The sequence below is a fragment of the Sulfurimonas sediminis genome (assembly GCF_014905115.1).
Lineage (GTDB): Bacteria > Campylobacterota > Campylobacteria > Campylobacterales > Sulfurimonadaceae > Sulfurimonas > Sulfurimonas sediminis.
Genome location: NZ_CP041235.1, coordinates 224,924 through 452,889 on the forward strand (window position 1 = coordinate 224,924; position 227,966 = coordinate 452,889).

Consider the following 227,966-nt stretch of genomic DNA (forward strand, 5'->3'; position numbering starts at 1 on the left):
TGTTGCTGTCCCTTGCTATGATCAGATCAATTTTCTGGTCACCTATCTTTTGTTTTAGGCGAGATAAAAACTGTATCTTTTTTTCTAAGGGATTATTACTGTCTGATTGAACAAACAGGTCTATGTCTCCGCCTTTTTCAGCGTCATCTGTGCGACTGCCAAAAAGGTATATTTTTCCGTCTTGAAAAGTTTCCAAAAATATCTCTTTTATAAACACTCTTTCCTTTTCTGTCAAGCGCATTTTTAAAAATACCCCTCAATTTTTTTCTTCTCCATAGCACCTTCACTGTCTTTATCTATGAGGCGACCTTCACGCTCACTACTTGTTGAGAGGAGCATCTCTTTTATGATCTCAGGAAGTGTTGTCGCATTTGAGTTGATGGCACCTGTGAGTGGGTAACAACCAAGTGTTCTAAAACGAACCATCTCATTTTTGGCAGTTTTACGAAGCTCTTCGGGCATACGCTCATCATCCACCATTATTTTTGTTCCCTCATACTCAACTACTGGTCTTTCTGCCGCAAAGTAGAGCGATGGAATAGGGATGCCCTCAAGGTAGATGTACTGCCATACATCAAGTTCTGTCCAGTTGCTTATAGGAAAGACACGGACACTTTCACCTTTTGCAAGAGCAGTGTTATAGACATTCCAAAGTTCAGGTCTTTGGTTTTTAGGGTCCCATCTGTGGTTTTTATCACGAAATGAAAATATACGCTCTTTTGCACGGGACTTCTCTTCATCACGGCGAGCACCACCGATGACAGCATCATAGCCACCGTCATTGAGTGCCTGTTTTAAAGCCTCTGTTTTCATAATGTCGGTATGTACTTTACTTCCGTGTGTAAATGGACCTACATTCATCTCTACACCTTCAGGGTTAGAGTGAACAACAAGGTCAAATCCCAGCTCTTTCATTCTGTTATCACGAAATGCTATCATCTCTTTAAATTTCCATGTTGTATCTACATGTAAGAACTTAAAAGGAGGTTTGGCGGGAGCAAAGGCTTTTAGTGCAAGATGCAGCATCACAGAGGAGTCTTTTCCTACTGAGTACATCATCACAGGGTTGGTAAACTCCGCCGCTACTTCACGGAGAATGTGGATGGACTCTGCTTCAAGTTGTTTGAGGTGGGTTAGGCGTTCTTTGGTTATCATAAATTAGTTTTCCTTCTTTGTTATGTAGTTTAAAGTATTTTTTATAATTTGAATGAGATGCTCAGTATATTGCAAAACTTCTTCAAACACTTCAGTGAGTTTTTCTTCTATATACTCATGAGCTATTGTGTTTCTAATATCCTTCATTATTCTCAATTCTTGTATATCTTCAAACAAGCCTCTTTTGTGAGCATTGTTTACAACATCTACTAAGGTTCCTTGGTTTTCAAACTCATAGGCATCTATTGTCCTAAACATTTTTCTTATTAAAAAATCTATGCTTCTGCTGTATCTTGCACACAATGTTTCAAATTTACCAAATTCTTCAATAGTATAGTCTTTTTTTAGCCCTATTTGAGAACACTCTTTAAAAGAGATCTCCAGCCAAAAAAGTTGTTTTTCCAATAATTGTTTATCAACAATAAGTTTATCATACATCACAATAAAACAGCCTTTTTAAAGATATACCTGGTAAATGGATTTTTAAATTCTCCGTTATCAAGTACAATATCAATCTTTTGCTCTCCAAAGTAGTTAAAAAAATCTATACGAATAAATCGTAAATCTTTTTTTGTTAATGACTTAGATACTATAAGCAAATCTATGTCACCACCTTTTTTTGTATCATCAACACGACTTCCAAATAGATACAGTTGTGCATCTTTTGAGAGTTCATTCACTTTGTTTTTCAGTACTTGAATTTGCTCTGTTTGTATCCGCATTTTTTCTTCCTCTGCCCAATTAACCAATCCCTCAGCTTTTAATACTTTATTATACTGTAAAGAGAAAATAAGTCCAAATCATATCCGTCTCGTTTATTTATTATTTATATTTGGCTTTTTGTTGTGAAATCTTGCGAATTATAACAGCTCTTGTATTATGTTAAACTAAAACAAATATCATTCGTCATAAAGCTCCAAAATTTAAATCTGCAAAGTCATCACAAAGTGCATCATACCTATAAAAGAGCCTGTCCTTTGTTTGGCTTTTTGTTCAATGGTGTCTATAACCTCTGGCTCTCTTCTAAAATATTGCCATCCTAAAACAAACTAGTGCATAACTTCAAAAGTTTAGCTTTATCAGTTTCATTAATATTTTGAAGTAAATTAGTTACAAATTCCACGAACTTTTTAGCTGTACTAAAATAGATATTTTTTACTTTTGATTTTAGAAAACTCCAAACTCTCTCTATTGGATTATATTCTGGTGAATATGGAGGTAAGAAGATCAATGTGATGTTGTTTTTCTCGCAATACTCTCTAACTTTTTTGGTTTTATGCCAAGAAGCATTATCAATCAAATAAGCTATATGCTTATCTCCATAATACTCTCTCGCAATTTTAAAGTGTTCTATCGTTGTAAGAGCATTGCCTGTGTCGTGAAATGATGATATTAGATGTCCATCACTTAGGTTAAAACTACCAAAGCAATTAAGACTTGTCCCATAGCGATAGCCTGAATAACTTACAGCTTCGCCTTTTGTTGACCATGAAGTTATATGATTACTTTCAGATGCAAATCTACTTTCATCTTGGGAAAGTAACACTGTAGTTGCACTCAAAGATAATAGAGTTTTTTTACCTCTTCTTTCCATATGGATATTTTTTCTTCTGACTTTTTTGGATCGATTTTAGTTGCTACCTTATGAGTCAAATTCAATCTTTTTAAAATAGGATAAATACTACCTCTTGGGTATTTAACATTAAAGTGATATTCAATTAAATCAGCAATTATATGACCATCCCAACCTTTTGCATACACTGGATAGGTAGTTGTAAGTATCTTTTTTAGCTCTCGCATCTGTTCTTCATTTAAAAAGCTTTTATGGTCGCCTCCACGATTATCGCTTAGGGCTTCTATCCCCTCATTAAAATAAGCACTTATCCATGTTCCAACATAACCAGCACATCTATGCATTAGTTTTGCAATTTTACCTTTTGGTATGCCATCTAAGAACATTGATAAGTACCTATCCAAAAATAAAACCAATTAATCAACCATAACCAAAGGGTAAAATTTCTTCTCATACAGTGTAAAATCTATGACTCTCTTATCTCCATATTCATTAAGCATTCGCTCAACATATTCTTTCATTGCAGTATAGCTTTGATAAGCAGACATTTCCATCCAGTGATATTTGATAAATTTCCAAAGAATTTCAATAATATTGAGTTCTGGAGAGTAAGGAGGTAGATAGATTAAAGTAAGACCTCTATTTGCCCATTTTGGGATATTCTCTCTGAATTTTTTACTTTTGTGAAAGGATGCATTATCCAATGTTACCACAGTAGGCTTCGTAAGTTGAAGAGAGAAGTCATCAAAGACTTCAATAACAGTATCACTTGTTACAGAGGACTCCTTGATGTATGCTTTTAGATCTTCTTGTTTGGAGATAAAACCAAGAACATTAAACCTTTTTGCGTGGAAAGATTTAATCACCATTGTTGCATTTACAGGTGACCAGGAATAAGGGATATTTGAGTTAACAGAAAAACCACTTTCATCAAAGTAATAATGATTGATTTTGCCTTGTTGTGCGAGTAAATCATACTTTTGCAAGTGCCTCTTTTTCTCTTCATAAAGCGTATTATCTGGTTTCTTTGCAGGAACAAATCGTAATCGCTTATAGCTGAACCCCATCTCTTTAAGGTATCTTCTGAGCGTTGATTTAGAAAAAACCTTAGTAATCTTTTTTCCCAATTTTGTGATTGCAGCACTTATACTGAGTTTATTTTTTAAAAACTTCTTTTATCTTATCTTCATCTTCAACTTTTAGTATTTTCGGTCGCCCTTGTTGTGGTATATCCTTAAGGCTGGCTACTCCTCCTCTCTTATACCGAATTAACCAATTATAAACTGCATCCGTACATGAACTCAACTTTTTTGATATTTCTAAAACACTTATCTTTTGTGAATTTAGAAGTACTCCCATCGCTCTTTTCTTCTCTCTGGCTTTATTGGATTCCTCTATGAATTTATAAAGCTCTAACTCTTCTTTTTCGTCTAATTTTATATAGCTACTATGTCTCATATTTAGGCATAAGCAATTTCTGTTCTTTTTTTGGTTTTATTTTTGATTAGGTACTTATTTAGGCATAAGCAATTTCTGTTCTTTTTTTGGTTTTATTTTTGATTAGGTACTTACTGCTAATAACCTTTCTTTTACAACAACACTCTTCTCTTGTCTCATCAACTTGGAGACTTCTTCTCTTGCATTTTCTGGAATATTATAAACAACTCGAGGCATTTTTTTCTCTTTTTTCACTCTTTAAGCAATATCTGTTCTTATTTTTAAATTTGATTTATAATAGCAATAGTCTTGTCACTTTCAGCCCGGACTGAAGTCCGCGTTCCAGGAAAACCTCAAATAATTATCTTGGTGTTCTTGCCATTACTTTTGTCCCTCCTACTTTGACAAAAAACACTAAATAAGGTATAATAATCCATATCATATAAAGGACTAAATATGCAGCCAATGTTAGCAAATTATACAGCAAGTATTACAGAACTGAAGCAATCACCAACTCAGTTGCTGAAGGATGCAGGAAACGAGGCAATAGCGATACTCAATCACAATGTTGCCAGCGCCTATCTGGTACCCAGCGATCTCTATGCCAAAATGATGGATATTATCGATGATTATTATCTGACACGAGCGGTAGAAGAGAGATATAATGATGGAGAAAAACCGATCAGAGTAGATATTGATGATTTATTATCTTGATTTTCATCCAAAAGCTTTGAAGGAGTGGAGTAGGTTGGATTATGCCACAAAACAACAATTCCACAAAAAACTCAAAAATAGATTGTCCAATCCAAGAGTACCAAAAGACAGACTTAGCGGATATGCAGATGTATATAAAATAAAACTTAGAAATGCTGGATATAGATTGGCTTATGAGGTTAAAGATGACGAGATTGTGGTGTTTGTGATTAGTATAGGGAAGAGAGAAAACAATGAAATTTATGATAATTTAAAAGATAGAATTTAAAATAACGCTGCTTGACCCCTATTAAAAGAGTCAATGCCATTATAGATCTTTACAAAATATTGTTAGAAATCTTTAGAAAAGAACCTCTTAAGTTGTCTTAACCCTGTATTTGCTCACGCTTTATTAGAGTAGAAAATACTCTCTCTTGTGAGTTGACAATGAGTCTTTTAAAGATTTCTTTCATCATATGACACTCATAATTATACTACTTTATATACTTTTATACAAGGACAAAGAGGTTTAGACCAAGAGTTCCAACCCTCCAAAAGTAAATACTTGACCCTGCCATTCTTATAATAAATTTAGGACAGCTAACGCGGCATAAACGGAAGCTGGAAATATTTCATTTCCTTGTTGGGCATATTTATCGCTATTCGGATACGTTCTACGATCTGAAATATCATTTGCTTCAAGCTTTTCAAGAACAAGATCTTTGAATCTTTGCAATTGATAATAATCTAATCACTTTAGCCTACTTTGAAAAAAATCTCTTATCTTTTCCTTTGTTATTTTTTCTTTTGGTTCTAAATAAATTATATTTTCATCTTCAATATCATCTATGTAGAGCAATGCGATTGCAAATAACTTAAAAGTAATTCCATCCAATATATCGAGGCTGTATTGAAATATTGTTTTTAGAGTAAAACACTCTTTTGCTAAAAAATACAGATCATAATAATCTCTATATTTTGCCCTTAAAAACAACACATTTACTTTCATTGCAGCGATTGAGTCAAGAGAGGCTAAATTAAATCTTTTAATATCCGATGGCTCTAAAAAGCTCCATTTTGCATTAAAAAAAGTTACTTTTACTCCATCTAAAAGCAAATCAACTTGCTCATCTGTTTGGTTTAAAATCTCTTTACTGTCAAAAATCTTAATAAAATCAAATATTTTTTGTTTATTAAAATTATCATCATATGTAAAAAAATCTAAATCTTCACTCTTTCTATGACATAAGTGAAGCGTAAGAGCAGAACCTCCAACTAAAACATAATCATTTAAAAACGGACAACTCTCAACCATCTTTACCAAAAGTTTTTGTGTGTTAGGAAGCAAGCAATTTAAATTTTTCAAATCTTTCATTTTTAGCCTCCTACTAATAAATTTAATATAATTACATGTGAAGAGATAAGCAAGATGATCACATTTTTTCTAGATCAATGATAGAACTTTTAATGAAGTTTTATTAAATCTCCAAGGAGTCTATCACTTGCTTGTAATCCCAATAGGTTGATTAGGCTTCGAGCCTCTGTCATTATGGAGATAGGATAAAAGCAAGATTGCTTATCTGTTCACATGTAAAATAACTTGTAAAGGTGTTTGTGATGTATCAACAATTCTGTGGAATAGATGTAAGTAAAGACAGCTTTGACATTACTTTGCTTGAAAGCAGTGGTGAAGTTAAACTGCAAGAGAAGCTTTCAATGGATATAGAAGGATTTAATGCTTTGTTAAAGCACTTATCCAGCTACTCCAAAGAAGAGCTTCTTGTGTCAATGGAAGCGACAGGGATATATCATTTACCCCTATTGTCTTTTTTATTAGAACATAGTTTTAAAAGTGTAGTGATAAATCCCATACTCATAAAGAGTTTTATTGGTTCAACTACCTTGAGAAAGACTAAAAACGATAAAAAAGATGCAACTTCTATTGCACTGTTTAGTTTAAAATCGTATCAATCTTTACATCTTGCTACGACTGATGCTATTGAGAACATCAGACCACTCATTAGAGAGCGAGAATCGCTCTCTAAAGAAGTAGCAAGGTTAAAGACTGAAATAAAAGCTAACTTGACTCAATTATTTCCTGAATTGTTAAAGAACACAAACATATTTACAAAAAGCATTTTAAATCTGCTTCTACAAGCTCCTAGCCGTAAGGCTATTAGGAACTTGAAGAAACAGAAAATTCAAAAACTACTCGATAGTACCAGTGGCAATAAAGTTAGAATCTCTGCTGGGGAGATATTATTTCTTGCCAAGAACTCTATTGCTGTATCTGATAAGTATCTTGAAAAGGTTTTAACTTCTAAAATTAGAAGATTAATAACTGTTCAAGACGAACTATCTTTTCTTGATGAAGAGCTGCAAAACTCTTTAGAAGATACTGATATTAATGATGATATTGAAATATTACAATCAATACCGGGCATCGGTACAGTAACTTCTAAAAACTTTATGGTTGAAGTATCCTCTGTTGATAAGTTCAAATCCGTCAAGCAACTTTGTGCTTTTATTGGAATTGATCCATCTGTGAGACAGAGTGGTACTTCAGTCAACTATAGAGGCAAAATCTCAAAAAGAGGTAATGCCAACCTTCGTCGAACTATTTGGCAAATGGCAACAGGTGTTATACGAAGCTGTGAAAAATTTAAAGCCTACTACGACAAAAAACGCAGTGAAGGTAAAAAATTCAAACAAGCTGTAATAGCTGTAGCCAATAAGCTTTTAAAAACAATATTTGTACTTTTAAAGAATAAAACTAAATTTGATGAAAATTTAGTTTGTGGTGTTTCTAAATGAAACGTAAAATTTATGTTTTTTTAGTTAGGTTTCTTTATAGTTGACTCCTTAAAATAATCACTCTCTACATTCATACCAAAAAAAACACGAGAGAGCATAAGATTTAATTTTATAAATTGTTTATCATTTTTTAATTTTTCACTCCAAACTTTAAACAGGACTCTTTTACCAAACAGAGTAAACCCTAGTTTAATATCATCAAAATCTCCATATTTTAGCAGATATTCAATAAATAATTTTTCTGTAGCCTTACAATAAGTGATGTCTTTGCTGTAGCTCCAAAAAATCCCCTTATCTCTTAGTTTATTAAAGAGTTGTACTTTTTGTTTATATCTCTTATATATTTTTGATATAAAAACATTGGAAAGCTTAAGATAAGAAGCTATACTTGTTTGTGTATACCCATCATTTATAGCATCTGCAATCATAAACTCTCTATCTGCAGAATCAGTAAAATACTCTTCTAACTTCTTTGGTTTTTTCATACTAATCACATCTTCTTTTATGTCATACTTAGCATGAAATATTTTGTTAATGTTTTCCAACTCTTTGTGACTCATATCTGTAGTAAAATCTACAATTTTTAATAACTCATCGTTAGCACAGGACAGGGCACTCGTGTTGGTTGACATAGCCCATCTGTATTTTTTTATCTCATCTACAATATTTGCTTTTGTAGGATTCAATTCTATATACTTTACCAATGACTTTAGATAAACTTCATCATAAACAAACCAAGATTTAAACCTACCTTGAAACAAAGGGCCAACCCTTTTGTACTTGTTGTTAAAATAGATACTATACCTTGAATTTATTTGTCTCATAAGTAAAGAGAGATTTTCGTGCATAGTTTTTACTAAAAGGTGATAATGGTTACTCATCAAACAAAAAGAATAAACAGAAAAATCATATGTAAAAGCGCTCTCATCAACGATCTCTAAAAATTTCAAATAGTCATCGTCATCTAAAAAGATAACTCTTCTTTCTACACCACGATTGAGAACATGATAAAAACCTGCTTTTTCTATTCTTGGTTTGGTTTGCGTGCCATTGATTCTTTTCCTTTTATACTGCTAAAGATGATTATAGCATCTTTTAGTTAAAAGTAAATACTTGACCCCCTATTACGAAAGATTTAAATAAAGAGCAATCTCTTTTGCAATACCAACCTCTCTTGAGTAATTTTTCAAGTTCTTTTTCATCAAACTCTCTAGCAAAATCGATTTTCTCAATCAATGCAAAATTCAGCATTGAAAGTAAAGTTTTGACCCTGCTGTTCTGCTTTAAAAAGTCGGCTTCACCTTTTCTGTGACATATTGATGTATTAACGATGAGAGTATGGTCTGATAGGGTATGTTTAATTCAGCACTTTTTCTTTTGAGCGCCAACATATCAAATTCAGGTATTCTGATGTTGACATTTTTGGTTTTATTAAGAAAATTTTTAGCTGCCATTCTGGATTCTAGTAGTTCCTCTTCAAAATTTTCTATTCTTTCTAATTCGGAAGCTTTTTCCACCTCTTCGAGTAATTCCAATTCATAGTCATCCATTTTCATTACACGCTCCTTTATATAACTTGTTCATTTTTCGGCTTGGGACAATTGTCTTAAAAAAAATCTCATCATTTTCTTTGACATACGGTACCATGTGTACATAGTTTTGTAAACACACTATATACATTTTCTGATGAGGATATTTATCGGTATTGGGATGTTTAACAATATCCAAGACTTTGTCTTCATGAATTTGTGTCACCACATCTTCAAAACAGACACCTCTTTCTGCTTTTAAAAGTTTATTCTTTTCTATGTTCCATTTAAAGTTCATACAAAAGTATATTACAATTCATATCATTTGTCAATTACAAATTAAAAAATCATAATCTCAAATCAAGGTGCCAGGTGACAATAACAACTCATTTCCCACTTCTCTTTATTATCCCACACACCGCCTGTTGCGATATCCCCAACACCTTGGCGATCATATGCTGAGAGTACCCTTCTTTATATGTTTTTACGATTTGGCTGTTTCTCTCTTTTTTATCTCGTATCTCTGAAAATATTTCGGTAAGCCTATCAATATCAGGTTTTTTGTCTGTATTGGAAGCTTCTACCAAAGAAGAGGCTGTTTTGCTCCGTTTTTTGCAGTCACCCGACCCCTAAGTTTTCACTCTTTCTATGACATAAGTGAAGTGTAAGAGCAGAACCTCCGACTAAAACATACTTGTCTAAAAATGGACACTCTTCAATCATCTTTACTAAAAGTTTTTGTGTATTAGGAAGCAAGCAATTTAAGTTTTTCAAATCTTTCATTTTTAACCTCCTTAAAATAATCACTCTCCACATCCATACCAAAAAAAACTCTTGCTATCATAAGGTTTGTTTTAATAAAACTTGTATCAGCTTTAAGCTTCTCTTGCCAAACTTTTTTTACATACCTCTTTCCAAAAAGTTTTACCCCAAGTGCAATATCATCAAAATCACCATACTTTAAAAGATACTCTATAAAAAGAGTGTTGTTTGTCTCTTCATATCTTATACTTTTACTGTAACTCCAAAATATCCCTTTGTCTCTTAGTTTATGAAACAGCTTTACCTTTTGTCTATATATTTTATAAATCTTCGATATAGCTACACTCGAAAGATTTAAATAAAGAGCAATCTCTTTTTGTGTAAATCCATCTTTTATCGCTTTTGCAATACCAACCTCTCTTGAGTAATTTTTAAAATAACTCTCAAGTGGAGATTTCTTTTTTTGTTGAAAATAACCATTTTTAATTTCGACTTTAGATTTCATGAACTCATCTAATTTTTCAAGTTCTTTTTCATCAAACTCTCTAGCAAAATTGATTTTCTCAATCAATTCAAAATTTAGCATTGAAAATTCAACATTTGTCTTGCTGCTCATAGCCCAAGCATATTGACCAATCCTATGAGTCATACCTGCTTTTATGGGATTAAACTCTATATACTTTACCAATGTTTGTAAATACACTTCATCATACACAAACCATGATTTAAATCGTCCTTGCCAAAGAGGACCAACCCTTTTGTACTTGTTGTTAAAATAGATACTATAGCGTGAATTTATTTTTTGCATAATCATGGAGAGATTTTCATCGTTAGTTTTTAAAAGTAAATGATAGTGATTATTCATCAAACAAAAAGAGTATATCTCAAATAAATACTCATCTGATGCACTTTGAACTATCTCTAAAAATTCAAGATAATCCTTATTGGACAAATATATATTACTTCTCGCAACTCCACGGTTAACAATATGATAAAATCCTACTTTTTCTATTCTGCGTTTTCGGGGCATAAAAAACTCCTTGCCACTATTTTATCAAATTTTAGTTAAAAGTAAAGCTTTGACCCTGCTATTCCAAGTGCAAAATCGATTTTCTCAATCAATTCAAAATTCAGCATTGAAAGTAAAGCTTTGACCCTGCTGTTTTTAATACTTTAAGTTGTTTTTATTCGCTGTTTTAGTCTCTCATGCAGATATGATTTACCAAAACTTATATCAATATTATACTGAGAAGTTATATTGTAAAGAGAAGACAGGTCCAAATCATATCCGTCTCTTTTATTTATTATTTTATATTTGGCTTTTTTGTTTGTTAATTTTTCAATTATTTCAATTATTTCTACAATGCTGTATCTATAACTGTTGGCAATGTCAAGAGTTAGCTTTCCCTCATGTTGGTTTATTACATGTATAACAATTTTGTTGACATCCTCAATATCTATCACATAACGAAAAGCATCTTTATAAATTTGCATCTCTTTTTGTTCTTCAATAGCGTTATACAGATAATTGATGAGAGTCGGATGTTTTTTTAACTTCCCAAAAAGTTGGGGAACTCTAAAAATATAGTAATTGTCTGAATGCTCTTTTATGATTTTTTCCATATTTTTTTTATGAATATAGTAGTCATTTAACGGATACTCTTTCGCAGATAATGCACAACTACTGAAATAGACAAACTTTTTGTTTTTATTTTCAATGAGTGTTTTGACTAAAAGATTTTTTTCTCTCTCAAACGCATTTCTGTCGGTACAGTTTGAGTTGGCTACACCACTGGCATAGATAACCACATTATCATTATATTTTAGATTTTTAAAAGCTTGTGCTAATTGACCATTACCGACTATCATCAATCCATCTCTTTTGCAATTTGGGTACGCAATATGTTTACCAGTTTTGCAACTGTTTGGGGGGTTTTTTCCAGTGGAAAATCTATCAATTGCTGATCTATGAGTGTAGTAAGTTCATCAATAAAGTTTGTTGCATATTCCATTAACTCATTTTCTGTTTCTACCCCTTTCTTATTTGAATCAAAAAGAAAATCTTCTGAATACTCGTCCGGTATTCTGTTTAGTAACCATGCATAATCTTCTTTGAAATGTTTATCTATTATTGATTGAATAAGTTTTCCTGAAAATTGAAATTTTTCATTTCCAAAGTTTTTTAAAATCTCTGTAACTTTATGCTGAATAAGGATATTCCTGTGCCCAAAATCAGTTTTTGCATTTTTATGAAAATTAAAAGTAAATAAAACTGCAACAGCCTCTTTGGATAAAGACTCATTAGTAGTCTTTATGGCTGCAAACTGTTTCTCAATACCAACATGAGAACAAAAATCAAATAAAAGATCATTTTTAAGAAACTTTTTTGGGACAAAGGGGACGACGCTTACATTTTTCTTTCCATATGCTTTATCATAGTTTTCCAAATTTTTATATTTATGGTATATTTTTTTAAAGTCAAAAGAGTTAAGTTCATGGTTTTTTACTAATTGTTGAAATGCTGAATTACAAAATGAATAAACTGGTCTCACATATACTATTACTAAAGTTTTATGAAAAAACTTTTTTAAGAAATTTTTCATTTGTTTTATTTCATCATGACTACTGTGATATAAGTCTTCTCCAGATAATATATTTATGTCAGTTGAAAAATCGATAAAGTTATTTTTAAGTTGTTTTTTTGTTTTTTTTCTAAATTCTTTTATATCATTCTCTGTGAATTTTTTATTTTTAAAAAAATGATAATTTTCCGGGTTCTTTTTAAATAAGCCATATAAAGGCCCTGACTGGTTAGCAATGCTCAAATCAGTATATGAAACCCTTTCATCTTTTACCCCTTGAAAAAGATTTTCCTGAATGGTTGAAGAGCCTGTTTTTGGCATTCCTATATGCAGGATGCATAACTCTTTTTTTCTCTCTACCATACTATGCCTTTTCTATATACTGTATTGTATTCAAATCCATTGCTATTGACTAATGTCGGAGTTATTCTTTCGATGGCATGCATATAGCTTCCGTCATAAGGGAGTGGTTCTTCTTCTAGAACATCATCCGGGTTTAACGAAAACAATTGTTTTATTGACTCTGTCCGTGCCCAAAACATATTTCCGACAGGAAACAGAGGCGTGTCATTGAGACTCTCTATTTGCAACATCTCACACAGTTTGTCAACATATTCTTTATTTTCTCCTATATCTACAACATGAGGATCATCGGGAAAAACGAGACCTAGTTTTTTGTTTAAAGAAAAAAGACTCATAATACTGTGCGCTATATCCTTGTCACCTACAAGTGTGTTCAAAAGATACTCTCTCCATTTATCTCCGATACCATCATTAACATCCAGTGATTTTTTTGTATGAAAATGACCAATAACTTCATATTTGTTTGATAAGATTACTTCCTTAAAGCCAAAGTACAACGGACCGCTGTCTCTTCCTATGTTCTCTACAAGCATAACCTTGACACTGTTGGCACCACAATGACCAAACACGTCTTCTGCTTTTTGTATATCTTCTTCTTTGACAACACTTAACAATATATCAAATTTCCCAGGCAGGTTTTTAAAATATGAAGCAAACTCTTGTGCCAAATCTATATAGTATAAATGCAAATGTACAGCATAAAAGAAGTTGATTTTTGTAGTTTTTTCTATTGGCAATTGATGTGAAGTGTGTGTTTTTAGAATTCCTTGCTTATGTGCCTCAAAGACAGGAACAATATAGGGATTATTCTCAGCATAGTTTTCTATCCACAAAAGGTCATTAAAACCCGGTTTCGGATTTTTCATGCGAATGCCTTTGAGAGAAGCACTGACATATATGTGACATGCTTTCTCAATATTGCCTGCCGTATGATCATAATAGCTTAGGTCAAAGAGATTGTTCTGCAGAAGGTAGTTTGTTATAGCGTCGACATTCTTTTCAAATACTATTGCCTCATTCATAAGATTATCAATATAGGAAACATATTGATCAAAATCAAGATGTTCTTTGACCAGTTTTTTATTAATATCTGTTTTTGGAGTATTGCTCTGAAAGTATTGTATCAACTCAGCAGCCATTGCATATGTGTCTATGTAGTCTACAACGGTACAACTTGCCTTGTGTTCTTCTAGAAATTCTACAGAACCCGATGCATCTTTAAAGCATGCTATATGCAGATTGTGTTCCAGTGCATCGATGACCACATTCGGAAAAGGATCCATTCTTGATGTCAAACAAAAAACATCTGCAATTGAAAAAATCGTATCAAGATTCTTTTGATGCTGCAAAAATATAAAATCATCATCGAGTCTTGAATGTTCTATCTCTTTTTGCAACCAGACAGAGTATGCCAAATCGACTTCAGGATCAAAACCGTCACCAACCCAGACAAACTTACAAGAAGCATCATAATGTTGTTTTATGTATTTTGCAGTGGCTATGAAGAGGTCAACCCCTTTTCTTGGTTGTACCCAACCGGAACCTACGATTATCTTTGTTGTCTCTTTTTGGGTTACATGTAACTTCTTTAAAATAGCATCAGCAGTTTCATTTTTTCCGTGCCCTTGCGGGATAAAAGGTAATTTACCTTGAGGTTGGATGAAAATATTGGCCGGAACTGTTTTGGAATTAAACAAAGTAACAAACTCATCTTGAATAGAATTTCGGATGATTTTTGCAGGCACGATAACTTTATCTGCCAACAATACGCTGTTTGCCATAGTCCCTTTTGGTTTGATATAGTCTGAAAATTCATGCACGAGTAAAACGGATGGGATACTTAATTCTTTTGCTACGCTTGTAAGGTCATTCGTTACTACGGAATTTGCTATGATACACTTGATAGTTCTTTTTTTTAATAACTGTTTCAAATATATATAAGATTGCATCCAGACATTGTCTTTAATATCTACAAGCATCTCTTCACATATATTTAAAAATGCGTCATGTATATTTTTTTTCTCTAATACAATGTGAACAATGTTATATTTTTGTTTTAAGATATTTACTATGTTATACCCCAAGAGTGGTGCACCGGATGCACTCGACTCATGAGAGACAAAGACAACGGTCTCTTTTGTTGCATCATGTTTTAATGATCCCTGCTGTATCTTAGAGTTGTCAAAAACACCTTTTCGTCCCTCTACTTTTCCGGCAGAGATATAGTGTACGAGTGGGTTTATGCCTACACTTTGCACATCCGGATATGCGATAAAGTAAAATGATGTATCAAAGTAATTTGCTATAACCGGATCATATTTTTTCCAATTGATAATATAGTCCAGTATCGGATCTTCACTTACAAAAGGGTGTTGATTGAGAGTAAAATACTCACTGAAGTCAATATTTTCCGTGTGTATAATGTGATATTCATATTTTTGTTCTTCTGAGAGTTCGTCACTGCTTACTTGAGTCACTGTTTTAATTTCAATTTCTTTTGTATTTGCTGTCTCTTCTTTTACAGGGCAGGCACGTCCTTCTTTCTGCCCATAATGAAGATAATGCCATAAGAAGTCAAAGTCATCAGATAAATTTTGTAAGTCTTCATAGCTGTTTTTATAGGTATTTGCATCAAAAGTGGCTTTGAGTGCCTCGTATTCTTGTATGTTTGCAGGATTGGAAAAACGAAATTCTTTTTGCCCATGAACAATGTAATGGATGAAAGGAAATTCATTGTTTGTCTGTATATCTTTGTAGTAATGTTTGTACCAAACCGGATCAAACTCGGCATTTGGCTTTCTGTCTTCTTTGAGACCGATTTTTATAAAATGGTCTATAGGCGTTTCACTGGCTCTTCTTACATCACCGTATGCTCTTAAATAATACCTATTGTCAAAAAGTCTACTCTCTTCTATGATCTTTTTGTATTTTTCAAACTCTTTTTGTTTTTTTGTTTTAAACATCTCTTCTTCATCCTTACAAGCACTTTGTGAAATTTTGCGAATTATAACAACTTTTGTATTATGTTAAACTAAAATAAATATCATTTAAAAAGTAAATTTTTATACTCTTCAACCTTTTTTTTAAGTATAGGCCCATTAGGTCTGATTTTCAATGCTTCGTTTATAAAATAGTACGCCATTTTGATTTCACCGGATTTTTCTAAAATGAAAGCAAGTCCTCGTAAATTATCAACATTTTCAAACAAATCTTTTTGTAAATCAATAATGTTTGTAGGTTTTTTTGATTTTGCATTCGTTACAATATTAGAATCTAACAAGTTTTCTATATCATTCTCTAAAATATGGTTTAAAATTTTTTGTAAATTCAAAATATCGCTTTTATCAGTGTTTCTACTTAACTGTTTTAATATATACTCATAAGTCAATCTTCGTATCAAAGGGGATAGGGAACTATATATGTCTAATATTTCATCTGCAAATACACCGTCATATTTTATTTTATATGGTTCTTTGACTTTTGTTTTAGTATAATCAATGTTTAAAATACTTTTTAACCATTTTAAATCATTGGAATTTTGTTTAAGCACTCTTTCTTGATACTCTTTTTTAGGTATAAACTTGTTTCCCGATAAAAAATTAAGAAGTTGCGTATCTCCTTTAAATCGTCCGTCTGACAATTTCAAATTATTAGTTAAAGGTACTTTTGAGTTTATATATTTTATCAAATCTATAGCTTTGTCAGATACACCTTCATTGGTTTTCTCTATAGTTATTTTAGATAATACATCTTTATGAACTTCAAGAATATCACAAAAATAGCCAACTGGCCCCATTTCATGTTCAACAGAATCTTCAAATTTGTATACGATAATATTTTCTCTACCAAATACATTAATATATTTTTCAATTTTATTTCTATAAAAATTTTCATAAAGCTTTATATTGACCTCACCAACTCCATCCTTAATAAGCTGTTGCATATCGGAAGCAATATAAGACAGTATATCTCTAACTGCAACTATAATCTTAGTATTTGTAATATTCAATTCATGGTTAATAAACTTTTTTAGATTTTCTATATTTTTTTGAGTTAAAGCAGATGCATCTTCTGCAGATAACAGGATGTTTTTGCATTTTGTGTTCTTAATTTCACTGATAATATTTTTTCTATTTATTTCATTGTTTTCTTCAACTTGTTGCTTACTGTAATTGTTAAAAACATTAAATGAATAGTTCTCGGGCTTATCAGCAAACATACAATATATTTCCAAGTTATGTGCTTCTCTCCAGTTCTTAGGATAGTATAAATTATTTTTTTCAAATATTTTTCTATTTCTGTATATAGTCTTTTGAATTGAAGAAGTTGCTGTTTTACGAGTACCAATATGTAAAAATAATTTTTTTTTGTCTTTTTGTTTCATATTTTCCATTTTTTATTAAATCTTGCGAATTATAACAGCTTTTGTATTATGTTAAACTAAAACAAATATCATTAAAAGAGTAAGTCCAAAATTGTCTGTATACAGCAACAGGCGGGTGGTTTCTAAAAAGCCTGAAGCTTGACAATATCTATAGGTTTATGCAACACTAATTTAGCCAATTCTTTTCAAAACGACTTGAACGCTCTGTAGGCAAAACAAAGAGGTCAATATCACCACCTTTTTTTTATTCTGAAAGATTTTTTTAATCATTTGCACGCTCCATATTAATGCTTCTACACCCCCACTCAGGAAAGTTTTCCCGTATGTAACGATTGAGTGCTTTTTCTGCTGCTGTGTACTCTTTTATGGCATTCTCTGCTTTGTCACTCTCTCTTGCGGCTACATCCACTATCATACCTGCGCCTACTGTATTGTTTGTCATTCTGTCAACGACTATAAAACTTCCTGTGAGGCGGTTTGATGCATAGGGGTCTGCTGCTATCGGGCGGGTAAGAACCATTTTGCATGAGGCGATATCATTGAGTCCCAGTTCTGTTACCTGTTCGCGTTTGTAGGTATTGATATCTATTTTGTAGTTTATATGCTCAAAGCTTCCGTTTACTACAGAAGTGGCTCTTTTGATATCATAATTTTTTCCGATCTGCATCGGTTTTTCATCCATCCAAACCAGCATCACTTTGAGTGCGTTTGAGACTCTTGGAAGAGAAGCAGTGTGTACGAGCATATCACCACGGCTGATGTCTACTTCATCTGTAGTTGTAATAGTCACTGCCATTGGAGCATATGCCTCTTTACATGTAGCTTCACGGTCTGTTTCTGTGATATCTCCGGCATTGATGATGCTTTTTACTTTTGTGGTTTTTCCACTTGGAAGAACTGTTATATCATCACCAACAGCTATACTGCCTGCTGCGATAGTTCCGCAAAAACCTCGAAAGTTCAGATTTGGACGGTTGACATACTGTACCGGAAATCTGAAGTCTTCTTCTTTTATCTCTTTGCTGATGTCCATAGTGTCCAAGAGTTCCAGGAGTGGTTTTTCCTCGTACCAAGGAGTATGTTGGCTTTTGTTCACCACATTGTCACCATCAAGAGCACTCAGCGGAATGAAGTATCTGTTTTTTATGCCAAGTTCATCTGCGAGTGCATTATAGTCTGCTTTTATCTTCTCATAAACCTCTTGGCTAAAGTCAACAAGGTCCATTTTGTTAATGGCTACTATAACATGCTCTATACCTAAGAGGTTTACTATGAAGCTGTGTCTTCTTGTCTGTGTGAGAATTCCTTTGCGGGCATCTATGAGTATGATGGCCACATCGGCTGTACTTGCACCTGTTACCATGTTCCTGGTGTACTGTTCATGACCCGGAGTATCGGCTATGATGAATTTTCTGCTTTCAGTTGCAAAAAACCTGTATGCCACATCTATGGTAATGCCCTGTTCCCGTTCACTCTGCAAGCCGTCAACAAGCAGAGCCATATCTATCTTTTCGCCTGTTGTGCCGTATTTGTTACTTTCACTCTCTGCCGCTGCAAGTTGATCATCAAAGATCATCTTGGAGTCATAGAGCATACGTCCTATAAGTGTACTCTTACCATCGTCCACGCTTCCACATGTAAGGAAGCGAAGCATATCTTTGTTTTCATGTTCTTTTAAATAGCTTTCTATATCGGTTGTTATTTTATTTGTTGTTATTTCTGACATATTAAAAATACCCCTCAATTTTTTTCTTCTCCATAGCACCTTCACTGTCTTTATCTATGAGGCGACCTTCACGCTCACTACTTGTTGAGAGGAGCATCTCTTTTATGATCTCAGGAAGTGTTGTCGCATTTGAGTTGATGGCACCTGTGAGTGGGTAACAACCAAGTGTTCTAAAACGAACCATCTCATTTTTGGCAGTTTTACGAAGCTCTTCGGGCATACGCTCATCATCCACCATTATTTTTGTTCCCTCATACTCAACTACTGGTCTTTCTGCCGCAAAGTAGAGCGATGGAATAGGGATGCCCTCAAGGTAGATGTACTGCCATACATCAAGTTCTGTCCAGTTGCTTATAGGAAAGACACGGACACTTTCACCTTTTGCAAGAGCAGTGTTATAGACATTCCAAAGTTCAGGTCTTTGGTTTTTAGGGTCCCATCTGTGGTTTTTATCACGAAATGAAAATATACGCTCTTTTGCACGGGACTTCTCTTCATCACGGCGAGCACCACCGATGACAGCATCATAGCCACCGTCATTGAGTGCCTGTTTTAAAGCCTCTGTTTTCATAATGTCGGTATGTACTTTACTTCCGTGTGTAAATGGACCTACATTCATCTCTACACCTTCAGGGTTAGAGTGAACAACAAGGTCAAATCCCAGCTCTTTCATTCTGTTATCACGAAATGCTATCATCTCTTTAAATTTCCATGTTGTATCTACATGTAAGAACTTAAAAGGAGGTTTGGCGGGAGCAAAGGCTTTTAGTGCAAGATGCAGCATCACAGAGGAGTCTTTTCCTACTGAGTACATCATCACAGGGTTGGTAAACTCCGCCGCTACTTCACGGAGAATGTGGATGGACTCTGCTTCAAGTTGTTTGAGGTGGGTTAGGCGTTCTTTGGTTATCATAAATTAGTTTTCCTTCTTTGTTATGTAGTTTAAAGTATTTTTTATAATTTGAATGAGATGCTCAGTATATTGCAAAACTTCTTCAAACACTTCAGTGAGTTTTTCTTCTATATACTCATGAGCTATTGTGTTTCTAATATCCTTCATTATTCTCAATTCTTGTATATCTTCAAACAAGCCTCTTTTGTGAGCATTGTTTACAACATCTACTAAGGTTCCTTGGTTTTCAAACTCATAGGCATCTATTGTCCTAAACATTTTTCTTATTAAAAAATCTATGCTTCTGCTGTATCTTGCACACAATGTTTCAAATTTACCAAATTCTTCAATAGTATAGTCTTTTTTTAGCCCTATTTGAGAACACTCTTTAAAAGAGATCTCCAGCCAAAAAAGTTGTTTTTCCAATAATTGTTTATCAACAATAAGTTTATCATACATCACAATAAAACAGCCTTTTTAAAGATATACCTGGTAAATGGATTTTTAAATTCTCCGTTATCAAGTACAATATCAATCTTTTGCTCTCCAAAGTAGTTAAAAAAATCTATACGAATAAATCGTAAATCTTTTTTTGTTAATGACTTAGATACTATAAGCAAATCTATGTCACCACCTTTTTTTGTATCATCAACACGACTTCCAAATAGATACAGTTGCGCATCTTTTGAGAGTTCATTCACTTTGTTTTTCAGTACTTGAATTTGCTCTGTTTGTATCCTCATTTTTTATTCCTCTGCCCAATTAACCAATCCCTCAGCTTTTAATATTTTATTATACTGTAAAGAGAAAATAAGTCCAAATCATATCCGTCTCGTATATTTATTATTTTATATTTGGCTTTTTGTTGTGAAATTTTGCGAATTATAACAGCTTTTGTATTATGTTAAACTAAAACAAATACCATTCGTCATAAAGCTCTTGCCATTACTTTTGTCCCTCCTACTTTGACAAAAAACACCAAATAAGGTATAATAATCCATATCATATAAAGGACTAAATATGCAGCCAATGTTAGCAAATTATACAGCAAGTATTACAGAACTGAAGCAATCACCAACTCAGTTGCTGAAGGATGCAGGAAACGAGGCAATAGCGATACTCAATCACAATGTTGCCAGTGCCTATCTGGTACCCAGCGATCTCTATGCCAAAATGATAGATATTATCGATGATTATTATCTGACACAAGCGGTAGAAGAGAGATATAATGATGGAGAAAAACCGATCAGAGTAGATATTGATGATTTATTATCTTGATTTTCATCCAAAAGCTTTGAAGGAGTGGAGTAGGTTGGATTATGCCACAAAACAACAATTCCACAAAAAACTCAAAAATAAATTGTCCAATCCAAGAGTACCAAAAGACAGACTTAGCGGATATGCAAATGTATATAAAATAAAACTTAGAAATGCTGGATATAGATTGGCTTATGAGGTTAAAGATGACGAGATTGTGGTGTTTGTGATCAGTATAGGAAAGAGAGAAAACAATGAAATTTATGATAATTTAAAAGATAGAATTTAAAATAACGCTGCTTGACCCTTATTAAAAGAGTCAATGTCATTAAGTTAAGAAAGTACCGGTTCCAAGAAAACACCAAATTTTTTCTCCTTAATACCTCTAAGTTGCTATTTTCTAGGCAGTTTTAAGCGCATTGGTTAAAAACATTTTTATGAGTGACTGATAAGGCACATCCATTGCATTAGCTTGCACCTTTAACTCTTCAATCATATCAACCGGTAAACGCAGAGAGATACTCTTCGTTGTTTTTTTAAGATTAGGAAATCGAACTGATTTTGCTTTGTCCATGTCAAAATACTCAGTTACATCATGCTTATCCCAAAAAGATGCTTCCTCTCTTTCATTCTTAAATGTTGGTACTTTTTTCAGCTCTTTCATATATAGTCCTTTCTTTTTTACTCATAGCACGCGCCGATATTACTCTTATATGTTTCTCTCTTACTGTGAAAATGACTGTTATTAAATCATTAAAATCATTTTTACCTAAAGCAACACATCGACATTCCTTCAAGGAGTGTTTAAAATCTTCTACAATAAGCAATGGTTGGTTAAAAAAAACTTCTTCCACACCTCTGTTTATGTTTATGTATTATTGTATAAAAAAAAGAGAGAAAAAACAATAAAATTTAAAAAGTAAATACTTGATCCCTATTAAAAGAGTCTCTGCCATTAAGTTAAGAAAATTAATGCTTTTTCGGAACCGGTACTTCAGTGCCGGCTCCAAATAAATGCTTAACTTAATGGCATTGTATTAAAAGAGTAGGTTCTCTTTTCCAAATTTTTCTGTATACAGCAACAGATCGTCTTTATACATTTTGCTTACCAAATCAACCAGTTCTTCATCGTACAGGCTTTCATAAGAAGGGGCATACCCCTCATCTTTTAAGTTCAGCAGTTCCAAAGGCAGAGCAGTGGAGAAGTTTTTGTCATTTACGGTTTCATACTGGTCCAGACCGTGTTTTGTCAGATTGCGGGCGTCATAAATTTTAATATTTGCTTTCTCTTCAATGACCGGAACAGCTTTTGCAAAATCTTCCAGACAGAAATAGTCATCATATGTCTGGTACATCAAAAAATCTATCTGCGGGCGCCAGTGAATGTTGCTTCTAAATACACCCGGTCTGGAGATCAGCTCTACAAATTTTTTAAAGCTCATCTCTTTAAGCTCAATTTTTCTCTCAAGTTTGTCATACAGACTCCACGCTTCGGTAGTTCTGTCTACAATTTTATCCATATATACACTTGCAACTCTTCTAAAAGGGTCTCTTAAAATAACAAAAGTGTATTTTGCTTTTATAAGCTCTCCCAAATCTGCTACAAATGTGTTGTTGTTCTTATGAATCCAGTTATAATCTTTTATCTCCTGTATACATCCGTTGACTATGGCCAGCGAAAGCCGCATGGTAGAACAGGCATTTTTTGGTATAAAGGTATATACCGAGTCACTTTCATAAATCATCAGAGCGTGATTGCCGGTAAACTTAAAGAGATAATTTTGATAAAAGTTTATCATACAGATATGATTTACCAAATTTTATGCCATCAATATTATACTGAGAAATTGTATTGTAAAGATCAATTAAATCCAACGTATAAGCATCTTTTTTATTAATCAGTGTAGAGTTTGCTTTTTTGTTTGTCAGTTGTTCAATAATCTCAACAATTTCAGCAATAGAGTATCTGTAACTATTGGCAATATCAAGAGTAGTACCTCCTTTATGATGTTCTATAAGCTGTATTACTATTGTATGCACGTCATCTAGAGCTATCACATATCGAAAAGCATCTTTGTATATTTTTATCTCCTTTTCTTCTTTGATGGCATAAAAAAGATAATTAATGAGTGTAGAGTGCCTTTTAATATCTGCAAAAAGTTGTGGAATTCTAAATATGTAGTAAGAGGCAGAATGTTCCTTTATAATTTTTTCCATATTTTGTTTGTGGATATAATAGTCATTTAATTGATACTCTTTGGCGGACAAAGCACAACTGCTAAAGTAGACAAACTTTTTCTTTTTGTTGTTTATAAGTGTTTTTATTAAGAGATCTTTTTCTTTTTCAAATTCACTTTTATCAGTACAGTTTGAGTTTGCTACGCCACTTGCAAAAATGATGACATCATCCCTTTTATCCAACTCTTTAAAAGCCTGTGCCAATTGACCATTACCTATTATCATAAGTGCTCTTTTATATTCTTAATTTCTTGTTTCAAAAAACTAATTTCTTGATTAAAATAAATTTTTTGTTTTGCTAATAAATGAGTTAGTGCCCGAATTAAATATTCACTTGATGGCTGTTTTATCTCTTCCCAATTTTCATTTGAATTTATAGGTAATTCATTGATAAATAGCTGTCCATTCTGTCTATCTAGGTATTCTTTTGCAACTTTTTCATTGGATTTATTGAATTTTAAAACTAGCTTTGTCCTTTCTTCTGGAGAAAGAAATTTATTTGAATGAGATAACTTGAAGGAAAAAGGTTTTTTAATGACATCATCCATAAGATGTTCTAATCCAGCATTGTAGAATGCTTTAATCAATAAGGCTTGATCTCGAGTTAAACTTGGGTTAGGATCACTTTTTAATATACTAAATTCACTAATATCTTCAGCATTAAAGATACTCATAAAATCATTAAAAATATTGCCTTTATAAAACTGATTTTTTTCATATATTTTTACATGTATGTTCTTTTTATCAATATAGTTATTCCATTTTTTAATCATATTATAATAGTCAAAAAGGCCAGCATGTTCTAAAGAACTCATAGTATTATATATATTTGCTGAATATCGTTCAGTTTTTATGAGCTGTGCAAACCAAGACTCTAAATATTCATCTTGTCTCCGTAAATATACTATAATGTGTATTTCAAAATATTTGTTTAAAGTCTTGATATAAATATTTTTAATTTCTTCTTCTGTAACGCCAGGAAAATATTCAGAACTTATTATAAATATATCAGACTCTGAATCTTTTGCTTCTTGTATTAATTTTTCTAATCTCTTAGGAACAATTTTAGTAATATCAATCTCTTTTTTATTAAAATTAGTGCATAATTGATGATGAGCATTATCTTGAATACATGTTTGAGCATAAGTAATACCATATTTTTTCTGCAAAAGTTTATTGTTGTTATTTAAAAAATTTTGTAATGCAGTTGTTCCTGTTTTTCCGGTCCCAATATGAATAAATAATTTTTTCATCCTTTTTCATCCTTTTCGTATTTTAAAATTTACTTTTCTCTTTGCTTTCTTTTGAAAACATTGATACATCTTTATTATAGCCATCTAGATAACCTTGAAATTTCGCTTTAATAGATGCTATTCTGTCATTTATTTCTTTTTTTGGAAGTGCATTTTCTAAAGCAAATATAATATCATTTTTTATTAATTCTTTTACGATATGATCTTTTTTATCTGAATCTATTAATTGATACCCCCAATAGTATTTAAAAAAATCTGCATCAGTTTTTGCTCTTTCATAGGTGGTTTTTGGAGCATATTCATGCGAATGTTTTACTACTGCAGTAGGTACATAGAGTTTTTCATAACCCTTTTTTATAATATCATCTGCCCACAGTTGGTCTTCGCCATATTGTACATTACGATAAGGTATCTTTTTCCAAATGCTTTTTCGAAAACAAGAGTTGTTATCACTGTAAAAATGTAGGATACCCATCCAACTTTTTTCATCATATCCATCAGGTATTTTACTTTTAAGTGAAACAGATAAAGGAAAGTTCAAAAAATTATTGAAATGTTCTCTTAATTCTCTTTTAGTAAATGTTGATGCATCATCATGAGCAATATGCTTTCCAAATGCTCCAGCTGCATTTGGATAATGTTCTAGCATTGTTACAAAATTATAAAGCCAATGATTATGTGTTGGAATAGCATCTTGTGTAATAAATGCAATATATTCTCCTTGTGAAATCTCTACACCATAATTTCTCGTAGCACCATGATTAAAATCTTCTTTTTTAATGGTTTTATAGATTATATTATCAATAGATTTTAAATATTCCGCTGTTCCATCTGTCGATTCACTGTCTAAAACAATTATTTCATATTTCCAAGGGGTAATCTGGTTTTGCAAAGCCACTAAAACAGTTTTAAATAACTCACCTCCATTATATGTTGGAATTATTATACTTGCTTTTATTTTTTCTTTTTTATAAGTTTCAATAGCCTCAAAGTTATGTTCTGCTAGTCTATCTAAAATAGCCTTTTCAATTTCTCTAGCAGACTTTATCCAAGAGAATTGTTTAAGCCATTTTTTAGCATTCATTACTTGTTTTTTTCTTGCGTTAGGATTTAACAATAAATATTTTATTTTTTCTTTAATGTCTATTGGGCTTGGCCCAGAAAAGGTCACTATATTATCAGGGTAAATTGCTCTTGTACTTTCTGTATCAAACTCTACAATTGCTAAATCACATGCCATCATTTCCTGTGGAACTAAGGAGTAATTTGTAAGAGAAAATACTAACCCAATGTCAGATTTATTATATAAATCTGCTAATTCTTCTGGAGTTCTTTTGTAAAAGACACTACACGAAAAAGGAGCCGAATCTATATTGTGAAAATCTGCTCCGAACATATCCACATGAAACTTAACCCCTTCTTTTGCTAATAGTTCTAACGCAATCAATGCAAGTTCAACACCTCTACGTTCTGTAAAAATTCTTGAGTAAAGAACAATTCTTGGAATTTTATTAGCTTCTCTTAACCTAGGATTGTAAATATCTTTATCTGCTGCTAAATTAAAAGATCTAGCCCAACGATTAAACTTTTTTTCCATAAGTGATTGAAGCCATGTACTTGCACATATGCAGTCTAAATCTTGAGTATATGTATATTCCGCCAATTCACTTCTCGAACCTTTTGCATTAAATAAAGTTTCATAATCTTGAATAAAATAAAATCTTCTTTTGAAATATTTAGCACTTTGAACGGGCCAAACCGTATTCCAGGATGATGCAAAAATTACATCACCTTTAGCCGTTTTTTGAAAGTCTTTATAAATAAACTTTACATTTGCTTTGATAGTGCTATAATATTTGATGATGTCTTCATATGCAGTCTTTTCATCTTTGTGAATAGATGGATCAAATATCCATATAGTTAAATTATGTCCGAACATTTCTAAGAGACGAATCATACGAAAAATATTCATATGCCCACCACCACCAATACCAAAGTCAGGTATAACAAAATGAATATTTAAACATTTTTTATTAAACTTCATGGACAAAGGTGCTAATTTTTTAATATTATAGTCAAATAGTATTCCCAAATCTGGGAATAGTTTTTTGCTAAAAGAACTCTTAGAATTTATTGACAAAATAGTATCTGAATTAACGGGATAAACCTTGTAGCCTTTATCTTTCCCCTCCGTTAAAAAATGTTTTAGTGGTTCGATATTGTCTTTTTTTACTTCTGGGTAGTTTTCTAGATATTTATTTACATCAAACTTATATGAAGGATTATTGCCTTCTTTCCAGCCCTTTGTGATGTAATGAACTAATGGGTTTTCATTCTCAACCTCTGGATATTGGCTTTTATACCAATTCGTGTCAAAAAACGGATTTGGGTTTCTTCCTTCTTTATGGCCAAATATACAATAATGCAGTAAAGAATCTTGCTGGATGAGATCTTGATATATGGTCTCTACCCAGTCAAACATAAAACAGCCACTGTCTAAAATAGTTTGACAATCTTGGTTTTGATAATCGACTCTAAAACTTACATATCCTTTATCTTTCCCCTCCGTTAAAAAATGTTTTAGTGGTTCGATATTGTCTTTTTTTACTTCTGGGTAGTTTTCTAGATATTTATTTACATCAAACTTATATGAAGGATTATTGCCTTCTTTCCAGCCCTTTGTGATGTAATGAACTAATGGGTTTTCATTCTCAACCTCTGGATATTGGCTTTTATACCAATTCGTGTCAAAAAACGGATTTGGGTTTCTTCCTTCTTTATGGCCAAATATACAATAATGCAGTAAAGAATCTTGCTGGATGAGATCTTGATATATGGTCTCTACCCAGTCAAACATAAACAGCCCACTGTCTAAAATAGTTTGACAATCTTGGTTTTGATAATCGACTCTAAAACTTACATATCCTTTATCTTTCCCCTCCGTTAAAAAATGTTTTAGTGGTTCGATATTGTCTTTTTTTACTTCTGGGTAGTTTTCTAGATATTTATTTACATCAAACTTATATGAAGGATTATTGCCTTCTTTCCAGCCCTTTGTGATGTAATGAACTAATGGGTTTTCATTCTCAACCTCTGGATATTGGCTTTTATACCAATTCGTGTCAAAAAACGGATTTGGGTTTCTTCCTTCTTTGTAGCCCCGCATTTTATAATGTTCTATAGGAGTTAGATTTGTAGTTTTTACATCAGGGGTGTTTTTTATATAATAATTTATGTCGAAAAGATTTTCAAATTTTACTTTTTTAATTTCTCGACCTTCATGCTGCCCATTCCTAATATAGTGAAGTAGAAAATCAAATTTTTCTCCGAATATTTTTATATCATCATAATTATTTTTATAAAATTCAACATCAAAACCATCTTCTTTGAGGTTTTCATACTCTTTTTTTTCGTTTTCATTTGCGAAGCGAAATTCTTTGAGTCCATATATTACATAATGTATAAAAGGATACAAACCTGCTTCTTTTACATCTGTGTAATGTTCCCTGTACCAAACAGGATCAAACCCGGCATTGGGCTTTCTATCTTCATCAAGACCAAATTTCACAAAATGTTCAAGAGGCAGTTCTTTTGCTTGTCTGACATCTTTATATTCTCGTACATAATACTTACTGTCAAAAAGACCACTCTCTTCTATGGTCTTTTTGTACTCTTCTAGCTCCTGTGCATTAGCCATTGTTTTTCTTTCCTATAACTTTTTGTAAATCTCTTATGGGTTTTGTGTATATCCAGCATTTACTCTCTTTTATGCTTGCCAGATCTTCCACTATGGTGTTTATCTCATTGTTGAGTGCGGTGACGGTTGCCTCTTTCTCCTCTTTTTCTGCCTGAAGTCTCTGCAGAGCGTTTTGGAGTTCTTCGAGTTGTCTGTTTTGGAGTGCTGTTGTCTCCTGCAGGCTCTGGTTGGTCTCTTGGAGTGTCTGAAGTGTCTCTTCTTTGTCTTGGAGGAGTGTGCCCAGCATACCGTTTTGTTCTTTTGTTGTTGCCAGATCTTCCACTATGGTGTTTATCTCATTGTTGAGTGCGGTGACGGTTGCCTCTTTCTCCTCTTTTTCTGCCTGGAGTCTCTGCAGAGCGTTTTGGAGTTCTTCGAGTTGTCTGTTTTGGAGTGCTGTTGTCTCCTGCAGGCTCTGGTTGGCTGTCTCTTTTTCTGCCATAAGAGTTTCAAGAAGGACATTCTTTTCTTTTAGGGCTATCAAATCTTCTACAAGGCTGTCGATTTCATTATTGAGTGCTGTCGTCTCTGCCTCTTTTTTCTCTTGCAGTTTCCGGTTGGCTTCTTTTACGGCTGTTAATTCTTCTTGCAAATTATTTGTTTCCTTTTCGAGAAATATCTTCTTGTGCTTACTGCTCTTTTTCATATATGTTCCTAAACTGATCTTTGATAATCAAAAAAAACTTTTTTACTATTTCATTAGATGTTGATTCCAAAATTTTCATGCTTTTTTGTTAAGTTTTTGTTGTAGTATCTGTCGTTCATCAATGTTTTATTCCACTTTTTTTTCATATATAAAACTTCCTGTTCAAATCTTCTCTTTTTTTCGTCTGTATCTTCAGACCCACGACTTTTAGACTCATAATGATTCAGTTGGGCATAAGGTGTCCAGAGGTTTCTATACCCTTTTTTTTGCAGTTTGAGGCAAAAATCCACATCATTAAAAGCAACCGTCAGTTTCTCTGCATTCAAACCACCCACTTCAACAAACAACTCCTTTCTTACTACAAGACATGCAGCAGTTGCTGCTGAGTAGTTCTGAACTATCTGAAGTCTCGAAAAGTAGCCATAGGCATTGTGCTCAAAATGTTTATGTGCGTGACCGGCAACTCCGCCTATGCCAAGGACAACTCCCCCATGCTGAACAGTGCCTTCATCATAGTAGAGTTTGGCACCCACGGCACCTATCTCTTTTCTGCATGCATGCGATACCATTTCATCAAGCCAATGTTCTGTCACAACTTCTATGTCATTATTAACAAATGCAATTATATCTCCGCGAGACTTAAAAACACCATAGTTGTTAATTTCCGAATAATTAAATGCTTTGTGATATGCAAGTACTGTTACATTTTGATACATTTGTATCTTTTTCAGGTATGACAAGGTTTGCTTACATGTAGTCTCGTTATTGAGGATTATTATTTCATAGTTTGGGTATGTTGTTTTGTCTATGATGCTCTCTACGCATTTGCGCAGTATATCATAGCCGTCTCGTGTCGGGATGAGAATGCTCACCAGAGGCCTGTTCTTTACAGGGTAGTTCACTTTGTATGTATTTGGCAACTTTCCGTCTTCAACAGTTATCTCTTTGTCTTTGGTATGAAAATAATCCTGCAGTGCCTTTAAACCTGCTTGATGGGCATACGCTTTTTCTCCGCTTCCGTAAGCAGTCGAACCTTCTATGGCTCTCCAGTGGTACAAAATCTTCTCCACTCGGTCTATCTCATCATACTTTATTACATGTAAAGATCTTAAAAGCAGGTCATAATCCTGGCTCCCTTCATAGCCTTTGCGAAAACCGCCTATGGTATCTACTACCTCTTTTTGTAAAAAGACCAAATGGCAGATGTAGTTCTGGGAAAAAAACATATCGGGATTCCATCCGGACTTAAAGTGGGGGTTAAATCTGTTTGACTTTTCATCTATTTTGTCTTCATCAGAGTAGATGAGTTTGAGTTTTGGGTTTTCGTTGAGTTTTTTGACCATTTCATAAAGAGCATTCGGTGCCAGAGTGTCGTCATGGTCCAAAAATGCTACATACTCTCCGGAGGCCAGGGACAGTGCCGAGTTTGAAGCTTCAGATATATGGCCGTTTGTTTTGCGGTAAACTACCTGTATGTTTGCGTATTTGTTCTCATATTCCTGGAGCACTTCCAAGGTTTCACTTTTTGTTGAAGCATCATCAGCGATGCAAAGTTCCCAGTTTGTATATGTCTGTGCCAAAACAGACTCCAGCATCTCCTGCAGATAACGCTTTGGTGTGTTGTATGTTGGTGTAACTATAGAGACAAGCGGCCTCTTTTGCAGAGGGGATGTTTGCAAAATGTCGTTTTCGTTTCGTGCTATCCATTTTGCATAATCGCTTGTTTGATTGCTGTGATTTACTGCAGAGAGGTTCACTCTTTGAAGTTCTTTCTCTAAACGCAAAAGCATACCACTCCACCCATGTTTTCTATAACGGGCATAAGATTTTACCACTATACGAAAGGGATTTTCCCCCCGTTCATTCCACATTATCAATGCTATCTTTTTTATGATCATTTATACTTCTTGTTTAAGTTAAGGAATTTTTTTAATTAAAAAAGATGGAATTATATCATAGAAAATTATCAGTTTTTTTCGGAATATGGGTTTTTGCCCGGGTATTAGGTTTTTAAGACACACAGCCCGCACTGAAGTACGGGTTCCGACGATGCCATCTAAGTTAAGCATCTTTTTTGGAACCCGTACTTCAGTGCGGGCTGTGTGTCATGAGAGTTTACAAAGGCAGTGCCAATTCTGAGGAGTGTTGCAACCAAATTAATTCTTTTGTGCTATAATCCATGTCATGATTAAAAGAACCTCTTTCACTGTTTTTACCTCTGTTATCGCTGCACTTTTTCTCAGAGAAATTCAAACAAGATTTGGCACCAAAAAGCTTGGCTATCTGTGGGCAGTTATAGACCCCATGGTCAAAGTCATTATGTTTTCTGCGATGCGTCTTGCTACAGGGACAAACATGCAGGGAATAGACTTGCCTGTATTTTTGGCAACAGGTATTTTAACCTATAATTTCTTTTCTGCACTTATGACCACCTCTATGACCGCTTTTGAAGGAAACAGAGCACTCTTTGTATACAGACAGGTAAAACCTGTCGATACGATATTTTCCCGTTTTTTTGTTGAGTTTTTGGTGATGTGCGCTACGATCATACTTTTTATCTCTTTTGGACTCTACTTTGGAATGGATTTAAGTGTAAAAAATTTCAACATGGTCATTGTGGCAATCCTCTGGCTTGGCATCTTTGGCTTTGCTTTGGGTCTGCTCTTTGCCGTCATAAACACTTTTTATGAGACATTCGGCAAAATCATCAGCTTTATTTCCATGCCGCTTTTTCTACTTTCGGGTATGTTTTATACGGTCGATTCCCTGCCTCCTCTCGCACAGGAGCTCATTTTATACAATCCTGTCGTCCATTTTATAGAGATGATACACGGAAATTATTTCAGGGTTTTAAATACAGACTATGTTGACTATACCTATATGATGTGGTGGACAGTGATTCCGCTTTTCCTGGGGCTCTTCTTTTACGCTAAAGCCGAAAAGAAGATTATTTCTACATGATTAAGATATAATAATGATAAAAAGGATTTCCCAATGACTTTGCATACAATAATTATGAATAAATTGGTAGCGATGGATGATATCTTATTTGCTTATTTGTTTGGTTCTTATGCAAAAAACCGGCAAACACAAGGGAGCGATATAGATATAGCCATTTATCTTAATAGCTATAGTTTAGATAAAGAGTTGCAGGTTAATTACGAATTATCTAAACTATTAAAGAAAGATGTAGATTTAGTTATTTTAAATCATACAAGAAATCTTTTTCTGCTTGAAAGTATTTTGAAGGATGGTATTGTTTTAAAAGATAATGGACTACGAATAGATTTTGAATTGAAAAAACAACATGAATTACTAGATTATAAATCTTTTAGAGCTTATATTGATGCAGCATAAAATAGATAAAAAAATAGCAAGATTGCATTATTATTTAAAGTTACTGGATGAATATAAAATAGATTGTAAAAAAAGATTTCTTGCAGATCCAATGTATGAAGGTGCTATACTCCATTATTTGTATTTAATAAGCGATGGTTCAATTGCATTGGCAGAAATGATGATAAAATACAAATCTTTAAGTTCTCCTCAAAGTTATTATGAAGCTATTGATATTTTAGGAGAAAATAATATTATACCACGTGAATTTGCTTATCAATTTGCAAAAATTGCATCATTTAGGAACTTTTTAGCTCATGATTATGAAAAAATTGATTATGTAATCATATGCGAAGAGGTTTTAAATAAGTTAGATGATATAAAACAATTTATAAAATATATAGAGGAAGCACTTTAAAGCTATTATGATAGAACTCAAAAATGTAACCAAATATTTTAAAACAGATGGTCAGAAAAAGTATATTTTAAAAAATGTGACACTTACGATTCCCTCCGGCGTCAACCTTGGAATAGTCGGAAGAAACGGAGCAGGGAAGTCTACACTGCTTCGTATGCTTGGCGGCATTGACTTTCCCACTGTCGGTACCATTACTTCCCCAAACAGCTTCTCCTGGCCTATGGGCCTGGCGGGTGGCTTTCAAGGCTCTATGACAGGGCGGCAAAATGTAAAGTTTGTCTGCCGAATATACGGAAAAAGAGAAGAGGAACTTCAAGAAGTTATAGAACATGTACGGGAGTTCGCCGAAATAGGAGACTACTTTGACATGCCTATAAAACTTTACTCAAGCGGGATGAAGTCCCGACTGAGTTTTGGTTTGAGTTTGGCTTTTGATTTTGATTATCTGATTATAGATGAAACACTCTCCGTTGGGGATGAAAACTTTAAGAAAAAAGCCAAAGATGCGCTGATGAAAAAAATCGAGCGATCAAATGTACTTCTTGTCAGTCACTCTATGGCAGATTTAAGAAAGATTTGTGATGCGGGAATATTGATCGATGATGGAAAAATATTTTACTATGAAGAGATAGACGATGCCATAAATGCCTACCATAATATAAACATTGCCAAAACCAAAAAAAACGGTGTGGCATCATCTGCCATATACTGCAGTGACGGGAAATGTTTTGACAACATCAATGATGCTGCGAGTTTTTACAAAATACGCCCTATGAGCATTATTCAGGCACTCAACGAGAACAATGGTTCGAATGTCTATCTGAAAAAAGTATTTTGGAGAGACGGGCAGAACAAACTGCCTTTTCAAAACTGGGAAAATGTTGTTGCCATGGAGACTCTCATCTCTTCAGACGGCGTTATCTTTGAGAATGCTCTTGAGGCCGCATTTTTTTATATGGAGAGATTCCCTAAGAAAAATATCGGTAAAATGCATGTTGCAGAAGTAATGCAACATGAAAACGGCTTTTCAAAAACATTAAATGTGAAATTTTATTATTTAAGTGAGTATCAATGAAAAAAACTTTCCGTCGTATAAACAGTAAAATTGTTTTTCTTGCAGCCTTTGTAATGCTGAGTATATACTTTTTGCTGATAAAAGCAGAACTGTATGAGTCGCAGAGTGCTCTCATCGTCCGTGATCTGAGCTCTGCTTCGCCTGCATCAAGTCTTGGTCTGCAACTTTTGGGAGTTGGCTCTTCCTCCCAGCTGCAGGACTCTATGGTAGTGAAAGAGTTTCTGGAATCACTTGATATGTTTTTGATTTTAGATAAAGAGTTTGGACTGATAAAGCACTATAAAAGTGACAAGATAGACTTTATAGAACGACTGGGAGCTGACGCAACGATGGAAGAGGCTTTGAAGTTTTACCAAAAACGTCTCAAAGTGCATTATGACGAGACCTCTGGTATTTTACATATTGCCTATGCATATACGGATGCAAAAACCACACAAAAGATTTTGCAATATATGATCAACAAGGTAGAACATGAGATCAATGAATTTAACCGTAAAAAAGCAAAAAAACAACTCTCTTTCATAGAACTTGAATACAAAAAGAGCAAAGAGAAAATGCTGGAATCTGCTGCTGCTCTCCAAAGATATCAAAATGAACACCTGTTGCTGGACCCCGAAACACAGGCCACCTCTTCAACCGCACTCATAGCAAATCTTGAGGCAACCCTTTCTCAGAAAAAGATAGAGTATCAGACAAAAAGCACTTATCTCAACAGTGACAATTATGAACTTTTAAGACTGAAAAGTGAAATAAAAGAGATCAAAAATTCTCTTGAAAACATAAAAAAAGGTTTAACCGGCAAGAGCAAAAACAGACTCAATAAAATACTGTTTGAGTATGACAGGCTGAAAATGCAACTTGAATTTAACACAGAAGTTTATAAAAATACTCTTCTTCAGTTGGAAACGACGAAACTGGATATTCTCAAAAAAGCAAAAACACTGAGTATCATCAGTAAACCGAATCTTCCTGACGGGTATACCTACCCGGATAAACCGAGAGTCTTTGTCACTATAGTGATAGCGATGCTGTTGCTGTATGGTATATTTGCAATGTTACTTGCTATAATCAAAGATCACAAGGAATAAAAATGATAAAAACAATACTTTTGGCTTTTATGCTCAGCACTGCTCTTTTTGGAGTAGAGTTTTCAAATCTCAACAGTGAGGAAATGGCAAAAGATATGAACAGCTCTTTTGTGGATGCCTCAACGCGTGTTTTCGGATACAACCTTTTTAACGGTAGTTTTTCCAAAAACAGGCAGTATAGATATAACCCTGACTATCTTATCAGCATAGGCGATACTATCAATCTGAAATTGTGGGGTTCGTTTGATTTTGAAACAAAAGTGACGGTTGATTCGCAGGGAAATATTTTTATTCCCAAAGTTGGGACTGTCAAAGTTGTCGGCATACGCAACGACCGCTTGAGCCAAACACTGCAAAATGCTGTCAAAAAGGTTTTTAAAAAAAGTGTTTATGTTTATGCGGATCTGGAATCCTACCAGCCTGTGAGCATCTTTGTGACGGGTGCTGTAAACAAGCCTGGTCTATATGAAGGGCTCTCTTCTGACTCTGTCATTCAGTTTATAGACAAGGCCAGAGGTATCGATGCAAAAAGCGGAAGCTACAGAAACATAAAAGTCTTGCGACAAAACAAAGAGATATATCATGTTGATCTGTACACTTTTTTACTGAGCGGTTCTTTGAAATTGTTTCAGTTTCATATGGGAGATGTTATAGTTGTTGAGACGATAAAAAACTACATAGAGATCACCGGAGATGTGAAACGACCGTACAGGTTTGAAATGTTGAGTAATTCGGTGACTCTGAGAGATATACTCAAAGTAGTTTTGCCAAATCCTACTCTGACTAACTTTACGGTAACAAAATACAATCAGGACAACGAACAGAGTATAAATATATATGCGATAAAAGATAATTTGGATATGAAAATCTACAGTGGTGAGAGTGTGAATTTTATTCCTGATCATAACTCAAAAGATATCAAAGTTGAAATCAGCGGAGAACACTCAAATATTCATAATCTTGTTGTAAAAAAGGGGACAACACTTCAGGAGGTGTTTGAAAAAATCAAGATTACAGACCTGTCAGATCCAAACTCTTTTCAACTGTATAGAAAAAGCATAGCACAAAAGCAGAAAAATCTGCTCAATGCACAGCTTGATGATTTGGCGGCAAAAACACTCACGGCAGGTTCTTTGACAACTGAAGAGGCTATGATACGAAAACAGGAATCTCAACTTGTGATAAACTTTATAGACAGAGCACGAAAAGTAGAATTTAAGGGGCAGGTTATCATTAACAAAGACAGCAACCTGTCTCAAATATACCTGGAAGAAGGCGATACAATCTTCATACCGAAAAAGAACCGTATGGTTATAGTGCAGGGAGAGGTTATGCTCCCCGGTGCACAGACATATGTGGAAAATATGACATTTGAAGACTACATCAATGCCTGTGGCGGTTTTAACTTCAGAGCCAATACTGACCAGATACTCATCATACAAAAAAACGGAAAAGTCATTACCTATGATGACAATACATTTTTTGGCAAAAGCTACCATGTAAAACCAGGCGACTCTATCCTGGTTTTAAGCAAAGTAGATACAAAATATCTCCAGGTTGTAAAAGACATTACACAGATAGTCTATCAAATTGCAGTCGGTGCAGCTGTCGTACTGCGATTTTAGGTATAAACAAGTTACCCGTACTTCAGTGCGGGCTTTGCGACTTGAAAGATTATTGTGGTTTTAACACTTGAAACTCTTTTGGAAGTTTTCCGTAAAAACTGCCGTTGAGTTGTGTGTTTTCAATCAAAAATTTTTTGTATTTCTGCAGTAGTTCCGTATCGGGGGAGTCCTGCTTGTGCCAAAAATCATCCAAACGCATACCTTTACATGTAAGCCCCTCTATGTCATAAATAGCATTGCCAAGTGTGATGGTCGGTGTGTTGTGATAAAGTGATGAGAGTCCGACGGTACTGTTTATGGTGACGGTTCCGATGGCATTTTTCAAAAGTGTCGGCAGATGGGTGTCATAAAGCACTAAAACTCTTTTTTCAATGTTTAAAAGTTTTGCTTGCTCTTTGATAAATTTTGTATAGTTTTTTCGTCCTCTGTCAACAGGATGATGCTTAAAAACAAGCCATGCAGATGTCCTGGCATGCGCAAAAGACTCAAGTATCTCTATGATAAACTTCTCAACAGATTTGTACTCGGAGTGCTCTAAAACTTGAAAATCATTGTGTGTCTGCAAGGGGACAAAAAAGTATTTTTTTGAAAGTTCTGTAGCAACAATCTTTTTATATTGATGTTCAAATAAAGGATATATAAGCTTTCTTATAAAACTGCGTACACCGAAAAAAGCCTCTTTCATCGCAGAAAAATCTCTGTGATGAATATAGTGAGGGTATCTTTTTTGAAAGATATTAGAAACAAGATAGTATAAAACAGCGCTTGAAACCATCTGAAACTGAGAATAATGTACATTTTGAGCTTCAGGTACTTCCTCCAAATCAAGCTTCTCGTAAAATGCTCTTTCTCTGCTTATTTTACTAAAGTCATTGACCCCATAGCGTTCCATTGTAATATAGTTTGGGCGAATATAGCCTTCTTCAAAGACAAAAATATCTACATTCAACTCTATGGCAGTTTTTATAGCCGTTCTTTGATAAAATCTACAGTCACCAAAAAGAAAGATTTTGTCAATTCTTTGCTTAATCAAAAAGTTTTTTATAAATTGGGAAAAATTTTCCGGTTTGTCTCTGTATGGAATATAATTTGTATGGTTTGAAAAAAAACTGTCACCCATATTAAAACCCATTTTATAGGTTGTTGCGCCTTGTTTTGCAAACAAATCATCCACTTTCTTAAAAAAGTTACCCATTGGACCCTGTAAAAAAAGTATGTTTTTGTGCTTAATTGTACCAATATCGTTCATATTAACCTTTCATTGCAATTATACGCAAAATAAGTTGTAATTTTCTACTGATGTAGTTGCGAATTTTGTTTTGCAGTTTTTTACAGGGGGCATTTTGGTAAAGCTCTTTTTCGTTTTTCAATAAATACAGCACATTTTCTATTTGACACAGCTCTTTTTTGTTCGGGTCAAGATACCTTGGGTAAATAATGAGTGTGGCTGCAATAAGTTCGAGCACAGAGAGTTTTCTGTTTCTGTATTTTATCTTTGCCGTATCTTTGGTGAGTCCCCATCCTGCATAAAAAGGCATGCCGTAGGTAAAAACTTTTTTACCCCGCATCAGTGCTTCAAAACCGACAAGAGAGGTCATAGTGTGAATCTCGTCAGCAACCTCCAAAACACTCTCAAGCCCAACTTCTGTGACAACTTCATCCGCAAATTCAAGAGCTGTTTTTTCTTCTATATGCCCAACTCTGTTACCCACAAGCACATCCGGATGCGGCTTGTAAATGATGTAGGCATCTTTGGCATTTTGGCGTGCCAGGCGTAGGAGCATGAGGTTTGTCATACCATTGGCACCATATCGTATGGAGGCATCATCTTCTACCTGCCCGGGTACCAGGACTATCTTTTGATCTTTGGGAACATTGAGCTTGATGTTTTCATAGAGATTATACTTGGAGAGCTTCTCTTGCAAAAGGAAGTTTTGAACATTTTTGGCTCTTTGCAAAAGAGCTGTATCGAAAGTATATGTTTGTAAAATATGCTCCAAATCACTTCTGTTTGTTGGATCAAAATATATCCCCTTTGAATCAACAACAAGAGAGTAGGGCTGAGTCAGATCGGACCCAAGCCCGACAGAACGGATGAAACCGTCTTCTACTCTGTAAAGTTTGAGTTTATGCTCTTTTGCATACTCTTCAACCAGAGGAAAAGATTTTTTCCCCCAGATATAGACAGTTGCTTTTTCATTCAAACCTTTTTTCATGGCAAGCTTAAAATAGTTTTTTTTCAAAAAAGGGTTGATAAAACAGATCTCTTTTTTGTTAAGCTCCGGAAAAAAAGGTTCTGTAAACTGATGTTTCCAATATGAAAATCCGAAAAAATAATGCACTGAGAGCAACCTTTAAAAGTGATAAGTAAGACCAAATGTAACATCGGCTTCATTGTTTCTTGGTATGGTGTTTTGGTTAAAAAAGAGTTCCAGATAACGTTCTTTATCCAGATAGTTTCTTAAGGCAAACTGTAAAAAATGGGAATAGCTGCTGAATTTCTTGTCTTGACTTTCATAGGGAGCAGATAAATACTGGTAGGCAAACAGAAATTTCCATCTATCAAAAAATGTTAAAGGCAACAGGGACTTTAGAGAAAACTGGTTTGCCAGAAAGAAAAAATAGCGTACCCTTTTGGAGACAATTTCCTGAGAAAGTCTTCTCTCTCCGTTGTAGGTAAGCACAGCATTGGCCACCCATGCAACAGAGTGGTACTCTTTTTGCAGGGCGATTCCGTACATGTAATCGACTTTTCCGTTGGTAAAACCGTCACTCGGTTTTCCCAAAGGTATTTTTATGCCGGCATTCATGGCAAAGGAAAGTTTTTTCTTGTTGTAGAGGAGGTATTTTATCTCTATTTGTGTATTGCCCGAAGCAAAGTAGGGGTTTTTCTTTGCTATTTTGTTTGTAACTCTGTATGTAAGCTGATTGTCTATATGTCCCTGATTTTCTCTAGTTGTCGTGATGCCAAGCGTCGTATGCACAAAATCAAGAGGTTTGTCGAGAAAGCCTCTTGAAACATAATAAAAAGGATACTCAAAAGAAAATTCGCAGTTTTTTGTGAGCGGGACAGTGTATATGAAATCCAAGGTAGTCAGTCCGAAATCAGCAAGTAGGTTGGTACTTTTTTGAAATATATTGGACTGTGAAATACTCATGGTGATATGTTGATCTTCCTGGATTACAGCAGTATTTGTATAGGGACGATACATCAAAACCTGATTTGTATACTGGTTGGTAGAGTGAATCGGTGTTGTAAAGTTCTCTGCCAAGCCTTCTGTTGCTGCAATAAGCAGGAAAATTGATATGCGAATAAAATTAGACAATTTAACGACTCCATAAATCTTGTTCAATATAAGTGTGCCCCGGTTGGTAAAATTCAAACAGGTTTTTGAGTATATTGATATTTGTTCTTTTTGCCAAGTTCGCCAAACTAATGCCTACGCCTGCATAAATATGTTGGCTCTGTGGCTGTGTATCGAAAGAACGGTAGCCTCTTGCGTAATAGCCTACCTGAAATTCGAGCAGACTCCAGTAACTGTTTTTGAGTGAATCAAAACCGGACATTTTAAATGCGACAAGGTGTTTCATGCCTGAATAGTCGGTAGTGTTGTCCCCGCCCTTTAAATAGTCACTTGTCGGCAGATACTCCAGTCGTATATCTATAAAATCATCAGCTCTAGGATAGGCACGAATGAGGTAGGCTAAACCCGCACCAAGAGCATCAGCAGCCAGGTCTTCTTTTGAAAAACCATAGTTACTGGTTCCGTCTCCAACTTCTAGCAGTGTCATGGAGAGCATACCGGACAAGGCACCAAAAAGTGAAGATTTCTGTAGGCTCCATCCGCGATCTTGCATACGGGAGGCTAAAACACGTGAAAGAAGATAAGTCATATAAAGATGGCCTGTTTTGTCAGATCCGCCGGTTTTTGAATCTTTTTCAAACCATGGTTCTGTTTGAAAATGAAAAGATTTTTTTCCCCATTTCCAGTATTTGTATCCCCAGGCTGCTATCATCACATCCACTGCAAGGTTGTCAATCACCGCCCCTGTTACCTGATCTTTTGTCAAAAGTGTATAGTCATTCACTGTTTTTGCAGCTGAATTGACAGCCCAGTCAGCATTCGATGTTTGAAGCATTACAAACAGAAATAAAAACATTGATTTGAATAACAAAACTTTTTTCCTTCTTTATATTTGAAAGTACGTTTTAATGAAAGTATTATATCAAATACTAACCTGTAGCCACACTTCAGCCATTCTCAGCTTACCCTAAAGGATGGGTTCCGAAAAGACAGTCTCTCCGGAACCCGTACTTCAGTGCGGGCCTTGTGTCTTGACAAACTAACCTGTAGATTCCAGCGCTTTGATTTTATAACTTCTGCGATGAATATCACAGTATCCATACTTTTTTATCATGGCTACATGTAATTTCGTTCCATAACCTTTGTGCTTTTCAAACTGATACTGGGGATATTTCTTGGCCTGTTCTAAAATATCTCTGTCGTGTGTGACTTTTGCAAGGATGGATGCGGCACTTACTTCGGGGACTTTACCGTCAGCCTTTATCATAGTTGTCAGGTTTTGTACTCCATAGCTTTGGTTGCCGTCAAACAGATACTCATCCGCTTCCAGATTTTTCATAATTTCAAGAAGCCCTTTTTTTAAACATGCGGATATCCCGTTGTTGTCTATTTCCTGTGCAGAAAATTTGACGATATGGTAACTTGCATTTTTGATTATCAAGGTATAAAGAGCTTCACGCTTTTTGGCTGTCAGCTTTTTGGAATCATGTAATCCGTCAATGGTATTATGCAAAATACATCCGGACATGACCAAATCTCCCGCAAGAGGTCCGCGTCCGGCCTCATCTATACCGCACAGTATCTGCATCAGTTCATACTTGCCACGGCGAGCATTGTGGAAACCATATATAAAAAGAGGAGTGTGACGAAAAGTACATATACCCAGACAACCCATTGGTTGTAGCCACCGACCTCTCTCATCGTTTCAATACGTTTTTGCGGATCTGAAATAGCATTTTCTATCTCGGCTTTTTTCTGTTTATACCCTTTGTATATAAAGTAGGTGGAAAAACAGCCTGCAAGTATGGCAACCAGAAGTCCGCCAAACGGTACGGCGCTAGCCAGGAGAGAGAGTATAAACAGAACCAGTGCGGGCAGATACTGTTTTCTGTAGAGTAAAAAGGCCCATCCGCCAAAAAAAGCCCACCAGCTCCAAACCCATTTCATTGTGTCAATACCGTTTATATTGAATTTTGAAAATGCCTGCTGATACCAGAGTGTTTTTTCCGGTTTGTTGACAAAAGCTTCAATCATCGCTTTTTCATATTCGTCCTGAGTTGGCTGCATAAACTTCCCTTCAATTTGCTTAACGTATTATAATTAAATAAATCAATAATGTATAGGTTTGACGGGAGGATTTTTTTTAGTGCCGGCTGTTGGAACACTCTGCCACTCTCAGCCCACCCTGAAGGATGGGTTCCGGACAACAGTATTTCTTTGCTTCACCGGAATCGGTACTTTCTATGCTAAAGCATGACTTAGAAAAAAACTAAATTTTTTTCTGCAGTGCCGACTTTGTCCTTTTTAATCTCCGAGTGCCCAAATGTCAAATGGGATGATATCCACACTTGAGAGCGGATGCGCGATATTTCCTTCTTTGTTCATTGTTATAACAGTGATTTTTCTGATTCCGTAGCTGAATATAAAGGCTTCAATACTTTCGAGTTTTTTAAACAAACGTCTTTCATCCACAAAAGGCTTGCAAAGAATAATTTCATCATTTGCAGGGAGATAAAAATCGATGCCTTCTTCATAATAACACTCTCTAAAAGATTTCAAAAGCTCAAGATAGACCATGTTTTCAAAAAGTTTGGCAAAGTTTTTTTCAATACTTAAGGCACTTTTTAAAGAAGTGTCACACAGATAGACTTTTTTAGTAGCACGTGCATGATTATATTTTGGCAAAAGGTGAATATAGTTTTTTTCTACCAGAAGTGCAAAAGATTTGTAAAGTTTGTCTTTGGAAATTTTACGACTGTTTTTGAGTCTTTCATATAATGTATAGGCAGAAAGCTTTTGGGACATAAATTTTGCACATAAAATGAGAATATCAAATTCAATGTCGCTAAGAGCAAACTGTAAAATATTTTGCAGATAAACAATCCGCTCATCGGGTGCTATTGTGTGCATGGAAGCAAAGCCTCCGAGTTGAAAAAAGTGGTTGAGCGCACTTGAGTCATATTTGTGCTCATACGCCAAAAACTCTTCATAATCAAGCGGGTACAGCGTCAAAGGCTCTAAAAAATCAAAATCACAGGGAATTTCACTTGTAATAATCAACTGCGAAACATTCACAAATTTGATGCTTGGATTGTAGTTATCCAAAACAAGCGTGTCAATTTTGTTGATATTGCAAAAAGAGGGGAGTGCAGCATTGAGTTTTTCGCTCTCTATGCGCACATCATTGCAGTTGATGTAAAGATAGGAGCTCTTTTTTAAAGACAAAAGATAGTTTTTGACCAAACGGGTTTTTCCGCTTTTGGTGATACCGCTGATTTGGTATGATCTGTCATCTATAAAAACTTTTCTTTGGATGTAACGCTCTACATGTAAGTCGGTTTTGTAAAGTTCTTCAAGTAGTATTTCCATAAATTTTCCAATTTTTAAACTCTCCAATTGTATCATTTCCTTATTAAAAGGAAATAAATTATAAAGAAAAACGATTTTTGCCCCCTAAATCCTTGAATATTCAGAGCTCTTTGAGTATAATTCCGTTCCCTTAAAATAGTTGGGCTAGGATCCAACGAGTTCTTTAGAAGGAAAAACATGGAAAAAATTCGTTTAAAATTGAAAGCTTACGATCATCGTGTATTAGATAGATCAGTAGCGTCAATCGTAGAGGCTGTAAAGCGTACAGGTGCCGTAATTCGTGGTCCAATACCTTTGCCAACAAAAATTCGTAAATATACAGTATTGAAATCAGTTCACGTTAACAAAAAAGCGCGTGAGCAGTTTGAAATTCGTATGCACGCAAGAATGATCGACATCGTTTCTGCAACACCGGAAACAGTGGATTCATTAATGAAACTAGATCTTGCACCGGAAGTGGACGTTGAAGTTCGCTCTATGGACAAATAGGAGTAATCGTGGAATATATTGTTGAAAAAATCGGTATGAGCCGTACTATCACAGTTCCGTCTAAACCAGTTACTCTTTTAAGAGTTTTAGATGCGAAAGTATGTGAAGTGAATGAAGGTACTGCTATTGTAGCTTACAACAGCGGTAAAAAAATGAATAAAGCAATAGAAGGTCAACAGAAGAAATACAACCTTCCGACTGAATTTAACCGTTTTGTTACATTAGAAGTAGCAAACACTGAAGCTGGTGATTTAGATTTAGCTCCATTAGCAGAAGCTAATACGCTAAAAACTACTTTCAACACAAAAGGTCGTGGTTTTTCAGGTGCAATGAAGCGTTGGAATTTCGGTGGTGGTCCTGCATCTCACGGTCACAGATTTGGTCGTAGAACAGGTTCTATCGGTAATGCTGAATGGCCAGGTCGTGTAATGAAGGGTAAAAAAATGCCTGGACAATACGGAAATACACAAAACAGTGTAAAAAATGAAATCGTTTCTTTCGATGCTGAAAACAAAATCATTGCGGTTTTAGGTTCAGTTTCAGGTGCTAACGGTTCTTTAGGTCGTGTAAAGGTAGCTAAATAATGAGCGCAATCGTTTTAAATGAAAAAATGGAAAAAGCATCTGAGTTAGCATTGCCAGAGTCTTTCTCTGGAATTAACCCTCATAACCTTTACCTTTATGTAAAGTCTGCTCAGGCTGCACAACGTGCAAACACAGCGACGACTAAAGGTAGAAGTGAAGTACGCGGTGGTGGTAAAAAACCATGGGCTCAAAAAGGTGGCGGTCGTGCCCGTGCGGGTTCTCGTCGTTCTCCTATATTCGTAGGCGGTGGTAAAGCTTTTGGTTCTCAAAACAACCGTAACTACGATTTAAAAGTAAATAAAAAGCAGAAAAAACTTGCTTTAAATTTTGCTTTGAATGAGCATGCACAAAATGGTACTCTTTTTATCGTTGACAGCATCTCTGTTGAGTCTGGTAAAACTAAAGATGCGGCAGCAATGTTCAAAGCTTTAGGTCAAAGAGATACACTTTTTGTTAAATCTTTATTAGATGAAAAAACATATTTGGCGTTTGAAAATCTACACCAGACATATGTTATTGAATCTAATGAGTTAAACGCATACTTAGCTGCCAACTATCGCTCAATCGTGATAGAAAAAGCTGTATGGGAAACTTTGACAAGTGAGGCTAAGTAATGGCTGATATTACAGATATTAAATCTATTTTATATACAGAAAAGACTTTGGGTTTACAAGAAGATGGTGTTATTGTTGTTCAAACATCACCACGTATGACTAAAACAGGTCTTAAAGAGGTGTTCAGAGAGTATTTCGGAATCATTCCGACAAAAATCAACTCTCTGAATCAAAGCGGAAAAGTAAAACGTTTCCGTGGTGTACAGGGGAAACAGAATGACTTTAAAAAGTTTTATGTTACCTTACCTGAAGGTGCACAAATAGAAAGTTTGGCGGTATAAGATGGCAATTAAAACTTATAGACCGATAACTCCGTCTCGTCGTTTTTATACGAATGTAGACAGTTCAGATATCACTGCTAAAGCGAGTGTTCGTTCATTGCTTGTAAAACTTCCGACAACTGCCGGTCGTAACAACAATGGTCGTATCACTTCTCGTCACAAACAAGCTGGGGCGAAAAAGCTTTACCGTATTATTGATTTTAAAAGAAACAAGTTTGGTGTACCGGGTACAGTCTCTACTATTGAGTACGATCCGTACCGTAACTGTCGTATCGCATTAATCACATATGCAGACGGTGAAAAAAGATACATCTTGCAACCAAAAGGTTTAAATGTTGGCGATACAGTTGAAGCTGCAGAGTCTGGTTTGGATGTCAAACCGGGTAATACAATGAAACTGCAAAACATTCCTGTCGGTACACTTGTTCACAATGTTGAGTTAAAAGTGGGCAAAGGCGGACAAATGGTTCGTTCAGCCGGAACTTCAGCTCAGATTATGGGTCGTGACGGAAAATATGTATCTTTGCGTATGCCTTCGTCAGAAATGCGTTTAGTGCTTGGTGAGTGTCTGGCTACTGTAGGAATCGTTGGAAATGAAGAATTTGCCAACATTGTTATAGCAAAAGCCGGTCGTCAACGTCACCTTGGTATTCGTCCACAGACTCGTGGTTCTGCTATGAACCCGATTGATCACCCGCATGGTGGTGGTGAAGGTAAAACGAACTCAGGTCGTCATCCGGTTACTCCTTGGGGTAAACCAACGAAGGGTGCTAAAACTCGTCGTAAGAAAGCTAGTGATAAGTTAATTATTACTCGCCGTAAACCAAATGCTAAAAGGGTAGGTTAATAATGGCTCGTTCAGTAAAAAAAGGTCCATTCGTAGATGATCATTTAATGAAAAAAGTGGAGGCTATGAAAGCCGAAGCAAAGAAAAAACCTATTAAGACCTGGTCAAGAAGATCTATGATTCTTCCTGACATGGTTGGTTTGACAATAAATGTTCACAATGGTCGCCAGTTCGTTCCTGTGTATGTTACAGAGAACCATATTGGTTATAAACTTGGTGAATTTGCACCAACTCGTACATTCAAGGGCCACAAGGGCTCTGTTCAGAAGAAGGGGTAGTCATGGCTAGAGCATTACTAAAATTTATCCGTGTATCACCTATCAAATCTCGTCTTATTGCACGTGAAGTGCAGGGTATGAATGCTGAAGAGGCATTGGCAGCTTTAGAATTCACTCCAAACAAGGCGGCAAAAATTATCTCTAAAGTAATTGCGTCTGCAGTTGCAAACAGCGGTAGTGAAGCTGAAGATTGTGTAATTACATCATGTCGTGTTGACAATGGTCCAGTACTTAAACGTTTCCGTCCACGTGCTCGTGGTATGGCGTCTGGTATTCGTAAACCAACAGCACATATCTTAGTAGAAGTAGAGGGTAAATAGTATGGGTCAAAAAGTTAATCCTATTGGTTTACGTCTTGGAATCAACCGTAACTGGGAATCAAGATGGTTTCCTAACTTTAAAACAGCTCCTGCTGCTTTAGGTGAAGATCACAAGATAAGAACATATTTGAAAAAAGAGCTTTACTATGCTGGTGTTTCCAACATCATCATTGAAAGAACAGTAAAAAGACTTCGTGTAACTATTGTTGCAGCGCGTCCTGGTATTATCATCGGGAAAAAAGGTGCGGATATAGAGAAGCTGAAAACTGCTGTACAAAAACTTGTCGGTAAAGCAATATCAATCAATATCAAAGAAGAGAAAAAAGCACAGACTTCGGCACAACTTGTCGCTGAGAATGTTGCTACTCAGTTAGAGCGTCGTGTTGCATTCCGTAGAGCTATGAAAAAAGTTATGCAGGGTGCGCAGCGTTCTGGTGCAAAAGGTATCAAAGTTGCAGTTGCAGGTCGTTTGGGCGGTGCTGAAATGGCAAGAACTGAATGGTATTTGGAAGGACGTGTTCCTCTTCATACTCTTCGTGCAAAAATTGATTACGGTTTTGCCGAGGCACATACTACATACGGTATTATCGGTGTTAAAGTATGGATCTTCAAAGGTGAGGTACTGACTAAAGGTATTCCTGCAGAAGCCAAAGAAGAGAAAAAAGAGCGTCGTGGTAGAAAACCAGCCAGACGTGAAAATAGTGAAAAGGCTGAATAATCATGTTAATGCCAAAAAGAACAAAATATCGTAAAGTAATGAAAGGACGTAACCGCGGTTACGCTCGTTCCGGTTATAAATTATCTTTTGGTGACATCGCATTTAAAGCGGTAGAAGCCGGTCGTATCAACTCTCGTCAGATTGAGTCGGCTCGTATTTCTGCAACACGTCACATTAAAAGACAAGGTAAGATTTGGATTCGTGTGTTCCCTGCCAAGCCGTTAACTGCAAAACCTCTTGAAACTCGTATGGGTAAAGGTAAGGGTGCAGTGGATCAGTGGGTAATGAACATTAAACCAGGTCGTATAATCTTTGAAATGGGTGGTGTACCTGAAGAGATTGCTCGTGAAGCATTAACTCTTGCTATGCACAAACTTCCATTCAAATGTAAAATTGTTACTGCGGAGATGAACAATGAAATATTCTGATTTAGCAGATAAAAATGCAGCAGAGCTTCAGGCGATGCTCAAAGAGAAAAAAACAGAACTGTTTACTTTAAAAATTAAACAAAAAATGATGCAATTACAAAATACTAGCGAACTTCGTGTTGCTAAAAAAGATATTGCTAGAATCAATACTGCACTTGCTGCAGTAGCAAAGTAGGGGCGGGCGATGGCTAATAAGCGTGAAATTCAAGGTAACGTAATTAAAATTGCAGGCGATAAAACAGTAACTGTACTGGTTGAGCGTCGTGTAATGCATCCTCGTTACCATAAAGTTGTAAAACGTTTCAAAAAGTACCTGGTACATGATGAGCGTAATGAAGTAAAAGTAGGAGACGAGATTATTGCAATCGAGTGTCGTCCGCTTTCTAAGACTAAATCTTTTAGACTTAAATCAGTTGTAAAAGGAGCGTAGTAGTATGATACAAGGTTTTACTCGTTTAAATGTAGCTGATAATACAGGTGCTAAAGAGATTATGTGTATTAAGGTACTTGGCGGTTCCAAGCGTCGTTATGCATCAGTGGGTGACGTTATCGTTGCTTCTGTAAAAAAAGCGATTCCGACTGCCAAAGTTAAAAAAGGTAAAGTTGTAAAAGCTGTTGTTGTAAGAACTCATAAAGAAGTCCAACGTGAAAACGGTTCTTTAATCCGTTTTGATGACAATGCGGCAGTTATACTTGATGACAAGAGAGAACCTATCGGTACTCGTATTTTCGGACCAATCGGTCGTGAAGTACGTTACGCAGGATTCATGAAAATTGTATCTCTTGCTCCGGAGGTTGTGTAATGGCAAAATTTAACTTTAAAAAAGGCGATATGGTAGAAATTATCGCGGGCGATGACAAAGGTACAAAAGCAGCTGTACTTGCGGTATTTCCTAAGAAAAACAAGGTAATCGTTGAGGGTTGTAAAATAGCGAAAAAAGCTATCAAACCAACTGAAGAGAATACAAAAGGCGGGCATATCAAAAAAGAGATGCCAATCGATGTTTCAAACGTACGCAAAGTGGAGGCATAACAGATGGCTCGTTTAAAAGAAAAATATTTAGCGCTTAAGCCGGAAATTCAAGCAGCTTTAGATATCAAAAATGTAATGCAGATTCCTGAATTTGACAAAATTGTTATCTCTGTCGGTGCTGGTTTTGCTATGAAAGATAACAAACTCATTAAAAACATTGAAGATACTATCACTACTATAGCCGGTCAAAAAGCTTCTACTGTAATTGCTAAGAAATCTGTTGCAGGTTTTAAAGTACGTGAAGGTATGCCTGTAGGTGTGCGTGTAACACTTCGTGGTGAAAATATGTATAACTTCTTCGATCGCCTTGTTTCTATCGCACTTCCTCGTGTGAAAGATTTCCGTGGTGTTCCGAGAAATGGTTTTGACGGTCGTGGTAACTATAACTTCGGTCTTCAGGAACAACTTATTTTCCCTGAAATCAGCTATGATTCAATCATGCAGATTCACGGTATGAATATTACTATAGTAACATCTGCAGATTCAGACAAGGCGGCATTTACTCTTTTAGAGAAAATGGGAATGCCTTTTAGTAAAGGGAGCAACTAATGGCTAAGAAGTCAATGATAGCTAAAGCAAAACGTACTCCAAAGTTTAAGGTACGTGGTTATACACGTTGTCAGATTTGTGGTCGTCCACACTCTGTACTGAGAGATTTTGGAATTTGTCGTATCTGTTTTAGAAAAATGGCAAATGAAGGTTTAATACCAGGTGTTAGAAAGTCTAGTTGGTAAACATTTACTGACTGGAAACTGCTAGCAGTCAGCAGTTATTTTGTGTCAATGAAATAACTACAAACAAGGAAAATATAAATGGCAATTAATGATTTAGTATCAGATGCGTTGACGCGTATTCGTAATGCCGGTATGAGAAGATTACCGGTTACTACTTTGGTACACTCTAAAAGTGTAGAAGCAGTAGCAAATATCTTAGTAGATAAAGGTTACATAGAGTCTTGTAATGTAATCGAAGACGGTGTGAAAAAAACTATCAAAGTTGTACTGAAGTACGGTGAAGATGGAAAATCTGTAATCAATGAAATGAAAAGAGTTTCAAAGCCTGGTAGACGTGTCTACAAAGGTAAAGAAGATATTAAACGTTTTAAAAACGGTTACGGAACTATTATTGTAAGTACATCACATGGCGTACTACCAAATGACAAAGCGTATGAGCTTGGCATTGGTGGTGAAGTTATGTGTACGGTATGGTAGGAGTATAGCATGTCAAGAATTGGAAAAAATCCTGTAGAGTTTCCTAGTGACATCACTGTTACTGCAAATGGAAATGTTATAACTTTTGCCAAAGGCAAAAACAGTGTTGATTTAGATACAAAAGGATATGTTACTTTCACAATCGAAGGTAATGTTTTAACTTTTAAAAATCTTTCAGACTCTCGTGAGCATAGAGCTTTCTGGGGAACTTTTAGAGCATTGGCTCAAAATATCGTGACAGGTTTAACTACCGGTTATGAGAAAAAACTTGAAATTAACGGTGTTGGTTACAGAGCGGCTGTTAAAGGAAAAGTTTTAAATCTTCAACTTGGTTTTTCTCATGATATCAATTATGAGTTACCTGAAGGTTTGGAAGCAAGTGTTGAAAAGAATGTGATTACTCTTAAAAGCCATGATAAACAAATGTTGGGTCAGGCAGCTGCAGAGATTAGATCATTCCGTCCACCAGAGCCTTACAAAGGTAAAGGTGTTAAATACATAGATGAGCATATCGTGCGTAAAGCCGGTAAAACTGCTAAGAAATAAGGGAGGAAGATAGATGAATGCTAAAGTATTAAAAAGCAAAATTGCGAATCGTTTAAAACGTAAGCGTCGTATCCGTGCAAAAATATCTGGTAGTGCTGAACTTCCTCGTGTTTCTGTATTTAAATCAAACCGTTACTTAAGTGTACAGGCGATTGATGATGCAACTGCAACAACAATTTGTTCACTACACTCAAAGGCTACTGGTCACAAAGCTAATAAAGAAGGTGCTGCTGCACTGGGTGAGGCATTCGCACGCAAACTCAAAGAAGCAAACATCTCTGAGATTGTATTTGACCGTAATGGTTACCAATATCACGGCGTAATTGCTGCATTTGGTGACGCAATTCGTGCAAACGAAATCAAGTTCTAGGAGCACAGATGGAAATCAATAGAGATGATTTTGAAGAATCAATAGTAAATATTGGTCGTGTAACAAAAGTTGTTAAAGGTGGTAGACGTTTTCGTTTTACTGCACTTATCGTTGTTGGTGACAAAAACGGTACTGTAGGTTATGGTGTTGGTAAAGCAAAAGAGGTTCCTGATGCTATTCGTAAAGCAGTAGACAATGCTTTTAAAAATTTAACAACTGTTAAGATAAAAGGTTCTACAATAGCACATGACATTGAGCATAAGTACAATGCCAGTCGTGTTTTACTAAAGCCGGCATCAGAAGGTACCGGTGTTATTGCCGGTGGAGCAGCGAGACCTGTTCTTGAACTTGCAGGGATTAAAGACATCCTTACAAAGTCAATCGGTTCAAACAATCCAAACACACTGGTACGTGCTACAATTGAAGCACTTTCTCGTATAAAAGGATAGGAAAATGGGTATTGAAAATTTACAACCTGCTCCGGGTTCAACAGCAAATCGTAAGCGTGTTGGACGTGGTCAAGGTTCTGGTACTGGTAAGACTGCCGCTCGTGGTCAAAAAGGTCAGAAATCTCGTTCAGGTTACAAAAGAAAAAGAAACTTTGAAGGTGGACAACAGCCACTTGCAAAACGTTTGCCAAAAATCGGTTTTCACTCGAAAGTGATCAAACCGTATGTGATAAACGTTGAAAAAATCAAAGCTGTAGCAGAACTTGGTGAAATTACAATGGAATCAATCCGTTCGGTTCACAAAGTTGCTTCTTCAGTGACTAAAATTAAACTAGTAGGTGCCAAAGCAAAAGATTTGGCATCGAAAATTAAAGACGAAAACGTTACAACAACAGGTAACTAGTTGTGAATAAAAATCTAGTAAATAAGATACTTATTACTATCGGTTTTTTATTTATCTACCGCCTACTGGCTTATGTGCCGGTTCCCGGCGTAGATACAGCTGTTATTGCTTCTTTCTTCGACTCACATCAATCAGACGCATTGGGATTGTTTAACATGTTCAGCGGAAATGCTGTGCAGAGACTCTCTATTATTTCACTCGGCATTATGCCTTATATCACCGCCTCAATTATTATGGAGCTTTTAGCTGCAACATTTCCGACACTCGGTCAAATGAAAAAAGAGCGTGACGGCATGGTGAAATATATGCAGATTATTCGTTATGCAACTATTGTTATTACGATAATTCAGGCTATTGGTGTGAGTGTCGGACTGCAAAGCTTAACCGGACCTACCGGCAACTCTGCTATTTTGGCTGACCATACTACATTTATCATGCTTTCTGCAGTTTCTATGCTTGCAGGAACAATGCTTTTGATGTGGATAGGTGAGCAGATTACGCAAAGCGGAATCGGTAACGGTATCTCTCTTATTATTTTTGCAGGTATTGTTTCCGCAATTCCAAGAGCAATTGGTCAAACAATCGAAATGGTAAATACCGGTGCAATGAGCTTTATTACAGTCATAGCAATTCTTGCTTTGATTCTGACAACAGTAGGAATTATCATTTATGTTGAACTTGGTGAGCGTCGTGTGCCTATAACCTATGCGAAAAAGACGATGATGCAAAACCAAAACAAACGTGTGATGAATTATATTCCTATTAAAGTGAATCTGGCGGGTGTTATTCCGGTTATTTTTGCCTCGGCAATTTTAATGTTTCCGATGACCGTACTCTCAAGCAGTACAAATCCGGCCATTCAGGCTATAGCGGATTATCTGAATCCAAACAGTTACTTTTTTAACTTTTTGACTTTTGTGTTTGTTGTGTTTTTCGCATTCTTTTATGCTTCAATCACTTTCAACGCAAAAGATATTGCAGATAATTTAAAACGTCAAGGCGGATTTATTCCCGGTATTCGTACCGGTGATGCTACGAGAGAGTTCTTAAATGAAACTGCAAGTAGATTGACATTTACCGGAGCACTTTATCTTGGGTTGGTTGCGACACTGCCTTTTATGATTATTAAAGGGATGGGTGTACCGTTCTTCTTTGGTGGTACAGCCGTGTTGATCGTTGTTCAGGTTGCGCTTGATACAATGAGAAAAATAGAAGCTCAGATATATATGAGTAAATATGAAACCCTTAGTGCAGTTGGTCTGTAGCAATGGCTATTGCGCTTAGAAAACCTCAAGAAATTGAAAAACTTCGAGCTGCCAACAAAATTGTTGGCGCTACATTAGACCTTCTTCGTAAAAATACCAAAGTCGGTATGAGTTTAAAAGAGATGGATGCCATGGCAGAGGATTATATCCGCTCTCAGGGTGCCAAGCCCTCTTTTAAAGGATTGTACGGCTTTCCAAATACAGTATGTACATCACTCAATGAAGTCATTATTCATGGCATTCCAAGTGACTATAAACTCCAGGAAGGAGATGTTATAGGGTATGACATCGGAACAGAACTTGATGGCTGGTTTGGTGATGCTGCTATCAGTATGGGTGTCGGAGAGATTACAAAAGAAGATGAAGATTTAATAGCCTGTGCAAAAGATACTTTGTATTATGCTATTGAAAATATCAAAGTTGGAATGCGTTTTAAAGAACTCTCTTATCTTATGGAGCAGTTTATATTGGAACGCGGTTATATTCCTTTGCGAAACTTTTGTGGACACGGAATAGGAAGAAAACCTCATGAAGAACCGGAAATCCCCAATTATTTGGCGGGCGGAAATGCAAAATCCGGACCGAAAATAAAAAACGGAATGGTTTTTTGTTTGGAACCTATGATATGTCAAAAAGAGTCAAAACCTGTTATCCTGGATAACGGGTGGGATGTTGTCAGTACCGACGGTTTACGCGGTTCTCACTATGAGCACACTGTCGCAGTTGTTGACGGTAAAGCTGAAATTTTATCTCTTGCGTGAGAGTTAAAGTAAGAAATTTCTTTATAAAGGACTAAAATGGCTAAAGCAGATGTTATTGAAGTTGACGGCAAGATTATAGAGGCTTTGCCGAACGCAACTTTTCGTGTTGAATTAGAAAACGGACATGTTATACTGTGTCATATTGCAGGGAAAATGCGTATGCACTATATTAAAATACTTCCAGGCGACAAGGTGAAACTTGAGTTGACACCATACTCTTTGGACAAAGGGCGTATCACCTACCGATACAAATAGGCAAAAGAGGTCTCGGCCTCTTTTTAATTTTAAAAATTTCCGGCGTTTCTTAACTCACTTATTTCCGTTTCAACCATTTCATCAATCATTATCTTAAAGAGTTCAGAGATCATATTCGGATTGACATTGAGTTCAATCGCCTTTTTTCTTACTTTTTGCATAATATCATCAATTCGCTCCTGTGCCTTGACTTCTGCCACACTCTCTTTAAAACCGGCTGCCTGACGAATCAAATGGCTTCGTTCAGAAATCAGCTCAACAAGCTGTGTGTCAATTTTATCTACTTCGTCTCTGACTTCCTGCAGTGTATTACATTTTTTCATTTTTTACTCCTTTTTCAAGTTTTGTTAACACTATTGTAACAATTTAAATATATAATCTTACTTGCGATTCTCCTTGTATATCTTTAACATGATTCATTATGGATATACCTCCATAGAGCCCATGACTAGTTGGGCTTTATTATCTTTTTTACTGCTTTTGGCAAATGTGCAAAAGGCATTTCAATATTTGTTTTTTCATTCTTTTCGAATTTTACAACATCAACTGTCATATATTCCTGATTAAAACGCAAAACTCTGTATTGTATATTATCCTGTATGTATTGTATATTTTCTTTACTGAAATCATAAGTTCTTTTCTTTTTTGCCATTACTTTGCCTTGCTGTAAATACCGGTATCTTTGACTTCTATTTTGCCGTCATTTTGAAGTGCTGTCAAAGAACGCTTGAACTCTTTTTTACTCAGACCAAATACATCTTTTATCAGTCCTGCATCACTTTTGTAATTGTAGGGCATAATGCCTTTGTTGTGTTGCAAAATATCAAAAACTTTCTGCGCAGAGTTTCCGTCTTTTTTACTGCCGGGACGTCTGAGTGTAAGGTCGATATTTCCGTCTTTTCGTACTGTTTTTACATAGGCGGTTTTTGTATCTCCCAGTTTTATTGTTTCAAAAATTTCATTGTGATAAATCAATCCTTCATATTTACCGTTGACTATGCATTTAAAACCTAGCGGTGTTTTTGCGATGATGAGAATCTCAGCCTCTTTGTTCTGTGCAAGGTCTTTGACTCTGCGATCAAAAAAATCACCGAGTTTTTCTGTGCCGACGAGTCTGTGTGTCCGTTCGTCATATATGATACGAATAAATCTTTTTTCGCCGATTTCAAAAGGTGTTTTTTGAAACATTTTAGGAACAAGCAAATCTTTTGGCAGTCCCCAGTCCATAAAAGCACCGAAAGGAGCCACATCCACAACTTCCAGGAGTGCAAAATCATCCAGCATTGCAAGAGGTCTGTCGGTAGTGGCTACGAGTCTGTCTTCTGAATCTGTATATAAAAAAACATCTACAAGTGCATTTTCGCGCATATCATCTGTGACATATTGCCCGGGAAGAAGGACATCATTGCCGTCCTCGGCCATAAGGTACAGGCCGGGTGTTGTGTCTCTGTCGACACGCAGGGTATTCATTTTGCCCAGTTCAAGGTAAGGGCTGATCTCTTTTTTCATGGTAATTCCGTTGTGTTAATATGGTGACATTATAGCATTAATTCTTCCCTCTGATTTAAATCAGGTACTTAAATAATCCGGTATGAGAAATCAACAAATGCAGTACCGGTTGCTGCAACAGTCTTGCCACTCTCAGCCCGGACTGAAGTCCGCGTTCCAAAAAAATGCTTAACTCAATGGCAATGCCGGAACCCGTACTTGAGTCTAAATGTCCTTAACTAAGCAAGTCTTATCGGAACCCGTACTTCAGTGCGGGCTTGTATGTCTTGGAAATCAAAACGCAGGCACTTAACTTAGATGAAAATGTAAAATTCTCATAGTATTTATGAATAAGAGTAGAACAAGTTAACCGTGATATTATTGCATAAAAACTTAACAAGGATATAATATGTTTAAAATAATAGTAGATAGAGAATGTGGCTGTTTTAAAAGAAGCAATCTTCAAAGCAGTACGGAAGTGGAATCAAAAGACGAGGCGTTGATGAAGTCATTGGAGATGGTCAACCATATGAATGACGAATTCTGCGGCAAACACAAGTTTAAAGTTGAAGAGGCTGACAATACTTTTATAATCAAAATGCAGTAAAAAGTTAAGCATTTATTTGGAACCGGTACTTCAGTGCCGGCTGAGAGTGGCAAGACTATTGCAACAGCCGGCACTGAAGTACCGGTTCCGAGAAAGCATTTATTTTCTGAACTTAATGGCATTAAGATTAACGCCAGTCATGCTTGTACATTAGAAAGTGCAGGTTTCAAATCTCTCTTTTTTTAAAGCAATGCTACAATTTTTTTCCAAAAACCAATACTTGAAAATATCTCCCTCCCCAAATCAAAAAGAGCAAGAGCCAGGTAGTAAAAGAGATGTCAAACAAAAACCCAAGCCCCCATCCAAAAGCTATGTTCATGCTGTATAAAGCACGGAGCAGCACAACCAACTGAATTGACAGAAATATTTTAGTTGCCAGTTTGTCTGCCTGTGGCGGTTGTCCCGAATGACCGAGTGTTACACGTGTTCCAAAACCTATAAGCAGTGTTGTTAAAAAACCTATGGCCAACAGGTGTACATTTAAAAAGAAAAAAGAGGTGTCTAAAAATATTTCTGCACTCAGGCTGAGGGCTGAGAGAAAAAAGGATACTGGTAACCAAAAGAGTGCAAGATGCAGCACCCATAGAATAGGAGGGGATTGCAAAGGGTGAAGATCCCAGCGTTTAAACTCAAAAAACATATACACTGCGAGCAGCAGATCGACAATTATTTGTACACTTTTGATATCTGCAGAAGCAAAGATACTCTTTAAAACAAACAAAACAAAAACAATTTTGACAAAATTTTCATTTTTACTTGCAAAAGAGTGGGAGAAAAAAGGAATCATTCTCTGTCCTACACTAAAAGCAAGAAAAATCAGATACATGTAAAAAGAGAGAGTGATAGCAACCGGTAAAATTTCCGGTATGAATAAAGAGAGTATAAAAAGAAAATTACCAAAGAGTCCAAAGTAGTTTGCATTGAGTATCCAAAATGAGTCTGACTTATCTGCTGCCATTCCTGTTTCATAGATGTTTTTTAGTTTCAATACTATAAAAATCTGCGCTGTCAGACTGATAATCATCGCGCCGAGTACAAGGGCTTCAGAGCTGAAAACACCGACAAGAAAAAGCAGTGATGCAAGGGTATTTGCATGAAAAATATTGGCATAGTATTTTTTTGCTATCACCTGTGTCTGGTTAAAACGCGGGAAAGTTGTAAATAAGAACCCTGTGAAAAAGTTTGTAAAAACCAAAAATATCAAAGAGTAGCTGTGAAAAAGCAAAAGCGTTACATGTAAGGAGAGTATGCCTTTGTATTGTAATGCAAAAACGAGCATCATAATGATTGCATTGAGTATTCCAAGTAAGAAAAATGGCTGATGCGGTTGTGATAAAAAATAGTTTTCTTTTGTCTGCATAACGCTACCGTCCTATAATAAAAATTCCTGACCAAGTTTTTTGCAGTATGCTCCGAGCATAGCACGTTCAAAGTCATTGTTTGTAGAGTATTGATATCCAAATGTTTTGGCCCACATGTGATGTTCTTCCATACAAAGGTAGAAAAAGACTTTGTCTTCACCCTGTTGCCATGGCGCAAAACTTTCATAGGCATGTTTGAACATTTCAACTTTTGTCGCATCAGGATACGATGTCTTTCCGCTTGCATCTTCATGCGGGATTTGCGTAATCTTACTTCTAAATTCACGCTCACGCAACTGTTTTATGACAGGCTTTATAAAGGTAAGCGTCCCGAAACTGACAAGGGCGACTTCTTGTGGAGAGAATTTTAGTATAAGTTCTTCATATACTTCTTGATATTCGTCAAGATACCCTTCATATTCGACTATAGGATGAAAATGAAAGCCGACTTTAACTCCTTTGTTTGCCATTTTTCGGGCGGCTGCTATACGTTTTGCAAGTGAAGCGGTTAAATGCTCTTCGTTGTCTATAATGGTTTGGGTATTGAGACTCCAGGTGCAGAGTATGTTTTTGGGCACTTCATTTTCAAGCAGATATTTTATATTGTCCGATTTTGTTTTAAATTCTAAAATGACATTGGGATTTTTCTTCGCAAAGGTAAAAAGAGCATCCAAAACACCCTCACGGTTGCCAAACATCAGCGAATCTGATGCCTGACCGGTTCCGATATGGTAGGTTTTGTTTGGATCAAGTTGCAGATTTAAGAGTTTGTCCGCAAAACTGCTGTCAAAGGTAATAGTATTTTGATTGTAAAAGCTTTGAATAGAACAATAAGAACAGTCAAAACCGCAGCTCTCCACCGCATCAAGTGTCAACAGATTACAGCAACGTGTCTTTTCACTTGCTACCGGACACAGACCAAGTCCAAAACCCTCTTTTGACGCTGTTTTAAAGGTATATTTTTGTTCTTGGGGGATATTCTTGAGGGTAAAGTTTTTATAGGAATTTGGTTTGTTGCGTATGTCTTCATAGGCTTTTTTAAGCCTGGAAAAAACAACTTTTCTTTGGGGATGCTCGGGAAATATTGCAGTGATTCTTTTTTCATCCCACATCCCCAAATCTCTCGCGAAATTGATTATCTGTTTGATTTCCTGATAGGAAAATCTGTACTCAAAGGATTTCTCTTTGATAAACTCCTGTTCATGTTTGGGGAGTTTGTTAAAAAAACTGTTTTCTATAGCGTTTGTAAATTTTTCTGCGTATGAATTCATAAAAGAATTCTAGCAGAAAAAATTGATTATTTTATAGGGATAAGTCTTGCTTTTGGTTTTTTAACTTCTGTTTTAGGAATTGTAACGGTTAATATACCGTTTTCAAATTTTGTTGCGAGTTTGCTTTCGTCAATATTTTTAGGCAATTGAATAGATTTTTGAAACTCACCGTAAAAAATCTCTTTTTTGACAAAATCTTTTGATTTTTCTTCTTTTGACTCTTTTTTTTCACCTTTTACAGTCAGAATCTTATTCTCATCAATAGAAAGTTTAATATTTTTTTTGTCAACACCCGCGAGATCAAATTTTAAGACTATTTTGTCTTTAGCATCCTGAATGTCCGTTCTTGGATAACTGAAATTATTTAATGCCGAACTGCTTAAGTGAGACTCTATCAAAGAGTTGAAATACTGGTTCATTCTTGCAAAATCAGCATCATAGGGATTCATTGTATCCATACTCGCGAATGCAGATCCGGCCAGCAAAGTTGAAAGCAACAGACTGCTTAGTAGTTTTTTCATAGCTAACTCCTTGTGTCAGCACCCATTGTTATTGGATGCTGATGTTTTTTGTCTTTTTGGATTCGAGTTTTTCAAGAGTCAGATAGAGTCTTCCGTCTTCAAATTTTGCCTGAATTTTATCTCTGTCTATATTGTCAGGCAGGATAAAACTTCTTGAGATGACGCCAAAATTTGATTCGCAAAGATAGTAATCATCCTCTTTGACCTCATTTTTAAATTTTCTGACCGCTGTCACAGTCAGATAGTCATCTTCGACTTTTAATTCTATATCTTCTTTTTTAACACCCGGTAAATCAACCTCGATTGTGAAGGTGTCATTACGATGTTTTGCAAGGTTTGCCAGAGGAAGGTGTGATGCTACATTGTGAAATGTATCTTTGACAACTTCCAAACCTTTTTCAACTTTCTCTTCCGCTTTTTCCACTAACTCTTTTGATGTTTGTATGATATCCATGATAATCCTCCTTACTCGATTTCAATTTTTTTCGTTGTGTCTTTTTCAACTTTTAATTTTGGTATAGTGATTTCAACCACGCCGTTTTCACCTGTAGCACGGATATTTTCACTGTCTACTTTTTCAGGGAGTGTAAAACTTCTTGAAAAAGTACCGTAGGCACTCTCTATTCTGTAGTAGTCCTCTTTTTCCTCTTCTTTTTTGACTTCTCTTTTGCCTTTGATGGTTAAAATGTTTTTATCTACACTGATTTCCACATCTTCTTTTTTTATACCAGGCAGGTCTAGCTCAATGTAATAGGCATCAGCTCCCTCTCTGGTATTGACAGCCGGTACAAAGTCAAAAACTTCTCTTGGCTCTTCGCTGTTTTGTGTTTCGAGTGCGTTAAAAAATTCATTAATTAAATCAAATTTTCTTGTATTTTGTATTGGGTTTCTATGTCTTGTCACTAACATGGTTCACTCCTTAAAATTTTTATTTAAGAAATGATAGTCAATTTTGAAAAAGTATTTTGCTACTTAAGTAGCATTTGGGAGGTTTTGTCCAAAAGTTTTTGAAGATTCTTTACTTTTATGTTGCGTCTGCTGCTTTCTATAATGTCGTCGGCTTTGAGCTGTTTGATGCTTCTCTCTATCACATGTCGGACCGTTCCGAGCAGTTTTGCTATTTCGCTGTTGGAGAGATTTTGCAGGAGTTGGTAGCGAAATCTGTGATTTGGGTTTAAATTTTCTACCAAGAGGTTCAAAAAGCGCTCTTTTGTATCATACAGGGCAAGTTCGGTTGCCAGTTCCTCTGTATATCGCATATGTGCAGCGAGATAGGGAAAGAATTTTTTGTTAAAAGTGGCATCATGTTCGAGCCAGTAGCGGACTCTCTCAATGGGAAGACGTAAAATATTGGAATCTTCGATAACCTCATAAATAACCTCATGAGGTTTGCCGTCAAGCAGGGAAATGACATCAAACATATCTCCGCGCTTATAGATAAAGAGGGTTTGCTCTTTGTTTGTCTGAAAGTTTATCTGATATGTTTTGACCCTGCCGTTAACGACTATATAGAAATATTTGAGCAGATCATCGGGATAAAAAGGGGAGGACCCTTTTTCATACTCAAAAGGTTTGGCATATCGGAAAAACTCTTCTTCAAAAGTTTTGTTTGTATTGTCCAAAAGTTCTAATTGTGTTGAATTGTTTTGCATGAGGAAATTGTATCATATTTTCATGACTGATGTTGTAAAAAGTGCAACACATCAATGGTATTTCCCTCAAAAACAACAGGCAAGGGACTTTTTTTGATTTGGTAGTCATACATCGGATCATAATATCTTTCAAGGAGCAGGGCAATCCACTCCAAATAGAATGTTTTTGCCTCTGCCTGGGTATCTTGGGAATAAGCTTTGTCAAAAAGTTGTGCAAGTTGTCTGTAAAGCTGGTTACCCAGACGTTTTTGGATTCTTTTGAGCCCTGATTGCACATTTTGTGCCCATTTTTTGGGACCTTCTTCTCCGTATTGTAATGCATACTCTTTGAGTGCGCCAAGAACATACTCCTCATAGGTTATGAGTGCGCGAACCTCAATCGGAGTCTGTAACAATACAAGCTCTCCCTGCATAAAATTGTCATATACGGGTTTTGGGATAAATGTTCTGCCGATATTATGGCTTTCATGCTCCAAAACAAGATGGGTAAAATTTTTATGATGAAACTGTATGAGTCTGTAGGCAAGATTGTTCTCAAAATCAATCTGTGAAGGCTGTGCATTGACAAAACTGCCAAAGGAAGAACCCCGATGATGCGCAACACCTTCAAGATCAATGGCATTTTGCAGTTTATTCAAAAGAATGGTTTTTCCCGAGCCTGTTCTGCCTCCCAAAATGAGGGTAGGTGTTATCGCACTGATGTCTTCACTCTGTTGCATCAAAAAATTGCGAAAAGCCTTGTACCCGCCTTTGAGCCGGGTAATATCAATATTGCTCTCTTTGAGCCACTCCTGTGCAATCCCTGAGCGTTGACCTCCCCTGAAACAGTAAAGCTTTGCCTCGGGATTTTTCTTGAGGTAGTCTTGCCAGAGGTGGACTCTTTTCTCTTTTCCCTCATTTTGAATAAGAGACTCGGCCAGCTTTATGGCTGCGCTATTTCCGGCCTCTTTGTACCGTATACCGACAAGTCTGCGTTCTTCATCATTAAGTATAGGCAGATTTGTGGCATTGATAAACTTCCCTTTTTCAAACTCAACAGGGGCGCGGACATCAAGAAGAGGTGTTTCATTGAGAACAATAGACAAAAAATCATCTGTTACATTTGTAATATTACCGGACAAAGTCAGACTACCTCTACAAGATGTTTGCTTGCTTTACATGTGAATCCGATTGGTTCGAGGCAAAGCCCTGCATTTTTTGTAAGTGCCAAAAAGGCTTCTTTGGTATCTTTTCTTACCACACACAGCAGTCCGCCGGAGGTTTGTGCGTCGCACAAAATGTTCTGCTGTTCTTGTGTCATCGGAGAGATTTTATTTCCGTAACTCTCAAAGTTTCTGCGTGTGCCTCCAGGAATACAGCCCATCTTTAAGTATTTTTTGACATTTTTGAGTGTCGGTACTTTGTCAAACTTTATAACGGCGCTGATATTGCTTCCCTCGCATATTTCGCTCAAGTGCCCAAGCAGACCGAAACCTGTGACATCGGTAAGCGCGGTTACGCCTTCTAATGCCGAAATTTCTGCGCCGATTTTGTTCAGGGTACACATGGCTTCTACGGCAATATCTATATCACCCTCGGCAATTTTTCCCTGTTTTTGTGCCGTTGTCAGTATGCCTATACCCAGCGGTTTTGTAAGGTAGAGTTCGCAATCAATTTCGGCAGTATCGTTACGTTTGAGATGTTCGTTTTTTGCTATTCCGGTGACCGCAAGTCCAAATATAGGCTCGGGAGAATCGATGCTGTGTCCGCCGGCAAGCGGAATACCCGCTTCTTCACAAACAGAGCGACCGCCGTCAATGACTTCGCGTGCCACATCCGCCTCAAGTTTGTCAATCGGCCAGCCGAAGATGGAAATTGCCATCAACGGTTTGCCGCCCATGGCATAAATATCACTGATGGCATTGGTGGCTGCTATGCGTCCGAAGGTAAAAGGATCATCAACGATAGGCATAAAAAAATCAGTCGTGCTTAAAACAGAAGTCCCGTTGCCCAAATCAAAGGCCGCTGCATCATCTTTTGAGGAATTGCCGACAAGCAAATTAGGGTAAGCAACAGTCTTTCTGGCAGTCGTTAAAATAGTGTCAAGCAGTTTTGGTGAAATTTTACAGCCGCAACCCGCCCCGTGACTGTATTGTGTAAGTTTTATATCTTTCATAATGTATAATATCCTAAATAAATTTTCATATACTAGTCCCCTTTGGCTAAAAGAGAGGTTAAGTAATTTTGACTTTAGTCTTTAAAGTCACAAAGCCCATAAAGTTAAGTATTTTATTTGGAACCGGTACTTTAGTGCCGGCTGAGAGTGGCAAGACTATTGCAACAGCCGGCACTAAAGTACCGGTTCCGAAAAAATAATACAAAAAATAAGGAAGCAAATGCAAAAGAACATAAAACATATTGTCCTGGATTATAACGGAACAATCGCAAAAGACGGTGTTTTAAAAGATGAGGTAAAAAAACTCCTGCCGCTTTTAGCACAGACATATACTCTACATGTAATCACCGCAGATACATTCGGCAGCGTACAAAATGAGCTCAAAGATTTTGACTTACATGTAAAGGTATTGCAAAGTGATAATCATACTGTGGAAAAAGAAGCCTATGTTTCAGCCTTACATGTAAAGGAATGTGCGGCTGTTGGTAACGGCAACAACGATATGAAAATGCTACAAAAAGCGCACATAGGAATCTGTGTGCTTGGTGATGAGGGCTGCAGTACAAAAAGTTTGCTCGCTTCAGATATAGTCTGTAAGTCTATCTCCGAAGCACTTGAACTGTTTTTGTATCCTAAAAGATTAGTAGCGACGCTTAGAGTATAAATTCTACCACTTCATCAAACGGCAGTCTGATTTTTTCGGGCTGAGGGTTGAGTCTGTAGCCAAAAGGAAGTACCATCGCGAGTTGAAACTTTTTTGTGTCCAGTTCAAGTATTTCTTCAACTTTTTCTTTTTCAAAACCTTCTATCGGGCAGGAGTCTATGCCTATATATGCAGCGCCAGTCATCATATTGGCAGCAGCTATATAGGTCTGTCTTGCACTCCAGCAGTAAATATTTTCATCGCTGCTGAGTGTTTTTTTCAAATGTTTTGCATAGAGGTCCATATACATATCAAGTGATTCCTGTGGCATATCACGTCTTGAAAATCTTTTTTTGACTTCACCTGATTCCGGTTTGAGACTCTCAATGCCGGCAAGAATAACAACGAGATGGGAACAGGACGTGATTTGCACCTGGTTCCAGCATGCCGGTCTGAGCTTGGCTTTTAACTCTTCATTGGTAATGACCAGAAACTTCCAGGCCTCCATACCGAAAGAGGAGGGTGATTTGCGTCCGCATTCGAGAATAAAGAGCATATCTTCCTCGCTTATTTTTTTTGTTTCATCAAAAATCTTACATGCGTGGCGAAAGTTCATCGCATCCATAAATTTGTTTTGCATTTTTTATCCTTATAATATGTCAATTTGCCATAAATTACGAGGCAATTTGGTTAAAGTTCTATAATAATAGCACAAAATTTTGGAGTAAAGTGATGATTTTAGGAAAATGTCCATATTGTGATGACGGAGAGATTGAGGTTCGTGACAAAGAGGTCCGTGGGAAAAAAGTAAAGCTCTATGCCTGCTCAAACGCCCACTGGCAGACAGAAGACGGAGAGATGTTTGAAGTGACGCCGGAGTCTACATGCAGCTTCAGAATCTGGCAGAATTCTTTGGCAAAATACGGCAAATGGCTGGGTTACAAGGAGGTCAGAGAACTTTTGAGTGAGGGTGAACTCGAAGTGGAACTGCTCAGTAAAAAATACGGCAAAAAGATTTACTATACAAAAAACATAATTTTGAATGAAGAGTATGGTGTAAGTGTACTTTGGGATTAGTTTGGCTAGAATTAAACTATGTTAGAACAGTATAAAGAAGCGATTGAAAAAAGCAATATTATCTCTAAAACCGATGTAGAGGGCATCATTACTTTTGTCAATGAGGAGTTTTGCAAAATTTCCGGCTATTCAAAAGAGGAGCTTATAGGAAAAAACCACAATATTGTCAGACATCCTGATGTTGCAACCTCTGTGTTTAAGAAACTGTGGGAGACAATCAAGGCAAAAAAAACATACAAGGCTACGGTCAAAAACAGAGCAAAAGACGGGACAACTTTTTATGTCAATACCACTGTCATTCCCATCCTTGACAAAGACAATAATATTGAAGAGTTTGTGGCGATTCGTTATGATGTTACAAAAGAGGTGTTTTACAAAAAGAGTCTCGAGCAAAAAGAAAAAGAGCTGCAGGAACTCAATGAAAACCTTGAAAAAAGGGTGCAGGAGAAGACACAGGAACTCAAAGAACTCAATGAAACACTTGAGCTTCGGGTGCAAGAAGAGATAGCCAAAAACGAACAAAAGCAAAAAGTGATGTTTTGGCAGTCACGGCTTGCAAGTCTGGGCGAAATGCTTGCAAACATAGCCCATCAATGGAGACAACCGCTCACAGAACTCAGTCTGACACTCTTTAGTCTAAAAAAAGCAGCGCTGAACAACGAGGAAGAGGAGGTGCAGAATCTGTATGATGAGAGCAAGGCGATTATACAGAATATGTCGACAACGATTGATGATTTTACCAACTTTTTCAAACCGACAAAGCAGAAACACTATTTCAAAATAGCAGACAGCATCAATGAATCATTAAATATTTTAGAAAAAATTATAATCAAAGAGATGATCAGTGTGCATACCGAGTTTGAAGATGTGGAAATTTTAGGCATTTCAAATGAACTGACACAGGTGATTATCAATCTTATCCAAAATTCAAAAGATGCTTTTTTACAGTCGTCTGTTTTGATCAAAGAGATATATATACGTGTAAAAAAAGAAAAAGATTTTGCACTTATAGAGTTTAGTGACAATGCCGGCGGTATCAAAGAAAAAGAGATATATAAAATTTTTGAACCCTATTTTACAACCAAGCACTCCTCCTCGGGTACAGGACTTGGGCTGTTTATGTCAAGAATGATTTGTGAACAGGGCTTAAACGGTTCCATAGATGTAAAATCCAAAAACGGTTCTACAACCTTCAGTATAAAAATCCCACTGCAAAACAAAGAGAAGAGAGCATGAGAAATAAATTTTTAAAAAGTCTGAAAGTTTTATTTGTTGAAGATGAAGAAAAGCTTTCACTGTTGCTGAAAAATGCTATCGGAGATCATTTTCACAGTTTTTTACTGGCAAAAGACGGCGATGAGGGCTTACATATATACAAGAAAGTTTTTCCAGATATTGTGATCACCGATATTATGATGCCAAACAAAAGCGGACTAGAAATGGCACAGGAGATCAAACGCATAAATCCACAGAGCAAAATTATAATACTGAGCGCTTTTAGTGATGTGGAAAAATTGTTGGGTGCGATAGATACCGGGGTAGTCAAGTACTTTATCAAACCTTTTGATCCGGATGAGGTTTTAGAGTATATTCTCTCGCTGGAAACAAGCATCGGTAAAAAGCTTTTAAATTTTTTGGACGGATTTGTATTTAATAAAACTACCAACAGTCTCTACAAAAACAACAGATATATCGCACTTTCAAAAAAGGAACTTCTGTTTTTACAGGCCTTAGTCAAAAACTATGAGGAGAACCGAGGTGTTTTGGAGTATGCAGCAATCAAAAGTATGATTTGGAAAGAAGAGGTCAGTGATGAAAGATTAAGAACATTTATAAGGCGCTTTAGAGAAAAAACCTCCAAAGAGTTCCTTATAAATGTAAAAGGACTGGGCTATCAGATAGCGTCTAGTCAATAGCCTCGGATTAATTCTGACCCGGATGGTATGGTCTTGCTATAGCCGGTTTTTTTACTTCTTTTTTGTCGTAGTGTACTGTGTCCTGTGCCTGTAGTGCAACCATTGCCAATGTAAATGTAAGTATAACTTTTGTCATGATATTTCCTTGTTAAGAGTATACAAATACTCAGTTTTTTTAAATAAGACAATTTTTGTCTGATTTAAATTTCACAGAATGATAACTTATAAACGGCAGTAAAAAATTGATTTACGTCAAGAAAAAGGAATTTATCTCCAAATTACAGGAAAATTGCTTTTTAAGAGAGATTTGTTGAAAGGTTTTGAAGGTTTTTGCACTCCGCCTACAGTGCTTTTTGCCTCGACAAACTCCTGAATATAATAGGCATTCGTGTAGCCCCTTGTCTTTAAATCTGACAGAATGCAGTTGATGTCATCTTCAGTGAGTAAATCGGTATGGAGTGTGGTTCTGACTTCAAAATCAATACCACTGCGGATAAGCAGGTCAAGTGTTTGGCTGAATTCATGAAATTTGCCGGAGTGTGTCACAGGTGTAAATTTATATTTCGGGGCTTTATAGTCCAGTGCGACATAATCAAGCAGATTTAGATCGAGGAGTTCCTTTACATGTAAAGGGTTTGTACCGTTGGTGTCAAGTTTGATTAAAAATCCGAGTTTTTTGATTGCTTTGCAAAAATCAGTGAGGGCATAGGAAGAGGCTTCTCCGCCTGAGAGGACGACAGCATCAAGCAAAGAGACTCTTGTCTGTAAAAACTTCAGCACATCTTCCATACTGTAGCTGCCTTCTTTTGCAAAGACTATCTCTTTGTTGTAGCAAAAATCACAGCGCATATTGCACCCGCCAAACCATACGATGCAGGCTAGATGATCAGGGTAGTCCAGATGGGTAAACTTTGTGATGTCATAAATGCATTTTTTACTCTTTAAACTGTTTGCGTTGTCTGTGTTCACCGGTTTTTCCTATGTTAAAACTTTCAACAGGTCGATGATAACCCATAACGCGTGTATATACTATACATTTTTGTCTCTGTTCTTTGACTAATTCTAAAATTTCATTTTTTTTCATGATGCTTCCTTTTGTTTATTTTCATATTCTTGTATCAGTGCTTCGTCACATTTTGGACAGTATTCGTGTTCTCCGGAGAGATAGCCGTGTTTTGGACAAATGGAAAACAGCGGTGTTACCGTAATATAGGGCAGTCTGAAATTTGTAATGACATTTCTGACCAGCCTGCGGCAGGCTTCGGTTGAGCTCAGACGCTCCTGCATGTAAAGGTGCAACACCGTTCCGCCCGTGTATTTCGTCTGCAGTTCATCCTGCAGGGTCAGTGCCTCAAAAGGGTCATCGGTAAGTCCTACAGGAATCTGTGAAGAGTTGGTATAGTAGATGTTTTCATCCATACCGGCCTGTATGATTTTGTCACCGTATCTTTTTTTGTCTTCTTTGGCAAAGCGGTAGGTTGTTCCCTCCGCCGGTGTGGCTTCAAGGTTGTAAAGATTGCCTGTTTCCTCCTGAAACTCGACCATTCTTTTTCTTATGTGGTCTAATATCTCAGTGGCAAAGTCAATGCCCTGTGTGGAACTGATGTCATAGGCACCTCCGGTAAAATTCAAAATCATTTCATTCATTCCGTTGACTCCGATGGTAGAAAAGTGGTTTCTAAACCCTGGCAGATATCTTTTAGTGTAGGGAAAAAGTCCCCTGTCATACATCTCCTGAATAAAAACACGCTTTTTCTCCAAAGTAGACTTTGCATACTCCATGAGTTCATCAAGACGCTGCAGGAGTGACTCCATATTGCCTTTGTGCAAAAAGCCCAGCCTTGCCATATTTATAGTGACAACCCCTATACTGCCTGTCATTTCCGCACTGCCAAAAAGACCACCGCCTCGTTTAAGCAATTCTCTTAAATCAAGCTGTAGTCTGCAGCACATACTTCTGACATGTCCCGGTTTGTAGGCTGCCTCATTGGCTATGAGTTCTCCGTTTTTGTCACGTTTGTATTGGCTCCCTATGAAATTTTGAAAGTAGGAGGAGCCAATTTTTGCCGTGTTTTCAAACAGCAAATCTGTATTTTCACCGTACCAGTCAAAATCTTCTGTAATATTGACGGTAGGTATAGGAAATGTAAAAGGCTGACCGGTTTTGTCTCCCTCTGTCATAACCTCATAGTAAGCTTTGTTGATGATGTGCATCTCTTTTTGAAAATGTTTATAGGTCATCTCTGTGAGGGATGAAACTCCCCTCTGCAGTGCTTTGAATCTTAACCCGGTATCTGAAATATTTTTAAAAAGATGCTCCTGCTTACATGTTGGAATCTGATCCTTCAAATCATCAGGAACATTCCAGTCTATAGTGATATTTGTAAAAGGTGATTGTCCCCATCGAGCGGGTACGTTTAGGTTATATATGAAACTGCGAATATTTTTTTTTACCTCCTTGTATGAAAGTTGATCTTTGAAAAGATAAGGCGCCAGATAGGTGTCAAAAGACGAAAAGGCCTGTGCGCCGGCCCATTCACTCTGCAAAATGCCTAAAAAGTTCGCCATCTGCCCAAGCGCTTCTCTGAAATGCTTTGGTGCATCACTCTCTACTCTTCCCCTTACTCCGTTAAATCCTTCATCCAGAAGAACCCTCAGACTCCAGCCGGCACAATAACCCGTCAAACAGTCCAAATCGTGTATGTGATAGTCCCCGTTTCTATGCGCATACCCCTCTTCTTTTGAGTAAATTTTGTCAAGCCAGTAGTTGGCAATCACTTTGCCTGCTGTATTGTTTACAAGACCGGCACTGGAGTAGCCTGTATTTGAGTTTGCTTTTATTCTCCAGTCACTTCCGCTGATATACTCTTCTATAGTCTGTGTCGAATGAATATAGGTAGTATCGTCTTCAATGGCTTTTTCTCTTTGAAGTTTATGAAGATGTCTGTAGAGTATAAAAGAGCGCATAACATCGAAATATTTTGCTTTGTACAGCTCTTTTTCTATAATGTCCTGTATATCTTCAACAGCAACAATCCGTTTTGCCTCAAGTCTTTGAATGACTTTGATATATACCGCTTCGTCAAAATCTACATTTTCACTTAAAAAAGCTTTTTTGATGGCATCTTCTATCTTGTAAGAGAAAAATTGTTTGTAGGAACCGTCTCGCTTTAAAATATATTCTACCATCTGTTGTTTTCCTTCTTAAGTGATATCGACAGTTTATAAAAACCGGCGTTAAAAATCACTAATAAAATTTGTCACTTTTGTGTCACCTCCTGTGCTCTTAATAATACTTTTACATTGTTTTGGATATAATTCCCATCCACTTTACTGTTTTAACAAAGCAAAGAGTATTTCTACCTATATGATTACATGTAGATAAAAGTATTGGCAAGCAACGTTATTACAAGTGTTATGCGCTTGCCTAAAGGCAGTAAAGATGTTACCACAGGAGACTTTCAATGAAAGTACGTGCTTCAGTAAAGAAGATGTGTGATGACTGTAAAGTTATCAAAAGAAGAGGTATTGTAAGAGTAATCTGCAAGAACCCTAAACATAAACAGAGACAAGGATAATCATGGCTCGTATTGCTGGTGTTGATTTACCTAAGAAAAAAAGAATAGAGTATGCATTAACATACGTCTATGGAATTGGTCTTCATACTGCCCGTCAAATATTGGACGCGACAGGAATTGACTACAACAAAAGAGTTTTCGAATTAAACGAAGAAGATGTAGCAGCTATAACAAAAGAGATCCGTGAAAACCATATGGTTGAGGGTGATTTGCGTAAAAAAGTTGCTATGGATATTAAAGCACTTATGGATTTAGGTTCATACAGAGGGCTTCGTCACCGTCGTGGTCTTCCATGCCGTGGTCAAAAAACTAAGACAAATGCGCGTACTCGTAAGGGTAAACGTAAAACTGTCGGCGCAGCGTAAGGAATTATAGTATGGCAAAAAGAAAAGCTGTTAGAAAAAAAGTAATAAAAAAGAATATATCACGTGGTATCATTCATATTGCGGCATCATTTAATAATACTCTTGTGACTATTACTGATGAAATGGGTAATATGATTGCTTGGAGTTCTGCTGGTTCTTTAGGATTTAAAGGTTCTAAAAAATCAACTCCGTTTGCTGCACAGGCTGCTGTTGAAGATGCAGTTGCAAAAGCACAGGTACATGGTATAAAAGAGCTTGGTATTAAAGTTCAAGGTCCTGGTTCTGGTCGTGAAACTGCAGTAAAAGCTGTTGGAGCTATCGAAGGAATCCGTGTTACATTTATGAAAGATGTTACACCATTACCACACAACGGTTGTCGCGCGCCTAAGCGTCGTAGAGTTTAAGGAGATTACTGATGGCAAGATATAGAGGTCCAGTAGAAAAAATCGAGAGAAGATTCGGAGTAAGCCTTAACCTAAAAGGTGAGCGTCGTTTGGCAGGAAAATCTGCTTTAGAGAAGCGTCCTTACGGTCCAGGTCAACATGGTCAGCGTCGTAAAAAAGTTTCTGAGTATGGTTTACAGCTTAATGAAAAGCAAAAAGCGAAATTTATGTATGGTATTTCTGAAAAGCAATTCCGTGCTTTATTCGTTGAAGCTAAGCGTCGTGATGGAAATACAGGTACAAACCTTATTACATTAATCGAGCAGAGATTAGACAATGTTGTGTACAGAATGGGATTTGCATCTACTCGTAGATTTGCACGTCAACTCGTAACACACGGTCATATTTTGGTAGATGGCAAAAAACTTGATATTCCTTCTTACCGTGTGAAACCGGGACAGAAGATTGAAGTAAAAGAAGCAAGTAAAAAGAACAATCAGATTGTTCGTGCTATTGAGCTTACAAACCAAACTGGTCTTGCTCCTTGGGTAGACATTGATGCTGAAAAAGTGTATGGTATCTTTACTCGTCTTCCAGAGCGTGAAGAAGTTGTTATTCCAGTTGAAGAACGTTTAATCGTTGAACTTTACTCGAAATAATAATTTAATATAAAAGGCGTAAAAGATATGAAAAAAATTAAAACTACTCCACTTGCTCCACAAGAGTTTGAGGTAGAACAAATAAGTGACAATGAAGCAAACATTATGGCATACCCTTTTGAAGTAGGGTACGCTATATCGTTGGCTCATCCACTTCGCCGTTTTTTATTAAGCAGTTCGGTTGGTTATGCGCCAATCGCAATTAAAATCGAAGGTGCCAAACATGAGTTTGACTCAGTTCGCGGTATGCTTGAAGATATTTCAGATTTTATTTTAAATTTGAAAGAGATACGCTTTAAACTGAACAATGATGCGACAGAAGCCGAGATTAATTACAGCTTTGCGGGACCGTGTACCATTAAAGGCGGCGATCTTAGCAATGATGAAGTAGAGGTGGTAACACCGGATGCTCCGCTTGCAACTTTAAATGAAGATTCTACATTGAATTTCACGCTTAAAATTGCGCAGGGTATCGGCTATGTTGCGAGTGAAGATACTGCTGTGGAAGTTGATGATGATGAATATATCGCATTGGATGCATATTTTACTCCGGTAAGAAGTGCTACGTATAAAATTGACAATGTACTGGTAGAAGATAACCCTAACTTTGAAAGAGTTATTATGAATATCAGAACTGACGGACAAATTTCACCAATCGATGCATTTAGAAACTCTTTGGAGGTAATGTATGCACAGTTGGCTGTATTTAATTCAGAAATCAGCATTAAAGCTCCTGCTACCATAGAAAGAGTTGAAGAGTCACCTGATTTGAAAAAACTGACAACAAACATCGACAGTTTAGGATTAAGTGCGCGTAGCTTTAATTGTCTTGATCGCTCAAACATTAAACTTATTGGCGAGATTGTACTGATGAGTACAAACGATTTGAAAAATGTAAAAAATCTTGGAAAAAAATCTTACGATGAAATCGTAGAAAAAGTTCAAGAGTTTGGTTTTGAAGTTGGTGCTGATTTAGCTGATGATGTAGTTACTGCACTAAAAAAGAAAATAGAAGCCGTACAGGCACAATAGAGGAATGAGATATGAGACACCGTCATGGATATCGTAAGCTAGGTCGTACAAGTGCACACCGTAAAGCACTTTTAGCGAACCTTAGTATTTCGTTAATAGAACATGGTAAAATTGAAACAACTGCTGTAAAAGCAAAAGAGCTTCGCTCTTATATTGAGAAACTTATCACAACTGCTGGTAAAAATGACTCAAATGCACACAGAGCGGTATTTGCTGCGCTTCAAAACAAAGAAGCAACGAAAACTTTAGTAAATGAACTCGCACCGAAGTATGTTGATCGTACAGGTGGATATACTAGAATAGTGAGAACTCGTATTCGTCGTGGTGATGCTACACCAATGGCATTTATCGAATTAGTATAGTTACTATATTTGCAATACCAGACCCTGTGTCTGTTATTGCAACTTCTTTTTAAACTTTCCCCATAAGAGAATTTACGAATTCTAAAATACTTTACAATACAGGACGCATTATGAGTACTTTCGCATTCGGAACTTACAGAGTCACAGATGAAAATCCTTTGCATATCGAAGCATTGAAAGAGGCTGTTTACGCCGGGGTAGAGCTGATTGACACATCTACAAACTATACAGACGGCGGTGCTGAAAGAGCAATAGGCAAAGTGCTGCGCAGTGTTCCTGATGCAATCAGAGATAAAATTAAAATCGTAAGCAAATACGGATATATCCAGGGTTCAAATTTGCTTGCACACAAGGAAATGCCTTTTGAGGATGTTGTAGAGTTCAGCGAACACTGTTACCATTCAATTGCAAAATCGTTTCTAAAAAAACAGCTTGGTGCTTCACTCGAGAGACTGCAAATGAGGAGAATTGATTGTTATCTAATTCACAATCCTGAGTATTTTTTGCTTGATGCTCTCAATAAAGGCAAAAACAGAGATGAAGTTTTGGATGAAATGTATCAAAGAATCTATGAAGCATTTGTCGGCCTGGAAGAAGAGGTCAAAGAGGGGCGCATCAACTCCTACGGTATCAGTTCCAACAGCTTTGCAAAGCCAGAGGAGGATTTGGAGTTTCTGCCCTATGAAAGTTTACTGACACTTGCCCAAAATGCCGCAGATGAAGCAGGAAACAAACAACACAGTTTTACCACAGTGCAACTGCCAATAAACAAAGTTGAAAGAGAAGGTCTCAAATGTGCGGCATGGGCGAAAAAAAATGGGTTGAGAGTTCTTGCCAACCGTCCGTTAAATGTACAAAAAAACAAACTGATGCACAGACTTGCTGATTATGATGAAAGCAGAGAGTACTATACCTATCTAAATGAGTTGCTTCAGGCCTGTGACAATGATTTACTCAAACCATTGTATAATTTGATTGAACAAATGGATGAAAACAAGCACAAGTTCGGATGGGTTGGTGAGTATGATACTTTTTTACATTCACAGATTATTCCTCACATAAGAGAAGCATTAAAGAAGTTGGAACCGGACTCTTTGGATGAATTACTCAGATTTGTAGATCTTTTTTTACAAGAGTACAGAACAATGGTCGCATATGAGTGTTCAAAACGTGTGAGAAGTGAACTCAAAGAAGAATTTCAGGAGTGTCATAAAAAAGCCCAGGTGTGTGCTTTGGAATTTTTATATAAACAGGATGTAATTGATTATATACTTGTCGGAATGCGAAAGCCTTCTTACGTACAAGAGGTTATGGCTTTAAAAGATGAGTTAAATAATAATTTTATGACTTGTTAAGCGATTTTGTCATATTTTATGATAATAGAAGAGTTATAATATAAAAAGGATAAGTATGATTCCATTTACAGATGAAGAATTGTTGGAACCGGTTCGGCGTGTTATAGACAAGGTGCGCCCCTCTTTGGCGCTTGACGGCGGAGACATAGATTTTATTACCGTAAAAAACGGAAGTGTCTATGTGCAGTTAAAAGGTGCATGCATAGGGTGTGCGAGCAGTGGAAGTACATTAAAGTACGGTGTCGAGAGACAGTTGCGAATGGATATTCATCCTGAAATAACTGTTGTCAATGTCCCAATGGGCATGGAAAACGATATAGATAATTTATAAAAGAAGCATATGGGAACAATAAGTAAATATAAAATATTATCACAGGCAAAAGAGAATTTTTCACGGGCGGAATATAAGAATGCCTTAGACAAATTTGCACAGGTTTTGCAAAATGATCCGGATTCAAAAGAGGCTTTTAACGGGGTTATACTTTCGGAAATGGCTATGAACGGAGAAGAAGGTGCCGAAGCCCTGTTTGATTATTATGAAATATTAAGAGTAGAAGACAAAGAAGAAGCTGATGCCATTATGAGTGAAATACTTGAAAGCATGGACGGTACCTTGGAAAAACTCAGTGAAGTGTTTGCCGAACCTTTGCGTAACAGATTGGAGTTTGAAGAGGGGATTCTCTACAGTGATTTTCAAAAAATTCTGGATGAAGGCGGAGATTTTGTAGAAACTTTTGAAAATATCATGTTCTCTACCCGGGTAATTATAACAAACAAAGAAGATTTTTTAGATTTTTTAGACAAACTGATAGAACATGATTTTGCACAAATGGCATTAACCTACCTTGAAAATGCTCTGAGTGTATACCCTGGTGACAAACTCTTGCGAAAACTGTTAAAAAAACTGGCACAGGGCAAAAATATTGAAAATTGAACTGCCAAATCAAGCCTATAAATATATCACTGAAAATTCAAAAGAGTGTGATGCCGAGACGGCTTTTGTCCTGACGCACCAAAACAGTGACTATGTAGAAGACGCAAAGAAGAATAATGCCCACTCTATTGTCAAAATCGAAGATATTGCAGAGTTCTTTGGTATTGACCAGATTAAAATAATCGGTATAACCGGTACAAACGGGAAAACGACAACAGCAAGTGCAATATATTCATTTTTGCTTGATCTGGGATATAAAACTGCAATGCAGGGAACCCGAGGCTTGTTTATGAATGATGAGAGATGTGAGGGAAAAACGCTTACCACCCCATCTGTGCTTAATACCTATAAGCATATTTATCAGGCAGTGAGTACGGGATGCGAGTATTTTGTCATGGAAGTAAGCTCCCATGCTATAGCACAAAAACGCATAGAAGGCCTCAGTTTTGCGCTGAAAATTTTGACAAATATCACTCAGGATCATCTGGATTACCATAAAACACTTGAAGAGTATATATATGTCAAAAACAGTTTTTTTCAGGATGAGAGCAAAAAACTTATAAACAAAGATGAACCCAAAGCCTCATTTAATTTTAAAAATGCCTATACATATGGCATTGAAAACCCTGCAACATACAGACTTATGGCATATTCTCTCAATGACGGTTCAAGTGGTATTATCCAGCATTTTCAAGAAATTGTCCCTTTTACCGCTTCACTGCACGGTTTTTTCAATCTGTATAATCTCATGGCTGCCATATCGGCAACGCATCTCATAACAGACAAAAGCCTTGAAGAGATTGCAGATGTGGTGGATAATTTTGCAGGGGTAAGCGGAAGAATGGAACAGGTCTGTGCTGCTCCGAATGTCATAGTGGATTTTGCACACACTCCTGATGGTATGGCACAGGTGCTTAATGCTTTAAAAGAGAAAGAGCTGATTGTTGTTTTTGGAGCAGGCGGAGACAGAGACAGAAAAAAACGACCGCTTATGGGCAGGGTAGCTGCAAGTCTTGCCAAAAAGGTCATTGTTACGAGTGACAACCCGCGTCATGAAGATCCGCAGACAATTGTAGAGGATATTTTAGAGGGTATACAGGAAAAATCAAATATTATGGTTGAGCTTAACAGAAAAAAAGCAATACAGATGGCACTCGATATGCAAGAAGAAGATGATGTTGTTGTTATTCTTGGAAAAGGCGATGAAACAGACCAAATTATTTATGATGAAAAATTTCCTTTTGATGACAGAGAAGTCGTCAAAGAACTTTTAAATTTAGAGCAAAAATAGTAGAAAACAGCTTAAAAATCTAAACTTATTTCACTTTATTAGAAAACAGATGCATATTTTCGATATAATTGCGAAAAAATTAAGGATTATTTCAATGGGAATTCCACAACCGGCATTTTATATCTTCAAGTGTGAGCAGTCTGCTCCTCCGGGTATGCCAAAACCATCATGTGTTACACCAGAGACACAGGACCTGTTCCAGTACACAGCGCAAAAGCTGATGAAAGAAGGGATTATGATGACTGCACCGATTGTGCGTACTTCATGTCTTAACCGTTGTTCGGCAGGTCCTGTAATGTTAGTAGAGCCGGGGCATACTATGTATGTAGGCTTAAACAAAGAAAAAATTGACCGCATTATAGAAGAACATATAATTGGCGGAAAAGTTGTGCAAGAGTATGTAATTGATTCTGAAATGTGGGATGATCCTATATCTCCTGCTGATGCAAAAAAACAGATGGGAATGTAGGAAACAGTCATGTTGATGGAAATGTTGTACAGTAAGATACACCGTGCTACCGTAACAGATGCTAACTTGAACTATGTTGGTTCGATCACCATAGACGAAGAACTTTTAGAAGCTGCCAAGATGAGAGTCGGACAAAAAGTAGAAATACTCAACATCAATAACGGTGAACGATTTTCGACTTACATCATTCTGGGTGAAAGAGGAAAACGCGACATCTGTCTGAATGGTGCTGCAGCGAGAAAAGTACACAAAGGTGATAAAGTTATCATTGTAGCTTATGGCACTTACGATGAAAAAGAACTTGAAAGCTACAAACCCAAAGTTGTTATTTTGGATGATGACAACAACATAGACGCTGTTCACGATGAGATCTAAGAATGAATGTGAGATGTCATAGTGTTTGGTAATTTGGGTGATATGGGTAAACTTCTTGAGGGAATGCAGGAGAATGCTGCAAAACTTCAAGAAGAGTTGGCATCGAAAACTTTTAGTGTCAAAAGCGGCGGCGGATTGATTGAACTTACACTCAACGGCAACGGCGAAGTCATTGACCTCAATATTGACGATGAGCTCCTGAGCGACAAAGATTCTCTGCAGATTTTACTCATAGGTGCCATCAACGATGCAAACAAAATGGTACAACAAAATCAACAAAACAGTGCTCTGAGCATGTTTGGCGGACTCAAATAGGTGCTTCGCCTGTTTATCATACTTCATCTCTTTTTTTTAAATGTTTATGCCTGTAAAGGCGGTTATGATTTTTGCATACAAAAAGCAAAAGATGCAAAAATCATGCGGCAAAGTTTTCTTTCTATCCCTGTCCAAAATAATCAGCGTATTGTTTTTTCACACAAGAAGCCAAAATCAAAAATTTTAAAATATGATCCTTTTCTTTCTCTTTATCTTGTTGCAGACAAGGAACATTTTGTATATCCTTATGATCTCAATATGCGTTTACAGCTTGGAACTGCCGTACTCAATAATAAAACGGCAAAAGAGGGCAAGATGCTGCAACATCAGATCGGACTGAATTTTTTTGGAAAATACAGCCAAAAATTTCCTGCCCCGGCAATTATCAGCAGCAGTTGCTGTTCTTTGGAAGCGATACTAAGCGACAAGGGTGTCATAGAAAAAGAGTATCTGCACTATTTTTTGACAACAAAAAAAGCCCGATATGCCGACATTGGCATACGCGTCCATGAGAAAAACAAACAGGTTTTTGTAGATGCGAGTGATCCCTTTATGCCAGACAACCCTTTTAAAGTGGGTGACTGCATAATAGAATACGATACAAAAAGAGTCGAGAATGCCGCATCATTGATGCGAAAAATTCTTTTTGCGCCTGTGGGCTCAAAACATACTGTGAAAATAAAACGGGGTGCAGCGTTTTTGACCTTTGCGTTGCAGAGCCGAAAAAGATACGGCGGCGGATTTGTCAGTGATACATTTTTGGAACAAAAAGGGATTTATTTTGATGAAGCCTTACATGTAAGCAAGACAGAGAAAGATTTTCAAAATTACGGACTGAAAATCGGAGACAGACTCATACAGGTCAACGGAGTTCCTGTGTCAAACCAGAATGAACTGCGAAAATATATAGAAAATTTTAAAGACTACTCTTCTTTGTTATTTGAACGCAATAACTTTCAGTTTTTTGTAAAGATTAAGTAGAAAAACAATACAATTTCACATGCAAAACTTCGAACAATTTTTATTGGACAACTTACCGACAGCACAAAGTATTCATCCTACATATGAGCGTGCCTTGCAAGATATGCTTAAAGCAGGCGGCAAAAGATTTCGTCCTGCATTGCTGCTCGGCGTGGTCAAAGCGTACAACCCTCTCATGCTTGAATCTGCAAACCATGCGGCTCTGGCTATAGAATTTTTGCATACCTATTCGCTTATTCATGATGATTTGCCGGCTATGGATGATTCTCCTCTGCGGCGCGGTCATCCGACCTTACATGTAAGCTTTGATGAAGTAACGGCAATTTTGGCAGGGGATGCTCTCAATACCTATGCCTTCGAATTTTTGTCCAATGCTCCTTTTTCTGATGAAATACGGGTAAAACTGATTCGTGAGCTTGCAAGCAACGGCGGACTGGGCGGCATGGTGCTGGGACAGGCTATAGACTGTTATTTTGAAAACAAGCCTTTGAAGATAGAAGAGATTAAGATTTTGCATACCAACAAAACAGCAAAACTCATTGCCGCCTCTTTGAAAATGGGCGCTCTTATTGTAGGGCGTGAAGATATGGCAGAACAGCTGTATGATTTTGGGATTAAACTCGGATTGCTGTTTCAAATTCAGGATGATATTCTGGATGTCACACAGAGTTCAGACGAAGCAGGGAAACTGACAAACAATGATGAAGAGAAGAACAGTTTTGTAACGATACTTGGACTGAAAACGGCAATGCAGGAGGCAAATCTTTTAGCAGATGAGCTCAACAGTGAAATGTGTAATTTTGATGAGAGCTTGTCAGGCGAGTTGTCACCTCTGTTAACGAAGTATATCAACAGACATAAGGAATAAGAATGAACGAGAATACAATGCGTCAAAAAATGGCAAATACAATAAGGTTTTTAGCAGCAGATATGGTACAGAAGGCAAACTCTGGCCATCCGGGTGCACCTATGGGGCTTGCAGACATTGCAGTAGTTTTGAGTGAGCATTTGAAGCATAACCCTAAAAACCCGTCATGGCTCAATCGTGACAGACTTGTTTTTTCAGGCGGGCATGCAACAGGACTTATCTATTCCCTCTATTATCTTTGGGGATACGGTCTGGAGCTTGAAGATTTGAAACAGTTCCGTCAGCTTGATTCTAAAACACCGGGACATCCTGAATATGGACATACACAAGGGGTTGAGATTACTACAGGTCCTTTGGGACAGGGAATCGCCAATGCGGTAGGTTTCTCTATGGCTTCAAAGTATGTCGGTGCACAGGTCAATTCGGATACTGCAAAGCTGATTGATCACACTGTCTACTGTTTATGTGGAGACGGTGACCTGGAAGAGGGCATCTCTTATGAAGCATGTTCTCTCGCAGGACACAACAAACTGGACAATCTTATTCTCATTTATGATTCTAACCGCATTACCATTGAAGGCAATACGGATTTGAGTATTTCAGAAGACATCCGTGCACGTTTTGAATCACAGTGCTGGGAAGTGCTTGAGTGTAACGGGCATGATTATGACGAGATAGATGCAACAATTACTCAGGCAAAAAAAGCAGACAGACCGGTACTTATCATTGCAAATACTATTATAGCCAAGGGAGCGGGTCCGCTTGAAGGTTCTCATCATGCCCATGGTGCACCGCTTGGTGAGGATGTGATTGCCGATGCCAAAAGAGGGGCAGGGTTTGATCCGGAGAAAAAATTCTTTGTGCCTGAGGATGTAATGGTGCGTTTTCGATGTGCCATTGAAGCGGGAGACCTGGCAGAGAGAGAGTGGATTCATTCGCTTAAAACTGCACCGCTGATGGAGCAAAACGAAGCACTTGAAGCACTGCTTAATGCAGATTATTCAAGGATTCAGTGGCCGACTTTTGAAAAAGCGGATGCAACAAGAAATACAAACGGAAAAATTCTCAATGCCATAGCCAAAGCGATTCCTGGCTTTATCGGTGGTTCAGCGGATTTAAGTCCTTCAAACAAGACATACCTGAATGATATGGGTGTATTTCCAAAAGGCAAAAACATCTATTTTGGTATTCGCGAGCATGCTATGGCGGCCATTGCCAATGCAATGGCGCTGTATGGTCCTTTGATGCCGTTTACTTCAACATTTTTTGTATTTTCGGACTACCTCAAGCCTGCTGCAAGGATTGCGGCACTGACAGGTATTCAGCAGTTTTTTGTATGGACGCATGACAGTATCGGTGTCGGAGAAGACGGGCCTACGCATGAGCCGATTGAACACCTTTCACAGTTTCGTGCCCTGCCGAACTTTTATGTATGGCGTCCGGCAGACGGTGCTGAAAATGTAGCAGCATGGAAAACAGCACTCACTATGAAAAAATCACCTTCAGCCTTTGTATGTTCCCGTCAGGGGCTTGCAGTTGTTCCCGCTCCTGTAAAAGGGGAAATCAGTCGTGGCGGATATCTTTTGGCAAGTGATGAGAATGCAACAATTACGCTTATTGCTTCAGGAAGTGAAGTGGAACTCGCACTCAAAACAAAAGAGGCACTGAATGAAAAAGGTCTTTTTGCCAATGTTGTTTCTGTTCCGTGTTATGACTTGTTTATAGAACAGGATCAGAACTATATCAATGAAATCATTCTTCAGGATACAAAAAAAGTAGCTATCGAAGCAGCGCGCGGACTGGAGTGGTACCGTTTAGCCGATGTTGTCATAGGCATGGATACTTTCGGAGCATCGGCACCTGCAAAAGAACTGTTTGAGAAGTTTGGATATACTGTAGAAGCAATTTTGGAAAAACTGAACTGATTTTTAGCTCTCCTGAGCAATCCGGCTCTGATTTCTCCCGCCATATTTGGCGGCATACAGAGCCTTGTCCGCATATTTATACAGCAAATCAATATTTTTTTCACCATCAAGATGCTCAAGGGTAGCAATGCCTATACTTACAGTCAGAAAATCTGATATTTTCGAGGCTTTGTGCTCTATTTTCAGGTTTTCTATGATTGTGGTAAGTTGGGATATCCACTGATGTGTTTTTTCTTTTTCGTTTGAAAGAATGATACCCGCAAACTCTTCTCCTCCGAGTCTGAAAACAAAATCATCACCTCTTTGTATGTGTTCCTGGAGTACATTTGCTACCTGTATGAGCGTTTCATCCCCTTTTATATGCCCGTAATAATCATTATAGTATTTAAAATAGTCAATATCCAAAATAAAAAAAGTGATACAAAGCTCCTGGCGTTTTGCCAAAAAAGAGAGTTTGTCGATCATATTGTCATAATATCTTCTGTTGTACAAACCGGTGAGCTGATCTGTAACAGACTGCTGATGCAACTCTTCGCTTCTTTGGCGTTCTTTGGCTCTTGCAAGCTCCTGTTTTCCACGATTTGCCACCCACTTTTGAGTAACCTTAAAATATTTTAAAATTTAGCTATGTAAAGCATCATAAAACTTTTGCTGGACTTCTGATAGCTTAATGGGAAATATCTCACCATCATCGAACTTTATAGCAAATACATGTTTAATTAAATCTCGTAAAATTTTATATGATATTTGATACTCTTTTTTAATCTCTCTTGTTTTTATTTCAAACTCTTTATATATGGCATAAGCTACAAAGCTAATGAGGATATGAGCCTTTATACGGTGTTCTAACCTATGATGTATTGGTCGTATTTGCAAATCTGTTTTTGAGATTCTAAAAGCTTTTTCAATATGCCAGAGATTTTGGTAATGTTCTATTATATCTTTATGGGAAAGTGTAGTATCGTTTGTTAAATACCCTTTTAGTCCATCAAGCTTACTATCTTGTAAAACTTTATTATGATTGAGTCTAAACTCCACCTTACAGTCATCTACAATATCCAAATATTTTGCATAATGGGAGAGTTTTAAATCGTTTTTGGTCAGGTTTGTTGAATACTCTATTTTTGCTTTGAGTTTATCTAAAGCTTTTTCTCTTAGGTATTTGTCTTTTTTCGCTCTTTGTGATGAATATGTCAGGATGAGCCTTTGGGATATATCAAGAGAATGTTTTTGTTTATCTTGTTTATATGTTATGGTTTTGTGGATATTTATTTCATGGGTTACGTTATCATCAATAAACGTCAGATTTATAATTTTATCTTTGATACCACTTGGTAACATTTTAATTTTTGCACCGAGTATATATTTGTATCCATTATTTTCTAAAAAAGCAATATTTGCATCATTGAGCATTCCTCTGTCTGCTACTACAATAGGTTTGTTTTTAAGTTTAAATTTCTTTTGAAAGTTTAGTAGTGCTTCAAGAAGTGTGTGCCCTTCATATTTTTTACCGTGATACACCTCATAGGAGAGTGGATAGCCTTGTAAGGTTGTAAATAGTCCAAGTTGTATTTGAGGACGAGCCAATTTGCCCTCTTTGGAAAAGCCTATGCGTCTTAAATCATCTTCACTTTCACTTTCAAAAAACAGAGTTGTTACATCATAAAAGCATACTGCTATTTTACCACCTACTTTTGCAAGTGTATCTTTATATACAGCTTCTTCAATTCTTTGTTTTACTTCATCTTTATAGAGACTATCTACCAATCGGTATATCGCTTCATCACTAATCTCTTTCTTTTTAAAATAAAAAAGATAATCACTCAGATAAAGTTTACTGCCTGGGTAGAGTATTCTTGAGATAACAAGTGCTTTAAAAAGCTCATGTTTATCATTTGCTTTATAAACTGATTGAAAAATAGTTTTTTTATTGAAAATCCTGTCAAATATCGCACCAAAAAATAACTCATCACCTATGGGTATTACTTGTTCATTTGATATTGGCAAAAATTTTAGTTTTTGTTCCTCTTGCTTTACACTATCAAATAGTGTAGGCTCTAACTCTTTTATTCGTTTATGAGCTTTTTTTAAAAGTCTTTCTATTTTATCTGGATCTTTTGAGCATCCTATACTCTCAATTACTTTAGATTTACCCTTTATCTTTTTTATAATCTGGATACTTATTGAACCACTTGTATTTTTCTTTTTTCTGATATACATAAAGGTATTATAAAAAAATATCTCTTAAAGTTTGTGCCACCCACTTTTACAACACAGCCTCCCTGTTTTAGGGATGTATAGGTGGTCTTCTTTTAATTTTTTTGAATTCGTGGAATTCAGGAAAAAGGTCTTTTTGCCAATGTTGTTTCTGTTCCGTGTTATGACTTGTTTATAGAACAGGATCAGAACTATATCAATGAAATCATTCTTCAGGATACAAAAAAAGTAGCTATCGAAGCAGCGCGCGGACTGGAGTGGTACCGTTTAGCCGATGTTGTCATAGGCATGGATACTTTCGGAGCATCGGCACCTGCAAAAGAACTGTTTGAGAAGTTTGGATATACTGTAGAAGCAATTTTGGAAAAACTGAACTGATTTTTAGCTCTCCTGAGCAATCCGGCTCTGATTTCTCCCGCCATATTTGGCGGCATACAGAGCCTTGTCCGCATATTTATACAGCAAATCAATATTTTTTTCACCATCAAGATGCTCAAGGGTAGCAATGCCTATACTTACAGTCAGAAAATCTGATATTTTCGAGGCTTTGTGCTCTATTTTCAGGTTTTCTATGATTGTGGTAAGTTGGGATATCCACTGATGTGTTTTTTCTTTTTCGTTTGAAAGAATGATACCCGCAAACTCTTCTCCTCCGAGTCTGAAAACAAAATCATCACCTCTTTGTATGTGTTCCTGGAGTACATTTGCTACCTGTATGAGCGTTTCATCCCCTTTTATATGCCCGTAATAATCATTATAGTATTTAAAATAGTCAATATCCAAAATAAAAAAAGTGATACAAAGCTCCTGGCGTTTTGCCAAAAAAGAGAGTTTGTCGATCATATTGTCATAATATCTTCTGTTGTACAAACCGGTGAGCTGATCTGTAACAGACTGCTGATGCAACTCTTCGCTTCTTTGGCGTTCTTTGGCTCTTGCAAGCTGTAAATCCTGTTGAGCCGCATCCAAAAGGGCTTCATAAATATACATGCAGAGCGTAAGAATTGTAGAAGCAAGTACCAGCCGTACCCAGTCTACAAAGTGCCACTCACCTGCATTCCATACATTGATATAATGGTAGGAAAGAGCAAAAAGAAGGGTGTAAAACAGGAGTGAAAAATACAACCCGACTTTTTTACCGTTACTGATAATGGCAAAAATGGGAACAAAAATAGTCCAGATTAAAGAGAAATGAGTCGCCTGTGAAATATATGCAAAAACAAGAAAAAAGACAACAATATTGAAAGTCACTATACGGATGGACAGAAGAATATTGCCCGTTTTTTGCATATAAATATAAGAAAGTATACTGACTACGGCAGAGATGGAGTCTATAATCGCTGCCCAGTACTGCTGAATCAGAAGGTTGATACAGGCAAAAAGCGAAAAGAGAACAATAGTGGCAATCAAGGCAAATTTTATGACAATAGAACGTCTGTTACAAAAATCACTCTCTTTTTCCAGGATAAAAAAATCTAATATATTCTTCATGTGATAATTATATCACAAGTATCACATCTTTCTTCAATTATTCGAAGGAACTGATAGTCGCTTCAGGTTTGCCAAGATAATACCCCTGCGCATAATCAACATCCATATCTTCAAGGGTTTTTAAAACACTTTGCGAGTGAACAAATTCAGCCACAGTTTCTATGCTGAGTGCATTTGTCAGCGTGAGAATAGACTTTGTGATTGATTTGGAGATGTTTGATTTGTCTATATTTTTAATGATAGAGGCATCTATTTTGACTATGTCTATCGGCAGTGACTGAAACAGTGTATAGTTTGCAAATCCGCTTCCAAAATCATCTATAGCTATTTTTACACCGCAGGCTTTCATCATTCGCAGATTTTTTACAAATATTTCACTTGAATTGTCGAGTGGTTCATACTCCAGCAACTCTATAATCAGCCAGTGGGCATATTCTTTGTTCTGTTCCAATTCATTGAGAATCAGAGAGAATATATTTTTATCAATAATATCCGAAAAGTTTAGATTGATGCTTATGGAGACTCTGTTTTCTTTGATTTTTTCAAAAACAATACCCAAGATGGTCTTTGTCAGTAAATTGTATATATTTGTATGCATGACAACCGGTAAAAACTCCATCGGGGGAGTAATGCTGCCGTCTCTGTTTTGAATTCTCACAAGTGCTTCGTATTTATGAATTTTTCTGCTTTTTATATGGAATATGGGTTGATAGTAACAAACAACTCTTCCCTCTTCTATCGCTTCTTGTACCTCATACACCGGAATGAGTTTCTGTTTTCCTGTTTCTTTTTGTGTGTCTGTGACATCCAGTACAACCTGGTTGCGCCCGTCTCTTTTGGCAACATAGAGCATTTCGTCTGCGTGTTTAATGGCATCACTTACCGTTTTAAATGTTTGCGGTCTGCATGTAACGCCTATGGAAGCAGTGATGCGAAGATCCTGGTTGTTATAATGAAAATTTGTCGCAGCGATATTTTCTCTGATTCGTTGTGCAACTTTGCATTCAGAAGCTAGACCGCTGCTTTTTTTGATAAATATGATAAATTCTTCACCGCCAAAACGGATGAGCCTGTCTTCATCACGGATTGTATTTTTTATAATTTTTGCAACTTCCTGCAGTATTTTGTCTCCTGTCTGGTGTCCGTAGGTATCATTGACCTGCTTAAAATGATCTATGTCCACCATCAGTATTTTGTAGTTTTCTATCTGTACATTGTTTAAAAATTCCCGTAAATAGTTCCTGTTGTATGCTCCGGTAAGCGGATCTGTAAGATTTTCTCTTTTTGTTTTGTATGTAAAATAGAGTTGCAGCAGTATGACAATAAACATGAAAAAAATTGCGGCAAAAATTGAAAAGAGAATGGTCTTGAGCGGTAAGAGTGCTGCATGTATCTGTTTTTCTATATTGTTTGAAAAATCTATGGCAATTATTGCCTGCGTTTTTCCGTGTATTACAACAGGATAAAGATAGGTAACCCAAAGAGTCTCGAGTTGTTTGTGGTAAAAAACATGACTGCAGGCATTTTTCCAGACCTGATCCCATATCTTTTTGTTTACATGCAGTTTTTCTCCAAATTCACCCTTCTCCTTTTTACTGCCATCAAGAAGATATCTGTAGGTTCCTGTTTCATCTCTGTAGAGCACAAAAACATATTTGTATGTGCCTGTTGCAATCAGACTTATTTCCCGTTCCAGTTCTTCTCTGAGATACTCTCCCTCAAAAAGTGCATCAAAAAAATTTTCATCCTGCGGCAACTGCTGTATTATCTCACGGGATATGTTTTTTGCAAATTCGTCTGCCTGCTGGATAAAGAGTCTGTTGACATTTGCAGATAGTTTCTGTGTCGTATGCTGCAGTGAAAAGTAGAGGTATCCGATGCCGACAGCGATTAAAATAAAAATAAAAAAATATATTTTTGCCAGATTTTTCATCAATAGTCCTCAATATATTCGGACATTGATTTTGGAAGCACTATATGGTATTTTTTCAAATTTCGTTTAATAAAAATAATGTTCGGACGCCCTTTTTGCCAATAAAAACCACCGATAAGATCCTTTTTGTATTTTTTGAATGTTTTGTAGTTTGTGGCAAATTTCAAACCGTTCAGGTTGCTGGCATTTTCACCCGTGCCTAAGAGTAATATATCTGCCTGCGCAGGTGCTGTGACCAATTGTATATCTCTTGTCTTTGTAAAAACTCTGTTTGTTGCCTGTGAGTCACTCCATACATGTATAACATTTTTGTTCGGAAAAAGCGCCTGAAAAATTGCCTGATATATCTTCAATTCATATTCAGTCTGCGAAGCTGATAAAAGTTCTGATAAAAACAGGAAAAGTAAAAAGTATTTTTTCATATTAAAAAGTGTACTCCACATTCAGAAAAAACTTCTGGTCAGTCACCGGAATTGTATAGGAAATGCCTTTGTATGGCAGAGTAAAGCCGCGGTTTAATATGTTTTCACCCCGGATGCCTATGGAAAAATCGTTTGAGTAGTTGTATTTTACAGCAGAGGTAAAGTCAAGACTGGCTTTTGTATATATATCATAAAGTGTATAAGAAGTTCGATAAATCAGTTCATTGTAAAAATCAAATTTTCTGTATCTGTTGTATGCACGTATTGTTGTTTCAAAAGCAGGTGAAAAGTTTATATCTTTACTGTTTCGCCCAAAGTCAATATTGCATACAATTTTATTGTCAAGATCAAACTTGTATCTGTAACCAATTTCCAGAAGCTCTTTGTATATGTCCTCCTTGCTGTTTACCCAGCCATTCGCCGTGCTCGGATCATAAACAAGTGTATCCTTGAGCGTGGCATGAACAAATTCCAGAGAGAATTTATGCTTTTTGGTCTGATCCTGATAATAGACTCCTGTTGTAAAGAGATCCATTTTTGGTGCATTAAGTTGGGGATTTGCCCTGTATGGAATATTTTCGGGATTGTAGAGTTGATAAAAAGCAAGAGGAATATATGTTTTACTGTATGAAAATTTAAATCGGGTCCTTCCTGCGGCTTTGACAAAACCGATTTTGGCAAGGTATTCATTCTGCGATTTTACATCTTTTTGATAACGAAAAAAATCTCCTTTCACCGAAGCCAAAATATGCGTGGTATCGTTGATCGCATAGGTGTCTTCTGCGTAAATAGAAACCAGATTCAGGCTGTTTGAGAGTTGGTTTCTGTGTCTGTATGTCAAAGTGGTGTCATAATAGTCTCCCTGAGCCGTAAAAGCCTTATATTTGTAAAAAGAACCTATAAAAAGAGTGTTTGCATCGTTTTGAAACTTTTTTTCCAAAATGACAGAAAAGATGTCATCGTTAAATTTTATATTGTAGCTGTTGATAAGAGGGGCATTGGCAATGCGTATGCCGTTCTCATCATTGTATTGTCTGCTGTATTCAAGGTTGTCGTAGGAGATTTGCAGTTTTAGTCTCTCGGGAAATTTTTTACTCAGATGTATGTAAAACTGTTGGGCATCAAGTCCTCCTCCCTCAGGTGTTTTGTATGTTCCTATCCCTATAAAACTGTCATTTTTTTTAGAATATTTTCCAAATTCCAGTTTATAGTCTTTGTAGCCGAGAGAACCGTAAAGATTGTAGCCTTTTTTATCACTTTTAAAATCATATGTTTTGTTGTTGTAGGTGTTATGATACGTCTTTCTGCGTATATCGTCACTGTTGGCATAAGCAAAATAGCTTATACCGTTTTTTGTGATGTCGGTTGTATAGATGTTGGCATCATAGCCTCCTCGCGAATCGCCTATCATCCTTACTTTTGAACCATTGTCGCGTGCCGCATCTTTTGTGTAGAGTTTGACAATGATTGAAGCATTTTCGTTTCCGAATTCCATGGAAGAGGTTGCTTTGTAAATTTCTATGTGGTCAATATACTCTATAGGCATCTCGCCCCAGATTAAAAAGCCGCTTCCAAAAGAGCTGGATGTCATATCATGGTCATTGATATAAATTCTTGAAAAAGTGACAGGGGTACTCTGGGCAGAGGCTGTTGTGAAAAGTGTCAGGTTGTTTGCCCCTCTCTTGAGATAAAGGCCCGGTACAGTTTTTAAAACATCCAGAAGGTTATGTGCCTGCATTCTTTCAAGATCTTCTCTTGTATATATCTCAAGAAATCCCGAGGTGTCCCTTTTTGTTACTTTTGAGAGATCAGACTCTTTTTTGTAGGCATCAAGCAAAGAGTGGAGTTCCTGGGAAAAAAGTGCTGTACACAAACCTATCAGAAATAAAAATCTCATTTTCCCGCTCTCCTCCTTTTTTTTCCATAAAAAAAAGCAATTATAGGGAAGATCCACTTAAAACACATTAAAACAAAATAGAGTAATATTTTAATACGCCGGTTTTGTCTCAATTCTGGAGTCAACATAACCGACACCTACCGTAAAATGGTAGAGACTCTGGTACAGATTGTTTTTGAGTCCGAGAACATTGACATTCATCAGATCATCTAAAAAACAGCCGATGCCTGTACCTGAAAGCCCGAGTGCTGTGGCTTCAAGATAGAGCTGCTGTCCTGTCATGCCGCATTCCCAGTAGAGTTCTTTGTATCTGTGGGCATTGTAAGCCAGCAGTTCTTCGGAGTATCTGCATATCATACCCAGAGAAAAGGCGCCGTCACTGGCTATATCCTGATTACAGCTTATGATTTTGGAGGCTTTCGTAAAATCAGCAATTTCTAGAAGATAGAGATTTTCAAAGTCTGTTTTTCTCCAAAGAAATGCATCATGAAACTCTTTTTTGAAGTCTTCTAAATCTTTTTGATTCCTTACATGTAAGTAGAGTCCCTGGTCATACTCCTCAACTCTGTGGACAAATATTGCCAGGTGGGCGGCATTTTCTTTACCATCAAGGGAACAATCCACAGAGCGTAGTAGTGCATGAAACTGTTTTTTGGAAATTTTGGATTTTTCTTTATCCATTACATGGACACTTCTCCTGCTGAGCACCACCTCTTTTGACTCACGACTCGGCTCTCTTGCAACCTTGCATCTGTCTCTCTGTGCCTGTGAAATCTGCATTACTGAAGTCGCTTTTTCAACTTCGTCTATAAGTTTCCACTCATAAATTGAAGGACTGAGTTTGTTGGCTATGCCTTCATATTTGTTTGGAAGTGCGTCTATCAGCGGTGTTACATCCAGATTTGGGGAACTCTCTTCTTTGGAAACAATCAAAAGCATATCAGGCTTTTCATCTTCAAAAAATCTGTTTTCCTGATCAAGCCCGATAATTTTTGCAATCTGTTTATCACTGACGTTGTCAATCCTTGTAATTTTCCAGCCAAGCATTTTTGCCGAAACAACCAGTGCCTGCCAGGCATGCCCTGCATCGAGTTGGACATAGCGAAAAGCACGTTCACCGTATTTCCATGCTTCACGCCAGGCTATGCTTGAAAGAGCTATCAAAAAACTCTCGTTGGGAAGTGTTTCAAAAAAATTAGTGTCAAACTCGGCAAGAATTTCAAGTGCATGATTTTTTGGAGCATAATGAGACACACTGCTCTTGGCACCGCCCATCATCGGTGGCAAAATCAGATAAGACTCTGTGGGATGCAGGTTTCCGCTTGAGGCATTACACCGTACAGCCCAAGAACTTCCTCCGGAACTTTTCCATGCGGCAATGCCCATAGAAAACTGTAACAGTTGAGAGAGGGACTCCAGCATCAGAGGTGCAGAGGGCAGTTCCTCATCCAAAAGAGAATAGGGCGGTGTGGGATTGTCAAAACTTAAAGGAAGTGTTAAGCTCTTTGCACCTTTGTAAATACGAAAAGGATCAGGCTGTGTCGCCCAGTCCATATAGCCTAAAGATTTTGCATATCTTTTTTGGGAATGTTTGGTTGTTTCATGGTAGTGAAACACTGTTTGGAGTTCTTTATTCATACCCGGAGTGTAATATTTTTTGCTTAAAAGTTTCCAGCGTTTTAAAAATTAATTTTTAAAAGTAGCTTTTTTTAATGCAATACCTGATAAAACTTTTCTTATGAAATTTTCTGACTTACAACTGACAACGCCTTACCTTGCTTTGGATACACTTTTTTATGACAGAGTGGAACCGACACCGCTTGAAAAACCTTTTCTTGTTGCAGCCTCACAGGATGCTGCAAAACTTTTGGGTATAGATGAAGATGTTACTATGGACGAAGCACTTGTAAAAATTGTCAACGCAGAGATGAAACTAAAGGGTTCTCAGAGTTTTGCAATGTGTTATGCGGGACATCAGTTTGGCTGTTTTGTGCCACGTTTGGGAGATGGCAGAGCTGTTAATCTTGGCAAGGTAAACGGACAAAATTTACAGCTTAAAGGTGCGGGAACTACACTCTATTCCCGTCAGGGTGATGGTAGAGCGGTTTTGCGTTCGAGTATACGTGAGTTTTTGATGTCTGAGGCAATGCATGGTCTTGGTATCAGCACATCAAGAGCCCTGGCCCTCATCGGCAGTGATACCGATGTGCCCCGTGAAAGATGGGAAAAAGGGGCTATAGTCTTGCGTCTTTGTCCGACATGGGTGCGTTTTGGAACTTTTGAGTACTTCAGTGCGGCAGAAGAAACACAAAAACTGCAGCAGTTAGCTGATTATGTCATAGATGAATCGTATCCTGAACTTAAAAATGAGGAAGATAAATATCTGAAAATGTATGAAAAGGCAGTGCAAAAGAGTGCCAAAACAGTGGCAAAATGGCAGGCATACGGATTTAACCACGGTGTGCTCAATACTGACAATATGGCAATAGACGGCAGCACCATAGACTATGGTCCGTTTGCTTTTTTGGATATATATGATCCAAATTATGTTTGCAACCGTTCTGATACACAGGGGCGTTACAGTTTCAGAGGTCAGCCGGGCATTGTACACTGGAACCTGTCCCGACTCGCTTTGGCACTGACACCGCTAATCAACCATGATGCCGCGCTGGAAGTTCTTGAAGATACCTTTGGTGATGTTTATGAGACAGAATATACCCGGTTGATGTATAAACGCATGGGACTGCAAACAAAAGAGGAAAAAGATCTCTCTTTGTTAAAATTAATGTTACGGAGTTTAGAACAGTCTGTAATAGATTACAATGTATTTTTTCGAAAACTTTCAGTATATCAAGGGAAAAGAAGTGAAATTTTAGAGCTTGCAGTTTATAAAGAATATCTTGAACGCTGGTTGGATACATATGATGCCAGAGTGAAAAAAGAGAGTTTTTCAGACGAGCAAAGACACAAAAACATGTTACATGTAAATCCGAAATATATACTGAAAAACCATATACTGCAAGAAGCTGTTGAAAAAGCGCAAAAAAATGATTTTTCTATGGTAAATGATTTACTCCGTGTGGCACTTGCACCCTTTGATGAACATCCGGAGTTGGAATATCTTGCAAAACCGACACCACAGAGTGCAAAAAATCTAAAACTGAGCTGTTCAAGTTAAGCATCGTTAAAGATATTTGAGTATGGAAACACCAAAAAAGACAACGCCTAAAAATAAAACAGAAGAGAGAAATACCAAAGCCGTCACAAGTTTTGGTTTACAATCATAGAGTGAAGCCAGGTTGACATTGGCAACGGCAAGCGGCATCAGCAGTTCTATAAATATCACCCCTTTTATCATCGGTGCCAAATTGACATTGTATAAAATGACAAAAGCGACAAGCGGCAGGAGTACAAATTTGAGCGACATGACCCAGCCAATGAGTTTTTTGTTTATTGTCCGTATTTTAATGTCATACATGTAGATGCCAAACAAAAACAGCTGCATAGTCATGGAAGCATAGGCACCCATCATCAGCATATTCATAACGGCATCTGCGGGTGTATAGTGATTAACACTGAGTACAATGGCAATGATGGCTGCCCAGAGAATGGGGAGTTTGAAGATGTTTTTCAGAGAGGTTTTGGCATCAAAATTCCCACGCGAATAAAAATAAACTCCTATCGTGTAAACAACAAAAACATTCACAAGGTTGACAACGGTTGTGTAGGGAATGGAAGCTTCCCCGAAGATAGCTATGTTTAAAGGAATGCCGAGATTGCCTGTGTTGCCTATGATGGAAGCCACCATGGCGATAGAGTACTCTTTTTTGTCTGCAAAGAGTTTTACGGCAAAAAGAGCAGACAACACAAGGACAAGCATAACAATGACAAGATAGACAGCAGGTGCATAGAGCAGTGTAATATCTACAGGATGCAGTAAAAGTCCCCAAAAAGTCAAAAAAACCTGTAAAAAGTAGACATTTAAGAGTGTAATGGTTTTCTCATCTATCTGTTCTTTAAAGCTGCGTTTGGCGATGTATCCCATCACGATAAAAACATAAATACTTAAAATAGAAAAAATAATTGAACTCATAAGGGAATTATACAGTATAATTTTATTATGAACACAATAGAAACAATAGAACAAACAATACAAGAAAATCTGGCAGTGATGCTCTACTTCTCTGCGCCTACATGTAACGTATGCCATGCACTCAAGCCAAAACTGCTCGAAGCGATAGATAGAAATTTCAAAGAATTTACCATTGTAACTGTTGATATTTCAGTTGAACAGGAAATAGCGGCACATTTCAGTGTTTTTGCAATTCCTACGGTACTCGTTTTTTTAGACGGCAGAGAATTTTTGCGAAAATCCCGTCATATGAGTGTGGATGAAGTTATTCGGGAAATTCGCCGTCCTTATGAAATTATGATCTCTTAAGTGCCTTGTGTAATATTATATAAAATAATACAATTTTTGTAAGCTTCTTGTAACCTTTTTAGCATATAATTGTTTTTTGAAAGGATAAACAGTGAATAAAATTGTTCCGAGAAATAATGAAATAACACTCTCAGAAGATGAGTTTATAGTTTCTAAAACTGATACAAAAGGAAAAATTCTTTACGGGAATAAAATTTTTATAAAGATTTCCGGTTATGAAGAAAAAGAGTTGCTAGGCCAGCCCCACTCAATACTGAGACATCCTGATATGCCTAAGGTTATCTTTAAACTGCTGTGGGAGAGACTGCAGGCAAAGAAAGAGATATTTGCCTATGTGAAAAATCTCTCAAAAGACGGTTCCTATTACTGGGTGTTGGCAAATGTCACAGTCACTTTAGGGGAAAATGGAAATGTTATTGATTATCATTCTGTAAGGCGTAAGCCCTCTGCCAAGGCAATGGCGGTCATTCCTGAACTGTATGCACAGTTGCTGCAAGAAGAAAAAAGATCGGGAATGGCTGGCTCCGAACAAATGCTTGACGCACTACTCCATGAAAAAAGGACAGGGTATGACGATTTTATCTTCCATTTACAGCACTAAACAAACACTTTCCCTCTATATGCTTTTAGGCGCCATATTGATTTACACATTGATTACAGGACAGTATATATTTGCCGGAGCAGTATTTGTTGGACTTATCGTAACATTGCTTTTATCACTTGCATCAGGTGATATCTGCGATAAAATATTTCAGGATGAGTTGATTCGACAGATCAGGGATGTGCTTCTCAGGGTTGGCAAAGGAGAACTTTCTCATAGAATTACAAATATACCTGAGACCCATATAATGCAGGGAGTCGCATGGGGAATCAATGATTTGCTGGATCAGACAGAACAGTATATCCGTGATGTGATTGCCTCGATTGAAAATGCAAATGCAGGATATAACAACAGAATAATTTATGAAAACGGATACAGGGGAGAAGTTCTTGCATCTATTCCTGCACTCAACCATGCCATTACGTCTATAGGAATATCTCACAAAGCTGCACAAAAAACAAACCTTGGAGAAGTTTTTGATGTTAACAGTAATGGGGGTGTGACACGTGGGCTGAATATTATTCAAGAAGATATATCTGATAATCTGGACATATTGCAAAGAATTGCACACAGTACACAAGAGACGGCAGAGGAAGCAACAGAGTCCAAAGTTGTGGTGAATAATATTACAAACAGGCTGGAAGAGCTCATCACACTTATTACAAATTCAGATGAAGTCATTCGTGCTTTGAATGAACAGACAAGTGAAATAAATGCTATCGTTGATTTGATTAAAGATATTGCTGATCAGACAAATCTTCTAGCACTCAATGCTGCTATCGAAGCAGCGCGTGCCGGAGAGCACGGACGAGGGTTTGCTGTAGTAGCCGATGAGGTAAGAAAACTGGCCGAAAGAACGCAAAAAGCAACCCAGGAAATCTCCATTACAACCAACACACTGAAGCAGGAAGCGGATGACATTCAAAACAACTCCATGCAGATTACTGATCTTGCAATGCGTTCTCAAGAAGATGTTTCAAAGTTTAACAATACACTGAACAGCTTTGCAAACAAAGCAAATGAATCAGCGTATGAAGCTGTATTTATGTATGATTCACTCTATACCAGTCTGGCAAAAGTAGACCATATTATTCTCAAGCACAAAGCCTATAAAGCACTTTTGGATGAAAATGAAGCAATGGCAAAAGAGTTTGTCGATCATAACAAATGTAGAATGGGACAATGGTACAACACCGATGCAAAGCAGAAGTTTGAACATACAAAAGCCTATAAAGAGTTGGGAAATGTCCATAAAAGAGTGCATGATAAAATATTTGAAGTAATGCGCTGTGTACCTGAACATACCTGTATTACGAAAGAAAACCAGGAGAATGTTATCAGTGGATTTAAAGATATGGAAGAAGCGAGTTTTAAGATGTTTGATCTTTTTAGAGCAATGGTAAGAGAAGGTAACCCCAAGGTTACGCTTTAAAGGCAATCAGTGATGCCGTAACGGCAACGTTGAGAGATTCTACACCTCTGTTCATGGGAATAGAGACAGAATCATTGCAGAGTTTTTCCACTGTATCACTGACGCCTTCGTTCTCATTCCCCAAAACATAGACGGTTTTTTTCTCTTCTCTGATATCGTTGAGAGCAGTTTTTGCATGGGAGGAGAGGGAATAGATTTTTGCTTCTTGAAGTTGCGGCAATATCTCTTCAAGTGTATTACAAAAGTAGACAGGCAGTTTAAAAAGAGTGCCGGCACTTGCTTTGACAACAAGAGGGGAAATTTTTGCCGAGTTTCTCTTTGGCAGAATGACACCGTCAATATTTCCTGCAGCACACGAGCGTATAATCATTCCTAAATTTTGCGGATTTTGTATACCGTCAAGTGCAATGAGTCTGTATTGCTGCAGTTCTTTTATTTTGTTTACATGTAAATATGTTTTAGAAACTATATCAATGGCTACTCCCTGATCCTGTTTTGCATTTTTACTTATGCGTGAAAGAGCGGCTTTATTGTGTTTGACTATTTCAATCCCACGTTCTTTTGCAAGCAGAAGAATCTTTTTTATTGCTCCGTCAGGTTTGTTTGAATCAGCCAGATGCAGTTTATGAATTTCAATCGAACTGTCTTGGAGTATTTCTACAACGACATTCCTTCCATACAGGGTAATGATTTTTTCAAAAAAAGCTTTTTTTTCTTTATACTCTTGAGAGTCTTTCATAGTGTGTTTCTCCTATTCTATTATATTGTAAACAATTTCTTTTTTTAATTTTTGCTCTGTAATCTCGTGAACCTGCAAATTTTCTATCTCAAGTTTCATAAAATCATCCAGAGAATTTACACCGGCTTTTGCAATTTCACGCAAAACAATGCCCCGATAGGCTTTTGCCCAGTGTGAAACTGTTTTTCCGTTTTTTAAAAATTTCAGTGTTGTATGCGGTTGCGTGAGTTTGTAAAATTTATTATAATAGCCTGCCCGTAAATCTAAAATATCATGCCCCCCAAGATATAAATCAAGCTGGTAGGAAAATCGTTCTTTGTAAAATTTATCCGGTGCAATATCACCGACAGTGTTTCCCTGTTTGACTTTATAGTTTGCAATCACATCACCACCGAGTACAGGACCGTAAAGATTTGAAAATATAAGGGTATTGTTTTTAAGATGCTCTTGCGCATTTTCATTGAGTTCATCATATTTCAGGTAGTCATAGGCTACACCCTGATAGCGTTCTATCGCACACATCAAAGGAGAATTGTATATATCGTTTATGTAAGACCGGCATTCACCGAATTTTTTAAAACCAAAAAGTTGTTTTATCTTCTCTTCATTACCGCTTAATACTACAGTATTATAAGCGTCCAAAATTTCTTTCCTGGCATTTGGCGCACCAAAAAGATCTTTTTCCTTTTCCCTTCCGCCGCTCTTTTTCCCTTCTGATGGAGAAAATAATATTTTTAACATCTACTCTTGCCTTTATAAAAACTGTTAATCTAATTATATCTACATAAATGCTATAATATTTCCAAAACAGCAAAAAGTGTATAAAATGTATGAAAACAGTATAAAAATTTTAGGTGCCTATGGAACAAAAGCCAAAGGTTTTGGCACAACATCCTTTATGTTGGATGCCGGAACTGTGATAGATGCCGGAAATCTTCTAAATGCTTTGGCCGAGAACTCTTTACATGTAGAGTATATTTATTTAACACATTCTCACCTTGATCATATATCTGATATAGCCTATATTGTAGACAACTATTTTTTACAAAGAAGAAAAACTTTGCATATCATAGGCTTGCCCCAAACCATACAGGCATTAAAAAAACATTTTTTTAATGACACAATATGGCCGGATTTTTCCAAAATTCCTTTGGAGGGCTCAGAAGAAATGAGCATCAGGTACCGTGATATATATTGTAACGAGAGATATACACTTAATAACAAAACAACTATTATGCCAATTGAAACTGACCATACGGTTCCGAGTTGTGGCTATATTTATAAAGTAAACAACAGAGGCGTACTTATAACGGCAGATACACTCTCTCTTGAAAATATTATAAACAGATTGGACAATGACAGAGAAATAAAGTCGCTTGTTGTTGAATGCTCTTTTCCCTCAAGTATGGAAAACTTAGCAAAAGTAAGCAAACATCTGACACCAAAACTGCTTTTTGAAGCATTGCAGAAATTACAAAGAGATGATATGAGACTCTATATTAACCATATAAAACCGTCATATTTAAAAGAGATTACTGAAGAAATAGAAGAGTTTGGGGGAAATTTTAGGCCAATTATACTAAAAGACGGTGATTTTATAAATTTCTGACAAAAACCCTTGACATAGAATTTATTTTGCACTATAATTCTGGCTCAAATTCGATGCCGACATAGCTCAGTTGGCTAGAGCAGCTGATTTGTAATCAGCAGGCCCGGGGTTCAAATCCTCGTGTCGGCACCATTGAATTTTGAATATTAGAAACAGTGTTAGACCAGAAAACATTTTATAAATGTACACGTGGTGGGATAGTCAAGTGGCCAACGACGGCAGACTGTAAATCTGCTCCCTATGGGTTCAGAGGTTCGACTCCTCTTCCCACCACCACTCATATGCGGGTGTAACTCAGTGGCTAGAGTTCCTGCCTTCCAAGCAGGCTGTCGAGGGTTCGAATCCCTTCACCCGCTCCATTTGAGATTCTGGAAGCTGAAGTATAATTTCTATCTTACTTCATACAATCTGTATATTTGTAAAATATATATTTATATAGAATACTCTAATCACAAAAAAACTAATATCAAAATAAAAAAGAATTATTCAATTATTGCTTAATATAATCTCGTTTGCTCTCGTGGCTCAGGGGTAGAGCACTTCCTTGGTAAGGAAGAGGTCGGCGGTTCAAATCCGCTCGTGAGCTCCATTTAAGTAAAATTATGTTTTAATTAAGCAATAATTGAATGATTTTTGGGTATAATTCCATTTCAATTCAAAATTAAAGTCGGAGAACATTATGGCAAAAGAAAAGTTTGAACGTAACAAACCCCATGTTAACATCGGTACAATTGGTCACGTTGACCACGGTAAAACAACATTAACAGCAGCTATTACTGCAGTACTTGCAGTTAAAAATGATGCAAAATTTATGGATTATGATGCAATCGATAATGCACCTGAAGAAAGAGAGCGTGGTATTACTATCGCTACTTCACACGTAGAGTATGAAACAGACAACCGTCACTATGCACACGTTGACTGTCCTGGTCACGCGGATTATGTTAAAAACATGATTACTGGTGCTGCACAAATGGACGGTGCTATTCTTGTTGTTTCTGCAGCGGATGGCCCAATGCCACAAACTCGTGAGCACATCCTTCTTTCAAAACAAGTTGGTGTTCCGTACATCGTTGTTTTCATGAACAAAGAAGATATGGTTGATGATGAAGAGTTGTTAGAGCTAGTTGAAATGGAAATCCGTGAACTGCTTGACATGTATGAATTCCCGGGTGATGACACTCCAATCACTGCAGGTTCAGCATTAAAAGCTCTTGAAGAAGCAAAAGCAGGTACTTTGGGTGAATGGTCTGAAAAGATTGTTGAGCTTATGAAAACTGTTGATGAGTACATTCCTGAACCAGAACGTGAAACTGACAAAGATTTCTTGATGCCTGTTGAAGATGTTTTCTCAATCTCTGGTCGTGGTACAGTTGTTACTGGACGTATCGAGCGTGGTATTATCAAAGTTGGTGAAGAAGTAGAAATCGTTGGTATCCGTGATACACAAAAAACTACTGTAACTGGTGTTGAAATGTTCCGTAAAGAAATGGAGCAAGGTGAAGCCGGTGACAACTGTGGTATTCTTGTTCGTGGTATTGCGAAAGATGAAGTTGAGCGTGGTCAAGTACTTTGTAAGCCGGGTACAATTACACCTCACACTAAATTTACTGCAGAAATCTATGTTCTGAGTAAAGATGAGGGTGGTCGTCATACTCCATTCTTTAATGGTTATCGTCCACAGTTCTATGTACGTACTACAGACGTTACTGGAGCAATCACTTTACCAGAAGGTACTGAGATGGTAATGCCAGGTGATAACGTAAGTATTACTGCTGAGTTAATTCACCCAATTGCAATGGAAAAAGGTACTAAGTTCGCTATCCGTGAGGGTGGACGTACAGTTGGTGCCGGTGTTGTTGCAGAGATTCTTGCATAATTAGCCTTTGGCTAATATGCAAAATCCTTTAAAAGGTCCCTTAATATGAGAGAAGCAATACACTTAGGTTGTGAGAAATGTACAAGACGTAATTATCACACAACAAAAAACAAAAAGACTCACACTGAGAAATTTTCAGTACGTAAATACTGTAAATGGTGTAAAGAGCACACAATTCACAAAGAGATGAAACTGTAATATCTGGCACTAAATGCCGACACCACCGTCGCTAAAGCGTAAGTGTGGTGATTACAGATTTAACTAGGCGTATAGCTCCAATGGTAGAGCACCGGATTCCAAATCCGGGTGTTGGGAGTTCGAGTCTCTCTACGCCTGCCACACATTTATTATAAGTAGAGCAGATCTGCTTTATTTATAACAAATGACATTTCAATATAATGGAAAAGATAGATGAATTTAAGTAAAGTAATAAGTAACGCAAGACTGGAACTGAGCAAAGTTATCTTTCCTACAAAAAGTCAGGTAAAACAGGCGTATATAGCAGTTGTTATTGTAGTATCTGCAATAGCGGCATTTCTTGCATTGGTTGACTTGCTTATGTCATCTGTTATGTCTGCAATTTTAGGTTAAGGAGTAAAAAATGGCACATCAATGGTACTCTATACAGACCTATGGCAGTGACAGAACAGTGAGAGATGCAATCTTTAATATGATAAAAGAACATGGTTTAGAAGAGCATATTACAGATGTAATAGTTCCTACAGAGGATGTTATTGAAGTAAAAGACGGAAAGAAAAAGGTGAGTGAAAGATCTCTGTATTCCGGTTATGTGTTTGCCCGCATAGATTTAAACACAGAAATTCAGCATATGATTCAGTCAATACCAAAAGTATCAGGTTTTATCGGGGAAGGAAACACGCCTACACCTTTGAGCGAACATGACATTAATGTTATTTTGGACCGTGTGAACAACCGTGCTGCTCCAAAACCAAAAGTATTTTTTGATAATGGTGAAACGGTACGTATTATTGACGGGCCTTTTGCCAACTTTACGGGAACTGTTGATGAGTATGACCTTGAACACGGTACTCTTAAGCTGAATGTTTCAATCTTTGGTAGAGCTACTCCTGTAGATATTTCTTACACACAGGTAGAAAAAATAATCTAATAAAGAACCCTGCTACGCTAAGGCTAGGTTTTAAATTTTGAAACTTAACCTTAGCGTAGTAAACTGGACCTCGTTTGGATTACGTAATTAAATAATGAAAAAGGACAAAAAATGGCAAAAAAAGTCATGGATTATATCAAGCTACAAATAGAAGCTGGTAAAGCTAACCCGGCTCCACCAGTAGGACCTGCATTAGGACAACGTGGTGTTAATATCATGGAATTCTGTAAAGCATTCAATGAAAAAACAAAAGATAAAATGGGATTCAAAGTTCCTGTTATTATTACAGTTTACAATGACAGAAGTTTTTCTTTTGTTACAAAACAACCACCTGCTTCTGAACTTTTAATGAAAGCAGCCGGACTGAAAAAAGGGAGTGACAACCCTCTTAAAAACAAAGTAGGGTCACTAACTCGTGCACAGCTTATGGAAGTTGTAGAAGCTAAAATCGAAGATTTAAATACTGACGACAAAGAGATGGCTGCAAATACTTTGGCAGGTTCTGCTCGTTCAATCGGTATAGAAATTAAAGACTAGTAAAAAATAATCATCGACCACAGTGATTTCAAAATTATGTGGCAGAATTAATATGGAGATTTGTAATGAGCAAAAGATATAAACAATTATTAGAAAAAATTGACAAAACAAAATCATATGGTGTAGAAGAAGCTTCTGCAACAGTAAAAGATTTAAAAAGTGCAAAGTTTGACGAAACAGTTGAAATTGCAATGAACTTAAATGTAGATCCTCGTCACGCTGACCAAATGGTTCGTGGTGCTGTCGTTCTTCCTCACGGAACCGGTAAAACAGTTCGTGTAGCTGTATTTGCCAAAGGTGCCAAAGCTGATGAAGCAAAAGCCGCCGGTGCAGATATCGTTGGAACTGATGATTTGGTTGCACAAATCAAAGAAGGTGTATTTAACTTTGATGTTGTTGTTGCTGCACCTGACTGTATGGGTCTTGTAGGTCAGATTGGTCGTATTCTTGGGCCAAAAGGATTGATGCCAAATCCTAAAACGGGAACTGTAACACCTGATGTTGCAACAGCTGTAAAAAATGTCAAAGGCGGACAGGTTAACTTTAGAGTTGATAAAAAAGGTAATATCCATGCCGGTATAGGCAAAGCAAGCTTTGAAGCTTCTCAAATTGCTGAGAATTTAACTACTTTTCTTGTAGCCATCAACAAGCAAAAACCTGCCTCTGCAAAAGGGCGTTATATTAAAAATGCAGCATTGAGTTTAACTATGAGTCCTGCGGTTAAACTTGATGTTATAGAGTTGGCAGATATTAAATAAGCGGGCTAAAGCCCCTCATAGGAAAAAACTAAATTTTTTCCTATGCTAAAATAAAAGTTTTTATTGTAGTATAAAAGATATATTACAATAAAGATTTTCATTTTGGAAATCTGAATTACTTGGACTAAAGATAGCTGGGGGTATCTGCCGTGTCGGCAGTGAGCTTAATCGTACCCTTCCGCCCCGCTTGAAGTTATGTCTGGAAAGGAGAACTATATATATGCTTAAGTCAAAAAAAGCTGAAATAATTGAGCAATTAACTACTTCATTTGCTAATACTACGGCAGTTGTAATATGTGACTACAAAGGTTTAACTGTAAGTGAACTTGAAGAGTTACGTAAATCTGCTCGTGCAAAAGACACAAGTGTTCAGGTTGTTAAAAATACTTTAGCAACAATTGCACTGAATAATGCTGAGATGAGTGGTGTTGAAATCAAAGATACAAATATTTTTATTTGGTCTGATGATGTTATCAATGCTGCTAAAATCGCGGCTGATTTCGCTAAAGATCATGACAAGTTCGTGATTAAAGCCGGTTATTTGGATAAAGAACCTGCAGACGTAGCTAAAATCGAGGCATTCGCCAAACTTCCTGGTCGTGATGAGCTTCTCGGTATGCTTGCTGCAACATGGATGGCCCCAATCACCAATATGGCAATTGGAATCGATGCTTTACGCAAAAAGAAAGAAGAAGAGGAAGCTTAGTCTTCCTTTCTCAATGTGATTATTCACAAAAAATAAATAATAAAAATAAAGGAGTCTTAAATGGCTGTAACTAAAGAAGACGTATTAGAATTTATTTCTGGTTTATCTGTTCTTGAGCTTTCTGAGCTTGTAAAAGAATTTGAAGAAAAATTTGGTGTTTCTGCACAACCTGTTGCTGTTGCTGGTGTTGCCGGTGATGCTGGTGGAGCTGCTGCTGAGCAGACTGAATTTAATGTTGTATTGACTGATGTTGGTGCGAAAAAAATCGGTGTTATTAAAGCGGTTCGTGCATTAACTGGTCTTGGACTCAAAGAAGCGAAAGAAGCATGTGAAAGCTTACCGTCTACAATCAAAGAGGGTGTAGATAAAGAAACTGCTGAAGAAGCAAAAGCTGCTTTAGAAGAAGCTGGTGCTACAGTAGAAGTTAAGTAATCTTAACTTAAAAACAAAGAGGGTTTTGTCCCTCTTTTTTGGGCGCTTTAGCGAAGAGAATGAACTCTCTTGGCTAAAGTGCCCTTATGTCGTTTATAAGCACTATAAAAAAATCTCTTAATACCTAAGAGTAAAATAATCTATCTGGTGACGACTGGATACGATATGCTTGAACTTATCAAGTCCCTAATTAACAACTTATCGAGGTAGCCTATGTTAAACACTTTATATTCCGGAAACCGTCTTCGTATAGACTTCTCTAAAACTCCTCAAGAAATTGAAGTACCAAATTTACTCCAACTGCAACAAAGCTCATATGACACATTTTTAATGTTAAATGAAAAAGACAGAGCAACAAGCGGTATTGAAAAAGTTTTTCAATCTGTTTTTCCTATCCATGATGCACAAAACAGATTAACTGTCGAATATATCGGCTCTGAAGTCACGAACCCAAAATATACCGTTCGTGAATGTATGGAAAGAGGACTTACCTATGCAGTAAGCCTAAGAATGAAAACACGCCTTATTTTGTGGGACAGAGATGAAAACACAAAAGAAAAACTTGGTGTAAAAGATATAAAAGAGCAGAGTATATTTGTTCGTGATATTCCCCTTATGACCGACAGAACTTCTTTTATTATCAACGGCGTGGAACGCGTTGTTGTCAACCAGTTACACCGATCGCCGGGTGTTATCTTTAAAGAAGAAGAGTCGACTACGGCAGGAAACAAATTAATTTATACCGGACAGATTATTCCTGACCGTGGTTCATGGCTCTATTTTGAGTATGATCCTAAAGATATTCTCTATATGAGAATCAATAAACGTCGTAAAGTACCTGTAACAATTATGTTTCGTGCTTTGGGATATTCCAAACAGGATATTTTAAAACTCTTTTACCCGATTCAGACAATAAAAATCAATGACAATACTTTTTCTATGGATTTTAATCCTAAAGATTATGCAACACGTATCTCTTATGATTTGGTTGATATGAACGATAAGGTTCTTGTAGCTGCAGGGAAAAGACTTTCAAGCAAAAAAGTACAAAAACTTTTAGATGATGGCGTGAAAGAAGTTCAGTATCCTTTGGAAATACTCCTGGACAGATATTTGGCTGAGCCTATCATTGACCCGGAAACCGGGGAAGTTTTATTTGATGCAATGACGCATATAGATGAAACAAAATTAAAGAAAATGGCTGAAATCGGTGTAACAGAATTCAAAATCGCCAATGATATCGCCGAAGGTGTTGACAGTTCTATCATCAACGCATTCAATGCGGATACAGATTCTCTGAAGCTGCTGAAACAGACAGAAGATATTGAAGATGAGAATGATTTGGCTGCGATTCGTATCTACAAAGTAATGCGTCCGGGCGAGCCTGTAACTAAAGAGGCTGCAAAAATATTTGTCAACCAGCTCTTCTTTGATCCTGAGAGATATGATCTGACTCAGGTTGGTCGTATGAAAATGAATCATAAGTTAGGAATGAATATTCCTGAGTATGTGACTGTTTTGACACATGAAGATATTATAGAGTCTGTAAAATATGTAATTAAAGTGAAAAACGGGCAGGGTCACCTGGATGATAGAGATCACTTGGGTAACCGTCGTATTCGTTCTATCGGTGAGCTTTTAGGAAATGAATTGCACAACGGGCTTGTAAAAATGCAAAAAGCAATTCGTGACAAGCTCTCTACGATGAGCGGACCGATGAATGAGCTTATGCCTCATGATTTGATTAACTCAAAAATGATTACCTCTACAATTATGGAATTCTTTTCAGGCGGTCAGCTTTCTCAGTTTATGGATCAGACGAATCCACTCTCTGAAGTGACACACAAACGTCGTCTTTCGGCTCTTGGTGAAGGCGGTCTTGTTAAAGAGCGTGCCGGTTTTGAAGTGCGTGATGTTCACCCGACACATTATGGTAGAATCTGTCCTGTTGAAACACCGGAGGGACAAAATATCGGTCTTATCAATACACTTGCAATGTATGCAAAAGTAAACGAGCATGGATTTATTGAAGCTCCTTACAAAGTGATGAAAGACGGAAAAGTGACCCATGAAATTGTCTATCTGACTGCAACACAGGAAGAGGGCAAAAAAATTGCCGCTGCTTCTAACAAACTGGATGAAAACGGTCAGTTTGTTGAAGACCTGATTGCAGTAAGACAAGATGGTGAAATCCTTTTACGTGATCCTAAAGAGTGTGAGTATGCTGACCTCTCTTCTCAGATGGTTGTCGGTGTAGCCGCTTCACTGATTCCGTTCTTGGAACATGATGATGCCAACCGTGCGCTAATGGGATCAAACATGCAACGTCAGGCAGTACCTCTTTTACGTGCAAATGCTCCTATGGTTGGAACAGGTGTTGAGAAACTGGTCGCCCGTGATGCATGGGAATGTGTAAAAGCAAAACGTGCTGGTAAAATTGAAAAAGTTGACGGGAAACACATTTATGTGATGGGTGAAGAAGACGGTGAAATCTTTATTGATTACTATCCGTTACAAAAAAATCTTCGTACCAACCAAAATACCTCTTTTACTCAAAAACCGATTGTAAAAGTTGGTGAAAGAGTTGAGAAAAACCAGATCATAGCTGATGGTCCAAACATGGACAAAGGGGAACTGGCACTTGGTGTCAATGCTATGGTTGCTTTCATGCCATGGAACGGGTATAACTTTGAGGATGCCATTGTCATCTCAGAGCGTTTGATTCGTCAAGATGCTTTTACTTCAGTGCATATTTATGAAAAAGAGGTAGAAGCCCGTGAACTCAAACACGGTGTAGAAGAGATTACCCGTGATATTCCGAATGTTCGTGATGACGAACTGGCACATTTAGATGAATCGGGTATTGTCAAAATCGGTACAAATGTCAAAGGCGGCATGATTCTTGTCGGAAAAGTTTCTCCAAAAGGGGAAGTAAAACCAACACCGGAAGAGCGTCTTTTACGTGCAATATTCGGTGAAAAAGCCGGTCATGTTGTCAATAAATCACTCTACTGTCCACCGTCAATGGAAGGGGTGGTTGTAGATATTAAAGTATTTACAAAAAAAGGGTATGACAAAGATCCTCGTGCATTAGAACTAGAGAAAGAGGAGAGAGACTATCTTGAACGTGAGCATTATGACAGGCTTATTATGATAGATAAAGAAGAGATGCTTCGTGTGACAAAACTTCTCACCCGTGAACCTTTACAGAGTGACATCAAAATAGGTGATACTGAGTATAAGGCCGGAGAGAAAATCAACGGAGATGATTTAAAAGAAGTAAACCGTTTTGCGATGAATGCAATCGTCAAATCTTTTTCACAGGAGATTCAGGATGAGTACAACAAAACGAAAAGTCATTTCCAAAAGCAAAAAAGAGTTTTCAGAGATGAGCATGAAGAGAAACTCACTATCTTGGAAAAAGACGACATTTTACCAAACGGTGTTGTGAAGTATGTAAAAATCTATATAGCTACAAAACGTCATCTCAAAGTCGGTGACAAGATGGCCGGACGTCACGGAAACAAAGGTATTGTCTCTATTATAGTTCCTGAGGTAGATATGCCGTATATGGAAGACGGGCGTTCTGTTGATGTTTGTCTGAATCCGCTTGGTGTACCTTCTCGTATGAATATCGGTCAGATTTTGGAAATGCACCTTGGTATGGCAGGCCGTGAGCTTGGTGACCAGATACAGGCAGAGTTTGACTCAAAACAAAAAGACTATATACAAAATCTTCGTACAAAAATGATTGAGATAGCTGATGTTGCAGGAATGATGAAAGCTTCTGAAGTTATCGGAAATATGAGTGATGAAGAGTTCCTGATCCATGCAAGAGACTGGGCCAAGGGTGTTAAATTTGCTGCACCTATTTTTGAAGGTACAAATGCCCAAGAGTTTGAAAAACTCTACAAACTGGCAAATATGGATGCTGACGGTAAACGTGTACTTTATGACGGAAAAACCGGTGAGAAGATGAAAGAACGTGTCAATGTAGGTTACATGTACATCTTAAAACTGCACCACCTGGTGGATGAAAAAATTCATGCCCGTTCAACCGGACCATACTCGCTTGTTACACAACAACCAGTCGGTGGTAAAGCACTCTTTGGTGGTCAAAGATTCGGTGAGATGGAAGTCTGGGCGCTTGAAGCGTACGGCGCATCGGCAGTGCTTAAAGAGATGTTGACTATCAAATCAGATGATGTTGATGGTCGTGTACGTGCTTACAAAGCACTTACAAAAGGTGAATTGGTGCCAGAATCTGGTATTCCTGAAACACTATTTGTATTAACAAAAGAGCTGCAGGCATTGGCTCTTGATGTAGATATTATGGACGAGGTAGAAGACGATGAGTAAATTAGTACCGGTAGAAGTAACAGAAGACAGCAGACCAAAAGATATAAAACAGCTCCAATTCCGTTTGGCATCCCCTGAAAAGGTAATGTCATGGAGTCACGGAGAAGTTAAAAAGCCAGAAACTATTAATTATCGTACTTTAAAACCTGAGCGTGACGGTTTGTTCTGTGCAAAAATCTTTGGACCTGTAAGGGACTATGAGTGTCTTTGCGGCAAGTACAAAAAGATGCGCTATAAAGGTGTGGTGTGTGAAAAATGTGGTGTTGAAGTAACATCTACAAAAGTGCGTCGTACACGTATGGGACACATTGAATTGGTGACTCCGGTTGCACATATATGGTATGTAAGCTCACTGCCTTCGCGTATCGGTACACTGCTTGGAATCAAAATGAAAGATTTGGAGCGTGTACTCTATTATGAAGCGTATATCGTAGAAGAGGGTGGAGAGTCTTATTATGATGCAGAGGCCAAAACTCCGGTTTTAAAATATGATGTTTTAAATGAAGAGCAGTACCGTACACTTGTACAGAGATTTGGTGAGCTTGGTTTCAAGGCCCGTATGGGTGGTGAAGTTATTCGTGATTTGTTGGATTCTATTGATTTGGTTGACCTTTTTACCAACTTAAAAGAAGCGATTGGCGAAACAAAATCTGAGGCAAAGAAAAAAACGATTAACAAACGTCTGAAAGTTATTGAGTCATTTTTAAATTCAGGCAACAATCCTGCCTGGATGATGCTGACTGTACTGCCGGTTCTTCCACCGGATTTACGTCCGTTAGTATCACTTGACGGCGGTAAGTTTGCTGTATCTGATGTAAATGATTTATATCGTCGTGTTATTAACCGTAATCAGCGTTTAAAACGTCTTGTAGAACTTGAAGCACCTGAAATTATTGTCAGAAACGAAAAGCGTATGTTGCAGGAGTCTGTAGATGCACTTTTTGACAATGGTCGCCGTGCAAACGCGGTAAAAGGCGCAAACAAGCGTCCTTTGAAATCTTTAAGTGAAATCATTAAAGGAAAGCAGGGGCGTTTTAGACAAAACCTGCTTGGTAAACGTGTTGACTTTTCCGGACGTTCTGTCATTGTAGTCGGACCGTCTTTGCGAATGGATGAATGTGGTTTGCCTAAAAAAATGGCACTTGAACTCTTTAAGCCGCATTTGATTGCAAAACTTGAAGACAAAGGCTATGCAACAACGGTAAAAGCTGCCAAAAAAATGATTGAAGAAAAAACAAATGAGGTTTGGGAGTGTCTTGCAGAGATTGTTGATGGGTATCCTATTATGCTCAACCGTGCACCGACACTGCATAAACTGTCTATTCAAGCGTTTCACCCTAAACTGATAGACGGAAAAGCAATTCAACTGCATCCATTGGTTTGTGCGGCATTCAATGCCGACTTTGACGGGGATCAGATGGCTGTACACGTGCCGCTTTCTTCTGCCGCTATTGCTGAATGTAAGGTATTGATGCTGGCTTCTATGAATATTTTGCTTCCTGCATCCGGAAAGGCTATTGCTACACCTTCTCAGGATATGGTCCTTGGTATTTATTATCTTTCACTTGAGAAAAACGGTGTGAAGGGTTCTAACAAACTTTTTGCAAATGTTGATGAGATCAGAATTGCTTTAGAGCATGACGCACTTGACCTGCATGCAAAGGTTAGAACGCGTGTTGACGGACGTATTATTCATACAACGGCAGGTCGTCTTTTGATTAAGGCCATTCTTCCTGACTTTGTTCCGGCTGAGCTTTGGAACAAAGTAATGAAGAAAAAAGCTATTAATGAGATTGTTGATTATGTACAAAAACACGGGGGAATCGGTATCACTGCATCTTTCCTTGACCGTTTGAAAGATTTGGGTTTCAAACATGCGACAGAAGCCGGTGTATCAATTTCAGCGGATGATATCCGTGTGCCTGATATGAAACCTGCTAAAATTGCAGAGTCTAAAGCAAGAGTCATTGAAATTCAAAAACAGTTTGAAGCAGGACTTTTGACTGAACAGGAACGTTACAACAAGATCATTGATGTTTGGACAGATACAAACAATACACTTGCAGCAGAAATGATGCAACTGGTACAGACGGACAAAGACGGTTTTAACTCTATTCATATGATGGCAGATTCCGGTGCTCGTGGTTCTGCAGCGCAGATTCGCCAGCTTGCCGGTATGCGTGGTCTGATGGCAAAACCGTCAGGAGAAATTATTGAAACTCCTATTATTTCAAACTTTAAAGAGGGTCTGAATGTTATCGAGTATTTTATTTCCACACACGGTGCGCGTAAAGGTCTAGCAGATACGGCACTTAAAACTGCCAATGCAGGGTATTTGACTCGTAAACTTGTTGATGTTGCACAGAATGTTAAAATTGTTGAGCATGACTGTCATACACACGAGGGGATAGAGATTTCTGATATATCAGATCAAAATACACTGATAGAATCATTGGAAGACAGATTGAACGGTCGTGTTCTTGCGGATGATGTTATTGACCCTATCTCCAATGAAATTCTTTATGCTGAGGGAACGCTTTTAGATGAAGTTTCTGCAAAAGTTATTGCTGAGTCAGGTATCAAAACAGCGGTAATCAGAACACCGACTACATGTAAAAGCGAAGAAGGTGTATGTGCCTTGTGTTATGGTGTGAACCTTGCAACAGGATATATTGTTCGTCCTGGTGAAGCGATAGGAATTATTGCGGCACAGTCAATCGGTGAGCCTGGTACACAGTTGACATTGCGTACATTCCACGTGGGTGGAACGGCATCTTCTACTGCACAGGAACGTCAGGTTATTGCAGAAAAAGAAGGTTTTATCCGTTATTACAACCTGAAAACGTATAAAAACAAAGAGGGTAAAAACATTGTTGCCAACCGTCGTAATGCGGGTGTTTTACTGGTTGAACCAAAAATAAAAGCACCGTTTGCGGGAACTGTTGAAATTCAGACGATTCATGATGAAGTCATCATCAGTGTGAAATCTGAAGATGAAACTGTTCGTTATTCACTGCGTAAGCTTGAAATAGCGAAGCCGAATGAACTTGCGGGTGTCAGCGGACAGATTGAAGGAAAATACTATTTCCCTCATAAAAACGGTGTAAAAGTAGAGGCACTGGACTCTATTGTTGAAACAATCAAAGACGGATGGAATGTACCTAGTCGTATTCCGTATGCATCAGAGTTATTGGTAGATGACGGTGCACCTGTTACGAAAAAGATTCTTGCAAAAGAAGAGGGTACTGTGAAATACTTCTTGCTTAAAGGGGATTACCTTGAGCGGTTTGAAGGGCTGAAGTCAGGATATGAAGTTGTAGAAAAAGGTCTTTTTGCCGCTGTAATTGACACAAATAACCGTGAAGCGATTCGTCATTATATTGCACGCGGTTCAGTTATTGTAACAGATGACAATGAAGGTGTAGACAGAGATACGGTTATTGCGAAACCTTCATCAGATGAGTCTGTTGTAATTGCAGAATGGGATCCATACTCTAACCCTATTATCTCTGAAGCTAACGGTGTTGTCAAATATGAAGATATCATTGTCGGGACAACAGCAAGTGAGCAGCTTGATGAGTTGACAGGTAAAACTCGTTTGATGATTAATGATCACATATCATCAGAGTATAAGCCTGCAATTGTACTTGCAACAGAAGACGGAGAACTTTTGCGTTATGCGATTGAGCCAAAATCATCTGTGTATGTTGCTGACGGTGCTGAAGTGAAAGTGGCTGACATATTGGCAAAAACACCAAAAGCATTGCAAAAGTCGTCAGATATTACCGGGGGTCTTCCACGTGTATCTGAACTTTTTGAAGGTCGTCGTCCTAAAGCAACTGCACTGATTTCTGAAATTGACGGTGTGGTCAGCTTTGGAAAACCGCTTCGTGGAAAAGTAAGAATTATTGTCAGCAATGCAGACAACGGAATTGTAAAAGAGTATTTTGTTGACAAATCACATGAGCCGGTTGTAAACCCAGGTGACTTTGTACATGCCGGTGAGAGATTGACTACTGGTATTTTATCTTCTCATGAATTATTGCGTATCATGGGTGTTAAAGCACTCTATAACTATCTTGTATCTGAAGTACAACAAGTATATCGCTCTCAAGGGGTTAATATTGCAGATAAGCACATTGAAGTTATCTTTACGCAAATGTTGCGTCAGGTAAAAATTGTAAAATCTGGTGATACAAAATTTATTGAAGGCGATTTGGTTTCTAAAGTAAAATTTACTCAGGAAAATGAAAAAATCATGCGTCTTGGCGGTCGTCCTGCAATTGCTGAGCCATTCTTGGTGGGTATTACACGTGCGGCTGTTTCTGCTGATAGTATTATTTCAGCGGCATCTTTTCAGGATACTACGAAGGTATTGACAGAAGCGGCAGTTTCTGCGAAAGTTGATAATCTTGAAAACCTAAAAGAAAATGTTATTATCGGTCGTACTATTCCTGTCGGAACCGGTATCTACAAAGATCAAAATATAGAATTTGAGATTGAAGAAGAGTAGCATCTTCTTTCAACTCTCATAACACATTTGCCCACACACATTCTACATTATTAATTTATACTTAAAATAAGCTAACTTTAATTACAATTTCTGTATTATTTCGTGTCTATAACTCTCTAAAATTTTTAGTGAGTTAAATTCTACTGGAAAAAATTAAGTAAAAAGGAATTGTATGCCTACAATCAATCAATTGATTCGTAAAGAGCGTAAACGTGTGATTAAAAAATCAAAATCACCTGCTCTTGACTCATGTCCACAGCGTCGTGGTGTATGTACACGTGTTTACACAACTACACCTAAAAAACCTAACTCGGCTTTAAGAAAAGTTGCGAAAGTCAGATTAACTTCCGGTTTTGAAGTTATTTCATATATCGGTGGTGAAGGTCACAACCTTCAAGAACACTCTATCGTACTTGTACGTGGTGGTCGTATTAAAGATTTACCTGGTGTGAAGTATCACATCGTTCGTGGTGCACTGGATACTGCCGGTGTTGCTAACCGTATGGTTGCCCGTTCTAAATACGGAACTAAGAAACCAAAAAAATAATCTAAGATTATTTTTTTAATATATTAATTCAATAGCTACAGGATTAATCTTTAGTGATTAATTTTGAGTAAATTTGAAGAATACAAATTGAAGTAAGGAAAATTACAAATGAGAAGAAGAAAAGCTCCCGTTCGTGAAATTATGCCAGATCCGGTTTATGGAAGCAAAATTTTAACGAAATTTATTAACAAAATCATGTTAGATGGTAAAAAATCTACAGCTGAAAAAATCATCTACAGTGCAATGGATATCATTAGCTCTCGTGGAGAAAAATCAGGAATAGACACATTTAATGAAGCTATTGAGAATATCAAACCTATTATAGAGGTTAAAAGTCGCCGTGTTGGTGGTGCTACTTATCAAGTTCCAGTAGAAGTACGCCCAGTGCGCCAACAGTCTCTAGCAATCAGATGGTTGGTTGATGCAGCTCGTAAACGTAATGAAAGAACAATGGCTGAGAGATTGGCAAATGAATTCATGGACGCGGCATCAGATAAAGGTGCTGCATTTAAGAAAAAAGAAGATACATATAAAATGGCAGAAGCTAATAAAGCATTTGCTCATTACAGATGGTAACAGGATAACATATGCCAAGAAGTCATAAATTAGAAGATGTAAGAAACATCGGTATTGCTGCACATATTGATGCAGGTAAAACAACAACAACAGAAAGAATTCTTTTCTATACTGGTGTTGAACATAAAATCGGTGAGGTCCATGATGGTGCTGCTACTATGGACTGGATGGAACAAGAGCAGGAGCGTGGTATTACGATTACTTCTGCTGCAACAACCTGTGAGTGGAACGGAAAACAGATAAATATTATCGACACACCGGGCCACGTTGACTTTACTATTGAAGTTGAACGTTCTATGCGTGTACTTGACGGTGCTGTTTCAGTATTCTGTGCTGTTGGTGGGGTGCAACCACAATCAGAAACAGTTTGGAGACAACGTAACCGTTATAAAGTGCCTTCTATCGTTTTTGTTAACAAAATGGACAGAACAGGTGCAGACTTTTATGAGGTAGAGCGTCAAATACGTGATCGCCTAAAAGGGAATCCAATGCCTTTTCAGTTACCTATCGGCGCTGAAGACAAGTTTGAAGGTGTTGTTGACTTAGTTAAGATGAAAGAGATTGTATGGGATGAAGATGCTGCGATGGGATCTAACTACCATGTTCAGGATATTCGTCCTGAGTTACAGGAAATTGCAGATGAATACAGAGAAAAGATGCTTGAGACTTTAGCAGAAGTTGAAGGCAATGATGATTTCGCTGAAAAATTCTTAGAAGGCGAAGAAATTTCTGAAGAAGAGATCAAAGCGGCTATCAAATCTGCAACAATCGGTATGGCTGTTGTTCCGATGACTCCTGGTACTGCATTTAAAAACAAAGGTGTTCAGACTCTGCTTGACGCTGTTGTTGACTATCTTCCTTCACCGGTTGAAGCACCACCAATTATGGGTACAATGATGGATGATGAAGAGAAAGAAGTTGTTGTTGAATCAACTGATGACGGCCCTTTTGCTTCACTTGCATTTAAAATTATGACTGACCCGTTTGTTGGTGTTCTTACATTTATCCGTGTATACCGTGGTTCTTTAGAATCAGGTTCTTATGTACACAATACAACAAAAGACAAAAAAGAAAGAATCGGCCGTATCTTGAAAATGCATGCTATCAAGCGTGAAGAAATTAAAGAGATATATGCCGGTGAAATCGGTGCCGTTGTTGGATTAAAATCAACAACTACGGGTGATACTTTATGTGATCCTGCTGAAAAAGTTGTACTGGAAAGAATGGATTTCCCTGAGCCGGTTATCTCTGTTGCGGTTGAACCAAAAACAAAAGCTGACCAGGAAAAAATGGGTATCGCTCTAGGAAAACTAGCTGCGGAAGATCCGTCTTTTAGAGTACACACTGATGATGAAACAGGTCAGACTATTATCTCAGGAATGGGTGAGTTACACCTTGAAATTCTTGTTGACAGAATGAAACGTGAATTCAAAGTTGAAGCAGAAGTTGGTGCCCCACAGGTTTCTTACCGTGAAACAATCAAGAAAGAAGTAAACCAGGAATACAAATATGCAAAACAATCTGGTGGTCGTGGTCAGTTTGGTCATGTATTCTTAAAAGTGAAGCCGGGTGAGCCTGATTCTGGCTTCGTATTTCACAACGAAATCAAAGGGGGAACTGTTCCAAGAGAATATATTCCTGCTGTTGAAAAAGGTTGTGAAGAAGCGATGCAGGCAGGTGTTCTTGCCGGATATCCTATGGAAGATATTGATGTTACACTGTACGACGGTTCTTACCATGATGTGGATTCAAATGAAATGGCATTTAAACTTGCTGCTTCAATGGGATTCAAAGAAGCTTGCCGTAAAGCAGATGCTGCTATACTTGAGCCGATGATGAAAGTTGAAGTTGAAGTTCCTGAAGAGTACATGGGTGATGTTATCGGTGACTTGAACCGTAGACGCGGACAGGTAAACAATATGAGTGATAGAGCAGGAAACAAAATTATTGATGCTTTTGTTCCACTTGCTGAAATGTTCGGTTACTCAACTGACCTTCGTTCTGCAACTCAGGGACGTGCAACATATGCAATGGAATTTGATCATTATGAAGAAGTTCCGAGAAATATAGCTGAAGAGATTCAGAAAAAACGTAACGGGTAACAATCGTTTTATTATAAATTGTACCACCTCTCTCCTCTCCTGTAAGGGAGGAGACTTTCCTCTTTTAAAAATAAAAATTCTGTTATAATGATAAAAATTTTTCAGGCTGATATGAATGCATAAAATACTATTTTTACTTATACTAACTACACTGCTTGCGGCACAAAATCCAAAAGCTTTTTCTGCGCTTGGTGATATTGTTTACAATAATATAGATAAAATTCAAAAGCTTACAAATATAGATGAATATGCACCGTATGAAAAGAAAATACAAGAGTATGCTGCTGCTGTCAAAAAGTTGAAAAAAGAGGGTTTTTCTCTGGATGAAGGTGTGGTTAAAGACAAGATGCACTACCTAAACAGATTAAGAGAACTTTCACGGACAAATGATTTTTTTGTACGCTCTGTCAAAAGAAATCTGGATTTGGCAATTGAAAATGAAAATTCAAAACTTTTCACAAAACTGGCAAACAGTGGACTGATTGATGAAAAAAGAAGTAAAAACAAGATACTCGATTACTATTTTGCACATTCTGATGATGTAAATACAACAGGAATAATACAAAAATATCTGGATGAAGATAAAAAATTACAGGCAAAAAAAGAGCGTAAAAAAAGCCTGCTGCAACGAAAAAAAGAACGAGAATTAGAAAAAATTCAAAGAATCAGAAAAAAAGACAAACTCGAACAGAAAAAACTGGAAGAACAGCTTAACAAAGAAGTTCAAAAGAAAAAGTTACAAATCAGAGAAGAACAAAAAAAAGAGCTCTCTAAGACCATATAAATTTTTCATGTTCGTGCGGTCTGCCTTGGAGCGTGAGGTAAGGAGTATATTGGGCTTTGTAAGAAAGCGAAGGGCAACCTTCAACATAGTACCCCAAATATATCCATTTTTTGTTTGTATTTTTAGCATATTTTATTTGATTATACAAGGAGAGTTTGCCTAAAGAGTATTGGGCATAATCCGGATCATAATAAAAATAGATTGATGATATTCCGTTCTCAAGTATATCTATCAAATCTACGGCAATGAGCTTTTCCTGATCATAATAAAGCACTTCATAGCCAAAGTCAGCATGGCCTGTGACAAAAGAGTTATAGTAGTGCTGTGCAGTTGTTGCAGAGTAGTCCCACCCTTTTTTATCATGCATATAAAGATGGTACTTTTCAAAGAGTTCAAGGTGCTCCTGCGTTACACTCGGGACCTGTATGTAAGAAGTAATATCTTTGGCTTTTTTGATAACTCTTTTGGCAGATTTGCTGAATGTATAGTTTTCTACATCAATTTTAATACTCTGACACTCTGTACATGCAGTGCATATGGGTCTAAAGTACATTTTTCCAAAACGACGGTATCCTCGTTCAATCAGAGCTTCACAGGATTTGGAATCACAATTGTTGATCACTTTATAGTGTGTAGTTTGTTTTTTGTCGCTCAGATAGGAGCACGTATCATCAAGTAAAAATTCTTTAAGTAGATTCATACTGAGATTCTGACATAATTTGCTTTAGAAAGAGCAAAAAAAAAGAGGACAGATGGATTTTTTTTTAAAACATAAGATTATGATATTCAGATCAGTTGGTGCACTCATGCTTTTGATCGGTTTTACAGCACATTTCTGGACGACACCGAAGACGGTGGTAAGTGAAACTGAAATAGCAGCAGCAAATGTAGCAAGAATGGAAGCAAGTGTCAAAGGCAATGCGCAAAGTCTGAAAAAGGCTAAACCGGATATAGCAACTTTTCGAGAATCTTTAATGAGTGCGCAGGAACAGCAGCAAAGATACCTTACTGTTTTTGCAATGATTTTGGGCATTTTGTTTCTTGCCTACAGTTTTGTGAAAAAATAGCAGGATTAAGAGCGGTTCATGGCTATTAAAACACCCTCAATCATGCCATCAATGTCTCCATCCAAAATAGCAGAGACATTAGAGTAGGCTTCATTGCTTCTTGTGTCTTTGATTTGCTGGTAAGGCTGCATAACATAAGAGCGTATTTGGTGTCCCCAGCCTATTTCACTTTTGGCGATGCCTGCTTCTTTAGCTTTTTGTTCCTCAAGTTCCAATTCATAGAGACGGGATTTGAGCATTTTCATGGCTGTGGCTTTGTTTTTATGCTGGCTTCTGTCATTTTGGCACTGTACAACGACACCTGTCGGAATGTGTGTTAATCGTATGGCAGATTCTGTTTTGTTTACATGTTGTCCGCCGGCACCGCTTGATCGGTAGGTGTCTATACGCAGGTCTTTGTCTTCGATAGTAATGTCGATATCATCATCTATTTCAGGAGAAACCATAACAGAGGCAAAAGAGGTATGGCGTTTGGCATTGGAATCAAAGGGTGAAATTCTTACAAGTCTGTGAATACCGTTTTCAACCTTGAGATAACCATAGGCATTTTCGCCCTTTATAAGAATGGAAACATCTTTGATGCCGGCTTCATCTCCTGCCTGGTAATCCAAAACTTCTACTTTAAAACCACGTCTCTCCGCCCATCGTTTGTACATTCTCAGCAGCATTTGGGCCCAGTCCTGTGATTCCGTTCCTCCGGCACCGGGGTGAATGGAAAGAATTGCATTGTTTGCATCGGTTTCTCCGCTCAGAAGTACCTCAATCTCCATATCACGAATCTGTTTTTCCAGGTTTGGAGCATCTTCATAGAGTGCTTTAAGGGATTCTGTATCATTTTCTTCTTTTGCCATCTCATACAGCTCATTTGCATCTGCAACAGCATTTTTGGCAGTAGTGTATTTATCAAGTTTTCTTTGAAGTTGTGTCTTCTCTTTTTGTATTTTTCCTGCATAAGCAGCATCATTCCAAAAATCCTGATCATTTTCCATTTTCTGTATTTCTTCTAATCTTGTCTCAATTTTATCCGGTTCGACAACACCTGTAATGTTTTTCATTTTGCTGTCAATGTTTTTCAAAAGTTCTGTGTATTCGTAGTTGTCCATAAATATCCTAGTTAATAATGAAATAAAATTTTTATTGTTTTCTTGGAACCTGTCAATGCCATTAAGTTAAGAAAATTAATGCTTTTTCGGAACCGGTACTTTAGTGCCGGCTGTTGCAATAGTCTTAGCACTCTTAGCCGGCACTAAAGTACCGGTTCCAAATAAATACTTAATGTAATGGCATTGTTGGAACCCGTACTTATACCAATCCCAACTAAGGAGTAACAATTTAAATAAAAGATAAGCTATTAGATGCAAGGCAGACGATAGCAGGAGCTACTGGTAGCTTCAATAGAGTCTAACGCAGTCAGATGATGGCTTATCTTTTACCCGAAGGGCAAACATATTGTGTTGTATTACTTCGTTAAAAACTCTTGAAGCTACCAGTAGCTCCTGTGAATTTTTGCCTTGTACTTCAACCCAATATGTTTGTTTAAATTATTACTCCTTAGTTGGGATTGGTATTAAGTTTGTTGTATAATTGCAATTATATTATATCAGGACTTAAAATGAAGATTATTTCGGATCCTTTAGAACTAAAAGAGCATCTAAAAAAGAGTAATTCATCAGTAGGCTTTGTCCCTACTATGGGTGCTTTGCATGAAGGGCATATTGCTTTGATAAAGCGCGCAAGGCAAGAGAATGAAATAGTTGTGGTTTCTATCTTTGTCAATCCGACACAGTTTTTGGCAGGCGAAGATTTAGACAAATACCCGAAAAAAGATGATGCCGATAAGAAAATATGTGAACTGTCTGGCGTAGATGTCCTTTTTTTTCCCACTGCAGAGGATATGTACAGCAACGATGAAGTGAAAATCTGTGCGCCTAATGTACGCGGATATGTTTTAGAAGGTGCAACAAGACCGGGACATTTCAGCGGTGTTTTGAGGGTTGTCATGAAACTGCTCAATATTGTCTCCCCGACAAGAGCCTACTTTGGAAAAAAAGATGCCCAACAGCTTAATCTCATACGTCTCATGGTAAAACAGTTTTTTATGGATGTTGAAATTGTTCCTGTAGATATCGTTCGCGACAGCGATGGACTGGCACTCAGCAGCAGAAATGTATATCTTTCAAAAGCACAAAGGGAAGAAGCCTTGAAAATTCCAAAGTCATTATATGCAGCTTCAAAGCTTATCAGTAAAAATATTTTGGATACAGTAAAAATTAAAGAGGAGATGCACGCTATCTTGTCTCCTTTGGAAATAAAATATGTAGAAGTGCTGAATCGTGATTTTGAAGTAATAGAAAAAGTACAAATCGGCAATACTGTTATTCTTGTAGAAGTGATTGTTGGCAAGACAAGGCTACTTGACAATATTTGGCTCTAAATAACCCTCTTCTATCATAATATCAACCGCTTTTTTAAAGACAGGAACAGCAGTCTGGGCTGCAAACTGGCTTTTTTTAGGCTGTATAACAATGACACCTATGGTGTATTTGTGCTTTTTATCATTGGCAAATCCCATAAAAGCAGTATTGTATTTCCTTACATACTGTCCTTTTTCAACAATGTGCGCAGTTCCTGTTTTTCCGCCGATTTGCAATCCTTTTGTGATGGCTTTTTTTCCGGTGCCTTCATTCACGGTTTTGAGTAAAATCTTATTCATTCTTTTGGCAGTGGCACTTTTTATAACCTGTACGCTCTCCCCATAACCGAGCTCTTTTACAGTGCCGTGTTCATCTATAAAACTCTGCACCAGTCTTGGTCTCACCATGCGCCCGTTATTGTTAAAAGCACTGTAGGCACGGAGCAGTTGCATAAGATTCGCACGGATTCCATAGCCATAGGCACAGGTGGCTTTGTATATTTCATTTTCAAGCCGTTTGGCACTTGGAACAGAGCCTTTTTTTTCATAAATCAAATCAGGTGTGGATTTGCTTGCAAAACCAAATTTTTTCAGTCCTTGATAAAAATCATATCCGGAGAGTCTTTGTGCCAGCTGGGCTATACCGATATTTGAAGAGTAGACTATAACATTCTCAGCCGAGAGCCAGTCAAATCTGTGCTCATCAGTAATAACCTTTCTGCCTATTTTAAAGCGTCCGTTATGTCCGTTTACCAAATCATAGGGATTGACAAGTTTGTGTTCGAGGAGCAGGGCAAAAGTGACAGGCTTTAAAACACTTCCCGGCTCAAAACTGTACTCTATCATGGAGCTGTTTAGAGAGGGATAGTCACTGCGTCTAATCTTTTTTGGCAAATATCTGTTGGAACTCGCTATAGCATAGACATCACCTGTTTTGGAGTCCATAACAGCAATCATTACCTCTTTTGCACGGAGTCCTTTTTTCATGCCATCAAGCATCTTCTCTATGCGTATTTGAAAAGAAACCGGAATACTCAGTTTGATGTCAAGCCCGTTTATTTTTGGTTTGGTAAAGCTCTCTTTATTTAAAATAATGTAGCTGTTTACATCACGTTTGCCTCTGCTGTAGCCGTCTTGTCTGGGTGAGAGTTCGTTGTCAAATCTTTTTTCAAGTCCTTTGACTCCTTTGATGGAGGTGTATCCGTCTTCTTCTATTTTATGCGGATAGCCTATAACAGGAGTAAGCAGGGTTCCATAAGGATACTCCCGGCTTTCCCCGCTCTCAAGTATGCTGAGCCCATGTACAGAACGAAGCCCTGTTGCCGGGTTTTTTAACTCTAAAAATACTTTAAAGCGTCGCAGTTCTCTCGCGAGTGTTTTGAGATAATGTGCTTTTATCTGGGGAACATTATAACTCAAAACGACAACACCTTTGCGTTTGGAGAGCCTTTTTTTAATGGCTTTTGGTGTCATGCCTGAGTAAATACTGAAAAGCTTTACAAACAACTCTTTTTTGTCAGGGTCGATGTATCGGGTATTGACAACTGCTTTATAGAGTTTTTTTGTTGTAGCTATGTGAAAACCGTCTGCACTGATGATGCTGCCACGCTGTGCTTTTGAGCTTTCTGTTGCATATAAAGAGGGCATACGGCGTGATTTTGTGGCAGTGAGAAGCATAACACTTAAAAAAACCGCAAAAGCAAGAGAAATAAGGACATAAAGAAGGAATATTTTTTTACTTTTGTTACGGTTTACCATGAAGTTATTATGTACAGAGGCAGGTTATAATTGTGTTCTGCCAATCTCTTTGTAGGCATTTAATGCTTTGTTTCGAATCTCTAACATAAGTTTCATACTTGTTTCTGCTTTGCCGATTGCAAGAGCTGCCTGATGGAGATCTTTTACCTGACCTGTTGCCAAATCCGCTATAGCTTCTTCGCTCTCTTTTTGAATGTCATTGACTTCATTGAGGGCTGATTTTAACTGCTCGGCAAAAGCTTCGCCACCGGTTTTTTCAGTGCTGCCTTTTTGTTTTAAAAGGTCTGCTGTTGAAGCACCGGAAATATTATTAATGTTGTTCATAATCTTTCACTTCCTTTTTTACTGTAACAGTGATATGGCAGCGTTTGCCATATCTTTTGCACTTTGAAATGCCGCAACATTGGCTTGATATGAGCGTGTTGCCTCTACCAAATCGGACATTTCCACAACAGGATTAATATTTGGATATGCCACATACCCGTTTGCATCCGCATCCGGGTTGTTTGGCTCAAATTTCATAAGAGGTTTGCTGTCGTCTCTTACAATTTTGTCAACTACTACACTCATTATAGCAGGATTTACCTTTTGTCCAAATTGTCCTTCATTCAAAGGGTCTTGATATTTGGCACTTTGTGCAGTCTCACCCAGAGCTTTGTTGTATACATCATTAAAGTTTACAGCTTTAAAAACAACCTCTTTGCGACGATAGGGTCCGCCTTCTTCTGTTCTTGTTGTCTGGGCATTGGCGATATTGCTTGAGATGACATTGACACGAACTCTTTGGGCTGAGAGTCCGTATCCGCTGATATCAAAACTGTTGAGAAAATTACTCATTTTTTTCTATCCTTAATTTACTTTTGCCGAAGCATCTATAACACTTTTAAATATACCTGCATCTTTTTTTGCCGCCATGACAATGGCGTTAAACATGATGGAGTTCTTACTCATTTCGGTTGTTTCCACATCTATATCGACAGAGTTGCCGTCATTTCGAGCCATATGCCCGTCTCTGAAAAAGAGTGTCGGCTTTATCTGGCTTGTTTCTTCTTTTGGCGCCAAATGTCTGGAGTCTGTCTGTGCAATTTTCAACTGATGTGCATTGTCCTGATACAGGGCGTTTTTTTGGGCAATCAAAGCATCTTCAAAACTGATATCTCTTGGTTTGTAATAAGGCGTGTCTGCATTGGCAATATTTGATGCTATCATATCCTGACGTGCAACACGATAGTCCATCGCCTTCGTCAAAAGGGAATGTGTTTTAGATATTTCAATGCTCATAAATGCTCCTTCTTTACATGTAACACTAAACAAGCAAATCCTATTCCATATATTTTATCAGCCGGCATTAAAATACCGGTTCCAAAATCATTCCTTCCCGGAATCCGTACTTTAGTGCGGACCATGCATCATCCAAACCAAAAAAACGAAGTAAAAATATCTAAAGGGCTTCCATGTAAAAAACTGAAATTAAGCAAACTTTAATGTAAATAGGTCCATAATGTTCTCTAAGATTACCAGAGTAATCCAATTTTTAAAAATATAAGGAGTTCTTATGAAAAGAGCTGGTTTTACAATGATCGAATTGATCTTCGTTATCGTTATTTTAGGTATTTTGGCAGCAGTTGCCATTCCAAAACTTGCAGCGACGCGTACGGATGCACAAGTTGCAAAAATCTCTACAGAAGCAGCAACACTTGTAAGTGAATTAGGTACTTTCTATACTGCACAAGGTACTTTTGAAGGTAAAAATAGTGCAGATATAACAAATATATCACTTAAAACGTCTGATGATAATATTCAAAATAACGATACTATTGTTTTAGGTGATGATAACAATAATACGTGTTTAACAATTACATTTAATAATGCTAGTGATGGAAATATAACAGTAAGTGCAGATGATGCCAATGGAACAGTTTGTAATGCTGTGAAAGAAGCGACTGCAGATTTACAAAAAACATATAACTTTGGTGGGTCAAACGTAGCTTACTAAAGTACTTTGTTGCATCTTCAAAAAAGGTGCAACAAATAACTCCTTTCTAAAACTTCTTCTTTTACACCCCAATCCTAAAAAAACAGGAATTTAAAAGAAGAACAATAATTGCTTAAACTCTAAAAAACTAAAGTGATTACATATGGCAACAAAAACAAGAGAAAAATTAGCGAAAAAGCGTTCTATAAGAGGGTATGCAGATCAAGCCCAATCAAATCAACTTTTAAAATTGTTTTCAGAGGTGACAGACTATCGGAAACCTCAAGGTAAAAGACACCGACTAGAACATATTTTATATCTTTCAGTATTGGCTGGATTGATGGGAGCAACTGACTATAAGCAAATATCTATTTGGATAGAGAAGCATATTCAAAAAGAACAAGTTAAAAGATTATTAGGTGTAGAGTTTATATTAACACCAAAGAAAAGTTTGGTTTCTGATGTGTTAGCGAAAGTTGATAGCCAAGAAGTTGAAGTTGTTTTTAGGAAATGGATAAGAACCTATGTCGATACAAGAGGAAAGCACCTGAGCGTAGATGGCAAGGTTATGAATGGCAGCAAATACAAAGATAAGAGATCAATAGAAGTAGTTGGTGCTGTTTTATCTGAGATAGGGGTAATAATTGCTCATCAACAAATAGCAGAGAAGTCGAATGAAATACCTGCCCTTCAGGCTATGATAGGGGAATTGGGAGATGAATTTATCTTTACTTTTGATGCAATGAATACCCAAAAAAACTCTTGATGCTATCGAAAATAGTGGTTCAAAATATATTGCCAAGGTAAAAGATAATCAAAAAACCTTACTTGATAAAATAGATGAAATTTCAAGAGATATAAAACCGACAAATATTTACAAGGCTAAACCTGTCCAACAATCTAATGAATGGATTAATAGGAAGGTGTTTGTATATCAACCAACTACTTTTTATCATAATGGCATAACTCATATTCGCTCAATAATAAAAGTTATAAAAAAAGTAGAGTCAACAAATCATAAAACTGGCGAGATTACTAATAGCACTAGAATTCAATTCTGTATTGCAAATTTTCATGAAAGTGCAGAATTCTTTCACAATAAAATTTTACACCATTGGAAAGTGGAAACCATGCATCAATACAAAGATAATTCACTTTTAGAAGATGCTCATAATTGTCATTTAAATCCATTTTTAATGACTATTCTTAGAAGTATGATTTTGAATATTTTACACCTTAATGGTGCAAAATCTATACAAGAACAACTCATCAACAATAGATGGGATTTGGATGACTCTATCGCTCAAATATTAAAATTGAGTTTTTAGAGGATTGTGGTGCTTCTTTTATTTTTTCTTTAAAACTTAAAGTTATTCTTATAATAAAAACGATACTATTTAATTTAAAAAAATATAAAGGATTGTTATGCATACAGCTCTTCACAAAGCTTTTACAATGATAGAACTCATATTTGTCATTGTTATTTTAGGTATTTTGGCAGCTGTAGCCATTCCTAAATTGGCTGCAACAAGAGGCGATGCCCAAGTCTCTAAAATAGCAATGAACATAATGACAGGGGCATCTGAAATCGCTTCGTATGCCATGAGTCAGGCAAAAACTGAAGACAATCTTTCTGTTATGTCCAATGCGGTTGCTAATATGGAAGCAAGTGGAGAAGCGAGTATTTCAACTGCTGAAAAAAAAGCAGTTATTCAAGTCGGTTCTGTCAATGATTGTGCTACAATACAGGTACAGACAGGTGCAAATGATGATAATCTAACGATTTCCTTTGGCGATCCTGGCAGTGACACACTCTGTGTTGGACTGCAAGGGGCAATAGATGCTTCACAATACCCAATGAAGCTTCGTGGAACATCTGTTAATTATTGAAAAAAGGTTATACGTTTATGAAGAAATCAAAACAGGCACCCCAAGGGCACTCGTTGCACAGCGCTTTTACAATGATAGAACTTGTTTTTGTCATTGTTGTATTGGGCATCCTGGCAAGTATTGCCATTCCAAAGTTTGCCGCAACAAGAACAGATGCACAGATAAGTAAAGCGCGCGCCGATATTGCTTCGGTGCGTTCTGCAATTTTGACAGACAGACAGGCGCACATTATCAAAGGCGACCCGGATTATATCTCTGGTTTGAGTCAAAACAGTACAACTCTTTTTGACGGGAACGGAACCAGAGAGCTTTTAATGTATGGTATAAAAGCCGGAAATACAGAGGGGCATTGGAGTACCACAGATAATGCTGCACCTTATTTGCATTATGTATATAAAGTGGGCGGTCAAGACTGTGCCTTTACTTATAACCCTACAACAGGAAGATTTGATTTAAATGCCAGTCAAGATACAATTTGCGATAAACTAGTAGATTAAAAGATAACTTGAAGTACTACAAAGTAGCTATCACAGGCTCTCCTCTCGGTGAGTTTACCTACGAATCATTACAAAAGATAGAAACAGGAACACAGGTAAGTGTAGCTGTGCGAAACAGAGTACTAAACGGCGTTGTTATTGCTACATGCAAACAGCCTGATTTTAAAACCCATGAAATTTTAGAAGTACATGCGTTTCGTTTTTCAGACAAACAGCTTGCACTTGCCAGGTTTATAGCCTCTTATTATATCTGTTCTTTAGGTGATGCTTTTGCATTAATGCTGCCTTACGAAATAACAGCTGGCACTGAAGCAGCAGCCCTCGGAACCCAGACTTCAGTCTGGGCTGTGCGTCATAAGAACACAAAAAGCACCTCAAAAATTATACTTTCATCAAAACAGGAAAATGCACTCACTTTCTTAAAACAACACAAAGTTTCCCTTCTTTTCGGCGATACAGGCAGCGGAAAAACAGAAGTCTATATGAAATACTTTGAACAGATGGCAGAAAGAGGAAAGACATCCATCTTTTTAATGCCTGAAATCTCTCTGACACCACAGATGTCCAAACGCCTCAAAGAACATTTTGGTGAAGATTTTGTCATGTGGCATTCAAAACTCACACCCCTGGCAAAGAAAAAAGCACTTGCCAAAATATACGCAGGAGAAGCAAAGATCATTGCCGGTGCACGTTCAGCTCTCTTTTTACCTGTAAAAAATTTGGGACTTATTATTGTCGATGAAGAGCATGATGAGAGTTACAAGTCATCTTCGCGTCCTCGGTACAATGCAAGAGATTTAGCCATTTATATGGGCAAACTTTATGATGTTCCTGTAGTGCTTGGCAGTGCGACACCCTCTTTGACCTCTTATGTAAAATTTCCACATTTCAGACTCAAAGGCGGGCATTTTAGCTCCGAGAAAAGTTTTCTGTACGAAAAAAGTCCCGAAAGCCTCTCCCCTGTGGTTTTACAAAATTTACAAAAAATTTTAGAAAAAAAAGAGCAGGCTATCGTCTTTTTGCCGACACGCGCCAATTTTAAATATTTGCAGTGTCAAGACTGCGGGCATACAATAAAATGTGCCTTTTGCAGTGTCGGTATGAGTGTGCATCAGCACTCGCGCGCTTTGAAATGCCATTATTGTAATTTTACACAGGCAATCCCTCAGGTCTGTCCAGAGTGCCACAGTCCGAATTTATCGAGTGCAAGACTCGGAACAGCAGAAGCGGTGAAAATTTTACAAGAAATTTTGCCGAGTGCAAGAGTAGAACAGTTTGACCGGGATGTCATTACCACAGCAAACAAACTCAAAAAAGCATTAAAACGTTTTAATGACAAAGAGAGTGATATTCTTGTCGGTACCCAAATGCTCTCAAAAGGACATGATTATCACGGAGTTACTTTGGCTGTGGTACTTGGGATGGACAATATGCTGAACATGGGTGATTACCGTGCACGGGAAAAAGCGCTCTCTTCTTTGATTCAGGTAGCGGGACGAAGCGGACGGGCAAAAGATGCCAAAGTCATCGTGCAGACTTTCAATGAGGATTTTTTCAAGACCTACATAGAGAGGTATGAAGATTTTTTGGAAGAAGAAAAGGTTTTCAGACAAGAGCTGTATCCGCCCTATAAAAAACTGTGTCGTATTTTGTTTGCGCATAAAAACGGTCTCAAAGCACAAGACGCCATGCGGCAAATGCATGAAAATCTGCTTACATGTAAAGGTATAGAGATAGTAGGTGCAAAAAAATGTGCCATAGAGAAAGTGGCAAACAAATACAGATTTGAGATACTGCTTCGGGCTGACAAAAGTACGGATATTATAAAAGCGGTGAAGTCTGCAAAAGTAGATTTGGCGGAAATAGACATGGACCCGATAGAGTTTGGGTAGAGTGTATTGGGCTTATGTGCCACACAGTCGGTACTAAATTTTTGACTTGTTTTGCCGTAAAGCCCGCACTGAAGTACGGGTTCCGAAGGGGGAAAAGAAACTCGGAATCGGTACTTTCTATGCTAAAGCATGACTTAGAAAAAAACTAAATTTTTTTCTGTACTACCGGCCTTTTTTAGTATCAAAAAACCAGTAAAATGCCAAAGAAACACCCGTTGTCTTTTGATAGCTTTCATCAAACATAAACTTTTTTGCTTCACTTAACGGAATATAAATAACTTCTATCTCCTCTTCTTCGAGACCGCCGCCGTCAGTGACCTTCATACATTCATCAATTTCGGCATAATAGAGTGTCTGATGTGTGCCTGATATGCCGACACTGGTGTAAAAAGCACTGATTTTTTCCAAATTTTGCACAGGTACGTCGTACCCGCACTCTTCCAAAATCTCCTCTTTTGCTATTTGCTCTATGGAGCACTCTTTGTCAACAATGCCGGCACAGAGTTCATACATGTAACCGTTGTTCTGATTTTTGTTCAGCACGGTAGCGCGGAGCTGCTTGACAAGGACAAAGGCATCTTTTTGTGTATGATAGAGCAGTATGGCAACACTGTCATGGGAAAGGACAGCTTCCCACTTTTTTGCTACACCGTTTTGTGTGTAGTTTATCTCTACCGGTTTGACAAAATTTGGCTCTTTGAGCTCTTTTATGGAAGTTATTTTACCCATTGTTTTTTTCCTTTAAAAGGTGGATGTAAGACATGTTTTCAAAAGGCGGGCGTTTTTTATAGGCTGTTTTGTTGTTGAGGTGAAGATTGACACTTTCATCATAGTTTTTCTTTAATCGTAAAAATGCTTTTTTTGCTTTGCCTTTGAGCTTTTTGGTCGTTACCTGCACAACTCTGAGCGGATTGATGGCGCGTCCTCTTTTTCTGAGTTCAAAATGCAGGTGTGGTCCGGTTGAGCGGCCTGTGGAACCGACATAGCCTATAGTCTGTCCTTTTTTTACACGTCTGCCCCTGTGAATACCTCTGCGGAATGATTTTAAGTGGGCATAGCGTGTTTCATAGCCGTCAGCATGGCGTATTTTTATAAGATTGCCATAGCTTCCCATTCTTGAAGCCCATACAATGACTCCTCTGCCTGCTGCAATAACCGGTGTTCCGCGCCTTGCAGCATAGTCAACACCAAGATGTGCTTTCCATTTATGCAGCACAGGGTGCCATCTTCTTTTTGTAAAATAAGAAGATATTCTGGCTCCCCTTACCGGACGGGCAAGTAGAAAACCTTCGACTTCATGGGCTTTTTCATCATAATAGCGTCCGTCACTGTTGAGGTAGATAAAGTGTTTTTTATGATGCATCTCTATCATGGCGACTTTTAAAGTCGGCATGGAAAAGGGCTCTCCCAAACGATATTTCTGCTCATAAATCATAACGAGTTCATCGCCTTTGCGAATATCATTTTTAAAGTTCAGGGAGTGTTTGAAACTGGAAACAAATATCTGTGCCAGTTTTTTGGAGCCTGTCTCTTTTAAAATATTGTACATCGGCGAACTTGTTATTGTTGTGTAAAAAGCTTCTGTTTTTGTTGTGCTTATAATGGGAATAGCTTCAAATTTGTAGCTTTTGTCATCTTTGTATATATGAATTTGCAGTTCATCATTCAAAGGCAGCAGAATCTGTTCTATCTCTTCTTTGACATCTTTTAAAATCTGGTAATGAATGCCTGCACGCATCTCCTCTGTGAGTCTTTGGTCATCCTTGTCAAGATTGTAGTAAAGCGGTCGCAAGGGAAGATTGTGGTTTTGTAAAAAATCCAGATAAGTTTCTCCGTTACTCCAACGGTATCTGTCCACATGGGCAGCAAAAGAGGAGGTAATCAGTAAAAAAAATATGAAAAATCGTATCATAAATATAAGCCTAGAATAAATAATTTGCAAAGATTATCAAATTTTGGCTTAGTCTGAGGTTTGTTTGATATAATCATAAACAAAAAATCAAAGAAGAAACATGAAATATATACTTTTATTGACGATACTTGCCTTGGAAGTTTTTGGCGCTGTTATAAAATCACCTGTAGTCTCAGTTGATAATCAAAATGAAACTGCAACCATAAAAACAGGTAAAATAGATGTCGGTGTCAGTGGTTTTGTTGTGCATCACATTAGCCCTGAGCACAGTGCCATTGTTAGAAATGCTGTTGTGCAGAGTTTTGATGCACAAACAAAGACGGCAACCATTAAAATGAGTGCATTTACTGCCTTGCAAAACAGTGCTTTGCCACATGGAAAATGGCAACCTCAGGTCGGTGATACGGTAGAATTGGCATTTGGTTACTCCCGTTCACTGCTTATTGCTCCCAATGAAGAGATTTATTATAAAATTACCAAAAGTGTACAAACACAATGGATTCATCCGGACCTTTTTGCAACGGTTCTTTCTTTTAGGGGACATCCGACACCTTTAAAAGAGGACTTTGAAGCGATGGCGGATGCCAGCAGTGTGGGACTGCTTTTTATATATCTCAATCAAAAAGTATATACGCTCGACATTAAAAGTTTTAAAATCCTAAGCATTAGTGATGCAAAACTCAAACAAGACAAAGTACATCTTCCTTTTTATACGCGTGTCAACAACATAGATGCTGCATGGTGGGGAGCAGGGAGCTCGAGACTCAAAAGTTATGCGCCTCATTATTATGAGCTTTTGGTTGCAAATAACAAAACGAACAAAGAACTCTACAGTATTATAAAAAACGGTGATGCCAAGTTGCATTATTTACTTGATGAATTTGAACTAGGAAAATAAAATGATAGATAAAAAACATTTACAACACTTTACAAATATTGTCGGTGAAGAGAATATTTACAGTGACAAGGCACATTTGCTTGCCTATTCGTATGATGCGACGCGTGAGCATTTTGAACCTGATGCGGTTGTGTTTCCAAGAGATGAAGCGGATGTCAGCGAAATACTTAAATACTGCAACGAACATCAAATTGTTATAGTGCCTCGCGGTGCAGGTTCGGGTTTTACGGGTGGAGCGCTTCCTAGTAAGGGCGGAATTGTGCTAGCGATGGAAAAACATATGAATAAAATCTTAGAAATAGATATGAAAAATATGGTCGCCATAGTTCAACCGGGTGTTATCAACATGGATTTGCAAAAAAAAGTCGAAGAAGTAGGGCTTTTTTATCCGCCGGATCCTGCGAGTCAGGACTATTCAACCATCGGTGGCAATGTGAGTGAAAATGCCGGCGGTATGCGCGCTGCAAAATACGGTATCACAAAAGACTATGTGATGGCGACACGGGCTGTTTTGCCAAACGGTGATGTCATTAAAGCAGGCAAACGTACGATTAAAGATGTGGCAGGATACAACATCAGCGGTATTTTGATTGCGAGTGAGGGGACTTTGGCCGTGCTTACGGAAATCACGCTCAAACTCATCCCAAAACCGAAAATGACAAAAACGGCGATGGGTATATTTGCGACGGTCAATGATGCGATGGAAGCAGTCTATAAAACGATGGCAAGCGGAATCACGCCTGTTGCAATGGAATTTTTGGATAATTTGACAATTCGTGCCGTAGAAGAGACTTTTCATAAAGGTCTGCCAGTTGATGCGGGAGCCTTGCTTGTTACAGATGTTGACGGAAACCTTGAGGATGACTTGGATTTTCAGCTTGCACAGATTGAAAAAGTATTTCGTGAAAACGGCTGCAGTGATTTTAAAGTGGCAAAAGATGACAAAGAGGCGGCAGACATCTGGTTTGCCCGTCGAAATGCTTCACCGTCACTCAGCATTTACGGCAGTAAAAAACTCAATGAAGATGTAACAGTGCCGCGTTCGGCACTGCCGGAACTGCTTGAGAAATTTTATGCAATTGCAGACAAATACAATGTCAAAATCCCGTGTTTTGGACATACGGGTGACGGAAATGTGCATACAAATGTTATGGTTGACGGGAGTGACCCTGAGCAGGTGAAAATTGCCTACAAAGCGATAGAAGAGGTGTTTCAGGCAACGATTGATTTGGGCGGAACACTCTCTGGTGAGCACGGAATAGGACTTGCAAAGGCACCGTACATGAAAATGGCTTTCACAGATGCAGAAATGGCGCTGTTTAAATCCATCAAAAAAGCATTTGATCCGAACAATATCTTAAACCCTGCAAAAATGGGGCTTGACTAACAGGTCATGAATGAAAAGCTGACAAAATATATAAAACCTGTAAAAATATTTGTCAGTTCTTTTGTTGACAAAGAGTTGACGCTCTTTGCCGCGAGTCTGAGCTTTTATACGATTTTTACCATTATTCCTCTTTTGCTGATTGTGATGGCAATTTTGACTGCTTTGCCTTCTTTTGCTGATTATTATGAAAAAATTCAGGGTTTTATTTTCTCAAATCTTATGCCTGTGAACTCTGATACGGTTATGTTTCAGATAAACGGATTTTTACAAAATGCTTCTAAAATGGGAGCCATAGGATTTGTGGCAATTTTAGTCTCTTCACTGCTCTTTTTCAAAAATTTTGAATACATTGCCAACAGAATTTTTCATGCAAAACCAAGAAATTTGTGGGAGAGTATAACGACCTACTGGACACTCTTGACGCTGACACCTATTGCGCTTGGTGTCTCTTTTTACATTACCGGTTATATTGCAACACTGATGGCTTCAAACTCTCTGACCTCTGGGCTTAATATTTTGCCTTTGGTTCCTTATATTATTATTTGGGGATTATTTTTTCTGATTTTTCAAATAGCTGCCAATGCAAAAATCAATCCCAAAGCTTCGGCAATAAGCTCTTTTATTGTCTCGGTAATTTTTAGTTTAAGTAAAAATGCTTTTATTTACTATGTCTTTTTAAATAAATCCTATACGACTATGTACGGCTCCTTTGCTATTTTAATGTTTTTATTTCTATGGATTTATGTCTCATGGATTATCTTTTTGTACGGTCTGAAACTATGCCACATTATAGATGAAATATACAAAAAGAAGCAGCGTATAGCCGAGTAAGGCATAGAGTGCTTTTTTGCTAAATACGGCTGCGAGTGAAAGTAGAACCTCTATAATGAGATAAACCTTTGCAAGTGTGTGTTGCAGAGCATGTGTGTTCACATGTAAGAGGTAAGCCAAAGGGACATCTAAAAGATTTCCCAGGCCTATTACATGTAATGCAATTGCCAAGGGGTAAAAGAGCGTAAAAAGTGTTGTCCATAAAATCGAAAGGGGATGATATAGGCTGAAGTTGCCAAATATTGCCATAGAAAAAGGAAGCATCATCAAATAAACCCAAAAGGGCAGGAGTAAAAACTGTGTAAGCTTACTGCACGCTTTACAATGAATCAAAAACCAAAAGATGTAAAAAACACCACTGACTGAAAGCCAAAAACCTATACTGAGCAGGAGCTTTGGAAAAAGTGCAAGAAGTAAAAACACGGTAAGCAGGAGTGTCTGCATCGAGATGATGTGCATGCCTCTGTCATACAATACAAAACCGACGACAAGCATTACATAGGCTCTCAGTAGTGAAGGCGGTGAATCTAAAAAGAGCAAATAGCCAAGCAAAACCAAACTGATAAAGGCAAAACTGTCTCTTTTATAGCTTCTGTAGGGAAAGTATCTGTTTTGTAAAAATTTATAAGGGTATTTAAACAGAAAAAATAAAAGAGTAGCCAAAACACCCAAATGAAAACCGCTGATGGCGATGAGGTGTGAAATACCGAGGTTGGAAAAGTGTGTCTGTATAGATGTTGGAAGGGGAAGTGCCAAAAACAGTGCCTTATAGAGTTTGGCAATTTCACTGCTTGTGTGTTGCGTATCTATAAACGAGGCCGTTTTTTGTTTGAGAGTAGGCTTTTCATAGATTTTAAGTATTTTGCTAAAGGCAAAAAAAACTTTGAGATACTCTTTGAAGCTGATGTTTCCTGCCCACAGCTCTACATGTAAACGTTTGTTTTGAAGATTTTGAAGATTTTTCTTTGCGACTGTATAAAAAACAAATCCGTCATCACTCTTGAGTTTTAAAACTTTATAGCTTTTTATTTTTCCGTTTTTTGTCAACTTTGTTTTATTGTAGGCTTTAACAACGGTGACGTCAGAAAGTTGGGAATCAAATTTTGTAAGCTGTTTGTATTTGTAGTACTCATAAGAGAGGGAAAAACTAAGAAGGGTGAAAAAAAGTCCCACAAAGAAAAAGTAATCTTTTTTTGCACTAAAAAGTGTTACTTTCTCAACGGTTTGCATTTAGATAGAGGGCATCTCTACCTGTGGCATCTCGATATTGGCTGATTTTGTATCGACATTTTCATAGACTGTCTCAACCCCCTGTGCATAGCCAGGCGCATCCACAAAGCGCGTAAGCTTTTTTTGAAAAATGAGTTTGACATGTCCCGTCGGACCGTTTCTCTGCTTGCCGATGATGATTTCGGCATCTTCTTCCTCTTTTTCTATATAGGTGGAGGTAAATTCTTTGCCCTCGGCACGGGCGGCTTTTTCACGCTCTTTTTCTTCTTTGTAGAGGTAGACATCATCACGGTAGACAAAGAGAATGATGTCGGCATCCTGCTCAATAGAACCCGATTCACGAATATCACTTAGCATCGGACGCTTGTCGTTACGGCTTTCTAATCCACGGTTAAGCTGCGAAAGGGCTACAATAGGCATTTCAAGTTCACGCGCAAGCATCTTGAGCCCACGTGAAATTTCTGAGACCTGCAGGTGTCTGTCCTGTGAGCCGATTCCCTGCATAATCTGGAGGTAGTCAATCACGGCTATTTCAATCTCGGGATGCTGGTTTTTGAGCTTTCTGAGTTTTGAGCGGAGCTGGTTGATGTTCAAACTCCCCTGATCGTCCACAAAGAGTTTTGCATCATTCATTCTGTCTATAGCCCCGTTGAGGTTGGACCACTGGTCATCATTCATATCCCCCACACGAAGCTTTTGCAAAGGAATGGAGGTCTGAATGGAAAGCAGACGCAGCATCAGCTGTTCAGCAGGCATCTCAAGTGAGAAAAAAGCCACCCCTTTGCCCTGGAGTATGAGAGAATTGACGGTGTTGAGTATAAACGAGGTATTGTGTGTGACAGTCATGTCCTCGAGTAAAAAGAGATGATTTCCGTCTATAGTAAACCCGTAGTAATCATCAACTTTGTCATACTCTACTTGAATGCCTGTGTGCAGATGTTCCCGTTTTGAGAGTAGTTTTCGTGCTTTTTTTCTTGCTATTTTTGTAGGAATTTTATCTAAATGTCCTACTATTTTCAGTCTGTAGACATCACATGCATAATTGATTTTTTTAATTCGTGCTTTTTTTGTTTTTATGGAAACACGGAATCCAAGAGAATCTGCCAAAAATTTTATCTGTTTTGCCAGTTTTTCATCTTTTTGCACTATCTCAAAAACATGAAATTTGTCATCATAGTATCCGTCACTGTCTATAAGTCCGGCTAAAAGCTCCAGTCTGTTTTTTTGAGAATTTTGCAGATATTGATGCGGAATATGCTTACAGTTAAGTACATGCAAATCTCTTAGTTTTTTTTGTAGTGAATTGTCATGAAACTTTGAAATGCCACGTTTTCCTGAAGTAATAGCGTACATAGGACATTTTTCTTTGTTGTTATGTTGTTTTGTGACCTGCAAATTAAGTTTTTTGGCATAGTCTTTTAGATACGCTACAACTTCTTTATCATGGGTTGCTACAGCAACGTTGCTGCTTGTACCGTCACCCAACCATATTCCGAGAAAATAAGGTTCTATAGACAGTTTTTGCTTTTTAAAATCTATGGCAACTTTATAACCTTTATAATTTGAATGAAATTTATTTGATTTTTTGTTGTACTCTTTGACAGAGATGTTTAACACATCACCATGTTTGTGCTTACCTTCATTTCGACTGCGTTTGAGTGAAAGAATATGACTTTCGTTGACACGGTAATCTATACCTTTATTTTGGCGAACCCAGTACATTTTTTCTCTCCCGCGAGCAAGAGAAAGTACATTTCTTGGAGTAGAATCATCTCCCATCAGTTGATCACCAACTTTTATATCTTCAACATTTTTGAGACTACCGTCAAACATAACAACTTTTGTACCTTTGCCAAGGCATTTTCCCATCGCAGGCCTTGCAGCAATGATGACCAAGTCTCCTTTACCAAAACCGGTTGTCATTTTGTTGAGTTCTTTAAAACCCGTGTCAACGCCGACAAGTACGGAGTTACCACGTGCTTTCATCTCTTTGATGTATTCCATTGTGTCAAAGGTCATTTTCGGAGAGTCTTTGAAGTCGCTTGTCTGGTTGTCCTGTGTGATTTCATAGAGTTTTTTCTCTACAATGTCAACCACTTCGGCAGAGGGGAGTTCTTCTTCTACCGTCACGCGTTTTATCTCAGTTGTGAGTGTGAGCAAATGGCGTTTGAGTGATTTGTCTTTGATCTCATCAACATAGGCTTTTGTATTTGAAATAGGATTGGCAGAGAGAATCTCAAGTAAAACCTGTTCATCAAATTTTTTGGCCTTGATGAGCTCTTTTTTGATGAATTCTTCATCTATGGGCTGATCTTTTTGTAAAAGGGTGAGCATAGCTTGAAATATATCCTGATGTGCCGGCAGATAAAAATCATCTTTTTTCAGTATAACGCTGAGCTCATCAAACTGGCTTGGTTCAAAAACTATAGAGCTTAAAACACTGCGCTCAAAAGCGAGGTTGTAGAGATTGTCCTGCATTGATTCCCTTTGCATATAGTAAAAAGATTTTACCATAAGAGGGTTTAAATGGAGTTGATAAGTATTAACAATTGCAGAGTATACTTTTGTATAAAAATAAGGAAAAATAATGAAAGATTTAAGTCAACTGCTGCTATTACTGTTTTTTGCACTCACTTTTACGGTAGGGTGCAGTGATGAGAAAAAAGAAACAAAGGTTGTTACCGTAAAAAAGTCGGATATAGTACTAAAAACCATTGGTGTGAACGGAATGACCTGTATGGGGTGTGAAGTCACACTTGAGGGCGCAGTTTCCAAGATAGAAGGTGTTGTAAAAGTGAAAGCCTCTGCAAAAAACAACCAGGCAGCAGTAGAGTTTGACAAAACAAAAACAGATGAGGAAAGTATCAGAAAAAGTATTATAGAATCAGGGTATGAGGTGAACTGATGAGTCTGTTTTTTAACTTTGGAGAAACTGTTTCTGAGTTTGACTTTAAAGTGATAAATGAAAGAGAGGCACGAGCAAGTGCCGGTATAATGTTCCTATTGGGATTGCTAAGCCTTTTTAGTGTGTATCAATTTCGTACACTTTTATGGGCAGAACTGTTTTCTATAACTTTTATCTTTGAATTTTTTGTGCGAATGTTTATTAACCCGAAATATGCTCCCTATATGCTTCTTGCTTCTGTTATAGTGGCAAATCAGAAACCGGAATGGGTGGAAGCAAAACCAAAACAATTTGCCTGGGCATTAGGAATGCTTTTGGGTGTGATAATGACATATTATCTGGTGTTTGACATTATTTCTTTGACACGTTTAGGTATTTGTATTCTTTGTTTAGCACTGCTTTTTTTAGAATCTGCATTTGGAATTTGTTTAGGATGTCTTCTGTATCACCAGTTGAATATTAGATTGAGCAGATGCCCTGGAGGTGTATGTGAGTTTGGTGTATCAAGAAGAGAGATAAAGTACAGGTATGTTGTTTTGTCATTGTTTGCAACTCTTTTTATTCTGACATATTTGGGGCTTCAGGAATATAAATATACTCCTTTGCATAAAGTTGTGATTATAGAAGGGTAAGCATGGTGTTTATATGCTCTTTTTAGACATATAAAATCTCTTTTTCAATGCGTCGTTTATAAAATTCACGTATGCTGTCTAAATAGCCTATATCAATTTTGCTATCAAAAGTATTTTCTAAAAAATCTTTTAAATCAGATTTGAGAAAAAAATCTTTTTTTGATGTTTCAATAATTAAGTCAATGTCACTTCCTTCATTTGCCTCATCACGAGCATAGCTTCCAAACAGTCCGATTTTAGTGACATTATATTTCTCTTTTAAAAGTTGTTTATTGTTCTTTAAAAAGTCTAAAATGTACTCTTTTGTCATAACGCAACATCCTTTGTGTATTAAGTATATTTTAGCATAATTTATAGCAAAGGTTTATGACTTTTTAGCCATATCTTCCACTTCGCTGACAAACCTGTCGACAAGTTCTTTCTCATCCAAATTGGCAACCACTTCGCCCTTGACCATGACAAGTCCTTTGCCTTTTCCGTAGGCGATGGCGACATCGGCATGTTTTGCTTCGCCTATGGCATTGACAACACAGCCCATGACACTGACGTCAAGTGGGGTTTTTATGTGGGCTGTTCTTTTTTCTATCTCTGCGACTGCGGAGACTAAATCAGCTTCAATGCGTCCGCAGGTCGGACAGGAGATGATGTTGAGTCCCTCTTTTGCCACACCGCTGTCTTTTAAAATGGCACGGCCGACCTTTATCTCCTCTTCGAGTTCTCCGGTAATGGAGACACGCATCGTATCGCCGATGCCCTCAAGTAAAAGTGTGCCCAAACCTATGGCACTTTTGACCGTTGCATGAAAAATTGTTCCCGCTTCTGTGACACCCAAATGAAATGGGTAATGGTTCTTTGGACGTAGCATTCTGTAGGCTTCGACCGTTCTTTGCACATCGCTGGCTTTGAGTGAGATTTTAATGTCACTAAATCCCAAATCTTCCAAAAATTTGATGTTATACTCAGCCGAGGCAACCATCGCTTCGGCAGTCGGACCGTATTTGTCGTCAAACTCTTTTTCTAAGCTTCCTGCATTCACCCCGATGCGAATCGGCAGGTTTCTCTCTTGACAGGCTTTGACTATCTCTTTTATTTTTGTTTTATCGTTAATATTTCCGGGGTTAAAACGGATGCAGTCGACAGATTCTGCTGCTATGAGTGCAAGTTTGTAGTTAAAGTGAATATCTGCAACCAGAGGCAGTGAAATCTGCTCTTTTATTGCTTTGAGTGCAAGGGCATCTTCCATGTCAGGTACAGCCACACGGACAATGTCCGCTCCTGCAAAATGCAAACGGTTAATCTGTTCAACAGTTGCTGCAACATTGTGTGTGTCGGAGTAGGTCATAGACTGCACAGAGATAGGTGCATCACCACCGACGGCTACATCACCGACAAATATTTTTTTGGTTGGGTATCTTTTTATCATGGTTGGATTTTAGCCCTTTTTAGGTAAAAAAGGGCTTAGGAAATTTTTTACTGTCGTCCGTACTGATGACCGTTTCCTGTCGTTGCAGTAGTGTTTTGTGGATACTCCGGATGGTTGTACTCCTCACCAATAACTGCACACCCCTCTGTAACACCCATATTTTTCAGTGCCGAGTCAAATGCCCAGTAGTGTGTGTAGCTGCCGTCTCTTAAAAATTCAAATACGGTAACAACATCGCTTGCATTTGAATCCTCTGCAATGGCGATATCTTCATCAAGATCATTGATATCTGTTACTTCTACCATACATCCGACTTCAAGGGCATCTTGGGGTGACTGTTTCCCTTTTGCTACGAGTGTGTCATACAGATCCTGGATCGCCTGAATGTTATATTGTCCTGCAGGTAAATCATTTATATTTATATCCAAATAGCTTAGATTTGCATCAGGAAGGTTTTGCGCTGCATCTATGTTGCTAAAATCATCCAAAGAGGTAATATATTTTTTGATTAAAAGCTGCATATCTGTTGCATGGACTGTTTCTGAGTTTGTTGCGATATTGTAGAGTGTTTTAATTTCAGTTCCACTTGCAAGGTGGTAGTTGTAGAGTGTCATATACACATCGTAAGCCAAGCGTTCCTCATTTCCCATATATGCCAGGGTATCTTTTGTCTCTTGTGTAAGAGTAGAAGCAGGTGAAAGCAGTGCCTGTGTTACTGCTGATGTTGCCTGTGTTTGCATTGTATCAGTATCTGCAATACCGTTTCCATGTGCCTGCACAGGAAGAGCGTGGTTTGCCATAGAATCTGTGACACTCTCTACATAATCAACTGTTTGTAAAAGGTGTTGTTCGGCAGTCTCCGGATCAAGAAGTGAGATATTCAAATCTGTAGCGATAGCGTCAAGATTATCTGCTGTGAGTTTTTCATGTGCTCTTTGACGAAGCTGCTCTCGTACCTGTGTTTGAATACGAATACCGTCATTTGGATTGTAGTTATCATCACATGATTGTAAAAGCTGTGCAATTGCAAGTACTTGGCTGTTATTGATATCTGTTCTGTTTACACCTGCCAAATCCTGAGGAAAAACCATAGTGTCTTGCGGAAGTATCGAGATTGTTCCAAGCTCAAGTGTTTCAATACTGAATGTTACAGGCAATGCGCTACATGTAAAGGAACCGTTTGCATCAGTTACCCCTGTTGTACCGTCCGCACATGTATAATTGACATCTGCAACAAAACTGTCAACAAGTTGTCCGCTTGTTGTTAGAGATGTGACCGGAGCTGTGCTGTCACTTGTAGAACCACAGCCACTTAAGAGAAGTGCTGCCGTAACAGTTGATATACCGAGAAGTGTTTTTAAATATTTTGCTTGCATTATACAATCCTTTTTTTGTTAATTTTACAGAAGTATAATATAGAAGTGTTAGCGCAGTGTTAGTACCTCAAAGAGGAGGTACCTAGAAGTTGAAATCCAAATTTGTGTAGATGTAGCGTCCCGGTTCATTCATAAGCATAATATCAGTTGTTCCTCCAGTTATAAGAACTAAATCCGCATAGGTATTACTTCTTGCATAGGTTTTGTTGAGTATATTGTTCATCCCTACAGTAAAGTCAAATTTTTTATTGACAGCATGTTTTATTTTTGCATTTAAAATTGCCCAGCCGGCTAGAACTTGTTCGCCATTTTCATCATCTATTTGTGTCCAGCGTTTACGCATCATAGTGTCAATTGTTGCCATAGAACGGTTGGCATATTCATAGTTAAGAGCAATTTTTCCTTCAAGCGGTGCTATATCGGCCAAGTTAGTATTTGTTTGTCCTGCAAGAGGTGCATCTTTTTTTCCGCGTTTATAGGCCGCACTCATATCTAAAGAGATGTCATCACTCAGATAAACAGATGCGCTGGCTTCTCCACCATAAATATAGGCGTCAATATTTTGAAATGCATTCACAGCTACACCTTTTTGGATGTAGATATAATCTTTAAGTTTTGAGTAAAAAGTTTTAATTTTAAACTCGAAACTATCATTATTGATTTCGTATCCTAAATCAATTTCTTGATTTCTGACATTTTTAAGATCAGGGGTTCCGACAAGATTACCCATAGAACTGAAGAAGTAAAGTTCTCTGGCATCTGGTACACGATAAGCCTGTCCGATACCAAAGAAAATTTTATTTTTTTGATTAAGACTGTATGTTCCAAGAATATTTGCCCCTACCGAGTGATAATTATTGTCTTGATAGCTGTCGTTTGTTATGATAGTATCATCAACTCTGGCTCCAAGAGAAAGACTAAATGCACCAAAGTTTTTGTCAAGTTTTGCAAAGAGTGCTGTGTTTTTTGTAACTGCATTGTCGATACTTTTCTTGTACCCCATGAGTGCCGCTGAATCATTTTTCTCATAATGTCCATCCCATTTTCTGTTGCTTGCATCAAGACCGATAAGAAGTTTGTAGGAATTGATGTCAAAACTATTTTTTAGTTTGATGCCATCAAGGTTTGTTGTCAACCAGTTTTTAATATTTCCGGTAGCCAAGGCAGAGTTTCTATAGTTTGTTCCCATTGGATGATCAACATCAGAGTGATAATATTGCAAATTGATATTTTTATACCCTTTGGCTACATTGTCAATATTATATTCCACAGAGTAGATATTTGAGTCATCATAGAGGGCGTCCATCTTTGAGTTTGCGTACAATACATTGTCACTTCTGTTTGCTGTGACACTCAAACGAAGTTCTTGATCTTTTGCAGTTGTGATAAATGCTTTCGCCATGGCACTCTTTTTTGTGTACGCAGGCATATCATAATAGGCAGGTTGGAGTCTTGGGTCTTTAGAACCAACCAGTGTTGTAGAATTTGCTGCTTGATATTTGTCAATCTGCTGTGCTAATGTATCTCCGTTTCCGTCATGATACTGATCAGAGGATTCAGTCGAGACTGTTGCAGTCATGCGAATAAAATCATTGCCACCACTTGCACTTGCACCAAACTTTTTATAGTTCCATGAACCAAAGCCGAGATTTACAGATGCTTTGAAATCTTTTGTGGGTTGTTTTGTTTTTATCTTTACACCACCGCTTAAATTGCCGTATGTTGTTACATCATATGGTCCTGTTATTATTTCGATAGAATCAATCTGGTTGGCTACGATGTGTGATACAGGCGGATCCATTCTGTTTGGACAGGCTCCATAGATTTTTGTACCGTCAACCTCTACGGAAATATTGTCGCGTTTTTGTCCGCGGATGAAGATGTCATTGGCAATACCGCTTCTGCGACTCATGTCTATACTTGGAACTGAATCAGCGAGTGCTTGTGCAACATCAGCAGAAACCTGCGCATTTTGTGCGACTTCGGTGAGTGTTGTGGATTCTACACTGATTGGTGCAAGTTCAATTTCTGAGGCATACAAAGAGGAGAAGACTAATAAAGAGAGTGTAATTGTTTTTTTCATGGTGTATCCTTTTTAAATATATATTTTAAAGAATAATTTTAAGAAATTATTTAATTTATGATACAAAAAGAAGTGTTACAAAAGTGTTAATTTTTTGCTAAAATTGCAGTATGAGTACAAAAGAAAAAATAAAACGGACGATTTTAATAGCAGCGGGGTTTGGTCTGGCGACCTATTTGATTATGAGCGGGATGGCGATGTTGCAGTAAAGGCTTTGTCATACAAAGATGGCTTGCATGACACACAGCCCGCACTGAAGTACGGGTTCCGAAATACCTCGGAATCGGTACTTCAGTGCTGACTAAGGTGTTTGAATTTTGTGAAGCAGTTTCTCGGAATCGGTACTTCAGTGCCGACTAAGGTGTTTGGGTTTTGAAGAACTTATAGGGAAAAATTCATAGTCACACAGTGAAGTGAACCGTGTTGACGAATCAAGACAGAACAGTCAACGGCTACAATCTCTCTGTGCGGAAATGCCTGTTTGAAAATCTTCAGAGCTTCTTGGTCTTGGGTAACTCCATATACAGGAACCAAAACAGCACTGTTTACAAAAAGAAAGTTGGCATAGGTGGCAGGGAGCCTTTCGCCTTCAAAATACACAGCATCACACATCGGCAGGGCAATAAGTCGGAAATTATACGCTTTGGCTAGCATCTGCAACTCTTCTTCCATCCGTTTGAGTGCCTTGTAATGTTCATCGTTTGTATCTTTACATGTAACATACATAATGGTGTTTTCATCTATAAATCTTACAAGTGTGTCTATGTGGGAATCTGTATCGTCTCCCGCCAGATAGCCGTGATGCAGATATAAAATCTGTTCTGCGCCGAAAAACTCTTGGAGTTTTTTTGTAATTTCTTTGGGAGTGAATTGGGGATTGCGGCTTTTGTTGTGCATACATGCAGCGGTCGTTAAAATCGTCCCTGCGCCGTTACTCTCAACTGCACCGCCTTCAAGAACAAAATCAATTTTTTCAACCTTGCATGGCAGGTATTTGTGTGCAATGTTTTGTGTCATAAGATTGTCTTTTTTGGCATCAAATTTGTTGCCCCAGCCGTTAAAAGTGAAGTCAAGCAAGGTGGTCGCGTCTGCTTCTTTAACACATAAAGCCGAACAGTCTCTTGCCCAGGTGTCATCTGTTATATACTCTACAAATTCAAGATTGCTTGTATCTGAAAAATGTTTTTGTACCGCATCAGTGTCATAGGCAACAACAAGGCATTTTTGATATTTTTTGATGGCATTGATGATGTTGACAAAGATGTTTTGGGCTTCTTCAAGGTAGTCTGCCCAGTCTGTATCTGCATGGGGAAATATAATTTGCGTAAAACTTTGTTCTTCAAATTCGGCAATTAGCCTTTTTTTCTCTTTCATGGTGTATAATTCTCCTATGGCTTACATCACATTAGATAAAAATCATTTTTTTCATAATCTTGACATTATTACCAAACTAACTAAAACAAAAGATAAAACAGCACTTGTTTTAAAAGATAATGCCTACGGACACGGACTTTTGCAAATCGCAGGGATGGCGAAAGAGTACGGGTTGACAAAAGCAGTGGTTCGCACAGATGAAGAAGCAAAACAGATAGAAGATTTTTTTGAATATATTTTGGTTTTGGCAGATTTTGCACAGGAGTCAAATGAAAAAATACGATACACGATTAATGATTTGCAGGCAATTAACAAGTTTGCAAAAAACACAAAAGTAGAACTGAAAGTAGATACGGGAATGTGTCGCAACGGTATTGTGATGTCTGAACTCGAAGAAGCCTTTGTTTTATGTGCCAAACAAGGGCTCAAACTTGAAGCTGTTTTTACACACCACTCCTCTGCTGATGAAGAGAATGAGTATTTTGATTTGCAAAACAAAAATTTTCAACAGGTGAAAAAAGAGGCAAGGGCTTTGGCAAAAAAATATGCTTTTGACTCTTTACGATTTCACTCATGTAATTCAGCCGCACTCTTTCGCACAAATGGTTTTGATGAAGATATGGCACGTGTAGGCATCGCAGCCTATGGTTGTTTGGAATTGCCGAATGCTTTACATGTAAAAGGCTTACATGTAAAAGGCTTACATGTAAACGAATTGGTAAACGAATTGGCACCTGTTTTGTCTGTGCATGCAAAAAAAATCTCTTCAAGAAAACTCCAAAAAGGAGACTGTGTCGGGTATGGAGCAGCATTTGAAACAGAGTGTACATGTGATGTATCAAATTATGATTTTGGGTATGGTGACGGATTTTTACGAAGCTGTTCGCATAACTATGTGACACCGGAGGGTATAAAAATAGCAGGGAGAATCTCTATGGATAATGCTTCATTCCTTACATGTAAAGAGGAGCTTCTTATCTTTAACGATGCAAGAGAGGCTGCCAGGTATGCAGGGACAATCAGTTATGAAATGCTGACGTCTCTCAAGGCATATTTACCGAGAAAAGTTGTCAGTTAGATAATTTTTTATAAACCAGGCTTTAGTTTTCAAGACGCATAGCCCGGACTGAAGTCTCAATGCCATTAAGTTAAGAAAATTAATGCTTTCTCGGAACCGGTACTTCAGTGCCGGCTGTTGCAATAGTCTTGCCACTCTCAGCCCGGACTGAAGTCCGCGTTCCCAAAGAGATGCTTGGCTTAATGGCATTGAACTCTTAACATAGTTTATGAAGCTATTTTTACAATCGCCTCTGTAAATACAACACCGTCTATTCCCAACAGTGCCATCTCTTCTATCTCTTCTTCATTCTCTATATGGACTAATATCTTTGCATCAAAAAGATAGTTTTCAGCAATTTTTTGGGCAGTTTTTGCCAGTTTTTGCTCTACATGTATGTAACCTGCACCCAGGGCAGAAGCATAAATGAGTTCTGTGACATTTTGCACTTTGAGTGCGAATTTTATGGAATTTTGACTGAGGTATTCAATAATATCAAGATTTTTCTCCTCAAAGTCCAGGTAAATTATTGACGCAGGCGGTGTCTGAATAATCGCGTCTATATCAGACACATGATAAAATTTTTCACTCTTTATAAATCTATGACCAAATAAAAGCATTATTTTCCCTTTTCTAAACATTCGCGAGAGCAGTAGTATTTTCCGTTACTGAGAACAGACTCTTGTATTTCTGCATAAACACCACAGCTTGCACACTCCACCATTTCATCGGCATCAGGCTTTGCGGAGTCTTTTTTCGTGTTCTTTTTTGTAACTTTTGCTTTTGGTTTTGTCTTGAAAAACAGAAAGTAAACCGCAGCAATAACTGCTCCGATTATAAGTATTTTCAGTATCATAATTCTTCTCCTAGAAGCAAATAGTGTCTGTTTTTTGTTTCAATTATTTTATGTTTAATATCAATATCTGTTTCAATTTCATCAAAAACTTTTTCACCTTTGTAAAAAAGCAGCTTTGAATGAGCATCCCGAAAGTTTTTACTTAAGCGTAAAAGCATTTTTGTGTCTGTGACGGCACGTGATGTGATAAGATCAAATACTTTGGGTTGCATCTCTTCAACCCGTTTTTTTACGACTTGTACATTGTCAAGTCCCAAATCAGCCTTGACAAACTGTAAAAAACTTGCCCGTTTTGTTAAAGGCTCTACAAGTGTCACCTCTGTGTGTGGCAGTGCAAATGCCAAAATCATTCCCGGAAATCCGGCACCGGTACCTATATCGAGCAGAGAGTCTACTTTTGGTAAAAAGCTCACAGGAAAGACCGCATCATAAATGAACTCATTTATAGTCTGCTCACTTTTTGCACCTGTAAGATTATGAATTTTATTCCATTTAAAGAGGTGCTCTTTGTATTTTTGTATGTTTTGAAAAAAATTATTTGGTAACTCTATTTTGTCATGAGTCAGTGTTGTTTTTAAATCCAATAAAATATCCTTTAAAAAGGATATTTTATCTGAATATTATTTAATAGAATGTAAATTGCGGGAATTCAGAATTTATTATGAAAATATTTTTTTCATAGCTGTAAAGAAAATTTTGAACAGACCTTTGTTTCCAACGAGGTCATCAATAAACTCGTCATAAGTGATTTGTTTTTCTTCAAAAAATCCTCTTAAATATTTTTCACTTGCTTCCATTCCTCCTTCTTGCTCGATCTCTAGCAGTTTTGCATAAATCGGTTCCATTATATCAATTGCTTTTTGCGGAGCAGCTTTTCTGTATGCCGTATGAGAGATGATTTTGTTTGTAATAGGATCTATTTTTGGTTCAAACTCTGTGACAACCCAGTAGTAACTTCCGTCTTTGGCAAGGTTTTTGACAACAGCTATGATGTTTTTTGCTTCGTTTATTCTGTCCCACATCATTTTAAACACTACTTTTGGCATGTCTGGATGCCGTATAATACTGTGAGGTTTTCCTATGAGTTCAGGTTCGGTGTATCCGGATATTTCCACAAAATAATCATTGCCGTATTCAATGATTCCTTTGGGATCTGTCTTTGAAACGATATATTTTTTTGGATTTAATTTGATTTGGTTATTAATTGGTTCTGGGTGTTTCAAGTTACATTCCTTTCTTAAGTTTTGACAAATTATATAATGATTTTTCTTAAATAGATGAATAAATTTAGAAATTTTATGTAATAATACAAGTACTTTATAAGGTGAAACAATATGACGAAAGAAAAAACGATAGATGCGATGGAACATGCCCGTGAGGCACATATAGAGCAGATGACAAAAATAAAGTTTTTTATTGAAGGCAAAAATATTGACAGTTTAACACCTGTGTCAAAAATGAAGTGTGAATTCGGGCAATGGTTTTATGATGATACCCAGAAAATAAAAAGTGTTTTGGGTGTTCAGTTTTATGAAAGTTTAGACAGGATGCATGAAGAGTGGCATATACAGTATGCCAAAATCCATACTATATTTATGGGTGCAAAAGAGGAAGGTTTTTTTTCCAAACTGTTTAAAACACATAAGGTAGATGATTTGGAACTCGAAAAGGCAAAAGTATATTATAAAGATCTTGAAGAGATTACAAAAGATCTGCTGAGACTTCTTGAGACAAGCAAAAGAAGAGTGCAGGCTCTGAGCGCATCAAAGTTTTCCTGATATTTATAAAAGATGTCCCATTCCGTCACGCTTGACATCAAGGTAGCCTTCATTATGCTTGTTCGGTTTCATAATGATAGGGATTCTTTCAACAATTTCAACACCGCTGATTGAGTTGACTTTGTCAGGATTGTTGGTCAGCAGTTTTATTTTTTTGATATTGTAATGATGCAAAATAAAAGTGACGACTTCATAGGTACGCTCATCTGCAGCAAAACCGAGTTGATGGTTGGCCTCTATAGTATTGAGTCCTTTGTCCTGCAGGGCATAGGCGTTGATTTTGTTTAAAAGTCCTATATTTCTGCCCTCTTGCCGAAGATAGATTACCATTCCGCCGGTTTCGTCAGCCATTTGCAAACCATACTCAAGCTGGTCACGGCAGTCACATTTTAAACTGCCTATGGCATCCCCGGTAAGACACTCCGAGTGAACACGTACTATCGGTACTTCAGCCAACTCTTTTGCACAAATAACAAGATGCTCTTTCTGACCTTGTTTAAAAGCCTGTACATTGAAATCACCGAATCTTGAGGGCAAATCTGCCACATCAGATATTTTTATTTGCATTCATGTTATCCTAATCATACAATTTTGTCAGTATTATAGTTAGATTTATATTACTTATGTATTAATTTAATCTTTAAAAGAGTAAAATAGCCTCTTTAAAATATAAAGGGTCAAAAATGTTTCAAAGATTTCGTAGAACCAGACTCAACAGGCATCTTCGTGCGCTTGTAAGAGAAACACATGTAACTGTAGATGATTTTATATATCCGCTTTTTGTTCGCAGAGGAGAGAATATTAAAATAGAAGTGGCATCCATGCCGGGTGTTTATCAGATGAGTATTGATGAGGCTGTAAAAGAGTGTGCAGTGCTTAAAGATTTAGGTTTGTATTCTATCATTCTTTTCGGTATTCCTGATGTTAAAGATTCCATAGGCAGTGATGCTTTGTGTGAACACGGGATTATTGCTTCAGCAGTACGGGAGATAAAAAAAGCACATCCTGATATGTTTGTTGTCACAGATTTGTGTTTTTGTGAATATACCGATCACGGGCATTGCGGCATAATTGATGATGAGCGTGAGACAGTTGATAATGATGCCACTTTGGAGATCTCCGGACAGCAGGCAATTATACATGCTAAAGCAGGTGCCGATATGATAGCACCTTCGGGTATGATGGATGGCATCATTGAAACATTGCGGACATACCTTGACAGAGCAGGGTTTAACGATTTACCGATAATGGCATACTCTACAAAATTTGCAAGCGGATATTACGGACCGTTTCGCGATGTGGCTGAATCAACTCCTAGTTTTGGTGACCGCTCTTCGTACCAGATGGATCCTGCAAACCGTCGTGAAGCGATTGCCGAGAGTATCTCTGATGAAAAACAGGGTGCTGACATTTTGATGGTAAAGCCTGCTTTGGCATATCTGGACATTGTGCGTGAGATAAAAGACAACACTTCGCTTCCGATGGCTGTTTACAATGTAAGCGGTGAGTATGCCATGCTGAAATTTGCCGGCATGAACAATTTGATAGATTATGAACGTGTGGTGATGGAGACGATGACAGCATTTAAACGTGCAGGCGCTGATATAATTATCTCATATCATGCAAAAGAAGTAGCACAAATGCTCAAAAATCGCTAATTTAAAGAAAAGTATATTAAAATAGCTGATAAACAAAAAAGAGGAAGAAACTGTGAGACATTTTTTAACACTCAAAGATTTTACCAAAGAAGAGATTTTAGAAATTATAGATATCGGCCTGAAAATAAAAAAAGAGCTCAAAGCGGGTATTTACAATAAAGAATTAGAGATGCAGACACTTGCTATGATCTTTGAAAAGAGTTCAACAAGAACGCGTGTAAGTTTTGAAACAGGCATGTTTCAGCTTGGGGGGCATGCGCTTTTTCTCTCTAGCCGTGATATTCATTTGGGACGGGGAGAACCTGTAAAAGATACGGCAAGAGTCATTTCGAGCATGTGTGACATGGTTATGATACGCACCTATGAGCATTCTATGATTGAAGAGTTTGCTTCTTACTCAAAAGTACCGGTTATTAACGGACTTACTGATACCTATCATCCCGTGCAGCTTTTGGCTGATTATATGACGATGATTGAATTTGGAGTTGCCGAAAATGCAATTGTTGCCTACGTCGGTGACGGAAACAATATGACAAACTCATGGTTGATGCTTGCTGCAAAACTGGGCTTTGAATTACGCATTGCAACACCAAAGGGATATGAAGTGGACAGTAAGGTTCTTCGAGATGCTTTGGATATAGCAAAAGAGAGCGGTGCGATTATCAGGGTGATGAATGACCCGAAAGAGGCAGTGCGCGGGGCTACAATTGTCACAACAGATACATGGGCTTCAATGGGTCAAGAGGATGAAAAAGAGCAGCGAATCAAAGATTTTAAAGGTTTTATGGTTGACGGACTGACGATGTGTCTTGCGCAAAAAGATGCAAAATTTTTACACTGTCTGCCGGCGTATCGCGGGCAGGAAGTCAGTGAGGAGTTGCTTGAAGACAATGCGGATATAGTGTTTGCAGAGGCTGAGAACAGACTGCATGCACAAAAAGGGCTTATGGTCTGGCTTGACAGACAAAGGTAACTGCTGAGAAATGGATAAAAATTTTAACTACTCAAATTTGAAACTCGGAATTATCGGAGGCGGGCAATTGGGCAGAATCATGTCTCACAAAGCAAAAAAGATGGGCTTTCATGTAACGATACTTGACCCCACATTCAACTGTCCCGCAGCACAGGTTTCAGACAAGCATATCCTTGGTGGATTTTATGACAAAGAGAAGCTTGAACAGTTAGTACAAGAGACAGATGTGACAACTTTTGAATTGGAACATGTAGACACTTCTATACTTAAAGAGCTGTTTGATCATGGGCATATCATTCACCCATCTCCTTATATTATCGAGCTCATTCAAAATAAATATGAGCAAAAAAAGCTGCTTGACAAAAAAGGTGTTCCTGTTCCTGCCTATAAAGATGTGAAGAAAGAGGAAGATTTGGCTGCCTTTGGATTTCCTGTTATCCAAAAAGCAAAGATGGGCGGTTATGACGGAAAGGGTGTGCAAATGCTAAAATCTGAAGCAGATGTCAAAAATGCACTCCAGACCGAGTCATTTATTGAAGAGCTTGTAGATATAGACAAGGAGCTGGCCGTAATTGTCGCGAGGAATATTGAAGGCCAGATAAAATGTTATCCTGTGGTTGAAATGCTTTTTGATGAGAGGGTAAACATTTGTGACATTGTGATGGCTCCTGCAAAAATCTCAAAAGAAACTGCAGACAAATCAAGAGAAATTTCTATTGAAGCCATCAAAGCCTTAGACGGTGTCGGAATTTTTGCTGTTGAATTGTTTCTGACAAAAAAAGGCGAGATTTTGGTCAATGAAATAGCACCACGTCCTCATAATTCTGGGCACTATACAGTCGAAGCCTGTGCAACATCACAGTTTGAACAGATTATTCGGGCCGTTACAAACCTGCCTTTGGGCTCTACCAAGCTTATTTCTCCGGCTGTTATGATTAATTTGCTCGGAGAAGAGGGGTACGAGGGAGAACCTTTTATAGAAGGGATTCATGATGCATTGGAGATTCCGGAGCTCTCTTTTCATTTTTACGGAAAAACCTTTACGAAACCATATAGAAAGATGGGACATGTAACAATCCTTGATGATGATATTGATCAGGCACTGCAAAAAGCGATGCAGGCAAAAGATATTCTAAAAATAAAAGGAAGTAAAAAGATATGAGTAAAGCATTGGTTGGAATTATTATGGGGAGTGACTCGGATTTACCGGTTATGAGTGCTGCTATTGAGATATGTGAAGCATTTGGTGTTGTCTGTGAAGTTGATATTGTCTCCGCACACCGCACACCGCAAAAACTTGTAGAGTATGCACAAACAGCACACTCAAGAGGCTTGCGTGTCATCATCGCCGGAGCCGGTGGAGCTGCACATCTGCCGGGTATGATTGCTGCACTGAGTGTCTTGCCTGTTATTGGTGTGCCGGTGAGAAGTTCTGCGCTTGATGGAATGGATTCACTTCTTTCTATCGTGCAAATGCCTGGAGGCGTTCCTGTTGCCACAGTAGCTATTAACGGTGCCAAAAATGCGGGAATTCTTGCAGCGCAGATTATCGGGACAGGAGATGAAGCCCTGCAACAAAAGATTGCCGAGTATAAAACTTCCATGAAGGATGAGGTAGACAAAAAGTCAGAAAAACTGGCAAAAATGAAGTACAAAAAGTACTTGAACCAATAGCAGACAAGGATTTTATTCAGATGAAATTTTTTCTTTTTTTACTCATTTTTTTTAGTTCTCTTTTTGGGGCAAAAGCAGTCGAAGTCGGTCAACGGTTTGAAAGTTCTGAAAACTGTAAAGTCTGTCACAGACGTATAGTGGAAGAGTGGAGTAATTCATGGCACGCAAAAAGCCATTTTGAAAAAGATGAGTATTTTAAGAAAAGTCTTGAGTATGTCAGCCGTAAAACAAGAAAAAGTTTAAATGCTGTAAAAATTCAGTGTGCTACCTGTCATAATCCTCGAATCAGTGTAACAAAGACAGATGAAGATTATGAAATTGCTGCTGTTATGGGATTGACAGATGAAGATGATCCTGTCAACAAAGCAGTAAATTCAAAGGTTATCAGTGAGGGAATCAACTGTGTTGTTTGTCACAATATAGATAAAATACATGATGAATATGACAAATCAAAACGAGGAATAAACAGAGTGGAATGGACTCCGTCGGGTGTCATGACGGGACCTTTTAAAGATGCCAAATCGCCTTATCATAAAATAGTCTCACATGAGTTTATGCGTTCAAATCCAAATAAACTCTGTTTTGTGTGCCATGCAAATGACAGAAGTGTAAAAGGCGTGGTTTTTACAGATATGGAGAGTGAGTATGTCGGGAAGCAGACCTGTGTTTCTTGTCATATGGGTCCCAAACAAAAGGGTGTTGCCGCAACATATAGAATGTATAACGGGAAAGCAAAAATGCGAATGGTGAGAAAACACGGATTTATTGGTGCGCATACACCGGGTTTATGGAAAGATGCTTTGCGTTTACAACTGAAAAAACAAAAAAACAGACTGCTCATAAAAATTAAAAATCCGCAACCACACAATATACCAAGCGGTTTTGGTTCAAGAGAAATTTTAGTGGAAGTTGTGTATAAAAAAGGGAATGTTACTGTTGGTCAAAAAACTATTTCTCTTACACGACACTATATAAGAAAACATAAAAAAGTCGGTATTGCACATCTCGCAGTGAAGCAAAGTAAAGATACAAGCATAAAGGCACATGGTGAGAAAACAATACGTTTGCCGCTGATCAAGGGGGCAGAGAGCGTTGAAGTGACATTGTATTATCGTCTGGTAAACGATGAGGTTCGCAGTTTACTGGATTTGAAAGAACCGATTTGGTCGAAAAAGAACTTTATTGCTAAAAGTTCTTTACGACTTTGATAAAATACTTTTTTAGTATTTTATCCCTGTTACTGTTCTGACTTTGTCTATAGTCGGAGCTACAATCTCTTTTGCTTTGTGCGCACCCTGGAGGAGTATTTCTCTCACTTCGTCTTGGTGGGCTGCATAATATTCTCTTTTTTCTCTGTAGGGCTTGAAAAATTCCCAGATGATATCATGCAGATAGAGTTTGAAGTGTCCGTGTCCTTCACCGCCTTTTTTATACCTTTGCTGGAGTTCTTTACATTCATTTTCATTTAAAAAGAGTTTTGCCATATTGTACACATTACAGGTTTCATACTCTTTTGGTTCTTCCATAGGTACCGCTTCGGTAACAATTTTTTTGATTGTTTTGAGCTGTTTTTTCTCTTCACCAAATATATTGACAGTGTTGTTATAGCTTTTGGACATTTTCTGTCCGTCGGTTCCCGGAACTGTGGCAACATTGGCTTCTATTTTATATTCCGGAAGTTTAAATATATCGCCATATTCGTTGTTGAATTTTATGGCGATGTCGCGTGCAATTTCAACATGTTGGATCTGATCTTTTCCTACCGGTATAATATCAGGCTGATAGAGCAAAATATCGGCAGCCATTAAAACAGGATAGGAAAAGAGCGAATGGTTTGCAGCTATGCCTTTGGCTGTTTTGTCTTTATAGCTGTGAGCACGCTCAAGCAGCCCCATAGGCGTAAAAGAAGAAAGAACCCAGTAAAGTTCCAGAACTTCTTTTACATCAGACTGTACCCAAAAAGTTGATTTTTGCGGGTCTATGCCCAGTGCCAAAAAATCTGTTGCCGACTGCATAGTCAGTTCTGCCAGTCTTTTGCCGTCTTTTACACTTGTCTGTGCATGGTAGTTTGCTATAAATGCAAAAGTGTCATTCTCTTTTTGCGCATCGACCATCTGTTTGATAGAACCAAAATAGTTTCCTATATGTAAATCACCTGAGGGTTGAATACCGGTTAAAACTCTCATTATACAATTCCTGATTTTTTAAGGCGTATTATACCCATCTCAGCTTTATTTTGCTATTATATAGTTACATATAATTAAGCCATATGGCTTAAAATTAAAGGATTTATGATGATAGTACAAATTCGTGCAAAAGATATAACTTTAACAGACGAAAAGAAAGCACATATAGAACAGGGCATTGAAAAATTTAAAAAGTTTTCTTTAGATATTACGAGAGTAAATTGTATAGTTTCTGCTGAAAAAGCAGGTGTTTTGGTAGAATTTGAAATACATGTGGCGCACTCTGCTCCTATTGTCATCAGTGAACATCATAAAGATTTAGATGCAGCTATTGATCTTGCTGTTGACCGTGCAAATAAAGCTTTACGCCGCTTACATGACAAAGTAACTGATCATAAAGGGCCTTCTATTAAAGAACTAGAACCGATTGATGCATAAGGCAAAACAGAATAGATGAAATTAATATTTTTATTGATATTGGGGTTCAATTTAGCCGCTGCCCAAAACAATTATTCATTACGGGTAGCAGTGGGCAAACCAACATTGCATTCACTTGCCAATATATTGCTAGGGAAGTTTGGAGCTTATAGAGATGATTTAAAAGCGTATAATTTGGATGGAGGGTATCTTTTAACAAAAGATTTATTTACTTTACCATTAGATTTGTATCTAAAAGGCGGATTGACCTATTATAAAGATCCGTTTTATAATGATGTATTTGGTGCGGATTTTTATATAAAGATTTATTATAATGTTGATTTTTGGAAAAACAGAATAAGAATTGGCTTTGGTGAGGGCGTTTCTTACACAAACCGTATTTTAGAAATAGAGCGAATTGATGCAGCATTGCAAAATGACAATAATTCACGTTTTTTAAATTATCTTGATATAAGCTTGGATTTTGATTTGGGAAAACTTATGAAATATAAAGAATTAAATGAAGTATATGTTGGATTTTTAATCAAACACCGTTCAGGAATTGTTGGAACTATTAACAATGTAAGTCATGGCGGTTCCAATTTTGAATCTATATACATAGAAAAAAACTTTTAGGTGTCTTATATGTATAACTGGCTTTTATGGTTTCACGTCATCTCTTTTATCTCCTGGTTTGCAGTATTGTTTTATCTGCCGAGACTTTTTGTCTATCATGTTGAAAACAGTGACAACAAAGGCTTTGTGGAGGTAGTTAAAATTCAGGAAATGAAGCTTTTTAAATATATAGGTGTACCTGCTATGTGGGCTACTCTACTTAGCGGTGCGGTACTTATTTATCTTGGCGGATGGATGAGTGCCCCATGGTTACATGTAAAGCTGTTATTCGTGCTTTTACTGGTTATAAATTTTTATTCTATGAACTTTTACAGAAAACAGCTTTTAGAAGACAGATGCACAAAAAGTGGAAAGTTTTTTAGAATGTATAATGAAGTACCGACACTTTTGATGCTTGTTATTGTGGCGATGGTCGTACTCAAACCTTTTTAAATCGGAATCGGTACTTTAGTGCCGACTGTTGTTTCTCTCTTCCTCTTTCATCTTTTTATAAAAATAAACACTCAAGGCTGTCAGCCCGATTCCACCAAATAAAAATGTAAAAGCCAGAGTATAGCTCATCTATTTGTCTCCTCTCTTTTTTGCTTTAAAAAGAAGCGGGGTTCCGCTGAAATTAAAGGCTTCACGCAGTTTGTTTGTCAGATAGCGTCTGTAGGTAAAGTGCAGACCTTTTGGCTTATTCATAACAATGGCAATTTTTGGCGGTCGTGTTTCATACTGCGTAGCATAATAGATGCGAATTACCTGTCCGTGCATGCTTGGCAGGGTGTGACGGCGCAGTGCTCGCTCCAAAACTTCATTGAGTCGGGATGTTGGAATTCTTTGTGAATAGTTTTCGTTTATTTCTAAAATCATATCATGAAGTTTATCCACTCTTTGATGGCTTTTTGCCGAAAGGGTTAAAATAGGCGCATAGGCTAAAAACTTAAATCTGTCACGCACCTCTTTGATAATTTTGTCATGCTCTTCTCTTTTGGCTATATCCCATTTGTTAAGAATGATAATACAGGCAAGCCTGTTTTGATCAACAAGTCCCGCAATTTTTTCATCCAAATCTAAAAACGGTTCACTCGCATCCAAAACCACAAGTGCCATATTTGCATTTTCAAGCATCTCTTTTGTGCGCATTAAAGCATACTTTTCAATACCGACAATTTTACCGCGACGGCGAAGCCCTGCGGTATCAACAAAGGTAAGCTGTTTGTCTTTATAGACTATGGTCTCATCTATGGGGTCAATGGTTGTACCGGCAACAGAACTAACAACAGAGCGTTCCTCGCCCAAAAGAGCATTAAGCAGGGAACTTTTTCCGACATTTGTACGCCCGATAATTGCTATTTTTATATGGTTTATGTCATTTTCATCAAACTCTTTGATACGGTCATTTTGCGCAAATATCGAGTCATCTTCTACCTCTTCCTCGTCCCAGTAGATGAAATTGTCATCTTCTTCATCCTGGGCATACTGTGAGAAAAACTCTTCATCACTGAGTTCTTCTTTCTCCTCTGTGATGATTTGTATTTCCTCTGTCTCCTCTTCTTTGAGAATATCACTTTGTGGCAGTTTGTCATAGATCCAGTCAAGCAGTTCAACAGTATTTCTGTTGTGTGCTACAGAGATACCGAAGATGGCATCTGTACCAAACTCATAAAACTCCCAGAGCTTCTCTTTCATTTTGTCATTGTCTATTTTATTGACGACAAGAGCAATGTCTTTACCCATGTTTTGGAGTTCATAAAAAAGTTTTTTGTCTTCATCTTCAGGCAAACCTTTGCCGTCTACCATATACAAAATAATGTCCGCTTTGTAGGCAGCTTTGAGTGACATCTCTTTTATTTTGTCAAAAAGCTCGCACCCTTTGTCCAGTCCGCCGGTATCTAAAAGTTCTGCTTCTTTGTCAATAATTACGGCTGTTTTTCGTTTGACATCCCGTGTTGTTCCTGCCAAATCAGATGTAATGGCATCACGTTTTTTTACCAAACGATTAAAAAGTGAGCTTTTTCCAACATTTGGACGGCCGATAATTGCGATTTTTTTCATGAGCGAACCTTGTAAACTTGCGAAGAATTATAAAATATTTTTGAAATTATATCTAAATTATGGTTAAATGGAGGCAGAAGCAAAAACTGCCCGTTTTATGGGCAGTAGGGAGCGTTGTTATTCAGTCGGAAACTCTTTGTCTAAATTTTCCAGTGCCTGTTTTGACTGGAACTGCTGCCAAAGGGCATTGTCATTGTTGAAACTCGAATCAACTGCTTTTTTGTAGGCTTTTTTCACCTCTTGGTTGACGCTTGATTCAGGAACAGTTACAAGCATATAAATCGCACCCGATGGAGCCGTCCACATGTCTATGGCTTTTGAGCCTTTTAAATCTACTTTTGCCACCTGCTTTGTGACAGCTGTTGTGACTTTGTCCACTGTTTCGGCAGAGCCGTTTCCTGTGGCTCTCGTAAAACCTTCCATTTTGTCTTTGATTTTACTTTCAATCTGTTGTGCCAAATCAGAACGGCCGTTCATAAGAGCCACACGGCGCATATGGGCAATACCTGCTGCACTTTTTTCTGCAACACCTACACCTGCATAGTAACCGGGAACATCGGGAATACAGGTCCATCTCGGAGCGGCAACACCCTCTTGTTTACATGTAAAGGTAGGTGTGTAGACTTCCTGTTTCTTTGGTTCGGTTTTTTTACTGCTGCACCCTGTAATCGCTGCTGCTATCAGTGTTGTTGCAATTATATTTTTCATTATTTTATTCATCAAAAGTACCTTTTTATTAATATTACATGTAGTATACTACCATAAATCTTTACCATAACTAAGGAAAACATTGAAACAGTACTATTCTTATGAAAATTTTAGAAATGACACGCAAAAACTCATTTTGGAAGTGAAAAATTTCAATGCCGGTGCAATAGTATCTGTAGCAAGAGGCGGGTTTACTTTGGCGCATTGTCTGGCCGAAGGGCTTGATATTCGGGATGTGCAGAGTATAAGAACAGAACTGTATGATGCTACATGTAAACGTAAAGAGCTGTCTCTTTTTGGAGCATGCAGTTTGGCAGATGTGAGTAGAGTACTTGTTGTGGATGATATAGCCGACAGCGGTGAAACACTTGCGTATGTCATGCAGCATTTACAAAAAAACTTTCCTGAAGCGGTATTTAAATCTTCGACACTTTTTATAAAAAAAACGTCAATATACGAACCGGATTTTTGGATAAATGAAGCTGATGCATGGATAGAATTTTTTTGGGAGAAAGATTTCAGCCTGGCGGGTTAAACGACTTTGTGCTTTTAAAGCCTGAGAGTCGGCACTAAAGTACCGATTCCAAGAAGATATCGGAATCCGTACTTCAGTGCGGACTGTGTTGCTTGGTAAAATCTGTTTCGTAAATATATGCAGCTATATCCTGTAAAACATCTTTTTCAAAGGCAAGATTGGGCATGAGTTCGTATTTGTCAATGGCATCTTGCATGATGGAACGCTCTTCATTGGGTTTATGTACCCACTCTGTCATCTCTCTGACAAAATCTTTTTTATCGGGAAATGCATTCAAATATCTTGTACGTACTTCCATCATTGCCGGGGCTGAAACAGATTTTGTTTCAAAGTGACAGGTTGTGCAGTTGCCGTGAAAGAGCAGGGCACTGTTTTGTGATGCCTGCAAAAAAGTTGTAAGAAAGAAAAGCAGCATAAAAAGAGATTTCACACGCTAGCCTCTAGCCTTTTTTATCATCTCATAGGCCTGATTTATCTCCTGCGTTTTGGCAGTTGCTTCTTTGATATACTCTTCGCTTTTTCCCTGAGACTTGATGATGTCAGGATGATACTGACGCACAAGCTTTCTGTAGGCTTTTTTGATGGTACTCATATCGTCATTTTTACTGACACCCAAAATCTTGTAGGCATCATCGAGTGTAGCCTGCGGACGGACATTCTTCATCATTGCTTCGAACTGGTCAAAAATAGCATGGTATTTTTGCGGATCAAAAGCAAAAGCCTCGGCAATTGTGGCGAGTACCTCTTCTTCACTCTGGGTCACTTCACCGTCTGCAAAAGCGAGCTGAATGAGAAATCCCATAAACTGCTCTTGTTGGGCTTTATTGCGTCTGAGCGCTTCTGCCAAAGCATGGGCAATCTGCTCTGTATTGTCACGGCGATCTTTTTCTTCGTTGAAGATTTGTTTTAAAATATCTTTTGTTTTTGCAGGTTCCGGAAAGACCTTGGAAATGTCATCAAACATGATACCTACAAGCTGTGCTTCAAGGGCATCAACATGGCCGTCAGCTTTGGCAACTTTGGCAACAAGTGCGACAAAAAGACCCAGGTCACTGTTTTTCAGTGATTCATACGAAACAGAAAAATTTTTAAATGTTTCTTGAGAATACTCGGCTGTGTATCTGCCGTAACTTTTAAATATATAATAAAAGACTGCCCCTAAAAGCAGAAATAAAAATAAATTGCCCATATTTTTCCCTGTATTTTTATGAGATTATACACTGCTGAAGTAAATGGATATAATTGCATTTATGGAGAGGTACTTATTTATGAATAGAATTAAAAATTTAAACAAAGGCGTACAGTATATGCTCATTGCCAGCTTGGCATTTGCAATTATGGGTGCTTTTGCCAAGCTTGCCAGCCAAAATATGAGTTCACTTGAAGTTGTTTTTTTTAGAAATATTGCCGGAGTGATTCTGGTGGGTATCGCAGTGCTGAAAAAGCCTATGCAACATACTGGGGGCAAGCCGTTTTTACTCTTCTTTCGGGGTTTTATGGGCTTTGTCGCACTGCTGGCATTTTTTTACAATATCGCACATATTCCTCTGGGTGATGCAATGACCTACTCAAAAACATCGCCGATTTTTACCGCAATATTTGCCTGGCTTTTTTTAAATGAAAAGCTTTCTTACAAGGCATGGATTGCTGTTTTTATCGGCTTTATCGGTATACTTTTTATAACGCAGCCAAGTGGAATCGGATTTTCAAAATATGATCTGCTTGGAATATTCAGCGGGGTGGGTGCAGCACTTGCCTATACCTCTGTACGGGAATTAAAAGCCTACTATGATACCCGTGCCATTGTGCTTTCTTTTATGATTACAGGCACACTCGGTCCGGTTATTTTATTTGTTGTTTCTCCTTATCTGAACTTTCCTGAACTTGATTTTATGCTTGCAAAGTTTGTACTGCCGCATGGTATAGTCTGGTTCTATCTTTTTGCAATGGGAATTTTTGCTACGATTGCACAACTGCTGATGACAAAAGCCTACGGAGAGACAAAAGCGGGAATTGTCGGTGCTGTAAGTTATACAAATATACTTTTTTCGATACTGGTCGGTCTATTTCTGGGAGATGCTCTTCCGTCACTGGTAACGAGTTTTGGAATTGTATTGATAGTGGTTGCGGGGATCATGGTTGCCCGTGATAAGTAGAGATTAAAAAGAAAAGAGTATAATACTATATAAAATGAATAAATTATACAAATTAGGTGATGAAAATGAAACTTTTAGCAGGTCCCTGTGTTATTGAGAGTGAAGAAAATATTTTCAAAATAGCAAAAGCATTGGAAAAATATCATAATGACAAGACGATAGATTTTTATTTTAAAGCGAGTTTTGACAAAGCAAACAGAACATCTTTGGAGAGTTTTCGTGGTTTGGGTATGGGAGAAGGTCTTCGCATACTCCAAAAAGTCAAAGATGATTTTGGCTATAAAATAGTGACGGATGTGCATGAAACAATTCAGGTTGAGCCTGTTGCAAAAGTGGTAGATATGTTGCAGATTCCTGCATTTTTGTGCCGTCAAACAGATTTGCTTGTTGCGTGTGCAAAAACAGACAAAGAGGTCAACATTAAAAAAGGGCAGTTTATCAACCCGCCTGATATGAAATACTCTGTAATGAAAGTATTAAAAACCCGTGGATGTGACGAAGTGAGTTATGAAAACTCCAAAAAGCACGGGGTATATCTGACAGAGAGAGGCAGTTCTTTCGGGTACGGCAACATTGTTGTAGATATGCGTTCTTTGGTGATTATGAAAGAGTTTGCACCGGTAATTTTTGATGCAACACACTCTGTACAGATGCCCGGAGCGTTAGGCGGAAAAACAGGCGGTGACAGCTCTATGGTGCCACATCTTGCAAAAGCAGCGGCAGCCATCGGGGTGGACGGATTCTTCTTTGAAACACATTTTGATCCGAGTTGTGCTTTGAGTGACGGCCCAAATATGCTAAAATTAGACGAATTGGAAAGACTGATAGAAAAAATTAAAAAAATTCAGCAAATAAAATAAACAAAAGGAAATAATATATGAACTTGATTGAAGGTAAATTAAAAGTAGTAAACGGCAAAAAAATTGCCATAGTAAGTACACGATGGAACCACTTTATAGTGGACAGACTCGTAGAGGGAGCAAAAGACGCCTTTGACCGTCACGGTGGGAATGAAGAAGATTTGACACATGTATTGATTCCGGGTGCTTTTGAGCTGCCGATGATCGTCGATCAACTCCTTGCAAGCGGAAAATATGATGCAGTTTGTGCCTTGGGAGCTGTAATACGCGGTTCAACACCGCATTTTGACTATGTTGCGGCTGAAGCGACAAAAGGGATTGCAAGCATGAGTCTGAAGTACCAAAAACCGGTCTCATTCGGTCTTTTGACAACAGACACGATTGAACAGGCGATAGAGAGAGCCGGAACAAAAGCCGGGAACAAAGGTTTTGAAGCGATGACGGTTGTGATTGAGATGCTAGATTTATATGAGGTGCTGTAATGGCTACTCGTCAACAGGCACGCATGGCTGTAGTCAGCCTTCTGTACGCATACGATTTGGGCAACGGCAACACTTCCGAGCACTCTGCTGAAATTCTTGAAGAGAAAAAAATCAGAAACAAGCAAAAAGACTTTGCTCTTGGGCTGTATGAAGGTGTGATGGAGCATATTGAAGCAATAGACAAAGCGATTATAGAACATCTCAAAGAGTGGGATTTTGAACGCCTTGGTGCCATTGAACGTGCAACATTGCGCCTCGCTACGTATGAAATTCTTTTTAGCGGGCTTGATTCTGCCGTAGTTATCAATGAAGCGGTTGAAATTACAAAATCATTTGGAACAGAACAGTCTCCAAAGTTTATCAATGGTGTTTTGGATGCAATAGCCAAAGACAAAAAGGTATAAACAGAGATGACAAAGATACTCTGGTTTGGTGTTTTATTTGCAACATTTTTATCTGCATCAGTCAATTACAAACAAACAAACAATTGTCTGAAGTGTCACGGAGGGATAGAGCACATACGAGCACCTGAATCCGGCATGGCAAAAGCTATTGCAAAAAAAGCAGCCAAAGCAGGGTATCCGAAAAACAGCTGTATTGTCTGCCACGGAGGCAACCCGGCAACAAAACATAAAAACAAAGCCCATAAAGGAACTCTGAAATACTTTTTGTCCCATGAAGGCCCAAAAGAGTTTTATCCGGCACCGGGAAGTACCTGGGTCAACAAAAATACCTGTGGAATGTGTCACAAAGAAGAAGTCGCAGCACAAATGAACTCTCTGATGATGACAGAACAGGGAAAAATACAGGGAGCACTTTGGAGTTTTGGCGGCAAAGAGGGATACAACCATACAGTAGGCACATATCAAACAAAAAATCCGACAGATATTCATGCCAGACTTGGTACAAAAAAGTATCAGGAGTATATGCAAAAACTCTCAAAAATGGAACCGCAGGCATTTCCAAAAGAGATGACGCAGTTGCCTCCTGCACCGACGGCTGAGGAGGTTGAAAAAGACCCTTCTTTGGCTGTCTATACCTATTTGCGCCAAGAGTGTCTGCGTTGTCATACAGGAAGCAAAGGGCGTCAAAAAAGAGGTGATTACCGAGGTATAGGCTGTGCAGCCTGTCATATACCCTATTCAAACGAAGGCTATTATGAGGGCGGTGACAAAAGTATATCACATAAAGAACGGGGCCATTTGCTTGTACATCAGATACAGTCATCACGCGAAACAAAAGTTACGGTGCACAAACAGAGTTATTCGGGCATTCCGACAGAGACATGTTCTACCTGCCATAATCGTGGAAAACGCATAGGTGTTTCGTATCAGGGACTGATGGAAACTGCTTATAAGGCAACTTTTGACAAAGATGGAAATCCCCAGCCAAAATTGCATACCAAACGATACATTCATATGCAGGGAGATGTGCATTTTAAAAAGGGAATGCTGTGTCAGGATTGCCACACATCCAATGATATGCACGGAGACGGTTTTTTAAGCGGAGCCAATGCCGGTGCTGTAGAGATAGAGTGTCAGGACTGCCACGGAACAACAAAAAAATATCCCTGGGAATTACCACTGGGTTACAGTGACGAGTTTAAGACATCTCCACAGACAGGAGAAGCCAGAGGCGTTACAAAGACGATGGCAGAGTACCTAAAACAAGGAAGTGTCAATAAGCCGGATGAGGGTTATCTGCTCTCAGCAAGGGGAAATCCTCTGATACATGCAACCAAAAAAGGCAATGAAGTCATAATGCATTTGGCAAGCGGAAAAGATGTCGTACTCAAACCGCTCAAACTGCTTAAAAAAGAGGAAAAGCTCTCAAAAGCAGGACTGCTGGCAATGGACAAGATTACAGCACATAATGACAGACTTGAGTGTTACACCTGTCATGCAACCTGGGCGCCGCAGTGTTACGGATGTCATGTGAAAATTGACTACAGCGGAGGAAAACAAAATTCTGATTATCTGCAGTCTTCCCATGATCATGATATACACGGACAAACAGGTATTATGCGAAAATCATTGAAAAAATATCTGGTTGACGGCCAGGTGACCGAAACAAGAAGTTTTTTACGCTGGGAAGATCCGGCACTTTCTCAAAACGGAGAAGGACGTATAAGCCCGACTGTTCCGGGATGCCAAACTACCATCACTGTTATAGGAAAAGACGGAAAAGCGCTACTTCAAAATCATATATTTAAAATACCAAATGTCGAAGGCGCAGGAGCCGAAGGTCAAAATGCCATTGATATGGCACCGATTCAGCCTCATACCATTCAAAAAGAACCAAGAAGCTGTGAAAGCTGTCATGCCATGAAAAAAGCATTGGGCTATGGCATTACCGGTTCGCAAACAACATTTGATCCTTCTGTGGATACCATAGTCGATATCATGAGTGCTGACGGGAAAATTATGCCAACGATTGTAGATGAGCAGATTCCTGCCATACCAAATCTTCATTTTGATTACTCAAAATTTTTAGATGAAAACGGAACGCAACTGCAGACTGTCGGACATCACTGGAAACTTTCACAGCCTCTGAGTCAGGCACAGATTGATAAAACAGACAGAGCCGGAGCATGTATAGCCTGTCACCAAAGTATACCGGAGGGGAATCTGGCAGTTTCCGCAATGGCACATATTGCAGAGATGGCAAATGTCAATATAGACAACAAAGAGCATGCAGGCATTTTACATAAAATTTTAAATTTAGCTGCATGGATTCAGGTAATTCTGGGTGTATTTATTGGTATGCTTGCAATGTATATTTTTTATAGGCTTTTTATCAAAAAGAAGTCTATCAGTTCACGAAACAGAGGATGGAAATAATGAAATATTTTTTACTGTTGCCAATACTTTTAAATGTGACTCTTTTTGCAAATGATATTATTATAAAAGAGAGTGCAAAGAGTGTTGATGCAACAATACAAAAGATAAAAGAGATTGTGACAAAAAGGGGTTTACATGTTTTTACTGTAGTTGATCATCAGGCAAATGCAAAACACATCGGTATGCAAATGCGAAGCAGTAAACTGATCATTTTTGGCAATCCTAAAACAGGGACACAGTTGATGCAGCAGGATGTTGTAACAGGTGTTGATTTGCCTATGAAAATTCTTGTCTACCAAGACAGAGACAAAAAGGTGAAAGTTGCCTACAGAAACGGAAGTTGGCTCAAAGAAGAACATCCGTTACTCTCAGATAAACTGGTGCGAAAAATAGATAATGCACTTGATAAAATTACAAACAAAGCGATACAATGAGTAGACTGACAAAAGAAGAAGCCCTTGATTTAATCCGTCATGCAGACTTAAAAGAGTTAGGACGCATGGCAACACAAAGAAAAAAAGAGTTGCACCCAAAAGGAATCACAACCTTTGTGATTGACAGAAACATTAACTACACAAATATCTGTTGGGTAGACTGTAAGTTTTGTGCCTTTTACAGACATGAAAAAGATGCAGATGCCTATGTGCTGACCTTTGATGAAATAGATGCAAAAATAGACGAACTCTTAGAAATCGGCGGGACGCAGATACTTTTTCAAGGCGGTGTGCATCCAAAACTCAAAATAGAGTGGTATGAAGATTTGGTGGAACACATTCATCAAAAATATCCGACGATTACGATTCACGGGTTCAGTTCCATCGAGTTGGACTTCATCGCCAAAGTTTCGCGTATCACAATTGAAGAAGTTTTAGCACGTCTTAAAGCAAAAGGGCTGGCTTCCATCCCGGGTGCGGGGGCTGAGATACTTTCAGACAAAGTGCGTGACATTATTGCACCCAAAAAGATAGACGCTGAGGTCTGGGTGAATGTGCACAGACAGGCACATAAACTCGGTATAATGAGTACGGCGACAATGATGTACGGAACTGTTGAGAGTGATGAAGACATCATCGCGCATTTGGATATGGTGCGAAATCTGCAGGATGAAACGGGAGGATTTCGTGCTTTTATTATGTGGAGTTTTCAGGGAAAAAACACGGAACTACTGCGTCTGATTCCCGATATGGAAAAACCTTCTTCTAACAGATACTTACGCTTGTTGGCTGTTGCCCGTCTCTATCTTGACAATGTGCCAAACATTCAAAGTTCATGGGTTACACAGGGTCCCTATATCGGTCAGATGGCGCTCAAATTCGGGGCAAATGATTTGGGAAGCACAATGATGGAAGAGAATGTCGTCAGTTCAGCCGGTGCGGCCTACCACATGGCAAAAGATGAGATGGTACATCTCATCAAAGATCTGGGTGAAATACCGGCTGTCAGAAATACGGCATATGAGACTTTAGAGATATTTCAATAATGAAACTTTTTTTTATAATATTAGCAATAGGACAGATAATTATGGCAGCACAAATAGACTATATAGAAGTAAAAGGGATTAAAGTCCCGCTTATTTTTGAACAGGACACAAGACTTCCCCTTGTCAATACGCAGATTGTGTTTACAAACAGCGGAACGATAACAGATACAAAAATACCGGGATTGGCAAAATTTTCTTCAAAACTTCTCAATGAGGGAACAAAAAAACTGGGTTCAAACGGCTTTTCTGAGGAGCTTGAATCACGGGCGATTCATATATCTGCAAATACAGGCAGTGAGACTTTTGTCATAGAAGTGAGTTCACTCAAAGATGAATTTGAAAATGCTACAAAATTTTTAAATACTCTGCTCAAGGACCCAAACTACAGTGAGGCAGCGCTTTCCAAAGTCAAAACAATGACGCTTGGAGCCCTGAGCCGTAAAGAGAATGACTATGACTATGTTGCATCAAACGAACTCAAAAAACTTCTTTTTCCAAACACCCCGCTGGCACAGCCTGCATCGGGTACGGTAGAAAGCGTAAAAAGCATAGAACTAGACGATGTAAAAGAGTTTGTGAAGCAGCATTTGGTTGTGGCACGTGCTATCATTGTTATAGGCGGTGATCTTGATATAAAAGAAGTCAAAGAAAATATGGCAAAAATTTTAAACACACTGCCAAAAGGCAAAAGTGAACCTCTGCCGCATTTTCAAGCGAGTGACAAGCCAAAAGAGAGTATTTTAAAACGAGAGACAGAACAGGCATATATCTATTTCGGCTCACCGTATAATATGGCCGTAAATGATGAAGAGTATTACAAAGCCAGAGTGGCAACATTTATACTCGGTACGGGTGGTTTTGGCAGTCGTCTAATGGAAGAGATTCGTGTCAAACGCGGACTTGCCTACTCCGCCTATGCGCGTGTACATGTAAACAAGTCTGTTTCATACCTAGACGGATACCTGCAAACCAAACTTGACTCAATGGATGAGGCGAAAAAAACAGTCATAAATGTTATTTCCGAATTTGTTCACAAAGGTGTAACTAAAGAAGAACTTGAACAGACAAAGAAATTTCTTCTCGGCAGTGAACCGTTACGGGTAGAAACTATGAGTCAGCGACTCCAACGCACCTTTATGGACTACTACAAAGGCTTTCCCCTGAACCACTCAGAAACAGAACTGCAAAAAATTAAAAAATTAAAACTCAAAGATTTGAATGATTTTGTAAAAAAACATACAGAAATCCTAGAGCAGAGTTTTGCGATAGTTACGAAGTAAATATTGCAAAATGAGTTTAAATCTTTGTTCTTCTTTTGCAGATGGGTATAATAGTAATTCCCAAAAGATTCGTGTTTTAACAGAAAATTGGGTGCATAAATATATCTATTGTCCGAGTTGTGGCAATAATATAGATGAATATGAAAATAATAGACCTGTAGCCGATTTTTATTGTTCTAAGTGCAAGGAAGATTATGAGTTAAAAAGTAAAAAAGATAAAATAGGTAAAAAAATTGTTGATGGCGCATACACAACAATGATAGAAAGATTACAGAGTGATTCTAATCCAAATTTTTTCTTTTTAAATTATGATAAAAATAGTTTTGATGTGACTAACTTTATGGTTATTCCAAAACATTTTTTTGTACCTGAAATCATAGAAAGAAGAAAACCGTTATCTTCCACAGCAAGACGAGCCGGTTGGGTGGGTTGTAATATATTACTTGATACTATTCCTGAAAGTGGAAAAATATTTTATATTAGAGATGGAAAAGAGGAAAGTAAGGACAAAATATTAGAGGATTGGAATAAAACAAGTTTTTTGAAACGAACTAAAGATTTTAATGCAAAAGGTTGGTTACTTGACATTATAAATTGTATTGAGAAGCTTCAAAAACAAGATTTTTCTTTGCAGGATATATATCAATTTGAAAATTATTTGAAATTAAAATATCCAAATAATAATAATATTAGGGCCAAAATAAGACAACAGTTGCAAATTTTAAGAGATAATAAATATGTAAAATTTGAAAGTCGTGGAAAATACAAATTAAGGTAGTAATAATGCATATATCAAGAGAAATAGTTTTACTTATATTAAAATATTTAGATAAAAATCCTAATTTCTATTTTCCATTTAAAATTATTTGTAAAAATTTTAATGAAGATGACAAATTGTTTAATGTTAACTGTTTAGATATTGAAACTGATTACATTGAAAGTAATAAATTATTGAATGATTTTCTATTAATAGGAAACTTTCAAAATTTGGATTATGGAACAACTACATTAATAGCACAAGTATTTATAGACAATATTATAAATATGAATGCTTTTAATGAGATTCTTTCTTTAGCATTAGAATATAGAAGAAGTTGGAAAGAAGATTTGTATGAGTCGGAAAATATTGAAGAATATGGAATTTATGAATTTATTGGTGGAAAAGCTGAAGCATATGAAGAGTGTGCGCAAATTATGAAAAATACATATTGGGTTAATAAATAATGGTAGATTTTATAAAACATCAGCATAACTGTAGAGCTACTGGTTTTTGGGTGAGAAAAAGTAAAATAATATGACACTCATAGGTCAGATCGACAGAATTCTTTTTGAATCCGAAGGTTTTTTTATTGCTGTTTTAAAAAGTGGTGAGAAAATCAGCGGGACTTATTTTGAGAGTGATGTTGAGAGTATTAAGGGGTCTGCTATTACGCTTGAGGGGGAGTGGGTTGAACATAAAAAGTATGGAAAGACTTTTAAGTTTGAGACACTCAAAGTCAACCAGAACGAACTCTTTTTCTTTTTAAACAAAATCATCAAAGGCTTTACAAAAAAACTCTCTGCGGATTTGATTGAGCATTTCGGTGCAGAAGCTCTTGTGGATATTTTGGACAATGATATTGAAAAACTGCTGGAATTTAAAGGCATTAAAGAAAAACGCCTCAAAAAGATTCAGGCTTCTTGGAAACAGTTTCGATCTATGCGTCGGCTTGGGGAATTTTTAAGTCCTTATGATGTGACACCGACACTGCTGACGACTATTGCCACAGCGATGAAAGATGTGGATGAACCCTGCACAAAAATCAAAGAAAACCCCTATATTCTTACAAATATTAACTCTATAGGCTTTAAACGGGCAGATGAACTTGCACTGAAAATGGGTGTTGCTCTTGAGAATGAGCAACGCATTAGTTCGGCAATGGATTATGTACTCTTAAACTACTGTGAGGCACAGGGAAACAGCTGTATAAGCAAAGAGGTGCTTTTTAGCGGGCTGGATGAACTGCTCGGGTTTGTCAACAAGCAAAACCTGTATGAAGCGGCTTTGGTGGAGCGGGTAGCTGAGCAGAGCATTGTGATTATGAAAAACGAACGAGTCTCTCCTGCACGGCTGTATGATGCCGAGAAGTTTTTGTATGATGATTTTACAACGCGAGCAAAACTTGACAGCGGGGGATTTGTCAAAGATCTTGAAGGATTTTTGGCTGAAACCTCTTTAAAACTCGGAGAGCAGCAAAGAAGTGCCGTTGAGATGATAAACAACGGAGCCTCTTTGCTCTTTTTAGTCGGGTACGCAGGAACGGGAAAGAGTACGACAAGTAAAACAATTTTAGAACTGCTCAACACCCGGTATGACAAAAAAGAGATCATTACATGTGCTTTGAGTGGCATAGCTTCCCAGCGTATTAGCGATACAACAGGTTTTGAGTCTGCTACTATACAGTCACTGTTGGTCAAACATGAGGGGAGTGACAAGTTTCCCTATTGTGTTGTATTAATCGATGAAGCTTCTATGATAAACTCTTCATTGTTTGCACGGGTGATGCACAAGATTTCAAAAAAGGCTATTGTAATTATTGTCGGAGATGATGCACAGTTGCCTCCTATTGGAGCGGGAAATGTCTTGAGTGATGTACTGACGCTTGAACTTGCCCCTACTGTGAAACTGACGCAGATTTACAGACAGAGTGAAGAACAGGCGATTACCCTCATCGCTAATCAAATCCGTCAGGCAGAGATTCCAGAATATCGGCAAAAATATGAAGATTTCGAGTTTGTCGATGTCAGTATTCAAAACTATTATGCTCTGAAAAATCAACTCTCGCAAGAGGAGTTGAAAAATCTAAGAGATGAGAACTCACAACAGATTATTACCGAGATTATTCACCGGGTTGTTGCCTCCATAGAAAAAGCTAGATACCGACTCAGTAACAAGCAGATCAAAGAGTACCTGAACTATTTTCAGGTCATCACACCCATGAAGGGCGGTATTTTAGGTGCAAATAATCTTAATAAAGTTTTACAGGAATATTTTAATCCCAATCCAAAAAAGTGTGTCAAGCGAGGAGAAATGGAGTTTCGTCTGATGGACAAGGTTGTGCATACGAAAAATGAAAATATGGTTTCTTGGAGTAGTGAGAGATTTAAAGAGGGTGAAGAGGCAAATGAGCGAAGAATTTTCAATGGTATGAGCGGATTACTTTTTAAGATTGATGAAGAAGAGGAGCAAGTTTTTGTTTTTTACCCTAATGAAGATGTCGTTGTCCGGTATGAATATGAAGAACTTAAATCTCATCTTATGCTCTCCTACGCACTTACTATCCATAAAGTACAAGGTATGGAGTATGATATTGTGGTGATTCCTATGAGTTTCATACATTATATCATGCACAACACAAAGTTGATATATACTGCCATTACACGAGCAAAGCACAAATGCATAGTAATAGGTGAGGGAGGAGCATTTGACAATGCTTGCAGACGGGTCGATGTGACTAGAAGAGATACCGTATTGTTGGAGTTACAACAAATAAATTTTAAATCATAAAATTAATTTTATTTAATTATTTAAGATTCAGTATTCATTAAGTCTAAGAGTGTTAGTATTGTTTTAAATTTCAAGGGAGTTTGTTATGAAAACGAAAATATTAGCAGTGGCAGGAATTTTTCTTGCTTCGGTGTCTCTTTTAGCGGTAGGACCTGGAAGAGGGATGAATCAATCAAGCTTTACTACATTTGATGTAAACGGTGATGGTGTAATTACACAACAAGAATTTATGGATGTTAGAGCAGAAAAACAAGCAGCCCGATCGGCACAAGGGTATCCAATGCGAAATGCTGCAAACGCACCAACATTTGAAAGTATAGATACAAATGGTGATGGAAAAATTACACAAACTGAGTTTAGTAACTTCAGAGCAACGCGTATGAGGGGAAGAGGACAGGGGATGAATCGCTAGTTCAAAGCGTTTTCATCCTTTGCTGTCTGTTCAACAACTTTTTTTAACTCTTGGGTTGTTGTGATTGTTTTTACAGCGGTGATTTTTTTATCTAAAATTGTCACAACGACTATCTTTGTTGTATTAATGTTTTTTCTGTAAGGCGTTGCTATTTCTTTATCATCTAGAAGCAGAACAATATGCTTGAAGTCTTTGAGACCCGGAAGAATAAAAAGGCTTCTGATGATAGAAGGTGCTGCACTTACATCAGCTATGAATTGTGCATGATGTTCTTGTAGGTAATTTTGTTTTTGAGTATTAAAAAAGTCGTTACATGTATGGGCAGCTTCTTTGTCAAAAGCAAAGATTACTTTATCTGTTTCTGCATTGAGTGTATGGGGCTTTTCAAACTGGTCTTTAAGCTCTAAATCTGCAAGGCTCTTTCCAACAACAAGTTTTGGTTCTACATTTTTGTTCTCACCACTTTTTGAACTACATCCAAAAAGTAAAAAAGTTGCCAAAACACCTATAATTATATTTTTCATATATCTTCTCCGTATTTTTTTAGCATTATAGGCAAAAGTAGTTAATACAAACTATAAGTAAAAATAGAGTAAAATTTTATAAATAAAATTAAGGAAATGCAAATGGCATGGGCAACAGCGAGACATATACTAGTAGATAGTGAAGAAAAGTGTAATGAATTAAAAAAAGAGATAGAAAACGGAGCAGATTTTTCGGAGGTAGCAAAAGCAAACTCAACATGTCCTTCTTCGGCAAACGGCGGAGATTTGGGGCAGTTTGGTCCGGGGCAGATGGTGCCTGAATTTGACAAGGCAGTCTTTAGCGGGGATGTCGGTGTTGTGTACGGACCGATTCAAACACAGTTTGGCTACCATCTTTTAGAAGTGACAGGCAGAGGGTAAGCATGAGTAAACCGGTAAAAGTAGCTGCAATTCAGATGAGTATGAGTGAAGAGAAAAACGCCAATGTTTTAAAAGCTGAGCAGTTTGTTCGTGAAGCTGCTGCTGAGGGTGCACAAATCATACTTTTACCGGAACTTTTTGAAGGACTCTATTTTTGTAAAGATATGGATGAAAAATACTTTGCATGGGCACAGCCTTTAGAAAATAACGCACTGATACAACATTTTGCAGCTTTGGCAAAAGAGTTGTGTATCGTTGTCTTAGTGAGCTATTTCGAAAAAGCAGATGAGGGATACTTTAATTCGCTTGTTGTAGTCAATATAGATGGAATGGTGATGGAAAATTACAGAAAAACACATATTCCAGACGGTCCGGGATATGAAGAGAAATTCTATTTCAAACCAGGAGATACAGGCTTTAAAGTTTATGAGACGACTTATGGAAAAATAGGTGTGGGTATCTGCTGGGATCAGTGGTTTTGTGAAACAGCACGGGCATTGACATTGATGGGTGCAGAGATTATTTTTTATCCGACAGCTATAGGGAGTGAACCTGAAATCGGGTTGGATTCAAAAGAGCATTGGCAACGGGTGCAGATGGGACATGCCGCGACAAATACCGTACCGGTTGTTGTTGCAAACCGTACAGGAGAAGAAAAAGGGGAGAGCTGTGAATTGACTTTTTACGGTTCTTCTTTTATCACAGATTATACCGGCGCAAAGATTGCCGAAGCTTCACGTGACAAGGAAGAGATAATTTACGGTGAATTTGACCTGGCAGAGAATGCCAGACAGAGAGAGTATTGGGGACTTTTACGGGACAGACGTCCGGAAATGTATTACCATTCTAAAATTTGTTCAAAATAAGCTCTGGTAAATCTTCAAGCTTTGCACTTGTTACATTTTGAAACTGAGTGCGGTTAAACGTCTGTTGTCTTTTTGCAAGCTGGGCAGTGTGCGTGGAGATAAGCGAGAGCATGGTATCTTTGTCTGTCTTGCCGTCAAGATAATCTAAAACTTCCACAATTCCGATGGCACCCATGGCATGCGGTGCTCTTGTATATTTTTGTTCCAAAAAACAGACCTCGTCAATAAGTCCAGTTTCGTACATCTTTTGTGTTCTTTTTTGGATGCGTTGGCGCAAAATGTCTCTTTCTGCATCAATATTGTAAATCTGCAAATCTGTAATGACAGGCTTTGGAGGGTTTTGGTTAAACCATTGGCTTGGTGTGATGCCTGAAGCCTCATAAATCAAGAGTGCTTTTTCTATGCGGTATTTGTCACGCGGGGTTATTTTTTGCATATACTCTGCATCAATTTTTGTTAAAAAATCATACGATGCCTGCAAGTCCTGGAGTCTCTCCTTTACATGTAAGCGATGCTCTGCGCTAATGTCCGGCAAGGTTGAAAGCCCGTCAAGCAAAGATTTGAGGTAAAAAGAGGTACCGCCGACGATGATGAGGTTTTTGTTCTCTTCTTTACATGTAAGGCGTACTTTTTTATACAAATCTATAAAAATATCAACACTGAAATATTCATTGACAAAGAGTTCATTGATACCGTAATGTTTGATTTGTGCAAGCTCTTCTTTGGATGGTTTTGCCGAGACGATATCTATCTCTTTGTAGATACTCAAAGAGTCTATGGAGAGAATGCAGGCATTTGTATGCTGTGTAACGCTGATGGCCAAGTCACTTTTTCCAGAGGCAGTGGGTCCTATAATGGCAATCTGTTTGAAACTCATTTGTCTTGATCGATTATTTGCGCGTCTTGCGTTGTTTCATCGCTGAGCAGTTTAGGTTCGTTTGTGGGTGAAATATTGCCACTGAGTGCTTTTATGAGCTCACTTTCCTGTTCTTTTCCCAGCTTGCCGCTGGCAACAGTGTCAATGATTTTTTCGGCTATACGCATTTTTGTCATGTTTTCCTGCTGATGAAAATATTTGTCGAGGTTGTCCTGATAGGCCCTGAGTTTGTCATCATGTCTGCGTTTGAAATAGAGGTAAATAAAATAAGTGGCAATAACCAGTACAAAAAAGAGTATGAGTAAAAGATAGCGTTTTATCTCCATAGCATCCTGACGCTCCAAGTCACGCAGTTTTGCTTCAAATGCCTCTTTCTCTTTAGCCTGAGCTAAAAGCATTTTTTCTTTTTGGGCTGCTGCTTCGAGTTTTATTTTTTCGAGTAGCTGTGCTTTTTCCATTTTAGCCAGAGTAGTCTGTGCATTGATTTTTGCCAGCTCTTGCTCTTTTTGGGCATCTATTTTTTTAAGTTGTACCTCTTTTGTATCGGCAATTTTTGCTTCAAACGCTTTTTTTTGTGCAAGCTGTTTTGCAGCAAGATCTTCTTTGGATTCAGTGAAATTACAGGCACTGAAAAAGAGGAACAGAAAAAGAAAAACAGTAAATTTCATAATTGGGCAAACCTTGTATTATTTTAGAGGGTAATTATAGCAAACTTAATAACTTTGTAAAGCCTTATGGTGTAAACTCAAACAAAAAGATTTATTATGAAACAGTACAATCATATATATAGAGGTTTGGATGGTTTTGACAGCTTTTTGCAAGAGGCAGCCATTGATGTAAATCAAAAAAATATTTTAATTCAACTGTTCAGCTCTTTGGAGTCAAAAGAGGCACTGCAAAAAACCGCTGCAGAGATATACGCGGTTTTTACAGATGCGGTACTCATCGGTGCTTCTGCTGCAGGAGAGATTGCCAACGGAGAGATGATAGACAGCAGTACGGTTGTCAGCATAACACTTTTTGAAAAAACAACATTGCATGCATATTATGAAAGAAGAGAGGACTCTTATACACTCGGGCATTCTTTGTCAAAAAAGATTTTTGACAAAGAGACAAAATGTGTCATTACCTTTTTGGACGGTCTGCGGCATAACGGAGAGGAGTATCTTGAAGGACTCTCCTCTTGCAATTTCAATCATGCGGTCATTGCCGGAGGTATGGCTGCCGATATGCTTCATTTTCAACAGACCTATACAGTTTTTGAAGACAAAGTGTTTGACGGTGGTGCGGTATGTGTTGCTCTGCAAGGGAAAGCACTGGAAGTGTTTCAGGATTATAATCTGGGTTGGAGAGCTGTCGGTCCGACGTTTATGATTACAAAATCCGAAGGCGCAAGAGTATATGAAATTGATAACCGTCCGGTTAAAGATGTGTATGCCGAAGTGCTTGGTGATTTTGCCGTGGACAATATGCCGGCTTCAACGATAGAATTTCCGCTTATCTGCCAGGAAAAAGAGATGCCTGTCGCAAGATCTATGCTGAGTGTGTTTGATGATGGAAGTCTATTGTACGGCGGTAATTTGGCGGAGGGAGAAGAGGTGCGTTTTGGTATAGGCAGCAGAACTCTTGTGAACCAGTATACTCTCAAAGAAGGCATACCGGATACAGACTCTTTGCAGGCCTGCTTTATCTACTCCTGTATTGCAAGAAAACAGTTTTTGGACAAAGAACTTGAGAAAATATTTCGATTGCTTGAAAACATTGCACCAACCAGCGGTTTTTTTACTTTTGGAGAGTTTTTCTTAAATGAAAAAAAAGCAAGACTGCTCAATATCACGACAACAATTCTGTTTTTGCGTGAAAAGGGGACCCAAACACGCAAGCATACATTGAATGAAAAAAGAAAACTGAAAAACAGTTCTAAAACAGACAGTGCCCTTTTTAATCTGATTGACTATGTGACAACTGAACTCAAAGAAAAAGAGAGACACTTTAAAGCTTCAAAGTTTAAACTTGACGAGTTTTTAAAAGCGCTTGACAGTGTTGTTATTATTTCAAGAACAGACACTCTGGGAAACATTACCTATGTGAATGAACGTTTTGAAGAGGTGAGCGGATATAAAAAAGAAGAACTTATCGGTCAGTCACATAGTATTGTCCGTGATCCGAATGTGCCGGATGAGGTCTTTGCCGAGATGTGGAGAGCAATAAAAAAAGGAAATATCTGGCAGGGAGAGTTTGCCAACAGGGCAAAAAACGGCAGCAGTTACTATGTCAAAAGCTCTATTATTCCCATTCATGATGAAAATAATGAAATTATAGAATATATGGCAATTCGTGAAGATGTAACCTCTTTGGTGGAGAGTAGAAAAAAGGCTGAAGCGGCCGAAACAGCACAGGCGATGTTTTTGGCAAATATGAGTCATGAAATCAGAACACCGATGAACGGCATTTTGGGTTTTACGGAGCTGCTGAGTAAAACACGGCTGGATGCGACACAGGAAAAATATCTCAATGTTATCAGCAGTTCGACAAAAACACTGCTCAATATTGTCAATGATATCTTAGACTCTTCAAAAATAACCAACAATAAAATCTCACTTGAAAAGGTGCCGTTGAATCCTTTTGTGGAATTTGCAACAACCTATGAACTGCTCAAATCAGTAGCAGATGAAAAAGGCCTGCAATATACACTTGAAATTGACAATGCCATCTCTGCATGTGTGTACAGTGATGCTACCCGTCTGCGACAGGTCATGATAAATCTGCTCTCAAATGCCATTAAATTTACTCCAGAATGCGGCACTGTGAAGTTCAGTATATCTTTGGTCAGTGAAACTGAGACACAGCAAAGAGTCCATTTCAGTATCAAAGACAGCGGTATTGGCATTGCGCAGGATAAACTCGAAGAGATATTCAAGCCTTTTGCCCAGGCAGAAACATCGATAACAAGGAGATTCGGAGGAACAGGGCTGGGTTTAAGTATCAGTGCCGATCTGCTTCATGTATTTGGCAGTGAACTGCAGGTAGAGTCGGTTGAGGACAAAGGCAGCGAATTTTTCTTTTATTTGGATTTTGATCTGTGTAATGCAGAGGAAGAAACACTTCAAGAAGAGAATATATATGGAGAGTGTCAGGAAGAGGGGGTATGTGACAAGCTCTCTTTACATGTACTTGTTGCAGAAGATTATGAAATAAACAGAATGTTGATAGAATCGATCTTTAAAAAATATATAAATGTGACACTCGAATTTGCACATAACGGGAAAGAGGCTGTCGACAAAGTGGCACAAAACGAGTATGATTTGGTTTTTATGGATATAAATATGCCGGTGATGAATGGACTTGAAGCGACAAAACTTATACGCAAAGAACTGCAGTCTGATGTTGCCATTGTGGCACTGACGGCAAATGCCATCAAAGGAGACCGTGAAAAATTTCTTGCCTGCGGTATGAATGAGTACCTGAGCAAGCCGATAGACAGTGCGGAACTCGAAACAATTTTGTCAAAATACTCAAAAAAACAAAGAGATGCCATACAGGTAGATATAGAAAAAATCTTACTGCAGGTAAATAAAAAAGTAGGTGTCAGCAAAGAGGTCGGATTAAAACTTTTGAAATTGTTTTTAGAGAGTCTGCATGAGCTTGTACCTCTTCTTGAAGATGCCTTTGTCAAAGAAGACAACAAGAAAATATATGAGACGGCACACAAAATAAAAGGTGCGGCAGGGGCACTTTTTCTTGAGGAACTCTATACCCTTATGCAAGAGACAGAAAAGAGTGCATTGGAAGAAAATGCTTTGGAACACAAAAACAAAATCGAAGTGCTTTATGAATATATTGAAGCATTTGAAACAGGAGTTGCACAATATCATTAAAATTTAAATCACATTTGGGTAGAATATAGACAAATAGAGAGATGAGGTTTGATTTGCAAAGAGTAATACAAAAAGCAAAAGATTTTAATGAACTTGTGATGTTTGAACACTCCATCTTTTCCCTGCCATTCATTTTTATAGCGATGATAGTGGCAGCGGATGGTTGGTTTGGTTTATGGCTTTTGGTTCTTGGTGTTTTGGCAGCACTCAGTGCGAGAAACTTTGCGATGGGTGTGAACCGTTATGCTGATCGTGATATTGATGCAAAAAATCCAAGAACAAGCAGCCGTCCGAATGTAGACGGCAGACTTGACAGGGGAAGCATACTTATATTTATAATTGTCAATGCCCTTATTTTCATTGCCGTAGCCTATATGATAAATTCTCTTGCCTTTGCTCTGAGTATTCCTATTTTGATTGTTTTGGCAGCGTACTCCTACTTTAAACGTTTCTCCTCTTTGGCACATGTGGTTTTGGGTGTAGCACTTGGACTGGCCCCGATTGCCGGAGTGGTTGCGGTCAATGCGGCGATACCTTTATGGTCTGTCCTGCTCTCTTTGGGTGTCATTTTTTGGGTTGCAGGGTTTGATCTGCTCTATTCTTTACAGGATATAGATTTTGACAAAGAGAATGATTTGTACTCCATTCCGTCGCGTTACGGAGCAGAGGCAACACTCTTCATTTCTGCTCTTTTTCATGCCCTGGCTGTTTTGTTCTGGCTGCTTTTTGTATGGGCGGCAGATCTTGGCATGTTTGCATACGCAGCGGCTCTGGGCAGTGGTTTTGTACTTTATTATGAGCAAATGCTCGTACGAAAAGATTTTACAAAAATAGACCGTGCTTTTTTTACCGTCAACGGCTATCTGGGCATTGCCTTTTTAATTTTAATAATTATTGACAGGACACTCTCATGAATAAACCCCGTTTAGTTCCCGCACCGATTGCTATAGTTTTTTCAGAAGCTGATTTAAATAAAGACGCATATGAAAGAGAGTACCAGCAGCTGAGTGAAAGTGATGATGATCCGATTTCACAGTGGCTCAAGCTTGCAAAAGCCCGAGGTGAAACAGCAGAGAGCGATCCTGTCTTGTTGAACCTTATGGTGGAACTCCACCGAAAGATAGACGCTTTGGAGATGTTTTTAAAAAATGAAACACCAAAAAGGCTCTCTTTGACAAATGAAGCGCATATTCGCGCTATCGGATTTGAACATTTTGAACTCGAAGAACCTATGCTGCAAGAGGGCAAAGAGTATTATGGGCGCATTAGTATGCCGGTACATCCCAAACGTGATATCGGCGTGTTTTTTAAGGCACTTTCTCCAAATTTGGCACAGATTGTCAGAATGCATGAGCGGGATGAAAAAGAGTGGGCTGCCTACCTGACTGCACGTGAGCGTATATTAATCCGCGAATCCAAAGAGAAAAAACAGTGAATTTGGATCAATTGAATTTCAATGTAGAATATCTGATTGTCATACTTGGTGCGATTATCCTCTATCTGCTCTATTATGTCTATACAAAAGATGCCGAGTATTCAAAAAACATTCGTTCAGTTGCTTCTGTAGTTGAAGATCTAAACAGAGAGTTTTATTATCTGAAAAAAAAACTTGATCAGACACAAAGCAGTATGAAAGAGAATTCACAAAGAATGAGTGATGAGGAAATTTATCAGGAAATAGAACGCAGTGTCTATGATATGGTGCATCCGCTCTCTTTGGCGATAAAGCAGTTACAAAACAATATCAATATCATTGAACATGAAATACAAAACAAAATACTGCAGCTTGAAAGCGGTGTAAAGCAGATCTCTATTCCTGCATCTATTCACGGGAATGATGATGAAAAAATTATATCTTTGTTTAAGCAGGGCATCTCGATTGAGACAATTTCCAAAGAACTGCACCTTTCCAAACCTGAAGTGGAATTTGTATTAAAAATAAATAAGATAAAGTAGAGCAAGCGTGAACGCAGACAGAAAGCTTTTTACCCTCGTGTCACTTTTAATTGGCATAAGCATAGTCCTCTCATATACACTGACGCCCTATACAACACTCTTATTTGGCGTGAATGAATTTCATTTTGCGATAAGACAGACTGTTTTTGGGCTCATGAGTCTGATCATAATTTTTGTGCTCTCGCAATTAGATCCTGAGAGATGGCTCAAACCCATAGGTTTCACTCTCTTTTTTGGTTCTCTGATTTTGATGATAGCCATGCCTTTTTTGCCTGAGAGTATTGTTTCTGAAGTTGGCGGGGCAAAACGATGGATTAAAATAGCAGGTTTTTCTCTTGCACCGGTAGAGTTTTTCAAAGTCGGTTTTATCTATTTTCTGGCATGGAGTTTCTCTCGAAAACTCGGGCATCATGACGGTATGGGACTGAGTGGTGAGTTTAAAAGATTTATGCCCTATGCTGTTATTTTTTTAGGAGCGATGTTTATCATAGCCTTTTTGCAAAAAGATTTGGGGCAGGTTGTTGTTCTTGGCGCTACTTTACTTTTTATGCTGATTTTTGCAGGGAGCAGTTTTCGGTTTTTCTTCTCTATCCTGGGTGTGATTTTTGGAGCAGTCATCCTCTTTATTGTAACGGCACATCACAGAATACTCAGAATAAAATCATGGTGGGCTTTGGCGCAAAACTCTGTTCTTGATCTTTTGCCTGATGCGATTGCCGATAAACTTCGGGTGCCTGTCGAAGTCGAACCATACCAGATAGGGCACTCTCTCAATGCCATACACAATGGCGGTTTTTTTGGTACAGGACTTGCAAACGGAACATTTAAACTCGGTTTTTTAAGTGAGGTACATACAGATTTTGTCTTGGCAGGACTTGCGGAAGAGTTTGGATTTTTTGGTGTTTTATGTGTAGTTGTTCTCTTTTTATGGATGATTCAGCGTATATTTAAAATAGCCAACAGAACCAAAGATACAAGTATATATCTCTTTAGTATCGGCATCGGACTGATTCTCTCTTTTTCTTTTTTGGTAAATGCCTATGGAATAAGCGGTATAACGCCTATTAAAGGGATTTCTGTTCCTTTTCTCTCTTATGGCGGCTCGGCGATGCTTGGGGCTGCTTTTGGTGTTGGTATGGTCCTTATGGCATCTAAAAAAGCAAAAATGAATTAAGGAATAATGAGCATGAAATTATGCATTACAGGTGGCGGAACGGGGGGACATTTGATGATAGCCGAGGCTTTGTCCGCAGCTGCTGTGGCAGAGGGGCATGAGGTGATTTTTGTCGGTTCTACTTCGGGACAGGATAGAAAATATTTTCAAAAATACAGTAATTTTTCAAATGTCTATTTTTTAGAAACAACAGGTGTTGTGAACAAAAAGGGTATTGCAAAAATAAACGCACTCTATAAGGTTTTTCAAGCTTTTTTGGAGGCAAGAAAGATTCTGAAAAAACATAAAATAGAAGCAGTTTACAGTGTCGGCGGATTTTCTGCGGCACCGGCGTCTTTTGCTTCTTTGAGCCTTTTTATACCGCTTTTTATTCATGAACAAAATTCGGTTGAGGGCAGACTCAACAGACTTTTAAAAAAATATGCCAAAAGTTTTATTTCTGCCTATGACAAAAATTCCCCTGTAAAAGGGTATCCTGTCAAAGAGGTTTTTTATAAAAATGCCAGATGCAGAGAGAAGCTGGAAACCATTATATTTTTAGGCGGTTCCCACGGGGCAAAGGCGATTAACGATTTGGCTTTACATGTAGCCTATAAGCTGCAAAAGATGAATATTGCCATCATACACCAGGCCGGAGAAGCTGATTATGAAAGAGTCCGGCAGGAGTATGACAGACTTGGTGTTTCCGTTGAGCTGTATGGATTTACAAAAAATCTGCCGGAGTTGATTACCCGTGCCGATTTGGCGGTTTCGCGCGCAGGTGCTTCAACACTTTGGGAACTTACAGCAAACGGATGTCCTGCGTTTTTTGTTCCCTATCCGCATGCTGCAGGGGATCATCAGTATTATAATGCGCAGTTTCTCCTCAAAGATGATGTGGCATGGTGCGAACGCGAAGGGAAAAATTTGAAACCAAAACTGATCAAGGTTCTTAAAAATCCGCAACTCAAAGAAAAGAGTGAAAAACTCCTGCACTACACAAACGGGGATGTCGCACAGCAGATGGTTCAAGATCTCCAAAAGAAGATAAAATGATACAAGAGTTGGCGCAGGATTTAGTAGATCTGATATTTGACTGGGGATATCTCGGCATTTTTATTATGATGGCGATTGAATCTTCTTTTATTCCTTTTCCGAGTGAAATTGTTTTGGTGCCTGCCGGATATCTGGCAGCAAAAGGAGACATGAATATAGCTTACATTATGGGAAGTGCCTTGGGCGGTTCTTTGCTTGGTGCCTTTGTAAATTACTATCTGGCACTGACACTGGGACGTAAATTTCTTTTGAAATTCGGAAAATATTTTTTTATTTTTCCTGAGACACTTGATAAAATGGAAAGCTATTTTCAAAGTCACGGGCATATTTCCACGTTTACAGGAAGACTTATTCCCGGGATTCGGCAGCTTATTTCCATACCTGCGGGGCTGGCACGTATGAATATAGTCGAGTTCTCTCTTTTTACAACGCTGGGAGCCGGAATCTGGGCACTGATTTTGACACTTTTGGGCTATTTTATAGGAGAAAATGAAGCGCTTATACAAGAATACTTAAAAGAAATAACTATAATAGTTTTTGTTTTGTTGGTAATCTTAGTTTGGATATACTACACTTATCAAAAAAGAAAGGCATAAGATATGGATTATATGTTTACTCAAGGGTTCTTGGGAACACGAGCACCTTTGTTTATGGATGTGGTGACACTTATTGTCGCAGTTTTGCCGTTATTGGTATATGGAGCGATTGCTTTAGCAAGAAAAAAACTGTTTAAGGCACACGGTCTTGTCCAAAATATTATTTTTATCATTTCTGTCATTGTTGTAGGCTATTTCGAATATGGTGTTAGAATTGGTGGCGGATTTGATGCTTTTATGCAAGGAAGCGGTGTTTCTCATACCTATGCTTCAGTTGTATTGGTCTTACATATAATCATAGCAGTGCTTACACTGGTTTACTGGAGTCGTACAATAGTAAAAGCAAACTATCAGGTTATAAAAGGAGTGCTTCCTGGGTTAAAGTCCAATGAGCATAAATTATTGGCTTTGAAAACTTTTTTGGGTATAGTTTTTACTTCATTTAGCGGTATTTGGGTATATTTGCTGTTGTTTGTATATTAAAAAACCTTGCCTTTGGTCTTTAAAGACGCACAGCCCGTACTGAAGTACGGGTTCCTGAAGAATTGTATATCTTTACATGTAAGAAATCCTTGCTCTTTGGAACCCGTACTTCAGTGCGGGCTGAGAATGGCTTTGAAGTTTGCATGTTAAATTTATTAGTAGGAGGAAAGAAAATGATAGAAGTTGGAGAGAAGGCACCGGATTTTTGCTTGCCAAATCAAGATGATGTTGAGATGTGTTTACGGGATTTAAAAGGAAAATGGATTGTGTTGTATTTTTACCCGAGAGACAATACCCCGGGATGTACAACAGAAGCCTGTGAATTTACGGAGGCTGCTCCGGATTTTTCCTCTTTGGATGCGGTGATTCTTGGTGTGAGTGCAGACAGTACGAAAAAGCATAGAAACTTCATAGAAAAACACAATCTGGGTATCACACTTTTAAGTGATGAAAGTACCGAGATGATGCAGAAGTACGGTGTGTGGCAGTTGAAGAAAAATTATGGCAAAGAGTATATGGGCATTGTCCGTTCCACCTTCATTATAGACCCTGAAGGCATTGTGCGTGCAAAATGGGAAAAAGTGCGTGTCAAAGGACATGTAGAAGCTGTCAAAGAAAAACTCAAAGAACTGCAACAGTCATAAGATGGTATAATATTAAACAAGAATGTGGAAATGTCATGACAGTAATGGTGTGGAGGAAATGTAGTGAAATGTTGTAGCATAAGACTTTTTTTATTTGTCTGTTTGGCAGTGCTGCAACTGCGGGCAGAAGATTTGCTCTCTTCCATTATGACAGATATGAAGCAGTTTAATGAAATTGCTACGCAGACAAAACAAAATGAACATTACCAACCCTATATTATCTCTGTCTTTGAAGCAAAAGAGTTGGAAAAGTTGGGTGTCTCTAACCTCAAAGAGGCATTGTTACTTGTTCCGGGCGTAGATATGGCTACTGATAATTTTAATAACCAGACACCGATTTTCAGAGGTTCCAATCCTTTTGCCTACGGACAGTCCAAACTGCTCATAGACGGTGTGTTGGTAAACAATCTTTTCTTTGATTCTTATTCCGAGTATTTTTCCATGCCGATAGAGATGATAAAACGCATAGAGGTTATCAGAGGGCCAGGGAGTAAAGTAGACGGGATTAATGCCTATGCCGGATCCGTTAATGTTGTAACCTATGCGGAAGATTTTGAAGAATTTGAATCAAATGACAAAGTTGTATTTAAATATGGTTCGTATGATTACAGAATGGGCGGTTTTGTAAAAAACTTTAAAAGCAAAGACTTTAAGACACATATAGATTTTTATTACCAAAAAGACAATAAAAATATATCCTCCGGCCCGGACGGACTCTCTCAAGGTGCATTGGGTCCGGCAAACATAGCTTTGTCCCAGTCAGGTGAGGCTCCCTTATGGCTTGATGAATATTCTCTCGGACTGGATGTACGGTACAAAGAGTTTAGACTCAAAAGCCGTATACTGCAACATAAACAGGGAAGCGCCTACGGGATCAACCTTGCACTGCCTCAAGAGAGTGACAGAATGAAACTGCCGAGTTACTATGCTGAACTGGGGTATATGAAAAAGACACACCATTTTAAACTGGACATAAAAGCAGGAGTAAAATACGATGCCTTTGATTCAAAAGCAAAACTGGCACCTGATAATTTAGTTTTAGGCAGTGTAGTATTTCCTGAGGGTATTTACGGAGAGCATTATGCAAAGCAGAGAGTTTTGTATCAGTCTACATATGTAAAATACAGCGGAGTTGCAAAACATACCATTACAATAGGCTACAAAGCAAGACAGGAGAAAACAATTGCAATGAGTTCGAAACTCTCCAATCTTGCTACGGGTGATGCAACTTTGGTAGATTATACGCTTACACGGCCGTTTTTTGATAAAGATGCTTCACGGGATGTTTATACGCTCTTTTTGGGAGATGAATACAATGTTAACACTAAGCTAAGCATCTTATACGGTATAAATTATGAACAGACCTCTTATGAAGATGCAGGGTTTGAGCCAAGAGTTTCTTTTGTTTATCATAAAGATTTCAAAAACATATTTAAAGCTATCTACAGCAACTCCCATAGAAATCCGTCCTGGCAGGAGATGTTTACAAAAAACAACAGTGCAAGAGTAGGCAACACAGACTTAAAGCCGGAAAAAGTAACATCGTATGAACTGGCATACATCAGAAACTTTTCCAATGATGCCTATTTGCAGGCGAATCTTTTTTATCTTGTCAACAAAGATCAGATATACAATTCTGTTGCGGATCCTGTCTATAAAAACAGTGCCAAGACAGATATTTACGGAATAGAACTTGAGTTCAGGGGGCATATCCTGCCTAATGACAAAGTGTATGCAAATTATACCTATACAGACGGCAACTACAGGATGGATGGCAGCAGCCACAGCCATAACCTGCCGAATGTTTCCCATCATCTGGCAAAAGGATTTTATATTTATAATATAGATCCTGCTTTGGCTTTGAGTGCAACAGCAAAGTATGTCAGTTCAAAAGAGAGGATCGAGACAGATCTGCGTCCAAAGCTAAAGGCTTATATGACACTCGATACTGCAGTGAATTATAAAAATATTCAGTATGGTTATATCTTGAATGTCAGTGTGAAAAACCTTTTTGATACAGATGTGCGATACCCCTCTTCTCCAAATACATATGTAAATGACTATGCGCAGGAACGCAGAACATTTTTAATTACCTTTAAGAAGAGGTTTTAGATGATGCGCTTGTTACTTTTATATTTCTTATTTGTTCCTCTGCTTTTTGGATACAGTTATGATGAGTTGTTACTCAAAGCACAGGCATCGATTTTTCCAAAAATCATGTTGCTTGATAAAAAAATAGAAACAAAACTTATAAAAAACAGACTTGTATATACCATTGTGTGTGATGAAAGTGATTATGGTACAGCCTTACATGTAAAGCAGTATATAGACAATAAATTTAAAGGACATTTTGATAAATACCCGTATGAAGTGAAGACAGTTGATTTTGCACATCTTGATATGAAAACACCTGCGTCAGCGTTTTATGTTCTGAAATCTTCCAAGGAAAATATTGCCAAGGTTGCAAAAATTGCCAGAAAAAGGGGCGTCATCACCTTTTCTTATGATATAGAAAATCTAAAAGAGGGGCTGCTGCTCTCCTTGCTGATAGAAAAATCAACCATGATTTATCTTAACAAAGAGAATCTGAGAGATGATGTTGATTTTGTCTCTTTTTTATATCAAATGGTAAAGTTTTTGGACAAAGATAATTTTTAATATTGTAGTTATGCTAAAATATAATCAAAAACAGGTATTGTATAATGAAAGAAAAAAAATTCAAATCGCTCTCATTCAGAATTATGAGTTCCATTGTCATTACCTCATTTATCACAATTGGGGGGATTTTTTTTGCATTTGAAAAAATAAACAAACACGCCTTTTATAATATGGAACTCCAAAAAGCAACCCTCATCTTAAAAACAATAGAACCTTTAATAGCGGTAGATATGTATCTTGGCATAGAAAGACAAATAGATGCGAAATTAGAACAGTTAATGCAGAATAAAGAAATTCTTTCTGTGCAGATTTTTCAAAAAGGCAAACTGCTGTATGAAAAGAAATCTAAAAATCATTATGAAAGCCTTTTTGTCCTGAAGTGGGATATTCTTAAGCCAAATTCCAGGAAGAAAATAGGAACAATTGTTTTAAACTATTCAAATCACAATTATGAACAGCTTACACAACAGTATACACATTTGCTTCTCAAAATGCTTGTGATTCTTTTCTTGATATTTATATTTCTTGGTGCTTATATAGAAAATTTACTCAAACCTTTGCGAAAAATTGCCAATATACTTCATGGTTTTACACCGGAGAAAAAATTAAAGATAGAACCGATACAAGAGAAGAATGAAATTTCTCTTATAGTTTCTGCATTAAATGAGATGCAGGAGAGAGTATTTGACTATGCAAGAAAACAAAAAGATATCAATGCCTATCTGGCAAGAGAAGTTGAAAAGAAAACAGTAGAGTTGAAAAGACAGCTCTTTATAGATGATCTGACACAGCTGCCCAACAGAAAAAAGCTTTTTTACAATATAGAACATCTGGATAATGACGGGGCATTGCTGATTTTAAATATAGATGATTTTAAAGAGATAAATGATTTCTACGGACAGATTGCAGGGGATTATGTTCTCATAGAATTTGCAAAAAAACTGCAGGCTTTTGTCGAAGAGGAACAAAATATCAGTGTCACACGACTCTCAGGAGATGAATTTGCTCTGTGCTTCAGAGCAAGGCCTTCTCACAGGACTTTTATGCGAATTGTCAACAGTCTGTCAAAAGAGATTGAACAGATGGTCTTTCATTATGAAGAAAACGAGATTTATATCCGTGTGACAATGGGTGGAACTTTACAGCCCAATGAGATGCTGGAAAAAGCAGATATTGCTCTTAAGGTTGCCAAAGAGCAGAAAAAATATTTTTTGCTGTATGATGAGAAACTTAAAATAGAGAGAAAATATCAAGAAAATATGGAGTGGGTGAAAAAACTAAAAGCTGCCATAAAAGAAGAGAGAATAGTGCCTTTTTTTCAGCCTATCTTTGATACCCGGACGAAAAAAGCGGTGAGTTATGAGTGCCTCATTCGCCTGATAGAGACAGACGGCTCAGTTGTCAGTCCTTACAGGTTTTTAGACATTGCCCAAAAAAGTAAACTTTATCCGCAGTTAACAAAGATTATGCTGAGTAAAAGCTGTCAATATTTTCAACACAGAGATACATCATTTTCGGTCAATCTTTCTATTAATGACATTCTTGATGCAGAGATGGTGCACTATATTCAAAAAACCGTTAAAAAATACGGTGTCAGCAAAAAAATAGTTTTTGAAATTCTTGAAACGGAAGGGATTGAAAATTATGAAGAGGTTTCAGCTTTTATACACAAGATGAAAGCATTGGGCTGCAAAATTTCCATAGACGATTTTGGCGCGGGGTATTCCAATTTTGAGCATATGCTCAAGCTTGATGTTGATTACATTAAAATTGACGGCAGTCTTATCAAAAATCTTGAAACAGATGTAAATGCTCAAATAGTTGTTGAGACAGTTGTGGATTTTGCGAAGAAGTTAAACTTGGTAATTGTAGCAGAGTTTGTTCATAATCAAGCGGTGTTTGAAATAGTCAAATCGCTTGATATTGAACGGGTACAGGGATTTTATCTGGGTGAACCAGATAAAGAGATTTTAGATTAATATCTGTAGCGTAAGTAAAAACGGATATCCTGTGCTTTATCCACATAATTAGCAGCACCTGCCATTGTTGAAGATATTTCTACCGAATTTCCTGAAGTGCTTCCAAAGAAACCGTTGCTTCCGGCATAATTATAGTCTATATAGGTATATCGGATTTGTAAAGAGAGGATGTCTTCTATCAAAGGTTCGGTAAAGTATGCTTCGTAGGCATTACCGCGTGCTGCGAGTTTTGAACCGATATTTGTGTCTTCCGCATAGGTAATACTTCTCCAGTATTTCGAGCCGTGATTAAATTCTAGTCCCCATCTTCCCTCTTCGCTGATAAGTGATGGGTACTGCAGACCAATCCAATAGGAATATCCTTTGACACTTTCATCAATTTTGCTTCCCAGCATACTCTGTCCCTTGTCCGGATCTGTAATACTCACAGCACCACTGACAAAAAATACGGTATCATCCAAAAAGTCGTTGATTCCGTCGCCTATTCCGTTTGCGACAAAGTTTGCTGTAAAGGAGTGTATATTGCCGACAGTATCAAAACCACCAGTTCCTGTGTTTACATCAATTAAATTTCCTGCATAATAGTATTGCGAGTTGATACTGTACTGTCCGTCACTCCAGGGAGTAAAGATGAGTCCGACCAGATCTATAGAGGCATTGGAGGTTGTATCGGCGTACGGTGCTGTGTTAAATCTTGGAGCGGCATTGCTCATACCGCGACCGGCACAAAATTTGACATACATTCCGTCAATACCGGTAACATTTTCCAAATTAAACTTGGAACTCAAGCCGTCAAACTCAACATTGATAGTATGCCCCATAGGTGAAGCGGCATGATCATCATCTCTCAGGTTGACAAGATGCCCGTTTGTTGAAGGACGGCGTCCTACACTGAATGTCCACGGAATATCACTGCCCATAAAGGTGTCGTTTTTATAGAAAAAGTATGCAGAACGTACTCTGAGTGTATCATCGTAAGCATTTTCATTGGCGATCCAGTCAAATGTTTCAAAAGAGCCATTTGCAGGAGTAACACCGCTTCTTGCACCAAATGCTTTGTTGTATGCAAGTTGTCCTGTAAAACTCAGGTGTTTTGTAGCCGCCCAGTTCATATTTAACCAGAGTCTATTTGTCATAAAAGCATTGTTCTTTTGTGTACTGCCGTCTGCCATTTTGTACTGGAGATTGTCAACGGCAAATCTGTAATCAACATTGAATTTTATGTGATTTCCGTTTGTGTTTCTGTTAAGGTTAGAGATGGAGTCCTGAATTTCTTCAAGCTGCTCTTCTACCGTCATTTCATCATCATCTTCGTCATCTTCTTCATCTGATGAAGCTGTTGCCTCGGTATCATCAGCCGATTCCTCCTCGTCAGCATCTTCTTTTTGCATCATTGAAGCATGGTCTTGTGCTTTAAGGGCATCAAGCTCTTTTTTCATTTTTTGCATTTCAAGTTCCATTGCTTGAAATCTGTCATACATTGATTCGGCATTTACATTCGTTGTTCCTAAAATAGCAATAGTTGCTAAAGAAAGCAGTAGAGGTTTCTTCATTTCGTCCCTTTTTTGTGTTGTTTCTGTGATACTATACATTGTTTAAGATAAATTTACTTTTAAACAAGTGCAGATATATATAAATATTTATTATGCAAACGAAAAATGGCATCTTTTTAAAAAAGCTGGCTTTAAATAAAGTTTTAGTATAATTCGCGGATTTTTCTTTTACATGTAAGAGAAAATATTAACAGGTATGTGTCAAAAGTCAGTGCAACCCGTTTTTTAACGGATAATTGTTCGACATTACCAAAGCTAACTGACAAATTTCTGGTTTGAAACAAAACCTTTAAGGATACCCTATGGTAACTATGAAAGACCTTTTAGAATGTGGTGTACACTTCGGACACCAAACACGTCGTTGGAACCCAAAAATGAAAAAATACATCTTTGGTGTTCGTAAAAATATCTATATTATAGATTTACAAAAAACTTTGCGTTATTTCCGTAACACATATACTATCGTTATGGATGCGGCAGCTGAAGGAAAAACAATTCTTTTTGTCGGTACAAAAAAACAGGCACGTAATTCTGTAAGAGAAGCAGCTATCGCTTGTGGTATGCCGTATGTAGACAACAGATGGTTGGGTGGTATGCTTACAAACTTCCCGACTATTCAAAAGTCTATTCGTAAACTTGATGTGATTACACAAATGCAGGAAAACGGACAGATTGATCTTTTGACGAAAAAAGAAGCATTAATGCTTTCTCGTAAAAAAGACAAACTTGAGCAGTATTTCGGTGGTATCAAAAACATGAAAAAACTTCCTGATATGCTTTTTGTTGTTGATGCGGTAAAAGAGCATATTGCAGTTTTGGAAGCAAGATGTCTAAATATTCCAATTGTAGCACCACTTGACACAAACTGTGATCCGGATCTTATCACATATCCTATTCCTGGTAATGATGATGCTATCCGTTCTATTCAGCTTTTTTGTCGTGAAATGACAGCAGCTATCAATGAAGGAAAAGCACTTCGCGATGCACCGGTAGAGGAAGAGCAGACTGAAGAAACTCCGGCAACCGAAGAAGCAGCGACTGAAGAGGCTCCGGCGACTGAAGAAGCGGCAGTAAAAACTACAGAGGAAGCATAATTATGGCAGCAGTTACAGCAGCAATGGTAAAAGAGTTGCGTCAGGCAACAGACGCACCGATGATGGATTGTAAAAAAGTTTTAGTTGAAGCTGACGGCGATATGGAAAAAGCAAAAGAGCTTTTAAAAGAGAGAGGAATTGCAAAAGCAGCGAAAAAAGCTGACAGAGTTGCGGCTGAAGGTCTTGTTGGACTTAAAATGGCTGATGACAACTCGAAAGCTTCTGTTGTTGAAGTAAATTCTGAAACAGATTTCGTTGCACAAAACGAAGGATTCCAAAATCTTGTAAAAGATACGGCAGAAGAGGTATATAACAATCAGCCTGCTGATGTTGATGCGCTTATGGCAAGTGAATTCGGTGCCAAGTTTACAGAAACTGTCACGAAAATCGGTGAAAAAATCGAAGTACGCCGTTTTGGTACACTGACAGCTGCACCGGATGAGGCATTAAATGCATATATCCACTCAAACAGCCGTATAGCTGTTATTGTAAAAGCAAAATGTGACAGTGAAAAGACTGCGGAGTGTATGAAAGATACATTGAAGCAAATTGCTATGCATGCATCGGCTATGAAACCGACAACACTCAGCTATAAAGATTTTGATCCTGAGTATGTTGCAAGTGAAACACAGGGTCGTATTGAGGCACTGAAAAAAGAGAATGAAGAGCTCAAAAGACTCGGAAAGCCTCTGAAAAATGTACCAAAATACATCTCTATGATGCAACTCACTGATGAAGTGATGAAACAGGCTGAGGCTGACATCAAAGCAGAATTGCTTGCAGAGGGAAAACCTGAGAAGATTTTAGACAAAATCATTCCTGGTAAAATTGCCCGTTTTATTTTAGACAATACACTGCTTGATCAGGAACAGGCACTTTTAGACCAGCAATATGTTTTGGATGACAAATTAACTGTGGCACAGGCAGTTGAAAAAGCAGCAAAAGCATGTGGCGGTACTGCCGAAATTACTGAATTTATTCGCCTTGAAGTAGGTGAAGGAATTGAGAAAAAAGAAGACGACTTCGCAGCAGAAGTTGCAGCACAAATGAGCTAAGCCTTTGGCTTGACTCATTCCCTTTACACAGACCTCTTTTTTAAAAAACCACTCTCTTTTTAAATTTTATGCTATACTTTTTGCATGAGTATAAATAATTATAATAAAATCATTGTTATAGGCGGCGGTTATGGCGGGCTTCGGGCTGTTGAAAATCTTGCAAAAGACAAAAACAACCAAATTACGCTCTTAGACAAGAATGCCTATCACTTTATGCAGACAGATGTTTATGAGCTTATTGCAAATGAAAAAGATTTTGCAAAAGTGAGCGTCGATCTTTTTACCTACTGCAGTGGATTTGAAGGAAATGTCAGTTTCTACAAACAAGAAGTCGAAAATATTGACTTTGAAAATAAAAAAGTCATTACTGATACACAACGGTTTTCTTATGTTTATCTTATTATAGCTGTGGGTGCACGGACAAAGTTTGTTAAAAGTATCCAGGGTCTCAAAGAGTATGCACACGGAGTCAAGGCCTTGCATCGTGCGATGTATTTTAAACAAAAGTTTGAAATGTCACTGTTTAAAAAAGTACAGGAGAGCGGTGTTACATGTAAGGCTTTGAGTATTGTGGTTGCCGGTGCAGGACTGAGCGGTGTTGAAATAGCCGCACAGATGGCATCATATGCAAAAGAGTTTTATTGTGAAAATAATTTTTTATGCAGAAAACTAAACATAGTCCTTGTCAGTTCATCAAAGCAGATACTCAAAGGTTTGGATGATTTTTTGGTTGAAAAGTCTCACAAAAGATTGTTGGATCTTGAAGTCGTTATAAAATCAGAGGCAAGAGTAATCTCTTTGACACAAGAGAGTGTTACACTGAGCAACGGAGAAACTATACCTATGGATTTTATGATTTTTGCCGGAGGAATTGAGCCAAACGGACTCATCTATAAACTTGACTTACCGAAAAACGAAAGGGGTTTTTTAAATATCAATGAGTATCTGCAGGCAGGTTCAAAAAAAGAGGTTTTTGCCATAGGTGACTGTGCCACTTTGTATAATAAAGGTGAATTAATAGCGCCTACAGCGGATGTTGCTGAGCAGATGGCAGAGCTGTGCAGTGAAAATATTATGCGTATGGGCACAAACAAAAAGCTCAAAGCACATGATATCCGTTCACGCGGTATGCTGATTGCCCTGGGACGCAGGTATGCAGTAGGAAAAATTTCCAATATATATATCAGCGGATTTGTGGCATTTATTATGAAAAAACTTATTGAAAAAGTCTATTTTATAAAGTTGGACAGGCGTTCAAAAAAAGGCTGTGATAAAATTTTTAATGCTTAAAATAAGCAAGAGTAGAATATAATAGCCTTATGAATCTATTATCTGCCAAAAATTTATCACACTCATTTGAATATGAGCTTTTTTCTGACGTTTCGCTCTCACTTGAAAGTAATGAAAGTATTGCTATTATCGGGATGAGCGGGAGCGGAAAGTCTACATTGCTACATCTTTTGTCTACTCTTTTGAAACCGGACAAGGGAACTGTTACGCTTTTTGGAAAAGAGACAGCCTCTATGAGTAAAAAAGAGCTGACGCTTATAAAACGAAACAAGCTCGGTATAGTTTTTCAATCCCATTATCTTTTTAAAGGCTTTACCGCCTATGAAAACCTTGAAGTTGCCCAAATTCTTTCACAAAAAGAGATAGACAACAGTTTAATCAAAGATTTGGAAATCGAGCAGTGCATGCACCAAAAAGTTACAGAACTCTCAGGCGGACAGCAACAGCGTGTCTCTATAGCAAGGGTTTTAACCAAAAAACCTTCCATAATATTTGCCGATGAGCCGACAGGAAATCTTGACAATAAAACGGCTGCGGAAGTAATGAAACTTTTTTTTGATTATTGTCAGGAGAATGATGCCGGTATGATACTTGTAACACATGACAATAATCTGGCCAACATGTGTAAACGCGTCTATAAACTTGAAGACAAAGCATTGAAACCAATTAAATAAGGTCAAAATAGTGGGATGGACACAGATACTTAACGAAACGAATGTTGTAGCTTTTCTTTTGCTTTTTTTTCGTTTTGCCGGATTGTTTATTGCTGTGCCTATTTTTAATCATCAAAATATTCCGATGAATATCAAAGCAACCATGGCTTTTTTCTTTACAGTCGTTTTTTACTCTTCTATGCCTCCTCTGCATATAAGTATTGATGTCCCTAGTGTTATCATCGCTGTACTGGGTGAACTTTTGCTGGGTCTGTCAGTAGGAGTTGTATTGCAGCTTGCCTATAATGTCATTACTTTTGCAGGAGGGCAAATATCTTTTATGATGGGCTTTTCGATGGCAAGTGCTATTGATCCGCAGTCGGGTATTTCTATGCCTATAATTTCGCAGTTTCTTTCTCTAATGGGCTTAATGATTTTGCTTGTGCTTAATCTGCATCACTGGATGCTGCTTTTTGTCGACCACTCTTTAAAAACAGTGCCTCTAGGCGGTTTTATGATGAGTAAAGATCTGTTTCACTACATTATGCATGCGACATCAAACATGTTTTTGGTGGGTTTTATTATTGCTTTTCCTGTAATTGCTCTTTCATGGCTGGCTGATGTCATATTTGGAATGCTCATGAAAACAATGCCGCAGTTTAATCTTCTGGTTATCGGGTTTCCTATAAAAATCATGGTGGCATTTGTCGTACTGATAGCAACATTTACTGCAATCATGCTGATACTCAAAGGAGAAATTCAAGAAGCATTTAACTCTCTGGAAATACTTTTTTAGTTTTTTTTTGATACAATAGTGTTCATAGAGATTTTTGAAATACGCTCAAGAAATCATCCAAAGGAATATGCGTGAAAATACTGCTTTTAAATGATAATCCCGTTGTAAATAAATTAGTGACACTCAGTGCACAAAAAACTTCTGATGAAGTAGAAACAGCCTCTGGTATTGAGGGGATTTCGTCACATGATTATGATTTGCTTATTGTTGATGACAGTGTTTACACTGATGATTTGCTGCATGAATTAGAGACAAAAATAAAATACAAGAAATCACTTTTTATATGTGCAAAAGATGCCAAAGAAGTTGCATCTTTCTCGTCAACACTGAAAAAACCTTTTTTACCGACTGATTTGGTAGAACTTTTTATGATGCTGGAAAAAGAAATCAAAAAAGAAGCAGATGAGATGCCGGTTGAAGAAACAGAAGAATTAGATGATTTGGGTGATTTAGATACGCTGAATGATGATTTGGAATTGGATGATGAGTTGATTTTGGATGATGATGAAGAAGATTTCGGTGAAAGCGTACTGGATGATGAAGAGGCACAGAAGGTAAAAGATCTGCTTGATGAAAATGAAGAAGAGCTCTCTTTTGATGAGGAAGTGCAAAATGACCTTGAGAGCCTGGAGCTGGATGAGATGGGATTGAATGAAGAAGAGTTTTTACTGGATGAATCTTTGGATGAAGAGGCGCCGGAGCAAGAGGAGACAACAGAAGAGTCATCTGCCGAAGATGAAGAGGATCTCCTGGAAGCTTATGACATGGCACTGGACCTGGAAGATGAAGCAGATGTTGATATTTCAGAAGAAGAGAGTTTTGATTTGGAAGAGGAAACTGAAGCACTTGAAGAGGAAGAACTGCAAGAACTCGAAACAGCAACAGTAGAAGAACTGGAAGATGAAATAGACGAAATTGTCACAGATGAACTCAATGCCCAGGAGGGTGACATGGCAGTAGATCTGGCACTGGATTTGGAAGATGAAGCAGATGTTGATATTTCGCGTGACCCTGTAGATGATTTAGAGATACCACAAGAGGCAGAAGATGCAAGCCTGGAAGAAGAAATTCAAAATGCTGTTGAAAATCTGACACAAGAAGATTTAGAGAGCGAACTGGATGAAGACACTCTGCTTCAAATAGCAAAAAATGAGATTGATCCTCTGGAAAGTTTGACAAGTAAAGATTTAAAAGAGGCTCTGGGAGAAGAGACAGAAGAAGAGACAGAAGAAATAGAAGAAGAGAATGAAGAACAAAACAGTGGAGTTGAAGCACTGAAAAAACTTCTTGAGGCCCTCAGTGACAAAGATGTTGCAGCATCTATGAAAGGAATGAAAATCAGTATAAATATTACATTGGGTGACAACTCATGAGTGCTATTCATGGAGCAGTTTTGGTTCTTTCCGGTCCAAGCGGGGCGGGGAAAAGTTCTTTAATTCATAAAATTATCGATGATATCGGTGAATGTTATTTTTCCATATCTACAACAACACGACCTATGCGGGAGGGAGAAGTTGATGGTGTAGATTATTATTTTGTGGATGAAGAAGAGTTTAAAAAAGAGATAGAAGAAGATCAGTTTTTAGAGTATGCCGTTGTACATGGGAATTACTACGGAACTTCACTCAAACCGGTTAAAAAAGCGCTCTCTGAAGGAAAACTGGTTATTTTTGACATAGATGTGCAGGGAAACAGTGCAATTAACAGTCGACTCGGAGATATTACAACTTCTGTTTTTATTACGCCACCGACGCTGAGTGAATTGAAAAGAAGACTGCAAAACAGACAGACAGATGCACTAGAGGTGATAGAACGCAGGATTCAAATGGCCAGACGCGAAATTCAGAGAGTCTCTGAGTATGAATATCTTTTGATAAATGATGATTTGGATGCTGCTGCCGAAAAACTGCGTCTTATTGCAACGGTTGCAAGATTTAAAAAATCAAATGAAGAGATTAACAAATTTGTCCAGAAATGGGAAGATTTGTAAAACTTCAAAACATAATATATAGTGATAAGAGAATTTACAGCAAATGTGAGTTATACTTCACAACATAATTTATAACAAGGAAAAAATATGGGAATGCCTAGTGGAACTGAACTACTGATAATCTTCGGAATTATCGTTTTATTATTTGGAGCAAAAAAGATACCTGATTTAGCAAAAGGTCTCGGAAAAGGAATCAAAAACTTCAAAGCAGAAATGAAAGAGGTTGATGAAGTAGAAGTTGAAACACCGAAAAAAGTTGAAAAAAGTGATGAAGTAGCTTCTGCTGAATCAACTCCAAAATCTACAACACAAGCCTAAACATTGAAACAACGTGTATCGGCGTTATTACGCGAAAAAATAGGTCGTGAAGTTGTTTTAGAAAAGCCACGTGACCGTTCCTTTGGTCATTTTGCTACTCCTATAGCATTTTCTTTGGCAAAAGAACTCAGAAAATCTCCGATGGTCATTGCGGATGAACTGGCTTCATCTTTTGAAGAGAGTGAAGTCTTTTCCAAAGTAGAGGCTGTCAAAGGCTATCTGAATTTTCGTTTAAGTGAAGATTTTTTGGCTGAGTATGCTTCCTGGGCTTTAGAGAATCCTGCAGAGTTTGCAAAACAAGAAAAAAACCAAAAAATACTTTTAGAATTTGTCAGTGCAAATCCAACCGGACCGCTGCATATCGGACATGCAAGAGGTGCTGTTTACGGCGATACTCTGTACCGTTTGGCAAAACATCTCGGATATGATATAACAGCCGAATATTATGTAAATGATGCCGGCAACCAGATTGATCTGCTTGGGCTTTCTATTCAGCTTTATGCAAGAGATCATCTTTTGGATGAAACGGTAGAGTATCCTGAGAGTTATTACCGCGGAGAGTATCTGGATGCACTTGCCCGTGATGCAATGGAAAAATTCGGCAGAGAAATTTTTTATGATGCATCCCGGCAAAAAGAGTTGGCGCTTTGGGCAAAAGATGAAGTGATGAAAATCATTGTCAAAGATTTGGGTGATTTGAATATTTTCTTTGACACTTTTGTGTATGAATCAACTTTGTATGCTGACTGGGGCAGAGTGATGCAGAAAATGGGCGATGGCATTTATGAAAAAGATGGCAAACTCTGGATAGCTTCAGAGGCTAAAGGTGATGAAAAAGACAGAGTTGTTGTTCGTGAAGACGGTCGCCCGACTTATCTTGCCGGCGATATAGTATATCACAATCAAAAATTTGAACGCGGGTATGATCATTATATCAATATCTGGGGAGCGGATCACCACGGATACATTGCCCGTGTGAAAGCGGCCATTGAGTATTTAGGGTATGATTCAAACAAACTTGAGGTACTGCTTTCGCAGATGGTAAGTCTTTTAAAAGACGGCGAGCCCTATAAAATGAGTAAACGTGCCGGCAATGTCATACTTATGAGTGATATAGTCGAAGAGATAGGTGCAGATGCTCTGCGTTTTATTTTTGCATCAAAAAAGAGCGATACCGCACTCGAATTTGATTTGGCAGAGTTTAAAAAACAGGACAGCTCGAATCCTATATTTTATATTCAATATGCACATGCACGCATTCAGACACTGCTCTCTAAAGCAACTGTGTCCAAAGAGGATATTGCAAATGCAAGTTTGAAAAACCTTGGAGAAAATGCAGATACACTGTTGTTTGATGCACTTTTACTGCCTGAAATCATTGAAGATGCTTTTAACACAAGACAGGTGCAGAAATTAACTGATTATCTAAAGTCACTTGCAGCTTCTTTGCATAAGTTTTATTATGATGTGCGAATGATTGGTACAGAAGATGAGGCAAAGCTTTTAAAGCTTATGCTGATGGTTGCCTTGAGTATAAAAACAGGACTTTCACTGATGGGTATTGCAGCCAAAGATAAAATGTCCAAAGAAGAGGCATAGTTTTATTTGAGCAGTTTTGAGTTTTTGAGCTGCGGATAGAGTTGTAATACCTCTTTGGCAGACTTCTTTGGAATCTGCACGAGAACAGGATTTTTCTTTTTATCAAGCCAGTTGAGAATCTTTTTTATATCTTTTTCACTCATTGAGGTACAGCCTACTGTCGGAGTGTTTGGAGCGCGTTGTATGTGTATAAAAATACAGGAACCTCTTCCTTTGCGCGCCTGTTTGTTATAGCCAACGACTATACCCAGCTTATACTGATTATCCTTGCGTCTCATATATTCAAAACTTTTTTCATCTCCGTTTGCCATAATGATTTGATTGTAAAAGTTTGCATCTGTATCATCAACACATATCAGGTTTGTGTCTGCATAAAGATAAGGCAGAGCATATTTGCCTTTTGGGGAATAACCAAAAATGTCTGTAAGTTTGAAAATCCCTGCGGGTGCTTTTTTGTCACCCTCATATTTCAACGCTTCATCAGGCTTTTTTTGAAACGCTTCACTTTCTACACCCCAGCCTAATCCGTTTTTCCCCAAATTGACTCTCATCGTCTGAAAAACTCTGTTTGAACCCTCATAACATTCGAGTTTTGCTGATGAGCTGTTCATATCATTGGCAACAACGAGCACTATTTGCTGGGAAGAAAACAAGAAAATTGATAAACTTGCTGTAATTAAGAAACTTTTTATCATAAAGTATGGTACTATTACTATTATACGATGTCAAGAGTAAAATAGATAAAATTAAAGTTTGGATAAAATAATGAGTCTTAAAATAAAACAGGCTACGGCTGAAGATGCTTCTTTTTTAGCACAAATGATTTTACAAAGTTCACGAGCGGGGAAAAAGAAGGGTCTTTTTGATGTGCTCTTCGGGACAGATAATGATACAGAAGTTTTGGAAAAACTACAAAAGCTTACACAGACACAAGCGAAAAGCCATTGCCATTACAAAAATTTTTTGATAGCGCAAATGGACGGAAAGAGTGTGGGAAGCCTATGCAGCTATGAGCCCAGAATTGCAACAAAAGAGGCTTTTGAAGAGGCCCTCAAAGAGATAGGTTGCGGTGATGAGATTCAAAAACCGTTGGAAGTTGTGTATGAATGCAGTTTTAACACAAGCAAAAGCAGATTGATGTTTGATTTTATGGAAGAGCTTGAGGGGTTTATTGATGTGGGCGTACTCAAGGCATTAATGCAAAAAAGCCTGCTCACTGCTAGACTCAAGGGCTATAGCATCGTACAGACAGTTATAGAAATCGGTTCATTGGAAGCAGAACTTTTTTATAAAAGACTCGGTTTTGAAATTGTCGATAAAAAAGAGTGTGATGCTTACAGAGAAATTTTTGGCAGAGCCGGTGTTATGCTTCTGGCTATGGAATTTTAAAGGCTTCTTATAGAACTCTCTTTTCTTTCGGTTCTCCCTTCTTTGTTGGCCATTGTCTTGGCACTATATACCAAAAACATTATACTCTCTTTATCTGGCGGTATACTTTTAGGACTTTTCTTTCTGCATGGTTTTTCACTTCTTGCAACGGCTGATGCTACAGTTGCACTCTTTTTCTCTTTGTTGGGTGAAGGGTGGATACTCAAAACACTGGCTTTTGCGGTACTTGTCGGAAGTGTTATGGAGTTGATGCAAAAAAGCGGAGGCATTAACGGATTTGTCTCTTTTATGACCCAAAAAACAAGACTTGTCAGATCCCCACGTTCTGCTTTGCTTGTGAGTTATTTTATCGGGGTCATAATTTTTATAGAATCTTCTATAACTGCTTTGATAGCCGGAGCTGTTGGCAGACCGCTTTGTGACAAAGAAAAAGTACCGCATGCAAAACTCGCTTTTGTCTGTGACTCCACCTCTGCGCCTGTCAGTTCTTTAATTGTACTTAACGGCTGGGGTGCACTCCTTTTGGGGTTGATTGCAACCCAGGTACAGACAGGCACCATCTCAGGGGACAATGTTGATATACTGCTGCACAGTGTTGCCTATAATTTTTATGCCATGAGTGCCTTAGTCGTCACTTTTTTGGCAGTATGGTTTAACATAGACATCGGGGCGATGAAAAAGGCAAAACCTTCTTTAGACAAACCTGCTTTACATGTAAACGCTCAAGCCAATATGAGCTATATGATCCTGCCGATATTTTTGATGATTGCATTTGTATTTCTGTTTTTGGCAATGACAGGTAATGGTGATATGTTTAAGGGGAGTGGTTCAAGTGCTATTTTTTATACGATGCTGGCAACACTCTTTGTAATGTTTGTCTACTACATCGGTACGAAAAACATGTCGGTTACAACCTATACAAAGAGTGCTGTCAACGGTGCCAAAAAGCTTTTCCCAATTGCTGTGATACTGCTTTTTGCTTTTGCCATAGGAAAGGTGACGGTTGACTTGAAAACAGGAGAATATCTGGCTTCACTTGCCAATGAGTCTTTGAGTCTGTTTCTTTTAAGCGGAGTAATATTTTTGCTCAGCAGCATCATCTCTTTTTCCACAGGTACATCCTGGGGAACTTTCAGTATTATGATACCTATTGCCGTACCGATGGCTGTGGGGATGGATGCTGATGTGGCTTTGGCAATAGGAGCGGTTATCAGCGGCGGCGTTTTTGGGGACCACTGTTCCCCCATTTCAGATACGACGATTATCTCCTCTTTGGCAAGTGATTGTGAGGTAATCGAACATGTAAAGACACAACTCCCTTATGCACTTATAAGTGGTCTTGTTGCCTTTGCTCTGTTTATACTGTTTGGATTTATGACTCCAGGTAGTAGTTGATGGAGTAGCGCAGATCTTCATCAATGTTTTCCATGTTTTTCAACATCCATCGCAGATATCCTGCATCTTCAGTGGCAACTTCTTCAAGAGTTTTGCCTTTGTGTTTTCCAAATCTGAATGTCTGTACCAAAATAGGAGTGTTGGTTAAATCGACCATCTTCTCAACCGGATTTTCATTTGGAAACTGCTCTTGGACTATATCTTTGAGTTTGGAGAGAAAGAGTTTTAAGACAAGAACATCACCAATGGCATCATGGGCCTTGACAACAATACCAAGTGCCTCGGCCTCTTTTGCCTCATCTTTGTAGAGTGCCATTTTATAGCGAAAATACTGTAGTCTGTGTGCTTCTTCATCCGGCATGACATGTTTGGCAACTCTGAGTGTGTCAATGACCTGCATTTGTGTTGTAAATCCCTCTTTTTCGAGCATTGTTATATCAAAAGGGGCGTTGTGAATGATGAGATAATTCTCTGCAGTATTTAACTCCAGCAGTCTTTTGTATGCCTGTGTTTCTGCACAAGGCGGCTTGCCTTCAATCAAATCAGGCGTAATCCCGTGTACTTCCATCGCACCATATTTGATTGCTACATCCGCAGAACAAAATTCATTATGCACTTCTATCTCTTTTGTGCCTAAAACCATATAACCGAGTTGAATTATTCTGTCTTCTTCATTTGTGCCTGTTGTTTCTGTATCTAAAATTACATATTTTTTTGCCATGACGTTTTCACTTCTTAGTTTTTAAATATTATATGCTACACTTCTAAAAAAGTAGGTTAAAGCTTTGATTGACTCTCCTTTGGTATATCTTTTTACACTTGCCTTGCTTGTAGCGGCACTCAGTTTTACACAAATCAAAACAAAACACAAATTTTTCGAGTATATTCCTGTTGTTGTGCTGATATATGCTTTTTCTATGCTGCTTGCCTCTTTGGGAGTGTTTGCTCAAAATCAGGAGATGACAAACATCTACAGACTGACAAAAACAAATCTGCTCCCTGCAATGCTTTTTCTAATGCTTTTAGAAGTGGATTTTAAGCATTTTTTCAAGCTTGGAAAATCACTTTTGATTGCCTATGCTTTAGCTGTTTTTTCCATTGCTTTTGCCTTTATAGCCGTTGCATATTTGTTTGGGTTTGACAAAGAAACAGCAGCGGCATTTGGCGCACTTGCGGGTAGTTGGATGGGAGGCACGGCAAATATGATAGCCGTCGGAAGTGCTTTACATGTAAGTGAAGATGCCTTTGCCTATGCACTGGTTGTGGACAGTGTCAATTATACTTTATGGGTAATGCTCTTACTTTTTTTGGTCCCTTTTGCAAAAATATTCAACAGATTCACAAAAAGTGAAGAAAAACTTGCCTATCTGGATAAAATCGGCTGTGCCTGTTCTATGGGTGCAAAAAGATACTGGCTCCTAATACTCCTGGCACTCGGAGCATCTCTGCTTTCTCAGATAATAGCCGAAAAATTCGTGATACTCAACACTACGACAAGCATTGTCCTTTTTTCCACACTCTTGGGAGTGCTCGGCTCTTTTACAAAACTGCGTTTTATAAACGGTTCAAACGAAGTGGCAACAACCATGCTCTATATTTTAATAGCACTGATAGGTTCGCGCGCTGTCATAGAAAACTTCAGCGGTCTTGGCATGTATGTTTTGGCGGGTTTTACTGTTTTGCTTGTGCATGCCTTTATAATGGTTGTGGGAGCAAAGATATTCAAGCTTGATTTATTCAGCATTTCGGTTGCTTCATTGGCAAATATAGGCGGGGTGGCTTCGGCGCCAATTCTTGCGGCAACTTACAACAAAGCACTTGTAAGTATAGGTGTGCTGATGGCAATTATGGGGTATTTGATAGGAACTTTTGGCGGGCTTTTGGTTGGGTACATACTTATTTTATTTATCTAATTAAAATTAGTAATAAGGCTACAGACAAATTATGTTACTATCATCAAAATTTTATAATGATATGAAGGATAAAAAATGACAGAGGGAAAAGTATTATCGTTGTTTGTGACGATGCCTGATATGATGCGTGCGGGGCATCGTATGAAATGTGAAGACTTTGATTGCGATGAGAACGGAATTGTGGGGAGTAGAGACTATGACAACGGTGAAATAAAGCCAATGGTTTTGGTTTCAAAAAAAAGTTATGACATTATTGAAGATGCAGAGCTTGTTTTTGAAAGAGGACTTTTAATGGAAGATATTTACGTGGATGTTGATCTGTATCATCTCAACAAAGGTTCGATAATAGAAATCGGTGAGATGCTTTTTGAAGTCAACGGACCGTGTGAAGATTACCGGTATTTATACGCATTTGCCCCTGAACTTCCGGCTTTGATAAAAGGAAAGCGCGGTCTTTTTGTAACACCTCTGGAATACGGTGGTATTGCGGTCGGAAATGAAGTAAAAGTTGTAAAAGAAGTTTAACTTGAAAAAAATAGGCATTGGCATTGAATACAGTAATATCTGTAAGGATTATAATACATTTTACTTGGACAGAGACAATTTAGATCCAGAAACTTCTCAATGTATGAAAAAAGTTATGGCATGGAGTCAAGAGTTTTTGTCCGAATTATTGGATACTTTTGAGTATAAAATATTTCATTTGAATTCATCTGCTCCCGTAAAGGTCTCAGATATCGCTTCTAAAAGATTTCTTTTTTATTCACTGGAAAAGGGAATAACACTGCAAAGCTATGTGCTTGCAAAAGAGTTCACGCAATATGAGGGCTTAGCAGCCTGGGAAGTGCAAAACAGCAGTAATATTCTTGTTCAAAACGATGAAGACGGTGGGTCACTCTATTTTTATGTGAATGAAAATTCTCAAGAGTATAAATGGATTACTGCGAGATTAAAAGATTTTTCACTGGATGAAGTTCCTTTTAGCATAAAATAAGAGCAGAGAGGGCATCAGCCCATCTCTACAGAATCTATCTCACCTTTAAACTCTTCAATGGAAAATGTGATTCTGTTGGCAATCTCTTCAGGTGTTTCTCTGAGCAGTGTTTTGTCTAAATGAATCTTGCGTGTATGCTTGTTGTAATCCCCCAAAACATAGGTAACTAAAACAAAAGGGGTTTCAGATACATCACACTCTTTTACTGTTGTTTCAACTCCAGGGATACAGTAGTCAATATCAATATCTGGGTCTATCGCTGCTTTGTCTACTAGTGCAACAACTTTTTTTAATTTTTCTATAATTTCATTATCCATAACAAATCCTCCTAAAATAATATAGCTTATATTGTAAGCCTATGTAATTATTATAACTAATTTAAAAATATTTCTGTAAAAAAGAGGAGTCTTTTTGAAAAGAATATGACAAGTGAGTAAAAAGTTCTCCTCTTCTTTTATTAGATTTATTTATTCTATACCATGGAATTGTTTATATATTCTTTGTACATAATTTGGTTTTAATCCCATGATTTTTATTTCAGCTATTTCTTCTTTAATATGCTCTTTTTTTATTGCGATAAGTGTTTCCCATCGTGTTATAAGTATATCTTTTATTTTAGTTTCAAAATCACCTTCATCGTCTGGGTATGCTTGAGCAAGCGTATTGATTAGATCGCTTAACTCTGTTAATTGAATAATTTTAAGTTGTTCCTGAGCATCTGGTTTTTGCTCTTGAACATAATTCTTCCATGTAAGTTCTAACAAGTTTTTGATTTCTTGTACATAGTCTCTCTCATCGCTGGAAAAATTTTCAACAAGTAATTTAGGAATGTCTGCAAAACTGTTTGTTTTTACAATCTCTAACTCTGCTTCGAAGCCTTTAAGATCTTCTTCATATTCTGCTGCATCTTCATAGAGTTTGGCAATTTCAGCATTTTTATTGTTGTTATTATTTTTCTTTTTTGGAGTTGGGTTTTCTTCTTCTGTAGCTGCACAAGCTTCTTTAAGCTCTTGCATTTGCAGTTCCATATATCGCTTAGTTTCTTCAGTAGCCATATTTATACCTCATAATCTTTTTTTGTATTTTAGGTTAAATTGCACTAATTTGAAGTTAAATAACAAAATATCTTTGTTTCTTAGGCTTATATAAAGGTTTGACAAGTGATTTAATTGTTAGGATAGTTTTTTTTTAAATTTAGGGTGATAAAATACAAAGAAAAATAAAAGGATATAAAAATGTCACATACTTTAATACACAATGCAGATGAGTGCAAATACGAATATCATATCGACGGTCATGTAGCCTATATCACTTATGATGATCAAGATGGAAATATGCATCTGACACACACAATTGTACCAGATGCATTGGCAGGTAAAGGGCTTGCAAAAACTTTACTTGAAGATGTACTCAAAGAGATAGAAAAGGCGGACAAAAAAGCTGTAGCAAAGTGCTCTTATATTGTAAAATACCAGGAGAAAAATCCTGATAAAAGTCATCTGTTTATATAGAGACTGAACAATTATTTTGTATTAGACTCTCTAGCCATTTTGCATGATCTTGTGTTAATGTAAGTCTGTTATAGGTAAAGTCTAACTCCTTTAGGTTTATTAGATTTGTAATTTCTAAAGGGAGTGTAGAGAGTCTGTTTTTCCAAAAAGTAAATTTTCTTAAATTTTTTAATTGTCCGATTTCAGCAGGAAGAGATGCAAGTTGATTCCCTCCCAATTCCAATGATTGTAAATTTTTCAGTGAAGCTATCTCTTTGGGTATCTCTGTAAGTTGGTTTTCCTGAAGAAGCAGCAGCTTGAGATTTTGTAAAGATCCTATCTCTTTTGGTAGCTCTTTTAGTCTGTTCCCCGCAAGATAAAGCTCTTGTAAATTACTCAAACCAGCTATCTCTTTTGGTAACTCAGTAATCTGATTGCCAAGAAGATAGAGCTTTTTCAACTGTGTAAGCGTACCTATTTCCGGAGGTAAATCAGAAACCTGGCTGCCAAGAAGATTGAGTTCTTCTAATGCAAGTAAAGTCTCTTTATCCCGAGGAATTCCTCTGTAGTATCCGCCTTTGAGATAAGAATCATGCTCTATCCACTCCAAATCCGATATATTGTTTTTGTCGGCCCAGAGCCAAAGTTTATGAATCATTGTTTATTGTTTGTGAAACCCTAAGAGTTTTCCAAAGAGTTTGTCTTCGGTCAGTCCCATCTTCGCAGATGTCATCAGATTGTTTTCTTCATAGTATTTTACAAGTTCCTGGGCATCCTGACCTGTCATCATCGCCTGATAACCAAGGGCTGCATGAACTTCCTGAAGATGCACTTCTATACCTTCTTTTTTTGCCAACGCTTCGACAATCAGTGCGGTTTTTACAACATCTTGAGCCTCTTTGCGTACGGATTCTCTCAGTTGGAGAAATTTTTCCTTATCTTCGAGAAACTGTTTGTGTTCTTCTTCTGTATAGTTTTTTGTTTTTTCACGTACTTTTGCATCTATCTCCTGCTCAACAATGTTTGCAGGCAGTGTAAAATTAAATTTTTCAAGCAGGGTATTGACAATTTTTGGCTTTAACTCTTCCATATAGAGTCGTGAAAGTTCTTCGGAGATAATTTGGTCCGCAAATTTTTCTTTAAGTGTCTCAAGAGTTGCCAAAGGGTCACTAAGAATTTTTTGAGCAAAAGCATCATCAGGTGTCTGGGCTTTTTGTTCCTGGATTTCATGAAGTTTTACATCAAAGTTGGTTTCTTTGCCGGCTAAGTCAGCTGCCTGATAATCCTCAGGGAAAGTGACGGTTATACTTCTCTCTTCGCCGTATTCCATTCCAATAAGCTGTTCTTCAAAGCCTGGAATAAATGAGTTGGAACCGATTTTCAGATTGAATTTTTCGGCACTGCCGCCTTCAAAAGGTTTACCGTCAATGAAACCTTTAAAGTCTATTGCAGCCACATCACCTTTTTGCAGGGATCTTGGTTTTTCAATAGGTGTAAATGGCGCTTGTTGTTGGGCAAATTCTGTCAGTTTGGCTTCTACAGCCTCAGGGTCTGCTTTTGGTTTTGTAAAATCGGGCACGATTTCGCTGTAATCGAGTGCATCAACATCAACTACAGGACTGACTGAAAGTGCTACTTCAAAGTATACATTCTCTCCCTGCTGTTCATATTTTTTAAGAAGAGGCTGTCCCAATATAGTTTTAATATCTATGTTTGCTTCTTTGATTCCTGCATTAATGAACTCTTTAAAGACTTCGCCAGCGGCTTCTTGCTCAATATTTTCACTTTTTTGTGCATCAGCATTTGTATCTTTGGAGAGTTTTTCTTTAAATTCTGCCACTTTGGTTTCTATTGTACGATTCTCAACTGTACCACTTAAAATAAAGTTAATATCGTCGATTTTTTTTACTGAGACTTCCACTCTGATCCTTTTGGTTTTAATAGTATTATTTTAACATTATTGTCTAAAAGTAACTTTTTGTACGAAGTTGGATAAATAATAAAAGATTGTTTAAATCTTATGGGGATTGACATAATAAAAAGAGGAGGCAAGCCACCCATAAAGGATGACTTACGGGTACAGTAATTATACTGCTTCGACGTTAGGCATTTCCATTGTGATACAATCACGATTGAGCATATCAGTACATACGTATACACATAATGCACACCCTTTACATCTGTCTACATCAACCCAAGATGTATTTCCGCTTTTATCAAACATGAGTGTATTTGCTTCGGGACAATACAAAGTACAAGTATTGCACTTGTACTCAGCACACATGTCAGAATTCACTTTTGCTACATAATACATTTATTATCCTTTTATATGTCGAACTTAATAATTAAATCAGCAGTATCTAAATCAATAGAGTTTGCCATTTCAAAAGTCTTGCTGATTACATCCATATTTTTCTGGAGTAACTCTTCTTTTTTCTTGAACTTTTTTTCTATTGCAGAGTCAAGCATAGCTGTACCACCTGAAGAAACGAATGATGTTCCCAGGAATCTTTCTTTCACCGCTGTTTCAATATTGTCAATACTTACAAGGTTAATAAGTCCAAGCATCATACCCATCATTGCCATATTTGTTGCCAGTTCTGTTCCTGCAGTATCAAGTGCAAGTTTTGTAGCATCAAACTGAACAACAGTAGCTCTTAAGTCTTTTAAAACTTTTACATCATCTTCATCAAGTACATTTACTTCAGAGTTGATGATAATCAAACTGTCAGGCTTCAGACCTGTGTAAAATGGCATCGTGTAAGACTTACCGTGTGTGACAACCTGTGAGTGGTAAATCAGGATAATATCCGGATATACAACCTCACCAACTTCATAAATCGGCTCTGTTGAAGCTCTTACATAAGCTTCAACAGGTGCCATTCTTTTTTCAGAACCAAAAAATGGTACCAAAGATGCATATTGACCTGCATTATCCATTGTTGAACCAAGGATATGCGCAGTTGTTACAACACCTTGCCCACCTAATCCGGAAATACGTATGTTATATCTTTTTTTTCTTGTTTTATCAGCCATATTAATTTACCGCCTCTGTTTTTTGAGCTTTTCTTGCCATTCTTGCCGCTTTTTCTTCAGCTTCTACACGTTCGATGACTTCTTTTGCTTCATCCGTCATGTACTCTTCAAATGTAAAACGATCTTTTTCCTGTGCTTTTGCATCTGCAAATACTTCATGTGTAGGAATAGAATACTCGATATTACATGATGTATATGCATGAATAAATGTCGGTCCGACTTCTCTTGCAACAAATATCGCACGTCTGATAATCTTCGCCGCTTTTTTGATGTTTGTCGGAGACATTCTTACAGTGTACACACAACCAGCTGCTCTTGCAAGCTCTGTTGCCGGCATTTTACCGAAGTCTTTTCCTTTTGGTGCCATTTTAAGAATAGCACCTTGTGGAGACATTCCTGAAGATTGTCCACCTGTATTTCCATAAACTTCATTGTCAAGCATGATTGTAGTAAATTTTTCACCACGAATCCATGAGTGCATAGTCATTGAAAAACCGATATCCATAGTACCACCGTCACCGGCAATAGTAATAACATCTTTTGTTTTGTCAGGAAAACGTAATCTGAACGCACGTGTCAATCCTGATGCCATAGCATTTTGGTCACCGTAGTTACCATAGATAAACGGTACCGCAGCCTGAGAGATAGCCAAACGACCACAACCGGCTGTACCCAATGTTACTGTATCTTCCGGATTTGGAAGTGAAGCAAAAATCAGTCTGATGTAGTATGCCATCCAACAACCAGAACACATCGGGTGTTCTTCAACGAGCTCTTTAAACTGCCCCATATTACCTGGACCAGCTTCTTCTTGTGTTTTTCCAAACGGACCGTAGTCAACTAGTTCTACATAATCTTTTGGTAGATATTTTTTAAATCTCTCTGCCGGAGTTATATATTTTAAACTCATTTTCTCTCCTTTTTATAGTTTTAGGTCGTATTCTAAGCCAAGTGAGTTATGAATTTCTTTCATAATCAACTCAACCGGAAGTGTCATACCACCGTATACTCTTGGTCCCTCTGTAACAATTCCACCATTTGGAATCGCCGCTTTGACTTCTTTACACAACCAACCGATAATATTGTGTTCTGGGACTATGATAGATTTTGCATTTTTAACTGCATCTCTGATCTCATCAATAGGGAATGGTCTGATAGCTCTTACCTTGATTAAACCAACGCTTAAGCCGGCTTCCTGTGCATATCTCCATGCTTCTCTTGCCTGTGCAGCTGCACAACCGGAAGCAATAAGGAATACTTCAGATTCAGGGTTTTTCACTTCAATCGGTCCACCAAGGTATTCATAAATATATTTCATTGCACGTTTGTTTGAATCCCAGATTTCCTGTTGCCATACAGCATGAATCAGGTAAGACATAAAATTTGATTTTTGAACAGGTGCATCACGTTGGATTCTTGCCGGTGGAGTTTCATTGTCCATCGCAGGAACCGGTGCAGCAACCGGATCAAATTCATTCAGTGCCATATCTTCAGGAGTCATTTCCACATAGCCTTTTGCGTGTGTTACGAAGAAACCTTCTGTAGCAACAGCAACCGGAATGTAAACATCAACTTTTTCAGCAATAGCAAATGCTGCCAATGTGAAGTCAAATGTGTCCTGCTGATTTTCAGCATGTAACATAACAGCACCACAGTGCATCATATATGCCATTTCGATATTATCTGGCTGAATAGACAACGGTGCATTGATAACACGTGTCAATATACCAAGAACTGCCGGTACACGGTGACCTGGCCAAGAAACAATCGCCTCTAAACCACGAAGTAGACCCGGTCCTGAAGTAGCTGTAAACAGACGTACACCCGCTCTTGCAGCACCTGCAATAGCAGACATGGTGCCAAGCTCTTCTTCAGCTCTGTAGTACTCTTTGATATGACCTTGCGCATATATGTCACCAACAAGGTGCATTACCTCTGACTGTGGTGTAATAGGGTAGGCGATTGCCATATCAACACTTGCTCTTTTAACGGCTTCTGCCATTGCCTGAGCACCTGTGATAAAGTGCTTTTCTCTCGGAGCTTCTTTTAACAGATAGTTAATATCTACTAATGTTTTTTCTAATTTTTTTTCTGGATTTGGACTCATTGATTATCTCCTTTATTCAACTTCAGTAACATGTTCACCTTTTCTTGTCATGATGAGACTTCTGTACTCACCATAATCAGCAGGTGATAATGTAGTCAAATCTTCTTTAGGTAAAGATGGATTTTCAGGTGGTAAAGTAGTTTCCCACTCAATGCCTAGTTTATTTCTTTCTTCAATTATAATTTCTTTAAATTTAGTAATATCTTCTGCATGAAGGTCTCTAATTGATGCCATAGCCTCTTCATGACCCATATAAGCACATAATGCCACAGTGTAGCAGTCTGTACCTGCACGTATCATTCTAAGAGTAAGATTTGCATAGTGACAGTGTACACCGACAAAAACACACGCTTTGATTTTATTATCTAAAATTGTAAGGTTGGGGTGATTAGGATTAATCTCCGCCTTCACATCAATTTTAGGGTACTTTGGTCTGTAATCCGGCATTGGAATAATTTTACAGTTTGGAATTTCAGATGCCAGCTCTAAAAGCGCTTCTGCTTTTGCCGCAACATCATCTTTCCAGTCCCATAATACTTGTGGACCAGGGAAAATTGTCGGGTTATCTCGAGTCAGCAATGCTTTTGCTGCATCTCTCATAGCCTCTTCTTCACTTACTTTATTTCCATAAAGCAAAGCCTGCCCTTCAGGTGCAAGTTCAACTCCCATATATGGTGCCGATTGAGGCATATACCCAGCCGGACCTTCTGTTACTTTTTTTAACATTGTTACCTCCTTATTTAGTACGAATACGAAAAAGTTTCGATAAATTACATCGAAATGCCCTAACACGCAGTTAAGCTTGGTAACTATATTTTAATTTTAAGACTATTTTCTTTCATCTAGTTGAATTTGCGAATTATTATTATTAGTATTTTATATTATTATTTATAAGATAAGAATTGCAAATAAGTACGGCAAACAGAGCTCCTCATACAGGAGGCTACAGAGAATATTATTTCTCTTTGTTTTTATTCTTAAAATAAACATAAAAATATTATTTAATTTATTAAGATTAATTTTTTGGAAAAAACCTGTAACTTTTTCGCCTGTTTCCCCTGTAGACGCTATTGGAATTTTAGTATCTGCAGGGAGTTTGGAGAGAAAGCATAAAGAAAGGTGTGTAGAATTTACACAGTATAAATTACTTATTTATACTGAATTGAGGAAGAATCAAAAAAGGAAATTTTTGACTGAGTAGTTTTACATCATCTGCAATACTCTCACCGATAAAGATCAAGAGAGATTTTTCTTTATACTCGGGCAGCTCTTCATAGCTGGCATCACCAAAAGAGTAATTGATAAATATAGGATTGGGTACATCGGTAACTTTTACAATGCCTTTTGTCCTGTAGATGCTCTTGGGAAGGGCACTGAGGAGTTGGTCTATATCATTAAAGCGTACATTCTCTTTGAGATAGGCTACTTTTTGGGTGATAGAGTCCTTGCCTGTATGATCAAGATGCTTGTAGTCTTTTGCCAGGCCAATGACTTCATCTATTTGATAAACGCCTTCAAATACCTCTTTGTTTACCAGACCCTGCTCTGCATAGTGAATCATATAGTTATTAAATACCGTCTCTCCAGTGAGATTGTTTTTAATGTTATACTCTTCTTTTATCTGTATAACCTCTTTTTTTACTTCTTCAAGTTCTGCAGGTGTTACCAAATCGACTTTATTGAGTATGATAATGTTGGAACCGCCTAGTTGATACTTGGCGGTAGAGTTCTCTTTGTATGTATCAAAGTTTTTTGCGTCGACAACACATATGATACCTTCAATGGAGATACCGAGATTTTGCAAAGAGAGAAAAATCGGAAAAGGCTCGGAGGCACCGGAGGTTTCTACAAATATGATGTCGGGATTGTATTTGTTGACAATTTCACTCACACCGCTTTCGAATTCCTGTGCCAATTTACAGCAAATACACCCTTCTGATATCTCAAGTACTTCACTGTGTACATTTGTAAGAATTTTACTGTCAACTCCTATATCACCAAATTCATTGACAACTATTGCTATTTTTTTGTTTTTAAAATATTTTTTGACAGTATTTGTAAGCATGGTAGTTTTTCCAACACCTAAAAATCCTGTAATTATAAAAGATTGTATGATGGGGTCAGCCTTTTTAGTATGGGATTGTGTTTGTTATAGAACAGAATGTTCTGAAGTATTATAATATAAAATTAAAAAAAAGCAACTACTGTGTTTAATAACAGTAGCTACTAAGTAGTTATTTTTTTGGAGATTCTAAAATCTGCTCAAATCCGACTTCTTTACACCAGTCAACTGTTAAGTCAAATGCTGCTGAAGCAGTATCAAGATTTTTTTGAATAAGCTCTTGCTTCTTCTTGAATTTTTTTTCAATAACCGAGTCAAGTGTAGCTGTACCACCTGAAGCTGTATATTTTTTAAGAAATCTATCTTTAATTCCCTCTTCAATAGCAGGTTTACTAACAGTTCCTAAAGCTCCAAACAGTGCACCTAACATTGCCATATTTGTTGCAAGTTCAGTTCCCGCCATATCAATAGCAAACTGAGTAAAGTCTTTCGTAAGCACTTTTACATTCAAATCACTCAATGTTTTTTTATCATCATCTGTTAAAAGGTCTCTGTCACTGTTGATGATTACAAGACCGTTTTCTTTGATACCTGCATAAAAAGGCATTGTGTATGATTTACCCATAGTAATAACCTGCGGGTGAAAAATCATAATGATATCAGGGTAGATAACTTCCCCTCTGTCATAAATAGGCACTGTCCCTATTCTTGCATAACTTTCAGATGGCGCCATTCTCTTTTCAGCACCAAAAAACGGATTTGATACAGCGTAGTAACCTTCTGTATCTGCAGCTGTAGCAGCAATGTGTGCTGCTGTTACCGCGCCTTGGCCGCCAAGACCAGGCATTCTGATTTTTATTGAATCTTTTGCCATTATATACGCCCTTCTTCTTTACATTTTTTCAAAAATTCTTCTGCTTCAGGTGAAACATGTTTGTAAGATGCGAATCTGTCTTTATCCTGATCTTTCATCTCACCAAGGCCTTCATTTGCACTTAAACCGATTTCAAGAATACACGGTGTGTAAATATTAAGGAAAGTCGGTCCGATTTCTCTTGCTATCAATATTGCTTCTCTGACTGCTCTAGCAACTGCTTTTGGAGCAGAAGCTGTCATATTTACAGAGTAGTGACATCCTGAAGTTGTTGCTAATTCCCACATAGGAACTTTGTCAAACTTTTTACCCATAGGCGCCATTTTAAAGACTTGTCCTTTTGCTGTAGCACCAGACTCCTGTCCACCCGTATTTGCATAGACTTCATTGTCAAAACAGATAGTAGTGATATTTTCCTGTCTAAAGAAAGACTGAAGTGTATAGTCCAGACCGATATCAACAGTAGCACCGTCTCCGGCTAAAACAACAACATCTTTTTCAATATCCGGGAATCTCCAGTCAAGCACTCTTTTGATTCCTGATGCAACTGCATTTTGGTTACCAAAGAGTGAATGCACAGTATGAAGCGCGATATGCGGGAACATTAAAGATGTACATCCTGTAGAGTTTACAATAATTGTATCTTCCGGTTTTGGCAGTGCAGAAAGTACATATCTCAATGCAGCCGCTTCAGGACAACCGGCACAGAGTGAATGCTCTTCTAGCAACTCTTTTGTGTCAGGAAGTTCCTTGATACCACGTGGTTTGTCCATTTTGACTGACCATGTAGCTTTTTCCTCAAGATCTATAATCTCTTGAGGCATAATATCACGAAATTCTGGATTTATTTTATAGATATCTAATGCCATCTTATGCTCCTTTTCCCGGGTTGATTTTTTCCATAACTTCCGCAATAATTGCTTCAGCAGGCATACTCATACCACCAGCGACTCTCGGTCCACCGACAATGTCTGCTTCACACTTGTTGTAGAGTTCTTTTCTTACTTCTTTTTCTAACCATCCGACAACATTGAATTCAGGTACGAAAATATGTTTGATACCTTCAACAGCTGCAAGAAGTTCTTTGGCAGGGAAAGGTCTGATTGTTCTTAGCTTGATAACTTTAGTTTTTATGCCAAGTTTCATAAGCTCTCTGTGTGCCTCTTTTGCCTGGTTTGATGCCGTTCCACATGTAACGAATGCAATTTCTGCATCATCTTCACCAGTAATGTGGATAAGACCTTTGAGGTAGTGCTCTGCATAAGGGCGTGAACGCTCTACGGCTGATCTTACTTCCCATTGCCAAGAAGCATGTGTTGCATAAGAGATATAGTTTGATTTCATTACAAACGGATCTCTTAAAAAACGTCCCGGAGGTGTTTCTGAGTCAATTGGAGGTAATGGAGCTTTATATGGATCATACGGCTCTAGTGCAATATCATCAGCTGGAAGCATTACTGCTTCTCTTGTATGTGATACAAAGAAACCGTCAACTACTGTAATAATTGGAACATGAACATCAGGTTTTTCAGCAACAGTAAATGCTGCAATTGACATATCAAATAGTTCTTGAACATTCTCAGCATACCAAATCATACATCCAGTTTCTAACATAAAAGAAACCTCAAGATTATCTGGTTGAATCGTTAGTGGTGAGTTGATACCACGAGCCATTAAAACCAACTGGCAAGGTATTCTTGTACCTGACCACTGAGGAAAGTTCTCCATCGCTCTGAGTGTACCTGGTCCGGAAGTTGTCGTAACTGTTCTGGCACCTGCCATTGCACAGCCTGCAACTTCAGACATTACACCAAATTCGTTTTCACCTCTAAAATAAGTACCGACATATCCTTCAGCCCATAGTTCACCAATAAGGTGAGCTGCTTCTGATTGTGGTGTAATTGGGTAAGATACCGAGGCATCTACCGTACATCTTTTCATTGCTTCTTTTAAAACTTCAGAACCAGTCATGAAGTGTTTCTCTCTAGGAGCTTCGAAAAGCAAATAGTCTGTTGAAACTAATTTTTGTCCAGACCAGTTGTGTGTGTTTGTCATATCACTTCGTTTACTCATTGTTTTATACTCCCAACTCTGATTTAACTTCTTTAGCTATTTTAATGAACTTTTCAAGATCAGAAGCATGTTGGTCTCTAATAGTAGCCATTGCATCTTCATGTCCGGATAAAGCACACATTGCTATAGTGTAACAGTCTGTTTCTGCTCTAACAATCTTTAATGCAACATTTGCATAATGACAGTGAACACCGATAAAAATTGCTGCTTTGATTTTGTTTTCCCAAATCGTCAAGTTTGGATGATTTGGATTGATTTCAACTTCAGCATCAATTTTTGGATATTTTGGTCTGTAGTCATACATTGGAATCATGTTTGCATTCAGAACTTCTGCCATCTCTTTGATAAGAGTTGCTTTTCTTTTTGCTTCATCGCTCCATGCGTAAAGTACTTGTGGACCGGGGAAAATTGTTGCATTTTCTTTTGTCAACATCTGTTTTGCAATTTCTCTCATTGCCGTTTCTTCATCTACCACATCTTCTAATAAAAGTGCTTTTCCTTCTGGTGGTGTTATTACACCTTCGTACGTAGCCGCAGGATATGGTGAATAATACGCAGGACCTTGGTTTGCCATAAGTTCTCCTATGATTTTTTTTATTTTACTCTATTTGTTACTTAAATCTAAAACTTAGACTTAGACTGCTTCAACGTTAGGCATTTCCATCGTAATACAATCACGATTGAGCATATCAGTACATACGTATACACATAATGCACACCCTTTACATCTGTCTACATCAACCCAAGATGTATTTCCGCTTTTATCAAACATGAGTGTATTCGCTTCGGGGCAATACAGAGTACATGTATTACACTTGTACTCCGCACACATGTCAGCATTAACTTTTGCTACATAATACATTTTTTCTCCTATATATGACTTAAACATAAAATACCAGCCAATTGAAAATTTAATCAATTTTAAGTATCTTTATCAGTTTTGTGGCATCAAAAAATATAGAAATATACTTTTTATCAGCAACATTTTATGTTTTCAGTTGGGAGTTTACTTGGAAAGTCCTTTAAATTCTCTTTAATTTATAAGATAAATATTTTTTGTAAAACAATCGACCTGCATAAATAAGTTGTTTTGCCGGGTCTTGTGCTACTTTTTGAAGCAATGAGGATATATTGGTGTTACAATATGTAACACCAAAGGATAGCCGGATTATCTCAAATGGCTGTATAGTGAGATTTAACCTAAATATTAGCTGTAGTAATCTATGACTGATTCTATTTTTAGCCGAGCTTAAAAGTTATAATGTTTAAATTGCTGCCATATAAATATAAAAGGGTTCAATATGGTTCAGGTTAATAGTATTATAGATCCGTCAGCACTTAATGATGTGTTGCATGGCTTAGAAGAAGAGGGAATACAGGGTGTTACTGTAACAAGAGTATTAGGAAAAGGTTGTTGGGACGGTACAGAAACCGAATTGACAGAAAAGGTAATGGTTATTGTTATAGTTCCCAATAAGATTTATAAAGACAAAGCAATGGAGGCTATTCGTGCAAATGCACAGGACATAGAGCACGGTGCAGGAAAAATCTGGGTCGTGCCTGTGTTGGAAGTTGAACGTATCCGTACCGGCGAAAGAGATTTGGATGCTTTGGAAAAGACTATAGTGAAAAACAAGAAAAAATCGAATGATATTGATTTAGATGCTTTCAGTGCTATTGATACACCGGCGAGCTAAGTATTAGCACCAGAAAACAGGAGTTTTAATGGAAAAAATTATACTGCTTATTCCGGGTATTCCTATTGTGATAGCATTTTTGCTGATTTTTGTGAAGAAAAAAGAGTTTATTCCGAAAATCAGTCTTATTTTGTCCAGTATGATAGCCTTGCTCGGACTCTACGGAGCGTATTATGTTATAAGCAATGATACCCAAATCACAGGATTTGGCGGCCTGCTTATATATAATCAGCTTTCAGCCGTTTTGGTGCCCTATGTTGCAATTCTTGGTCTGGTAATTCGTAAATATGCTACAAAATATATGTGGGATGAAGCAGGGTATAAAAGATTTTTCATTCTTTTGAACTTTATTTTTGCGTCAATATATTTACTGGTTATGAGTAACAATCTGATTGTTTTGGCTCTGGCATGGCAGCTGATGAGTATCGGTCTGTATCTGCTTGTCTCATTTAATGTCGGTTCAAAAACAGCAGTAAAAAATGCAAGATGGACTATGTATATACACAAAGGCGCCGATCTGGTTTTTTTACTGGCTGTGATACTGACATATAAAACATTTCAGAGTCTCGATCTTGCAACGCTGAGTGAAAAGTGGCTGCTTATGTCAAAAACATCGGTTGATGAGCCGATAATCTTTGTAATCGGGCTGCTTTTTTTAATTGCCGCGATGATGAAATCTGCCATCGTGCCGTTTCATATCTGGCTGCCTTACACTTCTGAAGCGCCAACCCCGGTATCGGGATTGATGCATGCGGGTGTTGTCAATGTAGGCGGTATACTGCTCAACAAGCTTGCTTATCTGTTGATGCTGACGCCGGGCGTACTCAATATCGCTTTTGGCATTGGACTTTTTACCGCAATATTTGCATCGGCTTTGATGCTGGTGGTATCAGATATCAAGCGTTCTCTCGGATACTCTACTGTAGGACAGATGGGGTACATGATCATGGAAATCGGTTTGGGTGCATTTTCACTTGCCGTCTATCATCTTATCGTGCACGGTATTTTCAAAGCAACACTCTTCTTGGAATCAGGGGCTTTGATTAAATATGCCCGACATGATCCCAATATACCCGAACGCCTCTCCTATAAAGTATTTTGGGAGGATAAAACAGGCAACAGGAGTAACAGACTCTTTTATCTGATTGCACTTTTTACCATTTTGCCGGTTCTGGCTTTTATAGGGGTGAAAATGGTACTGAGTGAAGAGTTCTTTGAATTTAATGCGGCTATTGTTATACTCGCCTTTGCCTGGTTGACAGGAACACAGCTTTTCCTGTCATTCTTTAAAGTCTCAAAGTCTGATTCGATACAAGTTATTCTGGCACTTGTCAGCACATTTGTTCTGATTTTGTTTACCTATGAGTTTATCGGTCTGACACTTGAGCATTTTTTATATGGTGAGGATGCCTTACTCTTTTATAAAGCGGCAACACTGAATGTGACGATGGCAAGTTCCATGGTTATGCTGGCTGTCATTATGACTATTGGCTGGCTCTTTATGTATAAACAGCATTTTGTGGAAATTTCCCATGCTGACATAAAACCAAGTAAAATGAAGTGGCTCTTTTACAAACTGTTGGCAAAAGAAGGGTTCTATTTTGAAATATTTAAGCGTTCTAAAAAAGGGAGACTATGATATCTGGTATTTTATTATTTGTGTTAGCCGCAGGATTTCCTTATTATGTTTTTCTGGAAAAAAGCAAGAGGATTGGCAGCAAAGGTATCTTTTTATTGAGTGGCCTTTTGCTTTTATGTGCAATAATACTCTCTTTTTTCATAGAAAATGAACATCCGACTTCACTTGTCGTGATATCGTTTTTCAGTGCATTGTATACTATATACAGGGCTACAAAAACAACAAATTTTTATAAGCTCGGATACTATTTTATTTTTATAAATGCTCCGTTTTTTATGCTTTTTGAAGACAAGGGAGCCTTTTACAGTCTCTCTTTGCTGGTCTCTCTGCTTGGGATCTATTTTATAGGAAGGTTTTATGAAAAAAATTATGGCAGTGCAAACTATCTTGCTGTAAGAGGCGTAACACTTGCCACACCTTATCTGAGTATCTATATTACTGTGTATCTGCTTTGTATAGCTCTCTATCCTCCCTTTCCAAATTCGCTCTTTTTTTTGAATTATCTCTTTACGGGGGAACCGTTCAGGCTTTGGTCTATAGTTGTTATAACACTTTTTACAGGAAACTTTTTCTTGGCTATGAGAGTTATGGAAAAGTCACTTTTTGGAAAGCCGAATTTAAATATTCACTATGTGGATTTGACTTTTAAAGAAAAACTGTTGCATTTATCTGTTGTTACAGTTTTACTCGGACTGAGTATATATGGACTGAAGGAGCTGCTTTTATGAGTACAATCATGCAAAAGCTTGATGCTGTCAAAGGCACGGTACCCCACTACTGGCCAATCGGCGCATTTATTCATCACAACCCTTTAAAAGGTTTTGAACATCTCCATTTTAAAGAGGGAGTGGCCAAGGCACAGAGTATTTTTGGCGGGAATGTTTACATGCAACCGTCGTATTATCTGAATCTTTACAAAGAGGGTAAAATCAATTCTGATTTGCTGGAAGCAAACTTAAAAGAGATACTCAAAAGTGACGGATTGCAGGAACATTATGATCTGGCAAAAAAATGCCTGACAGAAGTTAACCCGAAATGGAACAGTCTTCGAAGCACTGCAGATTTAAACGAACATGAAATTGATGAAGACCTGTTGGCATATCTTGATGAAAAGTTTTTTTATCATAACAAAGAAAAGTGGATAGAAAAACTGACAAAGCATATGACACTCTATGAGATCAATGATATTCTTTTTGAGCATGATAACAAAGAGATGATAGAAAAAGATATTATTGAGTACATCACCAGATTTCTGGATGAGCAACTGACAACCATCACTATGCCAAACAGAGAACTGGGAATGTTTGAAACATTTAAACTGTATGAAAACTTTGACTATGCGAAGGACTCTGAGTCTTTTGTGAATGAAGCGCTTCAAAAGCTGAAAGTGAAAAATGTCGAGCAGTATCTGCTTGCACATATTTTAAAATTGCACGGATGGGCAGGATTTATAAAATACCGTTCTGAAGATCCTGACTATTTTTCACAGCAGGAGTATCCGTCATCACTTATGGATTATATGGCGATCAGACTCTATTTTGAACTTGCCTATCTTCAGCACAGACAAATCAACAATTTCGAACTGCTGGACTCTTTTGTGAAAAAAAACAGTGCCTGTGTCATTTTGAAAATACTGCAGGCAAAAGGGGATCTGCCCGGCAAATATATAGATGCCATACAGGAGCATCAAGATTATGAACAGATTTTAGAAAACTATGTGCAGGATGAACTCAAACTCGATGCCAAGCAGGTACATCTCTCAAGTGCTCAGCTGAATAATAAAAAGATTGCCTTGACAGAGTTGGCCAAAATTATGGAAACACTGCGTTCAGAAGAGGGATATATCTGGCTGAAATCTCTTGAAGACAGCTATATTCATGCTTTTATTGATGAGATGAAACTGACGGAAACAGTTGATGGGCAGAGGCCTCTGGCTTCTGCCACATTTTGTCTGGATGTGCGTTCGGAACTGATGAGAAGATCTCTGGAGAGCAGAGGTAATTATGTAACATACGGGGCAGGAGGCTTTTTAGGTTTTCCTATTGCTTTTGTGGAGTTTGACAAGGCACATGAACAGTTTTTATGTCCGGCGGTGGTAAAACCCGGCAATATTATATTTGAACTCCCAAAAGAAGCGCATGAAGAGTACAGTTCGAAAAAAATTATGAACAAAACTACAAAAAAAGTTTTAAGTGATTTAAAAAACAATCCTTATACTCCTTATATAATGGTAGAGGCAATAGGCTGGATTTTTGGAATAAATCTTTTTGGTAAAACATTTTCTCCAAGAAAAACAAACAAATTTCTGTCCGGCTTCAAAGCACAAAAGCCTAAAACCACATATACGCTGGACAAACTCTCAGAACAAGAGATAGAGATGTATGTCAACAAAATACACAAGTATGTGATTGTGGAAGCTTTGAAAAACAGTGCATCGCAGGAGTATGCGGCAGAAGAGATTCAGGACATTCGTGATCATCTGGTTTTCGAAAAAGAGTTGTCACTGGATATTCCAAAAGAGTTGCTGGAAAAACTGCGCACGAAGTACAAAATAACACGCAAAGATTATGAGTATCAGAAGAACAAACTCAAAATGGTCGGATTTACACTTGAAGAGAAAGTACAATACCTCTACAGTTTTTTGATGATGATAGGTCAGGTGGATAATTTTGCCGAGTTTGTCATTCTCTGCGGACACCAAAGTGTTTCAGACAACAACCCGTTTGAATCGGCACTTGACTGTGGCGCATGTGGCGGGAGCAGCAGTTTGCCAAACAACAGAGCCCTCTGTATGATAGCCAATTCGCAAGATGTAAGAGAAGCTATAGCTAAAAAAGGAATTGTCATTCCTGATGATGTTAAATTTATGCCGGCTTTACATGTAACGAGTACAGATGAGATAAAATTTTATGATACAGATGTTCTCACGCAAGAAGAGTTGCAAAAATTCAAAAAGGTTATGGCGGATTTTGAAGAAGCTTCAAAAATTGCGCGCCAGGAAAGAATCACCCAGCTGCCATATACAAATACCCAGGAAGATATCATGGTGAAATCAATGGACTGGTCAGAACCAAGACCGGAGTGGGGACTGGCAGGAAATATGGGTGTTTTTGCCGGTCCAAGAAACTCTATAAAACACATGGCATTTCAAAACCGGCTTTTTATGCACTCGTATGATGCCTCTTTGGATAATGAAAATGCGGATATTTTGACAAAAATTTTCAACGGACCTCTTATTGTTGGTGAGTGGATTAATCTTGAACACTATTTTTCCACAGTAGACAATACAGTTTATGGGGCAGGTTCCAAAGTCTATCATAACATTGTTGCAAAAGTCGGGGTTTTTAACGGTAACTACGGGGATCTTAAAATAGGACTCCCGACACAGTCTGTTATGCTCGAGGGCAAAGCCTACCATGAACCGGTACGACTGCTTACCTATATGGAAGCCCCTTTGGAAGCAGTGGGCAAGGCGGTTGAAAATTCGGTAGCCAAAGAGTTTATTTTAAATGAATGGATACGACCTGTCATCATTGACAAAAAAGCGAAGAAGGTCTATTCGTATGAATCAGGTGATTTTAAAGTTATAAAAGAGTTTTAATAGTATGTTTTCTTAACCATACTTTTAAGCGCAAAGTGATATAAATAAGTAATACTATACAAAGGAAAGATTAATGTATACAATAGAAATTGACAAAGAGTGCAGTTGCTTTAAAAAAAGCGGATTTGAAAACAATATGACATTTGAGTCAAGAGAAGATATGATCAATAAGGCAAGAGTAATGGAGTGCCGAATGAATCAGGAGTTTTGTATGAAACACTTTTTTCAGGCAGTAGACTATGGAGACAAAATAATCATTCACAGTACTGTGCGACCTGTAGAAGATGAAGATGAAGATATCGAAGATGCAAGAGACTTGGTACAAAGAAGTGGCGTAACTATAGGTTTTGATGCCTCTGAAAGCACACCAAACGGAAAAGAAAACTGCAACACACCAAGCTCTGATTTTTAAAGCCAGGCATCTTTTTCGGAACCGGTACTTCAGTGCCGGCTGAGAGTGGCAGGACTATTGCAACAGCCGGCACTACAGAAAAAAATTTAGTTTTTTTCACAAGTCACGCTTTAGCGTTAGAAAGTACCGATTCCGAAATATTGCTTATTTTTATTTTGCTATACTTGCATAAAAAAAGTGAGTGAAATTTGATGCAGGATTATCTTATTGTCTTTCTTGTGCTGTATATGCTTCTGGAATTTTATGAAGTGCAGTGGCAGAAGGCTGGGACACTTATGGATATGCTGGCACGTATGTACCGCTATTATCATAAAAATGTTCTTCTTTTTCTGATTATGCACCCGACCTTTTATTTTGCTGTCTGGTTTTTGTTTTATACCCACTATAATCCCTATGCTTTGGCATTACTCTCTTTTAAAACTGCTGATATTGTAAGTAAAATTATTATGATTGATCAGGTTTTTATAAAAAAAGAGATATCAAAAGAGTTTGCCCAGGTATTGCTTACTCCCATAGGACCGTATCTGCCGTATGCAGGGCTTTTGCTTTATCCGTTTTTTATATATATGGCCTCAGTGTGAAAATACAGAAGATAGAGACACAGACAAAGAAAAGAGCACTGAAAACGCCGTTTGTCACAGCACTCAGACGGGTAGAAAATGTGCTGTTTATCCGTGTGAAGATTACATGTAACCAAGGTTTTTATGCTTATGGCGAAGCACCTGCCACAAAAGCAGTGACAGGGGAAGATTTGCAAAGCATTGCAAATGCGATTGGCGGGTTGAAAGATGCCTTGCTTGGTCTTGCACCGGGTGAGGCTTTACATGTAATCCATGGCAGTGCAATGGGTTCGAGTGCAAAAGCCGCTCTTGATATGGCCGTTGTCTCTTTGCTGGCACAACAGAATAATCAGACACTGTTAGAGTATCTCGGCACAAAAGATTTTTCTCCGGTTTTTACCGATATTACTGTCAGTCTCAATAATGCAGAGAGAATGCTTGCAGATGCGAAAAAAGCTTTTGACAACGGATTTCATATTTTAAAAGTAAAGCTTGGCAGTGACATAAACCATGCTGTTGCAGTTACAAAAATGATTTGTGAGACGCTTGTGGATGCAGAGGTGCTCATAGATGCCAACCAGGCGTGGAGTCTTGAACAGTCATTATACTATGCTGAGACCGTAGAGGGATTACATGTAAGCCTGATTGAACAGCCTGTAGTTGCAGATGATTTACAGAGCCTGAAAATAATAACCCAAAAAAGCACTGTTCCTATTCTTGCGGATGAAGCTGTTTTTACACTTGAGGATGTCAAAAGAGTGTATGAAGAGTAGGTAAATCCCACGAAAAATAAAATAAATCTTAATCAATAGATTCAAAAGAACTGGAAGAAATATTGCTTAGACTCCTAAAACAAGGAGTTTACCATCAAATTAACACGCACAAAAGCCTTACTTGAATCGCTAAAAAGTATCCCAGACTATAGAGTAGATACAGGGAAGATAGAATATCCATTGCACGAAGTTCTTTTCATGACACTTTTTGCACTTATCAAAGGAAATACAACTTTTAAGGATATATTTTCATGGATGATATATAACAAAGACAATGCAATACTCAAAGAGATTTTTGATAAAGAAGAGATAACGATTCCTTCCAAATCAACATATCATCGTTTATTGATAAACACAGATAATAATGCTTTGGAAAAAGTATTTAGAGAGTTCTTTTTTCCATTCATTGCACAAGAAAATATTGCTATTGACGGGAAGTGGCTGAGAGGTAGCGACGTGAATGGTCAATACACACAGGAAAGACATAAAGCAATACTAAATATCTTGGATAAAGATATAAAAATAGTGTTTGCTCACAAGTTTTTAGATAAAAATAAGAGTAGCGAAATTACTGCACTCAAAGAGGTTTTAAACGATAATATTTTTAGCAATGAAGGACAGATATTTTCCTTTGATGCACTGCTTACTCAATCAGAGATTCTCAACACTATTGATGAGCAAGGTAACAGATATATAGCAAAACTCAAAGATAACCAGAAACACCTCAAAGAGAAAGCTATAAAGACCATAGAAGAGTTTAATCAGCCTACAGATAGAGTTGATGATGAAGATAGCTATTTAACTGAAAACAACAAAAGAGTCTCTCGAAAAGTAGAAGTTTTTCAAAATAAAAGTGCTGATTTAGTTATGTATCATGAGAACTTTCAAAATATTCAATCACTCATTAAAGTGACGAAAACATTAACAAATGCACAGACTGGTGAAGTTACAATTTCAACTCAATATTTAATGGCTAACTTTAAAACAACTGCAAAAGAGTTTCTTCAAAAGATACTGCAACATTGGAGAGTGGAAACATATCACTATCACTTAGATATGCTTACTGAAGAAGATGACCATATAGCATATAAAGAGCCTTTCTCTATAGCTATTCTTAGAAGTTTTACTGTTAATCTTTATCAGTTGTTTTTAAATGAGAACAAAGATAAAAAGGTACTCCTAACCGGTAAAACTACAATGGCAGATATTAAAAGAAATGCTCTTTATCGTGATGATTTTAGTGTTCAATTGATTGAATCAAACTATATTGATTAAGATTTGTTTTATTTTTCGTGGGATTTACCTAGTATGAAGAGGGCTGTGCCGATATGATAAATGTCAAACTGATGAAATGCGGCGGTGTGAGCAGGGCACAGGCAATTTTTGAATATGCCAGAGCCAACAACATAGAGTGTATGCTGGGTTCTATGCTGGAGGGTCCCGTCTCCATACATGCGGCGCTCTGTCTTGCTTTTGCATACAGAGATGTTGTAAAGTATATAGATTTGGACTCTCCTTTGCTGTATAAAAAGGCGCCGAGGGTTTTGGGAGAATTTGGTATAATACATGACAAAATACAGATTTTGTAGGTGAATATAATAAAGGTTGAGAAATGAAATATGATTTTTCCGGGGTTTTAGATGGTGATTCGGAGCTGATTTATACTGAACTCAGAGACAGATATTTAACCTGTAGTGAATCATATGAGCGTGAAAAAGTGGTAAAAAAGTTTTATCTGAGAATTATTAATCTGTTTCATCAGTCATTCACTTCGAATGATATCAATACTCTCTATAAAGAGCTGGCACTCTATAAAATTTCTATGAATATTCCCTACATCATTATGACTAACGAAATATACGGGCTGAAAAATCTTTTGTTATCCAGAATTGCACAAAATATTGAGGGCAATAAAATTTTAAACCTTATTGCCCTGTTTAAAGAGATAAACAATGGTGTTGCCTATATCTATCTTTCAAGATATACACAGGAGATTTATACCGTAAACAACATTCGTCTTAGTTCAATATCTGATCTTTTGGAAAAAGATATCATCATAAAACATTACGAATCACATTTAAACTGGCTCAATGACCTGGCAAAACATATTAACAATTTTGACAAAAATGATTTTCCCGAACTTGACGGGATGCAGTGTGAGTTTGGACGATGGTTAAATAGCAGTGCAAAAAAAATCATCCAAAACAACTCAAAACTCAAGTCTTTAATGCGACTGCATAATGATTTGCATATGTTTGCGAAAAAAATATTTGTAAACTTGGAAACATCGGAGTATCATGTGCTGATTTCCTATCTGGAAAAATGTGAGCTTATCTCTTTGAGTATCGGTACAGAGTTGGCACTTATTGACAATATCGAGATGAATAAAAAAATGACCAAGGATAATCTGACAGGTGCGCTTAATCGAAATTCTTTGGAACTAATATTTAAAACTCAATATGATTTTTCTTATGCTACTGATAATTCCTTTGTTTTTGCAATATGTGATTTAGACTATTTTAAAAATATAAATGATACTTATGGGCATGTCGCCGGAGATAAAATGTTGCGGTTTTTTGTCGAAATAGTTAAAAAGCATATCAGAACTTCTGATATTATTATACGCTACGGAGGCGAAG

Annotated in this window: 253 protein-coding genes, 5 tRNA genes and 3 pseudogenes (2 of these 261 running past the window's edge); 155 read left to right on the plus strand and 106 right to left on the minus strand. The window is 37.6% G+C overall.

Annotated features, from left to right (window positions below; all coding sequences use genetic code 11):
- The 8 genes from FJR45_RS01245 to FJR45_RS01280 all read right to left on the minus strand — a co-directional run.
- Window positions 1–241, minus strand: the 5' portion of a protein-coding gene (locus FJR45_RS01245; RefSeq protein WP_193151003.1) for a nucleotidyltransferase domain-containing protein. Its footprint begins 44 nt before the window's first position; only the first 241 of its 285 coding nucleotides appear in the window; it begins with the start codon at window positions 239–241; its stop codon lies beyond the left edge, outside the window.
- Between the two features lie 2 nt (window positions 242–243).
- Window positions 244–1,155 carry a sulfate adenylyltransferase subunit CysD gene (cysD, locus tag FJR45_RS01250; RefSeq protein WP_193151004.1) on the minus strand — a complete coding sequence of 304 codons (912 nt, stop codon included), beginning with the start codon at window positions 1,153–1,155 and terminating at the stop codon, window positions 244–246.
- Window positions 1,156–1,158: 3 nt separating this feature from the next.
- Window positions 1,159–1,593, minus strand: a complete 435-nt coding sequence (locus tag FJR45_RS01255) for a hypothetical protein (RefSeq protein WP_226966500.1) — start codon at window positions 1,591–1,593, stop codon at window positions 1,159–1,161.
- Window positions 1,593–1,877 carry a nucleotidyltransferase domain-containing protein gene (locus FJR45_RS01260; RefSeq protein ID WP_193151006.1) on the minus strand — a complete coding sequence of 95 codons (285 nt, stop codon included), beginning with the start codon at window positions 1,875–1,877 and terminating at the stop codon, window positions 1,593–1,595. Before FJR45_RS01260 ends, FJR45_RS01255 begins: the two co-directional genes overlap by 1 nt.
- Window positions 1,878–2,194: 317 nt before the next feature.
- Window positions 2,195–2,749, minus strand: coding sequence for an IS630 family transposase (locus tag FJR45_RS01265; RefSeq protein WP_193151007.1), 555 nt, complete (start codon window positions 2,747–2,749; stop codon window positions 2,195–2,197).
- On the minus strand, window positions 2,713–3,114 hold the full coding sequence (locus FJR45_RS01270; protein WP_193151008.1) for a helix-turn-helix domain-containing protein: 402 nt from the start codon (window positions 3,112–3,114) through the stop codon (window positions 2,713–2,715). Before FJR45_RS01270 ends, FJR45_RS01265 begins: the two co-directional genes overlap by 37 nt.
- A gap of 30 nt (window positions 3,115–3,144) precedes the next feature.
- The gene (locus FJR45_RS01275) at window positions 3,145–3,876 is read right to left on the minus strand and encodes an IS630 family transposase (protein ID WP_347402234.1); all 732 of its coding nucleotides are present in this window, start codon (window positions 3,874–3,876) and stop codon (window positions 3,145–3,147) included.
- Window positions 3,877–3,883: 7 nt separating this feature from the next.
- Entirely contained in the window at window positions 3,884–4,186 is a 303-nt protein-coding gene (locus tag FJR45_RS01280) for a helix-turn-helix domain-containing protein (RefSeq protein ID WP_193151010.1), read from the minus strand.
- Between the two features lie 435 nt (window positions 4,187–4,621).
- On the opposite strand from FJR45_RS01280, the gene FJR45_RS01285 reads away from it, so the two are divergent.
- Window positions 4,622–4,879: a type II toxin-antitoxin system Phd/YefM family antitoxin gene (locus FJR45_RS01285; RefSeq protein WP_193151011.1), complete on the plus strand. Its 258-nt coding sequence runs from the start codon at window positions 4,622–4,624 to the stop codon at window positions 4,877–4,879.
- Window positions 4,863–5,147, plus strand: coding sequence for a type II toxin-antitoxin system RelE family toxin (locus tag FJR45_RS01290; protein ID WP_193151012.1), 285 nt, complete (start codon window positions 4,863–4,865; stop codon window positions 5,145–5,147). The genes FJR45_RS01285 and FJR45_RS01290 overlap by 17 nt, the downstream gene beginning before the upstream one ends.
- 462 nt (window positions 5,148–5,609) lie before the next feature.
- Here the strand turns inward: FJR45_RS01290 and FJR45_RS01295 are convergent, their stop codons facing one another.
- The gene (locus tag FJR45_RS01295; protein WP_193151013.1) at window positions 5,610–6,233 is read right to left on the minus strand and encodes a nucleotidyl transferase AbiEii/AbiGii toxin family protein; all 624 of its coding nucleotides are present in this window, start codon (window positions 6,231–6,233) and stop codon (window positions 5,610–5,612) included.
- Window positions 6,234–6,475: 242 nt separating this feature from the next.
- Between FJR45_RS01295 and FJR45_RS01300 the strand changes: the two genes are divergently transcribed.
- Window positions 6,476–7,672, plus strand: coding sequence for an IS110 family RNA-guided transposase (locus tag FJR45_RS01300; RefSeq protein ID WP_193151014.1), 1,197 nt, complete (start codon window positions 6,476–6,478; stop codon window positions 7,670–7,672).
- A 20-nt stretch (window positions 7,673–7,692) separates the two neighbouring features.
- On the opposite strand, the gene FJR45_RS01305 is transcribed toward FJR45_RS01300, so the two are convergent.
- The 12 genes from FJR45_RS01305 to FJR45_RS01365 form a co-directional block, all read right to left on the minus strand.
- A complete protein-coding gene (locus FJR45_RS01305) occupies window positions 7,693–8,727 on the minus strand; it encodes a transposase (protein WP_193151868.1) in 1,035 nt (344 codons plus the stop codon).
- Between the two features lie 228 nt (window positions 8,728–8,955).
- Window positions 8,956–9,228: a hypothetical protein gene (locus FJR45_RS01310; RefSeq protein ID WP_193151956.1), complete on the minus strand. Its 273-nt coding sequence runs from the start codon at window positions 9,226–9,228 to the stop codon at window positions 8,956–8,958.
- The gene (locus tag FJR45_RS01315; RefSeq protein ID WP_193151015.1) at window positions 9,215–9,499 is read right to left on the minus strand and encodes a toxin; all 285 of its coding nucleotides are present in this window, start codon (window positions 9,497–9,499) and stop codon (window positions 9,215–9,217) included. The genes FJR45_RS01310 and FJR45_RS01315 overlap by 14 nt, the downstream gene beginning before the upstream one ends.
- A 447-nt stretch (window positions 9,500–9,946) precedes the next feature.
- Complete coding sequence (locus tag FJR45_RS01325) at window positions 9,947–10,993, minus strand: transposase (protein ID WP_193151016.1); 1,047 nt, start codon at window positions 10,991–10,993, stop codon at window positions 9,947–9,949.
- A 143-nt stretch (window positions 10,994–11,136) separates the two neighbouring features.
- Entirely contained in the window at window positions 11,137–11,832 is a 696-nt protein-coding gene (locus FJR45_RS01330; protein WP_193151017.1) for a sugar nucleotide-binding protein, read from the minus strand.
- On the minus strand, window positions 11,832–12,908 hold the full coding sequence (locus FJR45_RS01335; protein WP_193151018.1) for a hypothetical protein: 1,077 nt from the start codon (window positions 12,906–12,908) through the stop codon (window positions 11,832–11,834). The genes FJR45_RS01330 and FJR45_RS01335 overlap by 1 nt, the downstream gene beginning before the upstream one ends.
- The gene (locus FJR45_RS01340; RefSeq protein ID WP_193151019.1) at window positions 12,902–15,871 is read right to left on the minus strand and encodes a rhamnan synthesis F family protein; all 2,970 of its coding nucleotides are present in this window, start codon (window positions 15,869–15,871) and stop codon (window positions 12,902–12,904) included. Before FJR45_RS01340 ends, FJR45_RS01335 begins: the two co-directional genes overlap by 7 nt.
- 80 nt (window positions 15,872–15,951) lie before the next feature.
- The gene (locus FJR45_RS01345) at window positions 15,952–17,292 is read right to left on the minus strand and encodes a hypothetical protein (RefSeq protein ID WP_193151020.1); all 1,341 of its coding nucleotides are present in this window, start codon (window positions 17,290–17,292) and stop codon (window positions 15,952–15,954) included.
- 262 nt (window positions 17,293–17,554) lie between these two features.
- Window positions 17,555–19,018 carry a sulfate adenylyltransferase subunit CysN gene (gene cysN / locus FJR45_RS01350; RefSeq protein ID WP_193151021.1) on the minus strand — a complete coding sequence of 488 codons (1,464 nt, stop codon included), beginning with the start codon at window positions 19,016–19,018 and terminating at the stop codon, window positions 17,555–17,557.
- A 1-nt stretch (window position 19,019) separates the two neighbouring features.
- On the minus strand, window positions 19,020–19,931 hold the full coding sequence (cysD, locus tag FJR45_RS01355; protein WP_193151004.1) for a sulfate adenylyltransferase subunit CysD: 912 nt from the start codon (window positions 19,929–19,931) through the stop codon (window positions 19,020–19,022).
- 3 nt (window positions 19,932–19,934) lie between these two features.
- The gene (locus FJR45_RS01360) at window positions 19,935–20,369 is read right to left on the minus strand and encodes a hypothetical protein (RefSeq protein WP_226966500.1); all 435 of its coding nucleotides are present in this window, start codon (window positions 20,367–20,369) and stop codon (window positions 19,935–19,937) included.
- A complete protein-coding gene (locus tag FJR45_RS01365) occupies window positions 20,369–20,653 on the minus strand; it encodes a nucleotidyltransferase domain-containing protein (protein WP_193151006.1) in 285 nt (94 codons plus the stop codon). The genes FJR45_RS01360 and FJR45_RS01365 overlap by 1 nt, the downstream gene beginning before the upstream one ends.
- A gap of 277 nt (window positions 20,654–20,930) precedes the next feature.
- Here FJR45_RS01365 and FJR45_RS01370 point away from each other — a divergent pair, with 277 nt between their 5' ends.
- On the plus strand, window positions 20,931–21,188 hold the full coding sequence (locus FJR45_RS01370) for a type II toxin-antitoxin system Phd/YefM family antitoxin (RefSeq protein WP_193151022.1): 258 nt from the start codon (window positions 20,931–20,933) through the stop codon (window positions 21,186–21,188).
- On the plus strand, window positions 21,172–21,456 hold the full coding sequence (locus tag FJR45_RS01375) for a type II toxin-antitoxin system RelE family toxin (RefSeq protein WP_193151023.1): 285 nt from the start codon (window positions 21,172–21,174) through the stop codon (window positions 21,454–21,456). The genes FJR45_RS01370 and FJR45_RS01375 overlap by 17 nt, the downstream gene beginning before the upstream one ends.
- A 111-nt stretch (window positions 21,457–21,567) precedes the next feature.
- Here the strand turns inward: FJR45_RS01375 and FJR45_RS01380 are convergent, their stop codons facing one another.
- From FJR45_RS01380 to FJR45_RS01415, 8 genes are all read right to left on the minus strand, one after another.
- On the minus strand, window positions 21,568–21,831 hold the full coding sequence (locus FJR45_RS01380) for a BrnA antitoxin family protein (RefSeq protein ID WP_193151024.1): 264 nt from the start codon (window positions 21,829–21,831) through the stop codon (window positions 21,568–21,570).
- A complete protein-coding gene (locus tag FJR45_RS01385) occupies window positions 21,800–22,021 on the minus strand; it encodes a BrnT family toxin (protein ID WP_226966452.1) in 222 nt (73 codons plus the stop codon). Before FJR45_RS01385 ends, FJR45_RS01380 begins: the two co-directional genes overlap by 32 nt.
- A gap of 183 nt (window positions 22,022–22,204) precedes the next feature.
- Window positions 22,205–22,966: a sulfotransferase family 2 domain-containing protein gene (locus tag FJR45_RS01390; RefSeq protein WP_193151025.1), complete on the minus strand. Its 762-nt coding sequence runs from the start codon at window positions 22,964–22,966 to the stop codon at window positions 22,205–22,207.
- Window positions 22,935–23,630, minus strand: coding sequence for an NAD-dependent epimerase/dehydratase family protein (locus FJR45_RS01395; RefSeq protein WP_193151026.1), 696 nt, complete (start codon window positions 23,628–23,630; stop codon window positions 22,935–22,937). Before FJR45_RS01395 ends, FJR45_RS01390 begins: the two co-directional genes overlap by 32 nt.
- Window positions 23,627–24,658 carry a hypothetical protein gene (locus tag FJR45_RS01400; RefSeq protein ID WP_193151027.1) on the minus strand — a complete coding sequence of 344 codons (1,032 nt, stop codon included), beginning with the start codon at window positions 24,656–24,658 and terminating at the stop codon, window positions 23,627–23,629. Before FJR45_RS01400 ends, FJR45_RS01395 begins: the two co-directional genes overlap by 4 nt.
- A 22-nt stretch (window positions 24,659–24,680) precedes the next feature.
- Window positions 24,681–28,355 (minus strand): rhamnosyltransferase WsaF family glycosyltransferase, encoded by a 3,675-nt coding sequence (locus tag FJR45_RS01405; RefSeq protein WP_193151028.1) that lies wholly within the window; start codon window positions 28,353–28,355, stop codon window positions 24,681–24,683.
- Entirely contained in the window at window positions 28,348–29,040 is a 693-nt protein-coding gene (locus tag FJR45_RS01410; protein ID WP_193151029.1) for a hypothetical protein, read from the minus strand. The genes FJR45_RS01405 and FJR45_RS01410 overlap by 8 nt, the downstream gene beginning before the upstream one ends.
- A gap of 53 nt (window positions 29,041–29,093) precedes the next feature.
- Complete coding sequence (locus FJR45_RS01415; RefSeq protein WP_193151030.1) at window positions 29,094–30,938, minus strand: glycosyltransferase family 2 protein; 1,845 nt, start codon at window positions 30,936–30,938, stop codon at window positions 29,094–29,096.
- A 286-nt stretch (window positions 30,939–31,224) separates the two neighbouring features.
- Here FJR45_RS01415 and FJR45_RS01420 point away from each other — a divergent pair, with 286 nt between their 5' ends.
- Genes FJR45_RS01420 through FJR45_RS01445 form a run of 6 tightly spaced genes read left to right on the plus strand, consistent with a single transcriptional unit; the run spans window position 31,225 to window position 36,582 of the window.
- Entirely contained in the window at window positions 31,225–32,001 is a 777-nt protein-coding gene (locus tag FJR45_RS01420; protein WP_193151031.1) for an ABC transporter permease, read from the plus strand.
- Window positions 32,002–32,034: 33 nt separating this feature from the next.
- Window positions 32,035–32,397, plus strand: coding sequence for a type VII toxin-antitoxin system MntA family adenylyltransferase antitoxin (mntA, locus tag FJR45_RS01425; protein WP_193151032.1), 363 nt, complete (start codon window positions 32,035–32,037; stop codon window positions 32,395–32,397).
- Window positions 32,387–32,794 carry a type VII toxin-antitoxin system HepT family RNase toxin gene (gene hepT / locus FJR45_RS01430; protein ID WP_193151033.1) on the plus strand — a complete coding sequence of 136 codons (408 nt, stop codon included), beginning with the start codon at window positions 32,387–32,389 and terminating at the stop codon, window positions 32,792–32,794. Before mntA ends, hepT begins: the two co-directional genes overlap by 11 nt.
- Before the next feature lie 7 nt (window positions 32,795–32,801).
- A complete protein-coding gene (locus FJR45_RS01435; RefSeq protein WP_193151034.1) occupies window positions 32,802–33,869 on the plus strand; it encodes an ABC transporter ATP-binding protein in 1,068 nt (355 codons plus the stop codon).
- Window positions 33,866–34,957 carry a KpsE/RkpR family capsule polysaccharide export protein gene (locus tag FJR45_RS01440; RefSeq protein ID WP_193151035.1) on the plus strand — a complete coding sequence of 364 codons (1,092 nt, stop codon included), beginning with the start codon at window positions 33,866–33,868 and terminating at the stop codon, window positions 34,955–34,957. Before FJR45_RS01435 ends, FJR45_RS01440 begins: the two co-directional genes overlap by 4 nt.
- A gap of 2 nt (window positions 34,958–34,959) precedes the next feature.
- Window positions 34,960–36,582, plus strand: a complete 1,623-nt coding sequence (locus FJR45_RS01445; protein ID WP_193151036.1) for a polysaccharide biosynthesis/export family protein — start codon at window positions 34,960–34,962, stop codon at window positions 36,580–36,582.
- Window positions 36,583–36,631: 49 nt separating this feature from the next.
- On the opposite strand, the gene FJR45_RS01450 is transcribed toward FJR45_RS01445, so the two are convergent.
- The 7 genes from FJR45_RS01450 to FJR45_RS01480 form a co-directional block, all read right to left on the minus strand.
- Window positions 36,632–37,831, minus strand: coding sequence for a capsule polysaccharide biogenesis protein (locus tag FJR45_RS01450; RefSeq protein ID WP_193151037.1), 1,200 nt, complete (start codon window positions 37,829–37,831; stop codon window positions 36,632–36,634).
- Between the two features lies 1 nt (window position 37,832).
- On the minus strand, window positions 37,833–38,924 hold the full coding sequence (locus tag FJR45_RS01455; protein WP_193151038.1) for a capsular polysaccharide export protein, LipB/KpsS family: 1,092 nt from the start codon (window positions 38,922–38,924) through the stop codon (window positions 37,833–37,835).
- A 12-nt stretch (window positions 38,925–38,936) separates the two neighbouring features.
- Window positions 38,937–39,908 (minus strand): DUF3187 family protein, encoded by a 972-nt coding sequence (locus FJR45_RS01460; protein ID WP_193151039.1) that lies wholly within the window; start codon window positions 39,906–39,908, stop codon window positions 38,937–38,939.
- A 1-nt stretch (window position 39,909) separates the two neighbouring features.
- A complete protein-coding gene (locus FJR45_RS01465; RefSeq protein ID WP_193151040.1) occupies window positions 39,910–40,758 on the minus strand; it encodes a DUF2279 domain-containing protein in 849 nt (282 codons plus the stop codon).
- 168 nt (window positions 40,759–40,926) lie between these two features.
- Window positions 40,927–41,475, minus strand: a complete 549-nt coding sequence (rnhB, locus tag FJR45_RS01470; protein ID WP_193151041.1) for a ribonuclease HII — start codon at window positions 41,473–41,475, stop codon at window positions 40,927–40,929.
- Window positions 41,475–41,954: a DUF2628 domain-containing protein gene (locus FJR45_RS01475; RefSeq protein ID WP_193151042.1), complete on the minus strand. Its 480-nt coding sequence runs from the start codon at window positions 41,952–41,954 to the stop codon at window positions 41,475–41,477. Before FJR45_RS01475 ends, rnhB begins: the two co-directional genes overlap by 1 nt.
- Window positions 41,955–42,191: 237 nt before the next feature.
- Window positions 42,192–43,256, minus strand: a complete 1,065-nt coding sequence (locus tag FJR45_RS01480; protein ID WP_193151043.1) for an ATP-binding protein — start codon at window positions 43,254–43,256, stop codon at window positions 42,192–42,194.
- Window positions 43,257–43,433: 177 nt separating this feature from the next.
- Here FJR45_RS01480 and rpsJ point away from each other — a divergent pair, with 177 nt between their 5' ends.
- From rpsJ to infA, 23 genes are all read left to right on the plus strand, one after another.
- Window positions 43,434–43,745, plus strand: a complete 312-nt coding sequence (gene rpsJ / locus FJR45_RS01485) for a 30S ribosomal protein S10 (protein WP_013326019.1) — start codon at window positions 43,434–43,436, stop codon at window positions 43,743–43,745.
- Between the two features lie 8 nt (window positions 43,746–43,753).
- Window positions 43,754–44,329 carry a 50S ribosomal protein L3 gene (gene rplC, locus FJR45_RS01490; RefSeq protein ID WP_193151044.1) on the plus strand — a complete coding sequence of 192 codons (576 nt, stop codon included), beginning with the start codon at window positions 43,754–43,756 and terminating at the stop codon, window positions 44,327–44,329.
- Complete coding sequence (gene rplD, locus FJR45_RS01495; protein WP_188109991.1) at window positions 44,329–44,943, plus strand: 50S ribosomal protein L4; 615 nt, start codon at window positions 44,329–44,331, stop codon at window positions 44,941–44,943. Before rplC ends, rplD begins: the two co-directional genes overlap by 1 nt.
- Window positions 44,943–45,224 carry a 50S ribosomal protein L23 gene (locus FJR45_RS01500; RefSeq protein ID WP_151901246.1) on the plus strand — a complete coding sequence of 94 codons (282 nt, stop codon included), beginning with the start codon at window positions 44,943–44,945 and terminating at the stop codon, window positions 45,222–45,224. The genes rplD and FJR45_RS01500 overlap by 1 nt, the downstream gene beginning before the upstream one ends.
- 1 nt (window position 45,225) lies before the next feature.
- A complete protein-coding gene (gene rplB / locus FJR45_RS01505) occupies window positions 45,226–46,071 on the plus strand; it encodes a 50S ribosomal protein L2 (RefSeq protein ID WP_193151045.1) in 846 nt (281 codons plus the stop codon).
- A gap of 2 nt (window positions 46,072–46,073) precedes the next feature.
- Window positions 46,074–46,349 (plus strand): 30S ribosomal protein S19, encoded by a 276-nt coding sequence (gene rpsS / locus FJR45_RS01510; RefSeq protein WP_151901248.1) that lies wholly within the window; start codon window positions 46,074–46,076, stop codon window positions 46,347–46,349.
- Window positions 46,350–46,351: 2 nt separating this feature from the next.
- Window positions 46,352–46,669 carry a 50S ribosomal protein L22 gene (gene rplV, locus FJR45_RS01515; protein ID WP_193151046.1) on the plus strand — a complete coding sequence of 106 codons (318 nt, stop codon included), beginning with the start codon at window positions 46,352–46,354 and terminating at the stop codon, window positions 46,667–46,669.
- Between the two features lies 1 nt (window position 46,670).
- Window positions 46,671–47,387, plus strand: coding sequence for a 30S ribosomal protein S3 (gene rpsC / locus FJR45_RS01520; RefSeq protein ID WP_193151047.1), 717 nt, complete (start codon window positions 46,671–46,673; stop codon window positions 47,385–47,387).
- Window positions 47,388–47,389: 2 nt separating this feature from the next.
- Window positions 47,390–47,815 (plus strand): 50S ribosomal protein L16, encoded by a 426-nt coding sequence (gene rplP / locus FJR45_RS01525; RefSeq protein WP_013326027.1) that lies wholly within the window; start codon window positions 47,390–47,392, stop codon window positions 47,813–47,815.
- Complete coding sequence (gene rpmC, locus FJR45_RS01530; protein WP_151901251.1) at window positions 47,802–47,990, plus strand: 50S ribosomal protein L29; 189 nt, start codon at window positions 47,802–47,804, stop codon at window positions 47,988–47,990. Before rplP ends, rpmC begins: the two co-directional genes overlap by 14 nt.
- Window positions 47,991–47,999: 9 nt before the next feature.
- A complete protein-coding gene (gene rpsQ, locus FJR45_RS01535; protein WP_151901252.1) occupies window positions 48,000–48,245 on the plus strand; it encodes a 30S ribosomal protein S17 in 246 nt (81 codons plus the stop codon).
- 4 nt (window positions 48,246–48,249) lie between these two features.
- Window positions 48,250–48,618 (plus strand): 50S ribosomal protein L14, encoded by a 369-nt coding sequence (gene rplN / locus FJR45_RS01540; RefSeq protein WP_013326030.1) that lies wholly within the window; start codon window positions 48,250–48,252, stop codon window positions 48,616–48,618.
- Window positions 48,618–48,848, plus strand: coding sequence for a 50S ribosomal protein L24 (rplX, locus tag FJR45_RS01545; RefSeq protein WP_193151048.1), 231 nt, complete (start codon window positions 48,618–48,620; stop codon window positions 48,846–48,848). The genes rplN and rplX overlap by 1 nt, the downstream gene beginning before the upstream one ends.
- Window positions 48,849–48,851: 3 nt before the next feature.
- On the plus strand, window positions 48,852–49,397 hold the full coding sequence (gene rplE / locus FJR45_RS01550; protein ID WP_151901254.1) for a 50S ribosomal protein L5: 546 nt from the start codon (window positions 48,852–48,854) through the stop codon (window positions 49,395–49,397).
- Window positions 49,397–49,582 (plus strand): type Z 30S ribosomal protein S14, encoded by a 186-nt coding sequence (locus tag FJR45_RS01555; protein ID WP_151901255.1) that lies wholly within the window; start codon window positions 49,397–49,399, stop codon window positions 49,580–49,582. Before rplE ends, FJR45_RS01555 begins: the two co-directional genes overlap by 1 nt.
- A gap of 78 nt (window positions 49,583–49,660) precedes the next feature.
- On the plus strand, window positions 49,661–50,059 hold the full coding sequence (rpsH, locus tag FJR45_RS01560) for a 30S ribosomal protein S8 (protein WP_151901256.1): 399 nt from the start codon (window positions 49,661–49,663) through the stop codon (window positions 50,057–50,059).
- 9 nt (window positions 50,060–50,068) lie between these two features.
- Complete coding sequence (gene rplF / locus FJR45_RS01565) at window positions 50,069–50,605, plus strand: 50S ribosomal protein L6 (protein ID WP_193151049.1); 537 nt, start codon at window positions 50,069–50,071, stop codon at window positions 50,603–50,605.
- A 13-nt stretch (window positions 50,606–50,618) separates the two neighbouring features.
- A complete protein-coding gene (rplR, locus tag FJR45_RS01570; protein ID WP_193151050.1) occupies window positions 50,619–50,975 on the plus strand; it encodes a 50S ribosomal protein L18 in 357 nt (118 codons plus the stop codon).
- A gap of 8 nt (window positions 50,976–50,983) precedes the next feature.
- Complete coding sequence (gene rpsE / locus FJR45_RS01575) at window positions 50,984–51,424, plus strand: 30S ribosomal protein S5 (protein ID WP_151901259.1); 441 nt, start codon at window positions 50,984–50,986, stop codon at window positions 51,422–51,424.
- 4 nt (window positions 51,425–51,428) lie between these two features.
- Window positions 51,429–51,827 (plus strand): 50S ribosomal protein L15, encoded by a 399-nt coding sequence (gene rplO / locus FJR45_RS01580; protein ID WP_193151051.1) that lies wholly within the window; start codon window positions 51,429–51,431, stop codon window positions 51,825–51,827.
- Between the two features lie 2 nt (window positions 51,828–51,829).
- Window positions 51,830–53,092 carry a preprotein translocase subunit SecY gene (gene secY / locus FJR45_RS01585; protein ID WP_193151052.1) on the plus strand — a complete coding sequence of 421 codons (1,263 nt, stop codon included), beginning with the start codon at window positions 51,830–51,832 and terminating at the stop codon, window positions 53,090–53,092.
- A 2-nt stretch (window positions 53,093–53,094) separates the two neighbouring features.
- Window positions 53,095–53,853, plus strand: coding sequence for a type I methionyl aminopeptidase (gene map / locus FJR45_RS01590; RefSeq protein WP_193151053.1), 759 nt, complete (start codon window positions 53,095–53,097; stop codon window positions 53,851–53,853).
- A 36-nt stretch (window positions 53,854–53,889) separates the two neighbouring features.
- On the plus strand, window positions 53,890–54,108 hold the full coding sequence (infA, locus tag FJR45_RS01595; protein WP_151901263.1) for a translation initiation factor IF-1: 219 nt from the start codon (window positions 53,890–53,892) through the stop codon (window positions 54,106–54,108).
- Window positions 54,109–54,137: 29 nt separating this feature from the next.
- Here infA and FJR45_RS01600 read toward each other — a convergent pair whose 3' ends face one another.
- From FJR45_RS01600 to FJR45_RS01610, 3 genes are all read right to left on the minus strand, one after another.
- Window positions 54,138–54,431, minus strand: coding sequence for a chorismate mutase (locus FJR45_RS01600; protein ID WP_193151054.1), 294 nt, complete (start codon window positions 54,429–54,431; stop codon window positions 54,138–54,140).
- A 125-nt stretch (window positions 54,432–54,556) separates the two neighbouring features.
- Window positions 54,557–54,760 carry a hypothetical protein gene (locus FJR45_RS01605; RefSeq protein ID WP_193151055.1) on the minus strand — a complete coding sequence of 68 codons (204 nt, stop codon included), beginning with the start codon at window positions 54,758–54,760 and terminating at the stop codon, window positions 54,557–54,559.
- On the minus strand, window positions 54,760–55,617 hold the full coding sequence (locus tag FJR45_RS01610) for a CvfB family protein (RefSeq protein WP_193151056.1): 858 nt from the start codon (window positions 55,615–55,617) through the stop codon (window positions 54,760–54,762). Before FJR45_RS01610 ends, FJR45_RS01605 begins: the two co-directional genes overlap by 1 nt.
- A 388-nt stretch (window positions 55,618–56,005) precedes the next feature.
- Between FJR45_RS01610 and FJR45_RS01615 the strand changes: the two genes are divergently transcribed.
- Window positions 56,006–56,203: a hypothetical protein gene (locus FJR45_RS01615; protein ID WP_193151057.1), complete on the plus strand. Its 198-nt coding sequence runs from the start codon at window positions 56,006–56,008 to the stop codon at window positions 56,201–56,203.
- 193 nt (window positions 56,204–56,396) lie between these two features.
- On the opposite strand, the gene FJR45_RS01620 is transcribed toward FJR45_RS01615, so the two are convergent.
- From FJR45_RS01620 to selD, 8 genes are read right to left on the minus strand one after another with little or no spacing between them, the layout of a single operon-like run.
- Complete coding sequence (locus FJR45_RS01620) at window positions 56,397–57,563, minus strand: NnrS family protein (RefSeq protein WP_193151058.1); 1,167 nt, start codon at window positions 57,561–57,563, stop codon at window positions 56,397–56,399.
- 12 nt (window positions 57,564–57,575) lie between these two features.
- A complete protein-coding gene (locus FJR45_RS01625) occupies window positions 57,576–58,835 on the minus strand; it encodes an SPL family radical SAM protein (RefSeq protein WP_193151059.1) in 1,260 nt (419 codons plus the stop codon).
- A 26-nt stretch (window positions 58,836–58,861) separates the two neighbouring features.
- Window positions 58,862–59,356, minus strand: a complete 495-nt coding sequence (locus tag FJR45_RS01630) for an Hsp20/alpha crystallin family protein (RefSeq protein ID WP_193151060.1) — start codon at window positions 59,354–59,356, stop codon at window positions 58,862–58,864.
- A gap of 28 nt (window positions 59,357–59,384) precedes the next feature.
- On the minus strand, window positions 59,385–59,810 hold the full coding sequence (locus FJR45_RS01635) for an Hsp20/alpha crystallin family protein (protein WP_193151061.1): 426 nt from the start codon (window positions 59,808–59,810) through the stop codon (window positions 59,385–59,387).
- A gap of 11 nt (window positions 59,811–59,821) precedes the next feature.
- Window positions 59,822–60,265, minus strand: coding sequence for an Hsp20/alpha crystallin family protein (locus tag FJR45_RS01640; protein ID WP_193151062.1), 444 nt, complete (start codon window positions 60,263–60,265; stop codon window positions 59,822–59,824).
- 59 nt (window positions 60,266–60,324) lie between these two features.
- Window positions 60,325–61,008, minus strand: a complete 684-nt coding sequence (locus FJR45_RS01645) for a Crp/Fnr family transcriptional regulator (RefSeq protein ID WP_193151063.1) — start codon at window positions 61,006–61,008, stop codon at window positions 60,325–60,327.
- A gap of 20 nt (window positions 61,009–61,028) precedes the next feature.
- On the minus strand, window positions 61,029–62,129 hold the full coding sequence (mnmH, locus tag FJR45_RS01650) for a tRNA 2-selenouridine(34) synthase MnmH (protein ID WP_226966453.1): 1,101 nt from the start codon (window positions 62,127–62,129) through the stop codon (window positions 61,029–61,031).
- 2 nt (window positions 62,130–62,131) lie between these two features.
- Window positions 62,132–63,166, minus strand: coding sequence for a selenide, water dikinase SelD (selD, locus tag FJR45_RS01655; RefSeq protein WP_264299337.1), 1,035 nt, complete (start codon window positions 63,164–63,166; stop codon window positions 62,132–62,134).
- Window positions 63,167–63,383: 217 nt separating this feature from the next.
- Between selD and FJR45_RS01660 the strand changes: the two genes are divergently transcribed.
- Window positions 63,384–63,827 carry an HAD family hydrolase gene (locus FJR45_RS01660; protein ID WP_193151065.1) on the plus strand — a complete coding sequence of 148 codons (444 nt, stop codon included), beginning with the start codon at window positions 63,384–63,386 and terminating at the stop codon, window positions 63,825–63,827.
- Here FJR45_RS01660 and FJR45_RS01665 read toward each other — a convergent pair.
- Window positions 63,817–64,446: an NAD(P)H-dependent oxidoreductase gene (locus tag FJR45_RS01665; RefSeq protein ID WP_193151066.1), complete on the minus strand. Its 630-nt coding sequence runs from the start codon at window positions 64,444–64,446 to the stop codon at window positions 63,817–63,819. The two genes, FJR45_RS01660 and FJR45_RS01665, sit on opposite strands and share 11 nt — an antisense overlap.
- Window positions 64,447–64,538: 92 nt before the next feature.
- On the opposite strand from FJR45_RS01665, the gene FJR45_RS01670 reads away from it, so the two are divergent.
- The 3 genes from FJR45_RS01670 to FJR45_RS01680 are packed head-to-tail and all read left to right on the plus strand — an operon-like array spanning window position 64,539 to window position 66,799.
- A complete protein-coding gene (locus tag FJR45_RS01670) occupies window positions 64,539–64,883 on the plus strand; it encodes a hypothetical protein (protein WP_193151067.1) in 345 nt (114 codons plus the stop codon).
- A gap of 18 nt (window positions 64,884–64,901) precedes the next feature.
- Window positions 64,902–66,119, plus strand: a complete 1,218-nt coding sequence (locus FJR45_RS01675) for a PAS domain-containing sensor histidine kinase (protein ID WP_193151068.1) — start codon at window positions 64,902–64,904, stop codon at window positions 66,117–66,119.
- Window positions 66,116–66,799 (plus strand): response regulator transcription factor, encoded by a 684-nt coding sequence (locus tag FJR45_RS01680; RefSeq protein WP_193151069.1) that lies wholly within the window; start codon window positions 66,116–66,118, stop codon window positions 66,797–66,799. Before FJR45_RS01675 ends, FJR45_RS01680 begins: the two co-directional genes overlap by 4 nt.
- Before the next feature lie 7 nt (window positions 66,800–66,806).
- Here the strand turns inward: FJR45_RS01680 and FJR45_RS12510 are convergent, their stop codons facing one another.
- From FJR45_RS12510 to FJR45_RS01695, 4 genes are all read right to left on the minus strand, one after another.
- Entirely contained in the window at window positions 66,807–66,935 is a 129-nt protein-coding gene (locus FJR45_RS12510) for a hypothetical protein (protein ID WP_255613235.1), read from the minus strand.
- 131 nt (window positions 66,936–67,066) lie between these two features.
- Window positions 67,067–67,768, minus strand: coding sequence for an anaerobic ribonucleoside-triphosphate reductase activating protein (locus FJR45_RS01685; protein ID WP_193151070.1), 702 nt, complete (start codon window positions 67,766–67,768; stop codon window positions 67,067–67,069).
- On the minus strand, window positions 67,734–67,883 hold the full coding sequence (gene nrdD / locus FJR45_RS12515; RefSeq protein ID WP_193151071.1) for an anaerobic ribonucleoside-triphosphate reductase: 150 nt from the start codon (window positions 67,881–67,883) through the stop codon (window positions 67,734–67,736). The genes FJR45_RS01685 and nrdD overlap by 35 nt, the downstream gene beginning before the upstream one ends.
- Complete coding sequence (locus tag FJR45_RS01695; protein ID WP_193151072.1) at window positions 67,880–69,988, minus strand: ribonucleoside triphosphate reductase; 2,109 nt, start codon at window positions 69,986–69,988, stop codon at window positions 67,880–67,882. The genes nrdD and FJR45_RS01695 overlap by 4 nt, the downstream gene beginning before the upstream one ends.
- 275 nt (window positions 69,989–70,263) lie before the next feature.
- Here FJR45_RS01695 and rpmJ point away from each other — a divergent pair, with 275 nt between their 5' ends.
- From rpmJ to tkt, 16 genes are all read left to right on the plus strand, one after another.
- Window positions 70,264–70,377 (plus strand): 50S ribosomal protein L36, encoded by a 114-nt coding sequence (gene rpmJ, locus FJR45_RS01700; protein ID WP_041675103.1) that lies wholly within the window; start codon window positions 70,264–70,266, stop codon window positions 70,375–70,377.
- Between the two features lie 2 nt (window positions 70,378–70,379).
- Window positions 70,380–70,742, plus strand: a complete 363-nt coding sequence (gene rpsM / locus FJR45_RS01705; RefSeq protein ID WP_151901223.1) for a 30S ribosomal protein S13 — start codon at window positions 70,380–70,382, stop codon at window positions 70,740–70,742.
- A gap of 11 nt (window positions 70,743–70,753) precedes the next feature.
- Window positions 70,754–71,146: a 30S ribosomal protein S11 gene (rpsK, locus tag FJR45_RS01710; RefSeq protein WP_151901222.1), complete on the plus strand. Its 393-nt coding sequence runs from the start codon at window positions 70,754–70,756 to the stop codon at window positions 71,144–71,146.
- Window positions 71,147–71,157: 11 nt separating this feature from the next.
- Window positions 71,158–71,784 (plus strand): 30S ribosomal protein S4, encoded by a 627-nt coding sequence (gene rpsD, locus FJR45_RS01715; RefSeq protein ID WP_151901221.1) that lies wholly within the window; start codon window positions 71,158–71,160, stop codon window positions 71,782–71,784.
- 27 nt (window positions 71,785–71,811) lie between these two features.
- Window positions 71,812–72,816 (plus strand): DNA-directed RNA polymerase subunit alpha, encoded by a 1,005-nt coding sequence (locus FJR45_RS01720; protein WP_193151073.1) that lies wholly within the window; start codon window positions 71,812–71,814, stop codon window positions 72,814–72,816.
- A gap of 11 nt (window positions 72,817–72,827) precedes the next feature.
- A complete protein-coding gene (rplQ, locus tag FJR45_RS01725; protein WP_151901219.1) occupies window positions 72,828–73,178 on the plus strand; it encodes a 50S ribosomal protein L17 in 351 nt (116 codons plus the stop codon).
- 110 nt (window positions 73,179–73,288) lie between these two features.
- Window positions 73,289–74,533 carry an aldo/keto reductase gene (locus FJR45_RS01730; protein WP_193151074.1) on the plus strand — a complete coding sequence of 415 codons (1,245 nt, stop codon included), beginning with the start codon at window positions 73,289–73,291 and terminating at the stop codon, window positions 74,531–74,533.
- A gap of 55 nt (window positions 74,534–74,588) precedes the next feature.
- The gene (locus FJR45_RS01735) at window positions 74,589–74,864 is read left to right on the plus strand and encodes a NifU family protein (protein ID WP_151901217.1); all 276 of its coding nucleotides are present in this window, start codon (window positions 74,589–74,591) and stop codon (window positions 74,862–74,864) included.
- Between the two features lie 9 nt (window positions 74,865–74,873).
- Window positions 74,874–75,467 (plus strand): hypothetical protein, encoded by a 594-nt coding sequence (locus FJR45_RS01740; RefSeq protein ID WP_193151075.1) that lies wholly within the window; start codon window positions 74,874–74,876, stop codon window positions 75,465–75,467.
- Window positions 75,457–76,758, plus strand: a complete 1,302-nt coding sequence (locus tag FJR45_RS01745) for a UDP-N-acetylmuramoyl-L-alanyl-D-glutamate--2,6-diaminopimelate ligase (protein ID WP_193151076.1) — start codon at window positions 75,457–75,459, stop codon at window positions 76,756–76,758. Before FJR45_RS01740 ends, FJR45_RS01745 begins: the two co-directional genes overlap by 11 nt.
- Before the next feature lie 94 nt (window positions 76,759–76,852).
- Entirely contained in the window at window positions 76,853–77,227 is a 375-nt protein-coding gene (locus FJR45_RS01750) for a (2Fe-2S) ferredoxin domain-containing protein (protein ID WP_193151077.1), read from the plus strand.
- A 9-nt stretch (window positions 77,228–77,236) separates the two neighbouring features.
- Window positions 77,237–77,602: an aspartate 1-decarboxylase gene (gene panD / locus FJR45_RS01755; RefSeq protein ID WP_193151078.1), complete on the plus strand. Its 366-nt coding sequence runs from the start codon at window positions 77,237–77,239 to the stop codon at window positions 77,600–77,602.
- 21 nt (window positions 77,603–77,623) lie between these two features.
- Window positions 77,624–77,917 carry a YbaB/EbfC family nucleoid-associated protein gene (locus FJR45_RS01760; RefSeq protein ID WP_255613236.1) on the plus strand — a complete coding sequence of 98 codons (294 nt, stop codon included), beginning with the start codon at window positions 77,624–77,626 and terminating at the stop codon, window positions 77,915–77,917.
- Entirely contained in the window at window positions 77,918–78,898 is a 981-nt protein-coding gene (locus FJR45_RS01765) for a DUF7488 domain-containing protein (RefSeq protein ID WP_193151079.1), read from the plus strand.
- A 19-nt stretch (window positions 78,899–78,917) separates the two neighbouring features.
- Window positions 78,918–79,766, plus strand: a complete 849-nt coding sequence (locus FJR45_RS01770) for a polyprenyl synthetase family protein (protein ID WP_193151080.1) — start codon at window positions 78,918–78,920, stop codon at window positions 79,764–79,766.
- Between the two features lie 2 nt (window positions 79,767–79,768).
- Complete coding sequence (gene tkt / locus FJR45_RS01775; RefSeq protein ID WP_193151081.1) at window positions 79,769–81,691, plus strand: transketolase; 1,923 nt, start codon at window positions 79,769–79,771, stop codon at window positions 81,689–81,691.
- 3 nt (window positions 81,692–81,694) lie between these two features.
- Here the strand turns inward: tkt and FJR45_RS01780 are convergent, their stop codons facing one another.
- Together FJR45_RS01780 and FJR45_RS01785 are read right to left on the minus strand one after the other, a co-directional pair.
- A complete protein-coding gene (locus FJR45_RS01780) occupies window positions 81,695–82,279 on the minus strand; it encodes a GGDEF domain-containing protein (protein ID WP_193151082.1) in 585 nt (194 codons plus the stop codon).
- A 33-nt stretch (window positions 82,280–82,312) separates the two neighbouring features.
- Window positions 82,313–83,911, minus strand: a complete 1,599-nt coding sequence (locus FJR45_RS01785) for an IS1634 family transposase (protein WP_193150119.1) — start codon at window positions 83,909–83,911, stop codon at window positions 82,313–82,315.
- Window positions 83,912–84,025: 114 nt separating this feature from the next.
- Between FJR45_RS01785 and FJR45_RS01790 the strand changes: the two genes are divergently transcribed.
- The gene (locus tag FJR45_RS01790) at window positions 84,026–84,286 is read left to right on the plus strand and encodes a transketolase-like TK C-terminal-containing protein (protein WP_430739316.1); all 261 of its coding nucleotides are present in this window, start codon (window positions 84,026–84,028) and stop codon (window positions 84,284–84,286) included.
- 3 nt (window positions 84,287–84,289) lie between these two features.
- On the opposite strand, the gene FJR45_RS01795 is transcribed toward FJR45_RS01790, so the two are convergent.
- From FJR45_RS01795 to FJR45_RS01815, 5 genes are all read right to left on the minus strand, one after another.
- On the minus strand, window positions 84,290–85,399 hold the full coding sequence (locus FJR45_RS01795; protein ID WP_193151083.1) for a GGDEF domain-containing protein: 1,110 nt from the start codon (window positions 85,397–85,399) through the stop codon (window positions 84,290–84,292).
- Between the two features lie 37 nt (window positions 85,400–85,436).
- Window positions 85,437–87,332, minus strand: a complete 1,896-nt coding sequence (locus FJR45_RS01800; protein ID WP_193151084.1) for a putative bifunctional diguanylate cyclase/phosphodiesterase — start codon at window positions 87,330–87,332, stop codon at window positions 85,437–85,439.
- Window positions 87,332–87,754: a hypothetical protein gene (locus FJR45_RS01805; RefSeq protein ID WP_193151085.1), complete on the minus strand. Its 423-nt coding sequence runs from the start codon at window positions 87,752–87,754 to the stop codon at window positions 87,332–87,334. The genes FJR45_RS01800 and FJR45_RS01805 overlap by 1 nt, the downstream gene beginning before the upstream one ends.
- A gap of 1 nt (window position 87,755) precedes the next feature.
- Entirely contained in the window at window positions 87,756–89,651 is a 1,896-nt protein-coding gene (locus FJR45_RS01810) for a TonB-dependent receptor plug domain-containing protein (RefSeq protein ID WP_193151086.1), read from the minus strand.
- 90 nt (window positions 89,652–89,741) lie between these two features.
- A complete protein-coding gene (locus FJR45_RS01815; RefSeq protein ID WP_193151087.1) occupies window positions 89,742–91,289 on the minus strand; it encodes a SagB family peptide dehydrogenase in 1,548 nt (515 codons plus the stop codon).
- A 100-nt stretch (window positions 91,290–91,389) separates the two neighbouring features.
- Between FJR45_RS01815 and FJR45_RS01820 the strand changes: the two genes are divergently transcribed.
- Window positions 91,390–92,829, plus strand: coding sequence for a protein adenylyltransferase SelO (locus FJR45_RS01820; protein ID WP_193151088.1), 1,440 nt, complete (start codon window positions 91,390–91,392; stop codon window positions 92,827–92,829).
- Window positions 92,830–92,835: 6 nt separating this feature from the next.
- Here the strand turns inward: FJR45_RS01820 and FJR45_RS01825 are convergent, their stop codons facing one another.
- Entirely contained in the window at window positions 92,836–93,744 is a 909-nt protein-coding gene (locus tag FJR45_RS01825; protein ID WP_193151089.1) for an AEC family transporter, read from the minus strand.
- A 27-nt stretch (window positions 93,745–93,771) separates the two neighbouring features.
- On the opposite strand from FJR45_RS01825, the gene FJR45_RS01830 reads away from it, so the two are divergent.
- From FJR45_RS01830 to FJR45_RS12665, 3 genes and pseudogenes are all read left to right on the plus strand, one after another.
- A complete protein-coding gene (locus tag FJR45_RS01830; RefSeq protein ID WP_193151090.1) occupies window positions 93,772–94,092 on the plus strand; it encodes a thioredoxin family protein in 321 nt (106 codons plus the stop codon).
- Window positions 94,093–94,183: 91 nt separating this feature from the next.
- Window positions 94,184–94,693: a PAS domain-containing protein gene (locus tag FJR45_RS01835; RefSeq protein ID WP_193151091.1), complete on the plus strand. Its 510-nt coding sequence runs from the start codon at window positions 94,184–94,186 to the stop codon at window positions 94,691–94,693.
- 637 nt (window positions 94,694–95,330) lie between these two features.
- Window positions 95,331–96,125, plus strand: a pseudogene (locus FJR45_RS12665) (methyl-accepting chemotaxis protein); the annotation flags it as partial.
- On the opposite strand, the gene FJR45_RS01845 reads toward FJR45_RS12665, so the two are convergent.
- Both FJR45_RS01845 and FJR45_RS01850 read right to left on the minus strand, forming a co-directional pair.
- Complete coding sequence (locus FJR45_RS01845) at window positions 96,115–96,864, minus strand: TrmH family RNA methyltransferase (protein ID WP_193151093.1); 750 nt, start codon at window positions 96,862–96,864, stop codon at window positions 96,115–96,117. The pseudogene FJR45_RS12665 and the gene FJR45_RS01845 sit on opposite strands and share 11 nt — an antisense overlap.
- Window positions 96,865–96,876: 12 nt before the next feature.
- A complete protein-coding gene (locus FJR45_RS01850) occupies window positions 96,877–97,605 on the minus strand; it encodes a YaaA family protein (protein WP_193151094.1) in 729 nt (242 codons plus the stop codon).
- Between the two features lie 85 nt (window positions 97,606–97,690).
- Between FJR45_RS01850 and FJR45_RS01855 the strand changes: the two genes are divergently transcribed.
- The 20 genes from FJR45_RS01855 to FJR45_RS01950 all read left to right on the plus strand — a co-directional run bounded on the left by FJR45_RS01855 (window position 97,691) and on the right by FJR45_RS01950 (window position 116,795).
- The gene (locus tag FJR45_RS01855; RefSeq protein WP_193151095.1) at window positions 97,691–98,473 is read left to right on the plus strand and encodes a 3',5'-cyclic-nucleotide phosphodiesterase; all 783 of its coding nucleotides are present in this window, start codon (window positions 97,691–97,693) and stop codon (window positions 98,471–98,473) included.
- 55 nt (window positions 98,474–98,528) lie between these two features.
- Window positions 98,529–98,605 (plus strand) — tRNA-Thr (locus FJR45_RS01860).
- Window positions 98,606–98,664: 59 nt separating this feature from the next.
- A tRNA-Tyr gene (locus FJR45_RS01865) sits at window positions 98,665–98,749 on the plus strand.
- Between the two features lie 7 nt (window positions 98,750–98,756).
- Window positions 98,757–98,832, plus strand: a tRNA-Gly gene (locus tag FJR45_RS01870).
- 155 nt (window positions 98,833–98,987) lie between these two features.
- Window positions 98,988–99,062 (plus strand) — tRNA-Thr (locus FJR45_RS01875).
- A gap of 90 nt (window positions 99,063–99,152) precedes the next feature.
- Window positions 99,153–100,352 (plus strand): elongation factor Tu, encoded by a 1,200-nt coding sequence (tuf, locus tag FJR45_RS01880; RefSeq protein WP_193151096.1) that lies wholly within the window; start codon window positions 99,153–99,155, stop codon window positions 100,350–100,352.
- A 45-nt stretch (window positions 100,353–100,397) separates the two neighbouring features.
- Window positions 100,398–100,550 carry a 50S ribosomal protein L33 gene (rpmG, locus tag FJR45_RS01885; RefSeq protein WP_151901156.1) on the plus strand — a complete coding sequence of 51 codons (153 nt, stop codon included), beginning with the start codon at window positions 100,398–100,400 and terminating at the stop codon, window positions 100,548–100,550.
- 65 nt (window positions 100,551–100,615) lie between these two features.
- Window positions 100,616–100,691, plus strand: a tRNA-Trp gene (locus FJR45_RS01890).
- Between the two features lie 72 nt (window positions 100,692–100,763).
- Window positions 100,764–100,943 carry a preprotein translocase subunit SecE gene (gene secE / locus FJR45_RS01895; RefSeq protein ID WP_151901155.1) on the plus strand — a complete coding sequence of 60 codons (180 nt, stop codon included), beginning with the start codon at window positions 100,764–100,766 and terminating at the stop codon, window positions 100,941–100,943.
- Window positions 100,944–100,953: 10 nt separating this feature from the next.
- Entirely contained in the window at window positions 100,954–101,481 is a 528-nt protein-coding gene (gene nusG, locus FJR45_RS01900) for a transcription termination/antitermination protein NusG (RefSeq protein ID WP_151901154.1), read from the plus strand.
- A 111-nt stretch (window positions 101,482–101,592) separates the two neighbouring features.
- Window positions 101,593–102,018, plus strand: coding sequence for a 50S ribosomal protein L11 (gene rplK, locus FJR45_RS01905; protein WP_151901153.1), 426 nt, complete (start codon window positions 101,593–101,595; stop codon window positions 102,016–102,018).
- A 65-nt stretch (window positions 102,019–102,083) separates the two neighbouring features.
- Window positions 102,084–102,776, plus strand: a complete 693-nt coding sequence (rplA, locus tag FJR45_RS01910) for a 50S ribosomal protein L1 (protein ID WP_193151097.1) — start codon at window positions 102,084–102,086, stop codon at window positions 102,774–102,776.
- Window positions 102,777–102,996: 220 nt separating this feature from the next.
- Window positions 102,997–103,482, plus strand: coding sequence for a 50S ribosomal protein L10 (rplJ, locus tag FJR45_RS01915; RefSeq protein ID WP_193151098.1), 486 nt, complete (start codon window positions 102,997–102,999; stop codon window positions 103,480–103,482).
- Between the two features lie 60 nt (window positions 103,483–103,542).
- A complete protein-coding gene (rplL, locus tag FJR45_RS01920) occupies window positions 103,543–103,914 on the plus strand; it encodes a 50S ribosomal protein L7/L12 (protein ID WP_193151099.1) in 372 nt (123 codons plus the stop codon).
- 213 nt (window positions 103,915–104,127) lie between these two features.
- Window positions 104,128–108,273, plus strand: a complete 4,146-nt coding sequence (rpoB, locus tag FJR45_RS01925) for a DNA-directed RNA polymerase subunit beta (protein WP_193151100.1) — start codon at window positions 104,128–104,130, stop codon at window positions 108,271–108,273.
- Complete coding sequence (gene rpoC, locus FJR45_RS01930; RefSeq protein ID WP_193151101.1) at window positions 108,266–112,786, plus strand: DNA-directed RNA polymerase subunit beta'; 4,521 nt, start codon at window positions 108,266–108,268, stop codon at window positions 112,784–112,786. Before rpoB ends, rpoC begins: the two co-directional genes overlap by 8 nt.
- Window positions 112,787–112,958: 172 nt before the next feature.
- A complete protein-coding gene (rpsL, locus tag FJR45_RS01935; protein ID WP_151901147.1) occupies window positions 112,959–113,333 on the plus strand; it encodes a 30S ribosomal protein S12 in 375 nt (124 codons plus the stop codon).
- Between the two features lie 108 nt (window positions 113,334–113,441).
- Window positions 113,442–113,909, plus strand: coding sequence for a 30S ribosomal protein S7 (rpsG, locus tag FJR45_RS01940; protein WP_151901146.1), 468 nt, complete (start codon window positions 113,442–113,444; stop codon window positions 113,907–113,909).
- An 11-nt stretch (window positions 113,910–113,920) separates the two neighbouring features.
- Complete coding sequence (gene fusA, locus FJR45_RS01945; RefSeq protein WP_151901145.1) at window positions 113,921–116,011, plus strand: elongation factor G; 2,091 nt, start codon at window positions 113,921–113,923, stop codon at window positions 116,009–116,011.
- Between the two features lie 115 nt (window positions 116,012–116,126).
- Window positions 116,127–116,795 carry a hypothetical protein gene (locus FJR45_RS01950; protein ID WP_193151102.1) on the plus strand — a complete coding sequence of 223 codons (669 nt, stop codon included), beginning with the start codon at window positions 116,127–116,129 and terminating at the stop codon, window positions 116,793–116,795.
- Here FJR45_RS01950 and FJR45_RS01955 read toward each other — a convergent pair.
- A complete protein-coding gene (locus FJR45_RS01955; RefSeq protein ID WP_193151103.1) occupies window positions 116,782–117,495 on the minus strand; it encodes an arginyltransferase in 714 nt (237 codons plus the stop codon). The two genes, FJR45_RS01950 and FJR45_RS01955, sit on opposite strands and share 14 nt — an antisense overlap.
- Window positions 117,496–117,547: 52 nt before the next feature.
- Between FJR45_RS01955 and FJR45_RS01960 the strand changes: the two genes are divergently transcribed.
- Window positions 117,548–117,862 carry a hypothetical protein gene (locus FJR45_RS01960; RefSeq protein ID WP_193151104.1) on the plus strand — a complete coding sequence of 105 codons (315 nt, stop codon included), beginning with the start codon at window positions 117,548–117,550 and terminating at the stop codon, window positions 117,860–117,862.
- Between the two features lie 5 nt (window positions 117,863–117,867).
- Here FJR45_RS01960 and prfB read toward each other — a convergent pair whose 3' ends face one another.
- Window positions 117,868–118,965 (minus strand): peptide chain release factor 2, encoded by a 1,098-nt coding sequence (prfB, locus tag FJR45_RS01965; RefSeq protein ID WP_193151105.1) that lies wholly within the window; start codon window positions 118,963–118,965, stop codon window positions 117,868–117,870.
- Window positions 118,966–119,474: 509 nt separating this feature from the next.
- On the opposite strand from prfB, the gene panC reads away from it, so the two are divergent.
- On the plus strand, window positions 119,475–120,296 hold the full coding sequence (gene panC / locus FJR45_RS01970; RefSeq protein WP_193151106.1) for a pantoate--beta-alanine ligase: 822 nt from the start codon (window positions 119,475–119,477) through the stop codon (window positions 120,294–120,296).
- On the opposite strand, the gene FJR45_RS01975 is transcribed toward panC, so the two are convergent.
- From FJR45_RS01975 to flgB, 4 genes are read right to left on the minus strand one after another with little or no spacing between them, the layout of a single operon-like run.
- The gene (locus tag FJR45_RS01975) at window positions 120,273–122,033 is read right to left on the minus strand and encodes a peptidoglycan D,D-transpeptidase FtsI family protein (protein ID WP_193151107.1); all 1,761 of its coding nucleotides are present in this window, start codon (window positions 122,031–122,033) and stop codon (window positions 120,273–120,275) included. The two genes, panC and FJR45_RS01975, sit on opposite strands and share 24 nt — an antisense overlap.
- Before the next feature lie 24 nt (window positions 122,034–122,057).
- On the minus strand, window positions 122,058–122,357 hold the full coding sequence (gene fliE / locus FJR45_RS01980) for a flagellar hook-basal body complex protein FliE (RefSeq protein WP_193151108.1): 300 nt from the start codon (window positions 122,355–122,357) through the stop codon (window positions 122,058–122,060).
- Between the two features lie 18 nt (window positions 122,358–122,375).
- Window positions 122,376–122,870, minus strand: a complete 495-nt coding sequence (gene flgC, locus FJR45_RS01985) for a flagellar basal body rod protein FlgC (RefSeq protein ID WP_193151109.1) — start codon at window positions 122,868–122,870, stop codon at window positions 122,376–122,378.
- A 12-nt stretch (window positions 122,871–122,882) separates the two neighbouring features.
- Window positions 122,883–123,314, minus strand: coding sequence for a flagellar basal body rod protein FlgB (flgB, locus tag FJR45_RS01990; RefSeq protein ID WP_193151110.1), 432 nt, complete (start codon window positions 123,312–123,314; stop codon window positions 122,883–122,885).
- Between the two features lie 274 nt (window positions 123,315–123,588).
- On the opposite strand from flgB, the gene FJR45_RS12375 reads away from it, so the two are divergent.
- From FJR45_RS12375 to FJR45_RS02020, 6 genes are all read left to right on the plus strand, one after another.
- Window positions 123,589–124,029: a type II secretion system protein gene (locus tag FJR45_RS12375; protein ID WP_226966455.1), complete on the plus strand. Its 441-nt coding sequence runs from the start codon at window positions 123,589–123,591 to the stop codon at window positions 124,027–124,029.
- 142 nt (window positions 124,030–124,171) lie between these two features.
- The gene (locus FJR45_RS02000; protein WP_193149934.1) at window positions 124,172–124,774 is read left to right on the plus strand and encodes an ISAs1 family transposase; all 603 of its coding nucleotides are present in this window, start codon (window positions 124,172–124,174) and stop codon (window positions 124,772–124,774) included.
- Between the two features lie 28 nt (window positions 124,775–124,802).
- The gene (locus FJR45_RS02005) at window positions 124,803–125,336 is read left to right on the plus strand and encodes a hypothetical protein (RefSeq protein ID WP_347402235.1); all 534 of its coding nucleotides are present in this window, start codon (window positions 124,803–124,805) and stop codon (window positions 125,334–125,336) included.
- A 97-nt stretch (window positions 125,337–125,433) separates the two neighbouring features.
- Window positions 125,434–125,898 carry a prepilin-type N-terminal cleavage/methylation domain-containing protein gene (locus tag FJR45_RS02010; protein ID WP_193151111.1) on the plus strand — a complete coding sequence of 155 codons (465 nt, stop codon included), beginning with the start codon at window positions 125,434–125,436 and terminating at the stop codon, window positions 125,896–125,898.
- Between the two features lie 17 nt (window positions 125,899–125,915).
- Window positions 125,916–126,395 carry a type II secretion system protein gene (locus FJR45_RS02015; RefSeq protein ID WP_226966456.1) on the plus strand — a complete coding sequence of 160 codons (480 nt, stop codon included), beginning with the start codon at window positions 125,916–125,918 and terminating at the stop codon, window positions 126,393–126,395.
- An 8-nt stretch (window positions 126,396–126,403) separates the two neighbouring features.
- Window positions 126,404–128,287 carry a primosomal protein N' gene (locus FJR45_RS02020; RefSeq protein WP_193151112.1) on the plus strand — a complete coding sequence of 628 codons (1,884 nt, stop codon included), beginning with the start codon at window positions 126,404–126,406 and terminating at the stop codon, window positions 128,285–128,287.
- A 162-nt stretch (window positions 128,288–128,449) separates the two neighbouring features.
- On the opposite strand, the gene FJR45_RS02025 is transcribed toward FJR45_RS02020, so the two are convergent.
- Both FJR45_RS02025 and FJR45_RS02030 read right to left on the minus strand, forming a co-directional pair.
- Window positions 128,450–129,016, minus strand: a complete 567-nt coding sequence (locus FJR45_RS02025) for an NUDIX domain-containing protein (protein WP_193151113.1) — start codon at window positions 129,014–129,016, stop codon at window positions 128,450–128,452.
- A complete protein-coding gene (locus FJR45_RS02030) occupies window positions 129,009–130,199 on the minus strand; it encodes a M23 family metallopeptidase (RefSeq protein WP_193151114.1) in 1,191 nt (396 codons plus the stop codon). Before FJR45_RS02030 ends, FJR45_RS02025 begins: the two co-directional genes overlap by 8 nt.
- 100 nt (window positions 130,200–130,299) lie before the next feature.
- Between FJR45_RS02030 and FJR45_RS02035 the strand changes: the two genes are divergently transcribed.
- Genes FJR45_RS02035 through FJR45_RS02045 form a run of 3 tightly spaced genes read left to right on the plus strand, consistent with a single transcriptional unit; the run spans window position 130,300 to window position 133,315 of the window.
- The gene (locus FJR45_RS02035) at window positions 130,300–131,097 is read left to right on the plus strand and encodes a plasminogen-binding N-terminal domain-containing protein (protein ID WP_193151115.1); all 798 of its coding nucleotides are present in this window, start codon (window positions 130,300–130,302) and stop codon (window positions 131,095–131,097) included.
- A 1-nt stretch (window position 131,098) separates the two neighbouring features.
- Window positions 131,099–132,484, plus strand: a complete 1,386-nt coding sequence (locus FJR45_RS02040) for an FAD-linked oxidase C-terminal domain-containing protein (protein ID WP_193151116.1) — start codon at window positions 131,099–131,101, stop codon at window positions 132,482–132,484.
- A 6-nt stretch (window positions 132,485–132,490) separates the two neighbouring features.
- Window positions 132,491–133,315 carry a YihY family inner membrane protein gene (locus FJR45_RS02045; protein WP_193151117.1) on the plus strand — a complete coding sequence of 275 codons (825 nt, stop codon included), beginning with the start codon at window positions 132,491–132,493 and terminating at the stop codon, window positions 133,313–133,315.
- Here the strand turns inward: FJR45_RS02045 and FJR45_RS02050 are convergent.
- Both FJR45_RS02050 and dnaB read right to left on the minus strand, forming a co-directional pair.
- Window positions 133,262–134,545 (minus strand): ComEC/Rec2 family competence protein, encoded by a 1,284-nt coding sequence (locus FJR45_RS02050; RefSeq protein WP_193151118.1) that lies wholly within the window; start codon window positions 134,543–134,545, stop codon window positions 133,262–133,264. The two genes, FJR45_RS02045 and FJR45_RS02050, sit on opposite strands and share 54 nt — an antisense overlap.
- Window positions 134,546–137,059 carry a replicative DNA helicase gene (gene dnaB, locus FJR45_RS02055; RefSeq protein WP_347402229.1) on the minus strand — a complete coding sequence of 838 codons (2,514 nt, stop codon included), beginning with the start codon at window positions 137,057–137,059 and terminating at the stop codon, window positions 134,546–134,548.
- 73 nt (window positions 137,060–137,132) lie between these two features.
- On the opposite strand from dnaB, the gene FJR45_RS02060 reads away from it, so the two are divergent.
- A complete protein-coding gene (locus FJR45_RS02060) occupies window positions 137,133–137,450 on the plus strand; it encodes a cation transporter (RefSeq protein ID WP_193151120.1) in 318 nt (105 codons plus the stop codon).
- Window positions 137,450–138,082: a DUF4395 domain-containing protein gene (locus FJR45_RS02065; protein WP_193151121.1), complete on the plus strand. Its 633-nt coding sequence runs from the start codon at window positions 137,450–137,452 to the stop codon at window positions 138,080–138,082. Before FJR45_RS02060 ends, FJR45_RS02065 begins: the two co-directional genes overlap by 1 nt.
- Window positions 138,083–138,104: 22 nt before the next feature.
- Here FJR45_RS02065 and FJR45_RS02070 read toward each other — a convergent pair whose 3' ends face one another.
- From FJR45_RS02070 to FJR45_RS02090, 5 genes are all read right to left on the minus strand, one after another.
- Window positions 138,105–138,392 carry a nucleotidyltransferase family protein gene (locus tag FJR45_RS02070; RefSeq protein WP_193151122.1) on the minus strand — a complete coding sequence of 96 codons (288 nt, stop codon included), beginning with the start codon at window positions 138,390–138,392 and terminating at the stop codon, window positions 138,105–138,107.
- A gap of 54 nt (window positions 138,393–138,446) precedes the next feature.
- The gene (ispG, locus tag FJR45_RS02075; RefSeq protein WP_193151123.1) at window positions 138,447–139,505 is read right to left on the minus strand and encodes a flavodoxin-dependent (E)-4-hydroxy-3-methylbut-2-enyl-diphosphate synthase; all 1,059 of its coding nucleotides are present in this window, start codon (window positions 139,503–139,505) and stop codon (window positions 138,447–138,449) included.
- Between the two features lie 47 nt (window positions 139,506–139,552).
- Window positions 139,553–140,881, minus strand: a complete 1,329-nt coding sequence (locus FJR45_RS02080) for a DUF2202 domain-containing protein (protein WP_193151124.1) — start codon at window positions 140,879–140,881, stop codon at window positions 139,553–139,555.
- Between the two features lie 82 nt (window positions 140,882–140,963).
- A complete protein-coding gene (locus FJR45_RS02085; RefSeq protein ID WP_193151125.1) occupies window positions 140,964–142,964 on the minus strand; it encodes a TonB-dependent receptor in 2,001 nt (666 codons plus the stop codon).
- A gap of 381 nt (window positions 142,965–143,345) precedes the next feature.
- Window positions 143,346–144,338 (minus strand): agmatine deiminase family protein, encoded by a 993-nt coding sequence (locus tag FJR45_RS02090; protein ID WP_193151126.1) that lies wholly within the window; start codon window positions 144,336–144,338, stop codon window positions 143,346–143,348.
- 16 nt (window positions 144,339–144,354) lie between these two features.
- Between FJR45_RS02090 and FJR45_RS02095 the strand changes: the two genes are divergently transcribed.
- Window positions 144,355–145,416 (plus strand): alanine racemase, encoded by a 1,062-nt coding sequence (locus FJR45_RS02095; protein WP_193151127.1) that lies wholly within the window; start codon window positions 144,355–144,357, stop codon window positions 145,414–145,416.
- 206 nt (window positions 145,417–145,622) lie between these two features.
- On the opposite strand, the gene FJR45_RS02100 is transcribed toward FJR45_RS02095, so the two are convergent.
- The 4 genes from FJR45_RS02100 to FJR45_RS02115 all read right to left on the minus strand — a co-directional run bounded on the left by FJR45_RS02100 (window position 145,623) and on the right by FJR45_RS02115 (window position 147,474).
- Window positions 145,623–146,015 (minus strand): hypothetical protein, encoded by a 393-nt coding sequence (locus FJR45_RS02100; RefSeq protein ID WP_193151128.1) that lies wholly within the window; start codon window positions 146,013–146,015, stop codon window positions 145,623–145,625.
- Window positions 146,015–146,251, minus strand: coding sequence for a PP0621 family protein (locus tag FJR45_RS02105; protein ID WP_193151129.1), 237 nt, complete (start codon window positions 146,249–146,251; stop codon window positions 146,015–146,017). Before FJR45_RS02105 ends, FJR45_RS02100 begins: the two co-directional genes overlap by 1 nt.
- Complete coding sequence (gene rsmG / locus FJR45_RS02110; protein ID WP_193151130.1) at window positions 146,248–146,835, minus strand: 16S rRNA (guanine(527)-N(7))-methyltransferase RsmG; 588 nt, start codon at window positions 146,833–146,835, stop codon at window positions 146,248–146,250. Before rsmG ends, FJR45_RS02105 begins: the two co-directional genes overlap by 4 nt.
- A gap of 75 nt (window positions 146,836–146,910) precedes the next feature.
- A complete protein-coding gene (locus FJR45_RS02115; RefSeq protein ID WP_193151131.1) occupies window positions 146,911–147,474 on the minus strand; it encodes a PAS domain-containing protein in 564 nt (187 codons plus the stop codon).
- A 111-nt stretch (window positions 147,475–147,585) separates the two neighbouring features.
- Between FJR45_RS02115 and FJR45_RS02120 the strand changes: the two genes are divergently transcribed.
- On the plus strand, window positions 147,586–148,029 hold the full coding sequence (locus FJR45_RS02120) for a CZB domain-containing protein (RefSeq protein WP_193151132.1): 444 nt from the start codon (window positions 147,586–147,588) through the stop codon (window positions 148,027–148,029).
- 3 nt (window positions 148,030–148,032) lie between these two features.
- Here FJR45_RS02120 and ribA read toward each other — a convergent pair whose 3' ends face one another.
- A complete protein-coding gene (gene ribA / locus FJR45_RS02125) occupies window positions 148,033–148,596 on the minus strand; it encodes a GTP cyclohydrolase II (RefSeq protein WP_193151133.1) in 564 nt (187 codons plus the stop codon).
- A gap of 116 nt (window positions 148,597–148,712) precedes the next feature.
- Here ribA and hemB point away from each other — a divergent pair, with 116 nt between their 5' ends.
- From hemB to FJR45_RS02150, 5 genes are read left to right on the plus strand one after another with little or no spacing between them, the layout of a single operon-like run.
- On the plus strand, window positions 148,713–149,687 hold the full coding sequence (gene hemB / locus FJR45_RS02130) for a porphobilinogen synthase (RefSeq protein ID WP_193151134.1): 975 nt from the start codon (window positions 148,713–148,715) through the stop codon (window positions 149,685–149,687).
- A 52-nt stretch (window positions 149,688–149,739) separates the two neighbouring features.
- Complete coding sequence (argF, locus tag FJR45_RS02135; protein WP_193151135.1) at window positions 149,740–150,660, plus strand: ornithine carbamoyltransferase; 921 nt, start codon at window positions 149,740–149,742, stop codon at window positions 150,658–150,660.
- A gap of 10 nt (window positions 150,661–150,670) precedes the next feature.
- Window positions 150,671–151,822, plus strand: a complete 1,152-nt coding sequence (locus FJR45_RS02140; protein WP_193151136.1) for a 5-(carboxyamino)imidazole ribonucleotide synthase — start codon at window positions 150,671–150,673, stop codon at window positions 151,820–151,822.
- Window positions 151,819–152,334: a 5-(carboxyamino)imidazole ribonucleotide mutase gene (purE, locus tag FJR45_RS02145; RefSeq protein WP_193151137.1), complete on the plus strand. Its 516-nt coding sequence runs from the start codon at window positions 151,819–151,821 to the stop codon at window positions 152,332–152,334. The genes FJR45_RS02140 and purE overlap by 4 nt, the downstream gene beginning before the upstream one ends.
- Before the next feature lie 20 nt (window positions 152,335–152,354).
- Window positions 152,355–153,542 (plus strand): multiheme c-type cytochrome, encoded by a 1,188-nt coding sequence (locus FJR45_RS02150; protein ID WP_193151138.1) that lies wholly within the window; start codon window positions 152,355–152,357, stop codon window positions 153,540–153,542.
- Between the two features lie 12 nt (window positions 153,543–153,554).
- Here FJR45_RS02150 and trpS read toward each other — a convergent pair whose 3' ends face one another.
- Complete coding sequence (gene trpS, locus FJR45_RS02155) at window positions 153,555–154,520, minus strand: tryptophan--tRNA ligase (RefSeq protein WP_193151139.1); 966 nt, start codon at window positions 154,518–154,520, stop codon at window positions 153,555–153,557.
- Between the two features lie 108 nt (window positions 154,521–154,628).
- Between trpS and hpf the strand changes: the two genes are divergently transcribed.
- Genes hpf through hemJ form a run of 3 tightly spaced genes read left to right on the plus strand, consistent with a single transcriptional unit; the run spans window position 154,629 to window position 156,005 of the window.
- Window positions 154,629–154,958 (plus strand): ribosome hibernation-promoting factor, HPF/YfiA family, encoded by a 330-nt coding sequence (hpf, locus tag FJR45_RS02160; protein WP_193151140.1) that lies wholly within the window; start codon window positions 154,629–154,631, stop codon window positions 154,956–154,958.
- Window positions 154,959–154,973: 15 nt separating this feature from the next.
- Entirely contained in the window at window positions 154,974–155,573 is a 600-nt protein-coding gene (locus tag FJR45_RS02165; protein WP_193151141.1) for a hypothetical protein, read from the plus strand.
- 9 nt (window positions 155,574–155,582) lie between these two features.
- Complete coding sequence (gene hemJ / locus FJR45_RS02170; protein WP_193151142.1) at window positions 155,583–156,005, plus strand: protoporphyrinogen oxidase HemJ; 423 nt, start codon at window positions 155,583–155,585, stop codon at window positions 156,003–156,005.
- Between the two features lie 129 nt (window positions 156,006–156,134).
- Here hemJ and der read toward each other — a convergent pair whose 3' ends face one another.
- Window positions 156,135–157,613, minus strand: a complete 1,479-nt coding sequence (gene der, locus FJR45_RS02175) for a ribosome biogenesis GTPase Der (protein ID WP_193151143.1) — start codon at window positions 157,611–157,613, stop codon at window positions 156,135–156,137.
- A 117-nt stretch (window positions 157,614–157,730) separates the two neighbouring features.
- The gene (locus FJR45_RS02180; RefSeq protein ID WP_193151144.1) at window positions 157,731–158,333 is read right to left on the minus strand and encodes an LPP20 family lipoprotein; all 603 of its coding nucleotides are present in this window, start codon (window positions 158,331–158,333) and stop codon (window positions 157,731–157,733) included.
- Between the two features lie 70 nt (window positions 158,334–158,403).
- Between FJR45_RS02180 and FJR45_RS02185 the strand changes: the two genes are divergently transcribed.
- Complete coding sequence (locus FJR45_RS02185; RefSeq protein ID WP_193151145.1) at window positions 158,404–158,856, plus strand: phosphoribosyltransferase; 453 nt, start codon at window positions 158,404–158,406, stop codon at window positions 158,854–158,856.
- A 73-nt stretch (window positions 158,857–158,929) separates the two neighbouring features.
- Here the strand turns inward: FJR45_RS02185 and FJR45_RS02190 are convergent, their stop codons facing one another.
- Window positions 158,930–159,286, minus strand: a complete 357-nt coding sequence (locus FJR45_RS02190) for a cytochrome C (RefSeq protein WP_226966457.1) — start codon at window positions 159,284–159,286, stop codon at window positions 158,930–158,932.
- 3 nt (window positions 159,287–159,289) lie between these two features.
- The gene (locus FJR45_RS12590) at window positions 159,290–160,045 is read right to left on the minus strand and encodes a TerB family tellurite resistance protein (protein WP_193151146.1); all 756 of its coding nucleotides are present in this window, start codon (window positions 160,043–160,045) and stop codon (window positions 159,290–159,292) included.
- Between the two features lie 79 nt (window positions 160,046–160,124).
- On the opposite strand from FJR45_RS12590, the gene FJR45_RS02200 reads away from it, so the two are divergent.
- The 12 genes and pseudogenes from FJR45_RS02200 (at window position 160,125) to FJR45_RS02255 (ending at window position 171,913) form a co-directional block, all read left to right on the plus strand.
- Window positions 160,125–161,012, plus strand: coding sequence for a DMT family transporter (locus tag FJR45_RS02200; RefSeq protein ID WP_193151147.1), 888 nt, complete (start codon window positions 160,125–160,127; stop codon window positions 161,010–161,012).
- A gap of 65 nt (window positions 161,013–161,077) precedes the next feature.
- A complete protein-coding gene (gene kdsA / locus FJR45_RS02205; protein ID WP_193151148.1) occupies window positions 161,078–161,872 on the plus strand; it encodes a 3-deoxy-8-phosphooctulonate synthase in 795 nt (264 codons plus the stop codon).
- Between the two features lie 17 nt (window positions 161,873–161,889).
- Entirely contained in the window at window positions 161,890–162,354 is a 465-nt protein-coding gene (gene ribH / locus FJR45_RS02210) for a 6,7-dimethyl-8-ribityllumazine synthase (RefSeq protein ID WP_193151149.1), read from the plus strand.
- Window positions 162,354–162,758, plus strand: a complete 405-nt coding sequence (nusB, locus tag FJR45_RS02215) for a transcription antitermination factor NusB (protein ID WP_193151150.1) — start codon at window positions 162,354–162,356, stop codon at window positions 162,756–162,758. The genes ribH and nusB overlap by 1 nt, the downstream gene beginning before the upstream one ends.
- A gap of 567 nt (window positions 162,759–163,325) precedes the next feature.
- A pseudogene (locus tag FJR45_RS12670) lies at window positions 163,326–163,907 on the plus strand (multiheme c-type cytochrome); the annotation flags it as partial.
- Between the two features lie 1,286 nt (window positions 163,908–165,193).
- Window positions 165,194–165,628 (plus strand): DUF302 domain-containing protein, encoded by a 435-nt coding sequence (locus FJR45_RS02225; protein WP_193151152.1) that lies wholly within the window; start codon window positions 165,194–165,196, stop codon window positions 165,626–165,628.
- Window positions 165,625–166,674: a dehypoxanthine futalosine cyclase gene (locus FJR45_RS02230; protein WP_193151153.1), complete on the plus strand. Its 1,050-nt coding sequence runs from the start codon at window positions 165,625–165,627 to the stop codon at window positions 166,672–166,674. The genes FJR45_RS02225 and FJR45_RS02230 overlap by 4 nt, the downstream gene beginning before the upstream one ends.
- The gene (locus FJR45_RS02235; RefSeq protein ID WP_347402230.1) at window positions 166,674–167,954 is read left to right on the plus strand and encodes a M16 family metallopeptidase; all 1,281 of its coding nucleotides are present in this window, start codon (window positions 166,674–166,676) and stop codon (window positions 167,952–167,954) included. Before FJR45_RS02230 ends, FJR45_RS02235 begins: the two co-directional genes overlap by 1 nt.
- A 10-nt stretch (window positions 167,955–167,964) precedes the next feature.
- Window positions 167,965–168,732, plus strand: a complete 768-nt coding sequence (locus FJR45_RS02240) for a DpnI domain-containing protein (RefSeq protein ID WP_193151154.1) — start codon at window positions 167,965–167,967, stop codon at window positions 168,730–168,732.
- Between the two features lie 5 nt (window positions 168,733–168,737).
- Window positions 168,738–169,178, plus strand: a complete 441-nt coding sequence (locus FJR45_RS02245) for a hypothetical protein (RefSeq protein WP_193151155.1) — start codon at window positions 168,738–168,740, stop codon at window positions 169,176–169,178.
- Between the two features lie 70 nt (window positions 169,179–169,248).
- The gene (locus tag FJR45_RS02250) at window positions 169,249–171,501 is read left to right on the plus strand and encodes an AAA family ATPase (RefSeq protein WP_193151156.1); all 2,253 of its coding nucleotides are present in this window, start codon (window positions 169,249–169,251) and stop codon (window positions 171,499–171,501) included.
- 85 nt (window positions 171,502–171,586) lie between these two features.
- Entirely contained in the window at window positions 171,587–171,913 is a 327-nt protein-coding gene (locus FJR45_RS02255) for an EF-hand domain-containing protein (protein WP_193151157.1), read from the plus strand.
- On the opposite strand, the gene FJR45_RS02260 is transcribed toward FJR45_RS02255, so the two are convergent.
- Window positions 171,910–172,437 (minus strand): hypothetical protein, encoded by a 528-nt coding sequence (locus FJR45_RS02260; RefSeq protein ID WP_193151158.1) that lies wholly within the window; start codon window positions 172,435–172,437, stop codon window positions 171,910–171,912. The genes FJR45_RS02255 and FJR45_RS02260 overlap by 4 nt on opposite strands.
- Window positions 172,438–172,539: 102 nt before the next feature.
- On the opposite strand from FJR45_RS02260, the gene FJR45_RS02265 reads away from it, so the two are divergent.
- Window positions 172,540–172,818: a peptidylprolyl isomerase gene (locus tag FJR45_RS02265; protein WP_193151159.1), complete on the plus strand. Its 279-nt coding sequence runs from the start codon at window positions 172,540–172,542 to the stop codon at window positions 172,816–172,818.
- 2 nt (window positions 172,819–172,820) lie between these two features.
- Window positions 172,821–173,684 (plus strand): N-carbamoylputrescine amidase, encoded by an 864-nt coding sequence (gene aguB / locus FJR45_RS02270; protein ID WP_193151160.1) that lies wholly within the window; start codon window positions 172,821–172,823, stop codon window positions 173,682–173,684.
- On the opposite strand, the gene miaA is transcribed toward aguB, so the two are convergent.
- Together miaA and FJR45_RS02280 are read right to left on the minus strand one after the other, a co-directional pair.
- Window positions 173,665–174,561: a tRNA (adenosine(37)-N6)-dimethylallyltransferase MiaA gene (gene miaA, locus FJR45_RS02275; RefSeq protein ID WP_193151161.1), complete on the minus strand. Its 897-nt coding sequence runs from the start codon at window positions 174,559–174,561 to the stop codon at window positions 173,665–173,667. The two genes, aguB and miaA, sit on opposite strands and share 20 nt — an antisense overlap.
- On the minus strand, window positions 174,558–175,229 hold the full coding sequence (locus FJR45_RS02280; RefSeq protein ID WP_193151162.1) for a hypothetical protein: 672 nt from the start codon (window positions 175,227–175,229) through the stop codon (window positions 174,558–174,560). Before FJR45_RS02280 ends, miaA begins: the two co-directional genes overlap by 4 nt.
- 96 nt (window positions 175,230–175,325) lie before the next feature.
- On the opposite strand from FJR45_RS02280, the gene FJR45_RS02285 reads away from it, so the two are divergent.
- The 12 genes from FJR45_RS02285 to FJR45_RS02340 all read left to right on the plus strand — a co-directional run bounded on the left by FJR45_RS02285 (window position 175,326) and on the right by FJR45_RS02340 (window position 188,964).
- Window positions 175,326–178,439, plus strand: coding sequence for an FIST N-terminal domain-containing protein (locus tag FJR45_RS02285; RefSeq protein ID WP_193151163.1), 3,114 nt, complete (start codon window positions 175,326–175,328; stop codon window positions 178,437–178,439).
- Window positions 178,440–178,492: 53 nt separating this feature from the next.
- Window positions 178,493–179,353 (plus strand): menaquinone biosynthesis prenyltransferase MqnP, encoded by an 861-nt coding sequence (gene mqnP, locus FJR45_RS02290; RefSeq protein ID WP_193151164.1) that lies wholly within the window; start codon window positions 178,493–178,495, stop codon window positions 179,351–179,353.
- Window positions 179,350–179,874: a hypothetical protein gene (locus FJR45_RS02295; protein ID WP_151901083.1), complete on the plus strand. Its 525-nt coding sequence runs from the start codon at window positions 179,350–179,352 to the stop codon at window positions 179,872–179,874. Before mqnP ends, FJR45_RS02295 begins: the two co-directional genes overlap by 4 nt.
- Entirely contained in the window at window positions 179,871–180,395 is a 525-nt protein-coding gene (locus tag FJR45_RS02300; RefSeq protein ID WP_193151165.1) for a hypothetical protein, read from the plus strand. Before FJR45_RS02295 ends, FJR45_RS02300 begins: the two co-directional genes overlap by 4 nt.
- Window positions 180,396–180,402: 7 nt before the next feature.
- A complete protein-coding gene (locus FJR45_RS02305) occupies window positions 180,403–181,569 on the plus strand; it encodes an FtsW/RodA/SpoVE family cell cycle protein (protein WP_193151166.1) in 1,167 nt (388 codons plus the stop codon).
- 12 nt (window positions 181,570–181,581) lie between these two features.
- Window positions 181,582–182,604, plus strand: a complete 1,023-nt coding sequence (gene murG, locus FJR45_RS02310; protein ID WP_193151167.1) for an undecaprenyldiphospho-muramoylpentapeptide beta-N-acetylglucosaminyltransferase — start codon at window positions 181,582–181,584, stop codon at window positions 182,602–182,604.
- Window positions 182,601–183,200: a DedA family protein gene (locus FJR45_RS02315; protein ID WP_193151168.1), complete on the plus strand. Its 600-nt coding sequence runs from the start codon at window positions 182,601–182,603 to the stop codon at window positions 183,198–183,200. Before murG ends, FJR45_RS02315 begins: the two co-directional genes overlap by 4 nt.
- A 3-nt stretch (window positions 183,201–183,203) precedes the next feature.
- Entirely contained in the window at window positions 183,204–183,683 is a 480-nt protein-coding gene (locus FJR45_RS02320) for a DUF420 domain-containing protein (RefSeq protein WP_193151169.1), read from the plus strand.
- A gap of 173 nt (window positions 183,684–183,856) precedes the next feature.
- Entirely contained in the window at window positions 183,857–184,327 is a 471-nt protein-coding gene (gene bcp / locus FJR45_RS02325) for a thioredoxin-dependent thiol peroxidase (protein WP_151901077.1), read from the plus strand.
- 63 nt (window positions 184,328–184,390) lie between these two features.
- The gene (locus FJR45_RS02330; protein ID WP_226966458.1) at window positions 184,391–186,439 is read left to right on the plus strand and encodes a TonB-dependent receptor; all 2,049 of its coding nucleotides are present in this window, start codon (window positions 184,391–184,393) and stop codon (window positions 186,437–186,439) included.
- On the plus strand, window positions 186,440–186,985 hold the full coding sequence (locus tag FJR45_RS02335; RefSeq protein WP_193151170.1) for a hypothetical protein: 546 nt from the start codon (window positions 186,440–186,442) through the stop codon (window positions 186,983–186,985).
- Window positions 186,986–187,029: 44 nt separating this feature from the next.
- Window positions 187,030–188,964, plus strand: a complete 1,935-nt coding sequence (locus tag FJR45_RS02340; protein WP_193151171.1) for an EAL domain-containing protein — start codon at window positions 187,030–187,032, stop codon at window positions 188,962–188,964.
- On the opposite strand, the gene FJR45_RS02345 is transcribed toward FJR45_RS02340, so the two are convergent.
- A complete protein-coding gene (locus FJR45_RS02345) occupies window positions 188,961–190,517 on the minus strand; it encodes a DUF3373 family protein (protein ID WP_193151172.1) in 1,557 nt (518 codons plus the stop codon). The genes FJR45_RS02340 and FJR45_RS02345 overlap by 4 nt on opposite strands.
- A 302-nt stretch (window positions 190,518–190,819) precedes the next feature.
- Here FJR45_RS02345 and rpsB point away from each other — a divergent pair, with 302 nt between their 5' ends.
- The 9 genes from rpsB to argS all read left to right on the plus strand — a co-directional run bounded on the left by rpsB (window position 190,820) and on the right by argS (window position 199,312).
- Window positions 190,820–191,611 (plus strand): 30S ribosomal protein S2, encoded by a 792-nt coding sequence (gene rpsB, locus FJR45_RS02350; protein WP_193151173.1) that lies wholly within the window; start codon window positions 190,820–190,822, stop codon window positions 191,609–191,611.
- Window positions 191,612–191,613: 2 nt separating this feature from the next.
- Window positions 191,614–192,666: a translation elongation factor Ts gene (tsf, locus tag FJR45_RS02355; RefSeq protein ID WP_193151174.1), complete on the plus strand. Its 1,053-nt coding sequence runs from the start codon at window positions 191,614–191,616 to the stop codon at window positions 192,664–192,666.
- An 84-nt stretch (window positions 192,667–192,750) separates the two neighbouring features.
- Window positions 192,751–193,956, plus strand: coding sequence for an NAD(P)/FAD-dependent oxidoreductase (locus FJR45_RS02360; RefSeq protein WP_193151175.1), 1,206 nt, complete (start codon window positions 192,751–192,753; stop codon window positions 193,954–193,956).
- Window positions 193,957–193,985: 29 nt separating this feature from the next.
- Window positions 193,986–194,630 carry an ABC transporter ATP-binding protein gene (locus tag FJR45_RS02365; RefSeq protein ID WP_193151176.1) on the plus strand — a complete coding sequence of 215 codons (645 nt, stop codon included), beginning with the start codon at window positions 193,986–193,988 and terminating at the stop codon, window positions 194,628–194,630.
- A gap of 10 nt (window positions 194,631–194,640) precedes the next feature.
- The gene (fliR, locus tag FJR45_RS02370; protein ID WP_193151177.1) at window positions 194,641–195,405 is read left to right on the plus strand and encodes a flagellar biosynthetic protein FliR; all 765 of its coding nucleotides are present in this window, start codon (window positions 194,641–194,643) and stop codon (window positions 195,403–195,405) included.
- A 71-nt stretch (window positions 195,406–195,476) separates the two neighbouring features.
- Window positions 195,477–196,778, plus strand: a complete 1,302-nt coding sequence (locus FJR45_RS02375; protein WP_193151178.1) for a hypothetical protein — start codon at window positions 195,477–195,479, stop codon at window positions 196,776–196,778.
- Window positions 196,775–197,395, plus strand: coding sequence for a guanylate kinase (gene gmk / locus FJR45_RS02380; protein WP_193151179.1), 621 nt, complete (start codon window positions 196,775–196,777; stop codon window positions 197,393–197,395). Before FJR45_RS02375 ends, gmk begins: the two co-directional genes overlap by 4 nt.
- A gap of 87 nt (window positions 197,396–197,482) precedes the next feature.
- On the plus strand, window positions 197,483–197,713 hold the full coding sequence (locus FJR45_RS02385; protein ID WP_193151180.1) for a Sec-independent protein translocase subunit TatA/TatB: 231 nt from the start codon (window positions 197,483–197,485) through the stop codon (window positions 197,711–197,713).
- Between the two features lie 3 nt (window positions 197,714–197,716).
- The gene (gene argS / locus FJR45_RS02390) at window positions 197,717–199,312 is read left to right on the plus strand and encodes an arginine--tRNA ligase (protein WP_193151181.1); all 1,596 of its coding nucleotides are present in this window, start codon (window positions 197,717–197,719) and stop codon (window positions 199,310–199,312) included.
- A gap of 2 nt (window positions 199,313–199,314) precedes the next feature.
- On the opposite strand, the gene FJR45_RS02395 is transcribed toward argS, so the two are convergent.
- Complete coding sequence (locus tag FJR45_RS02395; RefSeq protein WP_193151182.1) at window positions 199,315–200,007, minus strand: L,D-transpeptidase family protein; 693 nt, start codon at window positions 200,005–200,007, stop codon at window positions 199,315–199,317.
- A gap of 70 nt (window positions 200,008–200,077) precedes the next feature.
- Between FJR45_RS02395 and FJR45_RS02400 the strand changes: the two genes are divergently transcribed.
- Both FJR45_RS02400 and FJR45_RS02405 read left to right on the plus strand, forming a co-directional pair.
- Window positions 200,078–200,701, plus strand: coding sequence for a GNAT family N-acetyltransferase (locus tag FJR45_RS02400; RefSeq protein WP_193151183.1), 624 nt, complete (start codon window positions 200,078–200,080; stop codon window positions 200,699–200,701).
- A 57-nt stretch (window positions 200,702–200,758) separates the two neighbouring features.
- On the plus strand, window positions 200,759–202,096 hold the full coding sequence (locus FJR45_RS02405) for a Na+/H+ antiporter NhaC family protein (protein ID WP_226966459.1): 1,338 nt from the start codon (window positions 200,759–200,761) through the stop codon (window positions 202,094–202,096).
- Here FJR45_RS02405 and FJR45_RS02410 read toward each other — a convergent pair.
- Window positions 202,074–202,817 carry an exonuclease domain-containing protein gene (locus tag FJR45_RS02410; RefSeq protein WP_193151184.1) on the minus strand — a complete coding sequence of 248 codons (744 nt, stop codon included), beginning with the start codon at window positions 202,815–202,817 and terminating at the stop codon, window positions 202,074–202,076. The genes FJR45_RS02405 and FJR45_RS02410 overlap by 23 nt on opposite strands.
- A 64-nt stretch (window positions 202,818–202,881) precedes the next feature.
- Between FJR45_RS02410 and FJR45_RS02415 the strand changes: the two genes are divergently transcribed.
- The 3 genes from FJR45_RS02415 to FJR45_RS02425 all read left to right on the plus strand — a co-directional run bounded on the left by FJR45_RS02415 (window position 202,882) and on the right by FJR45_RS02425 (window position 205,003).
- Window positions 202,882–204,009, plus strand: a complete 1,128-nt coding sequence (locus tag FJR45_RS02415) for a DUF819 family protein (RefSeq protein ID WP_193151185.1) — start codon at window positions 202,882–202,884, stop codon at window positions 204,007–204,009.
- A gap of 75 nt (window positions 204,010–204,084) precedes the next feature.
- Entirely contained in the window at window positions 204,085–204,534 is a 450-nt protein-coding gene (locus tag FJR45_RS02420; RefSeq protein ID WP_193151186.1) for an MOSC domain-containing protein, read from the plus strand.
- Window positions 204,535–204,637: 103 nt separating this feature from the next.
- Window positions 204,638–205,003: a hypothetical protein gene (locus FJR45_RS02425; protein WP_193151187.1), complete on the plus strand. Its 366-nt coding sequence runs from the start codon at window positions 204,638–204,640 to the stop codon at window positions 205,001–205,003.
- Window positions 205,004–205,017: 14 nt separating this feature from the next.
- On the opposite strand, the gene FJR45_RS02430 is transcribed toward FJR45_RS02425, so the two are convergent.
- Window positions 205,018–205,320 carry a hypothetical protein gene (locus FJR45_RS02430; RefSeq protein ID WP_193151188.1) on the minus strand — a complete coding sequence of 101 codons (303 nt, stop codon included), beginning with the start codon at window positions 205,318–205,320 and terminating at the stop codon, window positions 205,018–205,020.
- Window positions 205,321–205,470: 150 nt separating this feature from the next.
- Entirely contained in the window at window positions 205,471–206,058 is a 588-nt protein-coding gene (locus FJR45_RS02435; RefSeq protein ID WP_193151189.1) for a hypothetical protein, read from the minus strand.
- A gap of 180 nt (window positions 206,059–206,238) precedes the next feature.
- Here FJR45_RS02435 and FJR45_RS02440 point away from each other — a divergent pair, with 180 nt between their 5' ends.
- Window positions 206,239–206,514, plus strand: a complete 276-nt coding sequence (locus FJR45_RS02440; protein ID WP_193151190.1) for a GNAT family N-acetyltransferase — start codon at window positions 206,239–206,241, stop codon at window positions 206,512–206,514.
- On the opposite strand, the gene FJR45_RS02445 is transcribed toward FJR45_RS02440, so the two are convergent.
- The 11 genes from FJR45_RS02445 to FJR45_RS02495 form a co-directional block, all read right to left on the minus strand.
- The gene (locus tag FJR45_RS02445) at window positions 206,507–207,151 is read right to left on the minus strand and encodes a leucine-rich repeat domain-containing protein (RefSeq protein WP_193151191.1); all 645 of its coding nucleotides are present in this window, start codon (window positions 207,149–207,151) and stop codon (window positions 206,507–206,509) included. The genes FJR45_RS02440 and FJR45_RS02445 overlap by 8 nt on opposite strands.
- A 3-nt stretch (window positions 207,152–207,154) precedes the next feature.
- Window positions 207,155–208,414 carry a trigger factor gene (gene tig, locus FJR45_RS02450; RefSeq protein WP_193151192.1) on the minus strand — a complete coding sequence of 420 codons (1,260 nt, stop codon included), beginning with the start codon at window positions 208,412–208,414 and terminating at the stop codon, window positions 207,155–207,157.
- Between the two features lie 404 nt (window positions 208,415–208,818).
- Window positions 208,819–209,529: a 2-oxoacid:ferredoxin oxidoreductase subunit gamma family protein gene (locus FJR45_RS02455; RefSeq protein WP_193151193.1), complete on the minus strand. Its 711-nt coding sequence runs from the start codon at window positions 209,527–209,529 to the stop codon at window positions 208,819–208,821.
- A gap of 1 nt (window position 209,530) precedes the next feature.
- Window positions 209,531–210,439 carry a thiamine pyrophosphate-dependent enzyme gene (locus tag FJR45_RS02460; RefSeq protein ID WP_193151194.1) on the minus strand — a complete coding sequence of 303 codons (909 nt, stop codon included), beginning with the start codon at window positions 210,437–210,439 and terminating at the stop codon, window positions 209,531–209,533.
- A gap of 12 nt (window positions 210,440–210,451) precedes the next feature.
- Entirely contained in the window at window positions 210,452–211,636 is a 1,185-nt protein-coding gene (locus tag FJR45_RS02465) for a transketolase C-terminal domain-containing protein (protein WP_193151195.1), read from the minus strand.
- 12 nt (window positions 211,637–211,648) lie between these two features.
- A complete protein-coding gene (locus FJR45_RS02470) occupies window positions 211,649–212,362 on the minus strand; it encodes a carbon monoxide dehydrogenase beta subunit family protein (protein ID WP_193151196.1) in 714 nt (237 codons plus the stop codon).
- A 418-nt stretch (window positions 212,363–212,780) separates the two neighbouring features.
- Window positions 212,781–213,752, minus strand: a complete 972-nt coding sequence (locus FJR45_RS02475) for a GTP-binding protein (RefSeq protein ID WP_193151877.1) — start codon at window positions 213,750–213,752, stop codon at window positions 212,781–212,783.
- A gap of 118 nt (window positions 213,753–213,870) precedes the next feature.
- Window positions 213,871–214,572 (minus strand): 2-oxoacid:ferredoxin oxidoreductase subunit gamma family protein, encoded by a 702-nt coding sequence (locus FJR45_RS02480; protein WP_193151197.1) that lies wholly within the window; start codon window positions 214,570–214,572, stop codon window positions 213,871–213,873.
- Window positions 214,572–215,441 (minus strand): thiamine pyrophosphate-dependent enzyme, encoded by an 870-nt coding sequence (locus FJR45_RS02485; RefSeq protein ID WP_193151198.1) that lies wholly within the window; start codon window positions 215,439–215,441, stop codon window positions 214,572–214,574. Before FJR45_RS02485 ends, FJR45_RS02480 begins: the two co-directional genes overlap by 1 nt.
- A gap of 1 nt (window position 215,442) precedes the next feature.
- Window positions 215,443–216,645, minus strand: coding sequence for a transketolase C-terminal domain-containing protein (locus FJR45_RS02490; RefSeq protein WP_193151199.1), 1,203 nt, complete (start codon window positions 216,643–216,645; stop codon window positions 215,443–215,445).
- 4 nt (window positions 216,646–216,649) lie between these two features.
- Entirely contained in the window at window positions 216,650–217,219 is a 570-nt protein-coding gene (locus FJR45_RS02495) for a carbon monoxide dehydrogenase beta subunit family protein (protein ID WP_151901043.1), read from the minus strand.
- A gap of 727 nt (window positions 217,220–217,946) precedes the next feature.
- Between FJR45_RS02495 and FJR45_RS02500 the strand changes: the two genes are divergently transcribed.
- From FJR45_RS02500 to FJR45_RS02545, 10 genes and pseudogenes are all read left to right on the plus strand, one after another.
- Entirely contained in the window at window positions 217,947–218,342 is a 396-nt protein-coding gene (locus tag FJR45_RS02500) for a P-II family nitrogen regulator (protein ID WP_193151200.1), read from the plus strand.
- A 28-nt stretch (window positions 218,343–218,370) separates the two neighbouring features.
- The gene (locus FJR45_RS02505; RefSeq protein WP_193151201.1) at window positions 218,371–219,981 is read left to right on the plus strand and encodes a proton-conducting transporter transmembrane domain-containing protein; all 1,611 of its coding nucleotides are present in this window, start codon (window positions 218,371–218,373) and stop codon (window positions 219,979–219,981) included.
- A 95-nt stretch (window positions 219,982–220,076) separates the two neighbouring features.
- The gene (locus FJR45_RS02510; RefSeq protein WP_193151202.1) at window positions 220,077–220,709 is read left to right on the plus strand and encodes a hypothetical protein; all 633 of its coding nucleotides are present in this window, start codon (window positions 220,077–220,079) and stop codon (window positions 220,707–220,709) included.
- On the plus strand, window positions 220,706–223,582 hold the full coding sequence (locus FJR45_RS02515) for a putative inorganic carbon transporter subunit DabA (RefSeq protein ID WP_193151203.1): 2,877 nt from the start codon (window positions 220,706–220,708) through the stop codon (window positions 223,580–223,582). Before FJR45_RS02510 ends, FJR45_RS02515 begins: the two co-directional genes overlap by 4 nt.
- A 73-nt stretch (window positions 223,583–223,655) precedes the next feature.
- Window positions 223,656–223,994, plus strand: a complete 339-nt coding sequence (locus FJR45_RS02520) for a hypothetical protein (RefSeq protein WP_193151204.1) — start codon at window positions 223,656–223,658, stop codon at window positions 223,992–223,994.
- A 191-nt stretch (window positions 223,995–224,185) separates the two neighbouring features.
- The gene (locus FJR45_RS02525; protein WP_226966460.1) at window positions 224,186–224,575 is read left to right on the plus strand and encodes a hypothetical protein; all 390 of its coding nucleotides are present in this window, start codon (window positions 224,186–224,188) and stop codon (window positions 224,573–224,575) included.
- The gene (locus FJR45_RS02530; RefSeq protein WP_193151205.1) at window positions 224,572–225,327 is read left to right on the plus strand and encodes an enolase C-terminal domain-like protein; all 756 of its coding nucleotides are present in this window, start codon (window positions 224,572–224,574) and stop codon (window positions 225,325–225,327) included. Before FJR45_RS02525 ends, FJR45_RS02530 begins: the two co-directional genes overlap by 4 nt.
- Window positions 225,328–225,420: 93 nt before the next feature.
- The gene (locus FJR45_RS02535) at window positions 225,421–226,602 is read left to right on the plus strand and encodes an ISAs1 family transposase (RefSeq protein WP_226966519.1); all 1,182 of its coding nucleotides are present in this window, start codon (window positions 225,421–225,423) and stop codon (window positions 226,600–226,602) included.
- Between the two features lie 47 nt (window positions 226,603–226,649).
- A pseudogene (locus tag FJR45_RS02540) lies at window positions 226,650–226,916 on the plus strand (enolase C-terminal domain-like protein); the annotation flags it as partial.
- Between the two features lie 23 nt (window positions 226,917–226,939).
- Window positions 226,940–227,966, plus strand: the 5' portion of a protein-coding gene (locus FJR45_RS02545; protein ID WP_193151207.1) for a GGDEF domain-containing protein. The gene runs 254 nt beyond the window's last position; 1,027 of the gene's 1,281 nt are visible here — the first part of the coding sequence; the start codon lies at window positions 226,940–226,942; the stop codon falls past the right edge of the window.

Coding starts and splice junctions, on each gene's coding strand:
- cysN (WP_193151021.1), bottom strand. CDS start 19,018: ATGTCAGAAATAACAACAAATAAAATAACAACCGATATAGAAAGCTAT.
- FJR45_RS01360 (WP_226966500.1), bottom strand. CDS start 20,369: ATGTATGATAAACTTATTGTTGATAAACAATTATTGGAAAAACAACTT.
- FJR45_RS02025 (WP_193151113.1), bottom strand. CDS start 129,016: ATGGGTAAAATAACTTCCATAAAAGAGCTCAAAGAGCCAAATTTTGTC.
- FJR45_RS02120 (WP_193151132.1), top strand. CDS start 147,586: ATGACGAAAGAAAAAACGATAGATGCGATGGAACATGCCCGTGAGGCA.
- FJR45_RS01640 (WP_193151062.1), bottom strand. CDS start 60,265: ATGTTAGTGACAAGACATAGAAACCCAATACAAAATACAAGAAAATTT.
- FJR45_RS01335 (WP_193151018.1), bottom strand. CDS start 12,908: ATGGTAGAGAGAAAAAAAGAGTTATGCATCCTGCATATAGGAATGCCA.
- rpsL (WP_151901147.1), top strand. CDS start 112,959: ATGCCTACAATCAATCAATTGATTCGTAAAGAGCGTAAACGTGTGATT.
- FJR45_RS02050 (WP_193151118.1), bottom strand. CDS start 134,545: ATGCAAACCGTTGAGAAAGTAACACTTTTTAGTGCAAAAAAAGATTAC.
- FJR45_RS02430 (WP_193151188.1), bottom strand. CDS start 205,320: ATGGATAATGAAATTATAGAAAAATTAAAAAAAGTTGTTGCACTAGTA.
- FJR45_RS01975 (WP_193151107.1), bottom strand. CDS start 122,033: ATGGTAAACCGTAACAAAAGTAAAAAAATATTCCTTCTTTATGTCCTT.
- rpsH (WP_151901256.1), top strand. CDS start 49,661: ATGGCAATTAATGATTTAGTATCAGATGCGTTGACGCGTATTCGTAAT.
- FJR45_RS02000 (WP_193149934.1), top strand. CDS start 124,172: ATGGCAACAAAAACAAGAGAAAAATTAGCGAAAAAGCGTTCTATAAGA.
- tsf (WP_193151174.1), top strand. CDS start 191,614: ATGGCAGCAGTTACAGCAGCAATGGTAAAAGAGTTGCGTCAGGCAACA.
- FJR45_RS02045 (WP_193151117.1), top strand. CDS start 132,491: ATGAATGAAAAGCTGACAAAATATATAAAACCTGTAAAAATATTTGTC.
- FJR45_RS01435 (WP_193151034.1), top strand. CDS start 32,802: ATGATAGAACTCAAAAATGTAACCAAATATTTTAAAACAGATGGTCAG.
- gmk (WP_193151179.1), top strand. CDS start 196,775: ATGAGTGCTATTCATGGAGCAGTTTTGGTTCTTTCCGGTCCAAGCGGG.
- FJR45_RS02150 (WP_193151138.1), top strand. CDS start 152,355: ATGAAATTTTTTCTTTTTTTACTCATTTTTTTTAGTTCTCTTTTTGGG.
- FJR45_RS01410 (WP_193151029.1), bottom strand. CDS start 29,040: ATGAAAAAGAGCAGTAAGCACAAGAAGATATTTCTCGAAAAGGAAACA.
- FJR45_RS01625 (WP_193151059.1), bottom strand. CDS start 58,835: ATGAATTCATACGCAGAAAAATTTACAAACGCTATAGAAAACAGTTTT.
- FJR45_RS02180 (WP_193151144.1), bottom strand. CDS start 158,333: ATGAATAAAATAATGAAAAATATAATTGCAACAACACTGATAGCAGCA.
- ribH (WP_193151149.1), top strand. CDS start 161,890: ATGAACTTGATTGAAGGTAAATTAAAAGTAGTAAACGGCAAAAAAATT.
- FJR45_RS01605 (WP_193151055.1), bottom strand. CDS start 54,760: ATGGCAAAAAAGAAAAGAACTTATGATTTCAGTAAAGAAAATATACAA.
- FJR45_RS02345 (WP_193151172.1), bottom strand. CDS start 190,517: ATGAAGAAACCTCTACTGCTTTCTTTAGCAACTATTGCTATTTTAGGA.
- FJR45_RS01440 (WP_193151035.1), top strand. CDS start 33,866: ATGAAAAAAACTTTCCGTCGTATAAACAGTAAAATTGTTTTTCTTGCA.
- FJR45_RS01610 (WP_193151056.1), bottom strand. CDS start 55,617: ATGAAAAAAGAGATCAGCCCTTACCTTGAACTGGGCAAAATGAATACC.
- rplP (WP_013326027.1), top strand. CDS start 47,390: ATGTTAATGCCAAAAAGAACAAAATATCGTAAAGTAATGAAAGGACGT.
- FJR45_RS02365 (WP_193151176.1), top strand. CDS start 193,986: ATGAATCTATTATCTGCCAAAAATTTATCACACTCATTTGAATATGAG.
- rplB (WP_193151045.1), top strand. CDS start 45,226: ATGGCAATTAAAACTTATAGACCGATAACTCCGTCTCGTCGTTTTTAT.
- FJR45_RS02015 (WP_226966456.1), top strand. CDS start 125,916: ATGAAGAAATCAAAACAGGCACCCCAAGGGCACTCGTTGCACAGCGCT.
- FJR45_RS01830 (WP_193151090.1), top strand. CDS start 93,772: ATGAACACAATAGAAACAATAGAACAAACAATACAAGAAAATCTGGCA.
- FJR45_RS02445 (WP_193151191.1), bottom strand. CDS start 207,151: ATGATTCATAAACTTTGGCTCTGGGCCGACAAAAACAATATATCGGAT.
- FJR45_RS01390 (WP_193151025.1), bottom strand. CDS start 22,966: ATGATAAACTTTTATCAAAATTATCTCTTTAAGTTTACCGGCAATCAC.
- FJR45_RS01845 (WP_193151093.1), bottom strand. CDS start 96,864: ATGAAAGACTCTCAAGAGTATAAAGAAAAAAAAGCTTTTTTTGAAAAA.
- trpS (WP_193151139.1), bottom strand. CDS start 154,520: ATGAGAGTTTTAACCGGTATTCAACCCTCAGGTGATTTACATATAGGA.
- FJR45_RS02080 (WP_193151124.1), bottom strand. CDS start 140,881: ATGCAAGCAAAATATTTAAAAACACTTCTCGGTATATCAACTGTTACG.
- hemB (WP_193151134.1), top strand. CDS start 148,713: ATGTTTCAAAGATTTCGTAGAACCAGACTCAACAGGCATCTTCGTGCG.
- FJR45_RS02485 (WP_193151198.1), bottom strand. CDS start 215,441: ATGGCATTAGATATCTATAAAATAAATCCAGAATTTCGTGATATTATG.
- FJR45_RS01280 (WP_193151010.1), bottom strand. CDS start 4,186: ATGAGACATAGTAGCTATATAAAATTAGACGAAAAAGAAGAGTTAGAG.
- FJR45_RS01740 (WP_193151075.1), top strand. CDS start 74,874: ATGGGAACAATAAGTAAATATAAAATATTATCACAGGCAAAAGAGAAT.
- rplQ (WP_151901219.1), top strand. CDS start 72,828: ATGAGACACCGTCATGGATATCGTAAGCTAGGTCGTACAAGTGCACAC.
- hepT (WP_193151033.1), top strand. CDS start 32,387: ATGCAGCATAAAATAGATAAAAAAATAGCAAGATTGCATTATTATTTA.
- FJR45_RS01820 (WP_193151088.1), top strand. CDS start 91,390: ATGAAATTTTCTGACTTACAACTGACAACGCCTTACCTTGCTTTGGAT.
- FJR45_RS02010 (WP_193151111.1), top strand. CDS start 125,434: ATGCATACAGCTCTTCACAAAGCTTTTACAATGATAGAACTCATATTT.
- FJR45_RS01960 (WP_193151104.1), top strand. CDS start 117,548: ATGGATTTTTTTTTAAAACATAAGATTATGATATTCAGATCAGTTGGT.
- FJR45_RS02495 (WP_151901043.1), bottom strand. CDS start 217,219: ATGGCAAACCAAGGTCCTGCGTATTATTCACCATATCCTGCGGCTACG.
- FJR45_RS01620 (WP_193151058.1), bottom strand. CDS start 57,563: ATGCAGACAAAAGAAAACTATTTTTTATCACAACCGCATCAGCCATTT.
- kdsA (WP_193151148.1), top strand. CDS start 161,078: ATGAAACTTTTAGCAGGTCCCTGTGTTATTGAGAGTGAAGAAAATATT.
- FJR45_RS01695 (WP_193151072.1), bottom strand. CDS start 69,988: ATGGTAGAATATATTTTAAAGCGAGACGGTTCCTACAAACAATTTTTC.
- FJR45_RS01630 (WP_193151060.1), bottom strand. CDS start 59,356: ATGAAAAAACTACTAAGCAGTCTGTTGCTTTCAACTTTGCTGGCCGGA.
- FJR45_RS02435 (WP_193151189.1), bottom strand. CDS start 206,058: ATGGCTACTGAAGAAACTAAGCGATATATGGAACTGCAAATGCAAGAG.
- rplL (WP_193151099.1), top strand. CDS start 103,543: ATGGCTGTAACTAAAGAAGACGTATTAGAATTTATTTCTGGTTTATCT.
- rpsB (WP_193151173.1), top strand. CDS start 190,820: ATGGTAACTATGAAAGACCTTTTAGAATGTGGTGTACACTTCGGACAC.
- rpsD (WP_151901221.1), top strand. CDS start 71,158: ATGGCAAGATATAGAGGTCCAGTAGAAAAAATCGAGAGAAGATTCGGA.
- FJR45_RS02085 (WP_193151125.1), bottom strand. CDS start 142,964: ATGAAAAAAACAATTACACTCTCTTTATTAGTCTTCTCCTCTTTGTAT.
- FJR45_RS01295 (WP_193151013.1), bottom strand. CDS start 6,233: ATGAAAGATTTGAAAAATTTAAATTGCTTGCTTCCTAACACACAAAAA.
- FJR45_RS01370 (WP_193151022.1), top strand. CDS start 20,931: ATGCAGCCAATGTTAGCAAATTATACAGCAAGTATTACAGAACTGAAG.
- FJR45_RS01395 (WP_193151026.1), bottom strand. CDS start 23,630: ATGATAATAGGTAATGGTCAATTGGCACAGGCTTTTAAAGAGTTGGAT.
- infA (WP_151901263.1), top strand. CDS start 53,890: ATGGCTAAAGCAGATGTTATTGAAGTTGACGGCAAGATTATAGAGGCT.
- fliE (WP_193151108.1), bottom strand. CDS start 122,357: ATGAACAACATTAATAATATTTCCGGTGCTTCAACAGCAGACCTTTTA.
- der (WP_193151143.1), bottom strand. CDS start 157,613: ATGAAAAAAATCGCAATTATCGGCCGTCCAAATGTTGGAAAAAGCTCA.
- FJR45_RS12510 (WP_255613235.1), bottom strand. CDS start 66,935: ATGACAAAAGTTATACTTACATTTACATTGGCAATGGTTGCACTACAG.
- FJR45_RS02065 (WP_193151121.1), top strand. CDS start 137,450: ATGAGTCTGTTTTTTAACTTTGGAGAAACTGTTTCTGAGTTTGACTTT.
- rnhB (WP_193151041.1), bottom strand. CDS start 41,475: ATGCAGATACTGTGCGGTATAGATGAGGCCGGACGCGGACCTCTTGCG.
- FJR45_RS01300 (WP_193151014.1), top strand. CDS start 6,476: ATGTATCAACAATTCTGTGGAATAGATGTAAGTAAAGACAGCTTTGAC.
- rpmC (WP_151901251.1), top strand. CDS start 47,802: ATGAAATATTCTGATTTAGCAGATAAAAATGCAGCAGAGCTTCAGGCG.
- FJR45_RS01415 (WP_193151030.1), bottom strand. CDS start 30,938: ATGATCATAAAAAAGATAGCATTGATAATGTGGAATGAACGGGGGGAA.
- flgC (WP_193151109.1), bottom strand. CDS start 122,870: ATGAGTAATTTTCTCAACAGTTTTGATATCAGCGGATACGGACTCTCA.
- FJR45_RS02165 (WP_193151141.1), top strand. CDS start 154,974: ATGAAATTAATATTTTTATTGATATTGGGGTTCAATTTAGCCGCTGCC.
- FJR45_RS01615 (WP_193151057.1), top strand. CDS start 56,006: ATGTTTAAAATAATAGTAGATAGAGAATGTGGCTGTTTTAAAAGAAGC.
- FJR45_RS02295 (WP_151901083.1), top strand. CDS start 179,350: ATGAATAAACCCCGTTTAGTTCCCGCACCGATTGCTATAGTTTTTTCA.
- panC (WP_193151106.1), top strand. CDS start 119,475: ATGAAGATTATTTCGGATCCTTTAGAACTAAAAGAGCATCTAAAAAAG.
- FJR45_RS02315 (WP_193151168.1), top strand. CDS start 182,601: ATGATACAAGAGTTGGCGCAGGATTTAGTAGATCTGATATTTGACTGG.
- FJR45_RS02200 (WP_193151147.1), top strand. CDS start 160,125: ATGAATAGAATTAAAAATTTAAACAAAGGCGTACAGTATATGCTCATT.
- FJR45_RS01475 (WP_193151042.1), bottom strand. CDS start 41,954: ATGCAGCCAACTCAGGACGAATATGAAAAAGCGATGATTGAAGCTTTT.
- FJR45_RS02320 (WP_193151169.1), top strand. CDS start 183,204: ATGGATTATATGTTTACTCAAGGGTTCTTGGGAACACGAGCACCTTTG.
- FJR45_RS01855 (WP_193151095.1), top strand. CDS start 97,691: ATGTATGAAAACAGTATAAAAATTTTAGGTGCCTATGGAACAAAAGCC.
- rpoB (WP_193151100.1), top strand. CDS start 104,128: ATGTTAAACACTTTATATTCCGGAAACCGTCTTCGTATAGACTTCTCT.
- rpsG (WP_151901146.1), top strand. CDS start 113,442: ATGAGAAGAAGAAAAGCTCCCGTTCGTGAAATTATGCCAGATCCGGTT.
- FJR45_RS02505 (WP_193151201.1), top strand. CDS start 218,371: ATGGAAAAAATTATACTGCTTATTCCGGGTATTCCTATTGTGATAGCA.
- FJR45_RS02525 (WP_226966460.1), top strand. CDS start 224,186: ATGCAGGATTATCTTATTGTCTTTCTTGTGCTGTATATGCTTCTGGAA.
- panD (WP_193151078.1), top strand. CDS start 77,237: ATGTTGATGGAAATGTTGTACAGTAAGATACACCGTGCTACCGTAACA.
- rplX (WP_193151048.1), top strand. CDS start 48,618: ATGGCAAAATTTAACTTTAAAAAAGGCGATATGGTAGAAATTATCGCG.
- FJR45_RS01735 (WP_151901217.1), top strand. CDS start 74,589: ATGATTCCATTTACAGATGAAGAATTGTTGGAACCGGTTCGGCGTGTT.
- FJR45_RS01330 (WP_193151017.1), bottom strand. CDS start 11,832: ATGATAGTCGGTAATGGTCAATTAGCACAAGCTTTTAAAAATCTAAAA.
- FJR45_RS01375 (WP_193151023.1), top strand. CDS start 21,172: ATGATTTATTATCTTGATTTTCATCCAAAAGCTTTGAAGGAGTGGAGT.
- FJR45_RS02260 (WP_193151158.1), bottom strand. CDS start 172,437: ATGAAAAATATAATTATAGGTGTTTTGGCAACTTTTTTACTTTTTGGA.
- FJR45_RS01325 (WP_193151016.1), bottom strand. CDS start 10,993: ATGCCCCGAAAACGCAGAATAGAAAAAGTAGGATTTTATCATATTGTT.
- FJR45_RS02470 (WP_193151196.1), bottom strand. CDS start 212,362: ATGTTAAAAAAAGTAACAGAAGGTCCGGCTGGGTATATGCCTCAATCG.
- FJR45_RS02520 (WP_193151204.1), top strand. CDS start 223,656: ATGTATACAATAGAAATTGACAAAGAGTGCAGTTGCTTTAAAAAAAGC.
- FJR45_RS01815 (WP_193151087.1), bottom strand. CDS start 91,289: ATGAATAAAGAACTCCAAACAGTGTTTCACTACCATGAAACAACCAAA.
- rpmG (WP_151901156.1), top strand. CDS start 100,398: ATGAGAGAAGCAATACACTTAGGTTGTGAGAAATGTACAAGACGTAAT.
- FJR45_RS02070 (WP_193151122.1), bottom strand. CDS start 138,392: ATGACAAAAGAGTACATTTTAGACTTTTTAAAGAACAATAAACAACTT.
- nusB (WP_193151150.1), top strand. CDS start 162,354: ATGGCTACTCGTCAACAGGCACGCATGGCTGTAGTCAGCCTTCTGTAC.
- FJR45_RS01500 (WP_151901246.1), top strand. CDS start 44,943: ATGGCTGATATTACAGATATTAAATCTATTTTATATACAGAAAAGACT.
- flgB (WP_193151110.1), bottom strand. CDS start 123,314: ATGAGCATTGAAATATCTAAAACACATTCCCTTTTGACGAAGGCGATG.
- rpsQ (WP_151901252.1), top strand. CDS start 48,000: ATGGCTAATAAGCGTGAAATTCAAGGTAACGTAATTAAAATTGCAGGC.
- FJR45_RS01850 (WP_193151094.1), bottom strand. CDS start 97,605: ATGTTAAAAATATTATTTTCTCCATCAGAAGGGAAAAAGAGCGGCGGA.
- rpsK (WP_151901222.1), top strand. CDS start 70,754: ATGGCAAAAAGAAAAGCTGTTAGAAAAAAAGTAATAAAAAAGAATATA.
- FJR45_RS02425 (WP_193151187.1), top strand. CDS start 204,638: ATGAAAAAAGTTATGGCATGGAGTCAAGAGTTTTTGTCCGAATTATTG.
- map (WP_193151053.1), top strand. CDS start 53,095: ATGGCTATTGCGCTTAGAAAACCTCAAGAAATTGAAAAACTTCGAGCT.
- FJR45_RS01260 (WP_193151006.1), bottom strand. CDS start 1,877: ATGCGGATACAAACAGAGCAAATTCAAGTACTGAAAAACAAAGTGAAT.
- rpsM (WP_151901223.1), top strand. CDS start 70,380: ATGGCTCGTATTGCTGGTGTTGATTTACCTAAGAAAAAAAGAATAGAG.
- prfB (WP_193151105.1), bottom strand. CDS start 118,965: ATGGACAACTACGAATACACAGAACTTTTGAAAAACATTGACAGCAAA.
- FJR45_RS01270 (WP_193151008.1), bottom strand. CDS start 3,114: ATGTTCTTAGATGGCATACCAAAAGGTAAAATTGCAAAACTAATGCAT.
- FJR45_RS01730 (WP_193151074.1), top strand. CDS start 73,289: ATGAGTACTTTCGCATTCGGAACTTACAGAGTCACAGATGAAAATCCT.
- FJR45_RS01400 (WP_193151027.1), bottom strand. CDS start 24,658: ATGAAAAAATTATTTATTCATATTGGGACCGGAAAAACAGGAACAACT.
- FJR45_RS02410 (WP_193151184.1), bottom strand. CDS start 202,817: ATGGCAAAAAAATATGTAATTTTAGATACAGAAACAACAGGCACAAAT.
- miaA (WP_193151161.1), bottom strand. CDS start 174,561: ATGAGTTTCAAACAGATTGCCATTATAGGACCCACTGCCTCTGGAAAA.
- FJR45_RS02490 (WP_193151199.1), bottom strand. CDS start 216,645: ATGAGTAAACGAAGTGATATGACAAACACACACAACTGGTCTGGACAA.
- FJR45_RS02460 (WP_193151194.1), bottom strand. CDS start 210,439: ATGAGTTTAAAATATATAACTCCGGCAGAGAGATTTAAAAAATATCTA.
- rplE (WP_151901254.1), top strand. CDS start 48,852: ATGGCTCGTTTAAAAGAAAAATATTTAGCGCTTAAGCCGGAAATTCAA.
- FJR45_RS01290 (WP_193151012.1), top strand. CDS start 4,863: ATGATTTATTATCTTGATTTTCATCCAAAAGCTTTGAAGGAGTGGAGT.
- fusA (WP_151901145.1), top strand. CDS start 113,921: ATGCCAAGAAGTCATAAATTAGAAGATGTAAGAAACATCGGTATTGCT.
- cysD (WP_193151004.1), bottom strand. CDS start 19,931: ATGATAACCAAAGAACGCCTAACCCACCTCAAACAACTTGAAGCAGAG.
- FJR45_RS01670 (WP_193151067.1), top strand. CDS start 64,539: ATGATTTTAGGAAAATGTCCATATTGTGATGACGGAGAGATTGAGGTT.
- rplN (WP_013326030.1), top strand. CDS start 48,250: ATGATACAAGGTTTTACTCGTTTAAATGTAGCTGATAATACAGGTGCT.
- FJR45_RS02255 (WP_193151157.1), top strand. CDS start 171,587: ATGAAAACGAAAATATTAGCAGTGGCAGGAATTTTTCTTGCTTCGGTG.
- FJR45_RS01310 (WP_193151956.1), bottom strand. CDS start 9,228: ATGAAAATGGATGACTATGAATTGGAATTACTCGAAGAGGTGGAAAAA.
- rpmJ (WP_041675103.1), top strand. CDS start 70,264: ATGAAAGTACGTGCTTCAGTAAAGAAGATGTGTGATGACTGTAAAGTT.
- FJR45_RS02420 (WP_193151186.1), top strand. CDS start 204,085: ATGACAGAGGGAAAAGTATTATCGTTGTTTGTGACGATGCCTGATATG.
- murG (WP_193151167.1), top strand. CDS start 181,582: ATGAAATTATGCATTACAGGTGGCGGAACGGGGGGACATTTGATGATA.
- FJR45_RS02440 (WP_193151190.1), top strand. CDS start 206,239: ATGTCACATACTTTAATACACAATGCAGATGAGTGCAAATACGAATAT.
- mntA (WP_193151032.1), top strand. CDS start 32,035: ATGACTTTGCATACAATAATTATGAATAAATTGGTAGCGATGGATGAT.
- FJR45_RS01795 (WP_193151083.1), bottom strand. CDS start 85,399: ATGAAGAATATATTAGATTTTTTTATCCTGGAAAAAGAGAGTGATTTT.
- FJR45_RS02335 (WP_193151170.1), top strand. CDS start 186,440: ATGATGCGCTTGTTACTTTTATATTTCTTATTTGTTCCTCTGCTTTTT.
- nrdD (WP_193151071.1), bottom strand. CDS start 67,883: ATGAAAAAAAATGAAATTTTAGAATTAGTCAAAGAACAGAGACAAAAA.
- FJR45_RS02515 (WP_193151203.1), top strand. CDS start 220,706: ATGAGTACAATCATGCAAAAGCTTGATGCTGTCAAAGGCACGGTACCC.
- rplD (WP_188109991.1), top strand. CDS start 44,329: ATGAGCGCAATCGTTTTAAATGAAAAAATGGAAAAAGCATCTGAGTTA.
- rpsJ (WP_013326019.1), top strand. CDS start 43,434: ATGGAAAAAATTCGTTTAAAATTGAAAGCTTACGATCATCGTGTATTA.
- FJR45_RS02285 (WP_193151163.1), top strand. CDS start 175,326: ATGAAACAGTACAATCATATATATAGAGGTTTGGATGGTTTTGACAGC.
- FJR45_RS01805 (WP_193151085.1), bottom strand. CDS start 87,754: ATGAAAAAATACTTTTTACTTTTCCTGTTTTTATCAGAACTTTTATCA.
- rplK (WP_151901153.1), top strand. CDS start 101,593: ATGGCAAAAAAAGTCATGGATTATATCAAGCTACAAATAGAAGCTGGT.
- FJR45_RS01340 (WP_193151019.1), bottom strand. CDS start 15,871: ATGTTTAAAACAAAAAAACAAAAAGAGTTTGAAAAATACAAAAAGATC.
- FJR45_RS02090 (WP_193151126.1), bottom strand. CDS start 144,338: ATGAAAGAGAAAAAAAGGCTAATTGCCGAATTTGAAGAACAAAGTTTT.
- ribA (WP_193151133.1), bottom strand. CDS start 148,596: ATGCAAATAAAAATATCTGATGTGGCAGATTTGCCCTCAAGATTCGGT.
- FJR45_RS01405 (WP_193151028.1), bottom strand. CDS start 28,355: ATGGCTAATGCACAGGAGCTAGAAGAGTACAAAAAGACCATAGAAGAG.
- FJR45_RS01810 (WP_193151086.1), bottom strand. CDS start 89,651: ATGAGATTTTTATTTCTGATAGGTTTGTGTACAGCACTTTTTTCCCAG.
- FJR45_RS01555 (WP_151901255.1), top strand. CDS start 49,397: ATGGCTAAGAAGTCAATGATAGCTAAAGCAAAACGTACTCCAAAGTTT.
- FJR45_RS01665 (WP_193151066.1), bottom strand. CDS start 64,446: ATGCAAAACAAATTTATGGATGCGATGAACTTTCGCCACGCATGTAAG.
- hemJ (WP_193151142.1), top strand. CDS start 155,583: ATGTATAACTGGCTTTTATGGTTTCACGTCATCTCTTTTATCTCCTGG.
- FJR45_RS01660 (WP_193151065.1), top strand. CDS start 63,384: ATGCAAAAGAACATAAAACATATTGTCCTGGATTATAACGGAACAATC.
- FJR45_RS01345 (WP_193151020.1), bottom strand. CDS start 17,292: ATGAAACAAAAAGACAAAAAAAAATTATTTTTACATATTGGTACTCGT.
- FJR45_RS01645 (WP_193151063.1), bottom strand. CDS start 61,008: ATGCAAAACAATTCAACACAATTAGAACTTTTGGACAATACAAACAAA.
- nusG (WP_151901154.1), top strand. CDS start 100,954: ATGGCACATCAATGGTACTCTATACAGACCTATGGCAGTGACAGAACA.
- FJR45_RS02060 (WP_193151120.1), top strand. CDS start 137,133: ATGAAAGATTTAAGTCAACTGCTGCTATTACTGTTTTTTGCACTCACT.
- secE (WP_151901155.1), top strand. CDS start 100,764: ATGAATTTAAGTAAAGTAATAAGTAACGCAAGACTGGAACTGAGCAAA.
- FJR45_RS01315 (WP_193151015.1), bottom strand. CDS start 9,499: ATGAACTTTAAATGGAACATAGAAAAGAATAAACTTTTAAAAGCAGAA.
- FJR45_RS02480 (WP_193151197.1), bottom strand. CDS start 214,572: ATGGCAAAAGATTCAATAAAAATCAGAATGCCTGGTCTTGGCGGCCAA.
- FJR45_RS02245 (WP_193151155.1), top strand. CDS start 168,738: ATGCATATATCAAGAGAAATAGTTTTACTTATATTAAAATATTTAGAT.
- FJR45_RS02360 (WP_193151175.1), top strand. CDS start 192,751: ATGAGTATAAATAATTATAATAAAATCATTGTTATAGGCGGCGGTTAT.
- FJR45_RS02100 (WP_193151128.1), bottom strand. CDS start 146,015: ATGCTTTTATTTGGTCATAGATTTATAAAGAGTGAAAAATTTTATCAT.
- FJR45_RS02095 (WP_193151127.1), top strand. CDS start 144,355: ATGGCTTACATCACATTAGATAAAAATCATTTTTTTCATAATCTTGAC.
- FJR45_RS02385 (WP_193151180.1), top strand. CDS start 197,483: ATGGGAATGCCTAGTGGAACTGAACTACTGATAATCTTCGGAATTATC.
- FJR45_RS02040 (WP_193151116.1), top strand. CDS start 131,099: ATGATAGATAAAAAACATTTACAACACTTTACAAATATTGTCGGTGAA.
- rplF (WP_193151049.1), top strand. CDS start 50,069: ATGTCAAGAATTGGAAAAAATCCTGTAGAGTTTCCTAGTGACATCACT.
- rplJ (WP_193151098.1), top strand. CDS start 102,997: ATGCTTAAGTCAAAAAAAGCTGAAATAATTGAGCAATTAACTACTTCA.
- FJR45_RS02225 (WP_193151152.1), top strand. CDS start 165,194: ATGAAATATTTTTTACTGTTGCCAATACTTTTAAATGTGACTCTTTTT.
- FJR45_RS01770 (WP_193151080.1), top strand. CDS start 78,918: ATGCAAAACTTCGAACAATTTTTATTGGACAACTTACCGACAGCACAA.
- hpf (WP_193151140.1), top strand. CDS start 154,629: ATGATAGTACAAATTCGTGCAAAAGATATAACTTTAACAGACGAAAAG.
- rplA (WP_193151097.1), top strand. CDS start 102,084: ATGAGCAAAAGATATAAACAATTATTAGAAAAAATTGACAAAACAAAA.
- FJR45_RS01420 (WP_193151031.1), top strand. CDS start 31,225: ATGATTAAAAGAACCTCTTTCACTGTTTTTACCTCTGTTATCGCTGCA.
- FJR45_RS01365 (WP_193151006.1), bottom strand. CDS start 20,653: ATGAGGATACAAACAGAGCAAATTCAAGTACTGAAAAACAAAGTGAAT.
- FJR45_RS02105 (WP_193151129.1), bottom strand. CDS start 146,251: ATGATACTGAAAATACTTATAATCGGAGCAGTTATTGCTGCGGTTTAC.
- FJR45_RS01600 (WP_193151054.1), bottom strand. CDS start 54,431: ATGAAAAAATGTAATACACTGCAGGAAGTCAGAGACGAAGTAGATAAA.
- FJR45_RS12590 (WP_193151146.1), bottom strand. CDS start 160,045: ATGGGCAATTTATTTTTATTTCTGCTTTTAGGGGCAGTCTTTTATTAT.
- FJR45_RS02265 (WP_193151159.1), top strand. CDS start 172,540: ATGGCATGGGCAACAGCGAGACATATACTAGTAGATAGTGAAGAAAAG.
- FJR45_RS01675 (WP_193151068.1), top strand. CDS start 64,902: ATGTTAGAACAGTATAAAGAAGCGATTGAAAAAAGCAATATTATCTCT.
- rplO (WP_193151051.1), top strand. CDS start 51,429: ATGGGTATTGAAAATTTACAACCTGCTCCGGGTTCAACAGCAAATCGT.
- FJR45_RS02140 (WP_193151136.1), top strand. CDS start 150,671: ATGGATAAAAATTTTAACTACTCAAATTTGAAACTCGGAATTATCGGA.
- FJR45_RS02465 (WP_193151195.1), bottom strand. CDS start 211,636: ATGAGTCCAAATCCAGAAAAAAAATTAGAAAAAACATTAGTAGATATT.
- tuf (WP_193151096.1), top strand. CDS start 99,153: ATGGCAAAAGAAAAGTTTGAACGTAACAAACCCCATGTTAACATCGGT.
- FJR45_RS01750 (WP_193151077.1), top strand. CDS start 76,853: ATGGGAATTCCACAACCGGCATTTTATATCTTCAAGTGTGAGCAGTCT.
- cysD (WP_193151004.1), bottom strand. CDS start 1,155: ATGATAACCAAAGAACGCCTAACCCACCTCAAACAACTTGAAGCAGAG.
- bcp (WP_151901077.1), top strand. CDS start 183,857: ATGATAGAAGTTGGAGAGAAGGCACCGGATTTTTGCTTGCCAAATCAA.
- FJR45_RS02455 (WP_193151193.1), bottom strand. CDS start 209,529: ATGGCTGATAAAACAAGAAAAAAAAGATATAACATACGTATTTCCGGA.
- FJR45_RS01445 (WP_193151036.1), top strand. CDS start 34,960: ATGATAAAAACAATACTTTTGGCTTTTATGCTCAGCACTGCTCTTTTT.
- FJR45_RS02280 (WP_193151162.1), bottom strand. CDS start 175,229: ATGAAATTTACTGTTTTTCTTTTTCTGTTCCTCTTTTTCAGTGCCTGT.
- FJR45_RS02340 (WP_193151171.1), top strand. CDS start 187,030: ATGAAAGAAAAAAAATTCAAATCGCTCTCATTCAGAATTATGAGTTCC.
- FJR45_RS02230 (WP_193151153.1), top strand. CDS start 165,625: ATGAGTAGACTGACAAAAGAAGAAGCCCTTGATTTAATCCGTCATGCA.
- FJR45_RS01255 (WP_226966500.1), bottom strand. CDS start 1,593: ATGTATGATAAACTTATTGTTGATAAACAATTATTGGAAAAACAACTT.
- FJR45_RS02500 (WP_193151200.1), top strand. CDS start 217,947: ATGGTTCAGGTTAATAGTATTATAGATCCGTCAGCACTTAATGATGTG.
- FJR45_RS01480 (WP_193151043.1), bottom strand. CDS start 43,256: ATGGAAATACTACTTGAAGAACTTTACAAAACCGACTTACATGTAGAG.
- FJR45_RS01380 (WP_193151024.1), bottom strand. CDS start 21,831: ATGAAAGAGCTGAAAAAAGTACCAACATTTAAGAATGAAAGAGAGGAA.
- FJR45_RS01800 (WP_193151084.1), bottom strand. CDS start 87,332: ATGAAAAATCTGGCAAAAATATATTTTTTTATTTTTATTTTAATCGCT.
- rplR (WP_193151050.1), top strand. CDS start 50,619: ATGAATGCTAAAGTATTAAAAAGCAAAATTGCGAATCGTTTAAAACGT.
- aguB (WP_193151160.1), top strand. CDS start 172,821: ATGAGTAAACCGGTAAAAGTAGCTGCAATTCAGATGAGTATGAGTGAA.
- rpsC (WP_193151047.1), top strand. CDS start 46,671: ATGGGTCAAAAAGTTAATCCTATTGGTTTACGTCTTGGAATCAACCGT.
- dnaB (WP_347402229.1), bottom strand. CDS start 137,059: ATGGTAAAATCTTTTTACTATATGCAAAGGGAATCAATGCAGGACAAT.
- FJR45_RS02240 (WP_193151154.1), top strand. CDS start 167,965: ATGAGTTTAAATCTTTGTTCTTCTTTTGCAGATGGGTATAATAGTAAT.
- FJR45_RS01950 (WP_193151102.1), top strand. CDS start 116,127: ATGCATAAAATACTATTTTTACTTATACTAACTACACTGCTTGCGGCA.
- FJR45_RS01680 (WP_193151069.1), top strand. CDS start 66,116: ATGAGAAATAAATTTTTAAAAAGTCTGAAAGTTTTATTTGTTGAAGAT.
- FJR45_RS02400 (WP_193151183.1), top strand. CDS start 200,078: ATGAGTCTTAAAATAAAACAGGCTACGGCTGAAGATGCTTCTTTTTTA.
- purE (WP_193151137.1), top strand. CDS start 151,819: ATGAGTAAAGCATTGGTTGGAATTATTATGGGGAGTGACTCGGATTTA.
- FJR45_RS01720 (WP_193151073.1), top strand. CDS start 71,812: ATGAAAAAAATTAAAACTACTCCACTTGCTCCACAAGAGTTTGAGGTA.
- FJR45_RS01265 (WP_193151007.1), bottom strand. CDS start 2,749: ATGGAAAGAAGAGGTAAAAAAACTCTATTATCTTTGAGTGCAACTACA.
- FJR45_RS12375 (WP_226966455.1), top strand. CDS start 123,589: ATGAAAAGAGCTGGTTTTACAATGATCGAATTGATCTTCGTTATCGTT.
- ispG (WP_193151123.1), bottom strand. CDS start 139,505: ATGATAAAAAGATACCCAACCAAAAAAATATTTGTCGGTGATGTAGCC.
- FJR45_RS01785 (WP_193150119.1), bottom strand. CDS start 83,911: ATGTATATCAGAAAAAAGAAAAATACAAGTGGTTCAATAAGTATCCAG.
- FJR45_RS01955 (WP_193151103.1), bottom strand. CDS start 117,495: ATGAATCTACTTAAAGAATTTTTACTTGATGATACGTGCTCCTATCTG.
- FJR45_RS02030 (WP_193151114.1), bottom strand. CDS start 130,199: ATGATACGATTTTTCATATTTTTTTTACTGATTACCTCCTCTTTTGCT.
- FJR45_RS02395 (WP_193151182.1), bottom strand. CDS start 200,007: ATGATAAAAAGTTTCTTAATTACAGCAAGTTTATCAATTTTCTTGTTT.
- rpoC (WP_193151101.1), top strand. CDS start 108,266: ATGAGTAAATTAGTACCGGTAGAAGTAACAGAAGACAGCAGACCAAAA.
- FJR45_RS01285 (WP_193151011.1), top strand. CDS start 4,622: ATGCAGCCAATGTTAGCAAATTATACAGCAAGTATTACAGAACTGAAG.
- FJR45_RS01635 (WP_193151061.1), bottom strand. CDS start 59,810: ATGGATATCATACAAACATCAAAAGAGTTAGTGGAAAAAGCGGAAGAG.
- tkt (WP_193151081.1), top strand. CDS start 79,769: ATGAACGAGAATACAATGCGTCAAAAAATGGCAAATACAATAAGGTTT.
- FJR45_RS02250 (WP_193151156.1), top strand. CDS start 169,249: ATGACACTCATAGGTCAGATCGACAGAATTCTTTTTGAATCCGAAGGT.
- rplV (WP_193151046.1), top strand. CDS start 46,352: ATGGCTAGAGCATTACTAAAATTTATCCGTGTATCACCTATCAAATCT.
- FJR45_RS01450 (WP_193151037.1), bottom strand. CDS start 37,831: ATGAACGATATTGGTACAATTAAGCACAAAAACATACTTTTTTTACAG.
- FJR45_RS02235 (WP_347402230.1), top strand. CDS start 166,674: ATGAAACTTTTTTTTATAATATTAGCAATAGGACAGATAATTATGGCA.
- rpsE (WP_151901259.1), top strand. CDS start 50,984: ATGGAAATCAATAGAGATGATTTTGAAGAATCAATAGTAAATATTGGT.
- FJR45_RS01825 (WP_193151089.1), bottom strand. CDS start 93,744: ATGAGTTCAATTATTTTTTCTATTTTAAGTATTTATGTTTTTATCGTG.
- rpsS (WP_151901248.1), top strand. CDS start 46,074: ATGGCTCGTTCAGTAAAAAAAGGTCCATTCGTAGATGATCATTTAATG.
- FJR45_RS02035 (WP_193151115.1), top strand. CDS start 130,300: ATGAAATATATACTTTTATTGACGATACTTGCCTTGGAAGTTTTTGGC.